Source organism: Candidatus Pelagibacter sp. HIMB1611, from assembly GCF_052047715.1.
In the GTDB taxonomy this organism is placed as follows: domain Bacteria; phylum Pseudomonadota; class Alphaproteobacteria; order Pelagibacterales; family Pelagibacteraceae; genus Pelagibacter.
Genome location: NZ_JBNAJM010000001.1, coordinates 978,082 through 1,208,767, shown reverse-complemented (window position 1 = coordinate 1,208,767; position 230,686 = coordinate 978,082). Strand labels below are relative to the sequence as shown.

Here is a 230,686-nt window from a genome sequence, read left to right as displayed (position 1 = left end):
ATAAATTATAAAGTAAATCATACTGAAAATTTTGATGAAAATTTTGTTAATGAATTAAAGCAGAATATGCCAGATATTGTTTATGTTTATTCTCAAAACAGTGCCTCTAGTTTCTTAAATTTTATAAAAATCTATCAAACAGAAAACCTTTGGATGAATACAAACTTGATGTGTATTGGTGAAAAAACCTCGTCAATATTGAATGAAATCAAATGGAAAAAGATATTTCTTTTTAATCCTGGAGAAGAAGAGTTTTTGTTATATAAAATTTAGGTATGGAATTAATAAATAATTTTTCTGAAACATTTTTATCTGTTTGGAATAAAGGAATACTTGGTGTCGATATTTTTCAAATTTTAATTGGAATAGGGATATTCTTACTTTTTTTAGTCTTTAGAGGGTTAATTAGTAAATTAATTATAAAAAAATTAGAAATTATCTCAAAAAGAACAACAAACAAATTAGATGATACTTTTGTTCAGTCATTAATTGGTCCAGCTAGATTTTTACCAATTGTATTAGGTTTCTTTATTGCAAGTTATTACATGACTTTTTCCACAGAGGGTAGAGAAGTAGTTGATACAATTAATAGAACGTTAATTACGATATTAATTTTTTGGGTTATTCATCAAATTATAGAACCCATTTCATATATTTTAAGTGGACTAGATAAACTTTTAACTAGAGAGCTTATTGGATGGATAATTAAATCGCTTAAGATTTTAATATTTATTTTAGGATTAGCTGCAGTACTAGAATTATGGGGTATTAAGATAGGACCAATTATTGCTGGTCTTGGTTTGTTTGGGGTTGCTGTTGCGCTCGGAGCACAAGATTTATTTAAAAATTTAATTTCTGGAATTTTAGTATTAGTTGAAAAAAGATTTAAAATTGGAGATTGGATTGCAGTAGATGGGATTATTGAAGGCACAGTTGAAAAAATTGGTTTTAGATCAACAACAATAAGAAAGTTTGACAAATCTCTAGCGATTATTCCTAATTTTCAATTTGCAGAAAATGCTGTGGTTAATGTTAGCGAAACATCTAATTGGAGAATTAGATGGATAATTACATTGCAGTACGACTCTACGATTGATCAATTAAAAAAAATAAGAGAGGAAATTGAAAGTTATATAAACAACAGTGAAGACTTTAATCAATCAACTGGGGTTGCGGTTAGAATTGAGAAGTTTTCTGATAGTTCAATAGATTTATTGGTAAGATGTTTTACAAATTCAAATAGTTGGAGTAATTCACTAGAAGTTAAAGAGAGATTGGCAATTGAAATTAAGCAGATTGTAGAAAAAAATAAGGCCTCTTTCGCTTTTCCAAGTCAGTCAATTTATGTTGAGAAAAAATGATAGCAATTTTTTATTTAGTTTTACAGATTTTAAAACTATATTCTTATGTAGTAATAGCAAATGTAGTTATAAGCTGGTTGATAGCATTTAATGTTTTAAATACTCAAAATAGATTTGTTTACTCAATTTTAGAGCTTACATACAAATTGACTGAGCCAATTCTTAATAAAATTAGACGTTTTTTACCCAATTTAGGATCACTAGATATTTCACCAATCATTCTTCTTCTGTTGATTTGGTTTCTTGAAATGTGTATGAAGCTCTACATTGCACCAATTATATTTTAGAAAGTAAAATGATTTTAATTGACGGAAAAAAAGCTGCAGCTGAATTAAGAGAAGAATTAAAACAAGAAGTATCAGGACTTAAATCCAAATATAATAAAGTCCCCGGTTTAACTGTAATATTAATTGGAGATCTTACTCCAAGCCAAATTTATGTTCGTAATAAAGAAAAATCTGCAAACGAAGTAGGGCTAAAGTCAGATGTAATTAAATATCCTGACAGTGTTGAAGAAAAAACTGTTTTAGAAAAAATTGAAGAATTAAATAAAGATGAAACAGTATCAGGAATTTTAGTTCAATTACCGTTACCAAAACATATAGATAAGCAAAAAGTTATTGATGCCATTGATCCTTCTAAAGATGTAGATGGTTTTCATCCAATGAATGTAGGAAATCTTTCATCAGGTTATGAAAGCTCAGTTCCTTGTACACCTCTTGGCTGTTACTTGTTAATTAAAAAAATTGAACCAAATTTAAGTGGAAAAAAAGCAGTTGTAGTTGGTAGATCAAATTTAAATGGAAAACCAATGACTCAACTATTATTGAAAGAAAATTGTACTGTGACAATTACTCATTCAAAAACTAAAGATCTAAAAGCTGAATGTTTAGAAGCTGATATAATTGTTGCAGCAGTTGGAATACCTGAACTTGTAAAAGGAGATTGGGTTAAAAAAGATGCAATAGTAATAGATGTTGGTATCAATAAAACTGATAAAGGTATTGTTGGAGATGTTGATTTTGAAGATGTTTCAAAAAATGCAAAAGCCCTAACCCCAGTTCCAGGTGGTGTAGGCCCAATGACTATCGCTTGTTTATTAAAAAACACAATTGAGTGTTTTAAAAGATCACAAAAATAAAGACTTTTTATCTAAGTTTAATTGTCTCAAGGATATTTAAACTGATTAAATTACTGTTGTATTTGATAAACTAGTCTAGATGAAAAAACCTAAATACGAATACAGAATTGCAATTATAATGATTTTGTTAACTGCAGTTCCAATTGGAGCTACTCAATTGGGTTGGTATTTATATAATAAGCAAGTTGGATTTGATTTTGGAATGATTGCTGGAGTTTTTTCTGTTATCTTAGCTGGATATTTGATGTATGAAAAAGGTTGGAGAGATGAGGATGAGGATTAATTAATGGAAAAAATTATTTTTTTTGCTTTAGCAGTGCCAATTTTAGGATTTGTTTTTTACTTAGGTGGTTCTGCAATCATGAAAGGTTTTAAGGCTAAAGTTGATAATCGACCTAATAAAACTGAGGAAACAGAATCAGATTCAGAAACAGTAATTAGACCTTCAAATAGTAACGATCTAAGTTCTGAAATTTCTAAATTAAATGAGTTGTATAAAAATGGAGCTCTTACCCAAGAAGAGTTTGAGAAAGCTAAAAGTAAATTACTAAATAATTAAATTTAGACATGTTTAAGATAATTCCCAATAAAAAAAATATTGGGGCAGAGATTACTGGTAACGTTAAAAAAATTTCTAAAAAAGATTTTAAATTTTTTTTTAAAGCACTCGAACTTTATGGTATGATTTTTTTTAGAAGACAAAAACTAAATTCTTCACATTATATAGCGTTTGCTAAACATTTTGGTAAATTAGCAAAATATCCAAGACTAAAAGGATTAAGTAAGAAATATAAACAAATTACTGTCGTTCAAAGAAAAGTAACAGATAAAGGACCTAGTTTTGGAGAACAGTTTCACACAGACTCAATTTACACAAAAAAACCACCCAGATTTACAATGCTTTATTCTAAACTAGTTCCTAAAAAGGGTAGAGCAAATACTGAATTTTCCTCTCAATACTTAGCTTATGATTATTTGCCTAAATCAATAAAAAATAAATTACTCAAAGTGAAGGGAAGGTACTCTTCTGAAGGACCAATTTCAGTTACTACAAGAGAAAGAGTAAAAGAGAAGGGTAGAAAGATTGAAGAATTAAAATCTATTCATAAAATTATAAAAAAGATAAACTCTAAAAATACGATTTATTGTAGTCCCGGACATCTTGTAGGATTTTCTCCAAATTTAAAAAATTCTGAAAAAGTTAAAAAACAATTATTTAAGCACCAAGTTAAAAAAAAGTTTCAATACTCATTAGAATGGGAAAAAGATCAGTTAGCTATTTGGGACAATAGATCCATGCTCCACCAAGCTACCCCTTTTAAAGGGAATAGAATTATGCATAGAATAACTATATTGTAGTTATAATAATTCGTTTAAGGATTTTATCTCACCAATATTGAATGTAATTGCATCTTCTCTTTTAAATCCATAATTTTCTGCATTATCTTTAAATCGAATTGGTGGTTCCATAATTGGCTCTAAAGATAAAACAAAAGTCCCCCAATGCATTCCTAATACTTTTTTGCTTTTAAGATCTTTTGCTACATTTAAAGCTTCTTCTGGAGTTGTGTGGTAAATAGTTTTGTCAAACATTGGTTTAAAATTATATGCTCCAATGTTGATCATAGTAAGATCAATCGGACCATATTTTTCTCCAAGTTCTTTATAGATGTTTCCATAACCAGTATCACAAGCAAATAAAATTTTTCTATTTTTATATTCAATTAAAAAATTCCCCCACAAAGTTTTATTTGTATCTGTTAGACTTCTTTTTGACCAATGAACTGCTGGTAGTAAGGTTATTTTTAAATCACTATTAATATTTTTGTGATCATACCAATCCATTTCATTTACATCTTCATAATTCTTAAAATATTTTCCAAGGTTAAGTGGAACTAATACTTTTGCATTTTTGTATGGAAAATTTCTGATAGTTGACATGTCTTGATGATCATAATGATTGTGAGTTAATAAAAACAAATCTGTTTTTGGAATTTCATTCAGATCCAGTGCAGGTTTAGTAAATCTCTTTGGTCCAAATATTAACGGACCAGCATTTTTTGAAAAAACGGGATCGGTAATAATAGTTGTATTACCTAATTTAATTAAATAAGTGGCATGCCCAATCCAGGCAATGTAATCACCATTTTGGTATTTTTCTAAATCAGATTTAACTTTTTCTTTTTCGACAATATGCTCTTTTGGAAAATTAAGACTAATATTTTTTCTTAGTTTACTGAAAGTTCTATAAGAAAATTTCCCTGATCTAGATATTGCAATAGGTGAACCTTTAGGATTGCGAAAAGTTCCATCTGATAAATGGTGATAAGGTTTTTCTTTCATTATATTAATTATTTTTTTCCATTAGCCACAAATCATCTCCAGCTAAAAAGTAAATTTTTCCATCAATAGGGTGAACTTGTATGTCTCTAATTCTCCCAATTTTATCTTTAAAAATAATTTCCTCTTGAATTTCAGATGTGTTTGAAAATATTAATTTTCTTAAAGATTTATCTTTAAGAGAAGTAATTAATGCATGACCATTCCATTCTTCAAATTCTTTACCTTTATAAATTGTAATAGCACTTGCAGCAATTGATGGAACCCAATATTGAATGGCTTTTGTAAATCCCGGTTTCCATTTTGGACCAATTTTAGTTCCTGAGTAATTTGTCCCTCCCCAGCCTAAAATTTTCCAACCATAATTTTCTCCTTTTTTGGCCTCTCCAAACCAATCACCACCCTTTGCTCCATGATTGCTCATATAAATTTTTCCATCAAATTCTGAAAAAGTTAAACCCTGAGGATTTCTAACTCCAATCTGGTATATCTCTGGAAGCCATTCTGGCTTACCTTCAAACTTAGGGTTATCTTTTGGAATACTTCCATCTAAATTTATTCTAATGATACTGCCAGGATGTTGTGTTGGATCTTGAGCAATCATATTCATGCCTCTTTCTCCTGCAGAAGCAAACAAGTAATTTTCCTTGATAGCAAGTCTTGATCCAAAATGATAGCCAGATTCAATAGGTGGATTTGCTTGAAATATATTTTTAAAATTTAAAGAATTCTTATTTAAATCTGCTTTTGCAATTGAGGTGCTGGTTTTCCAGCCTCCTCTATTTTCTGAATATGAAATCCATAATTTCTTATCTTTATAAATAATATCTAAAAGACCACCTTGACCATGAACAAAATAGTTTAAATTATGTTCAACGTCAGAAATATTTTTTGAAACAATGTTTATTATTTTAATTTTGCCACCTTTTTCTGAAACAATTAATTCTTCACTATTAATGAAACTTGAACCCCAAGGTTCACTAAAAGACCCTAATTTTTCAAAATTATAATTTTTAGAATTTGCAGTAGAGGAAATTAAAATAAAAAAAAATATATAAATAAATTTTTTCACTTTATGAAAGTTTAGATCTTCCACCATCTACAGCTATAACTTGACCAGTGATCCAAGAACTATCTTCTGTAAGTAAAAATTTAGCAAGTGATGCTGAATCTTTTCCTTCCCCTAATCTTTTTAATGGATGAGCTTTTGCAATACCTTCTGCTAAAGCAGCATTTTTTAACATAGGTTCAGCAATTTTAGATTTTGTTAAGCTTGGTGCCACACAATTTACTCTAATGTTTGGAGCAAATTCTGCAGCTAAAGAAACAGTCAGACCTTCAACAGCTGCCTTTGCTGATGCAATAATTGCATGATTTGTAAAACCTCTTTGTGCAGCAACAGTTGAAAACATTACAATTGAACCTTTATTTTTTTTTAAACTTTCTTGATATCCCTTAATAGCTTCAACAGCAGAATAAAGATTTAGTTTCATGCACTTTTGAAAATCTTTTTCATTAATCATTCTAAGAGGTTTTAAATCTATAGATCCAACACAGTAGGCCAATCCTTTGATTTCAGAAACATCCGATTTAACTTTTTCTACAAAACCTTCTTCAAGAACATCTGCGATAGTGTGTGAACACCCAAGCTTTTCTACAATTGGAGCAAGTTCACTTTCATTTCTTGCAACTAAATGAATATCATTTCCTGAATTTTTTAATTGTTCTGCTAAACTAGATCCAATCGAGCCAGTTGCACCAAAAATAAGATATTTTTCTGACATAAAAACTTTTATTAGTTATATTTAAATATGAAGTTATTTTTTATACTTGGCAATCAATTATTTCCAACAAAATACATAGACCGCTTCAAAAAAGACCATCTATTTTTTATGGCTGAAGATAAGGATTTATGTACTTATGAAAAGCATCATAAACAAAAAATTTTATTATTTTTATCATCAATGCGATCCTATGGTGATCAGTTAAAGAAAAATAAATTTAAATTAGAATATATTAAAATTGAAGATAAAGAGTTTCATGATGATTATTTAAAAAAGTTAAAAAAAATTATTACTCAAAAAAAAATAAAAGAAATTTCTAGTTTCGAAATAGAGGATAAATTTTTTGAAAAAAAAATTTCTCAATTTTTAAAAAAAGAAAAAATTAATTGGAATGTAATTCAAACACCAATGTTTTTAAATTCTAGAGAAGATTTTAAAAATTATTTATCAAAATCAAAAAAACCATTTATGGCAACTTTCTATAAAGATGTTAGAAAAAAATCTGGAATATTGATGGGGTCAGATGGTAATCCAATCGGAGGTAAATGGAGTTTTGATGAAGATAACAGAAATAAATTACCAAAAGATATATCAATTCCTAAATTTCCAAAAATTAATGAAACTAGTCACACAAAAAAATTGAAGCCTATTATTGAGAAAGAATTTAAAAACCATCCGGGGAGCACAGAGAATTTTTGGTTTGCTACTGAATATGACGATGTGGTTAAACTTTTAAACTTTTTTATAAAAGAAAAATCTAATCTATTTGGTGATTATGAGGATGCTGTTGATCAAAAAGATAATATTCTTTTTCACAGCGCTTTAAGTCCTTATATAAATTTAGGCATAATAACACCTGAATTTGTAATCAAAAAAATTTTAGATTTTCATAATAAAAATAAAATTAGAATGAATTCTTTAGAGGGTTATGTACGTCAGGTAATTGGTTGGAGAGAATTTATGCGTGGAATTTACCAGTCTTACTCACAAGAAATGGAAATAGGAAATTTTTTTAAACAGAATAGAAAAATGAAAAGTTCATGGTATGAGGGTACTACTGGTCTTCCACCTTTAGATTATGCGATTAAAAATGCAGTTAATCATGCTTGGTCACATCACATTGAAAGATTAATGATCTTATCCAATATTATGAACCTTTGTGAGATAAAGCCTACAATTGTTTATAAGTGGTTTATGGAGATGTTTGTAGACTCATCAGATTGGGTAATGGTTCCCAATGTATATGGAATGGGATTGTTTAGTGATGGAGGGATTTTCGCGACTAAACCATATATTTGCGGATCTGCATATTTTATGAAAATGATGGACTTTAAGAAAGGTGATTGGTGTAACACCATGGATGGTCTTTATTGGAGATTCATAGATCGGAACAGAAAATTCTTTTTAAAAAATCCAAGACTATCAATGATGGTTAGAATTTTTGATAAAATGAAAGATGAGAGAAAAAAAATGATTTTATCAGAGGCTGATAAATTTATTAAACAAAATACAAACTAAACTTTATGTATATTGCCATTACTGGTTTAAAGCCAAAAAATTTTTTTTCAAAATTAAGATTTTGGTTGTTAGCAATCCCATCTTTTAGGGCAGCGCAAAAAGCTGAAGGAAACATATTTTGTGAAACGAAGCCATTTAACGGATACCAGCATACTTTAACAGCTTGGAAAGATAGAAAGCTGATGGTTAAATATTTAAATGGAACTGAGCACTCAAAAGCAATGAGAAATTTTAGAGCAATTGCAACAGGTTCTACATATGGTTATGAAAGCGATCATATTCCAAATTGGGATGAAGCTTTAGATCTTTGGAATAAAAATTTTAAAGAATATTAAATTGAAAAAACAAAACTTACCCTCAAAAATATGTCCTGTATGTAAAAGACCATTTACGTGGCGAAAAAAATGGAAACTTAATTGGGATAGAGTAAAATATTGTTCCAAGAAGTGTTCTAAGCTAAGTTAATCATAGTGAATATAATTGTACTACAACATATTAAAATAGAAGATCCAGGCTACATTAAAGATTTAATGCTATCTGATGGATTTAATTTAACCACAATAGAGTTAGACGAAGGAGAAAAAATACCAGAGGATCTTACTAAATTTGATGGAATGTTTTGTATGGGAGGACCAATGGATACCTATATGGAAAAAGATTACCCATGGTTAATTGAAGAAAAGAAAAAAATCAAAGAATTTGTTGTAGATTTGAAAAAACCATTTTTAGGTTTTTGCTTGGGTTGCCAATTATTAGGAGAGGTAGTGGGTGGTAAAGTTCTTAAATCAAATCCTGCAGAAATTGGTATTATGGATATTGATTTTTCTAAAGAAAAAGAAAACGATAATTTGTTTTCACAATTTCCTGATAAGATAAAAAGTTTACAATGGCATTCTTATGAGGTTCAAGGAATTGAAAACAATAATGATATAACTTTATTGGCTTCCTCACCAATTACTAAATATCAAATATTTAAATATCAAAACCACGCTTACGGAATTCAATTTCATATAGAAATAAAAGATACAACAGTCAATGAATGGGGATGTGTTCCTGAATACAAGAAAGCTTTAGAGTATCAGCTTGGCGGTGGTGCTTTAGAAAAGTTTGATCAATCAGCAAAAGATAACATGAAAGACATGAACAATTATTCTACAATTCTTTATAATAATTTTAAAAGACTCCTATGATTTGCATAAAGACCGAAATACCTAATGAGCTAAACAATATAGATGATGAACTTAAAGCAATCTATCACAGTAAAGATACAGTTTGTTTTTACGTTTTTAAAACAAGAGAGTTAAGAAATGAATTTTTAGAAAAAACAAAGGGTATGAATAAAAGTGAACGTGAAGAGATATATAAAAATTATGAATAATAAAATTTTTGAATGGGCAGGGGTTGCTACAGCAATATTATATTCTTTATTTGTGGCTTTAAACATAGGTATAGAATTTTTTGGTTTTTGCTTATTATTTTTGTCAGCTATTCTAATTGGAATTTGGGCTTACAGAGGTGGACACAAAGGAATTCTCTTACTGCAATTTTTTTATGCTACTGCTGGAATTATAGGTATGGTTCGATGGTTTTAATAAATAATAGTTTCATAATATTGATTAATAAAGTTTTAGATTAATCCCTTTTTATTTTATAGATGTTTAAAGTATCATTATTATTTTTTTCTTTAATTTTGCATTCAAAGTTTTTAAAGTTAAAGGGTTCTATTTCAATATTTATATCTCTAAATCTTCCTTCTGATTTTAACTCTTTATTTTTTTCTAAAGTTGGGGTTGAAGTAACGCCAAAAAAATTTATGTCTAAATTTCTAACAATATTTAAAAAACTTATTACTTGCTGATTTTTTAGATGTATAAAAACATCTCTGATTAAAATTATGTCAAATCCCTCTGGAATTTTGTCTTTAACTAAATCAAAAGTTTTAAAAGAAATTTTATCATTTGAATATTTTTTATTATTATTTTGAATTATTTCATCGACAATGTCTAAACCCAAGTATTTATCATAAGCATTATATTCATTAAGCAACAAATTCATCCACATAAAATCTCCACACCCAATATCTAAAATATTTTTTATATTTTTTTCTTTAAAAAATGCCCCAAGTTCTTTGGACATATTTGATGTGTAGCTTAAATTAGATCCAGGACCACTTCTTGAATTTTGCAAATCTGATTTCGAATAATTTTGCCAATGATTAGATAAATAAATATGTTTGAAAGTATTTTTTCTTATTTTTTCTCTTGAAAAAAAAAATTTAGAAAAATTTGAAACATAAAACTTTCTCAGCCAATAAGAAATTTTAAAAAATCTATTGGGGTTTTTGTTCATATTTTTTATTAATACTAAATTAAAATAAATTGATTATTATAAAAATTAAAATTTAATCTTGCTAATTATCAGAGGAATATAATTTTTAAAATTAAAAAATCCTTTATTGCAGTATTGCCAAGCAAATTGATCAAGATTTCTATATAAAAAATTTAAATATATATTATTTGAATTTAAGTAGTCTAAGTTTTCACCAATTGTTGGATACAAACCATAACAATTTTCAATGTCTGTCACTTCACTTATATCAATTAACTGAAAATCAATAGATTGATTTTTTAATCTTTTTCCTTGGTCTTCTATTAACTGAGATTTAAATTTCATTAATTTTTCACTGAGTTTAATAGATCTATTTTCGTTTTTGTTAGAAACTAAGTAAATTTTCTTAAAGTTTTTTTCTTTAAAGTCAGTGATTTCAAATGAGAGATTATTATCAAAAATTAAAAGATTTTTTTCTTCAATATTTTGTGGGTTAGTAAAATCTTGTTTTATTATTTGATAAGATTTTTCTGAAATTTTCGGAGGAGCGTTTTCGTTCAATTTTATGTTTTGGAATCTATTGTTAGTGAATTTTTTAATATTCCATTCACTAGCAAGATAGTGTTTGCCTTGCGTTTGAACACCTGCAACCCATCGCCATCCTAGAGTATTTGATGCAGCGTCTCCATCATAAAGATGTTTCATGAAAAATTCTGCACCTAATTGCCAAGGTAATTCTAAAGTAAAAATCCAAATACTAGCAAACCACATTCTTGTGTGATTATGCAAATAATTGTTTTCTTTTAGCTCGTTAACCCACTCATTGAAGCATTCAATATCTGTTTTTCCCTCAATTGCCGAGAGATAATTTTTATTATTTTGAAGTTCATTTTTTATTTGATTTAATTCAATAAGATAATCTGCCCAAACATTTGGTCTTAGCTCTAGCCAACCTTTCCAATAAGTTCTCCATAAAACTTCTTGAATAAATTTTTCATTTTTTGAAAAAGAAAATTTGCTTAGAGCTTTCTGGATGACTTCTTTTTCGTTTATAATTCCGTGTGTTATGTATGGAGATAAGCATGATATATTAGATCTTTTTTCAGGACCAAAATCAAAATTTCTTAATTTAGAATAATCTGCAAGACCGTTATCGATAAAATTATTTAATTGATTTAAGGCCTTAGCCCTTGAAGCTTCAAACATCATTTTAAATTATTTTGATTTTTTTTTCTTGAGACCCAATTTATCACTATGTCTCAATCTTAAGACAACAATTGCTCCTGCAATTAATAAAATCGCGACCGCTTCATAAACAAGTGCAGTAGGATCCATTTCTTTTCCTTGTAAAATAATAAATCGTGCAAGAGCAGTAATTGCAATAAGCAGTGGAAGGGTAATACTAATTGATTGTTGGTTCCAAAAAACTCTAACCATCGCCAGGACCTCTAGATAAAGAAACATTAATAGTAGATCAGCTAATGTTACAGATTGATTTAAGAACATATTTTTCATCTCAATTCCAACTGCAATAACTGTGCTGATTAAGATAATAACCATCAAAGCTAGTTGTAAGTTTTTTGCTATCTTGTCCATTATTTATCTTTACTAAATGGAAGCCATTTTTCAAAAACTGATTTTGACGGCCCATCATAAGGAATTGAATAAGAACTTGGATTAGGACTAGTTAATACTTCAATACCTTTTGAAAAAACAAATATAAATACTATCACAAAAACAATTACCATAATCTTAAATGGGTCAAAATTTTTAGTTTCAAATACACTGCTAGATCTTTCCTCTGCTTTATGAAATTGTTTAAAAGTCATATACACAGCAAAAATTAATCCTACATGCGCCACATAAAGACCTGCCCAACCAAATGCAAATGTTGTGTATGAGAATACATATAAACTGAAAACCGTAGTCCAAATAAAACTTAGAACTAAAAGAATTTGAAGTCTAACTGTTTTGGGTAGTGCTCTCAGATCATTTTTACTATCATCAAACAAAATGTTTGCAGCATCTTTCATCCAGTTTTTTAATGAGTCCATGTATTTAACATATAGTTTTAAAAAGTTATAACAAAGGAAAAATTGACTTAATTTTAGTTTAAGTTTGAATTTATTGCATTTTCCAAGTGTGTTACACTTTGAGCACCTGAAATAAAATCATTCCCTATTTCATAAAAAGGAACACCGCTTATATTCTTTTTCTTAGCAATTAATATTTTTGAATTTACATCCTCAATATTTTTATCATTGATAAAGTTTTTAAAGATTTCTTCAGAAATATCATGTTGTTTTGCAATATTATTTAAAACATTAATATCTCCTACGTCGAGACCATCAATAAAATATGATTGATAAATTTTTTCTTTTATCTGGTTTTGTATATTAAACCTTTCACTCAAAATTATTAGCAAATGAGATAGAACTGTATTTGGAGTTTTTTTTATTTTATCTAAATTAAAATTCATTCCAGACTCTTTTGCTTTTAATTTCATATTTTCATACATGGGATCTGCAAATTTTTTCCCACCAAATTTTATTTCAAGATATTTATCACGAGTTATTCCCTCAAGAGGCATATCTGGGTTTAACTGAAAAGGTATATGTTTAATTTCAAATTTTATGTTTGGAAATTTTTTAATCGCTGTATTTAAATTTTTATGACCTATGTAACACCATCCACAAATAGTGTCCGCAAATACATTTATTTCCATTTATTTATGAACGAAGTTTTTTTTTATGAAAATTAATAAATCTTTCAACATTAGATTTGTTAAATGTTTTATTTTCTTCAAAGGAAACTTTTTTCATAGAGTAGGCTGAACTATTTGTAATTCGAGACTCTATTATTACATTTCCTTTATAAAGTTTAAGTTTTACTGAGCCATTAACTTTGTTTCTTTTAAGGTCTACAATTTTTTGAAGTTTGAATCTCTCTTTTGAATACCAATAACCATTATAAATAAGTTCAGCATATCTTGGCATAATCTGATCTTTTTGATGCATTGTTTCTTTATCTAAAGTTACGGATTCGATTGCTCTATGTGCATGAATTAATAAAGTTCCACCTGGTGTTTCGTATATCCCTCGAGATTTTATTCCAATAAATCTATTTTCAACTAAATCAACTCTTCCTATTCCATTTTTTCCAGCAACATTGTTCAGCTTTTCTAATAGTTTAGAAGGAGACATTTTTTTTCCATTAATTGCAAAGGGATCTCCATTTTTAAAATTGATGGTAATAAATGAAGGCTTGTTTGGAGCTCTCTCAGGAGAAACTGTTCTTTGGAAAATAAATTCTGGCGCAGAATTTTTTGGATTTTCTAATACTTTCCCTTCCGTTGATGTATGAAATAAATTATCATCTACTGAAAAAGGTGGAGCACCTTTTTTATCTTTTGGTATTGGTATCCCATGTTTTTTCGCATAGTTAATTAAATCAGTTCTTGATTTTAATTTCCAAATTCTCCATGGAGCAATAATTTTTATTTTTGGTCCAAAGTAATGATAGCCTAATTCAAATCTTACTTGGTCATTTCCTTTTCCTGTAGCACCATGTGAAACTGCATTAGCTTTAAATTTTTTAGCAACTCTTATTTGGTCTTTGGCAATCAATGGTCTAGCAATAGAAGTCCCCAAAAGATACACGCCTTCATAAATTGCATGTCCTCTAATCATTGGATAAACGTAATCTTTTACAAAAACATCTTTTAAATCTTGGATAATAATATTTTTGACACCAAATTTTTTCGCATTCTTAAAAATTTTTTTTCTATCAATTTCTTGACCAACATCAGCGGTGTAACAAATTACTTCGGCGTTATAATTTTCTTGAAGCCATTTTAAAATTATAGATGTATCTAAACCGCCTGAGTAGGCAAGTACAATTTTATTTTTTGATTTCATTTAATTATGTACAAGCTTTTTTTGATGCGTTGTAAGCTTTGGTAAACCCTAGCAAGGAATAATGGTCAATTGTTTGAGATCCGTTTTGATTGTAACCGGTAATCATTATTCTTGATCCCTTCTTCATTCTACTAATCATTTTTACTTCAATTTTATTATCAGCAATCCACGCAAATCCCTGTTGCATTATATCAAACTTAAATTTGTTCTTTCCAGATGCAGCAATTACAGAATTCTTGTTATTAAATTCATATCCAGGAGTAACACTTACTTCATTTGAAATACTTTCTTCTGGTCTAAAAGTTACAAATAATTTAGCATCTCTTTTGTTTGATTTTGGCGCTTGAAGCACTGGTACTGATTGCGCAAAACATATTTTGCCACCAGGTTCATATACTATCATTGCCTCCCAATCTTTATATTTACCAATTTTCTTTACTTCCTGAGCAAATAAATGATTTGAACCCAAGATAAATAGAGTTGATAAAATTATTATTTTTTTAATTAAGGACATGGATTTGGATAAATTGTTTGAACTTGATTGATTTCTTCAATGACATCATTAGATAAATTTACATTTACACTTTCTATGTTGGTTTTCAACTGCTCCATTGTAGTTGCACCTATAATAACACTTGTCATAAAATCCTGTATTTCGCAAAATTTTAGAGACATTTGTGTGAAATCAAGACCATATTTTTTGCTGATATTAAAATATTCTTCAACTGCGCTCTCCGTATTAGGTTTTCTATATCTTGTCCAAAAATCCCAATCTCTTTGCATTCTTGATCCTTTTGGAAAATTTTTATTTCTATATTTTCCAGTTAAATATCCACTTGCCAAAGGTGAATAGGCAAGACAACCAATTTCCTCTCTAATAGAAACCTCGGCCAATCCAACTTCATATGTTCTATTTAATAAATTGTAAGGATTTTGAATAGACATCATTCTTGGTAAATTTTTATCTTTTGATAACTGCAGGAAATTTAATGTTCCCCAAGGAGTTTCGTTTGAAAGACCAACGTATCTTATTTTCCCAGCTTTTATATATTTATCTAATTCCCCAAGAACATCTTCAAATTGATTCCAATCATTTTCTTTATGAACATAACCAAGTCTTCCAAAATTATTTACATTTCTTTCTGGCCAATGTAGTTGATATAAATCAATATAATCTGTTTTAAGTCTTTTGAGACTATTGTTCAATGCTAACTCTAAGTTTGGACCTGTAAAACTATTTTCTCCATTTCTTAAATAATCTCTTGCTGGACCAGCAACTTTTGTAGCTAAAATAACTTCTTTTCTTTTTTTTGTTTTTTCAAACCAATTACCAATTATTTCTTCAGTGTCTCCATAAGTTTCTTTACGAGGAGGAACTGCATACAATTCAGCTGTGTCCCAAAAATTTACTCCATTGCTTAAAGCAAAGTCCATTTGTTCAAATGCTTCATCTTGAGTATTTTGTTCTCCCCAAGTCATTGTACCGAGACAAATTGTACTTACATCAAGATCGGTATTTCCCAATTTTTTGTAATTCATTAATGTTTTATGTTAACTATTTATTAATCTTTTAAGGTGTCTTGAATAATTGTTAAAAGACCATTATATATAACATATTATGGAATTTGATAAAAACGGAATATTAAATAGAGCAAAAGCAGCGCAACAAACTGCAGCTGTAATGGATGAAGGCTTAAGAGCCTACATGTTAAAAGTTTATAACTATATGGCAACAGGCGTGTTGTTAACTGGGATCATTGCACTAATAACATTTAAGATGTCAGTCGTAACTGATCAATCAGGTGCAATTGTTGGATTAACACAAATGGGGAACGCGATTTATTTATCAGGGCTTAAATGGTTGGTAATGTTAGCTCCTTTAGGTATCGTTTTTTATATGAGTTTTGGAATTAATAAAATGAGCGCCTCAAAAGCTCAAACAACATTCTGGGTGTTTGCAGCTTTAATGGGACTTTCATTGTCTTCAATCTTATTAGTTTATACTGGCTTGAGTGTTACTAGAGTGTTCTTCATAACTTCAGCAACTTTTGGAGCGATGAGTATTTATGGTTATACAACTAAAAGAGATTTAACTAAGTTTGGATCATTTTTAATGATGGGATTGATCGGCATAATTATTGCATCAATCGTTAATATTTTCCTAAAGTCTTCAATGATGTACTTTGTAATTTCAATATTAGGTGTTTTAATTTTTGTTGGTTTAACAGCTTATGATACTCAAAAAATTAAAAACATGTATGTTGCAAGTGACTCTGGTGAAATCGTTGGAAAAAAAGCAGTAATGGGTGCTTTAACATTATACCTAGACTTTATTAATCTATTTATAATGTTATTAAGACTTTTTGGTCAAAGACGATAATTTATTTTTGAAGTTTCTTCCAATTAGTATTTTTAAGTAAAGACTTAAGTTCGTAAGAATTTTTTAAAATCTTACCGCTTGTATCTGTGATTAAGTATTTTAAATTTTTATTTTTCGGCTTAAAATTTTTACAAATTTTATAGAGTGCATTTTCTGCTGCATTCCTAAATACACTAAAGCTAACTTGTTTGCTTGATATGTTGAGACCATAATCTTTCCAAGAGCCTTCGGAAACCATCTTTGCATAAAGATCTAAAATAATTTTAAGCTCATCTTTTTCAAAAAATTGTTTTTCCTCTATTTTATTATGTGGATTGTTTACTACTAATCTTAAGTTATTACGCATCTATTTTATGTTTATTTATCAAAGGTACCTGAAATCCAGTAAACACTATTGTTATTGGAAGCATCCCCCATACTTTAAAATTAACCCAAAATTCTTCAGTTTGTGTTCTCCATACAAATTCATTTAATAATGCAAGACCAAAGAAAAAAAACATCCATCTTCGATTTAAAATTTCCCATCCGATATCTGACAAAGGTATTGATTTCCCCATAACTTTTTTAAGCACTGGTTCTTTCGTAAAGTATTTTCCAAAATATAAAGCTAAAGCAAACATAATATTTATAATTGTTGGTTTTACATAAATAAATATTGGATCATTAAAGTAGATAGTGAGACCTCCAAAAAAAGTTATTAAAATTCCACTTAACAAAGGCATCGGTGGTATTTTTTTTTCAAAAAACCAAACAACAGCTAATGCAATGATAGTTGCAACTATCAAGGGAGGAATTGCTACTGATAAATTTTTTCCACTGTTGTAATAATAGAAAAAAAATATTGCTAGTGGTCCAAAATCAGTAACAAATTTTAAAAAAGATTTATTCACTTAAAGGATATTAACATATTTGCCACATCACAAAACATTAATATTTTTTACATTGATTTTTATTTTTAAATACCCATACTAACTATCATGGCAATCCAAAAAGCTAAATTTTCAATTGGAGATATTGTTAAACATAAGCACTTCGAATTTAGGGGTGTTATTTATGATGTAGATTTCGAGTTTAACAATTCAGAAGAATGGTATCAGTCTATTCCAAAAAACGTTAGACCAAGAAAAGATCAGCCTTTTTATCATCTACTTGCTGAAAATGATGAAATCACTTACGAAGCTTATGTTTCAGAGCAAAATCTTTTGATGGACGACTCAGACGAGCCTATAAAACATCCGTTAATTGAAGAAATTTTTTCAGGTAAAAAAGGCTCAAGTTATTTCAAGCTTTCTAATTAGCTATCATTATTCAAACACATTTATTTCCAATCTAGGCCACACTAATTTTTTATAAAATAGTTATATTCTGATCAAGAGTGTAAAGTTAATCTTTCTTTATTATCTCCCCCTCTTCATTCTTGATCAGATAATTTTTCACAATAGTATTTTCAAAATAAATCCCTAAATTAGAGCTATGTTTAAACTTTTAGAGCCAAATAAAATTTTTCAAATTACTTCGAAGGCGCCAAAATATGTTTTATTTTTATTTGTTGTTGTTCTATCTGTTGGATTAGTTGAAGCACTCATATTGTCTCCAGAAGATTACAAGCAGAGTGATGCTGTTAGAATTATGTATGTTCATGTTCCTGCTGCATGGATTTCTCTTGGAATTTTTTCTTCGATAACTGTTTTATCAATTTCAGGATTTATTTTTAAAAACAAAAATTTTTTTTTAATATCCAAAAGTTTAGCACCTTCAGGTTTTGTTTTTAACATAATTGCTTTGGTAACAGGTTCTATTTGGGGGAAGCCTACTTGGGGTACATGGTGGGCCTGGGATGCTAGGATTACTTCGATGTTAATTTTAGCTCTATTTTATGCTCTATACTTAATCTCGTGGAGAATTTATGAAAATGAAGAAAAAGTTTTTAAAATTTCAACTTTTATCACTATTCTTGGAATTATTAATGTGCCAATAATTAAGTACTCTGTTGATTGGTGGAATACACTTCATCAACCTGCCTCAATAAATATCTTGTCTAAAAGCTCAATTCATTCATCAATGCTTTATCCTTTATTGATAATGACTGCGGCATTTGCTCTATTTTCGTTGTTAATTTTCTTAATGAAATATAATACAGAACTGATAAAAATTAAAAATAAAGGTTTAGATAGATTATGATTAACGAATTATTATTTATGAATGGATATGCAGTATACGTGTTATCTGCATTTGGTTTTACTTTATTAAGTTTCCTAAGTTTATATTTAGTAACAAAAGTTCAATTTATTAAAGAACAAAATAAATTTGTTGCTAAATTTGGATCACTTAACACTGAACAAGCTAATTCTGCAAAATCACAAAGAATAAATAAAGAAATTTTAGCTGACGCAACAAACAACTAATTTTTGATCGATGTATGGTCGAAAAGTTAAGTTAAGATTTCTATTTGTTTCGACTATTTTATTAATTTTAATATTAACTGTTTTTTTAGTTCTAAAATCTTTAGAAGAAAACGTAGTTTATTTTCAATCTCCTTCAGAGATTAAGTCATTAACTGAGCTGACAAATAATAAAATCAGAGTAGGTGGAATGGTTAAAAAAAATTCTATTAGTATGAATTCTAATGAAGTGAATTTTATTATTACAGATTTTAAAAATGAGATTAATGTTACTTATTCAGGTGCTGTCCCAAATTTATTTGAAGAAGGAAAGGGAGTTGTAGCCGAAGGTGTTTTGAAAGACAGAAATTTCTTTTCAGCAACAAAGATTTTAGCGAAGCATGATGAAAATTATATGCCACCAGAGGTTAAAGCTGCATTGGAGGAAAATTAATTGATTTATAGCGTTGTTGGATACTATGCACTGATTTTAGGATTAATTAGTGGTTTAATTTTGGTCTATTTTTCAGTTCAAAATTTTAGAAATTCACAAATTTTAGATACTAAAATATTATCATTATCATTTTTACAATTATTTTTTGTTGTTATCAGTTTTTTTGGTTTAGTTTTATCTTTTGTAGTTTCAGATTTTAGTAATGAAACTGTATTTAATAATTCTCATACTACTAAACCTTTGTTTTATAAAATCACAGGAACATGGGGAAATCATGAGGGAAGTTTGTTGCTGTGGTTGTTGGTTTTGACATTATTCATTTTCATTTTTTTATTAAGAACAAATAATCAATTAATAAAATACAAAACTCTAACAACAATATTTCAGCAGATAATAATTATCGGTTTTTTTATATTTTTACTAAAAACTTCTAATCCATTTAATTATTTGTTTCCAATTCCTGAGGAAGGTTTAGGTTTAAATCCAATATTGCAAGATCCAGCATTAGCAATTCATCCACCTATTTTATATTTAGGCTATGTTGGTTCATCAATAATATTTTCCTCCGCACTAGCAGCCACAACTTTAAAAATCGTTTCAGGAAGCTGGGCAACTCATATAAAAAAATGGACTTTAGTTTCTTGGATATTTTTGACCTTAGGAATTTTACTAGGTTCTATTTGGGCTTATTATGAACTTGGATGGGGAGGATTTTGGTTTTGGGATCCAGTGGAAAATGTATCTCTTATGCCTTGGTTAGCACTAACCACATTATTACATTGTATATTAGTTTTGGAGAAAAAATCGATTTTAACTTCTTGGGTTATAATTTTATCTATAGCTACATTCACACTTAGTATGTGTGGAACTTTCTTAGTTAGATCGGGTATCCTTAATTCAGTTCATACTTTTGCTAATGATCCTGAAAGAGGTCTATTCATATTAATATTTTTGTTTGTTCTAATTTTTATTTCTTTATTTATTTTTTTCTTTTTTCATAAAGAGGATCAAAAAAAATCAATAAATCTTTTTTGGTTAAGTAAAGAAAGCGCAATTATATTGAATAATTGGTTCATGATGTATTTTTTATCTGTAGTTTTAATCGGCACAGTGTATCCAATTTTTTTAGATGTAATTTCTTCAGAAAAAATATCTGTCGGCCCACCATTTTACCATAAACTAATTATCCCTTTCCTAATTCCATTTTTAATTGCTATGGCAATCGGACCTCAATTGAAATGGATTAAATCTAACCTAGAGAGTAAAAAAATTCTTATACTTTTGTTATTTGTATCGATTTTAATATCTTATTTGGTTGTTAAAAATTTTGATAAAAATTTACTTGTAAACACTATTTTAATCTCAAGTGCATTTTATTTGTTTTTTATTACTGTGAGGGATTTTTTTATAAAAAAATTTAAAAACATTTCTCAAAATATTGCTCACTTTGGATTTAGCTTATTAATCTTAAGTATTTTATTCAATAATTTACTTTCTAGCGAAGTAATAACCAATCTTAAAATTGGTGAAAGTTATGAAAATTCAAAATTTAAAATTTTACTTGAAGATGTAAAGCAGAGAGATGAAAAAAATTACAACTCAGTGGTAGCAAATTTTAAAATAATTTCTTCAGATGGAAAAATTAATAAAATGTCTCCAGAGTTAAGAATTTATAATCAGCCAAATATAGTAACTAGTGAAGCTGATATTAAAACTTCTTTAATGAAAGATAAATTTATTGTCATAAACTTGGTGCAAAATCAGGAATATTTTAATGTTAGATATCAAGACAAACCTTTTATGCTTTGGATATGGGTGTCAGTGTTATTATTAAGCATGGGTGGAATATTAAGTTTGTTTAGAAAGAGAATATGAAAGATAAATTAATACCTTCAATAATAATAATAAGTTTTATAATTATTTTTTTTATATTTTATAAAGGTTTACAGGAATCAAATATCTATACTCCTAAGTCAGAAATAAAAAAAGATATTCCAATTTTTTCTAGTATTAAGTTTAACACTAAAGAAAATGTTAATTCATCAGAAATATTTAATTCAAATAAATTTTATTTATTAAATATATGGGCCTCATGGTGTGTGCCCTGTAGACAAGAACATTCTTATTTAATGAGATTAAGTGTAAACAATAAGGTAACTTTAGTTGGATTAAATTATAAAGATAACTTTAACAATGCCCAAAATTTTCTAACAAAACTGGGAAATCCATACGAAACGATATTATTAGATGAAGATGGTACAATTTCAATAGAGTGGGGGGCATATGGTGTGCCAGAAACTTTTTTGATCCATAAAAATAAAATAGTTACAAAATATATTGGACCATTAAATGAACAATTAATTAATGAAATCAACTCGATTATAAAATGAGATTTTTAAAAATAATTATAATTATTTTATTATTAATTCCAAAAATATCATTTGCTGATTATCAACTTGAAAGAAATAAGATTACCAAAAATTTAAGATGTTTAATTTGTCAGGGCCAATCTGTGTATGATTCAGATTCTGATTTTGCTAATAGTATGAAAATTTTAGTTGATAAAAAACTTGAGGAAGGATTGTCTGAAAACCAAATTTATGATTTTTTTAAAGAAAAATACGGAGAATGGATTTTGTATGACCCTACTTTAAATAAAAATACTTATATTCTTTGGTTATTGCCAATATTGATATTTTTACTTGGAGGTGCAATAATCATTAGAAAACTAAAATTTAAAATTAATCCATAATGTATTTAAAAAAAATTCTAATTTTATTCTCATTTCTATTTTTTACGATTTCTACTAATGCAGAGGAAATTAAACAGAGAGATTTAAATACTGAGTTTAATGTTTACACAGGAATGTTTGATTTTAGTGATGATGGAAAAAAATCAGAATTACTAGGTTTTCAGCATCAAAATGAAAACTTAAATAGAGATACTTTTCTTGGAAATTTATCACCTATTACTGGCGCTCTTATAACTGCAGATAGTGCGGCTTATGTTTATACAGGAGTAGAAGCACAATATAAAATAGGTTCTTTAAATTTTAATCCAAGTTTCACTCCAGGATTATATCACGAAGGTGATGGAAAAGATTTAGGTCACGTTTTAGAATTTAAATCTGAGTTACAAATTTCTTTAGATATGTCTGAGAGTAGTCAATTTGGATTTTCATATAACCACTTATCTAATGCTAGTCTAGGAAGTAAAAATCCTGGGGCAAATAGTTATATGTTTAATTTCTTTAAAAGCTTCTAATACACATTTATGAATTTAAATGATTGCTATAATTTTGATGACTTTAGAAAATTAGCTAAGAAAAAATTACCAGCGCCAATATTTCATTACATTGATGGAGGTGCTGATGATGAAATAACTTTAAATAGAAATACAAATTCTTTTAATGATTGTGATTTAGTTCCAAATATTTTGAATAGTGTTGGTGAACCTGATTTGTCAACAACAGTATTTGGTAGAAAAATTGATATGCCACTATTTTTGTCTCCTACAGCGATGCAAAGTTTGTATGACCCAGAAGGTGATAAGGCTTCTGCGAGAGCAGCAGAAAAATTTAATACTATTTATAGCATGTCAACAATGGCATCATTTTCTATAGAAGAAGTTGCAAATATTTCTAGTGGTCCAAAACTTTTTCAGCTTTATATCCATAAGGATAAATCAATTACTGATGATCTAATTGAAAGATGTAGCAGAGCCAATTTTGATGGCATGTGTATTACTGTTGATACATTGGTTGCAGGTAACAGAGAAAGAGATCATAGAACTGGTTTTACTACTCCACCTAAATTCACATTAGATAGTTTATTAAGTTTTGCTATGAGACCTGGTTGGGTTTTTAAATATTTTACTAATAAAAAATTTGAATTAGCAAATATAAAAAATAAAACTGATAAAGGAACAAATATAGCTAAATCAGTAATGGACTATATTAATGAACAATACGATCCAGCAATGAATTGGAAGGATGCAGAATACTGTATTAAAAAATGGAATAAACCAATGGCACTAAAAGGTGTGATGTCTGTTGAAGATGCAAAGAGAGCAATTGATATAGGTTGTACTGCGATAATGATATCTAATCATGGTGGAAGACAATTGGATGGATCGAGATCACCTTTCGATCAAGTAAAAGCTATTTCAGATGCAGTAGGTGACAAGTTAGAAATTATTCTTGATGGTGGAGTAAGAAGAGGAACGCATGTTCTAAAAGCTCTTGCAGCCGGTGCAACTGCTTGTAGTTTTGGAAAGGCTTTTCTTTTTAGTTTAGGCGCTGGAGGACAAAAAGGCGTTGAAAGATTACTAGAGAACATGCAAAAAGAAATTAGAAGAAATATGATTTTGATGGGCTGTAAATCTGTAAAAGATCTTGATGAATCAAAAATAATCTACAGAAATTAAGATAAATTAAGGAAATTCAAATTTTATCTTAATAGACAATCAACTTAATTTATGTATATTTTCCAACTTTATTATGAAACTAGCAGCATCACTTAATAGACTTGGAACAGAGAGTGCTTTTTCAGTTTTAGCAGAAGCTAAAAAACTAGAGGCACAAGGAAATCCAATGATCCATCTTGGGTTGGGTCAGCCAGATTTTAAAACACCCAAACATGTAGTTGAAGCTGCAAAGAAAGCTTTAGACGATGGTCACCATGGCTATGTTCTTTCGAACGGAATTTTAGAGTGCAGACAAGCGGTTACTAGATGGATCAAGAAGAGATATAACACTGAAGTAGATCCAGAAAGAATTACCATAATGCCAGGTGGTAAACCTACAATGCATTATGCGATACAGTGTTTTGGTGAGCCAGGAGCAGAAATTATTCATCCTACACCAGCTTTTCCTATTTATGAGTCTATGATTAATTATACAGGCTCTACTGCTGTACCTTATGATTTAACAGAAGATAAAGATTTAAAATTTAGTGCAGATAAAATTTTATCTTTAATCACTGAAAAGACTAGATTGTTAATTTTAATTAACCCTAATAACCCAACTGGAAGTTTTGTTGAGAAGTCTGAAATTGATAAATTAGCAGAGGGTTTAAAAAAACATCCTCATGTGACTATCTTAAGTGATGAAATTTATAGTCGACAAATATTTGACAATAAAGAAATGCCAACATTCTTTAATTATCCAGAGTTAAGAGACAGACTAATTGTTTTAGAAGGTTGGAGTAAGGCTTACTCAATGACAGGTTGGAGATTAGGTTGGAGTTTTTGGCCTGAAAATTTAATTGAACATATCAATAAACTACTAATCAATAGTGTTTCTTGTGTTAATGCTGCAGCTCAATTTGCAGGAATAGCAGCACTTGACGGACCAGACGATTCAATTGATTTGATGATGGAAAAATTTACACAAAGAAGAAAATTAATTCATGAAGGATTAAATAGTTTACCTGGAGTAGAGTGCAGTTTGCCAGGAGGAGCATTTTACGCATTTCCAAAAGTAATAGGTACTGGAATGGATGGTTCAGAGTTTTGTAAAAGAGCTATGCATGAAGCGGGTGTTGCTATTGTCCCAGGTACAGCATTTGGAAAAACATGCAAAGATTACGTAAGATTTAGCTTTGCTGCATCACAGGATAACATTTCTAACGCATTGGAAAATATCAAAAAAATGCTAGGTTAAGCTATGTCTGAAATAGCTTTACCAAAAATTGATAGGTCTATTGTATCTAATAAATCTCAAATAGTAAAAAAACTATCAAGTCTAACTAACTCAGAAAATGTTTTAAGCGAAGCTGATGAATTAAGACCTTATGAAACTGATGCTCTTTCAGTTTATACCCAAACTCCTTTAGCTGTGGTCTTGCCTGAAAACACTAAAGAGGTTAGCGAAATTCTTAAATATTGTAATGAAGAAAATATCAAAGTAGTTCCAAGAGGAGCTGGAACAGGTTTGTCCGGAGGGGCATTACCTTTACAAGATGCCATTCTTTTGGGTTTAGGAAAATTTAATAAAATTTTAGAAATTGATTATGAGAATAAATGTGTGATCACTCAACCTGGTGTTACTAATTTAGGAATTACTCATGCTGTAGAACACAAGGGTTTTTATTATGCTCCAGATCCATCTAGTCAATTAGCATGCTCTATAGGTGGTAATGTGGCTGAAAATTCAGGAGGTGTTCATTCTTTAAAATATGGAACCACTACAAATAATATTTTAGGCGTGGAGATGGTAATGATGGATGGAACCATTTGTAAAATTGGAGGAAAATCTTTTGATCAAGAAGGCTATGACCTAATGGGATTAATTTGTGGTTCAGAAGGATTATTAGGTGTTGTTACTGAAGTAACAGTGAAGATTCTTAAAAAACCAGAAGTTGTTAAGGCAGCTTTAATTGGTTTTCCATCTATTAAAGAAGGGGGAGATGCAGCGTCTGAAATAATTTCAAGCGGAATAGTTCCAGCTGGAATGGAAATTATGGACAAAGCTCTTATTGAAGCAACAGATAATTTTAGCAAAGCTGGTTACCCAAGAGATGCTGAATTATTACTAATTGTTGAACTTGATGGAACAGAGTCAGAAGTAAATGAGTTGATCAAAAAAGTTGAGATAATTTGTAAAAAAAATAATTGTTCAAGTTTAAAACTAAGCAAAAATGAAAAGGAAAGATTATCTTTCTGGGCTGGGAGAAAAGCTGCTTTTCCAGCATGTGGAGCGATGGCTCCAGATTATTACTGTATGGATGGCTCAATACCTAGAGGTAAACTTGCAGAAGCTTTACTTGAAATAAAAAAACTTTCAGAGAAATATAATTTACCAGTGGCTAATTGTTTTCATGCGGGTGATGGAAATTTACATCCACTAATTATGTTTGATGGAAATGATAAAGAGCAGTTAAGAAAAACAGAAGAGTTTGGATCAGAAATATTAAAAACTTGCGTAAGACTTGGAGGAGTAATCACAGGAGAGCATGGAGTTGGTATCGAAAAAAGAGAACTTATGTGTGAGATGTTCAATGATAATGATATTCAACAACAGTTAGATATTAAAAAATCATTAGACAAGAAAAACTTATTAAATCCTGGAAAAGTATATCCTATTCTTAGAAAATGCGCGGAGGAAGGAAGGGTTCATGTCCATAAAAGCAAAGATAAATTCCCAGATCTTCCAAGATTCTAATAATATCTATTATCCAAAAAATGAGAGTGAAGTTTCAGAATTAATTAGAGAACTTTATAAAAACGACTCTCCCACAGAAATAATAGGACATAATTCTAAAAGCTTTATAGGAAATAAAGCTCAATCAGCAAACACAATGTCGCTTTCGAAATTAACAGGCATAATAGATTACAGACCTGAAGAATTGTATATCAAAGTAAAGGCTTGTACGCCAATAGAAGAAGTTGAAAAAGTACTTGATGAAAATAATCAGGAATTAGCTTTTGAGCCTATTGATTTTGGTTATATAAAAAATGGTGCATCTAACAAAGGAACTATAGCAGGGTATTTATCCTGTAATTATGCAGGCTCAAGAAGGTTTAAAGTTGGAAGTGTTAGAGATCATGTGTTGGGTTTTAAAGGAGTAAATGGCAAAGGGGATATTATAAAATCAGGTGGCACAGTAGTTAAAAATGTTACCGGTTATGATTTGTCAAAACTTATAGCTGGATCCTTTGGCACCTTAGTGGCTTTAACAGAAATCACTTTAAAGGTTCTACCAAAAAAAGATTCATCCAATACAATTGCAATTTATATTGATAAATCTGAGGAAATTTTTGATTTATTTATTAAATTATCAAGTTCCAGCAGCGAAATATCAGGAGCAGTGTATGTTCCTAATAAATCAAAGGATGATGATTTCTTAAAGAAAAAAAATTCTGTACTAAAATTTAACGATTTAAAATCTAATACTTCTTTTCTAGCTTTTAGAGTAGAGGGAGATAAAATTTCAATAAAGGAAAAAATTAAAAATTTAAGCAAAGAACTTGAACTTGATAAATTTGAAACATCAACTTTAGATGTTTATCAGTCAGAACCATTCTGGCAAAAAATTAATAATTTGGAAATTTTTGAGAATACAAAAAATAATTTAATCAGAATGGTTATTCCTCCAGCAAAAGGATCAAATTTATTAAAATTTTTAGATAATAAATATAAATATTTTGTGGATTGGTGTGGATCATTATTTTGGATAGAAGTTGATGAACAAAAAGAAGAAAAAATAAAAGAGCTAAAAAAAATAGCCTTGGAGTCTGGCGGTTATTTAACTGTAATAAAAACTTCTGCAGATTATGATTATGGAGAATCTATTTTTACAGTCGATGATATACGTTTGATGATTTCAGAAAAAATTAAGAAAAGTTTTGATCCAAAAAGAATTTTAAACCCTGGAAAAATGTATAGAGGAATTTAATGCAGACAAAATTTACTGAACAGCAACTTAAAGATTCTGATAATTTTGCTACAGAAAAAGTATTTAAAAAGTGTGTTCACTGTGGAATGTGTAATGCTACTTGTCCCACACATCAGCTGTTAGGTGATGAATTGGATGGACCAAGAGGTAGAATTTATCTTATTAAAGATATGTTGGAAAATAATAGAAAACCAACCGAAAAAGTTGTTAAGCACATTGATCGTTGTCTTTCATGCTATAGCTGTATGACCACTTGTCCTGCTGGTGTAAATTACATGCACATTATAGATCATGGAAAAAAATATATTGAAAAAAATTATGAAAGATCTTTTTTTGATAAACTAATTAGATATTTTTTATCAATCACTTTACCAAATGTTAAAGTATTTAGACTTTCAAGTTTTTTTGTTAAATTGGCAATGCCCTTGAAATTCTTAATGCCTACAAAAATTAGAGACATGATTGAATTAATGCCAACAACTTTTCCAAAAAAAACTTTACCTATCAAAGAGATTTATAAAGTTTCAGACAAAAAAAAAATAGCAAGAGTTGCTTTATTAACTGGATGTGTACAAAAAGAAATTTCACCCCAAATAAATGAAGCAACAATCAGATTGTTAAATAGACATGGGGTTGAAGTTGTAGTTCCAAAAAAAATTCGTTGCTGCGGATCTTTAAATCATCATCTAGGAAAAGAAGAGGATGCTCACCAAGATTTTAAAAATAATATAAATACTTGGTACGAAGAGTATCAAAAGGGAAATTTAGATGCAATTTTATCTAATACATCAGGTTGTGGTACTACCATGAAGGATTACGGTTTTATTTTTAGAGATGACAAAGAGTTAAGCAAAAAAGCTAAAGTCATATCAGATCTTACAAGAGATATTTCTGAATACATTTTCGAAAGTTTAAAGTTAAATATAAAATCTAAAGGAAAGAAATATAAAGTTGCTTATCACTCTGCATGTTCAATGCAGCATGGTCAAAAGGTTCATTCACAACCAATTTCATTACTTGAGAAAACTGATAATGAAATAATGGAAATTCCACAAGGGCATATTTGTTGTGGATCAGCTGGAACTTATAATATTTTACAATCAAAAATTGCAAAACAACTATTAAAAAATAAGGTAAATAATATAGAAAGTTTAAATCCTGATTTTATTTCAACAGGAAATATTGGTTGTATTACCCAAATTTCTCATGGTACTAAAGTCCCAATTTTACATACAATTGAAGTTTTAGATTGGTACACAGGCGGTCCCAAACCTGAAATTTTAAAATAGGGGTTTTATGAAAAAAATTTTAATTACTAGAAGACTGATCCGAGAGAGTGAAGATAAAGCGTCAAAATTATTTGAAGCTAAATTTAATTCAAATGATGAACTTTATTCACAATCAAAAATTATTGAAATGAGTGAAGGATGTGATGGAATTTTATCATCTTTAACTGAAAAATTAGATGCTGATACAATAAATAAACTTCCAGATAGTATTAAAATAATTTCAAATTTTGCAGTTGGTTTTGGAAACATTGATTTAGATGCTGCTAAAAAAAGAGGTATTGCTGTAACTAATACCCCAGAAGTTTTGTCAGATGCTACAGCTGAGATAGGAATATTGCTTATATTAGGAGCTTGTCGAAGAGTATCAGAGGGAATTGAGTCTGCGCGTGAGGGTGGATGGAAATGGTCTGCAGATTATTTAATTGGAAAACAATTAACAGGAACAAGATTAGGAATTTTAGGTATGGGTCGTATTGGTCAAAAAATTGCAAATATTGCTAAATCTTTAGGCATGGTTATCCATTATCATAATCGTTCAAAATTAAGTGAAGATAAAGAGCAGGGAGCAATTTATCATGACAGTATAAAGAGTCTTTTTTCAGTTTCAGATGTTTTATCTATCTGTTGCCCAGCTACAAAGGAAACTGAAAACTTAATAAATAAAGAGACAGTAGAGTATTTCCCTAAAGGTGCTGTTATAACAAATGTTGCTCGAGGTGATATAGTTGATGACGAAGCTTTGATTGATGCATTGAATAGAAGAAAAATTTATGCTGCAGGATTAGATGTTTATAAAAATGAACCAAATTTAAATCCTGGTTATTTAAAAATCCCGAGTGTTTTTGTTTTGCCTCATTTAGGAAGCGCTACAAAAGATACTAGAATTGCAATGGGTAACTTAGCGATAGACAATATAGAAGAATTTTTTAGAACTGGTAATTGCGTCAATAAAGTTAATTAAATTTTAATGAATAAACCGGTTCTAGCTAAATCAAAAGCTATTATAATTTTTTTAGTTTTTGCTTTAGGATATTTTATTTCTACCCTCTTAAGAGCAATAACAGCAACAATCTCACCTGAATTAGTAAACGAATTTAATCTCTCTGCAGGAGAGCTTGGATTATTAGGAGGTGGATATTTTCTTGGATTTGCAAGTGTTCAAATCCCTTTAGGTTATATGCTAGACTTGAGAGGTCCAAGAAAAATTGTTTCATACTTTTTATCATTAACCATTGTTGGTTTATTAATATTTGCCTTCGCTCAAAATTTTTTAACTCTTTTAGTATCTAGAATTATTATAGGAGTTGGTGTTGGAGCTTGTTTAATGGGGCCTTTGACTGCTTATCGGATTTGGTATCAAGATGAAACCCAACAACGTGCAAACTCATGGATGTTAATGGTCGGTGCAATTGGTATGTTGTCATCAAGTTTACCAGTTCAATTTTTCATACCTATAATTGGTTGGAGAAATATATTTTTGCTTTTAGCTTTAATAACTTTGGTTTGTATAATTTTGATAATTATTTTTATCCCTCAGTGGACTTCAAAAGGTAATCAGAGAAACGATGAAGCAAAATTGAGTATTGTTTGGCAAAATCAATTCTTCAGAAGTGTTATTCCAATGGGATTTTTTAGCACTGGAGGATTATTTGCTATCCAAACACTATGGGCTGGTCCTTGGATGATAAAAGTATCTGGGTATACACCAGAGGAAAGTGCAAAAGGGTTATTTTTAATTTATTTTTTTATGCTGCTATCATTTTTAATTTGGGGATATTTTGTTCCAAAATTTTCAAAGAACGTTAATGATGCAATCAGATTGTTGAAATATGGTTCACCATTAAGTTTATTGGTATTGGGTGTAATTATTTATCTAGGTCCAAATACAGAGTCAATTCATTGGGCATTATTTATAGTTTCAGCTGTATTCCTGTCCTTAATCCAGCCAGCTGTTGGAATGGCTTTTTCTGTTTCTAATGCAGGTAAAGCTCTAACGTCTTATAATCTATTGATATTTATAGGTGCCTTCTTTCTGCAATGGATAATTGGGCTTATTATAGATTTAGGATTAAGTTTAAACTACTCTGAAATTGTTTCATTTCAATTAGCAATGTCTTTTGTACTAGTTACGTCTTTAACTTCTTATTTATATTTTTTATTAAAAAATAATTAATTTAGATGTTTATAAATTGTAGTTCTAGATACACCCAATTTTCTTGATGCTGCAGAAATATTATTAGTCTCACTAAAAGTTGATCTAATTAAGATACATTTTTCTCTTTTAATTTTTGTATTCTCACAATTTTTACAAGCGTAAGTTTTGTTTTGTTTGCCAGTTTCTATAAATTTACTTTCTTTAAAATTTTGACTTTTGACTACAAAAACAGATGAACCTAGATGATCAGTTATCTTTAGAGTTTTATTATTTAAGATATCTGTTGCAATTGATGAAAATGAAGTTGTAAAAATTTTATTAAAATTTTCATTTTTCAAGTCAACTAGTCCGTTAAGCATAATTTTTGCATTGTTGTTTGCACCAACAATTAATCCATCACCATTTATTGCAAGCATCCCAACACTAGTTGTAGTTAGATATTCTTGTCTTGGGTGAAAAGAAATAATTAATTCGTTTTCAAACTTTTTAATAAACAATTTGGTTTCGATACTTCTAGTTGCAAGTCTAACTAAAGCTAGCGTATGTTGTTCTCTGGACATCGAATCTGTTGAAGCATCAATAATACCAATAATTTTACCGTCATAATTTATGATTGGACTTGCAAAGCATGAAATATTTTCATGAGCAGTAAAAAAGTGTTCTTTACCTGAAACGATAGTTGGTTTTTTTAGTTCAACAGATAATCCAAGACCGTTTGTTCCACAAATTTTTTCTGCCCAGATTGAACCTGGTATTACTGTTTTACCAACGTCAGTTTGTAAACAAGATTTGTCATAAATTGTATCCAAGACTAATCCTTTCTCATCTGAGTAAGCCACCATAAAATTTGTTCCTGCTATTTGGGAATATAAAAGTTCTAGCTCAGGAATAATTATTCTTCTGATAGTTTCATTTCGCTCTTTTATTTCTTTTAATTCAATTGATGAAATTACACTTTGTTTAGGATCATTAAACGGATCAAGGCCTTCATTGATACATCTCAACCAACTTTCATTAATATCTTTTCCCATTTCATAAGAGCCCATATTCCTTTTATGAAGGATATTTTTAAGTTCGCTGTTTGAGTGACTTAAGTTTGACATTCTAAAAGTTTATTTGTTTTTTTAGATACAACAACCAACCACAGGTTGTAATTGTTAACTTTTTGTACATATAAAGATGCCGTTGACTCCATTCTATATCAGAACTTTAATAGTGTTACTGAAATATTAAAGGAGAGATAATAATGAAAGCACAGGTTTTGCATAAATATGACCCTGAAATGAAAGAAAAGGTCTGGGTCACAGGTGAGGAGATGCCAGATCCTAAAATTGAAAAGGCGTCAGACGTTATAGTTAAAATTGGTGCTGCAGGAGTTTGCAGAACTGATTTACATATTATTGAAGGAGTATGGAAACACATCCAAGATCCAGATGGAAAATTATTACCATGCGTAATGGGACATGAAAATGCTGGTTGGGTAGAAGATGTAGGTTCAGACGTTACTGAATTTAAAAAGGGTGATCCTGTAATATTACACCCACTTATTTCTGGAACAGGAGGAACTTGTTTAGATTGTAGAAGAGGTAATGATATGCACGCTGAAGCAGGTGCATTTCCTGGATTAAGTATTAAAGAAGGAGGCTACGCTGAACTATTAAAAACTAGCGTTAGAAATCTTATTAAACTTCCAAAAGTATTAGCGCCTAAAGATGTTGCACCTTTTTCAGATGCAGGTCTTACAGCTTATAGAGTGGTAAAAAAAGCAACAAGACATTTGCTACCTGGTCAGAGCTGTACAATTATTGGTGCAGGAGGTTTAGGTCACATCGCTATTCAATGTTTAAAAGCTATGTGTGCAGCAGATATTATTATTGTTGAAAAATCTGAAGCAGCATTGAAACATGCAATGGAACTTGGTGGTGACCACGGAGTTTTAATTGATGGAAACGAAATTGAAAAAGTTCAAGAACTAACAAAAGGAAAAGGTTCTGAAGCTGTAATTGATTTCGTAGGTGAAAAAGGATCTACTGCCATGGGAATTCAAATGACTTCTAATGGTGGTTTTTACTACATAGTTGGATATGGAGAAGAAATTAAATCACTTGCAGTTGATTTAATTATTTCTGAGAAAACAATTGTAGGTAATTTAGTGGGAACGTGGTCTGAATTATATGAATTAATGGAGTTAGCTGACAGAGGTAAAGTCAAGCTCTCTATGCAGGAGTATAGTTTAGACGATGCTAATAAAGCGCTTCATGATCTTAACGATGGTAAGGTTAAGGGACGAGCTGTTTTAGTTCCATAAAAAAAAAAAAGAGAGGTGATAATGAAAATAATAAAAACCTGCTTAACGGCTGTAATATCAAGCATGATGATATTTAGCCCTATGGCATATGCTGATAAGTGGAGTGATCAATTCCCACATATCAAAGCAACAGGAGATATTCCAGGTGATTGTTCTTATGAGGAAATGTCTAAGAAAAATTATAAAGGAAAAACTCTTAAAATAAATACTCACGCAATTCCAGTAATGGGAGAGCCAACAGCTCTTCATGCTGAACAGTTTGAAAAATTAACTGGAGCTAAAGTTGATGTTACACATACACCAGCAGGTGATTTGTATTCAAAAGCAATGGTTCCTTTTCAAGCTGGACAAGCACCTTACGATATTGTGTTTGGATTTTCTAACTTTATCAATGACTGGAAAAGATATTTAGCGCCAGTTCCTAAGAAGTATATGAACTCAACAGAGATGAAAGACGTAACTAAATCTCATATGGGTGTATCATCTTGGGATGGAACTATGTACCAGTACCCAGTTGATGGTGACAGACACTATTTAAAATATAGAAAAGACGTCATTGATAATCCTGAAATGCAAAAAAAATATAAAGCAGAAACAGGGAACGATCTAAAAGTTCCAACAACTTGGAAAGAATATGCTGAGATGGCAAAATTCTTTAATGGTTGGGACTGGGATGGAGATGGTGAGTTAGAATATGGTTCAGCTGAAGTTATGAAAAAAGACGATTTAATGTTTGCAGCTTTTTTCAGCAGATCAGTTGCATATGCTAAAAATCCAAGAACTCCAGGTGGTTTCTTTTTTGATTTAGAGACTATGAAACCAAACATTAATAATCCAGGTTTCGTTGAAGCTTTAACTGATTGGGTTGAGGCTACTAAATATGTTCCTCCAGGAGGAATTAACTTTGGTTTAGGTGACGAAATTGGATCATTTGGTGGTGGACAAACTTTATTTAGTTTTTCATGGGACGATGCATTTATTGCAGCAATGCAAGATGACAGCCCTATTAAAAACAAAGTAGGTACAGCTCCTCTTCCAGGTGCTAACAAAGTTTGGAACAGAGTTTCAAATAGCTGGGAAAACCAATACAACCAAGCTCCTTACATTGTTTGGGGTTGGGCAGTTGGTGTTGCTAAGAAAAGTAAAGTAAAAGATATGGCGTTTGATTATCTTTGCTTCTTCTCAAACGGAGCAAATCACCAAGCTGACTTAGCAATTGGAAGATTTGGTGTTAACCCATTCAAAAACTCTGACTTCGACCCTAATATTTATATCAATAGTATGGGTTGGGATCCAGAGATTGCTAACAGTTACACTCAAACACTTTTAGATATGGAGAAAAGTCAAAACAGAGTTTTCCCTTTAAGAGTTCCAGGTGTATTTGAGTTTACAAGTGCTGTCGCTACAGGAACTTCTAAAGCTTTAGCAGGACAATTGTCTCCTCAAGAAGCATTAGACGAAGTTGCTAAAGAGTGGGAAGCAATTGTAAGCAGAGTAGGTAAAAAAGCAGTAAGAGATGCCTACGCTGTTGGTGTTAAAATGGAAGACAACCAATTATAAAAATACTTAATTTATGTGGCCATTAATTAAAATGGCCACATATAAAAAACATAATATAATCCAAGTTTATAAATGAACTTTAAGCATAAATATTTTTTTCTGTTTCCAGGTTTATTTGTGCTTATTGGAATTTTAATCTTTCCAATTATTTTTGTAGTTCGATTAAGTTTATCTGGGTGGAATAGTTACAATCCAGGTTTAGATTTTATAGGTATAGAAAATTATATTCGTCTTTTTACAGACGACCCAAGATTTTGGGAATCTTTTTTTAGATTAAGTTTTCTGTCTGTTACAACAGTAATTCTCCAGTATGTGATTGGATTTGCTCTTGCACATATGGTTTGGAAAGACATTAAATTTAAAAGATTTTTTAGAGTTTTATTTTTAGTACCAATGATGACAACTCCAGTTATCATGACTGTTATTTGGAGAACTTTTTTTCATGAATCTTTAGGACCTGTTAATGATATTTTATCTAATTTTGGTTTATCTCCTAAATGGTTAACAGACCCAGCTCTAGCTAAATTTACAGTAATTATAGTTGAGGTTTGGCAGTGGACACCATTTATGTTTCTGCTTTTATTAGCAGGTTTATTGTCATTACCCAAAGAACCATTTTTAGCTGCTGCAATTGATGGTGCCAGTCCTGTTAGAAAATTTATTTACGTAACTTTTCCATTAATGGCTCCAATATCAATTGGTGCAATAATTATAAGATTAATTGAGGCATCTAAAATTATGGATACCGTATATGTTTTAACTTCAGGTGGTCCTGGAACTGCAACTGAAACATCAAGTTTTTATATTTTTATTAAAGGATTAAGAGAGTTTCAAATGGGATATGCAGCCTCGATGTCTTTTACTTACTTAATTATTATGATCATAAGTTTAACAATTATTGCAAAGGTTTTAACTAAATTACTTTTAAAAGAATAAATTATGAGCAAATTTTATACATTTTTAAAATATTTTTTTATTATCTTCTGGGCAGTGTTTGTTGTTGCTCCTTTTCTATGGGCTCTAACTACATCGTTCAAAGATTTTCAATCTGTAAATGGGGGAGTTACCTACATACCGTGGGTAGATTTTGAGCCTAATTTAGAGGGTTGGAAAGTTTTGATAAAATCTCCAGCCAAAGGTGGAGTTGATATAGTAGAACCTTATTTCAATAGTTTATTTGTAACGTGTACTGCAAGTTTAATTAGTATAATTCTTGGCACACTGTCAGCTTATGCTTTATCCAGATACACCTTTAAAGCGGGTTTTGTAAAAAATAATGACATTACATTTTTCTTTATCTCTCAAAGAATTATGCCGCCAATTGTTTTATCAATTCCATTTTTCTTATTTTTAAGTTCAATCAATCTACTGGATAGTCTTTTAGGATTAATTGTAGTTTATATTGTTTTACTGATGCCTATAGCAGTTTGGATTATGGTTGATTTCTTTAATAAAGTTCCAAGAGAAATTGATGAAACAGCTTTGATTGATGGATGTAATCCTTATCAAGCTTTCTTAAAAGTAGTGTTACCAAATTCTATACCGGGATTAATTGTTGCTGGTATGTTTTGTATTATTTTTGGATGGATTGACTTCTTCTTTGCATTCATTTTAACTTTCACAGAAGTACAGTTATTACCAGTTAAAATTGTTGCTCTGAACTCATCTGTTACACCATGGTGGAGTTTGTCAGCATCTGCTCTCGTTTCTGTTGCACCATTAATTATAGTAGCCTTCATTGTTGAGAGATATCTATCCAAAGGAAATCTATCAGGAGCAATTAAATAATGAATTTAATAGCTAACAATTTAACTTATAAACCAAGTGAGGAATATCACTTAAATGAAGTATCATTTAATTTTAAAGAGGGGAATTTATACACAATTCTTGGAAGAACATTATCAGGTAAAACAACTTTATTAAAAACTATAGCTGGGCTTTTAACCCCAGACAGTGGTGCCATCGAATTTGATGGTAAAGATTTTTTAAAGATTCCGGTTTGGCAAAGAAATGTAGCGATGGTGTATCAACAATTTATTAATTATCCTCATTTAAATGTATTTGAAAATATTGCTTTTCCTTTAAGACAAAGAAAAATCGATAATGAAGAAATCAAAAATAAAGTAATGGAATCTTTAAAATCGGTTGGGTTAGTTGGTTACGAAAATAGAAAAATCCAAGAGTTATCTGGTGGTCAGCAACAACGTGTCTCTCTAGCAAGATCATTAGTTAAAAATGCTAAAATATTATTGTTAGATGAGCCTTTAGTAAATTTAGATTACAAACTGAGAGAACAACTTAGAGAAGAATTTAAGAGCTTGTTTTCAAAGGGTTTAGCGGATGAAACTATCTTAATTTATTCTACTACAGATCCAAGAGAAACCATGGAATTAAATGGAGAAGTTATTGTTTTAGATGAAGGTAGGGTACTACAAGTAGGTCCAGCAAAAGAAATATTTGAGAACCCAAGCTCATTAAAAGTTGCTGAAATTTCTAACGATCCACCAATGAATATTATTGAAGCAGAAATATCTAACGATCAAATTAGATTTGAAGGTATTGAAATCAAAGCGCCAAATCATTTATCAAAGTTAACAGATAGCGGATTAAAGATTGGTTTGAGATCATCAGATATTGAACTTGATGAAAATGGTCATGAATTTGAAGTTGAGCTTGCTGAAATTAGTGGTTCCGAAACTTTACTCCATCTAAAAAGAGGAAGTATAAAAATTATTATTTCTATAGAAGAGGTTTTAAATTTTAAAATTCATGACAAGATTAAAATAGATTTTAAAATAGACAGAGCTTATGCCTTTGGTGCTAGTGGTAAATTAGCATCCTCACCATTTGGAGGAAATAATGGCTAAAATTGATTTAAGTAATATCTCGCATTCTTATAATCCAAATGATCCAAATCCAATTTATGCATTAAATCCATTTTCGATGACTTGGGAGAATGGAAATAGATATGCAATCCTAGGTCCTTCTGGATGTGGAAAAACAACAATGTTAAATATTGTTTCTGGATTAGTTAGACCATCAGCTGGAAAAATATTGTTTGATGATAATGATGTTACAGATTTAAAAACAGAAGAAAGAAATATTGCTCAAGTTTTTCAGTTTCCAGTAATTTATAACACTATGACAGTTTTTGAAAATCTTGCTTTTCCACTAAAGTGTAGAGATTTCTCAAAAGCTAAAATAGATGAAAGAGTTAATTCTGTTGCAGAAACTTTAAATTTAAAATCTTTTTTAAATTTCCCTGCACGAAAATTAACAGCAGATCAAAAACAATTGATATCTTTAGGAAGAGGTTTGGTTAGAGAAGATGTTGCAGCGGTTTTAATGGATGAGCCTTTGACCGTTATTGATCCTGATTTAAAATTTAGATTGAGAAGAAATCTAAAAGAAATAAACGAGCAATACAAAACAACTTTAGTTTATGTAACACATGATCAAAACGAAGCTATGACATTTGCAGACAATATAATTGTGATGAGTGAAGGAGAAGTTGTGCAAACAGGTTCACCTAAAGAATTATTTGAAAGACCAAATACAACTTTTGTTGGTTACTTTATTGGTTCACCTGCTATGAATTTATTTGATAGTGAAGCAACTTCAGAAAATACTGTTAAAATAAATAATATAACAATTAAGACGAATACAAATTTGTCTAATTTAAAAAGTAAAAATATAAAATTAGGAATTAGATCTGAGTTTATTAAAATTGCAAAAAATCAAAGCGATAACCTTATTGATGTAAATGTTCAAAAAGTTGAAGATTTTGGTAATTACAAATTGATTACTGCAAGAATGGATAACTTTGAAATTAAGTCTAAAGTTAATAGAGAAACTGAAATTTCAGGTGAAAAAGTTAAACTACATATACCAGCTGAAAAATGCTGTATTTACGAAAATAATAAACTAATTTAGTTTTTAAATTCTACCTATAATTGTAAAAAAATCCTATCTAACCCATTCTAGGTAACTTTTTAGAAGGACTCTAATCTAAAAATATGTTTTAGTGCTCGCCAAGTTAATTAACTAGAGGAGAATAAATGATTAAGAATAAAAAATCTTTGAAGAGTTCTAAAACTCCTTCAAGAAGAAAGTTCTTCAAAGCAGCGGCAGCAACTGGTGCAGCAACAGCAGCAGCAGTGGCTATGCCAAACATTGCTTTAGGTGACGGTCACGTTACTTTAAAAATGCAAGCTGCTTGGCCATCAGGTGCTAACATATTTTTCGAAATGGCTTCAGACTATGCGAAAATGGTTAGTGACATGTCAGGTGGTAAATTAAAAATTGATGTGCAACCAGTTGGAGCAGTTGTAAAAACTTCTGAAATTGGTCAAGCAGTTAGTTCTGGAGTAGTAGATATGGGTCACTGGGTGACAGCATACTGGTACGGAAAAAACCCTGCTGCATCTCTTTTTGGAACAGGTCCTTCATACGGAATGTCGTCTCAAGAAGTTATGGGATGGATGGAGTATGGTGGAGGAAGAGCATTATATGAAGAAGCTGTAAAAAGTGTAGGATTTAATTACACAGGTTTCTTCCATATGCCAATGCCTGCACAGCCTTTTGGTTGGTTCAAAAAGAACGTAACTAAAGTATCTGATGTTAAAGGTATGAAGTATAGAACTGTTGGTCTAGCGACTAACGTTTTAACTGCTATGGGAATGGTTGTAAGACAGTTACCAGGTGGTGAAATCCAACCAGCAATGAAAACTGGTTTGATTGATGCTGCTGAGTTTAACAACCCAACATCAGACTCACAGTTTGGAATGCAAGACGTCTCTAAACACTATCACTTAGGAAGTTTCCACCAATCTCAGGAAATGTTTGAAATTCCTATGAATACTAAGAGACTAAACAGCCTTTCACCTGAACATCAAGCTATCTTGAGAAATGCTGCTTATGCTGCAAACTCAGATAACTACTTTAAAGCATTGGTTAGATATTCAACTGACCTTGCTAAGTTGATGAATGAGCATAAGGTTAATGTTTACCAAACGTCTGATGCTATCCTAGCAGAACAATTAAAAGGTTGGGATAAAGTTGTAGGAGAGTTTTCTGCTAAAGATGCTTTCTTCAAAAAAGTAGTAGACTCACAAAAAGCATACGCTAAGAGAACTATGAAGTATCTGTTGATGAATCAACCGAACTACAAATTAGCTTATGAAAATGAGTTTGGTCCAATCGAAAAAGTTAAAATCTAATTAACTTTAAGATAAATTTAAAAGGGGGTTGAAAAACCCCCTTTTTTTTACACGTATTTTAATATATTTCTTTGATATGAAGTCATTTATACAATTTGCAGATACTCTTAGCACATCAATGGGTAAAGCTTTTTCTTGGTGCATAGTAGTTTTAATGGGAGGAACTGTTTATGAAGTAGTTATGGCTTATGTTTTTAATTCACCTACACTTTGGAACTTTGATTTTAGTATGCAGATGTATGGTGCAATTTTAATGATGTCAGGCGCATATTGTTTAGCTACAGAATCACATGTTAGAGGTGACGTTATTTACAGATTATTTAGTCAAAAAACTCAGGCTTGGATTGATTTGGTTTTATACTTTATTTTCTTTTTTCCAGGTGTGATCGCGTTAGCTTTTTATGGATATGAATATGCTGCGCTTGCTTGGAAAATAAAAGAGACTAGTTGGAGTAGTCCAGCTCAAATCCAAATTTATATGGTTAAATCGATGATACCAGCTGCAGGTATTTTATTAATTATTCAAGGCATCAGTGAAGTATTTAGATCTATTATATGTATTCAAACAGGTCAATGGCCAGCACGAATGGTCGTTGCTGAAGAAACAGAACAAGTTTTAATGAGAACAGCTCAAGAAGAGGACAAAAAAAATGTTATTTAGTTTAACAAATCCAGAAATTGCAATTTTAATGATGGGTATGTTTTTGTTTGCAGTTCTTTTAGGTTTCCCGATTGCTTTCACTTTAATGGCTATGGGAATAGGCTTTGGATATTTTGCTTATTACGATGCAACAATGATGGAGCACATTTTTGATAATCGTATATTCCAATTGTTTGTTCAAAATACTTATACTGTTATGGACAACAACGTTCTTACGGCTGTGCCTTTATTTTTATTCATGGGATATCTAGTAGAAAGAGCAGGGATTGTAGCTAAACTATTTTTTGCAATTAGATTGGCCGCACATAGACTTCCAGCTTCAATGGCGGTAGCTGCACTAATTACTTGTACATTATTTTCGACAGCTACAGGAATTATTGGTGCTGTTGTAACTTTGATGGGATTGTTAGCATGGCCTGCAATGGTTAAAGCAGGTTATGATAAAAAATTTGCGTCAGGAATTATTTGCGCTGGTGGATGTTTAGGAATTTTAATTCCACCGAGTATTATGCTTATTGTTTATTCAGTAATAGCCCAACTATCACCATTAAGACTTTTTGCAGCAGCAATATTTCCAGGTCTACTTTTAGCAGGTCTTTACATTGCATATGCAGTATTTAGAGCATGGTTAAATCCATCTATTGCTCCTAGACCTCCAAAAGAAGATATTCCACCAACTGGTGAAATTTTAAAAGAAGTTTTGGTTTCTTTCGTTCCCCTGTTTGGTTTAATTATGCTTGTATTAGGTACTATTTTGGCAGGTATTGCAACTCCAGCAGAAGCAGCTGCAGCAGGAGCTTTTGGGGCAATACTTTTATCTTGGTTTTATAAAACACTTAAATGGCAAAACTTTAAAGAGTCTGTTTTTTTAACAGCTAAAACAACTGCAATGATCATGTGGCTGTTTATTGGTTCCTGGACTTTTTCATCGGTGTTTTCTTATTTAGGGGGACACGAGGTTTTTGAACACTTCTTTACTTCTATAAATATTACGACTTGGCAGTTTTTAATTATCACTCAAATAATTATTTTTCTTCTAGGATGGCCTTTAGAATGGACTGAAATTTTAATTATTTTTGTTCCAATATTTTTACCCTTATTAGAAGTATTTGGTGTTAATCCATATTTCTTTGCAATGTTAATTGCTTTAAATTTACAAACATCGTTTTTAACCCCACCCATGGCTATGTCGGCTTATTATTTAAAAGGAGTTCAAAAATCTAATGTTGAACTTATGGATATATTCAGAGGAATAATGCCATTTTTAGCAATTGTAATATTTGCAATGTTTTTAATGTATATGTTCCCAGGAATAGCGCTTTGGTTACCGGAAACTTTATTTGCACAATAAAAGAAAATGACAGATGTTTTTTCATTAAAAGTTGAAGAACTTGCTGTAAAAATTAAAGAAGCACAAATTACATCAGTAGAGTTATGTAAAATTTATATAGACAGAGTAAATAAATTTGAAAAAGACGTAAAAGCATGGGCGCATTTAGATAAAAAACTTTTACTAGAAAAGGCATCAGAGGCTGATGAACATAGGAAATCAGGCAAACCACTCGGCCCACTTCATGGAATACCTGTTGCGGTAAAAGATATTGTTGGAACTGTTGATATGCCTACAGAATGTGGAACATCAATAAGAAAAGGGAAATCATATTCTCAAAATGCTGAAATAGTTGATCTATTAATATCTGCTGGAGCAATTATAATGGGTAAAACAGCAACATCGGAATTGGCATTTTTAGGTCCTTCAAAAACTACAAATCCTAATGATTATTCTAGAACCCCAGGTGGATCATCTAGTGGATCTGCAGCAGCAGTAGCTTCTTTTATGGCTCCGCTTGCAATTGGATCACAAACAGGAGGTTCAGTTATAAGACCTGCATCTTATTGTGGAGTTGTTGGTTATAAGCCTAGTTATGGTTTGATTAGTAGAAATGGTGTTCTAAAAACCTCTGAAAAATTAGATCACATTGGTGTTTTTGGAAGATCGGTAGAAGATGTTGCTCTTCTTGCTAAAATTTTAATCAAAAAAGATAATTATGATACAGCAACAGTTCATTACTCTAGTGATGAAATGTTAGCAGAAACAAAAAAAGGACCTTTGTTTGATCCTAAATTTATTTTTTACAAAACTGATCATTGGAAGCTTCTTGGAAAAAAATCAAGAGAAGCATTTGATTACTTTATAAAATCATTCAAAAATAATATCGAAGTTTTTGATACACCTTCGTACTTTAAAGATATTCATAAATACCACCAAATAATTCATGAGACAGATTTAGCTAATAATTTTTCACTCTATTATAAAAAGTATAAAAAAAAATTATCTAAGTATATGCAAGATGCAATTTCAAAAGGTAACAAACATTCTGCAAAAGAATATGCAGAAGCTATAGATTTTATGAAAAGAAGTTATGAATCTTATAAGGAAGTTTTTGAGGATTATCATGGAGTTTTATCCCCATCTAGTCCTGGAGTAGCACTGAAAGGTTTAAAAAGCACAGGAACGGCAGAATTTAATAAAGTATGGTCTTATTTAGGTACACCTTGTATATCATTACCTATACTTCAAGGTGAAAACAATTTACCTTTAGGTGTACAATTAATTGGCGCAAAATATGATGATCAAAGATTTTTAGGTGTTGCTAATTGGTTAGAAAAGGAATGTAATAATTAAATGCAAAAATTTACAACATTTTTAGGTTCTCTTCTCGCAATTGCTTTTTTAGTAGGACTTGCAACAACGTTGACTAGATCATCGATGATTGGATTTTTTGATGTTCTTCCTGTTTATATTTTAATGGGTGGAGCAATTTTTATGATGGTTTACGAAGCGTTTTTCGATAAAAAATAATTTTTCTTAATATACAATTGTCTAGTCAAAATAAAAATTTATTAGCTTTATCTCTTTTATTTATTCAACCAATATTTATGGCATCTAATTTAATTGTTGCTAGAGGTGGTGTTGAGTTTGTGCCCCCAATTTCATTAGCTTTTTGGAGGTGGACGTTTGTATTTTTACTTCTTTTACCTTTCACATATTCATCATTAAAAAAAAATTTCAAAGTTATTAAAAATGAATACTCAAAATTATTTTTTCTAGGAGCAATGGGATGTGGAGTTTGTGGGGCTTTTCCTTTTTTAGCAGGCAAAACAACAACTGTTACAAATATGGGAATTATTTATACCTCATCTCCTATTTTTATAATTATAATTTCTGCAATATTTTTTAAAGAGAAAATTAATTTATTAAAAATTATTGGTTTGATTTCGTGTTTAGTTGGAGTTTTAGCAATTATTATTAAAGGAGATTTAAATTTACTTTTAAATTTAAATTTCACCATTGGAGATTTATGGATGTTGGCAGCTGCGATTGGCTGGGCCTTATATTCGATTTATTTATTTTACTGGAAATCTCAATTATTGATTTTTACTAGATTTTCTATGATATCTTTTTTTGGTGCAGTAAGTTTATTTCCATTTTATTTGGCAGAAGAAATTTATTTTGAACAAACTATATTTAATTCTGATTTTTTATTGTGGACTATATTTGCAGCCGTTTCACCAGGAATTATAGCATTTACTTTATATACTAAAGCTCAAGAAAGCTTAGGAGCTTCACTTACTGGCTTTACCTTATATGTATTTACTATCTATGCAGCAATTTACGGATTTATATTGTTTGATGAAAATTTAGAAACATTTCATTATATTGGTACTGTACTTGTTTTTGTTGGAGTTTACTTAGCAAAGAAAAATTATGATACCAAAACCTAGGAAATTAATTTTGCAAATTATATTTTGGATCTTAGTTATATATTTTATTTTACTAGCTTATCTTTTTATATTTCAAAGAAATCTAATGTATCATCCCCAGGAAAATAATTATTCAGGAGATAAAATAGAAGTAGAGATAGAAAAAGTTCAAATTCAAACAGCAGATAACATTAGCCTTTTAGGATGGTTTCATGAAAAAGATTTGAAAAAATTTAAGACTGTTGTTTATTTTCATGGAAATGCAGGAAGCCTAGAAAATAGAATTCATAAATTAAATCATTTTAAAAATATGGATGTAAATTTTTTAATAATCGCTTGGCGTGGATTTAGTGGAAATTTAGGAAATCCATCTGAAAATGCTTTATATCAGGATGGAAAAAGTGCAATTAACTGGCTTAAAAATAAAGGTTTGAGTGACAGTGATTTAATCATTTATGGAGAGTCACTTGGCACAGGAATTGCAACTGAGGTTTCTCAAAATAAAAGATATGCTGGTTTAATTTTAGAAACACCTTTCACTTCAATGATTGCTGCAGCTAAGAATTTTTATCCATACATTCCTGTCTCTCTAATATTGAAAGATAAATATAAAAATGATGAAAAAATAAAAAATATTAATATTCCAGTTTTAGTTATGCATGGCGAAAAAGATCAAATTGTTCCTTTTTCAATGGGAAAGAAAATGTTTGATTTAGCAAATGATCCAAAGTTCTCTTACTTTACCAAACATGACGATCATATGATGGAATTTGATAATAATATGGTTTTCCAACTAGGTTCATTTATAAAAAGTTTAAATTAAGCCACAATCAAAACAATTTTATTCCAAAAATTCTAATTAATTTCTAATCATGAAGAAACTATTCATTTATATTTTTTTGACTTTTCTTATTTCAGGAACTTCTTTTTCTAAAGAAAATTTGTCTTCAATTGAAAATTTATTTTTTATTGATCAAATGAACTCGCATGATGAAAATTTTGCTTTGTATTTTAAACCAAGAGAAAAGGCTATATTAGCAAAAGGGGAAGTAAGTAATTACATCAATGATTACCCTAAAGATCTTTATATATATGATTATAAAACAGAAGTATCATCACCATTGATTTCTTATGAATGGTTTCCAAGAAAAGCAAAAAATTTTTTAAAGGAATATAATTTTCCAGTTTTTCCAGATGATTTTGCTTATTATCTATTAAAGGATAACAAAACATTGGTAATGATTAGTGCTGTTAAAAGTTTAAAAGTAAATTTCAAATACGATATTGTTGAAAAGAAATTAGATTTATATCCAACTAATGGAAAGTTTGATTTCATTATTTCCTCTATTGTAAAGGACTGCGGACACTACAAATTTAAGGATAATTACAGATGTAGTTTCTATAAACCTTTAATATCTAGTAATTTAATTAAGTAATTTGTGTAAAAGCATCAGCAAATTTTTCAGCTTCAAAAATTTGTAGATCATCTTCCTTTTCACCTAAACCAAGTGCAATAATTGGTATTTTATACTTTTTGGCTACAGCCAGAAGTATTCCCCCCTTAGCTGTTCCATCTAATTTTGTCATCACTAAGCCTGTAATTGGGATAATTTTATTAAATTCTTCAACTTGATTTAAAACGTTTTGACCTGAAGTTGCATCTAAAACTAAAATCACATCATGAGGTGCACTTTCATCTATTTTTTTTGTAACGTTTGCTATTTTTTTATATTCTTCCATTAGGTTTTTTTTATTTTGCAGTCTTCCAGCAGTATCAATTAAAACTTGATTAAAATTGTTTGATATAGAAGTTTCTATTGCCTTATAGGCTACAGATGCAGGATCAGATCCTTGAGAAGATTTTGTAATTTCAACATTAATTTTTTTTGCCCAATTTTCTAATTGCTCTATAGCAGCAGCTCTAAATGTATCTGATGCTGCCAACATAACTTTATTACCATTTTCTTTTAATATTTTACTAATTTTCCCAATAGTTGTTGTTTTACCAACGCCGTTAACTCCAGAAACTAAAATGGCATTAAGTTTTTCTTTATTTTTAAAAAATTCATTATTTTCTAGAGGTTTCATAACTGAGATAATGTAGTCTTTAAGAATATTATTTATCTCAGCAGTTAAATCTTTGTTTGGATCTATTTTTGTTTTTGAGATTATTTCTCTAATTTCTGAGGCAGAAGCTACCCCAACATCTGATTGAATTAAATAATCTTCAATTCTATCTAAAGTTTTGTCATCAATTTCTTTTTTGACAACTATATCTCTTAGGCCCGATGTAAAAGCTGAAGCACTTTTTTTAAATCCTGATTTAAATTTTTCGAAAATTCCCATTAAATTTCTATATCGATTTCTTTTATATCAGAAACAGGACCTTTCATGTGGATACTATTGTTTTCATCTATAGATATCGTCAATCTTCCAGTAGAAAATTCGATGTTAACTTTATCGCTAGCAAGTCCTGCCTGCTTAGCAGCAAAGGCAGTAGCACAAGCTGCAGTTCCACATGCTTTTGTCAAACCAGCTCCTCTTTCCCAAACTTTTACCTTTATTAACTCTTTGTTTACTATTGTGGCTATTGTGACATTACATTTTTCTGGAAACAGTTTGTGGTTTTCTATTTCTGGGCCAACTTTTTCTATTTTGAATTGTTCGTTGTCTTCCACAAAAAAAATTATATGAGGATTTCCCACATTGACGGCCGTTCCTCCAAAAAATTCATTATTATTTGAATCAACAATTTTAATATTTAAGTTTTTAGTTTCTAATTCTTGAGATAATGGTATTTCATTCCATTTAGTTCTGCCCAAACCAATTTCAGTAGATACTAATTTTTCTCCTAAAATATGAGATTTTAAATGGCCAGATAAAGTTGTTAAAATAATCGTGTCTTTATTTTTTTCTTTTCCTAATAGCTCAGCCACACACCTTGTACCATTTCCACATGCACCAGAAATCCCACCGTCAGAGTTAAAAAATTCTATTGAAGCATCGTAATCTTGGTCTTTATTAATTAATATAAGTTGGTCGCATCCTATAAAGTTTCTGTCACAAATTTTAATTATTTGGTCTTTGGTAAGATTTGTAACTTTTTCTCTATTATCAATAATTACAAAATCATTGCCTAAACCGTCCATTTTAAATGCTTTAATATTCATAATTAGATATTTAACTTATTTATTGACTTTTTGAACCTCTATTATAGGTTGTTGCCGTTTCCGCAAAAACATTAACTTTGCGGTGTCTTTGGAAACAAAGAGATCGACACTAGTCAGCGAGAGTTCGCCCACTAGTGCGTTACTGCTATGCGTAATAAAAAAATATATGTTTGATAATTTAACAAATAAATTTGAAGAAATTTTTTCTTCTTTAAAAAAAGCACCCTCTCTGAATGAAGCTCAGGTAGATGAGGGTTTGAGAAGTATTAGACAAGCATTACTTGAGGCAGATGTTTCTTTAGATGTTGCAAAAGAATTTGTTGAAAACGTAAAACCTAAAGCTTTAGGACAAGAAATTATAAGATCAACTTCTCCTGGAGATATGGTTGTAAAAATTGTCTACGATGAGCTAGTAAACTTACTAGGTTCTAGCAATGTAGACATAAATTTAAATGCTGTACCACCAGTTCCTATGATGATGGTTGGTTTGCAGGGCTCGGGTAAGACAACTTCTACTGCAAAATTAGCTAAATATTTAGAAGATAATAAAAAGAAAAAAGTGATGATGGTCAGTTTGGACATTTATAGGCCAGCAGCACAAGAACAGCTTAAATCTTTAGGTGAACAGAATAATATTTTGACACTTCCAATTATTGAAGGTCAACAACCAACTGATATTTGCCAAAGAGCCATGAGTGCAGCAAATCTGAATGGAGCAGATATAATTTTGTTTGATACAGCTGGGAGAACTCAAATTGATTTACAAATGATGAGCGAGATCAAACAAATTGAGAGCATTATTAATCCAGCAGAAACTTTTCTTGTAGCGGACTCTCTTACAGGTCAAGTTGCTGCTTCAGTTGCAAAAGAGTTCAAAAACACAGTTAACTTATCTGGAATAATATTAACTAGAGCTGACGGTGATGCCAGAGGTGGAGCTGCCGTGAGTATGAAATATGTATCAAATGTTCCAATAAAATTTTTGGGTATAGGTGAAAAAATAGAAAATTTTGAGGTATTTCATCCAGATAGAATAGCAAATAGAATTTTAGGAATGGGAGACATTGTTTCTCTTGTAGAAAAAGCTGCTCAAGATTTAGGCGAAGAGAACATTAAAAAAGCTGAGGAAAATTTAAAAAAGGGTCAATTTTCTATGGAAGATTACCTTTCTCAATTAAGACAAATGAAAAAAATGGGAGGCATTGAGGGGATCATGTCTTTTATGCCAGGAGTATCTAAAATTAAATCTCAAATGGATACAGCAGGGATTGACGAAAGTATTATAACAAAAAACGAAGCTATCATTTTATCAATGACAAAAAAAGAGAGAGAAAATCCAAAAGTAATTGATGGTTCAAGAAAAAAAAGAATTGCTAATGGCTCTGGCACAGATCCAGCCACTATCAATAAATTGCTTAAGCAATTTAAAATGATGTCTGAAATGATGAAAAAGATGTCAAAAGGAAATCTGAAAGGTATGTCTGATCAAGGGATACCACCAGAGCTATTTAATAAACTAAAATAATAAAATAAGGAGAACAAATGTTAAAACTTAGATTATCAAGGGGAGGCTCTAAAAAGAGACCAGTTTACAAAGTTGTTGTAGCTGACAGTCGTTTCCCAAGAGATGGAAGATTTATAGAAAAAGTTGGTTTTTTTAACCCACTACTTCCTAAAGATAAAAAAGAAAGAGTAGGTCTTGAGGCTGAAAGAATTAAATATTGGCTAGGTCAAGGCGCTAAACCAACAACAAGAGTTGCAAGAATTTTAGGTGAAAATGATTTAATCCCTATGCCAGCAGCTGGAAATAATCCAAATAAAGCTGTCCCTAAGAAAGAAAGAAATAAAAAAGAGGAAGATGGTGCAGAAGCTCCTAAAGAAGAAGCTCCTAAAGCAGAAGCAGCTCCAGCAGCAGAAGCTCCTAAAGAAGAAGCTCCTAAAGCAGAAGCAGCTCCAGCAGCAGAAGTTCCTAAAGAAGAAGCTCCTAAAGCAGAAGCAGCTCCAGCTGAGGAAAAAAAATAAACTAAAGATAATCTATGTGGAAAGCTCAAGTGTTTACACTTTATCCAGATATTTTTCCTGGTCCTTTGTCTAAAGGTCTGTATGGAAAAGCAATGTCTAAAAATATTTGGAATTTAAAAGTGGTAAACATTAGAGATGCTGCTGAGGATAAACATAAAACTGTAGATGATACTCCATACGGAGGTGGTTCTGGTATGCTGATGAAGGCAGATGTATTAGCTAAATCATTAGATCAAAATAAAAATGAAGGAGAAAAAATATTATATTTATCTCCTAGAGGAAAAAAATTTGATCAAAATTATGCCAAAGAATTATCGAAGGAAAAATCGGTTTCGATAATTTGTGGACACTTCGAAGGAGTTGATGAAAGAGTGTTAAGCACAAGAAATATAGAAGAAGTTAGTATTGGAGACTTTATATTATCAGGAGGAGAGTCAGCAGCATTTGTGGTGATTGATAGTATTTTGAGGCTTTTACCCGGTGTTCTGGGGAATGAGAATTCTAAGGTAAACGAAAGTTTTGAAAATGGATTATTAGAGTATCCTCAGTTCACAAAACCTCAAATTTGGGAGGAAAAAGCTGTTCCAGAAGTACTTTTGTCAGGAGATCACAGCAAAATTAAACACTGGCGTTTATCTCAATCTGAGGCTATAACACGCGTCCGAAGACCAGATTTATGGGAAAAATATAAGAAGAATTAATTTGATAAATATAACTATGAAAACAATTGAAGAGATAAATCAACATAACGTTAAAAAAATACTTTCAGAAAAAAAGATACCTGAATTCTACCCTGGAGATGTGGTTAAAGTGGGTGTTAGAATTACAGAGGGAAAAAAAGATAGAATTCAATATTTTGAAGGCGTTTGTATTGCAAAAAAAAGCAGAGATTTAAACTCGTCTTTCACAGTTAGAAAAATTTCTTTTGGTGAAGGTGTTGAAAGAACATTTCCACTTTATGGAACTTTGATTGACTCAATTAAAGTTATTAGATCAGGGAAAGTAAGAAGGGCAAAATTATATTATCTGAGAGAAAGAACAGGTAAATCAGCAAGGATTGCAGAAAAAATTAGAAAAAAAATTGGTATCGATGTTGATGTAAAACCCGAAACAGTTACTGAAGAAAACGTAGCTCCACCGACAGAAGCTACAAAAGAAGAGGCTCCTAAAGTAGAAGCAGCTCAAGCAACAGAAGCTCCAAAAGAAGAAGCTACTGCTGAACAATCAACAGAAAGTACTTCAGAAAAAAAATAATTTTTTTTTCAATGTCCACTACTCTTTACGATAAAATTTGGAATGATCATCTAGTAGATCAGCAAGAAGATGGAACAGCTTTATTGTTTGTTGATAGACACTTAATTCATGAAGTTACTAGTCCACAAGCGTTTGAAGGTTTAAGAAATTCAAATAGAAAAGTTCGTCATCCTAATTTAACTCTAGCTGTTGCTGATCATAATGTTCCAACGACAGATAGAACTAAAGGGATATCAGACCAGGAATCGAAAATACAAGTTGATACATTAGAATCAAATTGTAAGGAATTTGGTGTGCAGCTTTTTGGTATGGATGATAAACGACAAGGAATTGTTCATATTATTGGACCAGAACAAGGCTTTACTCAACCAGGTACAGTTATTGTATGTGGAGATAGTCATACAGCAACTCATGGAGCTTTTGGATCATTAGCTTTTGGTATTGGAACATCTGAAGTTGAACATGTTTTAGCAACGCAAACACTCGTTCAAAAGAAAGCAAAAAATTTTAGAATTAATGTTAATGGAACACTTCCATTAGGAGTAACATCTAAAGATGTAATACTTCAAATCATCGGAAAGATTGGTACTGCAGGAGGAACAGGTTGTGTAGTTGAATATGCTGGAGATTTAATAAGATCTTTGAGTGTTGAACAGAGAATGACTATTTGCAACATGACCATTGAGGGTGGTGCAAGAGCTGGATTAATTGCTCCAGATGAAAAAATATTTGAATATTTAAAAGGTAAACCCATGTCTCCAAAAGGAGAAAATTGGGAAAAGGCACTTGAATACTGGAATAGTTTAAAAACAGATGCTGATGCAAGTTTTGATAAAGAAATAAATCTTAATGCAAATGATATTTTACCAATGATTACTTGGGGGACTTCACCTCAAGATGTAATTACAATCGATGGAAAAGTACCAAATCCTCAAAATGAAAAAGATGAGGATAAAAAGAACTCAATTGAAAGAGCATTAAAATATATGGGACTAACACCTGATATGGCAGCAACTGATATCAAGATAGATAAAGTTTTTATTGGAAGCTGTACAAATGGAAGAATTGAAGATTTAAGAGAAGCTGCCAAAATCTTAAAGGACAAAAAAATATCATCACATGTAAATGCCATTGTAGTTCCAGGGTCAGGATTGGTTAAAGAACAAGCTGAGCAAGAAGGTTTAGATAAAATATTTGTAAATTCAGGATTTGAATGGAGAGAGCCAGGCTGTTCTATGTGTTTAGCAATGAATGCAGATAAATTAAAACCAGAGGAAAGATGCGCATCTACTTCAAACAGAAACTTTGAAGGAAGACAGGGAAGAGGCGGCAGAACGCATCTAGTAAGCCCTGGGATGGCAGCTGCAGCTGCAATCTCTGGTAATTTAGATGATGTAAGAAAGTATCAAAATTAAATGCAAAAATTTAATACATTAAAAAGTATTCCAGCTTATTTACCAATCGTAAATATCGATACAGATATGATTATTCCTAAGCAATTTTTAAAAACAATAAAAAGAACTGGACTTGGAAAAAATTTGTTTTTTGAAATGAGATATGACAATAATGGAAAAGAAATTAATGATTTTGTATTAAATCAGGAACCATTTAATAACTCAAAAATTTTAATTGCAGGAAACAATTTTGGATGTGGTTCATCAAGAGAGCATGCTCCATGGGCATTGTTAGATTTTGGAATTACTTGTGTGATTAGTTCAAGTTATGCTGATATTTTTTATAGTAATTGTTTTAAAAATGGAATTTTACCAATAATTCTTGAAGAAGAAAAAATAAAAGAACTTTCTGAATATGCAAATAGAAAAGAAGAAATTTCTGTAGACTTAAATGATCAAAAAATTATTTACGGAAATAATGAAATTAAATTTGAAATAGATCCATTTAAGAAAAAATGTTTGTTAGAAGGATTAGATGACATTGCTCTTTCTTTAAAAAAATCTGACAAAATTCAAAATTTTGAAAATCAGTTAAAAGATAAAAAACCTTGGGTTTTTAATGATTAAAGTAAAAAAAAGAAAAATTCTATTATTACCAGGTGATGGTATTGGACCTGAGGTAATTGGAGAAGTTAGAAAAATAATTAATTGGTTTAATGATAAAAAATCTTTAGACTTTGAAATAGATGAAGATCTTGCGGGTGGATGTTCTTACGATAAACATGGTACACCTATAACAGATGAAGTTTTTTATAAAGCTTTAGAGAGCGAAGTTGTTATGCTCGGTGCAGTTGGAGGACCTAAGTGGGATAATATTGAGTTTTCAAAAAAACCGGAGAGAGCTTTATTAAAATTAAGAAAAGAATTAAAATTATTTGCAAATTTGAGACCTGCCATATGTTTTGAACAGTTAGTTGGTGCATCAACACTTAAACCAGAAGTAGTTTCGGGTTTAGATATAATGATTGTAAGAGAATTAACAGGTGGAATTTATTTTGGTGAACCAAGAGGTATTAAACCAATAGAAAATGGTGAAAGAAAAGGAATAAATACTCACACTTATACTACTAGTGAAATTACTAGAGTTGCAAGAGTTGCCTTTGATCTTGCTAGAAAAAGATCAAATAAAGTTACATCTTGTGAGAAATCTAATGTTATGGAAGCTGGACAACTATGGAAAGAAGAAGTTCAGGAACTTCATGAAAAAGAATACAAAGATGTTGAACTAAGTCATATGCTTGCAGATAACTGTGCAATGCAATTACTTAGAAATCCAAAACAGTTTGATGTAATTGTTACTGATAATTTATTTGGTGATATGCTTTCAGATCAAGCTTCAATGTTAACAGGATCTTTAGGGTTATTACCTTCTGCATCTTTAGGTGCAAAAAATAAAGATGGTGAAATGAGAGCAATGTATGAACCCATACATGGCTCAGCTCCTGATATTGCAGGAAAAGGGTTAGCAAATCCAATCGCTACAGTACTAAGTTTTGCAATGGCTTTAAGATATTCTTTAGATCTTGATAATGAAGCTGATGCTTTGGAAAATGCGGTTCAAGCTGTGTTAAATGATGGTCTAAGAACGAAAGATATCCTTTCTGAGGGTATGAAAGAAGTATCTACTTCGCAAATGGGCGACGCGATAATTTCAAAATTGCAATAAACCTCTAAGTATTCTAAGCTTTTCAAATGCCAAGTTATTCTGCACCTGTTAAAGATATGATGTTTCTCTATGAAAAATTAAGAGATAATAAAAATTATAATGATCTTGAAAGATATAATGAAGTTAGCTCAGATTTGGTTAAAGATATTTTAGAAGAAGCAGCTAAAATCAATCAAAATTTAATTTTACCACTTGCTAAAGCAGGCGATGAAAATCCAGCAGTTCTAGAAAATGGTGTAGTTAGAACACCACCAGGATACAAAGAAGCTTATCAGAAATATATTGAGGATGGATGGACTTCATTGTCATGTGATCCAAAATATGGTGGTCAAGGAATGCCAAAAACAGTAAGTGCTTTTTTTGACGAAATGCTGTCCTCTGCGAGTTTATCTTTTAAACTTTATAGTGAATTAAGTATTGGAGCATACAATTGCATTAATCATCACGCTACTGATGAAATAAAAGATAAATATTTACCTAAAATTGTAGAAGGTAAATGGAGTGGCACGATGTGTTTAACTGAACCTGTTTGTGGTACTGATTTAGGTTTACTTAAAACAAAAGCAGTTAGTCAATCTGATGGAACTTATAAAATAATTGGCCAAAAAATTTTCATCACATCAGGCGATCATGACTTAACAGAAAATATTGTTCATTTAGTCTTAGCAAGATCTACCGACTCTCCTCCTGGAACAAAAGGAATAAGTTTATTTTTAGTACCCAAGTTTTTAGTAAATCAAGATGGATCGGTTGGACAAAGAAATGGTATTTCAACAGGATCTATTGAAACAAAAATGGGAATTAAAGGTTCGGCAACATGTGTCTTAAACTTTGATGATGCAACAGGATACATGATTGGTCCTAAGGACAAAGGTTTAAATGCAATGTTTACCATGATGAATCTTGAGAGAATTGTAGTCGGTATTCAGGGATTGGGTATTTCAGAAATTGCTTACCAAAATTCACTTGCTTATGCAAAAGAGAGAAAACAAGGAAAAACTAATAATTCTAGATCTTCAAATGGTGCAGATTTTATTATTGACCATGCAGACATAAGAAGAACTTTATTAAATATGAAATCTATAATTGAGGGAGAAAGAGCTTTATGCTTTTGGTTGTCTCAACAAACTGAAGTTAGTCTTCATCATCCAGATAAAAAAATTAAACAGGAAGCTTCTGATTATGTTTCTTTGATGACACCTGTAGTTAAATCTTTATTTACTGATTTAGCTATGGAGATTACAAGTGATGCTATGCAGATTCATGGAGGATACGGTTATACTAAAGACCAAGGTATTGAGCAATTATATAGAGATAATAGAATCACACCGATATATGAAGGAACCAATTCAGTTCAAGCCGCTGATTTAGTATTTAGAAAATTAATAAACAGAAATGGTGATGTAATTTCTAAATTTTTAGAAATGATAAAATCTGAATGTGAAAACAAACATGAAAAGGTAAAATCATTTACAAAAGATCTTACATATTATCTTGATATTTTATCAAAGTTCACTGGTTGGATTGTAGATAAAAGTAAAATCGAAAAAGATGATGTTTCTGCAGCTGCAAATGATTATTTAAAAACACTTGGTTATATTTCGATTGCTTTTTCATGGATAAAAATCTTAGAAATCAGTTTTAAAGATTATGAAGAAAATAAAGAGTTTTATTCAGACAAAATTAATACAGCTACATTCTACTTTGAAAAAGTGTTACCAAGAGCAGAATATCATTATAAATCTGCAGTTTCAGGTAGCTCAAATATAATGAAATTTAAATTTAATTAATAATGAATCATTACGATATTAATCTGGATAGAAATAATGCAAATTATGTTCCATTAACACCACTAACATTTTTACAAAGAGCCAAAGATGTTTATCCTGATTATGAGGCTATAGTTTATGAGGATAGAAGTTATACTTGGAGTGAAGTTTATAAAAGAGCAGTAAAATTTGCCAGTGCACTTTCTAAAATTGGCATTCAAAAAGGAGATACAGTATCTTTTTTAGCTTTTAATACTCCTGAAATTTTTGAAGCGCATTACTCAGTTCCAATGACAGGAGCTGTTTTAAACACAATAAATATAAGATTAGATGCTAATACAATTAATTATATTTTAAATCACAGTGATGCGAAGGTATTGGTTGTAGATAGACAATTGCATTTAGAAGTAAAAAAAGCTTTAAAAAATTTAAATAAAAAAATCACTGTTATAGATATTAACGACAAACATGCTGATCAATCGAAATTGGAAAAAATTGGAGATTTAGAATACGAAAGTTTTTTAAATACTGGAGATGAGAATTTTGATTGGAAAATGCCTGATGATGAATGGCAGGCAATATCTTTAAGTTATACTTCAGGTACAACTGGCAATCCTAAAGGTGTTGTTTACCATCATAGAGGTGCGTACTTAATGTCCACGGGAAGTACTGTTGCCTGGAATATGCCTAATCGTTTAAATTTTTTAACTGTTGTACCTATGTTTCATTGTAATGGCTGGTGCTATCCATGGACAGTTCCAATGTTAAATGGAAGAACAATTTGCTTAAGAAATATTGATGTTAAGAAAATTTTTGAGCTTATTGATAAATATGACATTACTCATTTTGGAGGAGCACCAATAGTTTTAAATATGATAACTGGAGCTCCAGAAAGTGATAGAAAAAAATTAAAGCATAAAGTTTACGTCTTAACTGCTGGAGCACCTCCGCCAAGTATTATTTTTAAAAAAATGAAATCTCTTGGATTTGAAGTTATGCATGTTTACGGTCTTACAGAAACATATGGTCATGTTACACAATGTGCGTGGAATGATGGATGGAATGATTTAGATGAGGATAAACAAAATGAGATTAAAGCAAGACAAGGAGTGAGGTATCCCAATACAGAAGGAGTAACAGTTTTAGATCCAGAGACGATGAAAGAAGTTCCTAAAGACGGAAAAACTATCGGAGAGATCATGATTAGAGGAAACGTAGTAATGAAAGGTTACTTTAAAGACAAAGAAGCTACCGATAAAGCAATGAAAGATGGATGGTTTCATAGTGGCGACTTGGCAGTTATGTTTCCTGATGGATATGTAAAAATTCAAGATAGATCTAAGGATATTATTATCTCAGGGGGAGAAAATATTTCATCAATAGAAATTGAAAATACCTTATCTAAACATCCTTCAGTTTCAATAGCAGCAGTAGTTGCTAAACCAGATGAAAAATGGGGAGAAGTACCTTGTGCTTTCATCGAGATGGTTCAAGATAAGCCTGTTACTGAAAAAGAATTAATTGATTTTTGTAAAGAAACTTTGGCTGGATTTAAAGTTCCCAAAAAGGTCGTTTTCTGCGAACTACCTAAGACATCAACTGGAAAAATACAGAAGTTTGAACTGAGAAAAAAAGTTTAGGAATCTAATTGATATTTGAAATAGAAAATAAAAGTATTTTTGCTTCAGACAATGGCAAAGGTATAGATAAAAACAAAGATACCATTGTTTTTCTTCATGGAAGTGGCTTATCTCATATTGTTTGGTCATTAAGTGAGCAATTTTTTTCAAATAATAATTTCAATGTATTATCTATTGATTTACCAGGACATGGAAATTCTGAGGGGCCATGTTTAAAAACTATTGAGGAGATAGCAGAATGGTTGGAACTTGTATTTGATGCCTTAGATCTTCAAAATTTAATATTAGTTGGTCATTCACAAGGATGTTTAGAAATACTTGAGTATTCCCATAGATACAAAGATAGACTAAAAAAAATAGTCTTTGTAGGTGGATCTAATAAGATGCCTGTTCATCCTGATTTGATTGAGCTTGCAGAAAATGGAGATTCTGATGCAGTAAAATTAATGATGAAGTGGGGATACGAGGGTTCAAAAAAATTTATAGGTGGTAATCCAGTTGAAAGAATTATTCAATCTCCAAAAGATATTAGTGAAATACTTGCTGTAGATCTTATAGCTTGTAATAATTACAAAAATGGCTCAACCGCAGCTGGATCAATTGAGGTTCCATCAATGTTTGTTTTTGGTTCTCTAGATAAAATGGTTAATTTAGAATCTGGAAAAAAATTCTCTCAATTGATTAAAAATTCAACTATTCATGTAATCGAAGGATGTGGGCATATGATTATGATTGAAAAAGCATTTGAAATGCGGGACAAGGTTTTACAATTTTTAAATAAATGAAAAATTATTCAATAGCAAAATCTAGAAGACTTAGAAGTACACCATATACTTCAAGAGTAGAAAAACAAGGTGTAACAGCTTATACAATCTATAACCATATGTTGCTTCCAGCAGCCTTTGGATCTGTAGAAGACTCTTATCATCACTTAAAAGAACATGTTCAAATTTGGGATGTTGCAGCAGAAAGGCAAGTTGAAATTTCAGGAAAAGACTCAGCTAAATTAGTTCAATTAATGACTTGTAGAGATTTATCTAAATCTAAAGATGGTAGATGTTATTATTGTCCTATTATAGATGACCAAGGTGGATTAATTAATGATCCTGTAGTGCTGAGATTAAGTCAGGAGAAATGGTGGATATCCATTGCAGACTCTGATGTAATTTTATTTGCAAAAGGATTAGCAATTGGAAATAAATTTGATGTTAAAATCTTTGAACCAAATGTAGACATTATGGCTGTTCAAGGTCCAAAATCATTTAAGTTAATGGAAAAAGTATTTGGAGAAAAAATAACTAAATTGAAATTTTTTGGATTTGATTATTTTAATTTTGAAGGAGTTGACCATTTAATTGCACAATCAGGTTGGTCTAAGCAAGGTGGTTATGAAATTTATGTTCAAAACACTGAGTCTGGTCAAAAGTTATATGATCATTTATTTGAAGCTGGTAAAGAATTTAATGTTAAGCCTGGATGCCCTAATTTAATAGAGAGAATTGAAAGTGCTCTATTATCATTTGGAAACGATATGGATAACAATGATAACCCGTTTGAGTGTGGTTTTGATAAGTATGTTAACTTAGATAGTGATGCAAAGTTTTTGGGTAAGGAAAAATTAATAAAAATAAAAGAAGAAGGAATTACTAAAAAATTGATGGGTATAAAAATTGATATTAATGAAATCAGTGTAACAGGTTCTCTAGATTTGACAGATGAAAACAACAACCTAATTGGAGAATTAAGATCTGCTTGCTATTCACCTCACTTCAAAAAAGTAATTGGTATAGCTATGATGCAAAAAGGATACTGGAATCTTGAGCAAAATGTAAAAGTTGTTGTAAATGGACATAATTGCGCTGGAAAAGTTTGCGATTTACCTTTCATTTAGTATAACAACCCCATCATGAATTTAGCTATAGTCGGAGCCACGGGCAATGTTGGAAGAAAAGTACTAGAAGTACTTGAGAGGAAAAATTTGCCTATTTCAGAAATTTTTTTAGTTGCATCTCAAAGAAGTGCTGGTTCAAAAATTAATTTTAAAGGAAAAGACATAGAAGTTGAAAATTTAGAGACTTTTGATTTTTCAAAAGCAAAAATTACTTTTTTTGCAGCAGGTGGAAAAATTTCAGAAGCTTATGCCTCAAAAGCAGCAAGCCATAGCATTGTAATAGATAATTCTAGTTTTTATAGAATGGACCCCGATGTTCCTTTGATTGTACCTCAAGTAAATGCGGATGACTTAAGAAATATAAAAAAAAATATTATTGCTAATCCTAATTGCTCAACTGCACAATTAGTCTTACCATTAAAACCAATCCATGATTTATTTAAAATAAAAAGAGTAGTTGTAGCTACGTATCAATCAGTATCTGGTGGTGGTAAAGCACCAATGGATGAATTAGTAGAACAGACTAAGCTAGCACTAGAAAACAAAGCAATTGAATCAAAAAATTTTACAAAACAAATTTCATTTAATTTAATTCCACATATCGATGTATTTGCTGATGACGGATACACAAAAGAGGAATTAAAAATGACCAATGAGACTAAAAAAATTCTAGATAAAAATATTGAATTATCAGCAACTTGTGTAAGAGTACCAGTTTTAGTTTCTCATTCTGAAGCGGTAAATTTAGAATTAGAAAAAGATTTTACAATTGATCAAATTAAAGAATGTCTTGAGAAAATGGAAGGCTGTAAAGTTATTGATGAGAGACAAGATGGTGGATATTCAACACCACTTGAAGCCGCTGGAAAAGATGAGACATTCATTTCAAGAATTAGAGAAGATAAAACTAAAAAGAATTGCTTAAATATGTGGATTGTCTCAGACAATTTACTTAGAGGTGCAGCCTTAAATGCAGTTGAAATTGCTGAAACATTAATAAAAAATAATTTTTATGGAAAGTAAAAGACCTCTTTCTCCTCATATACAAATTTATAGATGGCACATATCTTCACTAGTATCTATTTCTCATAGAATTACTGGAATAATAAATATCATAGCAATAACTTTAGTTTGTGTCTGGGTTTCTTGGCTAATTTTAGGAGAACCAAAATATGATTTGATAAACTTTTTTTTTAATTCATTTCTTGGAAAATTTGTTGCAATAGGGTTAGCGTGGTCTTTTAGTTTTCAGATACTTAGTGAAATCCGACATATAATAATGGATATGGGTTATGGCTATGAACTAAAGACTACTCGTATAACAGGTTTGATGGTGATCTTTGGTTCATTGATTTTAACTATTTTATTTTACTTAATTGGAAAAAACTTTTTTTAATATGAATTTAGCTACAAAAAAATGGATGTTTTTAAAATTATCATCAATAATTTTAGTCCCTTTAATGTTTTGGTTTATAATTAATTTCATATCAGTTTATGATGGAGACTATTCTGAAGTAGTTAGTTTTTTTTCAAATAAAACAAATAAGTTTTTATTTAGTATATTTTTAATTTTTGCTTATTTTTTTTCTGCCCTAAGTATTAGTGAGGTTTTTGAGGACTATATTTCTAATGAAAAAACCAAATATGTCGCAAACAGACTTCTCTATATTTCTGCTATAATTATTCCATTATTAACAATAATAATTTTACTTAATCTAAAATAATGAGCGCTTATAATATAATAGATCATGAATATGATGTAGTTGTCTTAGGAGCTGGTGGATCCGGCTTGAGAGCCGCTGTTGGATTAAGCGAAGCTGGATTGAAAACAGCGTGTATTTCAAAAGTATTTCCAACTAGAAGCCACACATCTGCTGCACAAGGAGGTATCTCAGCTGCACTTGGTAACATGGGAGAAGATGACTGGAGATGGCACATGTATGATACGGTTAAAGGTGCAGATTGGTTAGGTGATCAAGATAGTATTGAGTATTTATGTAAAGAAGCTCCAAAAGCTGTTTTAGAATTAGAAAAATATGGAGTTCCATTTAGTAGAACTGAAGAGGGAAAAATATATCAAAGACCTTTTGGTGGAATGACAAAAAATTATGGAAATGGAATTGTACAAAGAACATGTGCTGCTGCGGATAGAACTGGTCATGCAATTCTTCATACGCTTTATGGACAAGCCTTAAAACATAACACTGAGTTTTTTATAGAATATTTTGCATTAGATCTTTTAATGAAAGATGGAGCGTGCAAGGGATTAATTGCATGGAATTTAAATGATGGAACAATCCATAGATTTAGAGCACATACTGTAATTATAGCTACAGGTGGATATGGGAAAGTCTATTATTCAGCTACATCTGCGCATACTTGCACTGGAGATGGAAATGCAATGGTATTAAGAGCTGGATTGCCTCTTCAAGATATGGAGTTTGTTCAATTTCATCCAACAGGAATTTATGGTCATGGCACGTTAATAACAGAAGGTGCTAGAGGTGAGGGTGGTTATCTAACTAACTCTAAGGGCGAAAGATTTATGGAAAGATATGCTCCAAATGCAAAAGATTTAGCATCAAGAGATGTTGTTAGTAGATCAATGTCTATTGAAATAAATGAAGGAAGGGGAGTTGGAAAAGATCAAGATCATGTTCATTTAAACTTAAGTCATTTAGATAAAGATATTATTGAAAGTAGACTTCCAGGAATTACTGATGCTGCAAGATTATTTGCAAATGTAGATGTAACTAAAGAGCCTATACCTGTTGTGCCAACAGTTCATTATAATATGGGTGGTATTCCAACAAATTACAAAGCAGAAGTTTTAACTGTTAATGGTTCAGAAAAAACTGTTCCAGGTCTGATGGCTATAGGAGAAGCAGCATGTGTATCTGTTCATGGTGCGAATAGACTTGGCTCTAATTCATTAATTGATTTAGTAGTGTTCGGAAGAGCAGCAGCAAAAAGAGCAGCAGAATTAGTTAAACCCGGAACTCCTCATGAAGAGTTACCTGAGTCTGAGACACAAAAATGTTTAGATAGATTTGATAAGTTAAGAAATGCAGATGGAAATAATAGTACTGCAGAACTTAGACTTTCAATGCAAAAAACAATGCAATCTAAATGTGCAGTATTTAGAACAGAAAAAAATTTAAAAGAAGGCGTTGATGATATTAGAAAAACTTATGATGGAATGGACTCTATTTCTGTTAAAGATAGATCTTTAGTATTTAATACTGATTTGGTTGAAACTTTAGAATTTGATAATTTAATTAGACAAGCAGTAACAACAGTAGAATCTGCATATCACAGAAAAGAAAGCAGAGGAGCTCATGCAAGAGATGATTATCCAAAAAGAGATGATGATAAATTTATGCAACATACTCTTGCTTGGTGTGATGGAAAAAATACAAAAATTAGTTATAGACCAGTCCACAAGTCAACTTTGACTAATGAAGTTCAATATTTTCCACCACAAGAGCGGGTATACTAATGGTACAATTGAATTTACCAAAAAATTCTGAAGTCAAAAAAGGTAAATATTTTAAAGATAAAACAGGCTCTAAAAATCTTAGAAGAGTAAATGTTTATAGATGGGACCCTTCTACTGAAGAAAATCCAAGAATTGATACTTATGAAGTTGATATGGATAATTGTCCTTCAAAAGTTTTAGATATTTTAAATAAAATTAAAAACGAAATTGACCCAACATTAGCTTATAGAAGATCTTGTGCTCATGGAGTTTGTGGTTCTTGTGCTATGAACATGGGTGGCAAAAATGGTTTAGCGTGCACAACTCCGCATTCGGAAATTGATGGAGATATAGACATATATCCGCTACCGCACTTGAAAGTTAAAAGAGATTTAATTGGAGATTTGGATGGTTTGTATAAACAATATCAATCTATTGAACCTTGGTTAAAAAATAATTCAAAAAAAGAAACAACAGAAATTTATCAATCTCAAGAAGATAGAGCAAAACTTGATGGCGCTTATGAATGTATTATGTGTGCATGTTGTTCAACATCTTGCCCAAGTTATTGGTGGAATGGAGATAAATACTTAGGTCCAGCAGTCCTTCTACAAGCTTACAGATGGATCGTTGATAGTAGAGACGAAGAAAGAAAAGCAAGATTAAAAAAAGTTGCTGATGAATTAAAACTTTACAGATGTCATACTATTTTAAATTGTACAAATGCTTGTCCCAAAGGCCTAAATCCAGCAAAAGCAATTGCAGAAATTAAAAAAATGTTAGCTACGGCCAATGTTTAAATAGACTATTAAGTTTTTTTGATTTAAAAGACCGTATTCATGAAATTAATAGAGCACTTCGTTAATGGAAAAATAATTCCAGGTTCATCTGATAGAAAAGGAAAAGTATTTAATCCTGCAACAGGAGAACAAGAATCTGAGGTTAGACTTGCAAGTAAATCTGATTTAGATCAAGCTGTAGAAGCAGCCAAAAAAGCATTTGAAACTTGGTCTGCAAAACCTCCTTTACAAAGAGCAAGGATAATATTTAAATTTAAAGAATTAATAGAAAAAAACTCTGATGAGTTAACAAAGCTAATAGTATCAGAACATGGAAAAGTTTTTGAGGATGCTAGAGGATCTTTAACAAGAGGGCTTGAGGTAGTTGAGTTTGCTTGTGGAATTCCTCATTTGTTAAAAGGTGAATATTCAGAAAATGTTGGAACAAATGTTGACAGTTGGTCAATGAGGCAACCTTTAGGGGTAGTAGCTGGAATTACTCCATTTAATTTTCCAGCAATGGTACCAATGTGGATGTTTCCAATAGCAATTGCTTGTGGAAATACATTTATATTAAAACCTTCAGAGAAAGATCCCTCATGTCCACTTAGATTAGCAGAGTTACTTAGTGAAGCTGGATTGCCTGAGGGAGTATTTAACGTAGTTAATGGCGACAAAGAAGCTGTTGATGCAATTTTAGAAAATAAAGATATTAAAGCTGTAAGCTTTGTTGGATCCACTCCAATTGCAAAATATATCTACGAAAATTCAGCTAAAAATGAAAAAAGAGTACAAGCACTTGGAGGTGCAAAAAATCACTTAGTAGTCATGCCAGATTGTGATTTGGATGGTGCAGTAAATGGATTGATGGGTGCAGCTTACGGATCTGCAGGTGAGAGATGTATGGCCCAATCTGTTGCTGTTGCTGTTGGAGATATTGGTGATGAACTAGTTTCAAGACTTTCAAAAAAAGCAGAGGCCTTAAAAGTAGGACCTGGTATGGATAAAACTTCAGAGATGGGACCTCTGGTTACAAAAGAGCATTTAGAAAAAGTAAAAAGTTATGTTGATTTAGGAGTTGAAGAAGGTGCTAAATTAGTTGTCGATGGAAGAAACTTAAAACTTCAAGGTTATGAAAACGGATTTTATATAGGTGGTTGTTTATTTGATCACGTTAATAAAGACATGAGAATTTATAAAGAAGAAATTTTTGGTCCAGTTTTATCTGTAGTTAGAGTTAAAACTTTTGAAGAGGCTGCAAAACTAATCAATGATCATGAATACGGAAACGGAGTAAGTATTTATACTAGAGATGGTGATGCAGGCAGAACATTTGCTAGTAAAATTCAAGTAGGAATGGTTGGTATCAATGTTCCAATTCCAGTTCCTATGGCCTTTCATAGTTTTGGTGGTTGGAAAAGATCATTATTTGGAGATAGTGGTATGCATGGCATGGAAGGAATAAAATTCTATACTAAACTTAAAACTGTAACATCACGATGGCCTTCAGGTGTGCGTACAAACGCAGAATTTGTAATGCCAACAATGAAATAAGAGGAAATAAATGAAAAAAATATCTTTAATTGGCGCAGGCCAAATAGGTGGAACACTAGCACATTTAATTGGAATAAAGGAGCTTGTTGATGAAGTTGTTTTATTTGACGTTGCAAGTGGAATAGCTAAAGGAAAGGCTTTAGATATAGCTCAATCATCATCAGTTGATGGATTTAATGTAAAATTATCAGGTACAGACGATTATAAAGATATTAAAGATTCTGATGTTATCATAATTACAGCAGGAGTTCCTAGAAAGCCAGGAATGAGTAGAGATGACCTTCTTGGTATAAATTTAAAAATTATTAAACAGGTAGCTCAAGGGGTAAAAGAAAACGCACCGAACGCCTTCGTAATTTGTATCACCAACCCTTTAGATGTGATGGTTATGGCGTTTCAAAAGTTTTCAGGTTTGCCTGCAAATAAAGTTGTCGGCATGGCAGGAATTTTAGATAGCTCAAGATTTAAACTGTTTTTATCATTAGAGTTTGGTGTGCCTGTAAGAGAGATTGAAGCGATGGTTATGGGTGGTCATGGAGATACTATGGTTCCAATGCCAAGATTTACAAAAGTATCTGGCAAACCTTTATTGGATCTTGTGAAAGAGGGAAAGATTTCTCAAGAGAGAGTTGAAGAAATTAATCAAAGAACTAGAGACGGTGGAGCAGAAATCGTCAAGTATTTAGAAAAAGGTTCTGCTTTTTATGCACCAGCAGCATCGGGAGTTCAAATGGCTGAATCATATTTAAAAGATGAAAAAAAATTATTACCTTGCGCAGTGCAGTTAAATGGTGAGTACGGGGTAGAAAATGTTTATGCTGGAGTACCAGTTGTAATTGGTAAAGACGGAGTTGAGAAAATTGAAGTAGTGGATTTAGATGAAAAAGAAAATAAAGAGTTTATGCACTCTATTGATGCTGTAAAAGCTCTTTGGGAAGCTGCTTCTAAAATAGATCCAGATCTTTCAAAATAATAATGAACATTCACGAGCACCAAGCAAAAGAAATTTTAAAGAAATATGGAGCAATAGTTCCAGCAGGATTTTTTTCAACAAGTGTTGATGACTTGATTGAAAAAGCAAAAAATTTAAAAACTGAAAAGTATGTTTTAAAGGCCCAAATTCACGCTGGTGGTAGAGGTAAAGCTGGAGGAGTTAAAATTCTTAATACACTTGAGGAATTAAAAAATTCAGCAAATGAGTTGCTTGGAAAAACACTTGTAACTCATCAAACAGGACCAGAAGGAAGAGAAGTTAAGCGATTATATGTTGAAGAATCCTCTAATATAGAAAAAGAATTCTATTTATCATGTTTAGTTGATAGAGCGAGCTCAAAGATTGCATTTATTTCAAGTGATCAAGGTGGAATGGATATTGAAGAAGTAGCAAGCTCAAATCCAGAAAAAATTATTACAACTAAAGTTGATATGGCTGAAGAAATATCAGATGCAGATTGTGAGTCAGTAATTAAAATTTTTGATTTAAACAATGATGCAAAAGATCAAGCAATTTTACTAATCAAATCGATTTATAAAATGTTTATTAGTACAGATGCTAATATGGTTGAGGTAAATCCTTTAATTTTAACAAAAGAGGGAAAGATTGTTTGTTTAGATGCGAAAGTTAATTTCGACTCTAATGCATTATTTAGACATCCTGAAATTCTAGAATTAAGAGATCTAAATGAAGAAGATCCAACTGAAATTGAAGCTAGCAAACATGATTTAGCTTATATCAAGTTAGATGGAAGTATTGGATGTATGGTTAATGGTGCAGGTCTAGCAATGGCAACTATGGATATCATCAAATTATATGGTAAAGAGCCAGCTAATTTCTTAGATGTTGGAGGTGGAGCCTCAAAAGAAAAAGTTTCTGCAGCATTTAAAATTATTCTTTCAGATAAAAATGTGAAGGGAATTTTGATAAATATTTTTGGGGGAATAATGAGATGTGATGTGCTTGCACAAGGAGTGGTAGACGCTGCAAAAGAAATTAATATTAGTGTACCTTTGGTAGTTCGACTTGCAGGGACAAATTTTAAAGAGGGAAAAGAAATTTTAGACAATTCAGGTTTAAAATTAATTTCAGCAGAGAACTTGGATGATGCTGCTAAGAAAATTGTTGAGGCTATTAAATAAATGTCAGTTTTAGTTAATAAAGAAACTAAAGTAATTTGTCAGGGTTTTACAGGTGCACATGGAACTTTTCATTCAGAGCAAGCAATAAAATATGGAACAAATTTAGTAGGAGGTGTTACTCCTAAAAAGGGAGGTCAAAAGCATTTAGACAGACCTGTATTTAATTCTGTAGCTGAAGCTAAAAATGCAGTCGGGGCAGATGCCACTATGATTTATGTGCCTGCAAAATTTGCTGCGGCAGCAATTATAGAAGCTATCGATGCATCTGTTGAATTAATTGTTTGCATTACTGAAGGTATCCCAATTCAAGATATGCTTAAGGTTAGAAAAAAATTAGATGGGTCTAATAGCAGACTCATAGGCCCAAATTGTCCAGGAATTATAACTCCTGATGAATGTAAAATTGGAATTATGCCTGGTAATATTCATAAAAGAGGTTCAGTTGGAATTGTATCTAGATCTGGAACTTTAACCTACGAAGCAGTTGCTCAAACAACTGAAAATGGATTAGGGCAATCAACATGCATTGGAATTGGAGGAGATCCAATAAATGGTACAAATTTTATAGATTGTTTAGATCTGTTTTTAAATGACGAAGAGACACAATCAATTTTAATGATTGGAGAGATAGGAGGCTCTGCAGAAGAGGAAGCAGCAGAGTTTTTGAAAAACCATAAGATTAAAAAACCAACAGTTGGATTTATAGCTGGAATTACTGCGCCACCAGGGAGAAGAATGGGGCATGCAGGTGCAATTATTTCTGGAGGTAAAGGTGGTGCAGAAGATAAAATAAAAAAAATGGAAGAATGTGGAATTACAGTCGCAAAATCACCATCAATAATTGGTAAAACTTTATTTGATAAACTGTCTAATTGAAAAATATTTTTTAGAGGGATATATTAAATAAAAAAGATGTCATCATCAAAAAATCTCGATTTCGAAAAAAACTCATTTTTACATAAATCAAATAGTGCATTTATTGAACAAATGTACTTAAAATTCATCAACAAAGATAAAGATCTCCCTGAAAGTTGGTTAAATTACTTTGAAGGAATTGGTGATGAAATAAAAGTTATTGCAAATGAAATAAATGGACCATCATGGGGACCAGAAAAAACAAAAATAAATATTGATGAGCTTCAAAAGAAAATAGATGAAAATGAAATTACTAATTTAAATAATGAAAAAATAGATACTTCAGAAAAATTTAATTTTCAATTACTTGCAGATTCTAACAAAGATTCAATAAGTGCTGTAGCCTTAATCAGAGCCTATAGATTAAGGGGGCATTTGTTAGCTGATCTTGATCCTTTGGGAATGAGAGAATCTGAATATTTAGATGAACTTCATCCAGAGTTTTATGGTTTTAAGAAAGAAAACTATGAAAGAAAAATTTTCTTAAACGGGGTGATAAATAAAAAGTATGCCAATATTAAAGAAATTTTAAAATTTATGAAAAAAACCTATTGTGGAAAAATAGGTTATGAGTTTATGCACATTTCTAATCCTGATGAAAGAAAATGGTTTAGAGATAGAATTGAGCAAGATGATAAAGCTCTTCAGTTTACTAAAAATGGTAAGGAAGCAATTCTAAATAAATTAGTTCAAGCAGAAGGTTTTGAAAAATTTTTAGCAACTAAGTATGTTGGTACAAAAAGATTTGGATTAGATGGAGGAGAAAGTTTAATTCCTGCACTTGAGCAAATAATTAAAATTGGCGGTCAACAACAAATTAAAGAGGTTAAAATTGGAATGTCTCATAGAGGCAGATTAAATGTTTTGGCTAACGTTTTACAAAAATCTTATAAAAGAATATTTAATGAATTTGCTGGTGAATATAGTGATGACTCTGAGGATAGTGCTGGAGATGTAAAATATCATCTTGGTGCATCTTCTGACAGACAATTTGATGGAAATTCTGTTCATGTTAGTTTGACAGATAATCCATCTCACCTTGAAGCAGTAAATCCTGTCGTTTTAGGACAAACTAGAGCAAAACAATTTTTTCATAAAGATAAAGACAGAAACAAAGTTATCCCAATACTAATTCATGGTGATGCAGCATTTGCTGGACAGGGTGTGGTAGCAGAATGTTTTGCCATGTCAGGACTACCTGGACATAACACGGGTGGAACTATTCATATAATTGTAAATAATCAAATTGGTTTTACAACGAGTCCTCGATTCGCAAGATCGTCACCTTATCCTTCTGATGTTGCAAAAATGGTTGAGGCTCCAATTTTACATGTTAATGGAGACGATCCAGAGGCAGTTGTTTATGCTACCAGAATAGCTACAGAATTCAGATTAAAATTTAACAGAGACGTTGTAGTAGATTTAATTTGTTACAGAAGGTTTGGTCATAATGAGGGAGATGAGCCATCGTTTACTCAGCCATTGATGTATCAAAAAATTAAATCCCACCCAAGTGTATATAAAATTTATGGGAATAAACTGGTTAATGAAAAATCAATTACTCAAGAATTATTAAATCAAAATGTTAAATCATTTAAAGATTTATTAGATGATCAATATAAAAGTGCAAAAGATTACAAGCCTAAAATAGAATGGTTTGAGGGTACATGGTCAAGATATAAACCTGAGAAAGGAAAAGACAAAAGAGGAATATCAGGTTTTGATGAGGAGAAATTAAAAATAATTTCAAAAAAAATAAATGCAGTACCATCAGAAAAAAATATTCATAAAACTATTAGTAAAATATTAAATGCGAGAAGAGACTCAATTGAAAAAGGAGTGGGAATTGATTGGTCTTCAGCAGAAGCTCTTGCGTTTGGATCTTTGTTAGTTGAAGGATATCCAGTTCGTTTAGTTGGACAAGACTCTGGTAGAGGAACTTTTAGTCAAAGACATTCTGTACTAAGAAATCAAATTGATAATTCAAGATATATTCCACTAAATAATATTGTCAAAGGTCAAAAACAATTTGAAGTAGTAGATAGTTTTTTATCTGAACTTGCTGTTTTAGGTTTCGAATATGGTTACAGTTTGGTTGAACCAAACACTCTAACAATTTGGGAAGCTCAATTTGGAGATTTTGCAAATGGAGCTCAAGTTGTGATTGATCAGTTTATAGCTTCAGGTGAGAGAAAATGGAATAGAGCATCAGGTCTTGTAATGTTGTTACCTCATGGATACGAAGGTCAAGGTCCTGAACATTCATCTGCTAGATTAGAAAGATTTTTACAGTTATGTTCAAACGACAATATGCAAGTTATGAATTGCACAACTCCAGCCAATTATTATCATGCATTAAGACGTCAAATGCATAGAGATTTTAGAAAACCATTGGTTGTAATGACACCAAAATCATTGCTTAGAAATAAATACTGTGTTTCTAACTTAGAAGATTTTAATAAACAAAATACTTTCCATAGAATTTTGTGGGATCATGCGATTGACCCAAAATCAAATGGTTTTATTAAACTTAAAGAAAGTTCTGAGATTAAAAAAGTTATTTTGTGCTCAGGCAAAGTTTACTTTGACTTACTTGATGCTAGAGAAAAATTAAAAAGAGATGATGTAATCATGTTTAGAATAGAACAACTTTATCCTTTCCCAGCAAAAGCTTTAGTAAACGAACTTAAACCATATGCCAAAAATGCTGAATTTTTTTGGTGCCAAGAAGAGCCAAAGAATATGGGAGCATGGTTTTCAGTGAGAGATTATATTCAATGGACATTAGATACTTTAAAGGCTAAATATAATGAAATTTCTTATATAGGAAGAAGCCCTGATGCAACTCCAGCAACTGGATATGCAAAGAGGCATAATTCTCAGCAACAAGAAATAATTAGTAAGGTGTTTGGTTAAATTATAATGAGTGAAAAAATAGTAGTTCCAGTACTTGGTGAAAGTATTACAGAGGCAACAGTTGCAAAATGGTTAAAAAAAGCTGGAGATACGGTTGAAGCTGATGAACCAATTGTAGAACTTGAAACTGATAAAGTTAATTTAGAAGTTCCATCACCAATAACTGGTGTTTTAACAGAAATTAATTCACAAGATGGTTCTACAGTAGAAGTTGGAGCATTATTAGGTTCTGTTTCAGAAAATGGCGCAGCAAAAGTGACACCAACTGAAAAGAAAGAGGAACCTAAAAAAGTAGAAGAAACTCCTCCTGAAAATAATGTAATAAAATTAGATACAAATAAAAAAGAACCAGAAATTTTTGAAGATAAAAAAACAGAAATTCAAAAACCTAAACCCTTAGTTTTGACAGAGGAAGTAGCACCAAACCCAGAACCAGTAAGAGAGAATAGAAATGAAACTTTGTCTCCTGCAGTCAGAAAAATTGTTACTGAAAATAATATTGATATCGGTTCTGTTCAAGGTTCAGGAAAAAATGGTCAGGTTTTAAAAGGAGATTTAATTGGTTTAATGGGAGCAAATCCAAAACCATCAGAGAGAAAAATTCAATATGGTCAAGAAGAACGAATTAAAATGACCAGATTAAGACAGACAATTGCTAAGAGATTAAAACAAGCTCAAGAAAACGCTGCATTACTTACAACTTTTAATGAAGTTGACATGACAAATATTATGGAAATGAGAAAAGAAAATCAACAAGACTTTCAAAGTAGATATGGAATTAAATTAGGCTTCATGTCATTCTTTGTTAAAGCATGTGTGGTGGCCTTGAAACATTTCCCTGCTGTTAATGCTGAAATTGATGGCGATGAAATTATATATAAAAACTATTATAATATTAGTTTTGCTGTAGGTACGGATAAAGGTTTAGTTGTTCCAGTTTTAAGAAATGCAGATGAGCTTTCATTTGCAGATATTGAAAAAAATATCAAAGATATTTCTGAAAAGGCTAGAGATGGAAAACTAACAATTGAAGATCTACAAGGAGGAACATTTACCATCAGTAATGGTGGAGTGTATGGTTCAATGTTATCAACTCCAATTCTAAACTTACCCCAATCTGGTGTTCTAGGCATGCACAACATTGTAGAGCGACCAGTGGTAGTAGAAGGTGAAATAAAAATAAGACCTATCATGTATTTAGCTCTTTCTTATGATCACAGAATTATTGATGGTAAAGAATCTGTTTCTTTCTTAAAAATGATTAAAGAAAATCTAGAAGATCCTAGAAGATTATTTTTGGATATTTAAATGTCAGAAAAATTTCAAGCTGTAGTTATTGGAGGAGGGCCTGGTGGTTATGTTTGTGCAATTAGGCTTGCACAATTAGGTTTAAAAACAGCATGTATAGAGTCTAGGGGTTCACTAGGAGGAACTTGCTTAAATGTTGGCTGCATACCCTCAAAAAGTTTATTAAATCTTTCTGAAGAATTTCATAAAGTAAAAAATTTATCCAATAAGGGTATCGAGATAGGTGAGGTGAAACTTAATCTTGAAAAGATGATGAAAAGCAAAGATAAAGCTGTAACAATATTGACCAAAGGTGTTGAATTTCTTTTAAAAAAAAACAAAGTTACTTATTTTAAAGGTCACGGAAGTTTTAAATCAAAAAACCAAATCTCAATTAAAGATGACAAGAATAATGAGACAATCATTGAGTCAGAAAAAACAGTAATAGCAACCGGATCTGTGCCAGTTTCATTACCTGGAATTGATATTGATGAAAAAGTAATTGTTTCCTCTACAGGGGCCTTAAAATTAGAAAAAGTACCAAATAAAATGGTCGTGGTTGGAGGTGGCTACATTGGTTTAGAGATGGGTTCAGTTTGGTCAAGATTAGGTTCAGAAGTTCAGGTCGTAGAATTCTTAGATCATATTACACCTGGAATGGATAAAGAAATTTCATCTGAGTTTATGAAAATTTTAAAAAAACAAGGCATTAAATTTAATATGCAAAACAAAGTTGAAACAATTCAGAAAAATAACAACGGAGCAGTTGTTTCAACAGTAGATAAAGATGGCAATAAAAACAATTTTGAATGTGATGTGGTGTTAATTTCTGTTGGTAGAAAGCCAAATACGGATGGACTAAATTTAGATGCAGTAGGAATTGATTTAGATGAAAGAAAAAGAATAAAAACTGACAAAACTTTTAAAACAAATGTCGAAAATATTTTTGCTATTGGTGATGTAATATCTGGACCAATGCTTGCTCATAAAGCTGAAGATGAAGGAATCGCAGTTGCAGAAAATATTGCAGGACAATCTGGACATGTTAATTATGATACAATACCTGGTGTTGTGTATACTACTCCAGAAGTTGCATCTATAGGAAAAACAGAAGAACAATTAAAAGAACTTAATCAAAAGTATAAAGTCGGTAAATTTTCATTTATGGCAAATTCTAGAGCTAAAGCAATTGATGATGCTGAGGGATTTGTAAAAATATTAGCAGATGAGCAAACAGACAAAGTATTAGGAGCTCATATTATAGGCCCTCATGCAGGAGAGTTAATTGCTGAAATAGGTGTAGCTATGGAATTTGGTGCAAGTTCAGAAGATATAGCAAGAACATGTCATGCGCATCCAACTTTTTCTGAAGCAGTTAAAGAAGCTGCATTATCAGTAGATAAAAGAGCAATACACTCTTAAACCATAGGATAATTTGTTTAAACCTAAATTTTCTTTTAGCATCAAAGTAAATAATTAAATTAAATAAACTTTAAATAAATTTTATCTTCTTTATCTTCCTTGAGTGAAAGTTCAGGATTTGTTAGTCTTGATTAATATGAAAAGACTAGAGGGCAAATCAGCTATAATTACAGGTGCTGCGCGGGGTATTGGTCGTGGTTTCGCAGAGAGATATATTGCTGAAGGAGCTCGTGTTGCAATCGCAGATATAAACCTTGCTGCAGCACAAAAAACAGCTAAGGAGCTTGGTGATGCAGCTTACGCAGTAATGCTTGACGTTTGTAATCAGTCCAGCATTGACGATGCGGTGGCACAAGTCGTGAAGACAGCAGGCAAAATCGATGTTCTAATTAATAATGCTGCTCTTTTTGATGCTGCTGAAACAGTCGATATCACTCGCTCCAGCTACGAAAAGCTTTATGCAGTTAATGTTTCAGGAACCTTGTTTACCATGCAAGCAGTCGCAAAACAGATGATCACACAAGGTCATGGTGGAAAGATTATAAATATGGCTTCACAAGCGGGTCGTCGTGGCGAAAGTCTTGTACTGGTTTATTGTTCAACAAAAGCTGCTGTTATTTCAATGACCCAATCGGCAGGTCTGAATTTGATCAAACATGGCATTAATGTTAACGCCATTGCTCCTGGTGTAGTAGATGGTGAACATTGGGAACATGTAGATTCTATGTTCGCAAAACTTGAGCGTAAAGCAATTGGCCAAAAGAAAGCTGAAGTTGCTTCAAATGTTCCCTTCGGACGTTTTGCAGTACCAACGGACCTGACTGGTATGGCAGTTTTTCTCGCTTCTTCAGAATCTGATTACATTGTATCACAGACTTATAATGTCGATGGTGGCCAATGGATGAGCTGATGAATTTTGTCACATCAGCTCTTGATAATGAAAGAAAAACTAAACTTTGAATTTAAAAATTTTGATAGATAAAAGTTGTAGAGTGCTCTTAAAAAGAGCAATACACTCTTAATTTTTTTTCATATTATAAAAATATGAAATTTCCGATTCTTTTACCTAATATTTTTGATCATCCATTTACTTATGAAAGTAGTATTGATCTTAAATTAGGAGACTATGTGGAAGTTCCTTTTGGCAAATCAAAAATTACAGGTGTAGTTTGGGACGAATTTGAAAAAAATAGCAACAAAACATTTAAAATAAAAAAAGTTTTGAGGAAGTTAGATGTGACTCCTCTAAAAAAAAATACTATTAAATTTTTAAACTGGTTTTCAGAGTACAATATTATTCCAAAAGGAATGGCTCTAAAGCTTATTTTGTTAAGTAGTCATGCAATAGAAAATAAGGAGCTAAGTTCTTACAATAATTTTAAAAGTGAGATTAAAAATACATCTATAAAATTAACCAAAGATCAAATCAAAGCATATGAAGAAATGGTAAGCACTAACCAAAATTTTAGAGTGCACGTATTACAAGGGACAACAGGATCAGGTAAAACTCTTGTATATTTTGAAGCTTTAAAAAACCTTATAAAACAAGGCTATCAGGGGTTAATTCTTTTACCTGAAATAGGTTTAACAGGTCAATTTGAAAAAAAATTTAATGAATATTTTGGTTTTAACGCAGCAGTGTGGCACTCAGGAGTTTCAAAAAAAAAGAAAGAATTAATTTGGAGTGGAATATCTAATGGAGAAGTTAAAGCAATTATAGGTGCAAGATCGTCATTATTTTTACCTTTTAAAAATCTAGGTATGATAATTGTAGATGAGGAGCACGATCAATCATTCAAACAAGATGAGGGTGTAACTTATAATGCACGAGATATGGCAATCTCTAGAGCTTCATTTGAAAATATACCAGTTAATTTAATTACAGCCGTTCCATCAATTGAAACTTTTGAAAATATTCAAAAAGGAAAATATTCCTTATCAAGACTTACAGAGAGATATAAAAATGCTTCATTACCAAATTACGAAATTATAGATCTTAATAAAACCAAACTTGAAAAACAATCGTGGTTATCAGATAAAATAATCGAAAAAGTAAATTTTCACCTTGAGAGAAAAGATCAGGTTTTATTTTTTTTAAATAGAAGAGGTTTTTCACCTCATGCGTTGTGCAAAAATTGTTTAACTAGCTATTCTTGTCCAAATTGTACTATCAACCTTGTTTATCATAAAAATAAAAATAATTTATTATGTCACTATTGTGGTTTTAAAACTGATTTAAAAAGAGATTGCTCAAAAGAGGGTGAATGTAATTTTGTCTTTAGTGGACCTGGTGTAGAGAGGATATCTGAGGAAGTTAAAAAAAAATTTCCTAATAAGGAAGTTGAAATTTTTTCAAGTGATACAATGAATAAAAAAGACTCATCAAGTAAATTAGAAAGAATTATAAATAATCAAACTGAAATATTAGTTGGTACACAATTAATTTCTAAAGGATTTCACTTTCCAAGTTTAAATTGTATTGTTGTTGTTGATATTGATTTATCAGCTAACGGAAATGATTTAAGAGGAGCTGAAAAAAATTTGCAGTTATATCATCAGTTATCAGGAAGAGCTGGAAGAACAGGAAAACCTGCAACAGTATATTTTCAAACCTACAACAATAATAAAAATATGATTTTAGAAATTACAAATAAAAATCCTGATATATTTTTAAAAAGAGAACTAGAAATTAGAAAAAAAAATAAACTTCCACCTTATCAAAGATTTATTTCTCTGATTATGACTGGTGAAAATCAAAAAAAATTAGAAAAAGAGGCTTATGACTTTAAAAATTATTTAGAAAATAAAATTGAGGGAAATATATTGGGTCCAGTTGAGGCTCCTATATTTAGACTAAAAAGAAATTTTAGGGTCAGATTTTTAATTAGAGGTTCAAAATCTATGAAACTACAAAATGCTATTGCAAAATCAGTTCCAAAATACAAATTTTCTAAAGGAATAAAACTTTCAGTTGATGTTGATCCAATTAACTTCAATTAGGCCCAAAAAAGATGACTTTTTCGTCAATCAGTCACTTGAAGACATAAAGGTCATATGCTAATTAGAGCGTGATTTTTAAATAATCTTCAACATTTTAGAGGTATCAAGTTGAGCAAAGACACAGGATTTTCAATTACTTCAGCAGAAAGGTATTCACTTGCGCTTTATGAATTATCTACTGAAAGCAATGTTACATCCCAAATAGAAGAGCAGTCACTCTCAGTTCTAAAATTGTTAGAACAAAGCCAAGATTTTTCAAATTTAATAAAAGATCCAACTACAAGCAAAAATGATTTATTAAAAGCAGTTAATACAATCTCAGAAAATTATAAATTTGATCAATTGTTAAAAAATTTCTTAAGTTTTTTAATTCAAAAAAGGAGGTTCTTTTTTGTAGAAAGAATTCTTAAAAGTTTCATCGAGATCTGTTCCGTAAAAAGAGGTGAGCTAAAAGCCGAATTAAGATCTGCTAAACAATTATCTAATGAAGAAATTAAACAAATTACGGAAGAATTAACTAAAAACTTTAGTTCAAAAATAAAATTAAACTACAAACATGATGAAAGTTTAATAGGAGGTTTAGTGGTACAGGTAGGGAGTACTATGGTTGACACCTCAATTAAAAGTAAATTACAACAAATCGAAAATAGAATGATAGAGGCATAAATGGAAATAAATCCTTCAGAAGTTACAAAAATATTAAAAGAACAAATAAAAAATTTTGGAGATAAAGCAGAGGTTACTGAGGTAGGTCAAGTTTTATCAGTTGGTGATGGTATTGCCAGAATTTACGGTCTTGACAATGTTCAGGCTGGAGAGATGGTTGAATTTTCTGATGGCTCTAAAGGTATGGCCCTAAACTTAGAGAGCGAAAACGTTGGTGTTGTAATTTTTGGTGATGACAGAAATGTTAAAGAAGGTGATGTTGTAAAAAGAACTGGAAAAATTGTTGATACGCCAGTTGGAAAAGAGTTACTAGGTAGAGTAGTAGATGGTTTGGGAAACCCAATTGATGGCAAGGGTGCATTAGATAAAAGTGTACAAAAGAGCAGAGTAGAGGTTAAGGCTCCTGGAATTATCCCTAGACAATCAGTTAATGAACCAATGCAAACAGGTTTAAAATCAATTGATAGTTTGGTTCCAATCGGAAGAGGACAAAGGGAATTAATTATTGGTGATAGACAAACAGGAAAAACTGCCGTTGCAGTTGACGCAATTATAAACCAAAAAAAGATCAATGAATCAGGTGACGAAAAACAAAAATTATATTGTATTTATGTTGCTGTAGGTCAGAAAAGATCAACTGTTAGACAAATTCAAAAAACTTTAGAGGAAGCTGGTGCAATGGAATATACAACAATTGTTGCAGCAACAGCATCTGACTCAGCACCACTTCAATTTTTAGCTCCATATACTGGTTGTGCTATGGGTGAATATTTCAGAGATAATGGAATGCACGCGTTGATTATTTACGATGATTTATCAAAACAAGCAGTTGCTTACAGACAAATGTCACTTTTACTTAGAAGACCTCCAGGACGTGAGGCTTATCCAGGAGATGTATTCTATTTACATAGTAGATTATTAGAAAGAGCTGCAAAATTGAGTGATGAACATGGCGGAGGATCTTTAACAGCACTTCCAATTATTGAAACTCAAGGTGGAGACGTATCTGCATTTATTCCAACAAATGTAATTTCAATTACGGATGGTCAGATTTTCTTAGAAACTGAATTATTCAACCAAGGAATAAGACCTGCAATTAACGTTGGTTTATCAGTTTCAAGGGTAGGTTCATCTGCACAAACTAAAGCGATGAAAAAAGTTTCAGGATCTATGAAACTTGAGCTTGCTCAATATAGAGAAATGGCAGCATTTGCTCAATTTGGTTCAGATTTAGATGCTTCTACTCAGCAGTTATTGAATAGAGGATCAAAATTAACTGAGCTTTTAAAACAAAAGCAATATTCTCCAATGACAGTTGCTGAACAAGTAATTTCGGTTTTCTGTGGTGTTAAAGGATATCTTGATGATATCGATTTAAAAGATGTTGCAGGTTTTGAAAGTAAAATCATTGAGAAATGTAAATCAGAAAAACCTGAGATTATTGAGTCGATTCAAAGTTCAGGAAAACTTGAAGAGGATAAAGAAAAGTTATTAGTTGAACTGATTACTCAATTAAAGGAAACCCTTAAATCTTAATTTGATATGGCAAGTTTAGACGACCTAAAAAAAAGAATAGCCAGTGTAAAATCTACACAAAAGATTACTAAGGCTATGAAAATGGTTGCAGCTGCAAAATTAAGAAAAGCACAAGAAAGTGCTGAAAAAGGACGACCTTATTCAGAAAAAATGAACAATGTAATTTTAAACCTTTCTAGTGGAATTTCAGATAAAGAAAATGCACCAAAGTTATTAGCTGGTACAGGACAAGATAAAGTTCATCTTTGTGTTGTAATGACATCAGATAGAGGTCTATGTGGTGGGTTTAATTCCAACATAATTAAGAAAGCAAAAAGTTACTTTTCTAAAATTTTAGATGAGAATAAAGAGCTTAAAATTATCACTGTAGGTTCAAAAGGCAATGACCAGCTTAAGAGAATTTATGGTGACAAAATAATTGAAAATATTTCATTTAAAGAATCGAAAAATGCAAATTATTTTGATGCAGATAAAGTAGGAAAAATTATTATTGAAAAATTTGAAGCAGGTGAATTTGATGTTTGTACAATTTTTTACAATAAATTTAAAAATGTAATTACACAAATCCCACAGGCTCAACAAATAATTCCTTTAAATGATGAGGGAAGTGAAAATAGTTCAGATGAAAGTTACGAATTTGAACCAGATGAAGATGAAATTTTAAGCAATTTGTTGCCAAAAAATATTTCAACACAAATATTTAAGGCAATGTTAGAGAATTCAGCTAGCGAACAAGGATCCAGAATGAGTGCAATGGATAATGCAACCCGAAACGCAGGTGAAATGGTTGACAAACTTACTATCGAATATAATAGAAGTCGTCAGGCAGCAATTACTAAAGAACTAATAGAAATCATATCAGGAGCAGAAAGTTTATAATTATGAGCAAAGGAATAATCACACAAGTTATTGGAGCGGTAGTAGACGTAAAATTTGAAGGAGAATTACCGGAAATTTTAACAGCATTAGAATGTAAAAATGGTGACAATAGATTGGTTTTAGAGGTTGCTCAGCACTTAGGAGAAACTACTGTAAGAACTATTGCAATGGATGCTACTGAAGGATTAAAAAGAGGAGATGAAGTTGTAAATACGAATGCTCCTATCCAGGTACCTGTTGGACCAGAAACACTAGGTAGAATTATTAATGTAATTGGTGAGCCAATTGACGAAAGAGGTGAAGTTAAAACTAAAGAGAGTTGGCCTATTCACAGAGCTGCGCCTGAATTTAATGATCAATCAACTGAAACTGAAATATTAGTTACTGGTATTAAAGTTATCGACTTATTAGCACCATATGCCAAAGGAGGAAAAATTGGACTATTTGGAGGTGCTGGTGTTGGTAAGACAGTTTTAATTATGGAATTGATTAACAACGTTGCAAAAGCACATGGTGGATTTTCAGTTTTTGCTGGAGTTGGAGAAAGAACTAGAGAAGGAAATGATCTTTACCATGAGATGATGGAATCTGGAGTAATCAAGCAAGATGGCCCTGGCTCTAAAGCTGCATTGGTTTATGGACAAATGAATGAACCCCCAGGAGCAAGAGCAAGAGTTGCTTTAACTGGATTAACAGTTGCAGAATATTTTAGAGATCAAGAAGGACAAGACGTTTTATTCTTCGTTGATAATATTTTTAGATTTACTCAAGCTGGTTCAGAGGTATCTGCTTTATTAGGTAGAATTCCTTCAGCTGTTGGATATCAGCCTACATTAGCTACTGATATGGGTAATCTTCAAGAAAGAATTACAACTACAAACAAAGGATCAATTACTTCTGTGCAAGCGATTTATGTTCCAGCTGATGACTTGACTGATCCAGCGCCCGCAACATCATTTGCTCACTTGGATGCTACTACTGTACTTTCAAGACAAATAGCTGAAATTGGTATTTATCCTGCAGTAGACCCATTAGATTCTACTTCAAGAATTTTAGATCCAAGAATAGTTGGTGATGAGCACTATAGAGTTGCGAGAGATGTACAAAGAATTTTACAATCTTATAAATCACTTCAGGATATTATTGCTATCCTTGGTATGGATGAATTATCTGAGGAAGATAAATTAGTTGTAGCAAGAGCAAGAAAGATTCAAAGATTTTTATCTCAACCATTCTTTGTTGCGGAAGTATTTACAGGTTCACCAGGAAAATTAGTTGATCTCGAATCTACAATCAAAGGATTTGATGCAATCTGTAAGGGTGAATATGATCACTTGCCAGAAGCAGCTTTTTACATGGTCGGTACAATTGAAGAGGCTATTGAAAAAGCTCAAAAAATGGAAAAAGAAGCTGCAGCTTAATGAGCGAAGAATTTAAAATTGAGATAGTAAATCCTGAAAAATCTTTTTTGATCAAAGAAGATGTATCGGAAGTAGTAGTACCTGCTTTTGAGGGAGAAATGGGGATATTAAAAGATCATATTTCAATTATCTCATTTTTAAAACCAGGTATTATCAAAGTAAGTTCAAAATCTGGTGATGAAAATTATTATGTTGAGGATGGTATAGTAGAGTTTAAAAATAATAATTTATCTATTCTAACAAGCTCAATTTATAATTTGTCTGATATGGATAAATCTGTTCAACAGGATTTACTGAAAAAAGCTGAAGAAGAGGCAGGAAAGTCAGATATTAATGATCAAGCTAAATATTTAGTAGATCAAAAAATTGAAGTTTTAAAAACTCTTAATTAAGAATTTTTTTTACTTTATCTTTAACTTCTTTGTACACGTGTAGTTTAAAATCAACCACTAAGTCTGTGATTTTGTCTAGCTCTACCCATTTCCACTCTAAAAACTCAGGGTGTTTAGTTTTGATATTTATTTCACTATCTGACCCAACAAATCTCATTAAAAACCATTTTTGTTTTTGACCTCTGTACTTTCCTTTCCAAATCAAACCAAGCAATCTATCTGGAAGTTCATAAGTTATGGTTCCATCTAATTCTTTTACTAATTCAACATTTTTAATGCTAGTCTCTTCCTCAAGTTCTCTGTAAGCAGCTTTTAAAAAATCCTCACCCTCATCTACGCCACCTTGAGGCATTTGCCAAAAATTTTTTGGGTTATCTATTCTTTTGGCAACAAACACTTTGTTCTCTTTATTTAACACAACAATTCCTACTCCACTTCTTAGTGGAAGATTATGTAAATCTTTTTTCATTTTATCCGTTAAGTAATTTAATTGCGTAATTTAGTTGATTATCAGTGTCAGTTCTTATTTTAAAATCATCGCCTTCTTCATTCACTTCAATGTCTGGACGTACACCAACTTCAGATATAGACTTTCCAGATGGAAGATAGTATTTTGCAACAGTCAAACGTATTGCACCTCTATTTTTAAGAGGAATAATAGATTGAACTGAACCTTTGCCATAACTGTTCTCACCTACAACAATTGCTCTTTTGTGGTCTTTTAAAGCTCCTGCAACAATTTCTGATGCTGAGGCTGATCCATAATTTATCAGTACTAGTAATGTTTTTCCGTCAGTTATGTCTCCTTTTTTTGCAAACCATTTTCTATTATCAGATTTTTTTCTACTTTTAGTGGAGACAATTTCACCATTTTCTAAAAAGAAATCAGATATTCTTATTGCTTGGTTTAGTAATCCACCTGGATTATTTCTTAAATCCAAAATAAAAGAATTAAGATTTTTATTTTTTTTTAATTTCTTTATTTGTTTTTCTATTTGATCACTACTGTTTTCATTAAATGAAGTTAATCTAATATAGCCAATATTTTCTTCTAATAACTCTGACTTAACAGATTGAATTTCAATTATTTCTCTAGTGATATTAAATGTTAATGCTTTTTTTTCTCCTCTTCGTCTAACTGTTAATTCTATACTTGAACCTACTGGGCCTCGCATTAAATCAACAGCTTCAGTTAGAGATTTCCCTTGAACTTGGGTGTCATTAATTTTTACAATGTAATCACCAGCTTTTAATCCAGCTTTTGATGCTGGTGTGTCGTCAATAGGTGAAATAACTTTAACAACCCCTGCTTCCATACTTACCTCAATTCCAAGGCCACCAAATTCACCGCTAGTTTCAGTTTGCATCTCCTCCAGAATTTCAGGAGACATATAAGATGAATAAGGGTCTAAAGATTGAAGTAAGCCATTGATAGCAGAGTCCATACTCTCAGATTGATTGATCTCATCAATATATTCTCTATTTATTTTTTCTAAAACCTCACCAAATAAATCTATCTTTTTGTAAATATCTACTTCAGAAGAGTTTGCTGAACTTAAATAAAAAAATGATAAAAAAATAATTGAGTAATATTTAATTATTTTCATATCATTACTTTTTCTTTAGGAATAAATTCTGACCAGATTTTTTCTAATTCGTAAAATTTTCTTTTCTCTGGATGAAAAATATGAACGATTAGATCTATACCGTCTACCAATTTCCATTCACCACTTTCTTTACCCTCAATTTTAGAGTCTTTAATTCCATTATCTTTAAGCTTTTCTAACACTTGTTCAGATAAAGACTGTATATGTCTAGATGATGTACCGCTTGCTATTATCATATAATCTGCCATCGAACTTTTATCTTTTAGATCAATAGTTACTATGTCTTCAGCTTTGTTAAGATCTAATGTGGTGATTACAATTTCTTTGAGATCTGAAATTTTATCCATTAATTAGATTTAGACTATCAAATTTTTCTTAATTGAGAAGATGAAATGTTGACTTTATTAAACTCTATAAATTTGAGGGTGGTATTGCCGAGAGCCCTAAATGTCTTTGATTTTAATGAGTTTTTTTTATAGCCATGTCTATCGAAAACTAAAATATTACACTTTTGTGAAATAGATTTTGATTTATACCATTTGTGAAAATTTATTAAGTTATCTGCTCCCATTAAAAAATAAATTTCAATATTTTTATTTTTTTTTAAATGATTAATTAAATCGATTGTTTTATTTGAATTAATTTTGTTTTCGTAAAATCTCACTTTGATAAATGAATTGTTACCAATAATTTTTTTACAGAATTTTATTCTTTCAGTAACTGAGGTTTTGCTCTGGTTTTTAAAAGGATTTTTTTTTGTGATTGCCCAAATAATGTTTTTAAGCTCAAATCTTTTTTTTGCTTCTTTTGAAATTGCTAGATGACCTTTATGAGCAGGATCAAATGATCCTCCTAAAATTCCTATTTTTGTCTTATTTAATTTCAAATTAATTTCTTATTTTACCGTTACTTGTAATTTGATATTTATATGAAACAAGTTGATTAAGTCCCACAGGCCCTCTTGGTGGAAGTACATTGGTAGAAATTCCAACTTCTCCTCCGAAACCAAATTCACCTCCATCTGCAAATTGAGTTGAAGTGTTATGCATAGCAATAGAGCTTTTGACTTCCTTTAGAAATTGATTAGCTGTTTTTTTGTTTTTTGTAATTATTGAGTCTGTATGCATTGTTCCATACTTGTTAATATGACTTATGGCTTCATTGAGGTTGTTTGCTATTTTAACAGAAACTGCTGCGCTTAAATATTCTGTAGACCAATCTTTTTCAGTAGCTTTAAAAATTTTACCCTTATAAAATTTAGCCAAAGTTTTTTCTCCATAAATTTTACAACCATTTTTTTCTAAATTGCCCAGGATTGTATTGCTAAATTTTTTAACAATATTTTTATGTAGAATAATGGTTTCGGTCGCCCCACATATGCTGGTGTTTCTTAATTTTGCGTTAGTAACAACTCTATTTGCCATCTTTAATTCAGCATCTTTGTCGACATATGTATGACAAATACCCTCAAGATGACCAATTATAGGAACCTTAGAAAGTTCTTGAACTTTTCTTACAAGATTTTTTCCACCACGTGGGATTATAACATCAATATATTCTTTCATTTTGGAAAGCATTACATCAACCATCTTTCTGTTTTTAGAGTCTATAAATTGTATAAAGTTTTCATCTACTTTATTTTTTTTGAGCGCTTTTCTAAAAAGTTTTGACAAAATTCTATTTGAATTGATTGCCTCAGAACCTCCTCTTAAGATTACTGCATTACCTGATTTGAAACATAAACCCGCAACATCTGATGTAACATTTGGCCTACTTTCATAAATTACACCAATAACTCCTATTGGAATTGATACTCTACTAATATTTAATCCATTAGGTCTTTTCCACTTTTCTAGAACATGATTAATGGGATCTTTAAATTTAATAATACTAATAATAGAATTTCTGATGTCGTTTATTTTTTTCTCATTTAAATGAAGTCTATTAATTAAATTTTCTTTTAATCCTATTTTTTTTGCGTAATTAATATCTTTAGTATTTTCTTTAATTATTAAACCTTTGTTTTCGTTAAGCATTTTGGCATAGGAGGCTAAAACACTATTTTTAACTTTTGTGTCTATTTTATATTGACTTGCTTTTCTTGCTCTTTTACCGATTAAATTCATATAATTATTCATTTATACTTCTACCATATCATCTTTATGAATAACTTCAGATTTTGCAACATACCCAAGTAATTTTTGAATTTCATTCGAATGGTGTCCCATAATTTTTTTTACTTCATCAGAAGAAAAAGAACTTAAACCTCTAGCACATTCATTATTTTTTTTATCTAAAACTTTTATATGATCACCTTTGTTAAATCTTCCTGATACATTTTTAATACCTGCAGCTAGTAAACTTTTTCCAAGCTTTAACGCTTTTTTGGCTCCATCATCAATTACAATATTTCCTTTAGGTGCAATTGAGCTAATTATCCATTTTTTTCTAGCATGAAGTTTAGAGACCTTTGGGCTGAACCATGTACAATTATTTTTTTCAATAATTTTTGAAATAGGATTTGAATACAGTCCGTTTGCAATAATCATACTGCTGCCAGCTAATTGACAAATTTTAGCAGCTTCAATTTTTGTTTGCATTCCTCCACTTCCATATTCATTAATTCCTTTAATATTAATTTCTTTTAAGTCTTTGTTTATATCATTTACTATTTTTATAAGTTTAGCGTCTTTATTTACTTTTGGATTTTTTGTAAAAAGGCCATCTACATCTGAAAGTAAAATTAATGTATCGGCGTTTGTAATTTGAGCTACTCTAGATGCCAATCTATCATTATCTCCATATTTTATTTCAGTTGTTGCAATTGTATCATTCTCATTAACAACTGGGATAAATCCAAGTTCGAATAAATTTTCGAATGTTCTTTTGGCATTTAAGGATCTTCTTCGTTCCTCCGTATCTTCTAGAGTTAACAAAATTTGTGAAATATTTAATTTGAATTTTGAGAAGGTCTGAGAGAATAAATTCATTAGTTCAATTTGGCCAATAGAGGCAATTGCTTGACTTTTATCTAACTTGATATTTTTTTTGTTAAAATTCATTTTTTTACATCCAAGAGCGATAGCACCTGAACTAACAATGACTATTTTTTGATTTTTATCTTTTAGTTTTTTGATGTCCTTCGCAAAGCTTGAAAGCCATTTTTTTCTAATTTTTTTATTTTCATCAACTAATAAAGATGAACCAATTTTAATAACAATAATTTTCGAGTTTTTAAGATACATAGGATAATAATTTTGCCTTAATTTTTGAAACCGACTCTTTATTTAAAGTTGTAATTGTCATTATCTCACAATTTTTATCTTTAGAGAAATCATCAATTACATCTTTAGCTGTGTCTTCATCAATTAAATCTATTTTGTTAAACACAATTAATTCTCTCTTTTCAAGCATTTTAGAACTGTAATTTTTAAGTTCATTTTTAACCTGATCATAAGATTCCTTAAGATCAAGATTAGTAATATCAATTAAATGTAATAAAGATTTGCATCTTTCTATATGTTTTAAAAACTGTATCCCAAGTCCAACACCTTCATGGGCACCTTCTACTAATCCTGGTATATCAGCTATTGTGATTTCTTTATCATCATAGCTAGCAACACCCAAGTTAGGATTGAGTGTTGTAAATTTATAATTAGCAATTTTAGGATTTGCGTTTGTAAGTGCTGCTAACAAACTTGATTTTCCTGCGTTAGGTAATCCGATAATTCCAATATCAGCTATTGTTTTAAGTTGTAACCAAATTGTAAACTCTTCTCCCAAAGTTCCTTTCGTAAATTTTCTTGGAGCTCTGTTAGTAGAGCTTTTAAATCTAGTATTTCCCAAACCACCTTTGCCACCATTAGCTGCAATGTACTCTTCTCCTTTTTTGTTAAAATCAAATAATAGAGTTTTATTATCCTCTTCAAATACCTGGGTTCCAAGAGGAACTTTTAAAACCAAATCCTCACCACTTTTACCTGTTCGATTTTGACCAGAACCATTCTCTCCACGTTGAGCTTTATGATGTTGTTGATATCTGTAATCAATTAAAGTGTTTAAGTTTTCTTCTGATTTTAAAATGATAGAGCCACCCTTGCCTCCATCCCCTCCATCAGGTCCTCCAAACTCAACATACTTTTCTCTTCTAAAACTTGGTGAACCGTCACCACCGTTTCCAGCCTTAATATAAATTTTAACTTGATCGAGAAATTTCATAATACAACATTTTCTTGGTTGTACTATTAATTGGGTTTTACTGAAACGTAAGTTCTATCTAATTTAGATTTTTTGAATACAACTTTACCTTTGATAACAGAAAAAATTGAATGATCTTTTCCCATTCCAACATTTTCGCCAGGAAAAATTTTTGTTCCTCTTTGTCTAACAATTATATTTCCAGGTATTACAGTTTCTCCACCGTATTTTTTAACACCAAGTCTTCGACCAGCACTATCTCGTCCGTTTCTCGATGATCCACCTGCTTTTTTTGTTGCCATAATTTACCTAATAACTATTTACTTGCAGCTTCCTTAACTTCTTCTTTTTTGGGAGCTGGTTTAATTTTTTCAGCTTCAGATAATACTTTACCATCTTTTGAAAAAATTTTGTTAATTCTTATCAAAGAAAATTGTTGTCTGTGTCCATTTTTTCTTCTTGAATTTTGTCTTCTTCTTTTTTTGAAAATTAGAATTGTTCTATTTTTACTATTTTTAATTAAATCTGCCTCTACCTTAGCACCTTCAACATTAGGAGTTCCAACCTCAATATTTTTATCATCCCCATATGCTAGGATTTCATTAAATTCTATCTTAGTCTCAGGCTTTGAATCTGGTAATTTTTCAATTTTTAATATCTCACCAGATTTAACTTTGTACTGTTTACCACCTGTTTTTATTACTGCGTATGACATAGTATGAATATTAAATTTAAGTAACCGCAATATAGTTACCGGAAGCCTATAGTCAAGCTGAATTAGTTAGAAATTATCCTTTAAATCCCTTAATTTTGAAAAGGATTTTAGGTCATTAGCTCTTAAAAAAATATTACAATCAATTTCATCTTGTAAGGTTGATGGAATAGTAGGTAAATTATTATTTCTTTGTTGTTTTATAAATTCTATTTTCTTTAACAAAGAAGAGTTTTCAGAATCATGTTTCAAGCAGAATTTTGAATTATTTAAAGTATATTCATGGCCACAATAGATTTTTGTTTCTTTAGGTAAAGATTTTAATTTACTTAAAGAGTTATACATTTGTTCATATGTACCCTCAAAAATTCTACCACATCCAAGTGAGAAGAGAGTATCTCCGGTGAATAGTAAGTTTTCTTCAAAAAAATAAAAACAAATATGTCCTGTTGTGTGTCCAGGGATATGAATAATTTTAGCTTTAAAATTTCCGCTATTCCAAATTTCATTATCTTTTAACAAGATATCAATCTCTGGTATCCTTTTTGCATCTCCATTAAATCCTAAAACAACAGATCCAAATTTTTTTTTTAATTCAGTATTACCCCCAACATGATCATAATGATGATGAGTATTTAAGATATATTTTAATTTAATATTTTTATCGTTTATGTAATTGATTATTGGTTTAGCTTCACTCGGATCAACAACACATGCTTCCTGTTTTTCATTATCAATAATTAAATAACTATAATTATCTTGTAGGCACGGTATAATTTCAACTTTCATTTATTTTTCTATTAAAAATATTCCAAGATCAGCAAATAAATTTTTAGTTCCTAAATTACTATTTGTTATATTTGAAGTGTTGTTACTATTTAAAGCTAAAGTTTTTATCATTTTAATTTCTTTAAATTTTATAAAATTTACAAAATCTTTAATTGTGCACATATGTAAATTAGGCGTACTGTGCCATTGTTCTGGTAAAGATTTTGTTATTGGCATTGTGCCCTTAAATAATAGATGCAATCTAACTTGCCAATTACCAAAATTTGGTATCGTTACAATTGCTTTTTTTCCAACTCTTAAAAGTTCATCTAAAACAATTTCAGGGCTTAAAAATGCTTGGAGTGTTTGACTCAATACTACATAGTCAAACGATTTATCAGGAAATTGTTTTAAGTCTTTCTCTGCGTTACCTTCTATTACAGTTAATCCTTTTGCAATACATTCTTGTACTTTTTCCTTAGAAATTTCTAGCCCTCTTACATTTATATTTTTATGTTCTTTTAAAAATTGCATCAAAGTTCCATCTGCACAACCTACATCTAAAACTTTTTTATTATCCTCAATTAAATCTGATATTACTTTAAATTCATTTTTCATTTTTTAATTCTAAATAAGATTTGTCTAAGAAATTCTTCAGAGCATTTAAAAAATCGGGTACATCTAATAAAAAAGAGTCGTGACCTTTATCAGATACAATTTCTACAAATCCAACATCTGCTCCAATAGAATTTAAAGCTATAACAATATCTTTATTTTCTTGGGTTGGATAAAGCCAATCAGAAGTAAAGGAAATAACAAAAAATTTAGCTTTTGTATTTTTAAATGCATCAGACAAATTTCCATTAAATTGTTTAACTAAATCAAAATAATCCATAGCCCTAGTTATGTAGAGGTAACTGTTTGCATCAAATCTATCTACAAACACAGATCCTTGGTATCTCAAATAACTCTCAATTTGAAAATCTGCATCAAAACCAAATTTCAAATCTTCTCTTTCTTGCAATTTTCTCCCAAACTTTTCCTGCAAACCTTTTTTTGAGAGATAAGTTATATGAGCTGCCATTCTTGCAACAGCAAGCCCTTTACCTGGGTTGGTGTTATTAGCTTCATAATTTCCATCTTTCCAATCGCTGTCAGCAGTGATTGCTTGTCTTCCTAGTTCATTAAAAGCAATATTTTGTGCTGAATGACTTGAGGTAGTAGCAATGGGTATAACAGTTTTAGCTTTATCAGGAAAGTTGGTGATAAATTGAAGAACTTGCATACCTCCCATGGAACCTCCGGTAATTGCAAATAGTTTATCAATTCCAAAGTGTTCAAGTAAATTATATTGTGCATTCACCATGTCATTAATTGTAATAACTGGAAAATCAGTTCCAAAAGTTTTCTGTGTTTCAGGATCTTTATGGCTTGGTCCATAAGATCCCATACATCCACCAATTACATTTGAACAAATAACAAAATATTTATTGGTATCTATTGCTTTGTCTGGACCTACAGCAAAACTCCACCAACCGTCTTTTTTAGTAACAGGATTTAAACCAGTTACAAATTGATCTCCAGTTAGTGCATGAAATACTAATATAGCATTGTCTTTATTCTCATTTAGAGACCCATAAGTTTCGAATGCAATTGGAAAATTGTTTATAGTTTTACCACAATCTAATTTAAGAGGTTTCTTTATAATTAATGTATTAATATTTTTTTCTGTATTCATTTTAAGGCCTTTAGATGAATTGTGAGAAAAAAAACTATTTTAGCGGTTTTTTTTAAGCGCTCGCAATTCAGTTAAATCAGCGCATAAATTTTGTACAAGAACTTGTAATTTATGTCAATTTTTTAAAATAAGATCATATTCTCTATAAATATTTGTTTTTTTATCTATAAAGAGCTCATAAAAATAAAAAAATGAGCACACCTAAATTTAAAAAATTTAACATAGAAGCTTATAAGCCTGGCAAATCTAAAATTAACAAAATTAATAAGGTCATTAAATTGTCAGCTAATGAGTCTGCTTTAGGGATGAGCCCGTTAGCAAAAAAAGTAATATCTCAAAAAAATTTAGTATTAGATAAATATCCAGATGGAAAATCTACTAATCTTAAAATGGCAATATCTAAAGCATACAAATGCAATTTCGATAAAATAATATGTGGAGCAGGTTCTGATGAGGTAATTCAAATGTTATGTCAATTATATCTACATCCAAAGGATGAAGTGATTGTTCCTCAATATAGTTTTTTAATGTACAGGATTTATGCAAAAATTGTTGGTTCAAAAGTTGTATTTGCAAAAGAAAATAATTTTAAAGTTTCAATTGAAGAAATATTGAAAAAAGTATCTAAGAAAACCAAAATAGTTTTTATTGCAAATCCAAACAATCCAACAGGAACATATTTAACTAAAAAAGAGACATTAGAACTTAGAAGAAAGTTGAATAGAAATATTTTATTAGTAATTGATGACGCGTACTCAGAATATATGAAAAATGATGATTACAGCTCTGGTTTAGAATTATTTAAAAATAAAGACAACGTATTTATATTACGAACATTTTCTAAAATGTTTGGCTTGGCCTCATTAAGAATTGGCTGGGGATATGGATCGAAACAAATAATTAGAGCGTTAAATGTAATTAAACCACCTTTTAATGTAAATGGTTTGGCTCAAGTTGCGGCCGCAGAGTCATTGAAGGATAAGCAATTCATTCAAAAGTCAATTAGACATAATTTAAATTATGCAAATAGACTAAAAAAATTTCTCGAAAAATATAATATTTTTTCAAACGCTGTATCAGCAAATTTTTTACTATTAAATTTTGATGACTGTAAATATTCAGCAAATTTTCTTTACCAAAAATTAAAAAATAAAGGAATTATATTAAGATCCACTGAAGATGGTTATCATATTAAAAACAAATTGAGATTAACTATTGGCTCATCTAGAGAAAATTTAATATTCATGAATGCAGTGAGAAAGATTTTTAATTAAATGAAAAATATTTTAATCATAGGTTGTGGTTTACTTGGATCTTCAGTTTTAAGATCTATACACAAAAATAAATTAGCAGATAAGGTATATATTTATGAAAAGTCAAAAAAGAATATATCAAGAATTAAAAATCTTAAATTACCTGGAAAAGTAGTTAGTTCATTAAAAGAAGCTGTAACAAAATCTAATTTTATTATTTTTTGTACACCTATGAGTGAATACAAAAATATTATTATGAAAATAAATAATTATATTTCTCCTAACACATTAATTACTGATGTTGGTTCTTCAAAAATTGAATCATCAAAAATAATAAAAAAATTTTTAAAAAAAGGAATTGCATGGACTTCCAGTCACCCAATTGCTGGTTCTGAAGTAAGCGGACCACAGCACGGAAAGAGCAACATGTTCGAGGGTAGATGGTGTATTTTAATTAAAGAAAAAAATACAATTAAAAAAAATTTAAATTTTCTGAAAAAATTTTGGGAGAAGATTGGATCAAAAGTAACAATCATGTCACCAGAAAAACATGACAAAATTTTTTCAATAACTAGTCATTTGCCTCACTTAATTGCATATAATTTAGTTAAGTCAGCTCAAGATTTTGAGAAAAAACAAAGCTATGATTTAATCAAATATAGTGCAGGAGGACTAAGAGATTTTTCAAGAATAGCAGCTTCTAATGAGATTATGTGGCGAGATATTTTTTTCAATAACAATAAAAATATTTCAAATGCTATTGATTTATTTATTAAAAATTTAAAATCATTTAAATCTGATATTAATTCAAAAAATAATAAATCTATTATTAACAAGCTTACTGAAACTAAAAAAGTCAGATCAAAAATAATCAAACTCAAACAAGATATTAATAAGCCAGATTTTGGAAGAAGCTAAATTTTAATTTTAGCTATTTTTTTTACTTTAAGTTTTGCTGTATTTTCAATTCTTCTAATTGTCTTAATTATAGGCATTATCAATACTTTCTTTTCAGGTCCATATGCATGTATTAATTGCTTGGAATTTAAACACATTGCGACATGCCCTTTCCAAAAAATGATATCTCCCTTTTGATAATTTCTTTTTATGTTTCCTTTTAAATATTTAATTTGATCTTTGGTATCTCGAGGAAAAAACTTATTATTATAATAGTAAAATATTTGTAATAGGGCTGAGCAATCTATTCCCCCGTAACTTTTTCCACCCCAGATGTATTTTATGTTCAAAAATTGTTTAAAGATTTTAATAAAGTTGTTTTCTTTATAATTTATTTTTTTTATATCTTTTTTTTTAATCCATTTATTTTTATCAATTCTGGCAAAATTTTTATTAGTTTCTTTAACTGACAACTTTGATCCAAAAGACAGAAAAGTATTAGTTTTTAAATTTGGTTTTTTATAGATATTTGCTTTTAAGCTACTTACTTTATAATTAGCTTCAAATTCTTTTGAATAATCTTTATTTTGAATATACCCAGTATAATTGTCAAAATTACATTTTATTTTTATCCAATTTTTATTTTTAGATAAAATTTTAAATTTCTCTCCATACAATATTTGTGAGGTTACCTCTGAAAATTTAGAAGGTTTTTTAAAAATATTAGAAAAACTACTTTTGAAATAGAATTTATTTTGCACTAATTTTAATTTTATTTTTTATCATCCATAGACATATTAGTGAAGGAATTACCATAATAGTTGTTAAGACAAAAAATGTTCCCCAATCTCCGTTTAACCAATCTACCAAAGCTCCTGATGATGATGCTAAAGTTGTCCTCCCAGCAGTCCCTATAGATGCAAGTAAAGCGTATTGTGTTGCTGTATATGTTCGATCAACCAGTAAAGATATAAATGCTACAAATGCAACAGTTGCAAAAGCTGCAGTAATATCGTCAGCAATAACTGCTATTGCAAATAATAGTTCAGATTTACCAGTCCATGCTAAGACAGCAAATAACAGATTTGTAACCGCCATTAAACCTCCTGCAAAGAACATAGTTTTTATAGTTCCAGCTCTCATGGCCATTACGCCACCAATTAAAGTAAATACGACAGTTGTGATCCAACCCAATCCTTTTGAATAGATTGCTATTTGTCCTTTTGAAAAGCCTATTTCTTTATAAAATACAATCGACATTCTACCCATGAATGCTTCCCCAATTTTAAACAAAAAGACAAACCCTAAAATTCCTGCAGCTATGGCAAAACCATTTTTTTTAAAGAAGCTAATAATGGGTCCACCAATTGTTCCAGTTATATAGGCAACAAAAGTTGTAATAATATTGTTAGATCCTAGTTTACCTTTAATTAGCTTATCAGTTTCCTTTTGCTTTGATTGTCTGTCAGTTTCTACTGGTTCATGAACAAACATCAGAGCAATATTCATTAAAATAATTAGAACACCTAATATTAAAAAAGTTGATTGCCAGTAATCTTGGATACCAATATTTTCAAAGAACTCTGCAGTAAATAAAGCAACCACACCACCTAATTTGTAACCTGTCCACCAACCAACTACAGCCATTGCAGCACCTGCTGCCATTGATTTTCCCTCATTTTCATTAATTTGTTCAATTCTTAATGCATCTACCGTTATGTCTTGAGTTGCTGATGCTATAGCGATGATTAATCCAACTGTAATTATCAACGCTAAATTTTCTGTAGGATTTATAATACTCCAAACTAGTAAACTTAATAGAATTACTAATTGCATTAAAACAATCCAACCTCTTCGGTGACCTAATTTTTTAGTTAGGAAGGGAATTTGAATTCTGTCTACAATTGGTGCCCAAAGATAATTAAAAGCATAGACTCCAAAAATAAGTCCTGCCCATCCAATAGTAGATCTACTTAATCCTTCTTCTTTTAACCAAAGACTTAAACTACTAGCAATCAAGACCCATGGAAATCCACTGATTGCACCAAGTAATAAAATTCTTAGCATCCGGATATCTTTGTAAACTGAAATGGATTCTAACCAGGATGTTTTTTTTATTTCAGACATAATTAATTTTTCCAAAATGATGGTAAAAATAATACTAATATTGCAAATAGCTCAAGTCTACCTAAAATCATACCAACTGTTAAAATCCATTTAGAAAGGTCTGGTAATGAAGAAAAATCTCCATTGGGGCCAATTATTGGACCAAGACCAGGTCCGACATTTGAAATAGATGTAGCGGCACCCGAGATAGCTGTAATAAAATCTAAACCAGTTAATGATAACAATGCAGTAAGAACAAAAAATATTACGATATAAAAATAAATAAATGAAATAATTGAAGCTATAAACTTTTCATCAACTGCACTTTGATCATACTTAATTACAAATACCCCTTTAGGATAAATTATTTTTTTTAATTGGTTTAGAATAAATAGATAAAGAATTTGAATTCTAAATATTTTTACACCACAAGCTGTAGAACCCGCGCATCCACCTATAAACATCAAAGCAAGAAACAGGGTTATAGGAAAACTGCCCCATTTATCAAATTCTGCGTTTACATAACCAGTACCACTCAGGATTGATATAGTATTAAAAAATATTGATCTTAAACTAAAGTTTTCTTGGTTAGAAAATAATAAGTAAATAGATAAAATTATAACAGCGAATATTATAATTTTTAAAAAGGTTTTGATTTGAATATCATTTAAAAAAATTTTTTTGTTTCCACTTATAAATTTAATGTAAGCAATAAAAGGAATACTTCCCAATATAATAAAAAACATTGATGAAATCTCAATTGGTAAACTATTAAAGTATCCAATTGACTCGTTGTAGTTAGAAAAGCCTCCTGTAGCAATTGTAGTCATTGAGTGGGTTAAGCTGTCAAATTTACCCATACCAAATATCCAATAAGTGATTGCACAAAGGCCTGTTAATCCTGAGTAAATATAAATTAATCTAAGTGCTATTTCTTTTGACTTAGGGAGTATTTTTTCTGAAGAGTCATTACTTGAAATTTTAAATAATTGCATACCTCCAACATTCATTATAGGCATCAAAGTGATCGCCATTACAATTATTCCAATTCCACCTAGCCATTGTAAAATAGCTCTCCATAAAAGAAGACCCTTTGGTGCGTTCTCTAAATCTGAGATTATTGTAGATCCAGTTGTAGTAATTCCTGACATACTTTCAAAAAAAGAGTCTGTAATTGAAAGTTCAATACTTGAGAATACAAACGGTAAAGATCCAAATACTGCAATACTAATCCAAGATAGGGCAGTTAATAAGAAAGCTTGTTGTAGATTAAGTTTTTTATCGTGATCTAAATTTGATAAAAAAAATAAAGTTCCAAAGATTATGGTTACAATAGATGAGCCAAAGAAAGACGAGTCTATCTCTGAGTAAAAGAATTGTACTATAATTGGGATGAACATTGATACACCCAATATTATTTGCAGAATTCCAAGCGTAAAAAAAACAGTTTTGTAATTAGACATTTTGAAAGAACAATATTTTATGGTAAATAAATTTCAACTCTATAAGAATTAATATAATCACTAGTTTAAGGTTAAAAAGAGCAATTCATGATTAAAAAAGATGTCCTAGAAAAGACAAGTGCTTGGCCTTTTGTTGAAGCTAAAAAAATGCTTCGTGAAAGAAAAGCTTTTATTGAAGAAAAAGGTAAGATTACTCTCCAAACTGGATATGGTCCAAGTGGATTACCTCATATAGGAACTTTCGGAGAAGTTGCACGAACTTCAATGATGGTTAATGCACTTAATCAACTCACAGATTTACCAACAGAAATTATTACATTTTCAGATGACATGGATGGCTTAAGAAAAGTTCCAGATAATGTTCCTAACCAAGAATTGTTGCAACAAAACCTTCACAAACCTTTAACGCAAGTACCTGATCCTTTCCAAAAATTTAATAGTTTTGGAGAACATAATAATGAAATGCTAAAGGATTTTTTAAACGGTTTTAATTTTAAATATAATTTTAAAAGTTCCACATCTTTGTACAAGGCAGGTTTTTTTAATCCTACTTTGAAAATCATTTTAGAAAATTATGAAGGAATAATGAATATTATTTTACCAACACTTGGGAAAGAAAGACAAAAAACATACAGTCCTTTTTTACCAGTATGTCCTGACACAGGTCATGTTTTGGAGATACCTGTTATAGAAATTGATCAGTCTAATTCTAAAATAATATTCGATAATAAAGGTAAAAAATTAGAGAGCAGTATTTTAGACGGGAATTGTAAATTACAATGGAAAGTAGATTGGGCAATGAGATGGTTTGCTTTAGATGTTGATTTTGAAATGTATGGTAAGGATTTGATTGAAAGTGCAATTTTATCTACAAAAATCATTAATTTATTGGGTAAAAAGAATCCATCAGGATTTGCATATGAACTTTTTCTAGATGAAAAGGGTGAGAAAATTTCAAAATCTAAAGGTAATGGCATAACTATTGATCAATGGTTGAAGTATGCTTCACCAGAAAGTTTATCTCTATATATGTATCAAAATCCAAAAAGAGCTAAAAAACTTTATAAAGAAATAGTTCCAAAAGCAGTAGATGAATATTTAGATAATATTGAAAAATCTAAAAAGCAGACTGAGCAGCAATTAGTAATGAATCCAGTATGGCATGTCCACAATGGGAGTATTCCAAAAGAAGACATGATTATGAGTTTTTCAATGTTATTGAACTTAGTAGAAACAAGTAATGCAGATAGTAAAGATTTGTTATGGAAATTTGTAAAAAAATACAAACCAAATATTCAAGAAACTAACTTTCCAATTTTTGATGGATTAGTAGGATACGCAATTAAATATTTTAATGATGTAATTAAGTCTCAAAAAAAATACAAAACACCTTCTGAAGATGAAAAAAAAGCTCTTGAGGCTTTAATTTCAACTTTAGAAAAATGCAATGATCAGATGCCACCAGAGGAAATCCAAACTTTGATTTATACTACTGGAAAAGAAAATGGTTATGCTGAAAATTTAAGAGATTGGTTTAAACTTATTTATGAGGTGGTTTTTGGTGATGAAAATGGACCAAGAATGGGATTTTTTATAAGTTTTTTTGGTGTTAATGAAACAAAAGACCTTATAATGAGTAAACTCAAATAATGTATTCAAATTTAAGATCTTTAATTTTTAAATTAGATCCAGAAAAAGCCCATACTCTAGCAATTCAATCTTTAAAATTTAATTTAGTATCAAATGTATTTGATGAAAATAAAAATGATCCAATTTTCAAAACACAAATATTTGGTAAAGATTTAAGCAATCCAATAGGAATAGCAGCTGGTTTTGACAAAAATGCAGAAGTTTACAATCCTTTGTTTAAATTGGGATTTGGTTTTGTTGAAGTTGGAACTGTTACTCCTTTAAAACAATATGGTAATGAAAAGCCAAGAGTATTTAGATTAGTTGAAGATCAAGCGTTAATTAATAGATTGGGTTTCAACAATCAAGGATCTGAAACTATTTTAAATAGAATAAAATCAAATAAAAAAATTGGAATACTTGGAGTAAATGTTGGACCAAATAAAGACTCTGATAATCGATTGAATGATTATTTAATTGGATTAGAAAAATTTTATGAAGTTGCTGATTATATTACAATAAATATTTCTTCTCCTAATACTGAAAATTTAAGAAATTTTCATGATGGAAATAAATTAAAAGAATTATTAAAATCAATTAAAGATAAGAAAAATGAATTGAAAACTGACATTCCAATCGTAGTTAAAATTTCTCCAGACATTGATTTAAACCAAATTGAGTTAATATCAGAAATCCTTTTAGAAAATGAAATATCTGCAATAATTATTTCAAATACATCAGAAAGTACTAGGGATGATTTAAAAAATATTCAACGTCATCAAAAAGGAGGCTTATCAGGAAAGCCGATTGAACAAAAATCAAATTTACTCATTAATCAATTCTTTAAATTGTTAAATGGTAGAATTAAAATAATTGGGGTAGGAGGTATAGACTCAGGAAAGTCTGCATACGATAAATTTTTGTCAGGGGCAGATTATATTCAGCTGTATACCGGAATGGTATTTCAAGGACCTAACATTGCTGCAAACATTAAAAAAGAGCTAAAAGAATTATTTCTTAGAGATGGGGTGAAAAATATTTCAGAAATCGTTGGAAATAAAACTTTTTCTTAATTTTAATAAACTTGACGCCCTTAATATCTCCCCTTATATAGGCACTGAAATTATGTCAAAAAAATGCGAATTAACTGGTAAAATTCCTATGAAAGGTCATAATGTTAGTCATGCTAACAATAAGACTAAAAGAAGATTTTTACCTAATTTAAAAAAAGTAAAATTTACAAGTGAGCTTGCTGGAAGAAGTTTAAAGCTAACAGTTAGTAATTCAGGAGTAAGATCAGTTGATAAAAAAGGAAGTTTTGACGAGTTCTTAAAAACTGTAAAAAATAAAAATATATCACCAAGATTAAAAAAACTTAAAAAAGTTATTTTATTAAAATCACCATACAAAAAAAAGCCAGTAACTAAATCTGCTTAATGAATAAATTTTTTATCAGCCTATCTTTAATGATGGGTGTGGTTGTTTTATCCTCAAACTATCTTGTTCAATTTCCAATAAATTATTATGGATTAAATGAAATTCTTACTTATGGAGCTTTTAGTTATCCAGTAGCTTTTTTGATAACTGATTTAGCAAATAGATCTTACGGAAAGATAATTGCGAGAAAAATAGTTTATTTTGGTTTTTTTATAGGAATTATTTTTACTCTATTTTTCTCAACAAACTTCGAAGATTTAATTTCTATAAGAATTGCAGTTGGATCTGGAATTGCTTTCCTTACAGCCCAATTGCTAGATATTCAAATATTTGATCGTTTAAGAAAAAAACAGTGGTTTGTTGCACCTCTAACTTCATCATTAATTGGTTCAACTATTGATACTTTTTTATTTTTCTCAATATCATTTTATGGAACAGGAGTTCCTTGGGTAACTTTGTCCTTAGGTGATTTAGGTGTTAAGTTATTGGTAGCACTAATAATGTTAATACCATTTAGAATGTTGTTAAAAATATTTAAGCCAATTAAAGTCTAATACAAAAATTTATAAGACAAAATTTTATAAGCTAATTTAGCAACAAGAAAATTATAGGAGTTAAATCCTTTAATTGGAGAAAGTTCATTAATGTCAGCTCCAACTATATTTGAATTTTTTGCAGCAATTCTAATTATCTCTAATGTTTCATCCCACAACAATCCACCTGGTTCAGGTGTTCCGGTAGCAGGCATAATACTTGAATCTAATCCGTCGACATCAAACGTTAAGTAAACAGTCTTATTTTTAATTAATTTTTTAAATTTATTTAAATTCCATTTTTTTTTATCTTTTGCCCAGAAGATATCTATTCTATTTGAATTTTTTTTCAAAAATGGAATTTCACTTTCTGATATATTTCTAATTCCAAAAGAGATCAAAGACACATTTTTATAATCTAAACATCTCCTTATTGCAGATGCATGTGAAAATTTTTCACCATTATAACTTTCACGTAAATCTGCATGTGCATCGAAATGTAAAAGACAAATATTTTTATATTTCTTTGTAAAAGGAACAATGCACCCTGGTGTAATTGAATGTTCACCACCAAAAGTCATTGGAAATAGTTTTTTATCTAAAATTTCCCCATTGATATTAGAAATTTTATTTAATGCTACTTTGATATTTTTATCAATTTTGAATGGTTTTAATGTCTTGATACCTATTTTTTTGTAAGGTTCACAATTTAGTTCCTCATCATAAAGTTCAACTTGGTGAGAAGCTTTGATAATTTCTTTTGGTCCATTTTTTGTTCCACCGCCATAACTAACTGTTTTTTCAAGTCCAAATGGAACAACTACTACTTTTTCTTTGAAGTTGAATGTATTATCAATTCCTAAGAAACCATGTTTGTTTGATAAATATTTCAATTTTATATAAATATTTTTGAGAAGTTTTTTCGTTCTCTATTTTTCCACTCACCTTTGTGGTAAGCATCACTAGCTATTAATGGCAATACACTTGTTGCTTCAGCAAATACCATTTGTTCTTTAGTGATATCCACTTTACCCCAAGAACTTGCTTCTTTTAAAGTAGAACTACTACATGCACCATCTCTACTATCAGCAACTGTAATTTGTACAGCATACTTATGCATATCTACATTTTTACCAAGAAGCTCAGCACAAATAACAGTGTCTTGAATAAAATTTTTAGGAACTCCTCCACCAATCATAAATAAACCAGAACCTTTTGATTTGATTTTAATTTCAGTTAGTTCTCTAAATTCTCTAACTGAGTCTATAGTCATATGTTTTTTTGGATTTTTTTCTTGATGCATTACAAGACCAAAACCTGCGCTTGAATCTGTGAAAGCTGGACAAAAAATTGGAACATTATTATCGTAAGCTGTTTCAATTAAAGAGTCTTTCTTTTTTGAATTTTTTTTTAAATATTTTCCCATTTCTAAAATAAATTCTCTCGAAGTATAACTTCTTGGTTCTAAAGTATCTGCTATTTCGCAAATAATTTTATCACACATTTGAAGCTCTTCTTCGTCGATATATGTGTCGTAAATTCTATCAATATAGTTGTCTCTTAATTCAGTATCATCTTGAAATTGAGATCCTTGATAATGTTTAAATCCAAGAGCTTCAAAAAAATCCATATCTACAATTGATGCCCCTGTTGCTACAATTGCATCAACCATATTATATTTAACAAGATCTTTATAAATATTCATACATCCTGCTGCAGATGTTGATCCTGCTAAAGTAAGAAAAATTGTACATTCCTTATCTTTAAGCATTTCGTTGTAAATGTTCGCTGCATTTGCAGTTTCTCTAGATACAAATGACATTTTCTCCATTGAAGAAATAATTGTTCTAGAGTCAAATGAAGTAATATCTATATGTTCAACAGGATTTTTTAAAAAATCTCTTTTACTATTATGTCCTAGATTTTTTTGGTCTGACATTAAGCAACCATATGAGCGCTGTTAACGTCTTTTTCATACATTGACATTATTGGTTTATCTTCAACTTCATAAATTTCATCTGAATAGTAACCATTGAATTGTGTTCTAAACGTTAATCCATATGCTCCAAGTTGACCAAGCTCTATGTAATCATTTTCCTTAATATTATTTGGTAATAAAAAAGGTCCTTTCATATAATCCATGCTATCACATGTAGGACCAAAGAAATCAAAAGCAGTCAATTTTTTTGAAATTATTTTATTGGAATTTTCTTTAATCATTTTTGATGGGTAAACTATGTTAGGTGTTCCTGCATCAAATAGAGTTCCATATGTTCCATCGTTTATATAAAGTTTTTGTTTTTTTCTTAAATTAACTTTAACTATTGTTGAGCCACTTTCTGCAACTAATGCTCTTCCTGGTTCACAAATTATCTCTGGCAGCTTCTCTAATTTTAAATTAGACAAACTTTTTTTAATTTCATTGAAGTATTCATCTAATGATTGCGGAATTAAATCTGGATAAATTGTTGGAAATCCTCCACCAACATTTATTGTATCAGGGATTATTTTTGTTTTTTTAATTATATTTCCAATCTCATTTATACCTTTAGCGTATGAAATTGGATGCATACACTGTGATCCAACATGGAAACTTAATCCAATTTTTCTTGCATATTGTTTTACTAATCTTAGTAATCCTATAGCTTCAGATGTTAGTGCTCCAAATTTTTTAGATAAATCAATTTCAGCATGCTCATTTGAAACAGCAACTCTTACAAATAATTCTAAATCTTTTGCGTTATTTGTGCTTTCAATAATTTTAATTAACTCTTCTTTAGTATCTAATGAGAAAGTTTTTACACCATAATTAAAATAGGCCTCTTTGATACTTTCTCTACTTTTTACAGTATGCATGTAAGAGCATTTTGCATTTTGAGTAAGTTTTCTTATAGCTTTAATTTCTTCAATTGAGGCAACATCAAATTGGTTTACACCTGTGTTTAAAATTGTTTGTATAACTTGGGGATGTGGGTTTGTCTTAACTGCATATAAAATTTTTCCAGGGAACTTATCTAAGAAAAATTTAACCGAAGACTCTATGGATTTCTTCCTAATACAATAAACAGGCTTTTCAGGTTTCAGTTGATTTATAACTTCTTCAACTGACTTAAATTTTTGCATTTCATATGCCTCCAAAAAAAATTTAATAAAAAAAAGTTTTTAATAAAACTTTAATAATTTGAGCCATATAATGTAAACACAGGCAATGTAAAGCAAATAATTCAAGGCTGATTTGCGCAATTTTCATATATTGTAATATCAGATTTTGACCCCATATAAAGCTCATGAAAAACGAAGCCAAATTACAAAATCTAAGCGATTTCGAAAATAAGTCGCTTTTAATAGTAGATGATGACAATCCTTTTAGAGAAAGATTGGCAAGAGCTATGGAAAAAAAAGGTTTTGAAGTTTTTCAAGCTGAGAGTGTACAAAAGGGAGTTGAATCCGTTAAAAGTAAAAAACCAGGTTTCGCAGTTGTGGACTTAAGACTTGGAGACGGTAATGGCCTTGAGGTCGTTAAGGAGATTCAATCTTCTAATAATGATAGTAGAATTATAATGCTCACGGGTTATGGAAATATTCCCACTGCAGTTGCAGCTATTAAAGAAGGAGCAATTGATTACTTAGCAAAACCAGCAGATGCAGAAGATGTAGAAAAAGCATTGTTGGCAGATCCAGCTAAAAAGGCTGCACCACCAGAAAATCCAATGTCAGCAGATAGAGTTAAATGGGAACACATTCATAGAGTATTTGAATTATGTAATAGGAATGTTTCTGAAACAGCTCGAAGATTGAAGATGCACAGAAGAACTCTTCAAAGAATTCTATCTAAAAGATCCCCTAGATAATATTTCTTATTTTAATTATTTGTTTAGCGGCTAAAGCTAAAATAATAATTTTAAATAATTCTGCTAATAAAAAAGGTTTTGCACCTAGTGAAAATATTGGTTTATCCCAACCAATCAAAGTACCTAACCATATTAAACCCAAGATATAAATAGTAGAGGTTGCAATAACTAATTTAGTTAAAATATTTATTAAACTATCTTTTGTATTAATTTTTGATGCTAAATAACAAGCAGTTAAAAAACCAATTAAATATCCCATCGTTGGACCAGTAAAATAGACTATACCAACTCCTTTTTCTGGGGAGTTTGAAAATACTGGTAATCCCGCAATACCCTCTAACAAATACAAAGCTACAGAAGCTAAACCAATTTTATAACCTAAGCTTACACCTAAGAATAACACAACAAATGTCTGCATTGTCATTGGAACTGGATAAAATGGAATCTTAATTTTTGCAGAAATAGTTAAAGCAATTGAACCTAGAATTACTGCTAATAAAGATTTTATGATTTTTGTTTGTGTTAAGTTTTTTGTAAGTTCCATATTAAAATAATACTCAAAATATAAAAAATAATCTAGCTATATTAGCCTTAAGATTTAATTTTATTTTTTTATATACAGAAATTGTTAGCAATGTAATATTTGTTAATCCTCATGAATAAAATACAAAAAACAGATCATTTTTATTTAATTGATGGCTCTGGTTATATTTTTAGAGCTTATTATGCTTTACCACCATTGACTAGAAAAAGTGATGGACTACCCACAGGTGCTGTAAGTGGATTTTGTAGCATGTTGTTTAAATTATTAGAGGATTCAAAATCTGATCAAAATTTACAAAAACCAACACATTTTGCTGTAATTTTTGATTCTGCCAGAAAGACTTTCAGAAATGAAATTTATAGTGATTATAAAGCTAATCGATCAGAAGCCCCTGATGATTTGGCGCCTCAGTTTGAATATATTAGAAAATCAGTTTTAGCGTTTAATTTACCTTCTGTAGATTTGCCAAACTATGAAGCTGACGATCTCATAGCCACATATGTTGATCAAATACTCAAAAAAGGGGCTAAAGTTACAATCGTTTCATCAGATAAAGACTTAATGCAACTTTACAAAAAAGGTGTTCGAATTTTTGACCCTATGAAAAATAAATTTATCACAGAGGACGATGTGATTAAAAAGTTTGGTGTTGATGCTTCAAAAGTTATAGATGTTCAATCTTTAGCAGGCGATAGTAGTGACAACGTACCTGGTGTTCCAGGAATAGGAGTTAAAACAGCTGCAGAATTAATTAATAAATATGGCACTCTAGAAAAATTATTAGACTCTGCCCATGAAATTAAACAGAACAAAAGAAGAGAAACTTTAATAGAGAATAAAGATAAAGCTTTAATTAGTAAAAAACTTGTAACTCTAGATAATAAGTCTCCAGTAAATAAAAACTTAACAGAATTTAAACTCAAAGAGGTTGATAAAGAAAAACTGTATAAATTTTTAAGAGAAATGGAATTTAATAGATTGTTAAGTTCTGCAATTTCAGCTTATGGGGAACCAAAGTTATCTGGATCTGAAAATAATTTAAAATCTACTGAAAAACAAAAACCAATAAGCAATAAAGATTATCATCTAATTACAGATATTAATGAAATTGATGAGTGGATAGAAGAAGCTGAGGAAGCAGGGGAAGTTGCTGTCGATACAGAGACAAGTTCGTTGGACCCCCATCAGGCTGATTTAGTTGGAATTTCACTTTGTTCAAAAATTGGAAAAGCTTGTTACATCCCAGTTGGTCATAAATCTCAGAATTGTTTAAATAAAGAGAATGTTGTCAATAAATTGAAAAATTTGTTAGAGGACCCAAGTGTTAAAAAAATTGGTCAAAATATTAAATTTGATTTTATAGTTTTCTACAAATTTGGCATTTCACTTTCGTCAATGGAAGATACTATGCTTATGTCTTATGTATTAGATGCTGGAAAGAACAGACACAACATGGACACTCTTTCAGATATCCATCTTGGACATAAGACAATTTCATTTAAAGAAATTGTTGGTACTGGCAAAAAAGAAATAAATTTTAGTGAAGTAGAATTAGAAACAGCAAAAAATTATGCAGCAGAAGATGCAGATGTTACTTTCAGGTTATATAAAAAATTTATTAAAAGTTTAAAATCTGAAAAATTATTTAATATCTATGAGATTTTTGAAAAACCACTAATTAAAATACTCGCATTCATGGAAATCGAAGGTGTTGAAGTAGATAGTAAATTTTTAAATTCTCTTTCTTCTAAATTTGATAAGAAAATTAAAAAAATTGAAAAAGAAGTTTTTAAAATTTCCAAGAAAGAATTTAATATTGCTTCACCAAAACAATTGGGAGAAATTATATACAATGATCTTAAAATTGCAGGGACAAAAAAAACAAAAAAAGGAAGTTTTGCAACAAGTGCAAGTGTTTTAGAAGATCTAGCCTTCAAAGGCCATGAATTTCCAAAATTAGTATTAGATTGGAGGCAAGTTTCAAAATTAAAAAATACGTACTCAGACGCTTTACCAGAGCATATTAATCCAAATACAAAAAGAGTTCATACATCGTTTTTATTAGCGGCAACAACAACAGGCAGACTAGCTTCAAGTGATCCAAATCTGCAAAATATTCCAATTAAATCTGAAGATGGAAAAGATATTAGAAAAGCGTTCAAGGCCAAAAAAGATTATTTATTGATATCTGCAGATTACAATCAAATTGAGATGAGAATTTTAGCAGATCTTGCAGATGTTAAGGAACTTAAAAAAGCTTTTAAAAATAACGAGGATATTCACTCTTTAACAGCTAGCCAAATATTTAATATTGATATTAAAAAGGTAAATCAAGATCACAGAAGGAAAGCCAAGGCAATAAACTTTGGAATAATTTATGGAATTTCTCAGTATGGTTTGGCCAAACAAATCAATGTTTCTAATTATGAAGCAGAAGAATTTCTTAATGCTTATTTTGCTAAATTTCCTGAAATTAAAGTTTATATGGATAGCACAATTAAGTTTTGTAGAAAAAGTGGTTATGTAAACAATATATTTGGAAGAAGATCTCATTTTAATGGAATAAATGATAAAAATTTTAATGTTAGAAATTTTCAAGAGAGAGCAGCAATTAATGCCCCAATTCAAGGGTCAGCATCTGAAGTTATGAGATTAGCAATGATTAGACTAGACAAAAAATTAAATGAAGAAAAAAATTTAAAATCCAAAATACTTCTTCAAATACATGATGAGCTTATTTTTGAAGTCCCAAAAAAAGAGGAAAAGGTAATGGTCAAGTTAATACAGAATGAGATGACGAGTGTTACTCAAAGTGATTATCATTCCTTTTCTACCCCTTTAACAGTTGATGTAAATGTTGGTGATAATTGGGGAATGCTTCATTAATTATATTCGATTGCCTAATTTAGAACAATTTAATATTTTTATATAAAACATAAAAATGCAAACACAAACTATAGCTTTAATTGATGATGACAGAAACATACTAACTAGTCTTAGTATTGCCTTAGAAAAAGAGGGTTTCAAAGTCCAAACATATATTGATGGAGAGAGTGCATTAATCGGTCTTACTAGAATGCCACCTGACTTAGCAGTCATTGATATTAAAATGCCAAAAATGGATGGAGAAGAATTATTAAAAAAATTACGAAAAAAAACTTCTCTTCCGGTAATATTTTTAACATCTAAGGATGATGAAATTGATGAGTTACTTGGATTAAAATTAGGTGCAGATGATTTTGTAAAAAAATCTGGAGGATTTTCAATTAAAGTTTTGATTGAAAGAATAAGAGTTCAATTAAGAAAAAAAGATTCAAATAATTCATTAGAAGAAAATAAAAGCTTAATCTCACATGGTAGATTAAAACTTGACCCATCTCAGCTTGAATGTGAGTGGAATGGCAAACAGTTACCAGATAAATTAACAACTACTGAGTTTTTGATTGTTAAAGAATTGGCAAAAAGACCTGGGATTATTAAAGAAAGAGCTCAACTAATGGATATTGCTTACAGAGAAGATACGGATATTGAAGATAGAACTATTGATAGTCACGTGAAAAGAATAAGAAAAAAATTCAAAAAAGTAGATCCTGATTTTTCAGCTATTGAAACTAGATATGGTAGTGGATATAGATGGAATGTTAGCTGATGTTTAGTAAATACTTAAAGACTCTTTCTATTCTTAAAAAATTTCTATTTATAAACTTTGTAATATTTACAATTATTGGTTTATTTACACTTATTTATCTTACTAATATTGAACCAAGTTTATTAAAAAAAAAATCTGAAGATCATATTAATATTATTAATAATACGACTGATAATATTAAAAGATTGAATATAAAATTTCAGGAAAATGACATTAGAAAATTTTTATTTTCTACAAGATTTATTTTTCAAAATTTAGACAGAGTCATTTTCTTTGATAATAAATTAGAATTAATTGGTGATACTGATACTTTAGATCTTGATCCACGATCTTTTTCAACACGATTAGATAAAATTGAATTTGAAAGTTTGAGTGAAGAAGTCAATGAAGATGAAAACAAAGAAAATAATTCTTCTCAAAATAATGAAACAAAGGCTTCATTTAAAAATTTATTAGAAAGGTATAATAATTCAGATAACTATGGAAATTATTATACTTTTACAGAAGATAATTTAAATCAATTTAAAGTTACAACAGTTAAAAATGTAAAAAGTGATGAAAATAATTTAGGTTTTATAGTTATCTCAGAGAACGCCAATGAGATTAAGACAGCTATAGACGAGAGAAGAGCATTTGTAATTAGAACAGCTATATCAGTTGGTTTTGTAATTTTAATTTTTTCTTTTGTACTTAGCAGATATTTTATTAAACCAATTCAAAACCTAGTTGGATATACAATCAAAGTAAAAGAAAAAAACCCTGGCAAAACAGGAATTGAAAATTTGAAGAATAGAAATGACGAATTGGGATTATTATCTAATTCAATGGAGGATATGACTAATGAATTGCAAAAACGAATTTCTCATGCAGAAAATTTCTCAACAGATTTAGTTCATGAAATAAGAAATCCACTAGCATCTTTAAAAAGTGCATCGGAAATTTTAAAAGATACAAAAGATATAAATCAAAGAACTAAGCTTTTAGATATTCTTACTCATGACGTACAAAGAATTGAAAGATTAATTACAGATTATTCACAAATGTTGAAAGATGAAGTTGCACTTAGTAAAGAGCAAATGAAAAAACTAGATATACAACCAATTATCCAATCTGTTGTTGATGATTATAACAACATTTATAAATTCAAGAAAAATATAAGTATAAACTATCAAAATGATGGAAAGTCAGAGTATCTAATTAATGGAATAGAAAATAGGATTGAACAAATCGTTGCTAATTTATTGGATAATTCTATTTCATTTAGTGAAGATGGTAGTGAGGTAATCGTGAATGTTTCAAATGGATTAGAAAAAAAAGTTATTGTTAAAATTTTAGATGAAGGACAAGGATTTAAAGAGAAAGATACTTCAAAAATTTTTAATCGTTTTTACAGTAATAGACCAGAAAATTTTGGTGAGCATTCAGGATTAGGTTTAAATATTGTAAAAAATTTAGTTGATCTTCATGATGGAAAAATTGAAGCATCTAATAGGCTCGATAAGCAAGGAGCATCGATAGAAATACAATTTCCTGGTTTATAATCTTTAGTTGATAAAATAGAACTTAACTGTATAAAGCTCGCTATGGATGATTTTAAAGTAAAAGATATTTCCCAAGCTGAATTTGGAAGAAAAGAAATTTCTATCGCAGAAAGTGAAATGCCTGGTTTAATGGCATTAAGAGAAGAGTATTCAAAAGAAAAACCATTAAAAGGTGCTAGAATTATTGGATGTCTCCATATGACTATCCAAACAGCAGTACTAATTGAGACATTAGTAGATCTTGGAGCAGAAGTAAGATGGTCATCTTGCAATATATTTTCTACACAAGACCATGCTGCAGCAGCAATAGCGAAAGCTGGAATTCCTGTTTATGCATGGAAAGGTGAAACAGAAGAAGAGTACTTGTGGTGTATTAAACAAACAATAGTTGGAAAACCTGATTGGAAACCCAACATGTTATTAGATGATGGGGGAGATTTAACTGCCATCATGCACAATGAATATAAAGATTTAATGAAAGATATAAAAGGTGTTTCAGAGGAGACTACAACTGGAATTAAAGCATTAAATAAAATGGAGAAAGATAATTCTCTGTTAGTTCCTGCAATAAACGTTAATGACTCTGTAACGAAATCTAAATTTGATAACTTATATGGATGTAGAGAAAGTTTAGTTGACGGCATCAGAAGAGCTACTGATGTTATGATGTCGGGTAAAATTGCAATAGTTGCTGGTTTTGGTGACGTTGGAAAAGGAAGTGCCGCATCTTTAAGACAAAGTGGTGCTAGAGTTCTTGTTACTGAAGCAGATCCTATTTGTGCACTTCAGGCAGCAATGGAAGGTTATGAAGTAGTTTTAATGGAAGAAGCTATTAGTAGAGCAGACATAGTTGTTACAGCAACTGGAAATAAAGATATAGTTACAGCTGATCATATGAGAGATATGAAAGATAGAGCAATCTTATGTAATATTGGACACTTTGATAATGAAATACAAGTTGAGGCATTGAAAAATTACAAATGGACAGAAGTTAAGCCTCAAGTACATGAAATCGAATTACCAAGTGGAAAAAGAATTATCCTTTTAGCCGAGGGAAGATTAGTTAATTTAGGTTGTGCAACTGGACATCCAAGTTTCGTAATGAGCGCATCTTTTACCAATCAAGTAATTGCTCAAATAGAACTTTGGCATAACCATAAAAATTATGAAAATAAAGTTTATGTTTTACCCAAGCACTTAGATGAAAAAGTAGCAACATTACATTTGAAAAAAGTTGGGGCTAAATTAACAAAATTATCAAAAGAACAAGCAGATTACATAAGTGTTGGAACAGAAGGCCCATTCAAACCAGATGCCTATCGCTATTAAAAATAGCAAGATCGATATAAGTTCAGAAGAAACAACAAAAGTTTTAGCAGAAAGTTTTAAAAATTTTTTGCAAGGTGGAGAAATTATATTTTTGTATGGTGAAATGGGTGTAGGCAAAACTACATTTATAAAATATTTGATTAATGAATTTCAAAAAAGTTCAGATTTTCCAATTACGGAAGTTTCAAGTCCAACATTTAATTTATTAAATGAATATGATGTAGGTTCTAAGAAGATAAAACATTACGATTTATTTAGGATTAAAAATAAAAGAGATACTAATGATCTAAACATATTTGAAAAAGATAATAATTTAATTACTTTTGTTGAGTGGCCAGAGTTAGTTAAAGATATTCAGGAAAAAATTATTGTATTAAGATTTAAATATGAAAATGAGCTAAATAATAGAAGTGTTGAAATCACAGGCATTGATTAAGAATAGACTAGAATGAAAATTTCAAAAGATTTGCAAAAAATTAAAGGAGATGCATCATTTAGAACTTTTTATAGAAGTAAAAAAAATAACTCTATAGTTGTTTATGCAAAAAAAGAAAAAAAGAAAAATTTATTAATTTATGATGCGGTCAACAAAATTTTAATAAAAAATAAAATTTCTGCACCAAATCTGATTAGCCATAATTATAAAAATAACTTCATTGAAATTCAGGATTTCGGAAATGTCTCATTATTTAAAATTTTAAAAAATAAAAAGAAAAATAAGTATTCATTTTTTAAAAATATTATTCATATATTGAATAAACTACAAAGTATAAAAACTAAAAGGATAAAAAATTTCTTAAATCAAAATTATAAACTTCAATTATATAAAAATAAAATTTTATATAATGAAGCAAAACTTTTTAGCGACTGGTATGTCGAAAAAAAATTAAATAAAAATAAATCTTTATTCAAAAAAAAATTTAAAAACGAGATAAATAAATTATTATCTAAACTTAATAATAAAAACGTTACTTTTGTACATAGGGATTTTCATGTTTCAAATTTAATGTATTTTAAAAATCAAATTAGTTTAATTGACAATCAAGACGCTCTTATTGGAAATAAAGCTTATGATTTAGCATCATTGATAGATGATGTTAGATTTAAAACTAATAACAGATTAAAAAAAAAGATTTTTGATTATTATATAAAAACCAATAAAAAAATTAACTTGATTAAATTTAAACAAGACTTTGAAATACTGTCAGTTCTAAGAAATTTAAAAATCATTGGAATTTTTACAAGGCTCGCTTATAGAGATAATAAAAAAAAATATATTCAATTGATCCCCTATACATGGGAAATGATAGATTACAGATTGAAACAGAATAAGATTTTTGAGGATTTAAAATTATTATTAAAAAATAATTTTTCAGAATTTATCAATTAAATTATGAAAATAAATACAGCGTTAATATTATGTGCGGGATATGGAAAAAGATTAAACCCAATAACATTAGATACACCCAAACCATTGTTAGAGTTACATAATGAAACAATGTTAGAAAAATGCATCCAATTGATTAAAAGTTTGGGAATCAAGAAAATTTTAATAAATTCATTTTATTTAAAAGATCATTTTCTAAAATTTTTTAAAGATAAAAATTTTGATATTGATATTGAAATTATAGAAGATGGAAAAGAAATTCTAGATACCGGGGGCGGTATTTTAAATTTAATTAAGCATTCTAATGAAGATGATTTTATAGTTTTTAATCCTGATACTGTTTGGACAAAAGAGTATTTTGATGAAATTAATAAAATGGAAGAGTTCTATTTTAGTGAAAAATTAAAAAATATTCTTTTATTAGTAAACAAAAATTTAAGTTTTGATAAAAATTTAAAGGGTGATTTCAATTTAGAAAATAATCTTATTACTAAGGAATTAAATAAAAATTATATCTACATCGGCTGTCAGATATTAAGTAAAGAATTGTTTATAAATGAAACTAATGAAAAGTTTTCAATTTCTAAAATTTGGAACAAATTGATTGATACCAAAGATTTACATGGATATGAAAGCAAACAAAATTTTTATCATTTAACTAATTTGGAAATCTTCAAAAAACTAAAAGATCTTTAGCTCTGTCAGAGTCTAAATATTTAGCACTTAAAACTTTTTTATCTCCATTTACTTCAATAAGCAAAGGATTACCTGTCGGTATTTCTAATTTTGAAATTTCATCATTATCCAAATTAAACAGGTACTTACAAAGAGCTCTAATTGAATTTCCATGTGCAGACATTAAAATATTTTTATCATTTATGATTTCAATTTTTTTTTTGTAAAAATCTATTACTCTCTCATAAGTGTCTTTTAGAGACTCTGTGCTAGGTATTTTATCTTCAGGAATATTTTTATAAATTTCTATATTAGATGGATGATATGGATTTTGTTTGTCTAGAGGATCAGGTCTTAAATCCCAAGACCTTCTAAACTGATGTACCTTATCTTCCCCTAATTTTACCTTCATTTCGTCTTTGTTAAGACCAGTAAGTGCACCATAATGTCTTTCGTTTAATTCCCATGCCTCACTAGGAACTTTATTGTCCTTTAATTCTCCTTGAATTATTTTTAATGTATTTTTGGCTCTTAATTGAACAGATGAGAAATAAAGATCTATTGTTAGGTTGTTTTTATTAATTAATTCACCCGCTTTTTTTGCTTCAGATTTACCATTTTCTGTCAAATCAACATCTACCCATCCTGTAAATTTTTTTTCTAAATTCCAAATACTTTGACCGTGTCTAACTAAAACTAAATAACTCATCTTCCACCTTTTAAATTAATTTGATAAATAAAACTACAAGATTAATGAAATATTTTTTTCAAAAATATAAATATTTTTTTTTATTATTTAATTTTATTTTACTTTCTGCTTGCTCATCAATTCCATCTAATACTGCGGATGGTTGCTCAATATTTAATGAAAGATATCTGTGGTATAAGCATGCCAAAAAAGCAGAAGCAAAGTGGGGTACACCTGTGTATTTACAATTAGCTATTATAAAGATGGAATCTAGTTTTGATAGGTTAGCAAAACCTCCAAGACAAAAAATATTTAAAGTTATCCCTTACAAAAGACCTTCTAGTTCTTTTGGATATTCTCAAGCGGTGAAAGGTACTTGGAAACAATACAAAGAAGAAACAGGTAATAAATTTGCAACAAGAACAAGATTTAAAGATAGTGTAGATTTTATTGGTTGGTATACAAACAAAACTGAGAAAATTTTAAAAGTTTCAAAGAAAGATGCTTTTAGACAATATGTTGCATACCACGAGGGGTGGGGGAATTATAAAAATTATAAAAAAAATAATAAGGTTATTAACTTAGCTAAAAGGGTTGAGAAACAGTCAAATATTTATAAAAAACAATTATCAGATTGTAAAAATAAATTAACTACAAGTAAGTATATTATTTTTTAATTTAATTGTTTTTTCAGCTCTATATCTACGGCATCAATCCGCTTAGTATTTTTTGCTAATGCTAAATACATTGTAGGGGTTACATATAGAGTAAAGAATGTTGATATAATCATTCCACCTAAAATAGTTGCACCAACTGCTAATCTTGAACCTTCTCCAGCACCAGGACCTATATTTCCGATAACCAAAGGTATCATAGCAATCATAGTACTTAGTGATGTCATTATAATAGGTCTAATTCTTAGCTTACAGGCTTTCAATACTGCCTCTTGAATTTTCACACCTGTCGTTCTTATTTGATTGGCATAATCGACTATTAAAATACTATTCTTCGTAGAAATACCAATAAGAATGATTAAGGCAATTTGTGAGAATATATTTACTGAACTATTTAAAAATAAAATAAATACTAAACCACCAAATACAGCTAAAGGAACTGTCAAAATAATTATGAAAGGGTGCACAAAAGAGTTAAATGTTGCTGCCATTACCAAATAGGCAGTCAACAAAGCTAAAGCAAAAATTAAATAAATTTCGTTTGTAGTTTCTTTCAATTCTTCTGATTTTCCTTTCCAAGTAATTTGGTTTTGAGGCGCAACTTTTATCATTACATCTTCTAAATATTTAACAGCTTCAGTTAGTGTGTAATTTTCTGATAGTGCAGCTGAAATTGTAACAGCTCTTTGTCGATTATATCTTGGTAGTGCCTCTGCAGTTCCTTTTTCCTCAAATTCAACAAGACTAGCTATTGAAACTAATTTTCCAGTTGTTTCAGATCTTACAAATATTTTTGATAATCCGTCTTGATCACGTCTATCAGCTAAATATTGTTGTAAGATTATTGGGTATTCTCTTCCTTCTTTACTAAATGAAGTAACTCTTTTTCCTCCATAAAGTGTTTCAAGAGTTCTACCTATATTTTCTGTAGATACACCTAGGTCATTAGCTCTATTTTTGTTTGTGATTAATTTAACTTCAGGTTTGTTTTTTGTGTAATCACTTTCAATTCTGAACATATTTCTATTTTTTCTTAATTCTCTCAGAACACTATTTTGAATATCTTCTAATTCTTCATAGCTTGTCCCATAAATAACCATCTGTACTGGTTTGTTGTAGTTTGAAACTCTTATTCCTTGCGGAGATATTGGAAATGCAAAAGTTTCTGGAACCGAAACCACTTGTCCAATAGCTTCTCTTAATACAGTTTGACTATTTTTTTCTCTATTTTTCCATTCATCAAGTAAAGCAATTATTATAAAAGTGTTATAAGATGTTGCGGATCTTCCAAATCCAGGAACTCTCATGATTAGTCTTTCATATGGGCTATCTTCTGCTTGCAATAATCTTAATATTCTTCCTTCAATTATCTGAGCTTTTTCTTGAGTATATTCAAATGAACTACCTTCATCTGTCGAACCTATTATTAAATAAGAACCTCTATCCTCCATAGGCAGTAATTCTTTTTTTGAAAAATTAAAAAGATAAGCAGATGCTGCAACGATAAAAATTATAAATATCGAAATAGTTTTTTGTCTATTTATCCAGTACTTGAGTGAATCAATATAAAATCCAGTAAAAGATTTAAATTTATTATTAAATTTTTTAACTAAGAAATTAACTTTTTCTTTTTTATTTAAAAACTTACTTCCAAGCATTGGAGATAGAGTTAATGCAACAAAGGATGATACTACAATTGAAAATGATAGCGCTATGGCTGTCTCTTTAAATAAAGTTCCAGATATTCCTTTAATAAATATAAGGGGCAAGAACACTGCAATTAAAATTAAAGTAGTTGCAATAATAGCAAAAGTAATTTGCTTAGAACCTTTATAAGCAGCAACTAGTGGTGTTTCACCATTTTCTATTCTAGTATAAATAGCATCTGTCATAATTACAGAGTCATCAGTAATTATTCCTATTGCTAAAATAAAACTTAATAATACAAAAATATTTATTGAGAGATCAAAAATGTATAATCCAAGAAATGAACCAATTAAACTAACAGGAAGAGCTACAGCTGGTACAATTACCGCTTTAAGATTTCCAAGAAAAAGATAAATAATTAAAACTACTAAAACAAAAGCAATAATTAAACTTTTATAAACTTCTTCGATTGCAGCACCAATATATGTTGCTCTGTTAAATGCTATCTCCAAACTTAGTCCATCTGGAAGTGACTTATTCAGTTCTTTTATTTTGGCTTTAATTTGGTTTGATAACTCTACTGTTGAAGCACCACTTTTAGCGTATATGCCAATTCCTACAGTTTTTAGGTTGAGTGCATTTTTACTTTGTGCTTTGAATAAAGTTTTCTCTGAAACAGGTCCAAATTCTATATTTGCAACATCAGAAAGTATTACTACTTTGTCTTTATTTTTTCTTAGAGGAAGTTGCTTTATAGTATCTATGTTTGAATAAGACTTATCTATATTTAAAGTTAAATCTTTATTATTTGCCTCTAATGTACCAGCAGGAATATTAAGATTTTCATTTCTTAATGCTCTTTCAACCTCTTGAATTGTAAGGTTATTGGCTGCTAATTTGATAGGATCTATCCAAACTCTTACACTAAGTTCTCTTAGTCCACCAACTAAGATCCTTCCAACGTTTGGAACACTTGAAAAAGCATCTATCAGATATCTTTCGGCATAATCTCCAAGATCAAGATCGTCCCATGTAGAAGATGTCAGTGCTACCCACATTGTAGTTGTGAAACCTGCTGCTTGTTTTAGAATTTGGGGTGGATTAGACTCGCTAGGTAAATTGTCAACAACACGAGCAACTCTTTCTCTAATATCATTCGCTGCATCGTCTAAATCAATATCTGTATTAAATTGTATATTAATTCTGCTTCGTCCATTCAAAGAACTAGAGTCGATGTTTTTAATACCTTCTGCACCACCTATTACGTCTTCAAGTTTTTGAGTTATTTCTTCATCAACAATTTCTGCTGACGCTGATTTATAATCAGTTTGAACTTGAACTACTGGAGGCTGTATTCCATCTGGAAGTTCTCGAACTGGTAGCTCCGCAAAAACAAATATTCCAAAAATAATTAGAATTAAAGACATTACCCAAGCAACAACAGGTCGTTTAATACTAACTTCGGTTATATACATTTAATTATTTTTTTTCTTTTTCAGATTTTTTAAAAATATTTTTTAACCAATCAAATTTACTTTTTTTTTCTTCAGCTTTTTTGGATCCCTTTTTTTTACCCCAACCAGAATTTCCTTGTTTTTTCTTTGCACCTTTTTCTATAGGTCTAATCGTTAAATTTGGTCTAACTTTTTTTGTACCCTCAGCAACAATTTTATCTCCTTTATTTAATCCATCTAAAATCTCTACAAATCCTAAATATCTATCACCTACAGTAACATTTGTTTTCATTACTTTATTTTTCTCATCCACTTTATAAATAAATATATTTTCACCTTCGACTATTGTGCTTGTGTCAGGTGCACTTAAACCATCTCTAACATTGTATTTAATTGAAATTTCTAAAAATGAACCTGGTAAAATTTCTCCAGATTTATTATCCATTTTTATTCTTGTAGCTAATGATCTGGTGTCTTGACTTATTCTGCTTGCGAAGGAGTCAACTTCACCTTTATAAATTTTATTTTTATATCCAGAAAACTTTATATCAACAGGTAAACCAACTTTTATAAATGGAACAAAAATTTCTGGTATATCAACATCGCAATACAGTGAGCTAGTATCTTCTAAATTAATTAATAAAGAAGATTTTGATACTTCTAAATCTTCAGAAAATTCTCTTTTTCCAATAACCCCATTAAATTGAGCAATAATTTTCCTATTCTTAAGATTAGCAACAACATCGCCTTTTTTAACTTTTTTGTTAAAATCTATCGGCTTTAATATCTCATACTTTTCTACCTTAAATGACTGAGTTTTAATTGGTGCTGCTGTTCCGTATGTACTTATAACATTTTCAAAAGTTCTCTCTTGTGTTGTGGTCACTATTATTCCAGGAGGAGGTCTTTTACTAAATTTTTTCTTAAAATGATTTCCAATCATTGTTCTGCCAATAATCACTATGGCAATAATTAAAAAGAAGATAACGATTATACTCGTGATTTTAGTTGATGTTTTCATAGTTTAAATTTTTCCATATTCTGACCAAGATCCGTCATAAATGGTTGGATGATATTTAGTATTAACCAAAGAATATGCAAGCGCTAAAACACAAGCAGTAACACCAGATCCACAAGAAAAAACTAAATTTTCCTCAAAATTTTTTGATATTTCTTGAAATAATTTATTTAAATCCTCTTTATTTTTAAAAGTCTTATTTTCATTTATTACCTCTACAAAAGGTAAACATACCGAATTTGGAATAGAACCACTTCTTACATTTTTTCTTGGATCTGGAGCCTTACCTTCAAATCTTTCTCTACTTCGTGCATCTACTACTTTGAATTCTTTTCTAGAAATATTTTTATCAATTAAGACTTTATTTTTTACAAGTTTAGTTAATTCATTACCCTCATAATTAGATTTATTTAAATTTGCTGAAATATTTGAGGTCTTTTTATTTTCACTTTTCCATTTTTTAAAACCACCATCAAGAACATTAACCAATTTTGGATCATGACCAAAATAAATGAAATTATACCAACCTCTGCATGAACTTATGACATTTGAATTATCATAAATTACAATTTGATCATCATTTGAAATTCCTAAGTCTGAAATTATTTCATTCCAAACCTCTAAGCTTGGAAGCATATGAGGAAGGTCTGTGTCTTGTTTTGAATTTTTATCTAAATCAAAAAAAATAGCATTTGGGATATGCTCTTTATCAAACTCATCTTGAGCATTTCTATTTTCAGCAGGCATATGCCAAGAACAATCAATTATCTTCACTTTGTCGAGATTTTTCTCTAGCCAATCTGTATCAACCAATGACATGCTATCTTTTTTCTAGATACTTTTGGTGATACTCTTCTGCTGTACAATAGTTTTTATTTAATGAAATTTTTGTGACTACTTTGCCAGATAGTTTAATATTTTCTTTTTCTACCATCTTTTTCGCAATAGTTTTTTGATCATCGTTTGTATAAAAAATTTCACTTCTATACTGAGTACCAAAGTCAGGGCCTTGAGAATTTAATGTAGTGGGGTCATGAAATTTAAAAAAATGTTCAAGAATATTTTCGTAAGAAATTTTATTTGGATCAAATTCTAACTTAACTACTTCAGCATGATTGGTTGTACCAGAACAAACTTCTTTATAATTTGTTTTGTCAGAGTTACCTCCACAATATCCCACTTCTGTTTTTGCGATACCATCAAGTTTGCTGAACTTTATTTCTGGTCCCCAAAAACATCCTAAACCTAAAATTGCTATTTCCATTGATAAATACCTTAATTAATCTAAGTTAATCATATGTTGTCAAAAAATCAATTGGGCTTTTTTTATATGTTTATATCTGTATGCGCTTTCTCGCTAATGGATTTAATTGTTAAATGGTCTGAAGATTATCCAGTTGGGCAAGTTTTGTTTTTTAGAGGCTTTTGTGGAATAATCCCAATTTTATTCCTCATTCCTAAAGATCGGTATCTTGATTTCTATAAAACAACGCGACCTGTACTTCATTTTAAAAGATGCTTAGCAGGACTTATAGCTTTAGTTTCTATATTTGTTGCACTTAGAAATTTACCTTTGGCAACCGTTGTAAGTATTTCCTTTGCAGCACCAATTTTTATTACAATTTTTTCAATTTTTTTATTAGATGAAAAAGTTGGTTTATATCGATGGATGGCAGTGCTAGTTGGATTTTTAGGAATAATATTTATTACCGAGCCAGGATTTAGTGCTTTAAATGTGTATTATATTTACCCAATTATTTTTTGTTTAGGTCTTTCCTATGTAGCAATTGCTATAAGAAAATTATCATCAACCGAACCTGCCTGGTTGATTAGTTTTTTCTTTTCATTCTCGATAATGCTTCTAAGTTTTTTATCGTTTTATCAGGGATGGATTTTGCCAAGTTTACTTGATTTATTTTTGTTATCAATGGTTGGTATATTAGGTGGTCTTGCAAATTTATGGCTATCACAATCTTATAAATATTCAGAAGTTAGTTTGGTTTCTCCCTTAAAATATCTTGGATTAGTTTTTGCAATAATATTTGGATATTTTATTTGGAATGAAATACCAACTTCTAAAACTTTATTAGGTGCTTTATTAGTTATTGTTTCATCTATAATTATATTTAGAAGAGAAATGTATTTGAAAAAAAAACTATCTGTTTCACGTCATGAGTAAAACCCCATCATATTGGAATAAAGCAAAAAAGTACTTATCAAAAAAAGATAAAACTATGTCTTCTTTGATTAAAAAATATAAGTCACCATCAGAAACTGTTCTTACATCAAGGCGAGATGTTTTCTTTTCTCTTTGTAAAAGTATAATTGGTCAACAAATCAGCGTAGCTGCTGCTAACTCAGTTTTTTTAAAGTTTAAAAAAAAGTGTAATAACAAAATTAATGCAAAAACAATAAATAAATTATCAAGCTCTCAATTAAAGAGCTGTGGATTAAGTAGACAAAAAGTTAAGGGTATAAAAAGTTTAGCAGAACAAGTATTAAATAAAACATTTAATCCTAAAGTTATTCCAGGCATGTCTGATGAAGAAGCAATTATATACTTATCTAAACTTAGACAAATAGGAAGATGGTCTGCTGAAATGATTTTATTATTTACTTACAATCGCCCTGATATATGGCCTGTACAAGATATAGGACTTCTAAGAGCTATTTCAAAAAATTATAATAAAAAATATCTTCCACCAGAAAGCTATGTAAACTTATTGCAAAAAAGATTTTCCCCATATTGTTCTGTAGCCACTTGGTATCTTTGGAGAAGTATAGATCCTGAGCCTATTCAATATTAAAAGCCTCGACTATCTGTAAGTTTCTTTCGGTAGTATCTTTTGCGAGCGCCCAACCTTCTTGATATTCTTTAGAGTCATGACAGTCCATAGCTTTTTCATAACTAGGAAATTCCCAAATTACTGTTCTTGGGTAAGTTTCTCCCTCTAAAGTATTAAACTTTCCTCCTCTTACCAATGGCACGCCCCCATAACTTTTGATTATATCTGTAACTTTAGCTCCATATTTTTTAATATTTTCTTGGCTATCTATCTTTTTATACAAAGCAATCCAGTAAACCTTCATCATTTCTCCTTTTTAAATTTTTTTACTTATGATACTAAACTTCATGGCTGACAAACTCATAATCTCTTTTGATGAATATATAAAAATTGTTGAGAAACTAGCAATACAAATTCACAAAGAATACAAACCGACAGTTTTAATTGGTATTATGAGAGGTGCTGCACCGATCCTTGATATCTTATCGAGGATTTTAAAATTACCAATAGCCTACATTGTTATTCAAAGTTATTCAGGTGAAGGAATGGAAGATAAGCAAGGTGAACTTATGTTTGCTAGAGAAATAAGCTCATTAGCTAATAACGAGGATTTTAGTAAAGTTTTATTGATAGATGATCTTTCTGATACTGGTCTAACTTTAAATAAAAGTATTGAGTGGTTAAAAAATTATCCTCAAACAAAAGATTTTATCAAAGAAGTTAAAACTGCTTGTCTTTGGAAAAAAAAATCATCAACTTTCGAACCAGATTTCTGTCCTGTAAGACTAGATTCTGACCCTTGGATTGTTCAGCCAACTGAACATTATGAAGAATTATCTATTGAAGAATTAATTAAAAGAAATTAGTTAACAGGGCTAGTAAACTAGCCCTGTTAAAATCTTATTTAACTTACAGCAAAACTTATAACGCTAAGTATTGCAATTACCCATATCGCTGGAGAAGTGCTTGAAAACTTTCCAGTAAATATTTTAATTAATGCGTAAGAAACAAATGCTAGGGCAATTCCATTACTAATACTATATGTTAATGGCATTGCAATCATTGCAAGTATTGCAGGAGCAGACTCAGAAATATCATTCCATTCAATATCTGTAATATTTCTTACAAAAAGAACAGAAACAAATACTAAAGCCGCACCATCAATTTGTTTAGGTAAACTAGTTGCTAAAGGAGCAAAAAAGATACACGCTAAAAACAATATTCCTATTACAAGCGATGTCATTCCAGTTTTACCACCTGCTTTTACACCAGCACCAGACTCGACGTAACTTGTTACAGTAGTTGTTCCCATCATTGCACCTGCAACTGTCCCAACACTGTCAGATAACATTGCTTTATTGATATCTTTAACTTTTCCATCTTTATCAACTTTACCCGCTACGTTTGCAACAGATGTTAATGTTCCAGCTGTATCAAAAAAGTCTACAAACAATAAAGTAAAAATAACTGTAGACATTCCAGCAGTCATTGCAGCTGACAAATCAAATTCAAATAGATATGTCATTGGTGGAGGTGAACTAGCTAAACCATTAAATTTAGCAAGGCCAGCAGCCCAAGCAATAATACTAAATACCAAAATTCCTATAATGATATTTCCTTTTACATTCATTTTTTCTAAAACAATGATCGCTATAAAAGTTGCACATCCTAAAAGAACTAAAGGATCGCTAAGATTTCCAAGTTTAACTAAAGTTACAGGATCATCCACAACCACTTCCATAATTTGAAGTCCTATAATTGCTAAAAACAATCCTATACCTGCACCAATTCCTAATTTTAAACTTTTTGGAATTGAGTTAATCAGCCATGCTCTTATTGGTGTTAAAGATATTATCAAGAATAATACACCTGCCACCAATACTGCACCAAGCGCTTCTTGAGGTGTATATCCCATTCCTGCACATACACCAAATGCAACGAATGCGTTAATACCCATTCCGGGCGCAAGTCCTATTGGCCAAGTTTTTCCATAAAAAGCCATAATAAAACATGCTAAAGCTGTAGCTAAAATAGTAGCTGTATATACTGCGCCAAAATCAAAGAAACCTTTTTCGGGTCCGGCGAATTCTCCCGATAAGATAAATGGATTTAAAAACATTATATAAGCCATCGTTAAGAACGTTGTTGTTCCCGCTATGACTTCTGTTTTAAAATCTGTTTTGTGTTTTTTATAATTAAAATAATTATCAAGCATTTGTCCTCCTAATGACTGATAATTATTTGATTCTATTGAATAATACTTTGAATAAGTCCATTTTATTCACAAAATTCAACCTACAAGTTTATATTTATGCCATATTTGTAATGATAGTGTTGTTATATGAAAAATTTGCGAATTTTATTTTTTACGTTTTTTATCTTTTTATTTGTTTCAGGGTGTCAAACAGTAAAGCAAAAAACTGATGCTGCTATAGAAAAAGAAAATAAAAAGTTGAGTGAATTTATTGGTCAATCAGCAAGTAAATTACAAATGGAACTTGGAAAACCTGATGAAGATTTTGAAAATGAAAAAGGTAATTTTATTTTTATTTATAATACTAAGAAGTATGGCTTTCCATGTGAGAGAAGATTTGAGATTAATCCAGATAAGATAGTAATTGGATTTGCTTCTAATGGATGTTTTTAGGTTTTACCTGCGAGGATAAATCCTCGCAAGTAAGGGTAAACTTATTTAATTTCTATAAGTTTTTTCTTTTTGTGTTCTGGGATAATTCTTTCACAAGATATTGTTAAAAGACCATCTTTAAGTTCAGCACCATTAACTTTAACATCATCAGCAATAGTGAATGATCTTGCAAATTGTCTTTGAGAAATACCTTTATGAATTATTTCTCCATTAACTTCATTGTTTTCAGATTTATTAACTTGTTTTGTTCTTACCGTTAATAAATTATCTTCAAACTCAACCTCAACATCATTTTTATTAAAACCAGCTAATGCAACTTCAATTGCATAATTATCCTTACCAGTTTTTCTGATGTTGTATGGGGGGTAGTTTGATTGCATTGACAAACCCCCATTACCCAACATACTTTCAAATTGCTCAAACATATCGTCAAAGCCAATTGAAAAAGGTCTTAGTGAGTTAAATATAGATAGATCCTTACTTGTCATAATATCCTCCTTTTTTAAGCAAGTTTATTTTATGCAAGCCCCATAAGGCAACTTACATTGTATATGTAGGTATGATTAAAAAAATTTCAATATATGAGAAATTAAATTTTTTCTGAAATTTTTAATGCAAATGCGTAGTCAAGTGCAATTTCTTCTATTGCTCCATCTCTACCAGATTTACCTCCATGACCTGCATTCATTTCTGTTTTGAGAAGTAATAAATTATTATCAGTTTTATAGTCTCTAAGTTTAGCTGTAAATTTTGCAGGTTCATCAAACAAAACCCTGTTATCACTTAAACTAGTTGTTATTAGCATATGAGGATAATCCATTTTTTTTATATTATTATATGGAGCATATGAAAATATATAATCAAAGTGCTCTTTGTTTTCTTTAGCATTACCAAATTCATCAAATTCACCAACCGTAAGTGGTAAAGAGTGATCAAGATTTGTAGTTAATGAATCAACAAAAGGAACAGCCATAATTATACCTAAAAATAATTCAGGAGATTGATTAACAACAGCTCCCATTAATAAACCACCAGCAGATCCACCCATTCCGATTATTTTTCCTTTTGAAGTATAGTTATTTTCAATCAAATATTTTGCAGCATAAATATAGTCTTCAAACGTGTTTTTTTTATTTGTTAACTTTCCTTCTTTCCACCATTTCATTCCTTTTTCCATTCCACCTCTAATGTGTGCAGTAGCCCAAATAATATCTCTATTTATTAAGCTCAGTCTTGTTGAGGAAAAACCTGGACTCATCGAACTACCATACGATCCGTATCCGTATAGTAACAAATTTGCTGTTCCGTCTATTTTTGTATTTTTATGTCTTGTAATAGTAAGTGGAACCATTCTTCCATCATGGGATTTAAACTCTACTCTCTCAACTATATAATCATCTGTATTATGGCCTGAGGGTATTTCTTGTTCTTTTACAAGTGTTTTAGATTTAGTTTTTAAATTGTATTTGTAAACTCTTGAAGGTGTTTTGGGTGAAGAATATGAAACATAAACCTCATCTGTGTCTCTATTTCTTTGAGTTAATGAAACACCAGGAACACATACTTTTTCGTCAGAAAAAATTAATTCCTCTTCGTTATTTGTTAAAGCGTCAATAACAAACAGTTTGTCCAGGGCTTCTGACGTTTCGGATCTAATTATCCAGTCATTTAAAAATGTAAGTCCACCAATTAAAACTTCTTTTTTTGCAGGAATAAATGTCTCCCAATTTTGATTTTCTAAAGTTTCTGAAATATCTATTTTAAAATCCTCTGCATCTTTATTTGTATGATTATAAAATTTTCCATTCCATGAATTTACAGAGTAAAGAATTCCCTTTTCGCGTTTAATTATTAATTTTGGATTTGGTTTTACTTCATTCACATGAAAGTAATATTGCTCCGATGTATTGTGATCTGAAGTATTTATGAAATAATATTTCTCATCAGAACTTAACCCAATACTAACAGTGAAAGCTTCGCTTTTTTCATCGAAGATTAATTCATCTACACTTTCAAAATCTCCAATTTTATGTCTATAAATTTTTCTAGCTCTATGATTTTCATCTAACTTTGAATAAAAAAGATACTTATCATCCAAGCTGAAAATTATACTTCCTGATGTTTCTTTTATTTCTTTTGAAATTATTTTGTTATTTTTAATATTTCTTACATAAATTGTATAATACTCTGAACCTTTGGTATCTAGTGAGTACCCAAGATATTCATCATTGTTACTAACTTCTAAATCTCCAACACCGAAATATTCAACATTTAATTTTTCTTTTTCTTTATCTCCATTCCAAATTTCTTCAATTTCTGTTGAACCAATTTTTTTTCTTAATTTTATAGAGTAATTTCCTTTGGCAGTAGTCTTTGTCCAATACTCATATGAATGATCTTTAAAAGATAAGCTTTCATCGTCTAATTTTATTCTACCTTTAATTTCATCAAATAATACTTTTTGAGCATTTTTAGTATTTTTTAGATGATACTCAGTATATCTATTTTCATCTTCTAAATATTCTTTTACCTCTGGAAGAAGCTTAGTCTTGTCTTGCAAGACTTCTAAAATATTTTCTTGATGTATCCAGCTATAGTTATCTTCCCACTTTATATTGTGACAAGATTTTAACTCTGGTTTTTTTTTTAGATATGGTACTTTCATTTTTAACTGGAAATATATGAATTTTATAATTTATACATTATTAATTATAGTTGGTTTATATTTTTTATTAAGATTTTTTACTCAAGTAGCGTCAAAAAAAATATCAAAAGGTTTAAGAGTATTCTTATTCATAGTTTTAATCATCTTTGCAGTTTTGTTTGCAATCGGAGGTAAATTTTTACTTACTTTACCATTTACTCTCGCGAGTCTTGCTCTTTTAAAATTGAAAGGTATGTCAATTTTTCAGTTAATTTCGTTGTACAGATTAATACAAACTTTAAGAAATTCAGGGAGATTTTCATTTAATAACACTGCATCAAATTTAAATACAATGTCTACTGAAGAAGCTTATCGTATACTTAATTTAAATCCTTCAAAAAGTTTAACTAAAGAGGATGTAAATAAAGCTTACATTAAAATACAAAAAAAAATTCATCCAGATATTTCACCTGAGACTTCTAGGTTATCTACTTTAGTAAATGAAGCTAAAGAGATAGTGCTAAATGATATCAGTTAAGATATTATTGAATTTAATTTATAAAGTATTTTTTGTGGATTAATTTTATCTTTTCCTAAAGTTCCATGAGTTACTTCGTTAACATCATCGGGTAATACAGGGTGCATTTTAGAACTATAATTTCCATAAATTAGAGGGGTATCTGCCATTAAAGTTATCGTTTCTACCCCAAGCGCTGAAGAAAGATGACTGAAGCTTGAGTCATTACATATTGATACATTACAATTTTTAATAATCGGCAAACATTCATTTATAGATAAATTATCTAAAGATTGGCAGTAATTTTTAAGATCTGAGTTTTTAATTTCATTTAAAATTTTTTGTTCTTCGTCATTTTTACCAGTTGCTAAAAAAAATTTACATTTTTTTTGCTTAGAAATTTCTTTCATTACTTTTAAAAAAGTTTTTGCTGGAATTCTTTTCGTAGGTCCTGATCCACCTATACCTAAAAGTATATTAAAATCATTTTTAGAAAAATTATATTTTTTTTCAGCTTCTAAAACACTTGACTTATTAATATGAATATTTGGGTTGTTTTTTACTTGGATACCAATTGTATCATAAATTAATTTGTTCGAGGCTTTTATCATATTTTGTTCTTTTTTCTGAAATAAAGGAAATTGATGAATTTTGTTAATACCAGATAATTTTGCAATTAAATTGTATCGAAGTGAAGAGTTAAAAATGAAAACTTTATTAAATTTATATTTTCTTAATTCATTAGCTAATCTCAAACTTCCAAAAAATCCGTTATGTTCTGAGTTTTTAATTTTATTATTTCTCTTCAGAACGATTATTTCATCAATGTAGTTTGTTTGATTTAAATACTCCTTGCATTTTGAGCTTTCTTGAACAAGTAAACTTACAGGAGTATTAAATTTGTTAGATATCGCCTCTACAAAAGGTAAAAATATAATACTATCACCAATTCCCATTCTATTTTGAACTGCTAAAATTTTCATATTTTTATTTATAAACTTTACTAATTATAATTTTTATATAAATTTTTAATATGAGTAAAATAAATGGAGTTTATGCTGCTACTTTGTCATTATTAAATGAAGATCTTACTCTTAATGTTGACAAAACGATAGCACATGTAGAATTGACTATTGATAATGGCTGTCATGGAGCTGCAATATTTGGTAGTACTGGGCAAGCCCAATTAATTTCTGTTGCAGAAAAAATCAATTTTCTAAATAAATTATCAACATATAAATATAAAGATAAATGCATTATTGGAACTGGATTGAACTCTTTAGGTGAAACAATAAATTTAATGAGAGTTGCAATATCATTAAATTTTGAGAAATTTCTTATTATGCCTCCAGCATTTTACAAATATAGTGATGAGGACGTATTTAATTTTTATTCTAAAATAGTAGACTCTGTGCCAAAAGCTCAAATTATTTTATATAATTTTGAAAAACTTTCTGGATATAAGTTCAGTGTTGAGTCTGTAGAAAAGCTTGTTAAAAATTTCCCAGACCAAATAGTTGGAGTCAAAGATAGTTCATACAATCTTTTTGAAAATTTAAAATTAGATAATTTTTCAGTTATGCCAGGTTCTGAAACTAAATTATTGAAGGGACTTGAGTTAGGTTGCTCAGGAATAATCACTGCTACATGTAACGCAACATCTCTGATGGCAAGAAAAGTATATGATGATTTTAAAAATGGAAAAGATCAAGAAATAAATACTAAACTTTGTGATGTGAGAGGTACGTTTGAAAAATATAATTTAATTTCTGGTTTACATACCTTTTTCAAACATAAAGACAGTATTTATGAAAATTTACTTCCTCCTTTAAGAATTCTGAATAAAGAGGAAGAATTTGATCTTTTAAATAATTTAGAGAAATTAGATTTTTCGTTTAAATCATCTATGGCAGCTTAATATGCAATTAGCAAGGTTCTTAAATAGTGTTTTTAAGAAAGATGGTTTTATCCTAGTCGATGCAAATTCTAAAAGTTATATAATTGGAAATCCTGAGAATGAAAATCCTATAAAAGTTAAAATATTAAATAAAAAACTTCATTATAAACTTTTATTTCATCCTGACCTTTATTTTGGGGAAGCTTATACCGATGGAGATATAGTCATTGAGAATGGAAGTCTCACAGATTTTTTAGATTTATCTTTAATGAATTTTGGAAGAGGAGAATTAAATTTTTTCAGTTACTTAATTAACAGATTGAGGGGTTCATATAGATATCTAACAAATTTTAATTTTATCAAAAAATCTAAAATGAATGTTTCACATCATTATGATATCAAAGATGATCTTTATGATTTATTTTTAGATCCTAAAAGACAATATTCATGTGCTTATTTCAAAAATGAAAATGATACTTTAGAGACTGCTCAAAATAATAAAATTCAGCATATAATTAAAAAATTAAATATAAAGCCAAATCAAAAAGTCCTTGATATTGGATGTGGGTGGGGATCTCTAGCAGTTGATATTGCAAAATCAGCTAATTGTGAAGTAACTGGTATCACATTATCTGAGAATCAATTTAAATATTGCAATCAAAAAGCTAAAGAACTGAATTTAGAAAATCAATTAACATTTAGGTTGATGGATTATAGGGAGCTGGATGAAAAATTTGATAGAATTGTAAGTGTTGGAATGTTTGAACATGTGGGAAGAAAATTTTACAAAAAGTTTTTCTCACAAGTTGAAAAACTTCTTAAAGATGATGGAGTTTCGTTAATTCATACCATTGGATCAGTAAATCCACCAAGAGATCCTCACCCATGGATAACAAAATATATATTTCCAGGTGGTTATACACCCAGTCTAAGTGAAGTAACTACCCCAATTGAAAAAGCTGGCTTAATCGTCGCTGATATTGAGGTACTAAGAATGCATTATTCTCATACATTAAGACATTGGAAAGAAAATTGTCTAAAAAATAAAGATAAAATTATTAACATGTTTGATGAGCGTTTTTTTAGAATGTGGGAGTTTTATTTAGCAGGTTGTGAAATGGCATTTAAATGGGGAGACCAAGTTGTATATCAGTTTCAGCTTACTAAAAATTATACTTCTACACCAGTTACAAGAGACTATATTTATCAATAATTTATTGGTAAATAATAATTCCCTTTAAATGAAAAAAATAAAAAAAAAACAAAATAAATCTGTTAAAAAAAGTAAAAAAAAATCTCAGTTAAAATCTAAAAAATCTAAAAAAATTTCTAAAGTTAAAAAAACAAAACCTAAAATTTATAAAAAAAACACAACTAAAACTAAAAAAAAAAATAATTTAAAGGTTAAAACAAAAAAAAAAATTATCAAAAAACCCAAAGAAAAAAGTTTCCTTTTAAAAATAATTAATTTTCAAAATTCACTTAAACCTGAATTTAAATTCAAAATAAATATTAATATAGAAAAATATATCCAAGCATTTTTTGATAAAATATCTGAAACAATTAATGATTATAAAGTCCTTAAAAAAGACGAGCAGAGAAGAATTAAACTTGAAAAACAGGAACAAGAAAGACAGGAAAAATTAGCCTTACAGCAAGAGAGGCAAAAAGAACAAGAATTAAAGTTAAAACTAAATGAGCAAGTACTAAAAGAAGAAATTAGGTTAGAGAAACAAAGAACAAAAGAAATTAAGTTATTTTTAAGAAAAGAACAGGCACTAATAAGAATTGAACAGGCTGAAAAGCAGAAGAAATTTTTACAACAATTAAAATTAGAAAAACAAATTGAAAAATTTAGAGTAAGAGAAGTTAAAGAATTAGAAAAATTAGAAAAAATTTCATTAAAAGAAAAAAGAGAAGATTATGCAGGACTTCAACAAAGAATTGAGAAGCTAAAAGAAAAATATCGAATAATAAGAGATCAAAAAATAAGAGAGAGAGTAGAGGCTTTAGGAGTTAAAATTCAAGGTGATGAAGATAGGGAAACATTACTTAAGAAAGAAAAAGAATACACTTTAGCAAGGCAAAAAATTGAGTTTGCTCTTGAAAGCTTTTATAGGAGTGCCAGTAGTTTAGTTTTCCAATTAAATAAAAGACATATTACAAGACATATGTCTATTTTTCGATGTATCGACAGAAGATTTGAAACAGGTGAGATTTTTGTTAAGTGGGATGAAGCTCCTGATGAGGAATGGTTATTATTAATTTATATTAAAAATAATTCTCCTGATGAAGGCATAGTCATTGAAGATAAAACTAATCCTGAGAAAAATATCTCTCATGAATTTAAAAATAATGAAATATTCAAAGCTTCGGATACGATGGTGGATTCTTTAACTCAATTAATTGCAAGAAAAAGAGCCAAAAATAATCATTAATTATTACGTTTAATTTAAGTATTATTAGTTATGTTTTATGGAATAATTGCGATGGTGATTTTATATGCTCTGTTAAGTTATATTCTTGCTTGGATCAGATATTTTAATAGTCAAGATGAAAGGCTAGGACAATCAACTTGGAGATGGAGTTATGACTATGAAGTTGATGGAGAAAGAGACATATCAGATTTAGATGACAAAAATTTTGTAAGACTAAGAAGAAAAAGAAATAAAATTATTACTCTTATGTATTCTGTAGTTTTAATTATGTTTATTCTCTCAATGTCTTTATTGAGTCAAATTTTGATATTTTTTCTTAATTAATTTTTTAATTGTTTTTTATTTTTCAAAAATAAAAAATACGCAACTATTTCATATCCATACTTAAAAATAGTAAAAATAATAGGAAGTTTAAAAAAATTATATAAGAATTTATATTTTGGTATTTTCTTCCATACATAAAGAAAAGCTTCCGCACCTTCAATTACCTGGTCATTTTCTTTAATGTGCAATCTTCTTAAAAGTTCTTTGTCATTTTTGGAGGTTTCTTTTTCTGCATCTCTGTTATCGGTAATATCTATCCAATCAATATCTTCAATATTTTCTTTTTTATACATATTGATTTCTGATCTACAGATTTTGCAAGAGTTATTAAAATAAACTTTCATATAAAATTATATTATCTTTAAAATATAGCATGTAAATGTGCTAAATGATTAGTTGAAAATTAACAATAAAACACTATCTAAGCTAGGTGAGTAATTTTTTTGACAAATCTGATTTAACAAAAAAAGATGCTGATGCAATAGTATCTGATACATTACAAAATTGTGATGACGGTGAGCTATATTTGGAGGACACTAAATCTGAATCTATTTTATTAGATGATAATAAAATTAAAAGCTCAAGCTATAGTTCAGATTTAGGTTTTGGATTTAGAGCAATTACAGGAGAGGTTGTTGCATATTCTCACTCTAATGAAATATCAAAAGATTCATTAAAAAAATCTTCTGAAAATTTAAAATCTACACTTAAGTCTATGAAAGGTACCTACAATCAAGATATTTCAAGATCTAATAGAAAATTTTATCAGGATATTAATCCCATAGAGCAAAAAACATTAAATTCGAAATTAGAAGTATTAAATAAAGTAAATGAGTATCTAAGGAAAAAAGATCAATCAGTAAAACAAGTTACTACAAGTTTTGCAGGTGAACAAAAATCTATTGAGATTATAAGATCAGGTGGTGAAGTATTAACAGATGTCCGACCTTTAATTAGATTTAATGTATCTGTGATGTTAGAAAAAAATGGAAGAAAAGAAACTGGCGTTTACGGAATAGGTGGAAGACAATCTTATGATGAATATCTAAAAAATGACAATTGGAAAACTGTATGTGAGGAAGCTTTTAGAATTGCCTCAGTAAATTTAGAGAGCAAACCTGCTCCAGCAGGAGAAATGAAAGTTGTTTTAGGACCAGGATGGCCAGCGATTTTAATTCATGAAGCTATTGGACATGGTTTGGAGGGAGACTTTAATAGAAAAAAAACTTCTGCATTTCATAATCTTATGGGCCAAAAAGTTGCCAGTGAGGGAGTTACGATTGTTGATGATGGAACAATTGATAATAGAAGAGGTAGCTTAACTATTGATGATGAAGGGACACCAACAGAAAAAACAGTATTGATTGAAAATGGGATATTAAAGAATTTTATGCAAGATAGATTAAATGCTAGATTGATGAACACCAAATCGACTGGCTCAGGAAGAAGAGAAAATTATAGACACGTTGTTTTGCCAAGAATGAGAAATACAATGATGTTGAGTGGAAACCAAACTCAAGAAGAAATGATAAAATCAGTAGAAAAAGGAATTTTTGCAGTAAGTTTTGGAGGAGGACAAGTTGATATTACATCTGGAAAATTTGTATTTAATTGTACTGAGGCATATGAAATTAATAATGGAAAGATTGGTTCACCGATAAAGGGAGCGACATTAATAGGAGATGGTCCTTCAATTTTAAAAGAAGTTTCTATGGTTGGAAACGATATGATGTTAGATCCTGGTATAGGAACTTGTGGTAAAGCTGGACAAGGTGTTCCAGTTGGAGTTGCTCAACCTTCAATCTTAATTGACAAAATGACAGTTGGTGGAACAAAACTTTAAATTATGGTTAAGGATCAAGAATATTTAAGATCAAAAGCATCATATTGCTTAGATTTAGCTAAAAAGTTAGGTGCAACTGGATCAAGCGTAACAGTAGGTCATTCAATTTCTGAAACTGTAAATTTTAGAAATAATACTTTAGACGAGTCTAATAGATCTGATGGATTAGCAATAAGCATAGAGACTTATTTGGGAAAAAAAAGGTCATCAATTTCTTCGTCAAACTTATTAGATGATAATATTAAAACATTAATAGAAAAATGTTTTGAAACAACCAAAAATACTCCTGAAGATGAATTTAATTCTTTACCAGATAAAGATCTTTTAGCTAAGGAAATTAAAAATTTAAATTTATATGATGAAACACACGTTGATAATGAAAAAAAAATTGAATATTTGAAAGAGCTTGAGAGCGTTGCATCTTCAGAAGAAAAAATCATAAATACAGAATCTAGTTTTACTGAAAATAAATCTAACTTTATTTTAGCAAATAGTGATGGATTTTGTGAAGGATACAAATCATCTTCATTTAGTGCATCTTGTGTTACTGTTGCTAAAGATGAAAATAGTATGGAAAGAGACTATGAATTTACAAGCAAACGTCATTTATCAGACATTAAGGGTGCAAAAGAACTTGGTCAAAAAGCTTCTGAACAAACCATAAAAAAATTAAGCCCAAATAAAATTGGAAGTGAAAAAATAAGCATCATATTTGACAAAAGGATAGCTAAAGGAATGCTAGGAGCTTTTGCTGGAGCCATATCATCATCTGCGATTTCTAGAGGAACATCTTTTCTTAAAGATAAAATTAATGAACAAATATTTACAAAAACAATAAACGTTATTGATAAACCAGATATAAATAAAGGTGTTGGATCTCAAATTTTTGATTCAGAGGGAGTAAAATCAGATACTTTAAATCTTGTACAAAACGGCATGTTAAAAAATTACCTAGTCGATACGTACAATGGAAAAAAACTTAACTTAAAATCAAATGGAAGATCTGGTGGTACAACAAATTTATATTTTGATAATGGGAACATTAGTTTCGAAGATTTATTAAAAAGTAATTCAAAACACATTTATGTAACAGAAACAATTGGCCATGGAAGTAATTTGGTTACAGGAGATTATTCAGTAGGTGCAACAGGTTTCTTAATTGAAAATGGCGAATTTAAATTTCCAGTAAATGAGATAACAATTGCAGGAAATTTTAAAGATATGTTCAAAAATATAACTTTAGCTAGTGATTTAGATTTTGAATATTCTATCAACTCACCAACTATGATGATAGAGGGAATGACAGTTGCAGGTAAATGAGCACTTACTGTGTAATTGGATCAGGAATATCTGGTGCTACAATTTCAAATTTATTAAATAAAAAACATTCTGTAGATCTCTATGATAAAGCAAGAGGTCCTGGTGGGAGATCATCATTTAAAAGGTTAGATAAAAAAGTGGGGTTTGATCATGGCGTTCAATATATTTCCCCTAAGAGTACTGAGTTTAAAAAATTTACAACAAAACTCATAGCAAAAAAAATATTAAAAAATTGGAAGGGTCAGCATATTTTTCAAAATAAAAAAATAAAAGAAAATAAAAATCATCAAAAAATAATTGGTAGACAAGGTAATAACGATATTAGTAAGTATTTATTAAAAAAAATTAATTGTAATTTTCAAAAAGAATTAAAAAAAATTGATTATAATAAAAACAAATGGAAACTTACCTTTGCTGATGGTGAAAATAAATTTTATGATAATCTTATTTTAACGTGCCCACATCCTCAATTACTTAAATTAGCAAAAAAATTTATTAATCATTCATTTATTAAAAAAAAATTAAAAATGGATGCAAATATTACAGTCATGATAAAAATGAAAAAAACAAAAAAAAATATAAGTAGTTTTTTATTTGATGATCAAATTTTAGGTTGGGCTGCCAGAGAAAATAGTAAGTTAAGATTTAAAAGTATTTATGAATTTTGGACACTTCAAAGTACGGCAATGTGGGCAAATAAAAAAATTTTGAAAAATAAAGAAAATAAAGACTTGAATTCAAAAATATTAATTAATAAATTTTTTAATCTTACTGGTATTAAAAAAAGCAACATCCTTTTTTCTTTAAATCATGGATGGATGTATTCATCAAATTCAAAACCTTTAAAAATTAAAAGTTATTGGAATTCAAAAATTAATTTAGGAGTATGTGCTGATTGGTTTGTTGGACCTAGGCTAGAAGCAGGATGGATAAGTGCTAATGACCTTTTTAGGAAAATAAACAGATAAAATTACTCAATATTTTTAATTCTATACTCCCAACTTCCCATTCTTTCATAGGTAACTTTAACTATCACTGAAGTTTTTTTGTCAAGCCATATATCAAAATTTAATCTTTTATCCTCTGGAAGTGTCATGTCTTTAGAAGTGAGTTTAAAATGATCGGTATCAAATTCCTTCCCATTGATTGTGATTTTTTCTTTACCGATAAATGTAACCAGTTGTTCTTTTATACTTCCAGAAATAGGGCTAATTTGGCTCTCTGCCTGTAACAATTTATGGCTCCACCAATTTCCAATTGTATTTTTCAAAGAAGCTTCACCAGAAAAAGAAGATCCTTGAATATCAAATTTATTAGTTTGATTATTTAATATTAAATTTACAAATTTTTCTTTTTTATTCTGACGTGTTTTAGATTTAAAGGAAATTAAATTATCTCCTAAATATTTCTCTTCTCCAAAACCTTCTACTTCAAAAATAGTTGTTCCAAGTAGTTTTACTGTAAATTTATATTTATTATTTACAGTCGTTTCATTGTCTTTTCTAGAAAAAGAATAATTATTATATCCTATAACTTCATTATTTCTTAAGATTTCAAGTTCAATTTTTTTGAAGTTATTATAATGACCAACATGTGCGTTTGAGTTACAAATAAATAAAAAAAATATAATAATAGTGTAAAATTTTTTCATGATAATAATATAAATAAAAATTAATCTAAAAGTATCAATATTTAATGTTCCTATCTATAAAAAATATTCCAAAAGTAAATTGGAGCTCAAACGAAAGTTTGAACTTCAAGCCAAAATTTTCAACATCATTTTTTTTAATTTTTGGTTTAACAATTTTTGGTTTGGGAGAAGGTTTGTTAATTTTATCAACAACTGGAAACTCACCCTGGTCAGTATTAGCTGAAGGAATTTCACTCAACTCCAGTTTATCCATTGGAGCAGCAACTTTTTTTGTAAGTGTAGGAGTACTTTTTTTATGGATTTTTTTAAAACAAAAACCAGGTCTCGGGACAATATTTAATATCATCGTGATTGCTGCCATGATTGATTTTACTCTAAATTATTTTCAACCACCTTCATCTCTTTTTACAAAATACTTATTAGCAGTTCTTTCAGTAATTTTAGTAGGACTTGGTAGTGGTATTTATTTAGTAGCTAATCTTGGTCCAGGTCCACGAGATGGTTTAATGACAGGACTAACAAAAACAACAAATTTTCCTATAGCCTTGGTAAGAGCTTTTTTAGAAATTACTGTTGTAATTATTGGTTGGTATTTAGGTGGGACCGTTGGAGTGGGCACACTTATATTTGCTTTTGGAATTGGCCCTTGTGTAGCTTTAGGATTATTTTTAGTTGGAAAAGTATTTAACTAAGCAGCTGCGCTAGTTTTCTCACTTCTTTTTCTTTCATGAGGATCAAGAATTGCTTTTCTCAATCTGCAAGATTCAGGTGTAATCTCTAATGCTTCATCACTGTTAAGCATACTTAGTTGTTCAGCTATTGACATTTTTCTAACAGGTGTAAGAACGACGTTTTCGTCTGTTCCTTGTGTTCTCATATTTGTTAATTTTTTTCCTTTCATGACATTTATAATCATGTCACCTGGTTTTGGCGATAATCCAACAATCATACCTGGATAAACAGGATCATTATGAGTAACAAACATTTCTCCTCTCGCTTGAAGGTTAAAGATTGCAAAAGCTACTGCTTTTCCTTGTTCCATTGCAATTAATGCACCATTTCTTCTACCTTCCATTTCACCTTCAAAAGGACCGTAGTCATGGAAAATTCTATTAATTACACCTTCCCCTTTAGTAAGAGTTAGAAATCTACTTGTGTATCCCATCAAACCTCTTGTAGGTGCATGAAATATCAATCTTTTCTTATTTGTACCGGTATCTTTTAGTTCAATTAATTTACCTTTTCTTCTATTCATTGAGTCGATTACTTTTGAAGAATGTTCTTCATCTAAATCCATAGTAATTTCTTCAATTGGTTCAAGTTTGTTTCCTTGATTATCAGTTTTATATAAAACTTTTGGTGGACTTACTGTCATTTCAAAACCTTCTCTTCTCATTTGAGTAAGAAGTATTTCCAACATTAATTCACCTCGTCCACTTACAACGAATGAATCTTTTCCATCATTTTCTGAAAAAGTAATTCCTACATTGTTCTGTGCTTCTTGAACTAATCTTTCTCTAATTTGAGTACTTGTAAGTTTTTTACCTTCTGTACCTGCTAATGGAGAAGTATTAACAGTTATTGTAATCGACATTGTTGGAGGATCAATCGGAGTCGCTGGTATAGGATCATTAACTTCTAAATTACAAATTGTATCAGCAACATTTGCTTTTTCTAATCCTGCTACAACGACAATATCTCCTGCTTCTCCAACATCAATTGGAACTTTTTTAGTTCCTTCATATCTAAAAATCTTTGTTAATTTTCCTTCATCAACTTTTTCACCATTTAAATTAATAGCTTTGATTGGTTGGTTTGCTTTTGCTGTCCCTTGTGTGATTCTACCTACTAGACTTCTACCTAAAAAACTGTCTGAATAAAGCAATGTTGATAACATTGCAAAAGGTTTGGTTTTATCTAATTCGGCCGGTTTAACGTGCTCCACTATTAAGTCTAATAAAGGATTTAAATTTTTTCTTGGTCCATCTACCTCATGATCTGCCCATCCAGATCTTCCACTCGCATATAAAACAGGAAAATCTAATTGTTCTTCATTTGCATCTAAACTTACAAATAAATCAAAAGTTTCATCTAAGACCTCATTAGCTCTTTGATCTGCTTTATCTAATTTATTAATAACTACAATTGGTTTTAAACCTTGTTTTAATGCTTTCGATAAAACAAATTTTGTTTGAGGCATCACTCCTTCCGCAGAGTCAATTAATAAAAGAGCTCCATCAGCCATGCTCAAAACTCTTTCAACTTCTGCTGCAAAATCTCTGTGGCCAGGCGTATCAATAATATTTATTCTTGAATCATTCCAATTAATAGATGCAGGTTTTGCAAGAATTGTAATTCCTCTTTCTTTTTCTAGTTCCCCAGAGTCCATTAATCTTTCATCAACAACTTCATTTTCTCTAAATGATCCACTTTGTTTCATTAAATTATCAATCAAAGTAGTTTTACCATGGTCGACATGGGCTATAATTGTGATGTTTCTTATATTGTTGCTCATAAATTGTGGCTCTTATACATATTTAATTTGATATTAAAACTTAAAAAAACTCATGACTGGCTTGATTAATTTAAATAACTTCTGATTAATTAGGCTTTTTTTGTTTATCTTTTTTAAGTTTTCTTTTTTCTTTAAAACTTAATTTGGGTTTCTTTTTTATACTCGAATCTTTAAATGACTTTCCACTGTATCTTTTTGACATAATTTAAATTTGCATAAAAAAAAGGCCATCATGTGATGGCCTTTTAAATTCTAGTTTTAGAGCAGTGGGATTACATTCCCATTCCACCCATTCCTCCCATGCCGCCCATACCACCAGGCATACCACCAGGCATTCCGCCACCAGCAGCATCTTTTTCCTCAGGTTTGTCAGCAATCATCGCTTCTGTAGTTACTAATAATCCAGATATTGAAGCAGCATCTTGTAGAGCAGTTCTTACAACTTTAACAGGATCTATAATTCCTTTAGCGAACATATCGCAATATTCTTCGCTTTGTGCATCATATCCATGTGTTTTTTTATTTTGCTCTAACAATTTACCAACAACTACTGAACCATCTACACCAGCATTTTTAGTAATTTGTCTGATTGGAGCTTCAAGTGCTTTTCTAACAAGCTCTACACCAGCTTTTTGATCATCACCTTTTGCTTTAACCTTATTAAGGTCTTGAGCAGCATAAAGTAATGCACAACCACCACCAGTTACAATACCTTCTTCAACTGCGGCTCTTGTTGCGTTCAAAGCATCTTCAACTCTATCTTTTCTTTCTTTAACTTCAACTTCAGTTGCACCACCAACTTTGATTACAGCAACTCCACCAGCTAGTTTTGCAAGTCTTTCCTGAAGTTTCTCTCTGTCATAGTCAGAAGTTGTTTCATCAATTTGTTGTTTAATTGAAGCACATCTTCCTTCGATATCAGATTTTTTACCACTTCCATTAACAATGGTACTGTTATCTTTATCTACTTTAACTTTCTTACATGAACCTAGATCATCAAGTTTAACATTCTCAAGTTTAATTCCTAAATCTTCAGAAATAACCTGACCTCCAGTTAAGATAGCAATATCTTCAAGCATTGCTTTTCTTCTATCACCAAAACCAGGTGCTTTTACCGCAACTACTTTTAGACCACCTCTTAACTTGTTTACCACTAAAGTTGCTAAAGCTTCTCCTTCAACATCTTCAGAAATAATCATTAATGGTCTACCTGCTTGAACAACAGCTTCTAATAGAGGAACCATTGGTTGTAGGTTTGTTAATTTTTTTTCATGTAAAAGAATGAATGGATTATCTAACTCAGTAGTCATTTTATCACTGTTAGTAATAAAATATGGTGACAAATAACCTCTGTCGAACTGCATACCTTCAACAACATCTAGTTCAGTTTCGATACCTTTATTTTCCTCCACTGTGATAACACCTTCGTTTCCAACTTTTTGCATTGCTTTTGCAATCATTGTTCCAATTTCTTTATCACCATTTGCAGAAATAGTTCCAACTTGAGCAATTTCATCACTGTCTTTAACTTTTTTAGCAGATGCTACTAAGTTTTCTTTTACAACTTCAACCGCTGCATCAATTCCTCTTTTAACATCCATAGGATTCATGCCAGCAGTTACATATTTTACACCTTCTCTAACAATTGCTTGTGCAAGTATAGTTGCTGTTGTTGTACCATCACCAGCTTCATCATTTGTTTTGCTAGCAACTTCTTTAACCATCTGCGCACCCATGTTTTCAAACTTATCCTCAAGATCAATTTCTTTAGCAACAGAAACACCATCTTTAGTAATTCTAGGTGCACCATAAGATTTATCCATAACCACGTTTCTTCCTTTAGGACCCAAAGTTACCTTAACAGTATCAGCTAAGATATTTACTCCTCTAATCATAGCTGCTCTTGCCTCAGCATCAAATTTAACAACTTTTGCCATTTTGTTTTCTCCTTTAAATTAAATTACTTACTTGAAATACCCATAATGTCAGACTCTTTCATTATGCTATATTCTTTGCCATCTATTTTGACTTCAGTTCCTGACCATTTGCCAAATAAAACTTTATCTCCAACTTTAACATCCATTGGAATTGTTTTTCCATCTTCTGTTTTAGCTCCTCCACCAACAGCAACAACTTTTCCCTCTTGAGGTTTTTCTTGAGCTGTATCTGGTATAATTATTCCACCAGCAGTTTTTTCACTACTGTCTAAAACTTCGATTAATACTCTGTCATGTAACGGTTTAAACTTCATAAATCTCCTTTATAATTCTATATAAATATGAGCCTCATATAGATATTTCATAGCCTATTTCAAGATGAGAGAATCTTTTCAGAGTAATTATGCTAGGAAAATCTAAATATTATGGTTTATAGGTAAAATAATGACCAAAAATTTAGACTTAGATGGCCTTCAGTCAATTGCTGATAATTATGACCTTTTTTACATAGATTTATGGGGGGTCATTCATAATGGTGTCAAATTACATAACTCAGCAATAGTAACTCTAAATGAACTAAAGAAAAAAAATAAAAGTTTTGTTCTTTTAACCAATGCTCCTAGACCGAATACTACAGTAAATAAATTTTTAGAAAAAATGGGTATGAGTGAAGATTTGAGGGAGCATGTTTATACCTCGGGTGAAGCAGCTTTAAATTTTTTAAAAACATCTTTCAAATCAAAGAATTTTTTTCATATAGGTCCCCCTAGAGATTTTGATTTATTCAATGAATTTAAAAATAATAAATCAACCGAACTAAATGAGAGTGAATATTTACTTTGCACAGGTTTATTCGATGACCATGAAGATGATTTAAGTTATTACAAAAACCTATTTGAAAAACACACAACAAAAAAAATGATTTGTACCAACCCTGATTTAATTGTTGATCGAGGAAATATTAGAGAATTGTGCGCAGGTTCAGTTGCTATGGTTTTTGAAAAAATGGGTGGAGAAGTAATTTATTTTGGTAAACCTCATGCTGAGGTTTATAATCAGTCTATAGACAATATTGGTAAGAAAGTTTTGGCAATTGGTGATAATTTAAATACAGATATAAAGGGTGCTAACTTATTAAATTACCATTCCTTGTTGGTTTGTAATGGAATTCATAAAGAAGAAATACAGAACAAAGGAGTTACTGAAGTATCAAAAGAGTATGAAGCTATCGTTAATTTTACTCAAACACAATTAAAATGGTAAAGTTATATAAAAATTTCAATATTAATAATCATCATAAAAATTCAATTATATTAATTGGAAATTTTGATGGTCTTCATTTAGGACATCAAAAATTATTTAAATTAGCTCTATTATATAAAAAAAAATATAATTCAAAAATTGGTGTAATTAATTTTGATCCAATGCCCAAGATATATTTTAACAATTCATTGAAGAATTTTAAAATTTCGTCTGTAAATCAAAAATTAGAATTACTTAAAGAATTAAAAGTAGATTTTATAATTACAAAAAAGTTTGATAAAAATTTTTCTAAAATAAAATCAATTAAATTCATAAAAGAAATTTTATATAAAAAACTCAATTGTAAATTTATATTTGTAAGTAATAATTTTAGATTTGGAAATAAAAGAGAAGGTGATGTTAAATTACTTATACAAAATGAGAAAAATTATAATTATAAAGTTATTAAACCAAAGCCACTTTTAAAAAGTAAAAAAATAGTATCTTCAACGATAATAAGAAACTTACTGGAAAAAGGTGATTTAAATAGAGCTAATAAATTTTTAGGAAGAGAGTGGACCATTGATGGAATAGTTCAAAAGGGAAGACAGGTTGGAAAAAAAATTGGTTTTCCTACATGCAATATAGATATTAAGGATTATGTCTTAGCACAGCCAGGAGTTTATGCGGTAAGGGTATTAAGAAAAAAAAATCAAAAAAAATTGAGTGGAATAGCAAATCTTGGCTATAGACCCACATTTAATCAAAAAAAAATCTTACTTGAGGTTCATTTGTTTAATTTTTCTGGAAATCTTTATAATAAGCTTTTATCAGTGCAGTTTTTAAAGTTTATTAGAAAAGAAAAAAAATTTAAGAATGTTGATCAACTCAGAAAACAAATTAAATCTGATTTAAATATTGCAAAAAAAACTAAATGAGCAAATCTGATATAAATCTACCTAAAACAGCTTTCTCAATGAAAGCGAACCTGCCTACTAGAGAACCAGAAATTCTAAATTATTGGCAAAAAATAAACCTTTATGATGAATTAAGAAAATCAAGCAAAGGTAAAGAAAAATTTGTCTTACATGACGGCCCTCCATACGCAAACGGCAACATTCACATGGGGACAGCATTAAATAAAATTTTAAAAGACATAATTGTAAAATTTCACCAAATGGACGGTAAAGACTCAATTTATGTACCTGGATGGGATTGTCATGGTTTACCAATCGAATGGAAAATAGAAGAGGAATATAAAAAAAATAAAAAAAATAAAAATGATGTTCCTATAGTTGAGTTTAGAAAAGAGTGTAGATCTTTTGCTGAAAAATGGATTGAAATTCACAAAGGTCAATTCAAAAGATTGGGTGTAGTTGGTGATTGGGAAAATTATTATTCTACAATGAGTTTTGATGCAGAGGCTCAGATAGTAAGAGAACTTGGTAAATTTCTTAAAGAAGGAAGTTTATACAGAGGATATAAACCAGTTTTATGGTCAACTGTTGAAAAAACTGCTCTTGCTGATGCAGAAGTAGAATACCAAGACCACAAGTCAGATACTATATATGCATCGTTTTCAGTAAGGTCGTCTAAAATTAAAGAATTAGAGAAAAGTGAAATTATAATTTGGACAACAACACCATGGACAATTCCTGCTAATAAAGCATTAGCTTATAACGAGGCTTTAGAATATGTTTTATTGCAAGTTAATGATGAGGGAGATTTTCAAAACAGAAAAATAGTTGTTGCACAAGCTTTACTTGAGTCAGTAATAAAAGAATGTGGAATTAAAAATTATAAAGAGATTAAAAATTTTAAGGGAAAAGAGTTTAAAGATACTATTTGTAATCATCCCTTTATTAATTTAGGTTATGAAACTGAAATCCCAATGTTAGAAGCAAGATTTGTGACTACAGAGCAGGGGACAGGAGTGGTTCATTGTGCGCCAAGTCATGGGCCTGATGATTTTAATTTATGTTTGAATAATGGAATTAAAGCAATAGAGACAGTTGATGGTGACGGGAAATATACGGATAATGTAAATTTATTTGAAGGTATTCATATTTTTAAAGCCAATCCAATAGTAATTGAAAAACTTAAAGAGCAAAAAAATTTATTATCTAATGGTGAACTAGTCCATTCTTATCCTCATTCTTGGAGATCAAAAGCACCATTAGTTCATAGAGCAACACCTCAGTGGTTTATTTCTATGGAAAGTCACAAACTAAGAGACAAAGCTTTAAAAGCTATAGATGATACAACATTTTATCCAAGTAAGGGAAAAGAAAGATTAAAATCTATGATCGAAACTAGACCTGATTGGTGTGTTTCTAGACAAAGGGTATGGGGAGTACCTCTACCTATTTTTGTTAATAAAAAAACAAAAGAAATCTTAGTTGATGATGAAGTTAATGAAAATATTGCATCTATTTACGAAAAAGAGGGATCTGACTGCTGGTTTTCAGATGATCCGCAAAGATTTTTAGGTGATAAGTACAATGCCCAAGATTATGATAAATTAAGCGATATTGTTGAGGTTTGGTTTGATAGTGGGTCAACTCATTCATTTGTATTAGAGAAAAGAAGCGATCTTAAATGGCCAGCATCAATGTATTTAGAAGGCTCAGATCAACATAGAGGGTGGTTTCATTCATCATTATTAGAATCATGTGGAACTAGAGGTAGAGCTCCTTTTGATTCAATTTTATCCCATGGTTTTGTTGTAGATGGAAAAGGTTTAAAAATGTCTAAATCATTAGGAAATGTGATTGCTCCAGAAGATATTTTAAAAAAATATGGAGCAGATATTTTAAGAATTTGGGTAGCATCATCAAATTATTCAGAAGATTTAAGAATAGATTATTCAATCTTAGATCAACACGCAGACTCTTATAGGAAGATTAGAAATACATTTAGATATTTATTAGGAAATCTAAATGATCATTTTGAGATAATTAATCTTGAAAAAATAGAATTAAATAAATTACCTGATCTAGAGCAGTACATGCTACACAAATTGTATTCTTTAAACAATAATTTCAAAAAATATTTTGAGAATTATGATTTTCATAATTTGTATAAAGAATTATTAAATTTTTGTACTGTAGATTTGTCAGCTTTTTATTTTGATATAAGAAAAGACACTTTATACTGTGACTCTTTAGATAACCCTAAGCGAAAATCAACTATTTTATTGTTGAATATAATTTTAAACTCTCTGCTTAGATGGTTTGCTCCAATTTTGTCTTTTACAACTGAGGAAGCTTATCAATTATTATTTAAAAACCAGAAAAGTATTCATTTAGAAAACTTTTTAAATTTTCCAAAAAACTTTCATAATGAAAAATTAAATCAGAAATGGATTGAGTTAATTAAAATCAGAAATTTATGCAATGTAAGTATAGAAGAAAAAAGAGCAGACAAAGTAATAGGATCGAGTTTAGAAGCTGAAATTAAAATTCATTTGGATCAAAATTTAGAAAATATTACAAAGGATATAGATTTTTCAGAGCTTTGTATTACTTCCAAAGCTGAAGTTGTCTATGAAAATAACATTGACACAAATGTTCTTACTGAAAAAGCAAAAGGAACAAAATGTTCGATGTGTTGGAAAATAAACGAAAAAGGATGTGCCAGATCTAATTGTCCTCAAAACTCTTAATGCCTTTAAATAAAATATTTAAAAATTATTATTTAGAAACGATTTTAATTTTAATTATTTTTTTTTTAGACAGAATATCAAAACTATTTGTGATTCATCAGGATAAACTAAATTTTAATTCTGAAATATACTCATCAAAATTTTTGAATATTAATCTAATTTGGAATGAAGGAATAGCTTTTGGATTATTTTCATTTAATGAAGATTATTTATATAATTTACTAACTTTTCTGATATTTTTAGTAATTATTTTTATTATTTTAATGATAAGGAAAAGTGATCCTTTAAGAAAATTTGCACTGTTATTGGTGCTGGGTGGCGCTTTAGGAAATTTTTTTGACAGATTAATTTACAAAGCTGTACCAGATTTTATAGATTTTCACGTAGGAAATTTTCATTGGTTTATTTTTAATGTATCAGATATATTTATAACCTTAGGTATAATTTTAATGATATTAATTGAAATTATAAATAAACCTACAAAAACAAATAATGAAAAAATTTAAGTTAATTTTTATTTTAGGGTTAATATCAACTATTTTATCAGGATGTAATACAGTTAAAGAAGGTTTTAAAAATCCCAAAAAAAATAGTAGTGACGAGTTTTTGGTAGAGAAAAAATCACCTCTGGCGATGCCACCAGAATTCAACGAGCTTCCTATTCCTAATCAAAATAAAGATACCAAACAAAAAGAAGAGAATAAAATTAAAAGTCTAATTACAGATAGTAGTGCGAATACCGAACAGGAAGTATCAGATATTGATCTAGAAGGATCTATTTTGGGCAAAATAAAAAATAATTAATGCTCACAAAAAATATCAAACTAAAGCTTTTTAAGGAAAAAAAGTTAAACAGAAACTTAAAAAAAAAATTAACAATCCTTCTTAAAGAAGATAATTTTATAATCAGATCGTTAAAAAAAGAATACAAAAATAATTTTAATAAAAAGACAATTTCTAAATTTAAAAGGTATATTAATTATAGAGTTATTGGGATGGGAGGATCTTCACTAGGAACTCAAGCAATTTATGATTTTCTAGGACATAAAATAAAAAAAAAATTTGAATTTTTAGATAATTTAAAATCACATACGAAAAAAAATATAAAAAAAAAATATTTAAATTTAGTAATATCAAAGTCTGGCAATACCACTGAAACTATTGTTAACACAAATATCTTTGTCAAAAAAAAAAGTGAAAATATTTTCATTACCGAAAATAAAAAAAATTATCTTCATATTTTAGCTGAAAAATTTAAATCAGAAATAGTTCATCACAATAATTTCATAGGTGGAAGATACTCTGTTTTATCAGAAGTAGGAATGTTGCCAGCAGAATTGATGGGTCTAGATTCAAATAAATTTAAACAACTTAACAATTTGATAAAAAATAAAAATTATTTTAATTCTTTAGTAAATAACGTTGACCAAATTTTATTCCTCGCAAAAAGAAAAAAATTTAATTCAGTAATCATAAATTATGATGAAAAATCAACAAATTTGTTCAATTGGTATCAACAATTGGTAGCTGAAAGTTTAGGCAAAAAAGGTATTGGTATTCTTCCTATTGTTTCAAATATGCCAAAAGATAATCATAGTGTTATGCAATTATATTTAGATGGTTTTAAGAATAATTTTTTTACTTTTTTTTATGTAAAAGAAAAAAATTCTCTGAAAATAAACAATAATCAAATTTTACAAATGCAAAGTTATTTAAAAAATAAAGATATTGATCATATTATTTATGCTCAAAAACTAGCTACAGAGAATGTTTTTAAAAATAAGAAAATACCCTTCAGGAGTTTTGAGATTTTGAAAAGAGATGAAAAAACTTTAGGTGAACTTTTTACTTTCTTTATTTTAGAAACAATCTTGTTGGGAAGAGCTCTTAATATTAATCCTTTTGATCAACCAGCTGTAGAGTTAATTAAAACTGAAACAAAGAAAATTTTATCTTAAATAAATTTTCCAAATATTATTTTAGAAATCCCATATTTTTTTTCTTCAATAATCTTAAATTTGTCTGGAAAATTATCCTCTCCTTTTTTATGTCTATGAATAATTATTATTCCATCTGGTTTGAGAGTTTTGAATTTAGAAAGATTATTTAATATAGTATTAATTTCTTTTTCTTTGTATGGAGGATCTAAAAAAATAATATCAAATTTTTCTTTTTTTTCTAAAAAATCAGTATCGATAAAAATATTCTTCTCAATAATTGAATAATTATTGATCATCTTTAAATTTGTTAAATTATTTTTTAAGATTGGTAATATTCCTTTGTAATTTTCTACAAAACTCACATGTTTTGCTTTTCTTGATAGACATTCTAAACCAAAAGATCCTGTTCCAGAAAATAAATCTAAGACATCAGATTTTTCAAGGTTTATAGAAAATTTATTTGAATGATTAATAATATTAAAAATAGACTCTTTTGTTAAATCTTTTAAAGGTCTTGTTTCTTTATCTTTAGGTTCAAGAATTTTTTTACCTTTGAAATTACCACCAATAATTCTCATTTATTAATGACTTTGTACCCGATATCTTTTCTAAAAAAACCTTTTTCCCAATTCAATTTTTTTAAGTTTTCATGGATATTTTTTTTGGCTTCACTGTATGTGTCTGAAAGTGATATGAAATTTAATACTCTTCCTCCAACAGCATAAATTTTATTATCCTGTATTTCTGTTCCTGCATGAAATATATAATTATTTTCATTTAAATTTAATTTCTCAAAATTATTTATAATTATATTTTTTTCATATTTGTCTGGGTAACCATTTGAGCATAATACGACACACAAACTTTTTTTATTTATCCATTTTATTTCTATTTCATCAAGTTTTTCATCAATACATGATTGAAAAATTTTAATGATATCAGTGTCTAAAGTTGGCATAATTGTTTGACACTCAGGGTCACCCATTCTTACATTGTATTCAATTAAAAATGGTTCATTCTTAACAATCATCAATCCAGCATATAGAAAACCTCTATATTTTGTTCCTAAATCATTTATACCTTTTAATGTTGGTTTTATTATTTTTTCTAAAATTTTTTGCTCTAATTCTTTATTAAATAATCTTGATGGTGAGTATGCACCCATACCCCCAGTATTTTTACCTTTGTCTCCTTCTCCGACTCTTTTATGATCTTGAGCTGATCCAAAATATTTGAATGTTTTTCCATCACTAACTATAAAATAGCTCATTTCTTCACCTTCTAAAAATTCTTCAAATAGAATATTCTTTGCACTCCCAAACTTTCCTTCAAATATCTCTTTTACTGCTAAATAAGATTCTTTTTTTTCTCTACAAATGTAAACACCTTTTCCAGCTGCTAAATTATCTGCTTTAATTACTAGTGGGTGTTTTGCACTATCAATATAATTATAAGATTCCTCAGCACTTTTAAAAATACCAAATTCTGCAGTGGGTATGTTATATTTTTTACATAGTTTTTTTGTGAAAATTTTTGAACCCTCTAATTGAGAAGCAACTTTGTTGGGCCCAAAGACTTTTATATTTAATTTTTCAAGATAGTCTACAATACCATTTACAAGTGGATCTTCAGGACCAACAACAACAAGATCAACATTATTTTTATTTAAAAATTCATAAACTTTATTGAAGTCATTAATATCTAATGAAATATTTTCAGCTAGCTTAGATGTTCCTGCATTACCAGGAATACAATAAATTTTTTTAATTCTTTTTGACTTAGATATTGAAAAAGCTAAAGCATGTTCTCTTCCTCCACTACCTAAAATTGCAATTTTCATATAACTATTTATATATCTTAGAAATGAAAAATAAATTAGCTAAATTAAAATATCTACCAAATAACTTTAATGTATTAGAGCCTGGTGATCATGTTATATGTGCTATTTCAGGAAAAAAAATTTTGTTAGAAAATTTAACCTATTGGAATGTAGATAAGCAGGAAGCATATTATTCATATATAGAAGCAAACAAAAAAAGAGAATTATCATAAAATAATAAATTTACTTCCAACGGTTATGAGTCCATATCCAATGCTCAGGTTTTTTTGTTATCATTTTTCCTAGAATTTTATTAAGTTCATCAGTAATAAAATTTATTGATATATCTTTTGAAAAAAATATTGGTTTATCAATAGTTATTTTAAATTTTAAATCATTTATTCTTTCTATAAAGACTGGCACTATGGGAATGTTATATTTTTTAACCAACTGTGCTGGTATCGTTGTGGTTAATGCTTTTTTGTCAAACAATTCACTTAAAATACCTTCCGATACTCTTTGATCTATCATTAAGGCAGTTGAAAAATTTTGCTTTTTATATTTTACTAAATTTTTTAAACCACCGATACCTTTTTTAATTTGATTTTTACAGATATATTTTTTTCTAATTTTTTCCATTATCAGATTTAAAAAAATGTTATTTAGTGGACGATAAATTGTGGCAAGTTTAATCCCGTTTTTTTCTAAACTCATTGCCATTAATTCAAAATTACTGAAATGTCCTGATATAAAAACTACTTGTGAATTTTTTTCTTTTATTTCATCCAAAACTTCTTTACCTTCAATTTCTATATTTTCTTTTAAATTTCCATTTCTAAAATCTTTAATAAAAATATATTCGGCAAATACTCTACCGTAATTATTCCACATTAATGTTTTGATTTTATTTAGATTTTCTTTGCTTATGTTAGGAATCGCTCTTTTGATGTTTTCTTCAATAATTTTTTTAGACCTAAATAGTGGTCCAATATTTTCAAATATTTTTCCACTTAGTCTTGAAGATAATTTCACTCCTAATATTTTAAAAAAAATAAAACAAAAAATAGCAAGTAAAAATTGAAATAAATATTTTATAAGCTTCATATTTTAAATTATTGATTTAATAAATTTTTCTTCTTCCAGGATTTTCAATTTACATTTTATAAACTTTAAATTTTCGAAATTCATATTTTTTAATCTTAAATAATCCTTTTCAGTCGTCACTATTTTACAACCTGTTTCTTTTGATAAATTAGTTATTTTTTTTATATCATTATCTTTATACTGATAGTGATCTGGAAATTCGAAATCTCTTAAAATTTTAAAACCATATTCTTTCATCATTGAAACAAATGTTTTGTGATTACCAATACCTGAAAATACTAAATATTTATCCTCAATATTAAACTCATTCAAATTTTCTGGAATGTACTTTCCTACATTTATGTTTATTTCTGGATTTATGTTTAAAATTTTTTGCTTCAAATATTCTAAATTTTCTAAGTTACCGTTTATAAATACTTGCTTATAATTTTTTAGGTTATTTATCTCCTCTCTTAATGGACCTGCTGGTATAGTAAGACCATTTCCAATCCAATTTAAATTATTAAAACAAACTATTTTTTTATCATATTCAATACTTTGATCCTGGAGACCATCATCTAAGATTGCAATCTCAAAGCCTTTATTTTCTGCATCTTTGATGGCAGTAAATCTTTTATTTGATAAAAAAAGTTGACCATGATTTTTTAACAGAATTTGTTCGTCTTGCTGATTATTATAAAATTTTTTTACAAAACAAGTTTTTATTTTTTTTTTTTCTAAAATATTTTTAAGTTCTATACTTAACGAGGTTTTACCAGTTCCTCCTAAATAAATATTTCCAATACAGATAGTTTTTATTTTAAATTTATTTTTTTTTTGCTTACTTTTTAAAAAACTTAATAATTGAATTAATTTTGCAAGAGGAAGCAATATGTACGCTAATAAATTAGGTTTTTCATTTTCCCAAAATCTAGGTTTTTTTAAATTCATTTAGGATATATTTATCAAGTTCTTTTATAGTTTTTTTTAAAATTTTATCTCCAATATTTTTTATTTCCATCCCAGTATTATTATTTTTTTTGAACTTAATTAATGAAGCTAATTGTTTTGGAGAATAAATAGTTTTAGAGACATTTAAAGATTTAAGAAGTTTATAGATATCAGTAAAATTGCTTATGTTTGGACCGTGTAAAATATTTGCACCAAATCTTGCTGCTTCTAATGGATTTTGTCCACCTCTATTAATAATGGAGCCACCTAAAAAAACTGATGAACTGATTTTGTGAAATTTTTTTGTTTCACCAAAACTATCAACTAAATAAATATCTGTATTTTTAAGGTTTTGTTTTTTAGAACTATGCAAGGTAACTTTTAATCCAAGATTATTTAATTCAGAACTGATTTTATATACTCTATGGATATGTCTTGGGATAATTATTGTTAAAAGATTTTTGTATTTTTTTTTTAGATGAATATGTGTTTTACCACAAAATAATTCTTCTGGATCATGTGTACTTGAAGCAACCCAGATTCTTTTTTTTTTAAATTCAGACTCTAAATTGGATTTAAATTTATCAAAATGATAATTTCCAATCTCTGCAAATTTTAAATTTCCTAGATGATTAATTTTACTACTTGTAAGTTTTTTTAAATAAGAGTTCGTTTCTCTGTTTTGTGGATAGGCAATTGTTAAATTATCAAATACTGATTTTCCAAAGTTCTTGATTTTAATCCAATTATTATATGTCTTTTTTGTTAATCTTGCGTTTATCAAAATGAGAGGAATTTTTCTTTTTTTAATATTTTGAAACATGCAAGGCCAAATTTCTGAGTCTATAAATATTGAAACATCTGGTTTCCAAAAATCTAAAAATCTATTTGTAAGTAGATAGAAATCTATAGGGTAAAATTGATGTATGGTTTTTTTAAACTTAAATTTTTTAATTACTTTGGATGAACTTAATGTGCTAGATGTAATTAATATTTGTTTAACTGATTTATTTTTTTCATAATATTTAATTAAAGGAACAATACTCATAATTTCACCTACACTTGCCCCATGAAACCAAATGAGTTTACCACTGGCTCTTTTTTTTGATGGAAAACTAAATTTTTCTATAAATCTTTGCTTATCTTCTTTTTTTTTTATTATCCTAAAAATAATTATTAAAGGAGATAATAATATAATAATTAAAATAATTATTTGATAAAGAAATAGCATTTTTACTTTTGTATTTGTTTTTCATAAAAGCTTTTGTAAATTTTAGAATGTTCAAGCAAATATTCGTGTTTCCCATTATCTATTATTTTTCCATTATCAATTAAATAAATATTATTTGAATTAAGAACAGTTGATAGTCTGTGGGCTATGACAACTGTTGTTTTATTTTTCGTTAAAATTTTTAATGCTTCTTGTATCTTTGTCTCAGTTTCCGAGTCTAAAGATGAGGTTGCTTCATCAAGAAGAATTATTGAGCTTTCTTTCATCATTGCTCTTGCAATTGAAAGTCTTTGTTTTTCTCCACCAGACAATCTGACACCATTTTCACCAATTATAGTTTGATATTTATTTGGTAAATTGTTTATAAATTCATCACAAAATGACAATTTTGAAACTTTTAAAACTTCTTCATCAGTAGCGTCTTTTTTTGCATATTTAATGTTATTCATTATAGTATCATCAAAAAGTGTTGTTTCCTGACTTACAAGTGAAATCTCTTTCCTCAAAGAATTTATACTTACATCATATATAGATTGATTATCTATTGTGATGTCTCCAGATATTCTGTCGTAAAACCTTGGGATTAAATTCATAATTGTAGATTTTCCAGAACCACTATGGCCAACTAAAGATGTCATTTTTCCTCCATCAAATTCTAGATTAATAGAATTTAATGTTTGTCCTTCTTTAACATCATATGCAAAATTAATATTAGAAAATTTTATATCTGAATTTTTTATTTCAAGATTACCTGCATGTAACTTATCTTTAATATTATTTGCTTGATCAATTATTGGTAAAATTCTAGAGGCTGCCGATAAACCCTGATTGGACACAAGGTTAAGTGTAGATAAAGATCTCACTGGCTGATAAGCAAGCATCATAGCTGCTAAAAAAGAAAAAAAGTTATTAATTTCTAATTCACCTTTTGACATTAACAAACCTGAATAAAAAATTAAAATTGCAATCATTATACCAGTAAGAGTTTCCATTATTGGAGACATTCTTACATAAACTGTTTGTATTTTTTGATTTTTTTCTTTTAAATCTGTTAAAAATTTATCTGCTCTCTTTTTTTCATAATTTTCTTTTTGGAAAATTTTTATAAGTTTATGATTTTTAAAAAGCTCTACTAAGTAGGTTGTTAGTAAACCCGATTTTTGTTGAGCTTCGGTAGTAACTTTATTCATTCGTTTTCCAAGTGTTTTGGCCGATACGCTAGCTAGTGGTATCATAATAATTGAGATTAAGGCCAATTGCCAGTTTTGCAGAAACATTACTATTAATAATCCGATTAAAGTCAGAGAGTCTTTAAATAAAGTTAATATCGCATCACTTAACAACTTGGTTATGTTGGTTACATCAAATGTAAGATTTGAAATAAATTTACCTGAATGTTTTTTATCTATAATTTGGGTATCTGTTCCAATTAAATTGTTGACCATATCAAATTGAAGTTTTTTTTTAACAGACTCTCCAACATCTATCATTGTAGCTTTAGCAAAATATAGTGACACCCCTTTAGTTGTAAAAGCAACAATTATCATAATAGGTATAAGTAATAAAAGAGATTGATCTTTATCTATAAAAAGTTTTTTAATTGCAGGATCTAAAAGCCATGCAATTGACGAAGTGCTTCCAGCTACTAAAAGAGACAAAAAAGCAGATAAGAAAATTTTCTTTAAAAATTTTTTTGAGTAATCTTTGTATAATCTTTTATATAATTCAGACTTATTCATCAGAAGTTTTGAGAAATTAAAATATTTATAAAAATAATAGCACCAAATAAGTTATTACTTTTAAAAGCATTTAAACAGCTTTTTGGATCTTTAAAATTAAAAATTTTCATTTGATACAAAAATAAATGTACAAATGACAAAATAGATAAAATAAAATAAATATAATTGAAGCTCATTAGCAAACCACCGACTACAAATAAAACAATTAAAATTGAGTAGCATAAGAATAAAAATTTTTTTGCATTTCCTTTAAATTTAATTGAGGTTGATTTTAATCCTATAATTTCATCATCTTTAATATCTTGAAACCCATATATCGTGTCATAGCCTAATGTCCAAAATATGGCTCCTAAATAAAATAAAATTGGAATTATATCAATTTGACCTTTGATTGCCGTCCATCCAAGTATCAAACCATAATTGAAAGTAATACCTAAAAATAATTGAGGCCAATAAGTAAACCTCTTCATTAAAGGATATGTAAACGCAAGTGGCATTGAACCTAAAGCAAGAATTATAGTAAATAAGTTAAAATTGATTAAAACTAAAAAAGCTAATAAACAAAGAATAATAGAGTAAACAATTGCCAGCTTTACAGAAATTTTTCCTGAAGCTATAGGTCGATCCTTAGTCCTAAAAACTTTAGCATCAAATTTTCTATCTAAAATATCATTTACGATACAGCCAGCTGAACGCATTAAAACTGCTCCAAGAAAAAATAAAATTAAATAAAAAAAATAGTTATCCCAACTCGATGAAAAATCATATGCTAGAGTTAGACCCCATGCACATGGCCAAAATAAAAGCATGTAGCCAATAGGTTTTTTTAATCTTGTTAATTCTATGAAAAGTTTAATTTGGTTCATAATATTTTACTTGTAAATAACAAAGGGTAGTTTCATAATCAAATTGATTCGTATGAACATAGATTACACAGTTACTGCTCTAATGTTTCCAGCTATTCCGTTACTTATGAGTGTTTATAGCAATAGATTTCACTCTCTAAGTATCTTAATTCGTCAGCTTCACGATGAACATGTTTATGAAAAGCATATTCCTCCTGAATGGAAGAAGCAGTTTATTAATTTAAGTGGAAGGATAACACTCCTTAGATGGACAATTTTATTTGCTTCATTTGGCTTCCTATTTAATATGCTTACAGTATTTGCACTTTATTTAGATGAAGTATTTGCAGCTAGAGTAATTTTTGGCTCATGTTGTTTATCCATGATTATATCAATTATTTTTTTTATAAGAGAAATTCAAATTTCAACTAATGCACTTAAACTCCATATGTCTGATATGGATGTAGATGTAAACTAGGGAAGTATAACTGCTGGACCAGTAAGAACTCTTGACTCTAAATCTTTGTGCGCTTGTGCAATATCTTTTAGAGAATATTTTTTTGAAATTTTTACTTTTACTTTTCCACTTGAAGCCATTTCAAAAACTTTATTTGCAGCCTCATCTAACTCTTCTCTTGTTGTAGTGTACTGCATGATGCTTGGTCTTGTTAAATAAAGTCCTTTTGGTTGAATTGATTTTGCAACATTAACAAGATCTAAAGGTCCAGATGCATTTCCAAAGGAAACCAACATTCCTCTTAATTTTAAACATTCAATTGAACCATCAAAAGTATTTTTTCCAACTCCATCATAAACAACAGACAAACCTTTTCCTCCAGTAATCTCTTTTACTTTTTCAGCAAAATTGTCTTTGTTATAATTAATCACATGGTCGTAGCCATTTTGTTTTGCATTTTCTATTTTTTCATTTGAACCAACAGTACCAATTACATTGCATCCTAAACTTTTAGCCCATTGTCCGAAAATTTGACCAACACCACCAGCTGCTGCATGGAACAAAATATCTTCTCCAGATTTTACAGGATAAGTTTTGTGTAAAAGATAAAAGGTAGTTATTCCTTTTGTCATCAAAGTTGCTGCTGTTTCTAAATCAACACTATCAGGAACTTTTACCAAGTTTTTAGTTGGATAATTTCTATGAGTTGAATAAGCACCAAGAGGAGCCGCACAATATGCAACTTTATCTCCAACTTTAAAATCTTTTACATCTGAACCAACTTTAGTTATTTCTCCTGCTCCCTCTAAGCCAATAGGAGACGGAAGAGTTAATGGATAAAGTCCTGATCGATGATAAGTATCAATATAATTTAATCCAATAGCATGGTTTTTAATTGTTACTTCATCAGCTTTTGGTTCCTCAAGCTTAAGTTCTTTATATTCTAAAACTTCTGGTCCACCTGCTTTTGATACTATTACTGAATTCATAATCTATTTTACAAATGTACCATTATGATAATCTTGTACTGCTTGCAAGATTTCTGCTTTAGTATTCATTACAAAAGGTCCACCTCTTGCAATTTCCTCATTTATTGGCTTTCCAGATATCACAAGAAATTTAGCATCTGTTTTTGCTTTTACTTTAAGCTCTTCACCTTTTGTTAATAATATTAAAGTACTATCCTTAACATTATCATGTTTTTCACTACCGATTTCGATTTCACCCTCAATTAGGTAAATAAATGTATTATGAGTTGATGGAATATTAAAATCAAATTCTTTGTCTTTTTTTAATTTTACATCAAAGTAAACTGGTTCAATGTTATGACCTTTTACAGGTCCTTCAGCATTTTCAAATTTACCTGCAATAACTTTAACTTGTTTATCATCATCTTTATGAACACTCATTTTGTCAGCATCAATATAAATGTACTCAGGCTTACTCATTTTCAATTTAGCAGGCATGTTAATCCACAATTGAAAGCCATGAAGTCTTCCTTCTTTCATAGCTGGCATCTCTGAATGAATAATTCCACTTCCTGTTTTCATCCACTGAACATCACCTGCAGTCATTCTTCCTTCACCACCAGTGCTATCTTTGTGTTCAAAATCTCCCGCTAGCATATAAGTAACGGTTTCAATTCCTCGATGTGGGTGAGGGGGAAAACCAGCAATATAATCTTCGCTATTTTCAGATCCGAATTCATCTAGCATTAAGAAAGGATCAAAGTAATTTGGTTCTACACCAATACTTCTTTTTAATTTTACTCCTGCACCATCTGAAGCTGGAATAGGATCTATAATTTTTGATACTTCAATTGATTTCATGGATACTGATATAATTATCTACTTAGTTATATCAAGTAGATCATTTAAGTTTTTAATTTCATTTTGTGGTGAATAATCAAGTTTATCAAAGATATTATTGTTTCTATTTACCCATATAGAATTGTATCCATAGTTTCCTCCTCCAGATACATCCCAAGTATTTGCACTTAAAAAAGCAACTTCATTTTTTTCAATTTTATATTTTTTTATTGGCATATCATAAACTTTAGAGTCAGGTTTAAAAATACCAACTTCTTCGATAGAAAAAATATCATCAAATAAATTGTCTAATTTATTGCTTTGTACTAATTCATTTAATAAAGAAGGTGTACCATTAGAAAGTATTGCTAGTTTAAAATTTTTTTCTTTTAAAGATTTTAATACTTCTGGAACTTCCCCAAAAGGAGAGAGAATTTTATATAGATTTAATAATTCATCCCTCATTGAATTATCTATTTTAAATACACTCATTGATTTATCCAAACTGTCTTCAGTGATTTGCCAAAAATCTTTATGTCTTTTCATTAAACTTCTAAGCCAAGTATATTCTAATTGTGTTGTTCTCCAATAATTTGCAAAAGCCTCCCACTTATCACCAATTTTATCTTTGCATTTTTCTGCTGCTGAATTTACATCAAATAAAGTGCCGTAAGCGTCAAAAATTATTGCTTTAATATTTTTCATAAACTAATTTAATAATATGAGTAACATTAGATTATATTTTTCTAAAAGTTTATCTAATAATTTAACTGGTACACTTGATAAATCTCAATCACATTACTTAAACAAAGTAATGAGAGTTAAAGAAAATGAAGCTTTCTCATTATTCAACAGTAGTGGTGAATGGGAAGCAAAAATTTTAAATACCTCAAAAGGTGTTGTTGAATTTAATATTACAAAACAATTAAGACAAAAAGAAAATCCAAAAGAATTGTGGTTGGCATTTTCTCCAATTAAATCAAATTACTTTAACTTTATGATTCAAAAAGCAACTGAGTTAGGAGTTACAAAATTTATTCCAATAATATTTGATAGAACGATTGTTCGTAAAATTAATAAAGAGCGATTAGAGAAAGTAATAATTGAGGCATCAGAACAATCAAATAGAATTAATGTTCCAGATATCGAAGACCCAAAATCATTAGATGATTTTTTAAATAACAATAAAGTTGATTTAATTTTTACTGATCTAAATTCTGAAAATACCAAAATAGATTTAAAGAAGGTTACAGATAAACCTACATGTGTAATTATAGGTCCAGAAGGAGATTTTTCTGAAGAGGAAAGAGCTAAGATTCTAAAATTTAGTGGGGTTCAACCGTTGAAAATTAATGAGAATATATTGAGATCTGAAACAGCCGTAATTTCAGCTATATCGATCATAAAATACGCCATAAATTGATATTTTGTCGCGAAAACTAAAGTGTAATTTTTTTGAAGACGTTCTATATAGGGGTAAAAATATGAAAAAAATTTTAATAACAATTCTTTCAATTTTAACTCCTGCAGTTGCATTCGCTAACCAGCCAAAGGATTGGCAATTAGGTTTTCAAAAAGCAGCATCAGAGTCTATGAGAGATATCGTTAATTTTCATGACAAATTGTTATTACCAATCATAATTGCGATAAGTGTTTTCGTTTTATTTTTGATGGTCTATGCATGTATCAGATTTAGAGCATCAGCAAATCCAGTTCCTTCAAAAAGAACTCACAATGTTGCTGTAGAAGTTTTATGGACATTAATTCCATGTTTAATTTTAATCGTAATGGCAGTTCCATCGTTTAAAATTTTATATAAACAAGATTCAATACCAAAAGCAGATGTAACAGTTAAGGCAATCGGTTATCAGTGGTACTGGGGATATGAGTATCCAGATGAAAATATTATTTTCGACTCTTACATGATTGAAGATAAAGATTTAAAAGAAAATCAGCCAAGATTATTAGCTGTAGATAATGAACTAGTTGTTCCAGTAAATAAAGTAGTTAAAGTTTTAATTACCGCAAATGATGTTTTACACGCTTGGGCCTTACCATCTTTTGGAGTTAAAAGAGATGCAGTTCCTGGAAGAATAAATGAAACATGGTTTAAAGCAGAAGAAGTTGGAACTTATTATGGACAGTGTTCTGAGCTTTGTGGAATTAAACATGCTTTTATGCCGATTACAGTAAGAGTAGTTTCTGAAGAAGAATATCAAGAATGGCTTACTGGTGCTAAAATAAAATTTGCAAAAGAAATTAATGAAGAAGATCAATTTAAAAAACTAGCGAGTAAATAATATGTATACACAAACTGCATCACACGACGATCATCATACACCAACAGGTTGGAAACGTTGGGCGTATTCAACTAATCACAAAGATATTGGTACAATGTACCTTATATTTGCAATTGTTGCAGGTGTGATCGGAACTGCATTCTCAGTTTTAATGAGAATGGAATTGATGCATCCAGGTGATGGAATTTTGGGTGGAAACTATCATTTATACAATGTCTTAGTAACAGGTCATGGTTTAATCATGATCTTCTTTATGGTTATGCCAGCAATGATTGGTGGTTTTGGAAATTGGTTTGTACCAATTATGATTGGTGCACCTGATATGGCATTCCCAAGAATGAATAACATTTCATTTTGGTTGTTACCAACTTCATTCATTTTATTAATCATGTCTATATTTATGGATGGCCCTCCAGGTCAAACTGGAGTTGGTGGTGGATGGACAATCTATCCTCCTTTATCATCTACAGCAGGACAGCCTGGTCCAGCAATGGACTTTGCTATTTTAAGTTTACACTTAGCAGGAGCGTCTTCAATTTTAGGAGCGGTAAACTTTATAACTACAATTTTAAACATGAGAACTCCAGGTATGACATTGCATAAAATGCCTTTATTTGCTTGGTCAATTCTAGTTACAGCGTTCTTATTACTTTTATCACTTCCAGTATTAGCAGGTGCGATCACAATGCTATTAACTGATAGAAATTTCGGAACTGCATTCTTTGATGCTCAAACAGGTGGAGATCCAGTATTATTCCAACACTTATTCTGGTTCTTTGGTCACCCTGAAGTTTACATTTTAATTTTACCAGGTTTTGGAATGATCAGTCATATTGTTTCAACATTCTCAAGAAAACCAGTATTTGGATATTTAGGTATGGCATATGCAATGGTAGCAATTGGAATAGTTGGTTTCGTTGTATGGGCTCACCATATGTACACTGTTGGTTTAAGTACAGATACTAAAGCTTATTTCTTAGCAGCGACGATGATCATTGCCGTACCGACGGGAATTAAAATATTTTCTTGGATAGCAACTATGTGGGGTGGTTCAATATCATTTAAGACACCTATGGTCTGGGCTTTAGGGTTTATATTTTTATTTACAGTCGGTGGAGTTACAGGTGTTGTTCTTGCAAATGCAGGTGTAGATACAGCAATGCATGATACTTACTATGTAGTAGCTCACTTCCACTACGTATTATCTTTAGGTGCGGTGTTCGCAATCTTTGCAGGCTTTTATTACTGGTTTGGAAAAATGAGTGGTTACGAGTATTCAGAATGGTTAGGTCAATTACACTTCTGGTTAACATTTATTGGTGTAAACTTAATTTTCTTCCCTCAACACTTCTTAGGTTTAGCGGGGATGCCTAGAAGATATGCAGATTACCCAGATGCATTTGCTGGTTGGAATTATATATCTTCAATTGGATCATATATTTCTGTAATTGGTTTAGGGGTATTTTTCGCAAATCTAATTTATGCATTTTATAAGAAAAAAGCTGCTGCCCAAAACCCCTGGGGTGAAGGAGCAACAACTTTAGAGTGGACAGTACCGTCTCCTCCAAATTTTCATACTTTTGATGAATTACCGAAGTTTGAAGATGAAGAGAGTGCAGAAAAATCTACTACTTAAAAAGTATTTAGATTTTTTGTCTAAAATTAAATGATTAAGTCTAAGTTAAAAAATAGAAATTTAAGTCAAGAAGACGTTTTCAATTTCTCTGAGTTATTTAAACTTATGAAGCCAAGAGTAATGTCTCTTGTAATTTTTACTTGTGCAGTTGGATTGTTAATGGCGCCAAATATTATTCCAACAAAAGATGCAATAATTGGAATTATTTTAGTTTCTATTGGAGCTGGTGCCGCTGGAGCTTTAAATATGTGGTACGAGTCTGATTTAGATGCATTAATGACAAGGACTTGTTTGAGACCTATACCAACTGGGAAGGTTAATAAAAACCAAGCTTTGATTTTTGGTATCGCTTTATCAATATTTTCTGTTGTTGCTTTAGATTATTTTGCAAATACAGTTTCAGCAGCTTTATTGTTATTTACAATTTTGTTTTATGTGCTGGTTTATACCGTTTGGCTTAAAAGAAAAACGCCTCAAAATATAGTTATTGGGGGCGCTGCAGGAGCATTACCTCCTGTAATTGGTTGGACTATAGCTACTAACTCACTTTCACTTGAGCCATTATCTTTCTTTCTAATTATCTTTTTTTGGACACCTTCACATTTTTGGGCACTAAGTTTATATAAATCTGATGATTATAAAAAAGCAAATATTCCAATGCTTCCATTGACTAATGGTGTTGAAAGCACAAAATTAAATATATTTGTTTATTCATTAATAATGTTGCCAGTTATTGTTTTCCCATATGCAATTAATTTTGTTGGTCTAGTATTTTTAATTCCATCATTAATTTTGACAATTTATTATAATTACTTATGTTTTGAACTTTATAAATTTAAGAAGAACAAGTTTGATGCAAAAAAAGCAAAAACAATTTTTGGATACTCGATATTATATTTGTTTTTAGTTTTTGTATTTTTCTTAATAGATAAAATTTTATGATAACACCTGATAAAAAAACAAAGAAAAAAAATATTATTACTGCTTTAGCAATTTTAGCTTTTATGGTTTTTTTGTTTATTTTTACATTATATAACGTTGGTGTTTTTGATAGGCAGATATGATTAAGAGCAAAACATTAACTCCATTACTTCTAGCAGGTATTTTTTGTTTAATGTTAGGTTTATCTTTTGCGGCAGTGCCCTTATATGATCTTTTTTGTCGTGTAACTGGCTTTGGAGGAACAACCCAAGTATCTAAAGAAGCTCCGAAAATAGTTTTAGATAAAGTTGTGAGTGTAAGATTTGATACGAATGTAAACAATCTTACTTGGGATTTTAAGGCTAAATCAAATGTCATTGATGTTAAGGTTGGTCAGGTAAATAGAATTGAGTTTGAGGTTGAGAACTATGGAGACGAAACAACTTATGGAGTTGCTAGTTTCAATGTTTCGCCTGCAAGTTTTGGTAAATATTATAGTAAATTAGGCTGTTTTTGCTTCGAAAAACAGGAACTTAAGGCAGGTGAGAAGGCAACTTATATTATGACTTTTTATTTGGACCCAGAACTGGTAAATGATCCAACAGTTAAAAATTTACAGGATGTAACTATGTCGTATACTTTTTTCTCGACAGATTATTATAAACAATCATAATTAAAAAAATATGTCAGCTGAAAAAAAACATGATTATCACTTAGTAGACCCAAGTCCTTGGCCTATATTTACATCTTTTGCATGCTTGGTACTAGCTATCGGAGCAATTTTTTATATGCACAATGATGTATCTTGGGGAATGTATTTGGGGTTAGCTCTTGTAATTTATGCAGCTTATATGTGGTTCAGAGATGTTGTCATTGAAGCTGAACATCAAGGTCACCATACTCCAGTTGTTCAAATCCATCATAGATATGGAATGACGTTATTCATTGCTTCTGAAGTTATGTTTTTCGTTGCATGGTTTTGGGCATATTTTGATATAAGTTTGTTCCCAAATGAGTTTGTTGGAAATGTTTGGCCTCCACAAGACATAGAAACTTTTGATCCATGGGACATTCCATTAATCAATACACTAGTTTTATTATTATCTGGTACTACAGTAACTTGGGCTCACCACTCTTTATTAGAAGACGATAGAAAGGGATTTATTCAAGGATTAACAGCAACTGTTGCACTAGGCTTCTTTTTTACTTTGTTACAGGCTTACGAATATCATCATGCTACATTTGATTATTCAGGACATATTTATGGTGCAGTATTTTATATGGCAACAGGTTTTCACGGTTTCCACGTAATTGTTGGAACAATTTTTCTTGCTGTTTGTTTATGGAGAGGAAGATTGGGTCACTTTACGAAAGAACACCACTTTGGTTTTGAGGCAGCTGCTTGGTACTGGCACTTTGTTGATGTTGTTTGGTTATTCTTGTTTGCAGCTATCTACGTTTGGGGAAGTTAATATTTAATCCTTGAAGAATAAGCTTCTATTTTCAGTTTTCGTTTATTTTATAATTTTAGTTTTGTTGTCATTAGGCTTATGGCAATTGTATAGATTGAGTTGGAAATTAGATTTAATCAATCAAATTGAAAATTCTTTAAAGATTGATCCTGTTGAACTTCAAAATGTAGAAAAAAAAAATTATTTAAGAATAAAAACATCAGGACAAATTGATTTTGAAAAACAAATTTATCTCTATAATCTTAACGAAACTGGTAAACCTGGATTTGAAGTTATTAACCCAATTAAAGTTGGAAATGAAGATTATTTAATTAATAGAGGCTGGATATCTTTTGACAAAAAAAACAAACCAGAGATTAATGTTGTTGATCAAAAAAATATTATTGGTACTTTAATGCTTCAATCAAAATCAAGCTCATTCAAACCCAAGAATGAAGTAGATAAAAATTATTGGTTCACACTAGATCGGGAAGATATTTTAAAATTTACAGGAAAAAACTTTTCGAAATATATTATTTATTTAAACGGTAACTACGAAAACCCAAGACCAAGAGTGATCACTGCTAAAATTTCAAATAACCACAAAAAGTATGCAATTACTTGGTTTTCGATGGCGATTTCAATTCTTTTAATATATTTATACTTTAGAAAAAAAAATTATTAATGAGATACGTCAGCACCAGAAATACTTCAAAAACATATGAATTTAAGGATGTTTTTATCAAAGGTCTTGCTGATGATGGGGGATTGTTTATTCCTAGCTCACTTCCAAACTATAGTGAAAAAGAAATTCAAGAATTGAGGTCACTAAATTATTCAGATTTAGCAAAAAAAATTATTTTTCCTTTTATAGGAAATTTTATGGATAAAGATGAATTGTCTAAAATAATTGATAAATCTTATTCTGTTTTTAGAAGAGAAAATGTAATTGATTTCATAAAAATAGGGGATCGATCAATCTTAGAGTTATTTCATGGCCCAACACTAGCTTTTAAGGATGTTGCTATGCAACTTCTTGGAAATTTTTATGAATTTTATTTAAGCAAGCAAAAAGAAAAAATTAATATTGTAGTTGCCACATCTGGAGACACAGGGGCAGCAGCTATAGATGCAATAAAAGGAAAAGAAAATTTAAATATTTTTGTACTACATCCTGATAATCGAGTTTCTTCTGTTCAGCGAAAAATCATGACTACTGGAAAACATGAAAATGTATTTAATATCGCTATTAAAGGAAATTTTGATGACTGCCAAAACTTAGTTAAATCAATGTTTTCTGACACAAAATTTTCTCAAGATATTAATATGTCAGGTGTAAATTCAATCAACTGGGCAAGAATTATTGCTCAATGTGTTTATTACTTTTACAGCTATTATCTCATTGAAGATCACTCTAAACCCACTAATTTTTCTGTTCCCACAGGGAATTTTGGAGATGTATACGCAGGTTATTTAGCCAAAAAAATGGGTTTGCCCATTAATAAATTGATTGTTGCAACAAATCAAAATGACATTCTCCATAGAGCTATTTCAAATGGTAATTACGAGGCTGAAACTGTTTCCGAAACTATTTCTCCTAGCATGGATATACAGATTGCAAGTAACTTTGAGAGACTTATTTTTGATTTGAATGATAAGAATTCAGAACAAACATCAAAAGACATGATGAAAATTAAAGAAGAAGGAAAATATTCAATTGATAAACAAAAGTTAAATTTAATTAATCAAGATTTCTTATCAGCAAGAATGAGTGAGACGGAAACACTTGATATTATTAAGTCTGTTTATAAAGAATTTAATATTGTTTTAGACCCTCATACTGCAATTGGTTATGGAGCTTTTGATAAACACAATCTCAATGGTAATAATATTGTGCTAGCAACAGCACATCCATGTAAGTTTCCTGATGCAATTCAAAGTGCTATAAATATTAAAGCTGAGTTACCAAATGAACTTCAATTTATATTAAATGAGAAAGAAAATTATGATATTCTTGAAAATGATATTGAAAAAGTAAAAGAACATATTAAAGATAGATCCAAATGAAAATAAAAGAAAACGATAACCTACCAAATTCAGAAATTTTTGTTCTTCAAGATGGAGAGCCTGTAAAAAAAAATATAGAAGATTTTTTTAAAGGCAAAAAAGTTGTAATATTTGGACTACCTGGGGCATATACTTCTGTATGTTCTGCTAAACATTTGCCAGGATATATTAAGATGCATGATCAATATAAAGAAAAAGGTATTGATCATATAATTTGTATTTCAGTAAATGATCCATTTGTGATGAATGCTTGGGGTAAACAAAATGATGTAGGTGAAAAAATTGTTATGATGGGTGACCCATTTCTTAATTTCACAAAAGAAATTGGTGCAGACGTTGATAAAAGTGGCAGAGGTTTAGGAATTAGATCTAATAGATACACGATGTTTGTTGATAACATGAAGCTTATTAAACTTCAGGAAGAAGCAGATACAGGATCTTGTGAAATCTCAGCAGCAGAAAATTTCTTTAAATTAATCTAGACTTGCAGCTTTTTTAGCTAATAAATCAACTTCTTCATTTAGTGGATTTCCAGCATGAGCTTTAACCCAGTTCCACTTAATTTTAGAATTATTATTCAAATCATGCAATTGAACCCATAAATCTTTATTTTTAACATCTTCTCTATTAGATGTTTTCCAATTATTTTTAATCCAATTGTGGATCCAATCAGTAATTCCATTTTTAACATATTTAGAATCTGTGTAGATTTCTATCAAATCTTCTGAATTTACTTCTTTTAATGCATTGATTGTTGCCATTAATTCCATTCTATTATTTGTTGTATCTTTTTCACTTCCACTTATTTTTTTCACTTCGTTGTCAGTACATATTATTGCTGCCCATCCACCATTTCCTGGATTTTTTAAACATGAGCCATCAGTATAAATTTTAATCATTAAATCAAATAATCTTTAAAACTATTCAAATTGTTATGGGTAATAAGTTTTTGATAATATTCGTTTGGATCCTTAATTTTGATTAATGCTGTTTTTGGAGTATTTGTATAATCATATAGTCTAGTTAACAGATATCTAAGTGCAGCACCTCTACACAAAATATTTAAATTATTTTTTTCATTTAATTTAATTTTCTTAACACTGTTGTATCCCTTGATTAATTTATCAACTTTCTTCTTATTAATTACAAATTTTTTATTTTTTTCATCAAAACATAAAGCATTAATACAGATTGCTATTTCATACATATAGTAATCTTTAGCAGCAAAGTAAAAGTCTATAATTCCCGACAGCTTATTTTTATTAAAAAAAATATTATCTATGAATAAATCACCGTGTATAATCCCAGAAGGAAGTTTTTTTGGCCAATTTTTTTTAATATAATTAAAATTATAAAATAAAAATTTTTTCAAATTTGATCCTTTATTTGATTTAAATTTAATACTCTGGAGTAAAGGTTTTAAATATTTTACACCCATTGAATTTTTTCTAGTAAATTTTATCTTATTAGTAACCAGATGCATTTTAGCTATTGCTTTTCCAATAGCATAGCAGTCACTTTCGTTAACTTTCTTTTTATCTTTTCCCCTCAAGAAAGTGACAATACAGGCTGTTTTATTTTTTAGTTTAATTAAATAATTTTTGTCTTTAGTTTTAAGTGGTCTTGGGCAATTAATTTTTGAATCATTTAAATGATCCATTAATTTCATAAAAAAAGGAATCTCTTTTGTAAGAACTCTCTTCTCAAAAATTGTGAGAATAAACTTTTTATTTTTGGATTTTAAAATGTAATTTGTATTTTCAATTCCCTTAGTAATTCCATGAAAACTTAAAATTTTTTCAATATTAAACTTGTTGTTTATTATATCGATATCACTCTGATTTATTTTTGTATATACAGCCATTTAATTTAATTTTTTAGGAACTTTAAAGACTACATTTTCTTTTATAATTTCTACTTCCTCAACATTTATAGAAAATTTTTTTTTTAATTCATTAATAAAATCTTCTACGAGAATTTCAGGTGCTGATGCTCCTGATGATATACCAATAGTATTTGAATTCTGTATTTGATCAAAAGGAATTGCACTTTCAGAATGAAAAAGTTGTGAATTTTGACAACCTGATTTTTTTGCCACTTCAACAAGTCTAACAGAATTCGAGGAGTTTCTACTACCTATTACAAAAAACATATCACACTCTTTTGCAATATTTTTTACAGCCATTTGCCTATTTGTTGTTGCATAACAAATATCCTCTTTTGCTGGCTCTTTAATATTTGTATATCTATTTTTCAAAATTTTTATTATTTCTTTAGTGTCATCAACAGATAGTGTTGTTTGAGTTATGTATGCCAATTTTTCATTATGATTGGTTTTATACTCCATTGCTTCAGCTTCATTTTGAACCAAATCAATAGTTCCTTTAGGTAATTGGCCCATAGTGCCTATTACTTCTGGATGGTTCTCATGTCCAATCAAAATAATATGATAACCAGCTTTATTTAAGTTTTCCGCTTCTCTATGAACTTTAGAAACTAGTGGACAAGTAGCATCTACATAAGTCATTTTATAATTTTCAGCATCTTCAGGTATTTTTTTTGGAACACCGTGCGCAGAAAAAATAACAGGTCTAGATTTGTCATCAATTTCCTCCAATTCTTCAACAAAGATAGCGCCTTTATTTTTTAAATTATCAACAACATGCTTGTTGTGAACAATTTCGTGTCTAACATAAACTGGAGATCCATATTTTTGAATAGATTTTTCTACAATCTCTATAGCCCTCTCAACACCAGCGCAAAAACCTCTTGGAGCAGAAAGTAAAATTTTAATTTGTTTGTTTTTCATTTTTCTCTAAAAAATATTCCAGCAATATATGTGGAAAGGTTAAAGACGCCAAACCAATAAAAATTAGTTTTAAGATTGCATCATCTATATAATTAACGTCATTTAATAAAAATAATACAATTATTGAAATAAAGATTGTTAAAAGAGTAAGTGGTAAAGCCTTTAATATAAATAATTTTATTCCATTTTGGAGACTGCTTTCATCAAGGTCTATCGCAAGTGAAATAGAGTGCCTCACAGAATGTAAAAAACAAAAATAAATTGTAAAAGCTGTTAAAGGAGTAAAGTAGTAATTTAAAATTATAATTGAGAAATAATCAAAAAAAATAGTGAATTTTTTTAATTCAAACTTATCAATAAATAAAAATATACTTGATAATGAACTCAAAATAATTGATATCTCGATTATCTTTTTTTCTTCTAAAAATTCTAAGAACAAGTAAAAATTTTCATTAACAACAATTAATGATTTGAATATTTTTACAGTATCATCAAAATGAAAAAAAAGTGGGGCAAGAATTATGAGTAATCCTTTTAAAAGGTATAATAATTGAATTAAGTAAGATTTTTTGTTTATTAAAAATTGTGTATCTTCTTTACCAAAATGAAATGCTGCCACTATAAGAAAAACTAACAGTGTAGTTGCAGGTAAGAGTGACCAAATAATAATTACACAAACTGCTATAAAAATATAAATGATATAGAAAATATATATTCTTTCAAAATTAAATATTTTAAGAAGTTTTTTTCCTTTAATATTATCTAATGCACCGTGAGAAACTCCAATCGTTAAAATTAAAAATAAACATATTGCTGATGAAATATTTAAACAATTAAGTTTAAACATCACAACAGAAAATAGATTAATTAACAAAAAAAATATAAATGAATGTTTGAGATTAATTTTTTTAATTAATTGATTAGTCATTTAAAATAATTCTTTTAAAAATTTCCATTTAGGCATTTTTAAAATTATTTCTAAATCTTCAAAAAAATTACTTTTATTAGATAAGAAATTAATAGCAGTCTTAGGTGAACTATTGAACATTTTAAAGAAAATTTCCCCCATATCTGAAGAGTTATTTCTTAAAACTTTCAAAAAAATATTGTCCAAAAAATCATATTTTTTTTTAATTTTAAACAATTTAGCCTTAGAAATATTTTCAATGTTTTCTGCTATATATTTGCTGTGTTCCTGAATATTTAAAAAAGTATAACCTGTGCTTAATCTTGTCATATCACCGGCTGATCCAATATATATTTCATTTAATTTTTTTAAATTTTTATTTCTAAATAAAGGTATAGAGCCTTCTTCTTTAAAATTGATTTTATAATTTCTGATATTTAAATGTTTTTTTAAGTATTGATCTATTTGATTATCATAATCTTTTATATTTTCATTACTTAAATTTGATATCCAGGTAGTTTCCACAAGAGCATTTTTTTTTGAAAAAGGTAAAGTGTAAAAAAAATGAACCTCATTTTTTTGATCACACTCAAAATCCATTAAGTTAAATATTTGGTCATCAAAAAAATCTTTTTCTGTTTCAATTTCTACACCACAAAAATGTTGCCACAAATTATTTGTCTTATTTTCAAAATTTGGAACGCTGTTAAAAATTATTGAATTTGATAATTCAATATCATTAATATTCTTAAAAAATTTTATATTTTCATTTAATTTAAGTTTTGAAAGAATTTTGTCATAAAATTTTCCAGTATCTATAGATTGGTAAGGTGTCAGCTTGCAATCAATAAACTTTGTATTATTAGGAATGTTTATAGAAAAATTATCCCAACTTTTTTTTACACAATCATCAAAATTATGTGGAAACACTTTCCAAAATGACCAAGTTTTGTCTCTTTTATATTCGTCCCTAGGTTCAATTATAGCCAAAGATTTATTTTTTAATTTATCAGAAATTTCAAGTTCATAAGCCAAAGACAAACCTGCACAACCACCACCGATAATTATGTAATCAAAATCTTTCATTTAAATTTATCTCTTCATTAATTAATGAATGATCATGTTCAATGTTATTATCATTTTTATTTGTAAATGTTAAAATTATTAAATCAAAAATTGATAAAAAAGTTTCAATAATTTTTTCAATTTTTGTTACATAAATTTTTCCAGAATTTTTATAATTTTCTAAATTATTTTTATTAATTATTTTGTGTCCAATTTTTCTGTAGACTCGTCTTGCAACTAAAATAGAGAATCTGAAACTTAAAGGTATTTCTTTAATTGAGTAAAAAGAATTTTCATAAAATTTTTCAGATAAAGAAATGGTAGATTTGATATCGTTGAAATTTTCATTGATATAAATTCTTTTATTATTTTTATCTTCAATTACGTCTCTTGAAATATTGGTAAGCTGCATTGCTATTCCGAGATCGATAGCTGATTTCAAGGAATTTATCTTATTAACTTTTAAAATTTTTGCCATCATTAAACCAACAGTACCTGCTACTCTATAAGAGTAAATTAATAACTCTTTTTTTGATTTTAATTCCACTCTTTCTTTAATATCTGAATTAATCCCATCAAATAAATCATTAATTACTTTTGTTGAAATATTAAATTCATCTATAAGTTCCCAAATATTTTTAACAACAATGTTTTGAAAGTTTTTATTTAAAAAATCTTTCTTAAAGTTTTCAAATTTAATTATTTTGTCCTCTAATTTTCCTGGATCATCTGCAATATTATCTGCTTCTCTACAAAAATCATAAAGCGCAGAACATTTATCATAAGTTTTTTTTGGTAAAAAAAAACCAGCCCAATTAAATGATTTTGCATATGTTGATAAATAATTTTTAGTTAACATTCTAGATCAATTTATCTAATACTTTTGCTGATGAAAGTACTCCTGGTACTCCCGCACCTGGGTGAGTTCCGGCACCAACAAAATATAAACCATCATAAATCTCTGATTTATTATGAAATCTAAAATAAGCTGATTGAGTGAATTTAGGCTGAATTGAAAAACCTGATCCATATTTTGTATTTAGTTCTTTCTCAAAATAATCAGGTGTAAGATAAAAGTCTGATACAATATTATCTCTAAGATTTGGCATTAAATCATTTTCCATTTTATCAATCACAAGATTTTTCATTTTTTCACCTTCTATTTGCCAATCTATATTTGATTGATTATTTGGAACTGGAACCAATACATAAAAACAATCACTACCCTCAGGAGCCATGCTCTTATCTGTTGCAGAAGGTCTATGTAGATAATAGCTAATATCGTTATTTAATTTTTTATGATCAAAAATATCATCCAGATGTTCTTTATATTTGTTTCCAAATTTAATTGTATGATGCTCAACGTTTTCATAGACTTTTTTGGTTCCAAAATAATAAACAAATAAACCCATTGAGTAATCCATCCTCTTTTGTTTCCAATCAAACAGCATTGAGTTTTTTAAGTTTTTACTAGTCATCTTTTCATAAAAAGCAGGAGGGTCGGCATTACAAATAACATTATCAGCTTTGATAATCTCTTCATTGTCAACTACAACACCAGTAATTTTATTATTCTTAGTAATAATTTCTTTTACCTCAGTATTTTTTATTATTTTGATTTCTATTTCCTCCATTAACTTTTCAAATCCTTTAATTATATTTCCTGTACCGCCCATTGAATAATGAATGCCCCATTTTTTTTCTAAATAAAGAATTAGCCCATAAATTGAGGTAGTTGTGAATGGATTACCACCAACCAAAAGTGGATGCATACTAAGCATCCTTCTTAATTTTTCATTTTTTACATAAGACGATACTAATGAATAAACTGATTTATAACTCTTAAGTTTTAATAATGCTGGCAGCTGTTTCATCATAAAAAAGGGTCTATCAAATGGAACATCTGCAAGTTCTAAAAATCCTTTCTCAAAAATTTTTTTGGTAAAATTTACTAAATTTTCATAACCCTTAACATCTTCTTGATTTAAATTTTCAATTTGTTTTTTCATTTCTATTTCATCACCTGAGTAATTAAATTTAGTTTGGTCCTCAAAAACAAATTGATACCAAATTTTAAGTGGGGTTAGTTTTATGTAGTCCTCAGGATTTTTAGAAAACAAACTGAATAGTTCGTTAATTAAATATGGAGCTGTTATTACTGTTGGCCCAGCATCAAAGGTAAAACCATCTTTTTTGAAAACTCTAGCTCTTCCACCTAGATCTGAATGTTTTTCTATTAATTTTACTTTATGTCCTTTGGCTCTTAGTCTAATTGCTGCAGCAATACCACCAAATCCAGATCCAATAACTATAGAATTCATTGCTGTAATTTATAGCTTTTTAAGGAAATTGTAACCGTATTATGAGTTTATTTTTTTTAGCTGTTCTTTAGTTTCTTCTAAATTTTTTTGAAATACAGCATCCAGTTTAGATTTATCAACTGATGTAGTTATGATTTTTTTTACTGAATCTACCGCTATTTTGATTGAAGCATCTTTTATTTCTTTCAATGCAGCCTCTTTCATTTGGCTAATTTTATTTTCAGCTAAACTTTTTTTAATTTCTGATGATTTATGAAATTTATCATTTAAATCTATTATTAATTTATCCGACTCTTTTTTTGCATTCTCCAAAATTTCATTACTTACTGAAGTAGCGGTATCTAATTTTTTTTGAGCATTATCGAGCAAAGTTTTTGCTTCTGTTCTCAATTTTTCACTTTCATCTATCTCATTTTTGATATCAGAAATCATACCATCAAGCATTTGAGAAACTTTTTGTGGAATTTTAAAGTAAACTAAAACTCCGATGAAGATTACAAATGAAATTGCTACCCAGAAAGTTGCATCAATTGCCATAGTATTTATCTCCATTTCTTCTAGATAGATCGTCAACAATTGCTGATATACTGCTATTATTTACTTCAGCACCAATAAGTTTTTGAAGTAACTCGGATGATGTTTCTATAGCAATTTTATTTATTTTATCAGGTGCATTATCTCTTAAAGCTTGGATTTCTTTTTCCGCTTTAGCTATTTCGTCATCTATTTGTTTATCAAGAATGTCTCTTTTAGCATTTATATCTTTAACTGCCTTTTCTCTTGCTTGATTAAACATAGCATTAGCTTCAGTTTTGCTTTTTAAAATTATTTGATCATATTCTTTAAGTTTGGTCTCACTATCTTCTCTTTGTTTTTCAGCTGCCTCAATATTTTCTAGAATTTGAGATTTTCTAGATTCTAAGTTGTTACTAATTTTTGGAAGGATTAGTTTAGATAAAACCAAATACATTATCCCAAAAGTAAGTATCAACCAGAAAATCTGAGAAACCCAAAACTCTGGATTTAATTGAGGCATACCTCCACTTTCAGCGGCAAAAGCTTCTTTGATAAAAAAGAAGCTTAAAAATACCAGATGAAGATATATTTTTTTGACCATTAACTTAAAACGCAAATAAAATAATCAATGCAACAACTAATCCAAATAATCCTGTTGCTTCAGCAAGTGCAAAACCTAAAAGTAGGTTAGGAAATTGTTTCTGAGCTGCTGATGGGTTTCTCATAGCACCTGATAAATAATTTCCAAAAATTATTCCAATACCAACACCGGCACCAGCTAAAGCTATTGCTGCCAAACCTGCTCCGATCATTTTTGCTGCTTCTAATTCCATTATATCCTCCTCTGTTATTAATGGTGTAAATTTAATGCATCATTTAAATAGATGCAGGTTAAAATTGCAAAAACATATGCTTGAAGAAAAGCAACTAATATCTCCAAACCAGTTAATGCAACCGAAAAACTTAGTGGAAGCCATCCACCAACTATTCCAAGACTAATTACAAAGCCTCCGAAAACTTTCATCATTGTATGACCAGCCATCATATTTGCAAATAATCTAACTGATAGACTTATTGGTCTACTTAAATAAGAAATAATTTCAATAACTACTATTAAAGGAAGTAATACCGCTGGTACTCCACTTGGTACAAACAATTTTAAATATCCAAAACCATGTTTAATAAATCCAATTACTGTTACGCCAATAAAGATAAATGCAGCAAGAACAAATGTAACGATAATATGACTAGTTACAGTGAATGTGTACGGTATCATTCCAAACATGTTGCAAAATAAAACAAACATGAACAATGAAAAAATAAATGCAAAATATGGTTTCGCTTTAGAACCAGCTGTATCACTAATCATTTTAGCAACAAAGGTGTAGCTAAGTTCCGCTAATAATTGAATTTTATTTGGTAAGATTGAATTTTTCTTAGATCCTAAATTAAAAATTAATAAAATAGAAACTGTACTTATAATCATAAACAAACTTGCGTTTGTAAAAGATATATCAAATGCTCCAACTTTTATTTCAGGTCCAATTCTATAAACATCGAATTGGGACATCGGGTTTGCTGCCATAGTACTAACTTATTTTTGCATCTTTTTTGCTGATCTAATCACGTTTGTTATTCCAGCGATTACCCCAACAAAAAAAAATATTAATATAAACCAGGGTTTAGTACCAAAGGTCTTGTCAAAAATAAACCCAATAATTGTCCCGACGGCCACTGCAGAAACAAGTTCTGTGCTCAATTTGAATGCAGTTCCAATAGGCGAGGGGTTATCCTTCTTGTTATAAAGATTTTTCTTTGAAATCTTGCTTTTTGCAATCTCTAAGCGAGTTTTAAAAGGGTCTTTTGCCATTTATTCTGGTTAAGCAACCATACTTTCTGCTTTTTGAAGGTCTACAGCTACCAGTTGGCTTATCCCTTTTTGAGGCATAGTTACCCCATATAGCCTGTTCATTTTAGACATTGTTAAGGCGTGGTGAGTAACAATTATAAATTTAGTGTTAGTAATTTTAATTAACTCCTCTAGCAAGCTACAAAATCTTGTAACGTTAGCATCATCAAGAGGAGCGTCCACCTCATCTAAAACACAAATTGGGGAAGGGTTAGTTAAAAATACTGCAAATATTAAAGATAGGGCAGTAAGTGCTTGTTCACCACCAGATAGTAAAGTTATAGATTGAAGCCTTTTTCCTGGTGGACTGACTAACATTTCTAAACCAGCTTCTAATGGATCATCAGAGTCTACTAATTCTAGCTTGGCATTTCCTCCATTAAAAAGTTTTGTATAAACTTCATTAAATTTTCTGTTAACTTTTTCAAATGCCTCAACAAGTCTTTCTCTTCCTTTTTGATTTAGCTCATCAATACTGTCTTTTAGTTTAACAATTGCAGTAACTAGGTCGCTACGATCTTGTTCCATTTTTTTTATTTCTTCCTCATACTTACTAGTTTCTTCATCCGCCTTTAAATTTACAGAACCCAATTGATCTCTTTGTTGTTTTTTTTTATCTAATGCATCCTCTTGATCAACATGATTTGGAAGTTCTTCAACTCCAAATAAATTTGAATTTTCTAAAATATTTTCTTCTGTTAAATTTAATTCTGTATTAACCCTATCAAGCAAATCATTTTTTCTTTTTTGTAAACCTTCTATGGTTGCACCTGAGCTAGCTTTTCGCTCTCTAATTTGAATTGATTGCTCTTGTATTTCATTTAGTTGAGCTCTTAAAGTTTCAATTTTTTTATCAGTTTCTTCTATAATTTTTTCGTTCTCTATTTTTTCTTCATCAGAAATTCTTAAATTTTCTGAAATTTGACCTTTTCTTTCTGCTTGTACTCTTGGCTGATTTTCTAAATCATTTAATTGTTTAGATAATTTATTTTTTCTTTCAGTTAATTCATTTACCATTTTTTCTGAATTGGATAAAAGATTTTTCCAGCTTTCTATCTCAGTCTCTATTGTTTTTATTCTTTCATTTCTTTTTACCGATTCATTCTTTATTGACTGATTTTTACTATATGCATCAGCATATTTTTCTTGAAGTATTTTTATATTTTGAGATTTCTCGTTTACACTTAATAGCTCAGTTCTTGATTTTTCATTTTTTAAATCATTAATAAAGTTGTCTAATTCTATATTACATCTATCAAGTAATGTAACTGCTTGATTTATCTCATTACTATCAATTAATTCTTTTGCTCTAGTAATTGAATTTTTTACATTCTTTATAGGACCAATGCTTATTTTAATTGTATCGTCGGCTAAATTATTAACTACTTCGTCAACTTCTTTTTGCTCTCTTTCAAGTTCATTTTTTGCATTTTCTAGATCTTCGTTTGATAACTTTTCTGTTTCAAAATATTTTGAATCTACTTCAATTAAGTCTGACTTCTCTTCCTTTAATCTTTTTTCATTAGAGTTAGCATCAATAATAATTCCATTTTCTCTAGTTATGTCTTCGTCTAAAGTCTTTATTGATTTCTTAATTGTTTCAATTTCATCTTGAATTCTAGTATTTTCCTCATCTAGGTTCTGTAGTTCTAAATTAAGTCTCTGTATTCTTGATAAATTCTCAATATTTTTTTCTCTAAGTGGAGCAACTTTATCAGTTGAAGTTTTTATTAAGTTTTCAAGTTCAGATATCTGATTGTTAAAACTTTCAACTTCTCCTCCTGCCTCTGTATTAATTTCATTTTCTATCCTTATTTCCTTATCAATATCCAATAATCTTAGATAATATAGACCAGCCTCTATTTTTTTTATTTCCTCTGAAATTAATTTGTATTTTGTGGCTTCTTCTGCTTGTTTTTGAAGATTTGCCAATTGTTTTTCTTGTTGCCTTCGTAATTCATCAGCTCTTTTTAAATTATTTTCAGCCGCGCCAAGTCTAAGTTCAGCTTCATGTCTTCTTACATGTAAACCAGAAATTCCAGCTGCCTCCTCAAGTATTGCTCTTCTGTCAGTAGGTTTTGCTGTCACTAAAGCTCCAATTCTTCCTTGACTAATCATAGAAGGAGAATGTGCGCCAGTTGAAAGATCTGCAAAAAACATTTGAGCATCTCTTGCTCTTACCTCTTTGTCATTAATATAAAATTTAGAACCCTTATCTTTTTCAATTTTTCGTTTAACTTGAATGTTTTCTAATTCACGATATTGAATGGGACCTTCTTTTTCTTTGTTCTCTACTTCTATGGAAACTTCTGCAATATTTTTTGACGCTTTATTAGATGTACCTGAAAAAATTACATCTTCCATTCCTGAACCTCTCATACTTTTTGCAGAGGTCTCTCCCATTACCCATCTTAAAGATTCTACTATGTTTGATTTTCCACAGCCGTTAGGACCAACAATTCCAGTAAGACCTTCTTCTATCAAGAAATTTGTTTTTTCAGCAAATGATTTAAATCCATTTAATTGGATTTTTTTAAACTCCATGCACTAACTTATATCATTTTTTCTAGGGCTTTTTTTAAATTTTTATAATTAAGTTTTTTTTCGAATTTTTCGTTGTTTATTATTATCGTGGGAGTTGAGTTTACCTTGAAGTTTTTAGAACCATCTATTCGGTCATTTAACACAAAATCCTCAATATTTTTGTTATTCACACAAGATTCAAAATCGATAGAGAAACCTTCATTTTTTAAAAATATTTGAAGATTTTTATTTGCCTCTTCAATAGAGCTTCCCTTTACCCATTTTTGTTGGTTAGCATATAAACTTTCTAAAATATCAGCATTACCATCATTTTTACATTGAGCAACTTTTGAAGCGTTGAAGGCAGCAATATCTAAAGGAAAATGCCTAAATTCTATTTTAGCAAGACCTGTGTCCAGATATTCTTTTTTAAGTTCTGGATAAACATTTTTATGAAAATTAGCACAATGGCTGCAAGTTAGTGACTCAAACGCAATTATAGTTATTTTTGCGTCTTTATTTCCAACAATAATTCTTTTTATTTCTTCAGCGTTTAAATTTGAAAAGCTTCCCAAAACAATTATGGCAAGTAATATAATTTTTTTCATTTTTCTTTATAAACTTTTGTTAATTCTGTTAATGATTTTTTAATCTTTTCGTTTTTAACATCTTTGATTTTATCTCGATATTTACTAATTGCCACATTATTAGAATTAATTTCATTCAAACTGCTAGTTTTTTGTTTGTCATCAAAGCTAATAAATTTAAGCTTTTCAACAACATCGTAGCCGAAAAAATTATTCATTTTATCTAAAATATTTTTTTTTGAATATTCCACATCTACTTCATGGCCCCTTTTAACCATTACAACTAAAGTACTGACACCAAATCGATTTGAGTTTTTGAATGTTTTTGGGAAACAAACTTTAAACAATTCATTTCCAACTAAATATTTCCAATTACTCAGTGTTTCTGAATATATATGACCTTTTTTACTAATAATTTTTTTTAGATTTTTTGGCAAAGTGTCTTTGAAAGATCTTAACCCTTGAATGCTAGTATTTCTCTGCTTAGTATTATTTTTAAATTGCATATGAAAGATCTAATAATAACAAATAAAATTCTCAATTGGTACGATATAAATAAGAGATCTTTACCTTGGAGAAATAAGGTTTCACAAGAAAAGAAACAATACTTTACATTGGTTAGCGAGTTCATGTTGCAACAAACTCAGGTTGCTACTGTGATACCTTATTTTAATAGATTTATTAAAAATATTCCTAATATTGAAAAGTTATCAAAATATAATGATAGAAAATTAATCAAACTTTGGGAAGGTCTTGGATATTATTCAAGAGTTAAAAATTTAAAAAAAACTGCTCAAATAATTGTTAAAAAATTTAACAAAAAAATACCTAGAGATTTTTATGAATTAAAATCATTACCAGGTATTGGTGATTATACAGCAAGTGCAATTTCAGCAATTGCATTTAACAAGCCAATAGTTCCTTTGGATGGAAATATTGAAAGAGTATTAAAAAGATATCTGTATTTAAAGAAACAAAGTCAAATTAAAAAAGAATTCTTACAAGATCAAAAAAAAATTTTTGGCACATCAACAAAAAGATCAAGCGATTATGCTCAAGCTTTGATGGAACTGGGTGCATTAATTTGTAAACCTACAAACCCTACATGCAATAAATGTCCATTATCTAATAATTGCAAAGCTTTTAAAAATAAAAATTTTGATTTAGTGAAATTTAAGAAAATTAACAAGGAAACATATTATAAATTAAATGTTTATAAAAAAAATAATCAATATTTATTAATCAAAAATAATAAATTTAATTTTTTGAAAAATTTAAATATTTTTCCAATGGATCAATTAAATAATCCTAAAAATTTTGATAAAGATTTAAATTTTAAAATATCTAATATGAATATGAATATTAAAATTGAATATAAAAAGAAGCATAACTTTGACAAAAATATTAATTGGATAAATCCTGCAAAGCTTGAAAATTATGTACTTCCAACATTTACCAAAAAGATAATAAAATTTTTAGAAAGCCAAAAATGAAAAAAGTAGCAATTATTGGCGCAGGTATTTCGGGTCTGTTTATAGCTAACTTATTCAAAGGAAATAAAGATTATCAGGTCAAAATTTATGAAAAAAAAACTTCATTAGAAACAGGGAAAGGTTATGGCATTCAATTATCTGTTAATAGCGTAAAGTTATTAAACAAATTAGGCTTTTCTTCCTTGTCAGACAAAGAGAAATTTAATCCAAAAAAAATTGACTTTTATCAAATTAAAAAATCAAAGAAAATTTGTGATTTAAATATTTCAGAATTTAATTCTGATGATTGTAAGTATACAACATTGAAAAGATCAAAATTACTTCAGTTCCTAATAAATCGACTGGATAACAATACAATCCAGTTTAACTGCAGTTTAGATGAGATAGAATACAGTAATGATTCAATAAATTTAACTTTTGATAAAGAAAAAATAACTTGTGATCATTTAGTTATTTCAGATGGTGTATTTTCAAAAGGAAAGTCATTAATTTCAAATAATAATTCAGAACCAATTTACAATAACACTATCGCTGTCAGAGCCAGTGTATCCAAAGAAAGTCTTGATAATATAAACGAGGAGAATATTTCTTTATTTTTAGGATCAGATTTTCATTATGTATTATATCCACTTAATAATGATAAAAATTTTAATTTTATTGGGATATTGAAGAATAAGTTAAATTCTGATCAGCAAAAAAATCACAATCTTTGTAATGAAAGTACATTTATTGAGAGCATTAAACAAAAATTATCCGAAAAAATTTCATCAAAAGTATTTCAGAGCCTTGAAGATATAAAATTGTTTCCAGTGTTTGTAAGTAAAAATCCATTTATTCCTCCAAAAAATATTTATTTAGTTGGAGATGCTTTTTTTGTATTCTCTCCTTCTTTTGCTCAGGGAGCCTCACAATCAATAGAAGGAGCTAATCAATTACATGAAGTTATAATTAACCAAAAAAATGATTTTTATAATTCTAGATTAGAGAGAGCAAAAATGATTAATAGAAGATCTGATTTTAATCAATTTGCTTTTCATTTATCAAATCCGATTATGATCTTTTTTAGAAATATTTTTTTAAAGCTTTTGACAAAAAATAAAAAATTTCTGCAAAGTTATTTAGGTAAAATTTATAAAGATTAATTTTTAGAAATTAATCTTTGTCTCAAGTAATCGATTGGGTAGGTTCGTCCATTAATATCACAATGCCAAAATGTCCAACCATTGCAGCTTTCAGCTCCTAAAATAGTAGCTGCAACTTTATGTATAGAACCTTCCGCTTGGTTGTGCTTGATGCTACCATCAGCCATTATTCTTGCTGTTATTTTTTTCTTATTATCAAAAATATTTGTTCCAGGCTTAATTATTCCAAGCTCTACCAACGATCCAAATGGAATTCTTGGTTTTGATCTGTTATTTTTAAGTGTATCTAATAAATCATCTTCAATTGGTTTGGTAGCCTTTAAACGTTCCTCAGCAGCTTTAAAATAATTCTTTTCTTTTTCTATACCAAAATAATTTCTCCCTAGTTTTTTTGCAACTGCAGCAGAAGTTCCAGAACCTAAAAAAGGATCAAGAACTAGATCATTTTTATTTGATGTAGCTAGTAAAATTCTATGTAAAAGTGATTCTGGTTTTTGAGTAGAGTGAATTTTTTTTCCATTTTTTTTAAGTCGTTCAGAACCACTACAAATAGGAAGACTCCAATTAGATCTCATCTGGAGATCATCATTTAAACATTTCAAAGACTGATAATTGAATGTGTATTTTGATTTTTCACTCTTCGAAGCCCAAATTAAAGTCTCATGAGCATTTGTAAATCTTGTGCCTCTAAAGTTAGGCATTGGATTATTTTTATTCCAGATGACATCATTTAGTATCCAGAAACCTAGATTTTGTATTGCAGTTCCTACTCTAAAAATATTATGGTAACTACCTATAACCCAAATAGCTCCATCCTTTTTCAAAATCCTTTTGCATTCATTAAGCCATTCATACGTAAACTCATCATATTTTTTAAAATTTTCAAATTGATCCCACTTGTCGTTTACAGCGCTTACTTTTGATCTATCTGGTCTAGTCAATTCACCTTTTAATTGTAAATTATATGGAGGGTCAGCAAAAATTAAATCAAAAGTTTCACGTGGAATTTTTTTTAATTCTTCGAGACTGTTTCCGTTAATTATTTTATTTTTAAAATCAGATTTCATTTGTAAAAAATTAATTAGACTCCAAATGGATTCCTCGGTCAACCTGTGATTGAAAAAATTAGATTCGATTTGTGTATCGAATCTTAATGATAACTAGATGTAGTATTAAGTTAATCTAGATATAGGAGAGAAAGTTTTTCTATGATGTTTGGTTATGCCTAGTTTCTTTAATGCTTGTAAGTGTTGTTTAGTTCCATATCCAAAATTTTTATCCCAATGATAACCTTTGTTTTTTTTTGACAGAGTAGCAACTAATCTATCTCTTGATACTTTTGCTATTATAGAGGCTGCAGAAATTGATGGAATTTTTTTATCACCCTTTATGATCGATTTTAATTTATAATTTTTTAAATTTGGAATTTTGTTTCCATCTATCAATACAAGAGTTGGTTTTTTTTTTAATTTTAATATAGCTCTTTTCATAGCCAGTAAACTTGCGTTAAGTATATTGAGTTTTTCAACCTCGTTAACAGAAGCTTTGCCTAATGACCAAATTGAATTTTTTTTAATATAATTAAAAAGGTATTCTCTCTTTTTTTTACTCAACACTTTTGAGTCTTTTAAAATTTTTGGATCCGCAGATTTCTTGAGAATGACAGCAGCAGCATAAACAGGACCTATTAAACTACCTCTGCCGACCTCATCAACACCAGCTATTAATTTCATTAAATTGTTAATTTTAACTCTTTAACTTTTTCTCTTATTTTTTTTAAATCTTCCCATGAATATTTTTTATTATCTGGATATCTAATTAAATAAGAAGGGTTAAAAGTTATCATTAAAGGATAAGTATTATTATTTAAAATTATTTCCTTCCATTTACCTCTTTCTGAAGATATTTTTTCATTAATCCCAGTAACAGCTTCCATAGCTGTGCTACCCATTAAAATTATAATTTTGGGATCAATAATAGATATATGTTCTTTTAAAAAGTTTGAGTAACGTTTAATTTCTTGTGAAGTTGGTTTTCTATCCTCTGGTGGTCTAAAATTTATTGCATAACTTGTATAAATATTTTGTCTCTTAATATTTATTGCTATTAACATTTTGTCTAAAAGCTCTCCACTTTCTCCTTTAAAAGGGTTTCCAACTTTGTCTTCAATTTCGCCTGGTGCTTCTCCGATTAACATTATAGGACTATCAATATTTCCTTCTCCAAGAACAATATTTTTGGAATTATTTCTTAGTTTACAATTTTCAATTGAATTTAATTGTTTCTTTAGAATTTCTAATAAATCTTGTTTATTTCTTTGATTGATATCACTTTCTTTTTTGACCTCAGAAAACCTATTAATAGGTTTTTTATTAAATACAAAATTGGCTTCTATTGTATTTATTAATTCTTCGTTTAATTTGTCGTTTTGATTTATCAATTTTTTCACCTTACAAGGATTAAATGATATCTAAAATATTTAAAATCATATTGTTGTTAGTGTTATCCTATCAGACACCCGTTTATTCTAAAAGTACAAGTTTTAATGATTTCAACTCAAGAGATTTATCTAATTATTTTTCAGGTATTATAGCTTATGAAAATAGAGATAATTCAGAAGCTTTAAAATATTTCAATTTAAGTAAAGTTTTATTAAACAGCCATGACAATTATTTAAAAAGATACGTTAATTCTCTTGTATTGGAAAACAAAGTAGCTCAAGCAATTAATGTTATAAAAAATAACTCAAAAAAAAGTAATTCCAATTTTTTTGATGCATATGTTTTATTAATAATTGATAGTTTGAAAAAAAATGATTTTGATAAAGCTGATATTTACTTAGATCAAAGTTTGAGATTTCAGGAAGAAAATAGAATTAATCTAGTAATTTTTGAGACTTTAAAGCAGTACATTTACACTTTTAAAAATAAAAAACTTTTACCTAATAAGAAAAATTTTGGAAACTTATCATTAATAGCTGAGGCATTTCAAAGATGTCATTATAATGATCAAAGAACCAGCTCTTTCTTTTTAAATTTAATCAACAGTCAACAAGGTGATTATTCAAGATATATATTTTTTTATATAAATTATCTTATTCAGAATAAGGAGTTTGATCAGGCAAAGTCAGCAATTGATCAAATTGATTATATTGGCTCAACACTTTTGTTAACTCAAACCAAAAGCTGGATAGATAATAATAAGTTTAAAAGTTTTGAAAAAATTTTCTCATGTGGAAACCACAATGATATAATTAGTGAATTTTTATTTTTGATATCAAATCTTTATTCATCACAAGATAATTTTGAAAAATCAAATTTTTATTTAAATTTATCAATATACTTAAATCCTAAATTTGAATTTAATTTATCCCTTGTTGCAGAAAATTTCTTTGCAGATGGTGAATACAACAAGGTAAAAAAAATAGTAAGAAAATTTAAAGAGACTGATGAGTTTTATTATTGGTTTAGAGTTAAAAAAGAAGCGCAAATAATAGTGAAAGAACAAAATTATGAAAAGGGCACAAGCTATATCGAGTCTAAATTTAAAAATATTGAAAAACCTAATCCAAAGATGATTTTTGATTTAGCGAATTTTTACAAAAACTCTAAAAATTATGAACTTGCAATTGATAATTATTCAAGATTAATCTCCTCACTAGAGGATACATCTGTAATTAAATCAGATATTTTATATCGAAGAGGTGGGAGTTACGAAAGATTAGGTAATTATGAGAAGTCAGATGAAGATTTACTTCATGCATTAAGAATAAGACCTAATGATGCATATGTCCTAAATTATCTTGCTTATTCTTGGTTAGAACGTGATTACAAAATAGATGAAGCGATGGAAATGTTAAAAATAGCATATGATTTAAAAAGTAATGATCCCTATATTATTGACTCAATTGGTTGGGCATATTTCTTGATAGAGGAATATAAAGAAGCAGAAAAATATTTAAAAAGAGCTGTAGAATTAATGCCTGATGACCCAATAGTAAATGATCATTACGGAGATATATTGTGGAAGCTAGATCAAAAAATTCAGGCGAGATATTTTTGGAATAGTGTGTTGAGCTTTGATGATACTGAAGATGATATGAGAGAAAATATAAACAAAAAATTGATTACTGGCTTTAAATCTATTCAATGAAATTAAATTTAAAGTCTCATGCTAAAATCAATTTAGCTCTCAATGTAACAGGAAAAAATAAATCATTACATAAAATTGAAAGCATCATTAGTTTTATTGATTTGTGTGATGTTATTTCAATAAAAAAAAAAAGAGGTGAAAAACATAATATTTCTTTTCAAGGGAAATTTGCGAAAGGTATTGGAAAAAAAAATACTGTTCAAAAACTCTTTCAAATACTAGATCGAGAAAAATTATTGCTAAATCAAAAATTTAGAGTTTCTATAACAAAGAATATTCCTCAAAAAGCAGGACTTGGTGGTGGTTCTATTAATGCTGCGAGTATTTTAAATTTTTTAAATAAAAAAAAGGTAATTAAAATTAGTGAAAAGAAAATTTTGGAGGTTTGCTCAGAAATAGGGTCTGATGTTATTTTAGGTATAGACCCATCTAGCTCAGTTTTACTTTCAAACAATAAAATCAAAAAATTTTTTAATTGTCCGACTCTAAATATGCTTTTAATAAAGCCCAATTTTGGTTGTGCGACAAAAAAAATTTATTCTAACGTTAAAAATTTTAAAAAACCAAAATTTAATAATCCAAAAAAAAATATGTTTGGTTATAAATTTTTAAAAAATCAAAGTAATACTTTAGAAGATGTTGCAATTTCAAAATACCCACAAATAAAAAAGATTAAGTTATTTTTAGAAAAGACTAATAATCCTGAGTTTGTAAGAATGACTGGGTCTGGATCTACAGTTATTGCATACTATAAATCAGTCAAAGACTGTAATTCAGCAAAAGTTCAATTTAAGAGGAAATTTAAAAATTGTTGGTTGTATGTATCAAAAACTATATAAATTTATTTTTTTTGTGTTATAGGAACTATAATATTGGGGCGTAGCCAAGCGGTAAGGCACGGGTTTTTGGTACCTGCATCCTAGGTTCGAATCCTAGCGCCCCAGCCATATATATGGATAAATTTTTAGATAAAATTTTTTTTAGGTCCAAAAATCTTAATTACATAAGTAAAAATATAAAAAACATATCCGAGAACACTCCTGCAAAAAAAATTTTTGAAGCAATTAACAATTATTCTGAAAATAGTGAATTAAGATTTGTTGGAGGATGTATTAGAAAAATTATAAATCGAGAAGAAGTAGATGACATTGATTTAGCAACTAACATTACACCAGATGAAGTTTGTGATGCACTAAATAAACATCAAATTAAATTTTTTGAGTCAGGTAAAGAACACGGCACGATAACTGCAGTAATAAATGAAAAAAACTATGAAATTACTTCACTTAGAAAAGACGTTGCTACAGACGGAAGACATGCAAAAGTTGAATTTACTTCTGATTGGAAAGAAGATTCAAAAAGAAGAGATTTTACAATTAATGCTATTTACTCTGATAGTTTAGGAAATTTATTTGATCCACAAAATGGTAAGCTAGATTTAAATAAAGGTGTTTTAAAATTTATTGGAGATCCAGAAAAAAGAATTCAAGAGGATTATTTAAGAATATTAAGATATTTCCGTTTTCATATTAATTACTCAACTGAAAATCATAAAACAGAGATAATTAAAATATTTAAAAAAAATATCAAAGGTATTTCGAACTTATCTGCTGAAAGATTATTAGATGAATTTAAAAAGACAGTTAAATCAAAAAATTTTCTCAAATTATTTGAAGATCAACAAAGTTTAGAAATATTAGAAATAGTATTTCCACAATTTAAAAATATTAATCATTTTAAGAAGCTAAATGCATTCAGTTCTAAAGCTATCAGTAGCTTTGACTTTATTTTTATAATTGCATTACTGATTATTGATGAAACAGACAATACTGATTATTTTATTTACAAATTTAAAATCTCAAAAAAAGATCAAAAGAGGCTCAAATTAATTCATTATTTTTTCAAAGAAAATGTGAATATTAAAAGTTTTACAGAAAAAAACTTTAATAAAATATTTTACTATAATGGCAGACAAACCGTGATTGATATAATTAATTTTAAATTGTTCTTTTCAAGTAAGGTAGAAAATAAATTATTAAAATTACTTAAAATTTATGAAAATAAAACATTGCCTGAATTAAAAATTGGAGCAAATATTTTAATGTCTAAGTATAAAATTCCTGAGGGTAAAATTTTAGGTAATAAATTAAAACTTATTGAAGAAACCTGGGTTCAAAATGGATTTCAAATTTCAGATAAACAAGTTGAAAAAATTGTAAAAAGTTAAATATATTTAACGTCTTTAATTTCAAAATTCTTTGTGCCTGAGGGGGTGTTTATTTCCACAAGATCACTTTTATTTTTACCTATTAATCCTTTTCCAATTGGTGACTGAAAGAAAATTAATTTTTGTTTTAAGTCAGCCTCATCTTTTCCAACAATTTTATAATTTATTTTTTCTCCACTATCTAAGTCTTCTAAATATACAGTTGATCCAAAAATTACTTTGCCCTCATTATTTAATTTAGTTACATCAATTACATTAGCTCTAGCTATTATGTCGTTTATTTCAGTAATCCTACCTTCATTGTGAGATTGTTCTTCCTTTGCAGCATGATATTCGGCATTTTCTTTGAGATCTCCATGCGATCTTGCTTCAGCAATTGCAGCAACTATTTCAGGTCTTTTCTTTTCTTTTAAAAAAATGAGTTCTTCCTCTAATTTTTTTAGACCATTTGAAGTTATAGGTTCTTTTTCCATTTTTTATTTCCACTTTGCTAAGGGAGGTAATGACATTAAAATTCCTTCAACATTACCACCAGTTTGTAATCCAAATTTAGTTCCTCTGTCATACAGTAAATTAAATTCTGCGTAACGACCTCTCTTAATATACTGCTTCTCTTTTTCTTTTAAAGACCATTTTTTGTTAATTTTTTTTCTAATAATTTCATTAAAAATCATTTGAAAAGTAATACCAACATCTCTTACAAATTTAAAATCTTTTTCGAAATTATCATCTTTATAATCAAAAAAAATTCCCCCAATTCCTCTAGCTTCTTTTCTGTGGGGTAAATAAAAATATTCATCGCACCATTTTTTATATTTTTTATAATAATTTTTATTATGTTGATCACACATTAACTTTAAAGTTTTATGAAATTTATTTTTTTCATTATCATCTTTGATGGCTGGGGTTACATCCATTCCCCCTCCAAACCAATTTTTTTGAGTGCTGATATATCTTGTATTAAAATGCATAGCTGGAATGTGTGGATTTTGCATATGCATAACTATTGAAATTCCTGAAGCCCAAAATCTAGGATCTTTCTCAGCTCCTGGTATATTTTTTTGAAATTTTTTAGGAAATTTTCCATATACCTTTGAGAAATTTACTCCTACTTTTTCAAAAATTTTTCCATTTTTTAAAATTCTATATTCACCACCTCCTTCATCTTTTTTAGAGTTTCTTTTCCAAGAAGTTGATACAAATTTTATTTTGTTGTTTTCTAATTCAAGTATGTCATTACAAATTGCATTTTGTAATAATTTGAACCAATTGCTAGCTAGGTCTTTTTTAATTGAATTGTCCATATTACATTAAATTATTTTGCCTTAAACTTTCAGCCAAAACTATTGCAACTGAGGATGCTATATTTAGAGATCTCGCATTTTCATTCATTGGAATTTTTAGACGATCACCAATCAGCTTATGAACCTTCTCTGGAACACCAGCACTCTCTCTTCCAAATAATATTGTATCATCAGCTTTAAAATTAAATTTAGTATAATTTATAGAACCCTTTGTTGTCATTAAAACAATTCTTTGATTCTTTTTTTCTTCAAAAAAATGTTCTGCACTTTGGTAGAATTTAATTTTACCATAGTCCATGTAGTCCATGACAACTCTTTTAAACCTTTTGTCAGATAATAAAAATCCACAAGGCTCAATAATTTCTAATTCCGCCCCTAAACAGGCACACGTTCGTATAATTGCAGCTGTATTCTGTGGAATATCTGGCTCGTATAGTGAAATTTTAGGTCTAGGTTTCATCCGTAATGTGTCATTCTTTCAGTAGAAAAATTACTGTTATCTTATAAGAAATCGTATATTAAATTAATTTTTTAACAAAAAACTATTTAAAATGTCAGATAAAAAGCCAAAAAAAAGAAGAGATTTTTTATTTACAGCGACCACAGCTGTAGGTGCAGTTGGAGCTGCAGCAGTAGTGTGGCCCATGGTAGATCAAATGAACCCAGATGCTTCAGTTAAAGCATTAGCAAGTACCGAGGTAGATGTAAGTTCAGTCAAACCTGGAAACACAATTACAGTTCTATGGAGAGGAAAACCAGTTTTTATTAGAAGAAGAACACAAGAAGAGATCGACGAAGCAAGATCTGTTAAAATGGAAGAATTAATTCATCCAGAAAAAGATGAGGATAGAGCAAAAAATCCTGAATGGTTAGTCATGCTTGGAGTTTGTACTCATTTAGGATGCGTGCCTTTGAATGACAAAGGTGATTATAATGGATGGTTTTGTCCTTGTCACGGTTCTCACTATGATACGTCTGGAAGAATTAGAAAAGGACCAGCTCCTTGGAATATGGAAGTTCCAAAATATGAATTCGTAAACGCAAACACAATTAAAATAGGATAGTACAGCTGTTATGAGTGATCACGATTATCAACCTAAATCAAAAGTTGGTCAATGGTTTAATGATAGATTACCGTTACTAACTCTTGCAAACCATTTAACGGATTATCCTACTCCAAAAAATTTAAATTACTGGTGGACATTTGGAGGAATTTTAACTTTTTGCTTAATCACACAAATTATAACAGGATTAACTTTGGCAATGCATTACATTGCTCATGCTGACATGGCATTCGAAAGTGTTGAGCATATAATGAGAGATGTTAACTACGGATGGTTAATTAGATACATACATGCAAATGGTGCATCGATGTTTTTTCTTGCTGTGTATATTCATATCTTTAGATCGTTATTTTATGGTTCTTACAAAGCACCAAGAGAAATAATTTGGATTATAGGTATAGTAATTTACTTGTTAATGATGGCAGCTGCATTCATGGGCTACGTCTTACCTTGGGGACAAATGAGTTTCTGGGGAGCAACTGTTATTACAAATTTATTTAGTGCAATCCCGTTAGTAGGTGAGGGAATTGTAACATGGTTATGGGGTGGATACTCAGTTGATAATCCAACTTTAACAAGATTTTTTACTCTACATTATTTAATCCCATTCTTAATAGCAGGACTTGTAATTTTACATATATGGGCTCTGCATGTACCTGGAAATAATAATCCAGTTGGTATTGATATCAAAAAACCATCTAAGGATACTGTCCCATTCCATCCATACATTGTTATTAAAGATGGTTTTGCATTATTAATGTTTATGATTGTTTTTGCATTTTTTGTTTTTTATACGCCTAATATTTTGGGTCACGCAGATAATTACATAGAGGCAAATCCTATGGTAACTCCAGCTCATATAGTTCCAGAATGGTATTTGTTACCTTTTTACGCAATACTAAGATCGGTACCGGATAAACTACTTGGAGTAATTGCAATGCTATCTGCTATTTTAATACTTGCAGCTTTACCTTGGCTAGATACTTCAAAAATTAGATCAGCAGTATTTAGACCTTTGTATAAACAGTTTTACTGGATTTTAGTAGCAGACGTTTTAATTCTTGGTTACATGGGAGCAATGCCTGCAGAAGGTCTTTATTTATTAATTGCAAGAGTAGCCACTGCCTATTATTTCTTACATTTCTTGGTTATTCTCCCTGTGCTTGGATTTAAAGAGAGAACATTACCTGTTCCACTAAGTATAACAGAGCCTATTTTAGGTGGATCACCAAACTTAGCAGCCGCAAAACACAGAGAAAGTAAAATAAAATAAAGTGAAAAAGTTATTTAAACTAATTTTAATACTTTCATTTTTTTCTCTAAATAGTGTCCAAACATTTGCTGCAGAAAAAGTAGATTATCTTAAAACAGATTGGAGTTTTAAAGGTCTTTTTGGAAAATTTGATAGAGCAGCTCTTCAAAGAGGATATCAAGTTTATACGGAAGTTTGTGCTTCTTGCCATTCAATGAAATATTTGAGCTATAGAAATTTATCAGAAGAGGGTGGACCAGAGTTTTCAGAGGCAGCTGCAAAAGCAATCGCTGCTTCTTTTGAAGTTACAGATGGACCAAATGCTGATGGTGAAATGTTTACTAGACCTGCAAAACTTTCGGATAAATTTGTAATGCCATACGAAAATGTAAAAGCCGCACAAGCAGCTAACGGAGGAGCTTATCCACCAGATATGTCTGTTTTAGTTAAAGCTAGAGGTGGTGGAGTTGATTATATTTATTCTTTACTTCAAGGCTATGAAGATCCACCAAGTGGAGTAACTTTGGATGATGGAGTTTATTACAACAAATATATGTATGGTAATAAGATCAGAATGGCAGCACCATTATCAGATGGAATTGTAGAGTACGGGGATGGTACTAATGCATCAGTTGAACAGATGTCAAAAGATGTAACAACATTTTTAATGTGGGCTGCGGAGCCTCACTTAGAAGCAAGACACCAAATGGGATTTAAAGCTATAGTATATTTGATTATTTTAACTATTTTAGTTTACTTTAGTATGAAGAAAATTTGGTCACGTGTTGAATCTGAAGTTTAATACATCTCCATCTTTAACAATATAATCTTTTCCTTCTAATCTCATTTTCCCGTTTGCTTTAGAATTTACCCATCCATCATTTGCTATAAAATCTTCATAAGAAATAGTTTCAGCTCGAATAAACCCTTTTTCAAAATCAGTATGTATTTCACCTGCTGCCTTAGGAGCTGTACAATTTTTTTTAATTGTCCATGCTCTTGTTTCTTCAGGACCTGATGTAAAATAAGTATCTAGCTCTAGAATATTGTAACCTTTTTGAATTAACATATTTAATCCAGTTTCTTTTAAACCTATCATTTCCATATAATTTTTTTTCTCTTCAGCAGGTAGCTCATTAATTTGATTTTCAATATCAGCGGATACAATTAGTGTATTTTCATTCCCAAATTTTTCTATGAAATCATTTGTATATTTATTACCATTTTGAACGCTTTGTTCATCGACATTACAAACATATATTTTTGGCTTAATTGATAATAAACCGCTTTGATTTAATTGCTTCGTATCAAATTGTGTTTTTAGAACTGAAATATCTTTATCATTATTTATGCAATCTAGAGCAATTTCTAAAATTTTAAGTTGTTCCTCATCTACATTTTTTTTGTTATTTTTTTCCAATCTTTTTTGAATACTTTCAAGATCTGCAAGCATCATTTCAGTTTCAATAATTTCCAAATCTCTCACTGGGTTTACATCAGGATTAACATTTTGGATATCATCTGAATCAAAACATCTAATCATATGAATTACAGCATCAACTTCTCTGATATGAGAAAGAAATTTATTTCCTAATCCTTCTCCTTTTGAAGCTCCTTTTACAAGACCAGCAATATCAACGAATGAAATTGTGGTATTAATTACCTTTTTAGAGTTAGAGACTTTTGATAATTTAGACAATCTTTCATCTGGTACGGGAACTACACCAACATTTGGATCAATTGTACAAAATGGAAAGTTAGCTGCTTGTGCTTTACTAGAATTTGTTAGTGCATTAAAAAGCGTAGACTTACCAACATTTGGCAAACCAACAATTCCACATTTAAAACTCATTATTTATTATTAACTGTACTTGAAAATAGATCTAATTTTTTTTCAATTAATATTGAAATTGACTCAGTAATATTATTTGTAATTTTTTCTAATCCAACCATTTCATCTTCATCAAAGTTTTGAAGTACAAAATCACTTACTTCCATATTATCTTTTGGTTTCCCAATACCAATTCTCACTCTAGAATAATCTTTACCAATAAATTTATCTATTGAAGCTATACCATTATGACCTGCACTAGATCCACCAAACTTAGCTTTTATTTTTCCAAATTCCACATCCAAATCATCATGAAAAACTATGACATCCTCGGCATCAATTTTAAAATATTCTATTAATTCTCTTATACAAATTCCTGAATTATTCATGAAAGTTAAAGGTTTAATTGCATATATTTTTTTGTCTCCAACATTTCCTGTTGTAAGCAAACCCTTAAATTTTGGTTTCTGTTTTGATAGGCCAAATTTTTTATTTATGGAGTCTATAATTTTAAAACCTACATTATGTCTATTATTTTCACTATCGGGCGTTGGGTTACCTAGTCCTACAAATAAAAGCATAAAAATTTTTTAATGGAAAACAAACTTCAGTCTAAATAATTTATTTTTTTTCTTCAGCAGGCTTCTCTTCGCCCTCAGCAGCTGGTTTATCGCCTTCAGCTGGTGCAGCAGCCTCGGCACCCGCTTCACCCTCTGCAGCTTCAGCTTCAGCTGGTTTTTCTGGCTCTTTCATTACAGTTGGAGCCGCAAGTGTTGCAATAACGAAATCTCTACCTTGAATAGTTGGTACAACTTCAGGATCTAGATTAATTGACGATATTTTAAAACTTACTCCAATATCAATACCATCTAAATCAATTAAAAGATTGTCAGGTATTTTTTCACTTGGACATTTTAATTCAACTTTTCTTCTTACAATATTTAATACTCCACCTTTTTTTAATCCAGGTGATTTTTCATGATTAATAAATTTAACTGGAACCTCAATTCTAATTTTTAGACCAGGCACAACTCTTAAAAAATCAACATGTATAGGTTCGTCTGACAAGATGTGATATTTTACTTCTCTTGGAAGTACATTTTGTGGTTTACCGTTTACATTTAATGTAAGAATTGTAGATAAAAAATTTGAGTCTTCTAACATCGACTTTAGCAGTTTCTTAGATATAGAAACTTTTTCGTTTTGAGCTTCACCGCCGTAAATTATAGCCGGAACTTCTCCATTATCTCTTAGTGAGTTAAGCTCGCCTTTTGTTTTAGTATCTCTGATGTTAGCTTCTAAAGTATTCATAAAAACAAGGGTTTTTAGCTCAAGATCCTTAATAACACAAGGTAATTATTTAAATAAATCAGATACAGAAGTAGAATTTGATATTCTTTTAATTGCTTCACCCATTAGCCCTGAAATAGATAAAACTTCAATGTTTTTTGCACCTTTTATTTTGTCACTATTATCAATTGTGTCTGTAATTACTAAATTTTTGATAACAGAATTTTTAATTTTTTTGACCGCTTCACCACTAAGTACACCGTGAGTAATATAAACGTAAACTTCTTTTGCACCTCTATCTTTTAGAGCTTTAGCTGCATTTACAATTGTTCCACCCGAGTCGATGATATCGTCTACAATTATACATGTCTTACCTTTTACATCCCCAATCACATTCATAACCTGAGATTGTCCTGGCTTAGGTCTTCTTTTATCTACTATAGCTAGACCAACATTTAAAAGTTTTCCAAGAGATCTTGCTCGCTCAGTACCACCCACATCTGGAGCAACACAAATCATATTTTTACTTTTAATTTTTTTCTTAACGTGTCTTGCAAAAATAGGAGTAGCAAACAAGTTATCTACTGGAATATCAAAAAATCCTTGAATTTGTCCTGCGTGCAAATCTACTGTTACAACACGATCTGCTCCTGCTTTTGTAATCAGGTTAGATACTAGTTTTGCTGAAATTGAAGTTCTTGGGACAACTTTTCTATCTTGTCTTGCATAACCAAAATATGGAATTACAGCAGTTATATTTTTGGCAGATGATCTTTTTAAAGCATCTATGCATAATAAAAGTTCCATTAAGTTATCGTTAGCTGGTGAAGAAACAGATTGAATAATAAAAATACTATTTCCTCTTATGTTTTCATTAATCTCAACATAAATTTCACCATCAGAAAAATTTCTAATACTTGAATTGACTAATTTAGATTTTAAATATTTAGCAATATTCTTACTAAGAGGTTTATTGCTATTTCCTGATAATAATTTCATGAAAAAAACCTAATTAAGCATAATTATTGAAATATTTCTACCATAATCAGCATGATTTAAACTTTTTGATCTTCTAGCACTAAAAAATTTATTTTTAGTATCGAATGTATCAACTTCAATTTTTTCTATTTTTTTCACACCAGACTTAAGAATTAATGATTTAACATAACTAGATAAGTTAAAATATAACTTTTCTTTACCCAATTTAAAAAATTTATGATTAGTTTTGTCTTTTCTTATAAATTTTTTATAAAAATCTTTTTGAACTTCATAATTTTTAACTGATATTGATGGACCTATAACTGCTGTAATATTTTTTGTTTTAGACCCTCTCTTAACCATAAATTTAATCACTTTTGATATAATTCCCTTAAAGGCACCTTTCCATCCTGAATGAATTGCAGCTATCATTTTTCTCTGATTGTCAAAAATAAGTATTGGTACACAATCTGCAGTCAAAACCGCAATAGGTAAATTTACTTGGTCAGTAATAATTGCATCAGCCTTAGGTTTTATTTTTGATTTATACTTTTTGTCAATAAACACGAATTTATTACTATGAATTTGATTAAGTAAAAAAATATTTTTTGAGTTCTTAGAAATTTTTTTCCTGACAATATTTAAATTTTTTTTTACACTTGCACTATTGTCATTTGAACCTGGACCACAATTTAAACTTTTATAAATATTTTTTGATACACCACCGATGCTATTAAAAAAACCATGTTTGATAGCTTTATTTTTTGAAAGCTTTTTAGATTTAATCAATTTGAAAACCTGTTTTAAATTTATTGTTTTTAATTTTAATTAACATTACCTTAAACAACTCCCCCATTTGTTTCTCATCAATTAAACGTCTAATTCTATAAAATAGATCTGTTTTTTGTGAGAAGGCTATATTATTACTTACAATCTCGGCTCTTTGCAAAATTCCCATACTTGTTAAGAATTTTTTTTGATTAGTAATTAGATGATCTAGTTTTTCAAATTGATTAATATAATTAGCATATAAATTAAAATTTAAATTGTATGTAATATCAGATTCGCCAATATCTTCTAATATGTTTGAAAATTTATGATCTTTTATTGCTTGAATAGTATTTTTTATTTTCAGATCTAAATATCCATAATCAATTATTAAAAGTCCACCATCTCTGTTCTCAATAATTTTACAAATTTTCTCTAGATACTTAAACGCTTCCGGAGAGTATTCAATAACATCTTGGTCCTTGGATATTTCAAATTTAAGTTTTTGCTCTATTGTTTTAATATCCACTTCTTTATCATTGAACTCAGCCTTTTTGTAAGTTTTTAAATTAACATACCTTTCAAACCAATTATTCTCCTTTTTAAAAAATTGCTTTATTGGAAGTGCATCAAAAAATTCGTTTGCAAGATAAATGCATGGAAATGTGTTATCGATTTCAACTTCATTTACCCAGATTATTTTTTCAGAATTTAAATTTTTTTTTTGTTCATCAATTAAATATGAGCTTTTTTCATGAATCATTAAATTACAGGAGTTAAAACAATCTGGAAAATTCTTTAATGTTTCAGATACAACTTTCATCATCTCTCCATTACCAGCGCCAAGTTCAATTAAGTTAAATTTTTTAGGTGAACCAATGCTTTTCCAAAAAGTTATTACCCAAATCGCAATTATTTCTGAAAATAGTCTTGTGATGTTGGGAGATGTAATAAAATCACCTTCCTTTCCAAAGGGATTTTTTTTCATATAATAACCATTTTCTTTATCGTAAAGAGCGTGATTTATAAATTGATCTAGAGGTAAATTAGTCGACTTGTTCATTTTTTTTCAAAAAGAAAATAATTAATCCAATTATCAAAAAGATAAAACTTATTAACTGACCCATAGTTAAATTGAATATTAGGTATCCCAATTGATCATCTGGAACTCTAAAAAATTCAACAATAAATCTAAAGATTGAATAGAAAATTAAAAATAATCCAGAAATAAATCCAGCTATAGCAAAATTTCCTCTATTTCTAAAATAAAGTAAAATTAAAAATAGAATTAAACCTTCTAATAATGCCTCATAAATTTGTGAGGGATGTCTTGGTTGATTATCTATTTGTATGAATGTAACTGCCCAAGGTAAATTAGTTATAGTTCCATAAAGTTCAGAATTTATAAAATTTGCAATTCTTCCAAAAAATATTCCAATAGGTGCAACTAGAGCGACGACGTCTAAATATAAAAACGCATCTTGATTATTTTTTTTTGCAAACAATATAGTTGCGATAACAATACCAATTACTCCTCCATGAAAAGACATGCCACCTTCCCATACTTTTAAAATATCTAATAGATTATTGATATAGAATTCAAAATTATAAAATAATACATATCCAATTCTTCCACCTAAAATAATTCCAATGATTAAGTAGGTTATATAATCATCAAAATTTTTATTTATTTCAGAGTTCTTTAAGAATAGTTTTTTTGCTATTAACCATCCAAATAAAATACCTGCAATATAAGCTAGCGAATACCATCTAATTTCTAAAGAAAATATTTCTATTGCAACTGGGTCAAAATTATTGATGAACATTTTAAATTATATCTATATTGTATATCCCAAATATGAAAAATTCTAAATTTATAATTGATAAATTTGCAAAACTACTAGAGCAGGGATTAATAACTTCAAAAGATTTATCATCTGAAATCTTAAATATATTTAAGTCAAAGAGAGATGAATTTGTTTTTAAAATGAAACTTACTAGCAAGGATGAATTTGAGATTCTTTCAAAGAGAGTAGAAAATTTAGAAAATAAAATTTCAAAATTAGAAACAAAAAAAAAGAAGAAAACTAGACCGGCAAAAAGATCTTAACTCTTAGCCCATTAAATTTTGATTTTTCCAGCACAATGTTTCCACCATGGGATTTGATAATATCAGACGCAATTGACAGTCCTAGACCAACACTAGATTTTGAATCATTTCTCCCTTTGTCCATCTTATAAAAAGGTTTAAATACGTTTTCATGTTCCTTTTTAGGTATCCCTGGACCGTCATCATCAATAATTATAAATAGGTTTGTATTTTTTTTGGTTAGGCTTATTTCAACTTTGTTTGCATATTTTAATCCGTTATCAATCAGGTTATTTAAAGATCTATTGATAAGGTTCTTTCTACCATTAATGTAAATTCTAGGAACTAAATTATGAGAAATGTTTTTATTATTATATTTTTTTATTATCTCTTCTATTTGTTCTGAAAGGTTAAACATTTCGTCCTTCTCAACATACGATGAACTTGTAAATTGCAGATATTCATTAAGCATTTTTTCCATTTCATTGATATCATCTGTTAACTTATCAACTGCATCTTTATCTTTAAGAAAAGCTAATTGTAGCTTCATTCTTGTTAAAGGAGTTCTTAAATCATGACTAATACCTGATAACATTTCAGTTCTCTGATTAAGATGTCTTTCAATTCTCTTTCTCATTTTGTCAAATTCATGACCTGCTTGACGTATCTCGAGTGCTCCCGAGGGTTTAAATTCTTCTATGTCTTCTCCTTTTCCAAATCTTTCAGCAGCGCGAGCTAAATTTGTAATTGGCCTCGTTTGGTTCTTTAAAAATATTAGTGAAATAATAACCATTATAATTGCAGGAACTGTAATCCATAGTGCAAATATTCTTGCAGAGGTACTAGTGACTCGATCTTTAGGAACTAAAAATTTAAAATATCCATCTTCATATTTTATTCTTAAATCAACTAGTTCTTTATAGTTTGTAGTATTAAACCAGAAGATCTTAGGAGAAAATTTAGACTTTAATTCTCTTCTTAAAGTTCGATCAATTGGACTAAACCATCTTTCTTTATTTTTATCACTTAATTTTTCATCAACTACCAATTCAATATTTAAATCTAGAAACAATGAAAAAAGATTATTCACTTCTTGCTTATCATTTTCCTCATTTTGATAAGCTTCTATAAAAGCACTAATCTCATTCACCAGAGTTCTGGTCATACCTTTATTAGTTTTAATCCACAAACTATCAAAGAAAACAATGGTGATTATTAATTGGATAGTAATTACAGGGACCGCAACAATTAAGAGTGCTCTATAAAATAATCTTTTTGGTAAAACTTTTTTTAAGAAATTATTCAATCCAGAGAACATATCCTGCACCTCTAATTGTTTGTAAAAACTTAGGACTTTTTTGGTCTATTTCAATTTTTTTTCTCAATCTAGTAATAATAACATCAATGGATCTTTCTTTATCCAAATTAATCAATTTTCCTATATCTTCTCTTGAAAATGTTTTTCCAGGACTATTAATCATTTTTTCTAAAATTGTCTTTTCAGTATTATTAATTTTAAATTCTTTTTGATCTCTAATAATTAAAAGTTTATTTAAGTCGATTTTGACATTTTCAAATTCAATAATTCTTTTTTGTTCAGTTTTTTTTGTCTTATCTAAAATGTTTTTTATTCTTAGAATTAATTCTTTAGGTTCAAATGGTTTAGGCAAATAATCATCTGCACCAACTTCAAGACCTTCTATTCTTTCCTTGGCTTCTCCTTTTGCAGTAAGAAGTATAATTGGAGTGTCTAGATTTTTTTTATTTTCTTCTACAAATTCCAATCCATTCTTTCCGGGCATCATTATATCGAGTACAATTAAATCAAACTTTATTATTTTTATTTTATCAGAGGCATCTTCAGCACTGTCAGCTGTAGTTACTAAATAATTATTTTCGTTTAAAAATTTTTTGACCAATGATCTAATACCATCGTCGTCATCAACTACTAAAATATGTGCTAAAAAATTATCCATTAATTATTTTATTTAATACATTGTCAAAATTAACAACCTCTTCTGAAGTTGAATTTAAAAGAGCTGAATAAATTCTTTTTTTTTGTAAATTAAAAATTTCTTCAAATATTTTCTTTCCTTTTTCGTTTAAAAACACATGTTTAACCCTTGTATCCTGATCATTTTTCTTAAATATGACGATGTCTAACTTTATTAAATCTTTTAAAACTCTATTAAGGCTCTGCTTAGTTACTTTTAATTTTTTAAGAAGATCTGAGATAGAGATACCTTCGTAAGATGAAATTAGGTGAATAACCTTATGGTGGGCCACACCAATTGAATATTTATCTAAAATTTTTTTAGAGTCAGAAAATGTTTCTCTGTAACTAACAAATAATTTTTCAATTAAACCCTTAAGTTGATCGTCTTTAAGATATAAAAGTTCTTTCATAATGGGTAAGTTATATTGACATATCAAAGATACAAAGATATTTTTCACTGATATTTTAAAATATTTTCACTAATGATACCGTACGATAAAAGATCTGGAAAAATTTGGTACAACGATGAACTTGTTGATTGGGGAGATGTAAAACTACATGTGTTAAGTCATGGTTTGCATTATGCGAGTTGCGTATTTGAAGGTGAAAGAGTTTATGATGGCTCTATTTTTAAATTAGAGGAACATACCTCAAGATTTTTTCATTCTGCTAGAAGAATGGGTTTCGAAATTCCTTATACTGAAGAGCAAATAAATACTGCTTCAAATAAAATAATTGCAACTCAGAATGTAGAAAACGGATATGTAAGACCAGTAGCTTGGAGAGGCACTGAAATGATGGCTATATCAGCACAACAAACAAAAATTCATGTTGCGATTGCAACTTGGGAGTGGGGATCTTACTTTGATCCAAAACTAAAAGTTGAAGGCATTAAATTAAATATTTCAAACTGGAGAAGACCAGCTCCTAATACTATACCTTGGGATACTAAAGCATCAGGTTTGTATATGATTTGTACATTATCAAAACATGAAGCTGAAAAACAAGGTTACACAGATTCTTTAATGTTGGATCACGAAGGAAATATTGCTGAAGCAACAGGGGCCAATGTATTTTTTAAAGATAAAAATGGAGAAATTCACACACCAATTCCAGATTCATTCTTAGATGGAATTACAAGAAGAACTGTAATTGGAATTGCAAAATCAAAAAATATAAAAGTACATGAAAGAAAAATTAGTCCAACAGAACTTCCTAACTTTGTAGGATGCTTTTTAACAGGAACTGCTGCTGAAGTTACACCTGTATCTTGTATTGCAGAAAATCAATTCAAAGTTTGTGATACCATCATCGATCTTAATGAAAGCTATCAAGCGCTGGTGAGAAAGAAAAAAGCAGCTTAATCTTTGTTATCCTCTGATATTGCGTGATCAATACCCTTTCGTAAATAATCATAACCTGTAAATAAAGTAAGCGCAGCTGATAACCATAAAAGAATAATCCCAATAGTTTGAGCATTATAATTTTCAAAGTTAATTATTTTGTTTCCAGTATCTCCTGAAAGCAGAAGACCAATAGCAACCATCTGTAACACTGTTTTGAGTTTAGCAAGATTTGAAACTGGAAGTTTAATCTGACCTTTTGCTAAAAATTCCCGTAATCCAGAAATTAAAATTTCTCTAGTTAAAATTATTATAGCTGCAATAACCTCATAATTTCTGATTGTTCCATCCATCACCAGTAAAATTAGAGCTGTAGCGACTATAATTTTATCTGCAATTGGATCTAATAGTTCTCCCAATTTAGACTCTTGTCCTAACATTCTGGCTAACATGCCATCTAAAAAATCTGTAAATGAAGCAATTATAAATAAAATTAAAGCAGTTAAATCACCATAAAAACCTGGAAGATAAAATGCTAAAACAAAGAAGGGTACAATTATTATTCTTCCTATTGTCAGAATATTTGGAATTTTTTTTAACATAATTATTCGTGGAAGAAGTTATATATCTTTTTTGCTACTTTTTCTTCAACACCTTCAACAGATTTAATTTCATCTAAACTAGCAGACTCAACAGATCTTGCTGACCCAAAATGGTTTAACAGTGCTCTTTTTCTAATTGCTCCTATACCCTCAATTTGGTCCAGTAAAGATTTGCTAATTCCTTTTTTTCTCTTTGCTCTGTGGGCACTGATTGCAAATCTGTGTGATTCATCTCTTATCCTTTGAAGAAAGAATAGAGTAGGGTCATTTTTTGAGAATTTATATTCTTTTCCATTATGAAAAAATGTTTCATTTCCACTATTACGAAATTTACCCTTTGCTATTGCAATAATTGGAATGTCGTGAAGCCCCAATTCATTTAAACTTTCTCTAGCTACTGAATATTGTCCTTTTCCTCCATCTACTAATACTAAATCAGGAAAAGTGAGATAATTATCTTTTTCTTGAACAGCACGTTTAAATCTTCTGTTTAATACTTCTCTCATCATCCCATAATCATCTTGCTCATTTTTTTTGTGCTTGATATTGAACTTTCGATATCTTTTTTTAATAAATCCCTCATCACCATAAGCAATTAAAGCTCCAACACTATTTGTTCCTTGGATGTGGCTGTTGTCATAAACCTCAATTAAATTTATATTTGTTTCAAGATTGAATTTTTTTGCAACTTCATCAAAAAGTTCTCGATTATTCTGACTTTCATAAAGTTTTCTATTCAAACTGTCTTTTGCATTTTTTATTGCTTGATTAATTACTTTTAGTTTTGAACCTTTTTTAGCAACACTAATGTTAATTTGTTTTCCCTCTTTTTGAGTTAAAGTTTTTTCAATTAAAACTTTTTCCTTTATTTCCTCAGATAAAATTATTGCAGAAGGGACACTTTTATTTTCATAAAATTGTGAAACAAATGAATTTAAAATATCTCCTAATTTTTCATCTGGGTCATGTTTTGGAAAAAAAGCTTGGTTACCCCAATTTTGCTTTGAACGATAAAAAAATACTTGAATACAAGTTTTGCCAGACTCTTTGTATCCAGCAATAACATCTGCCTCTACTAAGTTTGCCTCATTAATTCTTTGAGAAGATTGAATAATATTTAAAGCTTTAATTCTATCTCTTAAAATTACTGCTTTTTCAAAATCTAATTCCTCACTTGCTTTTTCCATTTGACTTGAAAGATTTTTTTGAATTTTCCTTGATTTCCCAGAGACAAACTCAATGGCATCATCAACTGTTTGTTGATAATCATTTTTTTCAACATAACCAACACATGGTCCGGAACATCTTTTTATTTGATAAAGAATACAAGGTCTTTCTCTATTTTTAAAAACAGTATCATCACAAACTCTAAGATGAAAAATTTTTTGGATCATCTTTATAGTCCAGTTAGCTGAACCTGCTGATGCAAAAGGTCCAAAATAAAATCCTTCTTTTGTCTTTTTTCCTCTATGTCTTTTAATTTGCGGCCATTTATCTTTGTTACCAATAAAGATGAATGGAAATGACTTATCATCTCTTAATAAAATATTGAATTTTGGTTTAAATTTTTTAATTAGGTTTGCTTCTAGGAGTAGAGCTTCACTTTCATTTGAAGTAGTTGTTATCTCTAATTTTCTAGTTTGAGATAACATTCTCTCTGTTCTAATTATATGATTTTTTTCAGATACATAACTTTTAAGTCTATTAGGAAGATTTTTTGCTTTTCCCACATAAAGGATTTCATTTTTTTCATTTAGCATCCTGTAAACACCAGGAAGTTTAGGGACTAGCGATAGCTCTTTTTTAATTACTTCTTTTCCTATTTCAGAGCTTATCATGACTTCTTTTTTTGGTAATTTGAATACCAACAGATGAACATTGCTTAAGAATTTCTAATTTCTCAATTTTCAACATTATTTTAGCAATCCTTTGATCTTTAAATAATTCATCAAATACAGCTTCAGCCAATGTTTCAAGAAAGTTGTAATGTTTTTTTTTAACAAGTTTTGTAATTAATTTTACAATTGTTCCATAATTAACAATCGATTTTATATCTTTATCACTTGATGGTTTTTTATCCTCGTAATCAATTTCTAGGCTAAATTTAACTTTTTGAGGCTTTTTCTTTTCAAAGTCATAATAGCCAAGTTTTAAATTTAAAATTAGTTCATTAATTAGAATTTTCTTTTCGTAATTAAAAAGACTTTTGTTTTTATCTATTTTTACAATCTTAAAATTACTTCTTTTCATTCTTTGCCCATTATATCCGGTGTTTGCCAGTTTAAATTTTGACCACTATCTATTGCTAAAACTTGACCTGTAATAGATATATTTTTTATAAAAAAGTCAACAGCATTACAAATTTGTTCAACATCAACTTGTCTTTTTAGTGGGGTTGCTAAATACTGTTTTCTAAAATGTTTTTCAGATTGTCTTTGATTTTTAATTGTTGGGCCGGGCGCTATACCGTTTACTCTAATTTTTGGAGCTAAACTCATAGCACTAGTCTTGGTTAAAGTATAAAGTCCAGTTTTACTAATTGTGTACGAAAAAAAATATGGAGTTAGTTTGAAAACTCTTTGATCAATTATATTAATTATATTGTTGTTTGTTCCTTTAACATTTTTTGCAAATTCTTGTGATAATAATGCAGGTGTTCTTAAATTTGTTCTTAAATGTTGCCCCCAACTGTCTGTTGTGAAGTTTTCTAATTTATCATTTTCAAACAAAGAGGCATTATTAATTAGACAATCAAAATACTTAAGTTTTGATTTTGCATATTTTACTATTTTATTTACATCATTTTCTTTACTTAAATCACCTTTAACCAAGTAAACTTTAGTACCATTATTTGATAGTTCTTTTTTTAACTTCTCAGCTTTTAATTTTGATTTATTGAAATGAATAAGAATTTCTTTATTGGGACCAGATAATTTTTTTGCAATTGCAGCACCAATTCTTGTTGCTCCACCTGTAACAATTATTTTCCGTGCTTCCATTTTTTATCTCTTTTTTTTGTAACTTTTGTTCCAGGCATCCCCATTGTTGATCGACCTTTTGGATAAAGTTTATTTTTTACATCATACTGCCTTATTTTTGGATTTAATGTAATTTCTAATTCACTGCTTTCTAATTTTCTTATTTCATCTCTAATTTTAGCAGCTTCTTCAAATTCAAGATTAGATGCAGCTTCTTTCATCTTTTTATCTAGTGCTTTAAGGTGTTTTTTTAAGTTTCCACCAACATTAGAGCCTTCACTTATTTTTACATAATCCTTTTCATAAACACTCTCTAAAATGTCACTTATTTCTTTTTTAACTGATGTAGCGCTAATTTTATGTTTTTTATTGTAAGCTATTTGAATATTTCTTCTTCTATCAGTTTCAGCAACTGCCTTTTTTATACTTTTGGTTTCTTTATCAGCATACAAAATAACTTTTCCATCTACATTTCTTGCTGCTCTTCCTATTGTTTGAATGAGTGATGTTTCCGATCTTAAAAAACCTTCTTTGTCTGCATCTAATATTCCAACTAATGCACATTCAGGAATATCTAGACCTTCTCTTAATAAGTTTATCCCAACTAAAACATCAAATACACCCATTCTTAAATCTCTCATTATTTCAATTCTCTCCAAAGTATCTATATCTGAGTGAAGGTACCTAACTTTAATTCCATTTTCATGAAGATATTCAGTTAAGTCTTCTGCCATTTTCTTGGTAAGAGTTGTGACTAAAACACGATGATTGTTTTCAATCACTCTTTTGCATTCGTGCATCAAATCATCTACCTGATTTTTTGCAGGTCTAATTTCAACTACAGGATCAATTAGTCCAGTTGGTCTGATAACTTGATCAATAAATTTTCCTTTTGTTTGCTCTAGTTCCCACGGTCCTGGTGTTGCAGATACAAATACAGTTTGAGTTCTCATTAAATCCCACTCTTCAAACTTTAATGGTCTATTATCCATACACGATGGTAGTCTAAAACCATATTCTGCAAGAGTACTTTTTCTTGATCTATCTCCTTTGTACATTCCATTAAGTTGTGGAACAGTTACATGACATTCGTCAACAAATATTAGAGTGTTATCTGGAAAATATTCAAATAGAGTAGGAGGAGGTTCTCCCGGTTTTCTTCCAGATAAAAATCTTGAATAGTTTTCAATTCCTGCACAAGAACCAGTTGCTTCAATCATTTCTAAATCAAACTTAGTTCTTTCTTCTAATCTTTGAGCCTCTAATAATTTATTTTCCGCTCTATGTTTTTTTAAAGTTATTTCTAATTCTTTTTTAATATTAATAACCGCCTGTTCGATTGTAGGCTTAGGAGTTATGTAATGACTATTCGCATAGACTTTTACTAAACTTAGCTCTCTAACTTTATCTCCTGTTAGAGGATCAAATTCTTCTATTTGTTCTAATTTATCTCCAAATAGACAAAGCCTCCAAGCTCTGTCTTCTAGATGGGAGGGAAATATTTCTAAATATTCTCCTCTAGCTCTAAATGTTCCTCTATAAAAATTTTGATCATTTCTTTTATATTGTAGAGCTACTAAAGATTTAATTATTTCTTCTCTGTTGTAATCATAATTTTTTTGAAGAGTTAGCGTCATTTTACTGTACGCCTCAACAGAACCTAATCCATAAATACATGAAACACTTGCTACAATTAAAACATCATCTCTTTCTAAAAGAGATCTAGTTGCTGAGTGTCTCATTCGATCAATCTGCTCATTAATTGATGCCTCTTTTTCTATGTAAGTGTCAGATCTTGGAACGTACGCTTCTGGAGTGTAATAGTCATAATAAGAAACAAAGTATTCAACTGCATTATCTGGGAAAAATGTTTTCATTTCTCCATAAAGTTGTGCTGCTAGCGTTTTGTTTGGAGCAAGTATCAATGCAGGTCTATTAGTGGCCTCGATAACTTTTGCCATTGTAAAAGTTTTTCCAGATCCTGTAACTCCAAGTAATACTTGGTTAAATTGATCTTTATTTGCACCGTTTACTAATTTTTTAATAGCTTCTGGTTGATCACCCGCAGGTTTAAAATCAGATTTAATTTTGAATTTTTTTCCACCCTCGAGTTTTCCACCAATTTTAGGATTTTTACTCTGAATATCTGTAATTAAATCTTGATAAGTATTTTCCATATATTAAACAGCGTATTAGAATTTATTTATATTTCAATGAGCATAATATCAGACAGTTTAAAACGAATTAAACCATCACCAACTATTGCAGTTACCCAAAAAGCAAGAGAACTTAGAGCTGCAGGAAAAGATGTAATTGGACTTGGGGCTGGCGAGCCAGATTTTGATACACCAGATAATATTAAGAAAGCTGCAATTAAAGCGATCAAAAGTGGAGACACAAAATATACAGCAGTAGATGGAACGCCTGCTTTAAAAAAAGCAATTGTAGATAAGTTTAAAAGAGAAAACAAAATTAATTACACTACAGATCAAATCACTGTTGGAACTGGTGGAAAACAAGTTCTTTATAATGCTTTCATGGCAACTTTAAATAAAGGGGATGAAGTAATTATTCCAGCACCTTTCTGGGTTTCTTATCCTGATATGGTTTTATTAGCTGGTGGAAAACCAAAGATAGTTAAGTGCACAGAAGAAGAAGGGTTTAAACTTACCGCAACTAAATTAAAAAAAGCTATCACTAAAAAAACAAAATGGGTGATTTTAAATTCACCTTCCAATCCAACTGGAGCGGGTTATTCAAAAAAAGAAATTGAAGATTTAGCTAAAGTTCTAATTAGAAATAAAAGAGTTCATATTTTGAGTGACGATATATATGAACATATAGCATACGATAATTTTAATTTTTATACGATTGCCCAAAATTCCAAATTAAAAGATAGAACTTTGACTATGAATGGGGTTAGTAAATCGTATGCAATGACAGGTTGGAGAATAGGGTATGCTGCAGGACCAAAAGATATAATTAAAGCAATTGGTAAAATTCAATCTCAATCTACATCAAACCCATCATCAATCAGTCAAGCTGCTGCAGTTGAAGCTTTAAATGGTAATCAAGGTTTTATAAAAAAAAGATCTAAAGCATTCAAAGAAAGAAGAGATTTTGTTGTTAAAAGTTTAAACAGTATTAAAGGTATAAATTGTTTATCACCTAACGGAGCATTTTATGTATTTCCAAGTTGTAAGGGATTGTTAAATAAAAAAACTAAATTGAAAACTGATACTGAGTTTGTTCAAAAACTACTTGAGCAATCTAATGTTGCAGTTGTTCAGGGATCTGCATTTGGTTTAGATGGATACTTTAGAATTTCTTATGCTACTTCAATGCAAAATTTGAAGAAAGCAATGGATAGAATAAAATCCTTTTGTGAAAGCCTTTCTTAATAAGTGAAAACAGCATTACTATTTGGTGCAACTGGATTAGTTGGTGGACACGTTTTAAATCAACTTATTCAGAATAATAATTACTCTAAAATTAAAATATTTGTCCGTTCTTCAATTGAAATAAACAACTCAAAAATTCAAGTAATTCAAACTGATTTTAATAATTTAGAAAAACACAAAGAAGAAATTGAGGGAGATGAATGTTTTTTTTGTATTGGGACAACAAAAAAAAATTCTCCTGATAAAAATGAATATCAAAGAATTGAATTAGATATCCCAAAACAAGTGGCTCAAATTGCAAAATCTAATAATATTAATTCTTATTTTTTTGTGTCTTCAGGATACGCAAACTCTAAAAGTTCAGGAGATTATTTAAAATATAAGGGCTTAGTAGAAGAAGAGATCTTAAGTTTAGGTTTTTCTAAAATAGGAATTATGAGACCCTCATTTATTTTGGGTAACAGAAAAGAGTTTAGATTGGGTGAGAAAATAGGAATAATTATTTTTAAACTCCTAAATCCTTTATTTATTGGACCACTTAGAAAAATGAGATCAATTCATTCGGAAACAATTGCAAAAGCAATGATTAAACTTGCAAACGATAATATTGATCAAAAAATCTTTGAGTCAGATCAAATTTCAGATTTAGTAAAATAAATTTATTTTAAGGTACAATGACTATTTTCTACGATACACCCAACTTTTTCCATTTCTTCGTCAAATATTTTTGGGTGTCTTAAAGCATAAATATTTTTTAAATAATTAATTCCATACCTTTTAAATTTCCCATCCTCTGTAAGTGCGCCAGATTCGTGTCCGTATGAAACCACTGTTTCTAATAAATTTCCTTTTTTGTCATACAGAACTGTTTCTCCATAACAATTACAAAAATAACTTCTGTTCTGTTTAGGCTCAATATCAATGAAAATAGAAGTTCCTCTTATTCCAATCGTACCGTGAGGAATCTCAACATTTAACTCTTCTTGTCTTTTTCCAAAGACTGCATGAACAGAACCTTTGATAACTTTTAACAAGTTCTTTGAGACAAATTGAAGTTTTGTTTCAGGTCTTATCAAATAAAAATCATTTTTAAATTTAATTATTGATTTTTCATCTTTAGTTTCAATTGTAGAATTATTTAAATCTTGAAAATTTAATTCTGCTTCCTTGCCATCAATGAAAAATTTTCCTGATAATATTTTATTAGTTTCGGAGGCAAATGCGAGATTTGGGCTTAATCCCCAAGCAATCATAATTTGACCTACAGTTTTTATAAATTTTCTTCTGTTCATTTAAATAAATTATATACCTGAAATTTAAAGATGAGGTTATACAAAATTTTTATACTAAGCCTAATTTTACCACTGATTTTCCAGCATCAATTAAAGCCCCACTTGCTGGTTTAAATTCAAAACCAATTAAATCTTCAGCATATTTCGTCTCTGGTTTCATCTCTAATTCAAGATCAGGGATCATTGTTTTTGCACTTGAATCTAACATGCTAATAAATTTCACCATAAAATTTGGCAAAGTTTTCTTAGGAAGTTTTTTCGCATACTCTGGTAAAGCTTCTGCTAATATTTTTGATGTCTCAAGTAATGTTTTAACTTCTTTTCCAATGATTAATCTTCTGCCACTAACTTTTGAATTTCCTAAGCAAGCTACATGAGATTTTGCAACATCTTTAACATCAGATATTAGTATTCCCCATTTAGGTGTTGCTGGAAACTTACCTTTTAAAAATTGTCTTACATATTCAATTGAGGTCCCGCCTTTGGTATCTAAAGCATCTCCAAATACTCCACCAGGATTTATACAAGTAAGTTTATTTTTAATACCTTTACTTTCCATTAATTCCCAAGCTGCCTTTTCAGCAACTGTTTTGGATAGAAAATAATCATTAACTCCTTCAACCCAATTTTCATCAGTCCAATCATTTTCACTAAATGAATAAGGATTTGATCTATTTGGCTTTCTAAACATTGCTGCTATTGAAGATGTAACTACAAATTGCTCTGCATTTGCTTTGATACCAGCGTTTAAAACTCTTAAAGTTCCATCTTTTGCAACTGGTATTAAATTTTCTCTATTTTTTGAAACTTTCATCGGAAAGGGGGAAGCCATATGAATTATATATTTGCATCCTTTTGCAGCTTCTTCCCAACCTTCATCATTTAAAAGATCAAGTTTTATAAAAGATAACTTATCTATCGATGTATATTTACCAATTGTCTCTTTAGTCTGAGAAATTACGTCATCACTTCTAACTGTTCCTAAAACTTCATAGCCTGAATTTAATAATTCTATAGCAGTATGTTTAGCAATCCATCCACTTATTCCAGTTAATAATACTTTATCAGTCATAACACCTCTCCCTTTAATCAATTAGTAATTGTAACCTCAAATTAATGAGATAAGAATTTTTCAGCTTCTAATGCAGCCATACAACCCATACCAGCTGCTGTAACTGCTTGTCGAAAAGTTTTATCTTTAACATCACCTGCAGCATAAACTCCAGGAATATTTGTTTCTGTAGAATCTGGTTTTGTAATTAAGTAACCTTCTTTATCCATTTCTAATTGATCTTTGAAAAGCTGAGTTGCTGGATCGTGACCAATAGCAATAAACAATCCATCTAATTTTACTTCCTCTGTTTTTTCAGTTTTCAAATTTTTAATTTTTATACCTTTAACATTTTTGGGTTCACTATCACCCAAGACATCCTCAACAACAGAGTCCCAAACTATTTCAATTTTTTTATTTTCCATCAATTTTTTTTGCAGCATTTTTTCAGCTCTCAAACTATCTCGTCTATGAATTAATTTTACTTTTGATGCAAATTTTGTAAGAAACATTGCCTCTTCTACTGCAGCATTACCACCCCCAACTACAGCAACTTCTTTATCTTTAAAAAAGAAACCATCGCATGTAGCACATGCTGAAACTCCAAATCCTCTAAATTCTTGTTCAGATTTAATGTTTAACCATCTTGCTTGTGCACCAGTTGAAATAATTATGCTATCTGCTGTATATTTTTGACCACTATCTCCAACAGCCTCAAACGGTGTAGATTTTAAATTCACTGATCCGATATGGTCTTCTATCATTTCTGTTCCAACAGCTTTTGCTTGATCTCTCATTTGATCCATTAGCCATGGTCCTTGAATTACTTCTGCAAACCCTGGAAAATTTTCCACATCAGTTGTAGTTGTTAATTGACCGCCCGGTTGAGCACCATGAACAAGGATAGGATTTAACATTGCTCGTGCAGCATAAACAGCTGCTGTGTATCCGGCAGGACCAGATCCAATTATTAACACTTTTGTGTGTTTAGTTGGATTTTGACTCATATGAAAGCTATATAGTGATTAATGTCTAAATTAAAAGGTTTATTATTAACTCAAGGGATGCACGGAATGATTAGTCAGGTCGAGGGACTTGCTAAAGCACTTGATATTGATTTTACTCACCACAAGGTTGAACTAAAAAGTATTTGGAAACTTGTTCCACCTAAATTTACTCCAATTTCTCAAAGTGTTTATAAAAAGATTGAAGATAATGATTTTGATTTAATAATCTCATGTGGAAGAAAGAGTGTAATTCCATCTATTCACTTAAAAAGTATTTCTAAAAAAAAAATATTTAATATTCATATCCAAGATCCAAAAATAGATTTTAATCATTTCGATTTTATTGTTGCCCCAGAACATGATGGAATTAATGGAGATAATGTTATTAGCACAAAGGGAGCTATTCATTATCTCTCGGAGAAAGAAATTGAGGAAAATAAAGATTATTTAAAATCTTTTATCAAACAAGATCAGAGAGAAATTTGGTGCTTAATAATGGGAGGCCCGACAAAATATTACGATTATTCAACTAAAAATATGAAACATATTTTCTCAATGTTTTATAAATTAATGAAGAAACATGATTTTCAATTAGTTGTAATCCCATCAATGAGAACCCCAATAAATACAATTCATTATGCAAAAGAGTTTTTTGGAGAAAAACATACAGTGATTATGAATGTTGATAAAAAAGCATATTTATCTGCATTAGCTATATCTGAAAATATAGTTGTTACATGTGACTCGAGTTCAATGATTTCTGAGGCTGCTTTGACAGGGAAACCAATTTATGTTGCTAATATTTTACCAAAAAAGAATGACAAAAGATTCCAAAGATTTAGAAACTTATTTAGAGAACTAAATATCACTAGAAACTTAGGTGAGGAAATTGAAAATTGGAACTATGAAAAACTAGATGAAACGAATAGAGTAGCAAAAATTATTAAAGAAAAAATTCAATCTTAATGTCATTCTTAAATTCCATAAAAAATAATTCAAAAAAATATGAAACACCATTTGACCATTGGGAATATAGCAATGCTCTATCTGACGGTGCAATTGAAGAGATTATTAAAGCAGATATTCCAAATTTAAGTGAGCATAATTTGAATTATGACGGGACAAGAGCAATTGATGGAGGAGCAGCAGAATTTAGAGAGGGTATTTCCTCTGGTGGTAAAGCAATAAAATTTAGATGCTTTGTAACAAAAGAAAATAGTTCACAATTTCCAAATCTTGTAAAATTTATTAACGAGCTACAATCAAAAGAAACACATGAAACAATATCTAAAATGATCAATAAAGATTTATCTAACTCATATGTAAGAGTAGAAGTAATTTGTGATAGAGAAGGATTTTGGCTAAAACCACACTGTGATATTAAAGAAAAATTAATGTCAGGATTAATTTTTGTAAATAAAACTAACGAGTCTGAAGATTTGGGGACAGATTTTTACAATGAAAAATTAGAGAAAGTTAAAACATTACCCTACAGAAATAACTACGGTTATCTTTTTACCAGCGGACCAAATACTTGGCATGGTATGGAAAAAAAGAGCATTATTAAAGAAAGACGATGTTTACAAGTAAATTATGTGACTTTCGAAACTGACTGGAAAGTAAATAATTAAAATTTATTTAATGAAATTAATCCAGATTTTGGATCAATAATTTTTTCATTTAAGGTAGCAACTTTACCAACAGCAAAACCAGCATTCTCAATTACCTTTTTAAAGTCCTCTTCAGAAAAATTTGGAGTATTTTCAAAGTTAATAAAAGCAACTCCTTCTGGCCATGAAACTTCAACATTACCTTCACCTGTTGCAGCTTTAAGTTCTTTTTCAACTTTTGCTTGGCATGCCATACATACCATTCCATCCACAACTCCAATCATAGCAACTTCTGCTTTGACTATGTTTTGAAAAAATATTAATGATGTAAATAAAACTAGTAAGATTTTTTTCATAAATCTTTTATAAACTATTTTTTTTAATTTAATATACCCATATTGGGTAATGCTAGTGAAATTTATTTATGAATATTGCAATGCTTTCAAATCCCTCAGAGTTAAAAGATACAAGATCTAAAATAGAGGAGTTTTGTAAATCAAATCTACCAAACATCGAATTAGCAAGCGTAACTTTAGCAATTGATGAAGCTTTGCAAAATGTAATTCGTTATTCATATAAAATGAAAAAAGATCAAAAAATTGATTTAAATTTAGAAATTTTAAATGATAATGAGCTTAAAGTAATAATTACTGACTACGGTGAACAAGTACCATTAGATACAATTAAACCAAGAGATTTAGATAAAGTCAGACCTGGAGGTTTGGGAGTATACTTTATAAAAAAAACCTCGAAATTTTGTGAGTACAAACATAATCAAGTTGGTCCAGGTACAACTTTAACTTTAATTTTTTAACTACTCTTCTTTAATAAGTTTAGGCTTTGAGCACTTGTAAAACTGGTTGGAACCTCTTAAAGATTTTTGCAGCATTGCTAATTCATTTGAATTTTGATTATAAGTTACATTAGTCTGCAATCCTCCAATTGAACCGTTTGATGTAAAAGATGATGGGGTTTGTCTATCCATCTTGAAATTTACTTTAGTTTTTGAACTATTAATTTTTGTTAGAATGATTTGTTTTCTTTTATTTGAATAAACCCAAACAGTTGTATTTTTTTTATTTTTACAACTTAATTGATAAATATTTGCATTAGAATTTTTAGGAATAAAAGTTATAACTATTAAAACAATGGTAAATTTTAAAAAAAATTTAAATAACATTAAAATATTCTTTTTAGCTTTTTTTGCATTTTTGGCAGCTAACTATCTTTATAATAATATCATAACAAAATCCACAGCTAACAATGTAAAGTTTTTAGAGGTTGAAGTTGAGTTAAAAGGTAATGTGGATTTTAACTTAAAATGCGAAGGAGCAAACAACCCAAACCCTTCAAGTGTAAATAGAGGCCTTGGTGAGCAAACTGAAAGTAATTGTACTGGCACCGGAACTTTTTCTGCAGTAGTTCCGCAACAAAGATTTACTGAAAGTTCAAATTAATTTATTCAACTAATTTTTTTAGCTTTAAACCTTCAAGACATTTTTCCATTGTAAACATTCCGTCTTTAGCAGATGTTTGAAGAGTAGATTGAATTTGCTCTGTTTTACCTTCTCTAATTAAATTTCTTATCGCAGGTGTCCCTGTCATTACTTCATGACAGCCAATTCTTCCTCCACCTTTCTTTTTTAATAATTGTTGCGACATTACTAATCTGATTGATCCAGCTAACATAGTTTGTGCTTGTTCTTTTTGAGCTGGAGGAAATACATCTAAAATTCTTGTAATTGTTGAAGAAGCACTACTAGCATGTAGGGTTCCAAAAACTAAGTGACCAGTTTCTGCAGCAGTTAATGCTAATGAAATAGTTTCTAGATCTCGCATCTCCCCAACTAAAATTACATCAGGATCTTGTCTTAATGCAGACTTCAATGCTTTTGCAAAACTACCAGTATCTTTTCCAACTTCCCTTTGAGAAATAATACTTTTTTTAGCAGGATGAACAAACTCAATAGGATCTTCAATTGTAATTATATTTTCTGCTCTATGAGAATTAATCTGATCTATCATTGCAGCAAGTGATGTAGATTTACCAGAACCAGTTTGTCCTGTAACAAGAACTAATCCTGTTTTATGGGTAATTGCTTCATGTGCTGCCGGTGGCAAACCTAGTTTTTCAATATTAGGAATCTCGCTTATAATTTTTCTAAGAACCATACTTGGTCCATATGAAGAATAATAACCGTTTGCTCTAAATCTCTGTCCATCAACAACAACAGCAAAATCTAAGTCTCCATTGCTAATTAAATAATCGTATTGAGCTTTATCTAAAGATTGTTTCCAAAAAGTTTCTATATCTTGTCGTGAAACAATATCCTCACTAAATACTTTAATCTCGCCATTTTCTCTTATTGCAAATGGTTGATTCGATCTGATGTGAATATCAGATAAATCATATTCTTTAGGATATGATTTTAATTTATCATGAAGGCTCATTAATGTTTTGATGCTCTAAAAGTTATATCTTTTCAAGTTTTTTTTAACATTGAGATATATATAAAGTAACACAACTAATGCTTGTGTACCGATTCGGTATTTATTATTGTGATTTTATAAGGTTTTTAAAAAATTATGATTGATAAAATTGGACCTCCTATTGCAAAAGCTTTTGCTCCTATCATTAAATTAATAGGAAAAAATCACTCAAAAAAAGAAAAAGTAATTGGTGTAGTCTTTAGAGATAAATTTATTCAAGCCGCAGAAATTTCATACAAAAAAGGTGTTTGTAAAATTGACAATTTTTCTAATCAACAAATAGCAGGAATTGGAGAAGACCAAGATTTTTTATCCGCAACAACATATTTAAGCGATCAAGTAAAAAATGCATTAGACTCTATTAAGACCAAAACAAAAGACATTGCTGTTTCTTTAGATACATCCAAAGCACAAATTTATAATTTACAAATTCCAATTATGGATGAAGAAAGTTTAAGGGAAGCAACTGCTTTAGGTGGATTTTGGGATCAGTTTGATGAAACACCTGAAAATTTAGATGAGTTTGAAACAAGCTATTCTGTTATGAGTACAAATGAAGAGCTTGGTGTAATGGATGTAGTTTTGGTTGCTATGGAAATAAAGTTTGTAGAAACTTATTCGAATATTTTTAGGCTTGCAGGTTACAATCCTGTTGTTATTGATCTAGCTCCGTTTGCTCATGTTAACTCTCAAGGAATACTTCTTGGGAAAGAAGGTTTTGAAACTCCAAATGTCATTTTCAATTATTCAAAAGATGAGAAAAGTATTACTATTTGTTCCAATAAAGGTTTTCAGTATTCAGAATTAAATATTATTGAAGCAGATCAAGTATTGCTTGATACAGTTGAGGAAGTTGAGAGTGTTGAAACAGAATTTTGGGATGAAATTTTTGAAAGACTAGGTTCTCAAATTAAACAATATTTAGTTGAGTATGAAACAAAGTATGAATTTGATCCTATAAATATTATTACAGTAATTTCAGATAAGTCAAAAATTAAAAATGTTTCAAAAGGAATTGAGCGACAATTGGGAGATGTTGTTATTAAACTTTATAATCCAGAGGACTCTGCTGAAATTTCAGATAGTGCAAAAAAATATATAGATTCACTTAGCAATAAATCTCTTGCATCAGAAGCAATTGGTATAGCTTCAAGAAAATTAAATTCTTTTAATCTTGAAACTAACGAAATAATTTCAGTAAACCTTTTGTCTAATTTTGATCAGGTAAAAACTAACAGAAGATCAAAATCTTTAGGTAATTTTTGTTTAATGATTTCGATAATTTTTGTTCTTGGTTTTATTGGACATGTTCTTCCATTTAAAATTTTAAAATTAATGAATAATTCATCTAAATTGGCTGCCACTAAAATTTTAGAAGAAGATCTTGAAAGTAAAAATAGTCTTTTGCAGGGATATAATGCAAAAATTAATAGTATAAAAGAAGATAAAAGAATTGCAGCTTCCTTTGGATCAAATTTAAAAACAACCGCAAATCTTTATGCAAGTTTAAATCAAATAGTTCCAAAAAATATTAGATTAACTAGTTTTGGGATAGAGGAAAAACATAATATTTTATTTTCTGGTGTAGCTATGAACGATCAAGCTGTGGTAAATATGATGAATATTTTTTCAGAAAATGAAGTTGTAAATGATAGTAAAATTGAAGCGCTAGTAGAGTTTTCTAAAGAAGATAGATTGGATCTTTACAAAATTGAAGGACAACCTGTCCCTAAAGAAGAAGATTTACCAAAAGAAAAAATAACAAAAAAATTTAATTCAAGATTATCATTAAAACCTCTATCGAATGAGGTTTTTGATGACGAAACTATAGTTTCGAAATTATTAAAGAAGGGTAAAAGATAATGTTACTGAGATATATTTTAATTACTATCTTCATATTGTATCACAGTAATTCTTATAGCGATCCATTTACTAACGAAATTGGTATTGTAAGAGAGCCAGAAGTTGTAGAGATAAAAATTGAGGAAACAGTTGAAACAGAGACAGTAACAGAAGAAGAAACTATCGAAGTAGAACTAGCAGAAGAAATACTTGAGAACACGGATGTGGTAACAGACGTTATCGAGAAGGAACCTGAGGATACTGAAATTGTTACAGTTTTAAATATAGATCCAATTGTTGCATATTCTTTAAGAGATTATTTATTGAAAGGTGTTGCGCTAAGTAAAGAATCTGATCATCAATTTCAAAGAGCTAAAGTCAAAAAAATTGACAGGGCAAAAACACCCACTACTCACACAGTTTCGAAAGAAGATACAATTGAGAAAATCGCTTTTAGATACGGTTTTTCGTTAAGGGAAATAGAAATAGCAAATGCAATTTATCCAGGATCAAGAAAATTAGTAATTGGTGACAAGATAGTTATACCAAATAGATTTCATATCGTAAAAGAGGGTCAAAACCTAAATACTATTGCTGAAAGATATAATTTAAATGCAACACAACTTGCCTCTTATAATGATCTAGAAGATGAAAATATTATTTTAATTGGCGATAAATTATTACTACCTTTCTTTATTCATGTAACAAATGAAAACGAAACAATAGCTGATATTGCTGGAAGATATGAAAGAGAAATAACTGAATTAATGGAATTTAATGCTTTTGAAAAAAACACAGTTATTTTAAATGAAAATCAATTAGTAAAAATTCCAATTTATGCAAATGAAAATATAACTTATGAAAACTTGGATAAAAAGAGTGTTAACGATTTTAAAATAAATCGAAAAAATCTTGCAATAATTGAGATAAGTAACAGTCAATTTATGGTTAGAGAGGGAGATAGAATAGGAAACAGAGATGGCGTGATAGTCTCAATTGAAAAAAATAGAATGATTGTTTTAGAGGACAATATTGAATATGAGTTTTTAATTAATACCCCAATAGTAGGAATGGCAATTGCATCATTACCACAATCAAATAATGAAGATTTAATCAATGATGATGTAAACAATGATGATATAAATATTGAAAATCAAACAGAGAATAATGAAAACAATAACAACGATAATGAAAGTGAAACAGTAACTAATGTTGAGGATTTATTCAATTAATGACAAAATTTTTTAAATTATTCCTGGTATTAACACTGTCAATATTTCTAGTAAGTTGTAGTAGTTCAAATAGGCCTAAAATGGCTTATGATCAAAAGGATAAAGGAGCTGTTCAAGAAATTGAGTCTTTCAATGTAAAGGCAAGTGCTGAAAATTTTAGACAAACTGCAGAACAATTCAATCAAGACTCAAACGATATTTTAAATAAAAATAAAAAAGAGGAAAAGTTAGTAAGAAGAATCTCTTTAACAGAGGGTAAAACGCTTGAAAAAAAATCACTTAAACTAATTGATAGAAATTTAAAGATTAAAAAGTTGGAAGATACCGAAGTAAGTTTAAAGTTTAATAATATGAATATAAGATCAGCTTTAAAATTATTCGCTGGATTAGTTCAGAGAAATATTATCATAGGAAATGAAGTAGATGGCGAAATAACTATTGATTTTGAAAATATAAAATGGGGTTCTGCTGTTTATGCTATTTTAGATATTAACAGTTTAATTATGACTGTTGATGAAGATTCTGGTTTGCTAAGAGTTCATACAAAAGAATTTTTTGCTGAATTAGAAAAAGCTAAAATAGATAATACTATAGAGGAAAATAATAATTTAGCTTCCTTAGATATTGGGGGTTCAGTATCAAACGAAGGAGATGGTTCTGAACCTTTGGTTACAGAAATATTTAAAGTCTTTTATCAAAGTTCAACAGATTTAGTAGAATCTCTTGGGGAAGTTATGGGTGAAACAGAAGGCTTTACTATGGTAGATGATGAAAAAAATAATCAAATTATAATTACAGGAACATATGCACAATTAAATCAGGCAGAGAATATTTTAAACAAAATTGACTTGGAAAAAAAACAAGTAATGATCGAGGCTTATATTGTTAATGCAACTGATGGCTTTAATAAAAACTTTAGTGCGAACATAGATGCATTAAATGCTGCGGCAACTGCAAATGGAAGTGATAGAATAACTTTTTCAGGGATTGATACTAACCCAGGAAATACAACTTCAATAACTCCTGTGGCTGATACGAATCCTGAAGCTATATCTAATGCAGATTTATCAGATGCAGTCAGTTTGGCAGGAGGAGCTTTTTTGCTTGGAAATATAGGAATGACAAAAATCAAAGCTGTAATCACTGCATCGGTGAAAGATTCTAATACTGAAACAGTTTCAAATCCAAAACTATTTGCAATGGATGGAGAGGAAGCAACTCTTACTCAAGGCACAACTTTAGTAAAAGTAATTCCAGCCTCAGGTGATGCCGCAGGTTCTACAGTAGAAATTCCACAAAATTTAAGCATTACAGTGAAACCAGAAATTGTTGGGGAAAGTAGAGTAAAAATTGAATTATCACTCGCAAATGATGCACCAGGTGAAAGCTCAGGTGATGATGTTGTAACTAACGAGGAATCACTTACATCTATAGTCCAAATTAATGCAGGTGATGTAGCTGTGCTTGGAGGTGTTTATAAAAATACAAGAGAAAACAGCGAAACTTATGTTCCTTTCTTCTCAAAAATTCCATTACTAGGAGCATTTTTTAGACAAACAACTGATAAAGACGATAAAACTCAACTATTAATATTCCTAAGTGCAAATGTTGTATAAGTTATAATTTTTATTATAACTTTAAACATGCCTTCAATAAATCCTGAAATAAGTATTAAAATTTCAAACCTTTTAAAAAGTAGTGGAAAATTATCTGAAGCTAACTTTAACGAGGCTAAAAAAAAATACGATAGTAATGGCAAGGTTCCTCTCGGGGTTTTGGAGTATTTAATTGATGATAAGCTGGTAAGTGAAGATGATATTGTTTCTGCAGTTTCAAGAAATTATGCTTTACGTAAAACTATTCTAACCGAGCAAAGTATTAAAAAAGAAGCTGTAAAAAAACTTCCAAAAGATTTTATTATGGAAAACGAAATGCTTCCATTTGAATTAAATGGAAGAATTTTAAAAATTGCTTTGTTCGATCCAACCAAATCTACATTGGCAGGTAAAATTAAAAGCATGACAGGATGTAATGTAGAATTGTATGTTGCTAAACCTTCTAATTTAGATCAAGCATTAAAATTTAAATCTGTAATTGAAGCAACACAAGACTCTCAAAATAATCAAGCACAAAAATCATCAGTTTCAAAACCAAATTTAAACGTGAAGGTTCCAAATGTAAAAATTACACAAGGTGAGAATGCTGTTGTGGAATTTGTCGACAAACTTTTAAATGAATCATTTTTTAGTGGCACAAGTGATATTCACATTGAAATTTTTAGAAGAGGTGAAGCAAGAATAAGATTTAGAAAAGATGGTGTCCTACAAGAACAATTACAATTCAAACAATTTTTGATGGAGAATTATAATGCAATAGTAACAAGACTTAAAATTATGTCAGGTTGTGATATTTCAGAAAAAAGGTTGCCACAAGATGGAAAACTTCAATTTAAAAATCCACAACCAAAAAATGAAGATGACGTTGATATTGATGTTAGATTTTCAGTTATTCCAGCTAAAGAAGGTGAAAGAGTTGTTATGCGTTTACTTGCTGCTGGACCAGATCTTGGTTTAGAGCAAATCGGTCTGGATAAAGATGATTATGATAACTTAGTTACAGCTATAACTGCTCCTCAAGGAATGGTTTTGGTTACTGGTCCAACAGGAAGTGGTAAAAGTACAACTCTTTATGGCTGTATTAAAAAAATTAATAATCCTGGAACAAATATAATGACAGCTGAAGATCCGGTTGAATTTTATTTAAAAGGTGTTGGACAAATTCAAGCCAACAATGAAATTGGTTTAACATTTGAAGCGATATTAAAATCTTTTTTAAGACAGGACCCAGAGGTAATTTTAGTTGGAGAGATAAGAGATAAATCTACAGTAGATATTGCAATTAAAGCAGCTTTAACTGGACACTTGTTGTTAAGTACACTTCATACAAATGATGCGGTTTCTACAGTTGTCAGATTAGTAAATATGGGTGTTCCAAGTTTCATGGTTGCATCAGCCTTAAGTTTAATTGTTGCTCAAAGGTTGGCGAGAAAAAATTGTTCTTCTTGTACAGTTGATGACGAAAAAGCTACTAAAGAAACTTTATTGCAATATGGTTTTAAAGAAGAAGAGTTAAATACTTTTACCCCCAAAATGGGTGCAGGTTGTGCAGAATGTAACAACACTGGATACAAAGGAAGACAAGGAATTTATGAGGTGTTAAAAAAAACTCCTAACTTAGAAGCTGCGATATTGAGAGATGCTAGAGGAGACGAAATGCTTGAAGTTGCAATTAAGGATGGTTTTAAAACTATGCAAGTTATTGGCAGAAATTTTATTAAAAAAGGTATATTATCTGTTGAAGAATATTCTAGAATTTTAGTAGTTTAGTTTATGGCAACATTTCAATATGCTGGCGTTCAAGCTGGAAAAAAAATTAATGGTGTAATTTCTGCATCTGATCCAAAAAGTGCTGCAGTAGAACTTAGAAAAAAAAAAATTATTGTTACCTCAATCAAAAAAGGTAACGGTAAATCCGAAAAGAAAGGCTCTCCATCTTTAGATGATGTTCCTATAAGTAATGCCCCTATCATTATTGCAAAAGGAAATATTTATTTAAATTTTGGACCTTGGGCCAAAGTTCCACCGAAGGAATTACTGCAGTTTACAAAAAAAGTATCAACTATGATCAAGGCGGGTTTGCCTATTTTAGAATCTATCATGATGATTAGAGATCAAACTGTACATATGAAGATGAAAATGACTGCTCATGCCATAATAAAAGATTTGAATGGTGGAATGAATTTAACGGATGCTTTTGCCAAGCACCCAAAAGTTTTTGATAATATTTATTTGAATATGATCTCTGCAGGTGAGGCTAGTGGTAAATTAGATGAATTTTTAATTAAACTTGTAGAGTTATTAGAAAAAAATGCGAAAATTAAACAAGGAATTAAAAGTGCATTATTTTATCCAATAATGCTTTTGACGGTTGCAACAGTAATTACAATTTTCATGTTATGGAAAGTTGTTCCAGTTTTTGAGAAGATGTATGGTTCCATGGGCGTTCAGCTTCCAGCAGCAACTTTAGTTATAGTCAATGCAAGTAGATTTATTGCTAATCCAACTAATATAATGAAAATCATCGGGATTATCATAATTATTAGGGTTTCTTATAACTTCATGTATAAAAATATAGAAGGTTTTAGACATGTAATGCATAAGAGATTTTTAAAATTTCCATTATTTGGAGATTTAATTGTTAAGGCAACAGTTTCTAGGATGTGTATGATTATGGCCAATCTTACTAGAGCTGGGGTAAGTATCATAGACACAATAAAAATTTCTAAATCTGTTACTACAAATCTTGTTTTTATTTATGCCTTAGAGAGAATTGGGAGGCAGATAGTAACTGGTCAAACATTGTCTGCGTTACTACAAAAAGAAGAGCACATATTCCCTCCGGCTCTTGCTCAGTTAACAGCTGTTGGTGAACGAACAGGAAATATGGAAGAAATGTTTCAATCAATTGCAAATTATTATGAAGAAGAATTTGATGGTGTTGTTGCGGCTTTATCCTCAATTATAGAGCCATTAATGATTGTAATAATTGGAGCAATTATTGGTGTTCTTATGATAGCTTTGTACATGCCAATCTTCAGCATTGGTCAAGCTGTAGGATAGACCTTAATGAAAATTAAAGAAAAAGGTTTCAGTCTATTGGAGTTGATGACTACTATAGCCATCATATCTATTATTGGTGCAGTTGGTTTTCCAGCAATTGATAATTTTGGTGATCAAGATAATTTCGAGAGCGATCTTGCAACAATTCGAGGTCAAATAAATTATGTCAGACAACTATCCCTTGAAGATGGAAACGCTTATACGATTCGAATTGTAAATGATACTTCTAACAATACTGCTGATTTGGAAGTTTGGCAGGCGCAAGGATTGAATAGATACAATGTAGAATATCATAAATCTACAGCCACCAAATGTTCTGATTTTGATGGCACTAACGACAAAGGAACTAAGCTAACAGATTTAACAAAAGCACTTGAGCATATGACAATCAGTAGATGTACATCTACGACAGGTAGCTGTACAAAAGTTTCTGCCTCTAATAACTTTTTTTGTTTTTTACCTGATGGATCTTCGCCTGAAAATGCTAGAGGAGAAATACAAGCTTCTGAAAATGCTGGAGGAAAAAAAGATTATTTGCACACATATGAGACAGGTTTTTTTAACAATGGGAAAAGAATGTAATGAATTTAAAACACAAACTTCAGAAAGGAGTATCTTTGGTTGAGGGAATGACAGCAGCTGGTGTTTTGGGTATTGCTGTAACTGTATTTATGACATTACAATCTTATCAAGAAAGAGATTTTGCAAATTTAAGGAAGTTTGACAAAGCTGCTTATGCAGTAGAATTAATGTTTGAAGAACTTGCTGCTGTTTACAATCCTGTAGCTGCGCAATATGGAAATCCAAGAGTATTTGAAGATACAACAGCAGGCGCTTCTTTAAAAGTAAAGGGCCTTGCTCAATTACCAGGTGATGGAGATCAAATAATAATCGAGGGAGTGGGTGGTAAATACGAAATTACAGACTCAACTGCTTTCGATGATGATAACAACACTACTTTATCTTTGGAAAGATCAGATGTTCCTGATGATACTCCAAATAAAAATATGGCATCAGATGCAACGGAAAATGCTCCAATTACATTTATATCTAATTCTGAAGGTAGTTTAGATCCTTATGATGATCTAGACATGACAAAGTTTGAAGACACCACATATAAAGCGACAATAACAAATCAAAAAGTTTTGGCTGACCTAGATAATTGGGGAACTTTATTGAAGAAGCATCTCGGTCCTGCAAGAACTGGAGATAAGAGATTATTAGAAATTGAAGACATCGAAAAAGATGTCCCTGTTGATAAAGATAATGATGGAGTTACAGATCAAGAAGGTGGAGTTGATATTTATGAAACCGTCAAAAAGAAACAAGTTACAATAATTATCAAACAAGACAAAATTGAAGAAAAATTTAGAAGATTATTTTTAGCTGGAACTTAAAATGAATTTAAAAAAATTTATTACTCAAAAAGGATTATCTCTTACTGAAGCTTTAGTTGCCGTCGTTGTTTCTACAATCGTAATGGGAGCAACTTACACAATTTATAATAATTTTCAGGGCACATTTGTCAGACAAATCAATCACAATAATATGAAACAAGAGGCGAGATTTGCATTACATGTTTTACAACACGACAGCAAGATGGCTGGTTATAAACATCCTGATAGTACCGATGGTGAAGTTCAAGTACCAGTAAAGGTTTTAAATACAGATGGTACAGAAGTTGCAGATGATACTGAGTTTGGAGAAATTGTATCATTTTGTTTTGATACCGAGGATAATAGTGGGAATATTCAAAGAAAATTAATTAAGTACGAGTTAAAAGCCCCATACTCTCCAATTACTGATAAAACTGTATTAAAGAAAAAAGTTTGGAACACAACAAATTGTGACGAAGATGATACTGCCAATACAACAGTCGATGCAGACTGGATGCCTGTTGCCCAGTTTTTTGAAGAAATTGGAATTAGAATTAGAAGTAAGCATATTGATTTTGAGATCACTCTTGTCTCTAAAGATGAAAAAGTAACAGAAAAATATACAGCTTCTGCTTACATGAGAAATTTAAATTTTGGTGGAAAAACTTATTATGTTTATGATGAAGAAGATCTTCATGAAAATAGGACAGCTGTTATACCTTTTACTGGTAGTTTAAAAGTTCAGTGCGCAAACAATCTTACAAGAGATATTCAGCTTGCAAACTTTACAACCTCTGATGATATTATCATCCTTCATCAAGGTGAAACAGTTGGAGGGACAAGTCTTACTAGGACACACGATGCAATAGTTTTTAATTCAGAAAAACCACCTGCAATCACTGGAATACCAAGTGTTAGCCATGACGAAATGAGATTAAAGTTGGTTACAACCACAGTTGCCGCTAATTTACCCCCAGGTCTTACCGTAACATCTGGATATGATGATTTAAATAATAATAATTCTGCTGATGATGGTGAATGGGATGGATCATTAACTCTTGAGGGCACTTTAGATAATTTAGATACAAATTACACTTTTAACTCTGACGGTTACCAAGATTTTACGATTAGGTTAAAAGCAGATCTGGATACAAGTTGTGATAGTCAACCTTGGGAAGATCAAAATGAGGCGTACAAAGATTATAAGGTGAGAGTAATGAAGTATGATGCACCTCAATTTTCTGATGTAAATTTGCATACTTGGGAAGCAAAAGGTTTTACTTATGGAGATGCAAATTATGAGAGAAAAGGAACATCAAGTTATAATGGAGGTCCTAATTACGATTTAACAGATGATGGAAGATCATTTTATATACAGCAAAATTTAGCATCTCCTTCTTTTTTAGCTTCTACTGAGGAATATGACTCTTTCGTTTTAAAAGGAATGATTTGTTCCGGTGGTTATCCAGATTGTAACCATGATATGAGTGCATGGATGGATGACGACATGTTAGGATTTGCAGCAGGATATCAAAGACCTAGCGTAGTTCAAAAAACTTGGCCAGATGGTAGAATTAGAGCTTGTGCTGGAATTGATTATGAAAGTTTAAATGGCACATCTGGATTTAGTGCATCTAAATTAAGAAACTCATTACGAAGTAGCGATAAAACAGAATGGGATGGTTTATCTGCTTCTGAAAAAAATGAATGGTGGGGTGAGCCAGCAGATCTTGTTTATGATATGTATTTATGGTCTTGGTGGGGGGCACAAGGTAATAGATCTGCTATCCATCTACATCATTTCAAAGGTTATGAGTTCGATCACACTAGAAATTGTGGTTATAATGAAGGATCCTATCTATCACATGCTGATATGAATAGGTTAACGGGATGGTCTACTCCCAATTCATCAAAAATGTCTGATTTCAATGAGAATGGATACAATAGACTTTTCATGAGAACTGATAGTACCAGACCAGCAAATACTGGTTCTAGGAACTGTAATAATAGAGGGAGTTCATTTTCAAGAATTAGTTACAATCCTGGTGCAACTCATAAATGGGGATGTGGACACGGAAAAAATACTGGAGTTAAAAATACTATTACTCTGACATACCATCCAAATAAATTTAGAGCTAACATAGATAACAAACCACATGTTGCTAACAGCAACAGTCAAAGGTTCACAGCATTTGATTATAGATTTGATAGTGATGGAGATTTATTTGATCATACTTTATCTGCTTGGCCTTATAATGAAGATACAACACCAACTGCTATTACTCTGCCAAGTGGAGATGATGATACCGAAGAATTAACAACAGAAGGGTTTAAAAGATTTCAAAAAGGTTCAGTTGCAATAGTTTCTTTTTCACAACCTGACAATAGGTATTCTAATATTCAAATTGCAAGGTTACCAAGGTTTATCCCGGACAAAACTGATGGAAATAAACCAATGCCTAAAGCACAAAACTTATATTATTACATGGACGAAGACTATTTTACAGTTAACAGAATATATGGTTTGCTAAGTAAATCTTACGATCCCTTTGGAGAGCACATAGAAGTTTTGGTGCAGTCAAATTCATCAGCTAACTGTGCACAAATTGGTGGCAGAGGAACAAATGAAACAGGTTCAATTAAAACACAAAGTGTAGATGGTTCTGATAGATCTATGAATTGCAGGTTGAGTGGGGAGTGGAGAGCAACCACAGCAGTTTGGGCTAATAATACAGAACTTCCAAATATAGGAGAAATGTATGATACTCAAGATAAGGATTCTTACAGTGGTGCTAGAGCAACAGTAACAACTACAGCAGGAAATACTGTTTATGTTTTTGCCGATGGTTCTTTCAGATATCAAGCTTATGCAGTTGGTTTTAATGATGGTACACCAAAAGAGGATTCTTTTTATTACGCAGTTCAAACAGAAGATACTTCTAATAATAGAATTTCAGACATAAAAAAGGTTTATATTGGTTTTAATATTGGAAATACTACACCAACAGGAGTTTCGTTTAAGGAAGCAGATGGTACAGCCATCACAGATAATAATGACTTTGATATTGCTGAGGATGATAACAAAGATCTAATAGTAGGTGAGATTTATGCTACCAGCACCCAAGAACCTGATACACATGATTTTGTGAGATTTAATCTTGGTGAGGTTCCAAATGATGATTCAGACAAAGATGTAGATCACGGAAGTAGATTTAGAATTGACCAAAAAGATGATAAATTTTATTTAGTTTTAAATGATGATAGTGACATTAGATGGTCCAATTTACCTTCAAATAAAAAATATTTCTCTATAAGAATTGTTGCTACAGATTTAAGAGGAAACCAATTAACTACTACAGAAAAAGTATATGTAGATAGAGTTGATTGCTCAGAAACAGCAATGGAAAATATCACTGTTTATAAAACAAAAGCAGCAATGACCATTGAGGGTTATATTCAAGGAAAAGAAGGAGAGAAAGTATTTAGGAGACAGACAGTCCCGCTAACTACAAGCTTAGATGAGGCTGTAATTACATTTGAATATCCTGAAAGGTCAGTTCAACCGTCTGTGAAAATATCTGAGAAAACAGTGACAGTTGATGGAGAGGATGTTGTTATTGGAATGTTGTCGAATAGATGTAAGGAAACTCATAGTTATATTGATAGACAGCAACTTTGGAGCGACTCATAATGAAAAAACAAAAAAACGAAAAAGGTTTTGTCCTTGTATTTGTGATTGCTGTCGTCTCAGCATTGTCAATTATGACGGGAGCAATGTTTTTTTATTATGACAATGATTTAAAAAGTGTTTCAAGAAATTCAGTTATGCAACAAGTAAATCTTGCTGCAGAAACAGGATTACAAGAAGGTCAGAAATGGATCACTGATCAGCTAAATTCAAATAGTTTTACTCTAGTTGATATTCAAAATACCCTTAATGTTGCTGACTCAGATAATAAATGCCTTAATAGGCATGGTTTTACCAATTCTAGTGAAGATGTTTATTATGCAAAAAGAATAAATGCAAATCTTGGAACAGATGATCCAAAATTTGAAGATATGTCTTATGAGGTTTTTGTTCAAAGGCATGCAGATGTAGTTCGATCTATTTATTTCTCAGCAGAAGGTTCAAAAAATAATACTGAAAAAGATACTACTTACACAGACAGATCTTTTGCGCTTGTTGAAAACTTTAAAGATTTTCCAAACGATCAATTTACAATTGAAATGTGGATACAAAATAAACAGCCAGGATCTACTTATGACATGCATGCTTTTGAATGGGGTAGAACTTGGGATTTAGTATTTAAAGTTAAAAATGATGAGTGGTCTCCAAGACTTGGAGAAGTTGTTTTGGATGATCAAGGAGATATTGGATCTCCTGTTAAAGATGAGTGGGTTCACATTGCATGGGTATGGGATGGAGGTACACCAGGTAGTACTGATACTGGTAATGTAAGAATTTACCAAAATGGAACTTTAAGCGGAACATATAATGCAGATATAGGAGCTAGACCTAAATCTGGTTATACTAATCCTCCTGAGACATTACCAGAAGGAGATTTTTGGCCTTTAGCAATCGGAGAAGGTTTAGCTGGCTTTAATCCTAGTAGTTATTTGACTGGAGATCCAAAAATTCAAAGTGTTCCTTGGCTTGGTAATATTGCTGAAATGAGAATATGGAATGTATCAAGATCAGGCACTGACATTGCAAACAATAATAGAAGAAGATTAACAGGTTCTGAACCAGGATTAGTCTCGTATTATAAGTTTAATGAAGGATCAGGTAATACTGCTAAAGATTTTAATACCTCAAGAGCAGCTGATAGAAAAAATGATGCAACGATTTATGGTATTGGAAATAAAGGAACTTTATGGAAAACAGA

At 29.7% G+C, this 230,686-nt stretch carries 246 protein-coding genes and 1 tRNA gene (2 of these 247 running past the window's edge); 145 read left to right on the top strand and 102 right to left on the bottom strand.

The genetic code is table 11. From position 1 onward, the window contains the following. The 7 genes from ACTTAS_RS06525 to ACTTAS_RS06495 all read left to right on the top strand — a co-directional run. Positions 1-273, top strand: partial view of a uroporphyrinogen-III synthase gene (locus ACTTAS_RS06525; protein WP_440678788.1) — the end only. Its footprint begins 426 nt before the window's first position; only the last 273 of its 699 coding nucleotides appear in the window; the start codon falls outside the window, past its left edge; it ends in the stop codon at positions 271-273. A gap of 2 nt (positions 274-275) precedes the next feature. After that, the gene (locus ACTTAS_RS06520) at positions 276-1,361 is read left to right on the top strand and encodes a mechanosensitive ion channel family protein (protein ID WP_440678787.1); all 1,086 of its coding nucleotides are present in this window, start codon (positions 276-278) and stop codon (positions 1,359-1,361) included. Continuing rightward, positions 1,358-1,648, top strand: a complete 291-nt coding sequence (locus ACTTAS_RS06515; RefSeq protein ID WP_440678786.1) for a YggT family protein — start codon at positions 1,358-1,360, stop codon at positions 1,646-1,648. The genes ACTTAS_RS06520 and ACTTAS_RS06515 overlap by 4 nt, the downstream gene beginning before the upstream one ends. Positions 1,649-1,656: 8 nt before the next feature. After that, positions 1,657-2,502, top strand: a complete 846-nt coding sequence (locus tag ACTTAS_RS06510; protein WP_440678785.1) for a bifunctional 5,10-methylenetetrahydrofolate dehydrogenase/5,10-methenyltetrahydrofolate cyclohydrolase — start codon at positions 1,657-1,659, stop codon at positions 2,500-2,502. A gap of 79 nt (positions 2,503-2,581) precedes the next feature. After that, positions 2,582-2,785, top strand: coding sequence for a hypothetical protein (locus ACTTAS_RS06505; RefSeq protein WP_262589965.1), 204 nt, complete (start codon positions 2,582-2,584; stop codon positions 2,783-2,785). Positions 2,786-2,788: 3 nt separating this feature from the next. Beyond that, positions 2,789-3,061: an SHOCT domain-containing protein gene (locus tag ACTTAS_RS06500; protein ID WP_440613635.1), complete on the top strand. Its 273-nt coding sequence runs from the start codon at positions 2,789-2,791 to the stop codon at positions 3,059-3,061. Between the two features lie 8 nt (positions 3,062-3,069). Further along, positions 3,070-3,861 carry a TauD/TfdA dioxygenase family protein gene (locus tag ACTTAS_RS06495; RefSeq protein ID WP_440678784.1) on the top strand — a complete coding sequence of 264 codons (792 nt, stop codon included), beginning with the start codon at positions 3,070-3,072 and terminating at the stop codon, positions 3,859-3,861. On the opposite strand, the gene ACTTAS_RS06490 is transcribed toward ACTTAS_RS06495, so the two are convergent. Genes ACTTAS_RS06490 through ACTTAS_RS06480 form a run of 3 tightly spaced genes read right to left on the bottom strand, consistent with a single transcriptional unit; the run spans position 3,862 to position 6,626 of the window. Continuing rightward, positions 3,862-4,845: an MBL fold metallo-hydrolase gene (locus ACTTAS_RS06490; RefSeq protein ID WP_440678783.1), complete on the bottom strand. Its 984-nt coding sequence runs from the start codon at positions 4,843-4,845 to the stop codon at positions 3,862-3,864. A 4-nt stretch (positions 4,846-4,849) separates the two neighbouring features. Further along, the gene (locus ACTTAS_RS06485) at positions 4,850-5,941 is read right to left on the bottom strand and encodes a PQQ-dependent sugar dehydrogenase (protein WP_440678782.1); all 1,092 of its coding nucleotides are present in this window, start codon (positions 5,939-5,941) and stop codon (positions 4,850-4,852) included. Continuing rightward, positions 5,916-6,626 carry an SDR family NAD(P)-dependent oxidoreductase gene (locus tag ACTTAS_RS06480; protein ID WP_440678781.1) on the bottom strand — a complete coding sequence of 237 codons (711 nt, stop codon included), beginning with the start codon at positions 6,624-6,626 and terminating at the stop codon, positions 5,916-5,918. The genes ACTTAS_RS06485 and ACTTAS_RS06480 overlap by 26 nt, the downstream gene beginning before the upstream one ends. Before the next feature lie 27 nt (positions 6,627-6,653). On the opposite strand from ACTTAS_RS06480, the gene ACTTAS_RS06475 reads away from it, so the two are divergent. From ACTTAS_RS06475 to ACTTAS_RS06450, 6 genes are read left to right on the top strand one after another with little or no spacing between them, the layout of a single operon-like run. Further along, positions 6,654-8,144, top strand: coding sequence for a cryptochrome/photolyase family protein (locus ACTTAS_RS06475; protein ID WP_440678780.1), 1,491 nt, complete (start codon positions 6,654-6,656; stop codon positions 8,142-8,144). Between the two features lie 5 nt (positions 8,145-8,149). Further along, positions 8,150-8,479, top strand: coding sequence for a hypothetical protein (locus ACTTAS_RS06470; RefSeq protein ID WP_262589956.1), 330 nt, complete (start codon positions 8,150-8,152; stop codon positions 8,477-8,479). Between the two features lies 1 nt (position 8,480). After that, positions 8,481-8,609 (top strand): DUF2256 domain-containing protein, encoded by a 129-nt coding sequence (locus ACTTAS_RS06465; protein WP_262589955.1) that lies wholly within the window; start codon positions 8,481-8,483, stop codon positions 8,607-8,609. Between the two features lie 5 nt (positions 8,610-8,614). Further along, a complete protein-coding gene (locus ACTTAS_RS06460) occupies positions 8,615-9,334 on the top strand; it encodes a type 1 glutamine amidotransferase (RefSeq protein WP_440678779.1) in 720 nt (239 codons plus the stop codon). Beyond that, positions 9,331-9,522, top strand: a complete 192-nt coding sequence (locus ACTTAS_RS06455) for a hypothetical protein (RefSeq protein WP_440678777.1) — start codon at positions 9,331-9,333, stop codon at positions 9,520-9,522. Before ACTTAS_RS06460 ends, ACTTAS_RS06455 begins: the two co-directional genes overlap by 4 nt. Then, positions 9,515-9,736, top strand: a complete 222-nt coding sequence (locus tag ACTTAS_RS06450) for a hypothetical protein (RefSeq protein WP_440678776.1) — start codon at positions 9,515-9,517, stop codon at positions 9,734-9,736. The genes ACTTAS_RS06455 and ACTTAS_RS06450 overlap by 8 nt, the downstream gene beginning before the upstream one ends. Positions 9,737-9,776: 40 nt before the next feature. Here the strand turns inward: ACTTAS_RS06450 and ACTTAS_RS06445 are convergent, their stop codons facing one another. Genes ACTTAS_RS06445 through ACTTAS_RS06410 form a run of 8 tightly spaced genes read right to left on the bottom strand, consistent with a single transcriptional unit; the run spans position 9,777 to position 15,928 of the window. Continuing rightward, positions 9,777-10,493, bottom strand: a complete 717-nt coding sequence (locus ACTTAS_RS06445; RefSeq protein ID WP_440678775.1) for a methyltransferase domain-containing protein — start codon at positions 10,491-10,493, stop codon at positions 9,777-9,779. A gap of 45 nt (positions 10,494-10,538) precedes the next feature. Beyond that, positions 10,539-11,681 carry an FAD-binding domain-containing protein gene (locus tag ACTTAS_RS06440; RefSeq protein ID WP_440678774.1) on the bottom strand — a complete coding sequence of 381 codons (1,143 nt, stop codon included), beginning with the start codon at positions 11,679-11,681 and terminating at the stop codon, positions 10,539-10,541. A gap of 6 nt (positions 11,682-11,687) precedes the next feature. Next, positions 11,688-12,068 (bottom strand): phosphate-starvation-inducible PsiE family protein, encoded by a 381-nt coding sequence (locus ACTTAS_RS06435; protein ID WP_075504930.1) that lies wholly within the window; start codon positions 12,066-12,068, stop codon positions 11,688-11,690. After that, entirely contained in the window at positions 12,068-12,526 is a 459-nt protein-coding gene (locus ACTTAS_RS06430; protein WP_262589950.1) for a hypothetical protein, read from the bottom strand. The genes ACTTAS_RS06435 and ACTTAS_RS06430 overlap by 1 nt, the downstream gene beginning before the upstream one ends. A gap of 53 nt (positions 12,527-12,579) precedes the next feature. Next, on the bottom strand, positions 12,580-13,197 hold the full coding sequence (locus ACTTAS_RS06425; protein ID WP_440678772.1) for a DsbA family oxidoreductase: 618 nt from the start codon (positions 13,195-13,197) through the stop codon (positions 12,580-12,582). A 4-nt stretch (positions 13,198-13,201) separates the two neighbouring features. Further along, positions 13,202-14,389 carry an argininosuccinate synthase gene (locus ACTTAS_RS06420; protein ID WP_440678770.1) on the bottom strand — a complete coding sequence of 396 codons (1,188 nt, stop codon included), beginning with the start codon at positions 14,387-14,389 and terminating at the stop codon, positions 13,202-13,204. Positions 14,390-14,393: 4 nt separating this feature from the next. Then, a complete protein-coding gene (locus tag ACTTAS_RS06415; protein ID WP_440678769.1) occupies positions 14,394-14,903 on the bottom strand; it encodes an invasion associated locus B family protein in 510 nt (169 codons plus the stop codon). After that, positions 14,894-15,928, bottom strand: a complete 1,035-nt coding sequence (locus ACTTAS_RS06410; RefSeq protein ID WP_440678767.1) for an aldo/keto reductase — start codon at positions 15,926-15,928, stop codon at positions 14,894-14,896. The genes ACTTAS_RS06415 and ACTTAS_RS06410 overlap by 10 nt, the downstream gene beginning before the upstream one ends. Before the next feature lie 79 nt (positions 15,929-16,007). Here ACTTAS_RS06410 and ACTTAS_RS06405 point away from each other — a divergent pair, with 79 nt between their 5' ends. Then, positions 16,008-16,769: a Bax inhibitor-1/YccA family protein gene (locus ACTTAS_RS06405; RefSeq protein ID WP_262589945.1), complete on the top strand. Its 762-nt coding sequence runs from the start codon at positions 16,008-16,010 to the stop codon at positions 16,767-16,769. 1 nt (position 16,770) lies between these two features. Here ACTTAS_RS06405 and ACTTAS_RS06400 read toward each other — a convergent pair whose 3' ends face one another. Both ACTTAS_RS06400 and ACTTAS_RS06395 read right to left on the bottom strand, forming a co-directional pair. Further along, entirely contained in the window at positions 16,771-17,115 is a 345-nt protein-coding gene (locus tag ACTTAS_RS06400; protein WP_440613652.1) for a DUF2794 domain-containing protein, read from the bottom strand. Beyond that, complete coding sequence (locus tag ACTTAS_RS06395; RefSeq protein WP_440619109.1) at positions 17,108-17,659, bottom strand: septation protein A; 552 nt, start codon at positions 17,657-17,659, stop codon at positions 17,108-17,110. The genes ACTTAS_RS06400 and ACTTAS_RS06395 overlap by 8 nt, the downstream gene beginning before the upstream one ends. A gap of 87 nt (positions 17,660-17,746) precedes the next feature. Between ACTTAS_RS06395 and hspQ the strand changes: the two genes are divergently transcribed. The 15 genes from hspQ to ACTTAS_RS06320 all read left to right on the top strand — a co-directional run bounded on the left by hspQ (position 17,747) and on the right by ACTTAS_RS06320 (position 31,462). After that, entirely contained in the window at positions 17,747-18,067 is a 321-nt protein-coding gene (hspQ, locus tag ACTTAS_RS06390; RefSeq protein ID WP_262589942.1) for a heat shock protein HspQ, read from the top strand. A 175-nt stretch (positions 18,068-18,242) separates the two neighbouring features. Then, positions 18,243-18,950 (top strand): heme ABC transporter permease CcmC, encoded by a 708-nt coding sequence (gene ccmC / locus ACTTAS_RS06385; protein ID WP_428078967.1) that lies wholly within the window; start codon positions 18,243-18,245, stop codon positions 18,948-18,950. Further along, positions 18,947-19,174: a heme exporter protein CcmD gene (locus ACTTAS_RS06380; protein ID WP_440633121.1), complete on the top strand. Its 228-nt coding sequence runs from the start codon at positions 18,947-18,949 to the stop codon at positions 19,172-19,174. The genes ccmC and ACTTAS_RS06380 overlap by 4 nt, the downstream gene beginning before the upstream one ends. Before the next feature lie 10 nt (positions 19,175-19,184). Then, positions 19,185-19,604 (top strand): cytochrome c maturation protein CcmE, encoded by a 420-nt coding sequence (gene ccmE, locus ACTTAS_RS06375; protein ID WP_262589939.1) that lies wholly within the window; start codon positions 19,185-19,187, stop codon positions 19,602-19,604. Next, positions 19,605-21,479, top strand: coding sequence for a heme lyase CcmF/NrfE family subunit (locus tag ACTTAS_RS06370; protein WP_440678766.1), 1,875 nt, complete (start codon positions 19,605-19,607; stop codon positions 21,477-21,479). Then, complete coding sequence (locus ACTTAS_RS06365) at positions 21,476-21,994, top strand: DsbE family thiol:disulfide interchange protein (RefSeq protein WP_440678765.1); 519 nt, start codon at positions 21,476-21,478, stop codon at positions 21,992-21,994. The genes ACTTAS_RS06370 and ACTTAS_RS06365 overlap by 4 nt, the downstream gene beginning before the upstream one ends. After that, positions 21,991-22,356 carry a cytochrome c-type biogenesis protein gene (locus ACTTAS_RS06360; RefSeq protein WP_440678763.1) on the top strand — a complete coding sequence of 122 codons (366 nt, stop codon included), beginning with the start codon at positions 21,991-21,993 and terminating at the stop codon, positions 22,354-22,356. The genes ACTTAS_RS06365 and ACTTAS_RS06360 overlap by 4 nt, the downstream gene beginning before the upstream one ends. Then, positions 22,356-22,868 carry an acyloxyacyl hydrolase gene (locus tag ACTTAS_RS06355; RefSeq protein ID WP_440678762.1) on the top strand — a complete coding sequence of 171 codons (513 nt, stop codon included), beginning with the start codon at positions 22,356-22,358 and terminating at the stop codon, positions 22,866-22,868. The genes ACTTAS_RS06360 and ACTTAS_RS06355 overlap by 1 nt, the downstream gene beginning before the upstream one ends. Before the next feature lie 9 nt (positions 22,869-22,877). Further along, positions 22,878-24,029: an alpha-hydroxy acid oxidase gene (locus tag ACTTAS_RS06350; protein WP_440678760.1), complete on the top strand. Its 1,152-nt coding sequence runs from the start codon at positions 22,878-22,880 to the stop codon at positions 24,027-24,029. A 73-nt stretch (positions 24,030-24,102) separates the two neighbouring features. Then, positions 24,103-25,266, top strand: coding sequence for a pyridoxal phosphate-dependent aminotransferase (locus ACTTAS_RS06345; RefSeq protein ID WP_440678758.1), 1,164 nt, complete (start codon positions 24,103-24,105; stop codon positions 25,264-25,266). A gap of 3 nt (positions 25,267-25,269) precedes the next feature. Next, positions 25,270-26,766, top strand: coding sequence for an FAD-linked oxidase C-terminal domain-containing protein (locus ACTTAS_RS06340; protein WP_440678757.1), 1,497 nt, complete (start codon positions 25,270-25,272; stop codon positions 26,764-26,766). After that, the gene (locus ACTTAS_RS06335; RefSeq protein WP_440678756.1) at positions 26,720-28,000 is read left to right on the top strand and encodes an FAD-binding protein; all 1,281 of its coding nucleotides are present in this window, start codon (positions 26,720-26,722) and stop codon (positions 27,998-28,000) included. The genes ACTTAS_RS06340 and ACTTAS_RS06335 overlap by 47 nt, the downstream gene beginning before the upstream one ends. Next, positions 28,000-29,289 carry a glycolate oxidase subunit GlcF gene (gene glcF / locus ACTTAS_RS06330; RefSeq protein WP_440678754.1) on the top strand — a complete coding sequence of 430 codons (1,290 nt, stop codon included), beginning with the start codon at positions 28,000-28,002 and terminating at the stop codon, positions 29,287-29,289. The genes ACTTAS_RS06335 and glcF overlap by 1 nt, the downstream gene beginning before the upstream one ends. Positions 29,290-29,296: 7 nt before the next feature. Further along, a complete protein-coding gene (locus tag ACTTAS_RS06325; protein ID WP_440678752.1) occupies positions 29,297-30,250 on the top strand; it encodes a 2-hydroxyacid dehydrogenase in 954 nt (317 codons plus the stop codon). A gap of 6 nt (positions 30,251-30,256) precedes the next feature. Next, positions 30,257-31,462, top strand: coding sequence for an MFS transporter (locus ACTTAS_RS06320; RefSeq protein WP_440678750.1), 1,206 nt, complete (start codon positions 30,257-30,259; stop codon positions 31,460-31,462). Here ACTTAS_RS06320 and ACTTAS_RS06315 read toward each other — a convergent pair. After that, positions 31,459-32,547 (bottom strand): GAF domain-containing protein, encoded by a 1,089-nt coding sequence (locus ACTTAS_RS06315; protein WP_440678748.1) that lies wholly within the window; start codon positions 32,545-32,547, stop codon positions 31,459-31,461. The genes ACTTAS_RS06320 and ACTTAS_RS06315 overlap by 4 nt on opposite strands. A 143-nt stretch (positions 32,548-32,690) precedes the next feature. On the opposite strand from ACTTAS_RS06315, the gene ACTTAS_RS06310 reads away from it, so the two are divergent. The 14 genes from ACTTAS_RS06310 to ACTTAS_RS06245 all read left to right on the top strand — a co-directional run bounded on the left by ACTTAS_RS06310 (position 32,691) and on the right by ACTTAS_RS06245 (position 46,393). After that, the gene (locus ACTTAS_RS06310) at positions 32,691-33,752 is read left to right on the top strand and encodes an NAD(P)-dependent alcohol dehydrogenase (protein WP_262589926.1); all 1,062 of its coding nucleotides are present in this window, start codon (positions 32,691-32,693) and stop codon (positions 33,750-33,752) included. A 21-nt stretch (positions 33,753-33,773) separates the two neighbouring features. After that, the gene (locus tag ACTTAS_RS06305; protein ID WP_262589925.1) at positions 33,774-35,312 is read left to right on the top strand and encodes an extracellular solute-binding protein; all 1,539 of its coding nucleotides are present in this window, start codon (positions 33,774-33,776) and stop codon (positions 35,310-35,312) included. 72 nt (positions 35,313-35,384) lie between these two features. Next, positions 35,385-36,248, top strand: coding sequence for a carbohydrate ABC transporter permease (locus ACTTAS_RS06300; RefSeq protein ID WP_085114993.1), 864 nt, complete (start codon positions 35,385-35,387; stop codon positions 36,246-36,248). Positions 36,249-36,251: 3 nt separating this feature from the next. Then, the gene (locus ACTTAS_RS06295; RefSeq protein WP_440678746.1) at positions 36,252-37,100 is read left to right on the top strand and encodes a carbohydrate ABC transporter permease; all 849 of its coding nucleotides are present in this window, start codon (positions 36,252-36,254) and stop codon (positions 37,098-37,100) included. After that, on the top strand, positions 37,100-38,179 hold the full coding sequence (locus tag ACTTAS_RS06290; RefSeq protein ID WP_440678744.1) for an ABC transporter ATP-binding protein: 1,080 nt from the start codon (positions 37,100-37,102) through the stop codon (positions 38,177-38,179). The genes ACTTAS_RS06295 and ACTTAS_RS06290 overlap by 1 nt, the downstream gene beginning before the upstream one ends. Next, entirely contained in the window at positions 38,172-39,245 is a 1,074-nt protein-coding gene (locus ACTTAS_RS06285; protein WP_440678743.1) for an ABC transporter ATP-binding protein, read from the top strand. Before ACTTAS_RS06290 ends, ACTTAS_RS06285 begins: the two co-directional genes overlap by 8 nt. Before the next feature lie 125 nt (positions 39,246-39,370). After that, a complete protein-coding gene (locus ACTTAS_RS06280) occupies positions 39,371-40,531 on the top strand; it encodes a TRAP transporter substrate-binding protein (protein ID WP_262589921.1) in 1,161 nt (386 codons plus the stop codon). A gap of 76 nt (positions 40,532-40,607) precedes the next feature. After that, a complete protein-coding gene (locus ACTTAS_RS06275) occupies positions 40,608-41,192 on the top strand; it encodes a TRAP transporter small permease subunit (protein WP_440678741.1) in 585 nt (194 codons plus the stop codon). Continuing rightward, positions 41,182-42,543, top strand: a complete 1,362-nt coding sequence (locus tag ACTTAS_RS06270) for a TRAP transporter large permease (protein WP_262589918.1) — start codon at positions 41,182-41,184, stop codon at positions 42,541-42,543. The genes ACTTAS_RS06275 and ACTTAS_RS06270 overlap by 11 nt, the downstream gene beginning before the upstream one ends. Before the next feature lie 6 nt (positions 42,544-42,549). Then, complete coding sequence (locus ACTTAS_RS06265) at positions 42,550-43,878, top strand: amidase (protein WP_440678739.1); 1,329 nt, start codon at positions 42,550-42,552, stop codon at positions 43,876-43,878. Then, positions 43,879-44,055: a hypothetical protein gene (locus ACTTAS_RS06260; protein WP_179850415.1), complete on the top strand. Its 177-nt coding sequence runs from the start codon at positions 43,879-43,881 to the stop codon at positions 44,053-44,055. Between the two features lie 17 nt (positions 44,056-44,072). Continuing rightward, positions 44,073-44,978 (top strand): DMT family transporter, encoded by a 906-nt coding sequence (locus ACTTAS_RS06255; RefSeq protein ID WP_440678738.1) that lies wholly within the window; start codon positions 44,073-44,075, stop codon positions 44,976-44,978. An 85-nt stretch (positions 44,979-45,063) separates the two neighbouring features. Further along, on the top strand, positions 45,064-45,780 hold the full coding sequence (locus ACTTAS_RS06250; protein WP_440678737.1) for an alpha/beta hydrolase: 717 nt from the start codon (positions 45,064-45,066) through the stop codon (positions 45,778-45,780). Positions 45,781-45,829: 49 nt separating this feature from the next. Then, positions 45,830-46,393, top strand: a complete 564-nt coding sequence (locus ACTTAS_RS06245) for a hypothetical protein (protein WP_440678736.1) — start codon at positions 45,830-45,832, stop codon at positions 46,391-46,393. On the opposite strand, the gene ftsY is transcribed toward ACTTAS_RS06245, so the two are convergent. Continuing rightward, positions 46,386-47,303: a signal recognition particle-docking protein FtsY gene (gene ftsY / locus ACTTAS_RS06240; protein ID WP_428078914.1), complete on the bottom strand. Its 918-nt coding sequence runs from the start codon at positions 47,301-47,303 to the stop codon at positions 46,386-46,388. The two genes, ACTTAS_RS06245 and ftsY, sit on opposite strands and share 8 nt — an antisense overlap. Continuing rightward, on the bottom strand, positions 47,303-48,127 hold the full coding sequence (gene dapF, locus ACTTAS_RS06235) for a diaminopimelate epimerase (RefSeq protein ID WP_440613678.1): 825 nt from the start codon (positions 48,125-48,127) through the stop codon (positions 47,303-47,305). Before dapF ends, ftsY begins: the two co-directional genes overlap by 1 nt. 166 nt (positions 48,128-48,293) lie before the next feature. Here dapF and ffh point away from each other — a divergent pair, with 166 nt between their 5' ends. The 30 genes from ffh (at position 48,294) to atpC (ending at position 82,204) form a co-directional block, all read left to right on the top strand. Further along, a complete protein-coding gene (gene ffh, locus ACTTAS_RS06230) occupies positions 48,294-49,652 on the top strand; it encodes a signal recognition particle protein (RefSeq protein WP_440678734.1) in 1,359 nt (452 codons plus the stop codon). A 17-nt stretch (positions 49,653-49,669) separates the two neighbouring features. After that, positions 49,670-50,149 carry a 30S ribosomal protein S16 gene (gene rpsP, locus ACTTAS_RS06225; protein ID WP_440678732.1) on the top strand — a complete coding sequence of 160 codons (480 nt, stop codon included), beginning with the start codon at positions 49,670-49,672 and terminating at the stop codon, positions 50,147-50,149. Between the two features lie 14 nt (positions 50,150-50,163). Next, positions 50,164-50,850, top strand: coding sequence for a tRNA (guanosine(37)-N1)-methyltransferase TrmD (trmD, locus tag ACTTAS_RS06220; RefSeq protein ID WP_440678731.1), 687 nt, complete (start codon positions 50,164-50,166; stop codon positions 50,848-50,850). A 16-nt stretch (positions 50,851-50,866) separates the two neighbouring features. Further along, entirely contained in the window at positions 50,867-51,403 is a 537-nt protein-coding gene (gene rplS / locus ACTTAS_RS06215) for a 50S ribosomal protein L19 (RefSeq protein ID WP_440678730.1), read from the top strand. 11 nt (positions 51,404-51,414) lie between these two features. Beyond that, positions 51,415-52,818, top strand: a complete 1,404-nt coding sequence (gene leuC, locus ACTTAS_RS06210) for a 3-isopropylmalate dehydratase large subunit (RefSeq protein ID WP_440633091.1) — start codon at positions 51,415-51,417, stop codon at positions 52,816-52,818. Next, on the top strand, positions 52,819-53,424 hold the full coding sequence (leuD, locus tag ACTTAS_RS06205) for a 3-isopropylmalate dehydratase small subunit (protein WP_440678728.1): 606 nt from the start codon (positions 52,819-52,821) through the stop codon (positions 53,422-53,424). Continuing rightward, on the top strand, positions 53,417-54,523 hold the full coding sequence (leuB, locus tag ACTTAS_RS06200; protein ID WP_262589906.1) for a 3-isopropylmalate dehydrogenase: 1,107 nt from the start codon (positions 53,417-53,419) through the stop codon (positions 54,521-54,523). Before leuD ends, leuB begins: the two co-directional genes overlap by 8 nt. A 26-nt stretch (positions 54,524-54,549) precedes the next feature. Further along, positions 54,550-56,313, top strand: coding sequence for an acyl-CoA dehydrogenase family protein (locus ACTTAS_RS06195; RefSeq protein WP_440678726.1), 1,764 nt, complete (start codon positions 54,550-54,552; stop codon positions 56,311-56,313). 2 nt (positions 56,314-56,315) lie between these two features. Continuing rightward, positions 56,316-57,932 (top strand): acyl-CoA synthetase, encoded by a 1,617-nt coding sequence (locus tag ACTTAS_RS06190; RefSeq protein WP_440678725.1) that lies wholly within the window; start codon positions 56,316-56,318, stop codon positions 57,930-57,932. An 8-nt stretch (positions 57,933-57,940) separates the two neighbouring features. After that, on the top strand, positions 57,941-58,717 hold the full coding sequence (locus ACTTAS_RS06185) for an alpha/beta fold hydrolase (RefSeq protein ID WP_440678724.1): 777 nt from the start codon (positions 57,941-57,943) through the stop codon (positions 58,715-58,717). After that, complete coding sequence (locus tag ACTTAS_RS06180; RefSeq protein WP_440678723.1) at positions 58,714-59,823, top strand: dimethylsulfoniopropionate demethylase; 1,110 nt, start codon at positions 58,714-58,716, stop codon at positions 59,821-59,823. Before ACTTAS_RS06185 ends, ACTTAS_RS06180 begins: the two co-directional genes overlap by 4 nt. A gap of 15 nt (positions 59,824-59,838) precedes the next feature. Continuing rightward, positions 59,839-60,846 carry an aspartate-semialdehyde dehydrogenase gene (locus tag ACTTAS_RS06175; RefSeq protein ID WP_440678722.1) on the top strand — a complete coding sequence of 336 codons (1,008 nt, stop codon included), beginning with the start codon at positions 59,839-59,841 and terminating at the stop codon, positions 60,844-60,846. Next, a complete protein-coding gene (sdhC, locus tag ACTTAS_RS06170) occupies positions 60,836-61,219 on the top strand; it encodes a succinate dehydrogenase, cytochrome b556 subunit (protein WP_440678721.1) in 384 nt (127 codons plus the stop codon). Before ACTTAS_RS06175 ends, sdhC begins: the two co-directional genes overlap by 11 nt. 1 nt (position 61,220) lies before the next feature. Next, positions 61,221-61,547 (top strand): succinate dehydrogenase, hydrophobic membrane anchor protein, encoded by a 327-nt coding sequence (gene sdhD / locus ACTTAS_RS06165; RefSeq protein WP_440633083.1) that lies wholly within the window; start codon positions 61,221-61,223, stop codon positions 61,545-61,547. Beyond that, positions 61,547-63,322, top strand: a complete 1,776-nt coding sequence (sdhA, locus tag ACTTAS_RS06160) for a succinate dehydrogenase flavoprotein subunit (protein ID WP_440613691.1) — start codon at positions 61,547-61,549, stop codon at positions 63,320-63,322. Before sdhD ends, sdhA begins: the two co-directional genes overlap by 1 nt. Beyond that, positions 63,322-64,101, top strand: a complete 780-nt coding sequence (locus ACTTAS_RS06155; protein ID WP_262589896.1) for a succinate dehydrogenase iron-sulfur subunit — start codon at positions 63,322-63,324, stop codon at positions 64,099-64,101. The genes sdhA and ACTTAS_RS06155 overlap by 1 nt, the downstream gene beginning before the upstream one ends. Positions 64,102-64,140: 39 nt before the next feature. Then, positions 64,141-65,634, top strand: coding sequence for a CoA-acylating methylmalonate-semialdehyde dehydrogenase (locus ACTTAS_RS06150; RefSeq protein ID WP_075506082.1), 1,494 nt, complete (start codon positions 64,141-64,143; stop codon positions 65,632-65,634). 10 nt (positions 65,635-65,644) lie between these two features. Then, the gene (mdh, locus tag ACTTAS_RS06145; RefSeq protein WP_440635423.1) at positions 65,645-66,607 is read left to right on the top strand and encodes a malate dehydrogenase; all 963 of its coding nucleotides are present in this window, start codon (positions 65,645-65,647) and stop codon (positions 66,605-66,607) included. A gap of 2 nt (positions 66,608-66,609) precedes the next feature. Continuing rightward, positions 66,610-67,770, top strand: coding sequence for an ADP-forming succinate--CoA ligase subunit beta (gene sucC, locus ACTTAS_RS06140; protein ID WP_440678720.1), 1,161 nt, complete (start codon positions 66,610-66,612; stop codon positions 67,768-67,770). Further along, a complete protein-coding gene (gene sucD, locus ACTTAS_RS06135; protein WP_440678719.1) occupies positions 67,771-68,646 on the top strand; it encodes a succinate--CoA ligase subunit alpha in 876 nt (291 codons plus the stop codon). It abuts the gene before it with no gap. Positions 68,647-68,682: 36 nt separating this feature from the next. Then, entirely contained in the window at positions 68,683-71,601 is a 2,919-nt protein-coding gene (locus ACTTAS_RS06130; protein ID WP_440678718.1) for a 2-oxoglutarate dehydrogenase E1 component, read from the top strand. Between the two features lie 6 nt (positions 71,602-71,607). Continuing rightward, positions 71,608-72,909: a 2-oxoglutarate dehydrogenase complex dihydrolipoyllysine-residue succinyltransferase gene (gene odhB / locus ACTTAS_RS06125; RefSeq protein ID WP_440678717.1), complete on the top strand. Its 1,302-nt coding sequence runs from the start codon at positions 71,608-71,610 to the stop codon at positions 72,907-72,909. After that, complete coding sequence (gene lpdA / locus ACTTAS_RS06120; RefSeq protein ID WP_440678716.1) at positions 72,910-74,310, top strand: dihydrolipoyl dehydrogenase; 1,401 nt, start codon at positions 72,910-72,912, stop codon at positions 74,308-74,310. A 136-nt stretch (positions 74,311-74,446) separates the two neighbouring features. Beyond that, a complete protein-coding gene (locus ACTTAS_RS06115) occupies positions 74,447-75,220 on the top strand; it encodes an L-iditol 2-dehydrogenase (RefSeq protein ID WP_440678715.1) in 774 nt (257 codons plus the stop codon). A 134-nt stretch (positions 75,221-75,354) separates the two neighbouring features. Then, positions 75,355-77,310, top strand: coding sequence for a replication restart helicase PriA (gene priA, locus ACTTAS_RS06110; RefSeq protein WP_440678714.1), 1,956 nt, complete (start codon positions 75,355-75,357; stop codon positions 77,308-77,310). Positions 77,311-77,418: 108 nt separating this feature from the next. Next, positions 77,419-77,976, top strand: a complete 558-nt coding sequence (gene atpH / locus ACTTAS_RS06105) for an ATP synthase F1 subunit delta (RefSeq protein WP_440678713.1) — start codon at positions 77,419-77,421, stop codon at positions 77,974-77,976. Then, complete coding sequence (gene atpA / locus ACTTAS_RS06100; protein ID WP_262589886.1) at positions 77,977-79,512, top strand: F0F1 ATP synthase subunit alpha; 1,536 nt, start codon at positions 77,977-77,979, stop codon at positions 79,510-79,512. A 6-nt stretch (positions 79,513-79,518) separates the two neighbouring features. Then, positions 79,519-80,391, top strand: coding sequence for a F0F1 ATP synthase subunit gamma (locus ACTTAS_RS06095; protein WP_075506072.1), 873 nt, complete (start codon positions 79,519-79,521; stop codon positions 80,389-80,391). 2 nt (positions 80,392-80,393) lie between these two features. Continuing rightward, positions 80,394-81,812 carry a F0F1 ATP synthase subunit beta gene (atpD, locus tag ACTTAS_RS06090; RefSeq protein WP_262589885.1) on the top strand — a complete coding sequence of 473 codons (1,419 nt, stop codon included), beginning with the start codon at positions 80,394-80,396 and terminating at the stop codon, positions 81,810-81,812. Then, positions 81,812-82,204, top strand: coding sequence for an ATP synthase F1 subunit epsilon (atpC, locus tag ACTTAS_RS06085; protein WP_440678712.1), 393 nt, complete (start codon positions 81,812-81,814; stop codon positions 82,202-82,204). Before atpD ends, atpC begins: the two co-directional genes overlap by 1 nt. On the opposite strand, the gene ACTTAS_RS06080 is transcribed toward atpC, so the two are convergent. From ACTTAS_RS06080 to metX, 12 genes are all read right to left on the bottom strand, one after another. Beyond that, positions 82,197-82,673, bottom strand: a complete 477-nt coding sequence (locus tag ACTTAS_RS06080; protein WP_262589883.1) for an RNA pyrophosphohydrolase — start codon at positions 82,671-82,673, stop codon at positions 82,197-82,199. The two genes, atpC and ACTTAS_RS06080, sit on opposite strands and share 8 nt — an antisense overlap. A 1-nt stretch (position 82,674) precedes the next feature. Then, the gene (locus ACTTAS_RS06075) at positions 82,675-83,811 is read right to left on the bottom strand and encodes a S41 family peptidase (protein ID WP_440678711.1); all 1,137 of its coding nucleotides are present in this window, start codon (positions 83,809-83,811) and stop codon (positions 82,675-82,677) included. Continuing rightward, a complete protein-coding gene (rsfS, locus tag ACTTAS_RS06070) occupies positions 83,808-84,158 on the bottom strand; it encodes a ribosome silencing factor (protein ID WP_075506496.1) in 351 nt (116 codons plus the stop codon). Before rsfS ends, ACTTAS_RS06075 begins: the two co-directional genes overlap by 4 nt. Before the next feature lie 17 nt (positions 84,159-84,175). Next, positions 84,176-84,703: a nicotinate (nicotinamide) nucleotide adenylyltransferase gene (gene nadD, locus ACTTAS_RS06065; protein WP_440678992.1), complete on the bottom strand. Its 528-nt coding sequence runs from the start codon at positions 84,701-84,703 to the stop codon at positions 84,176-84,178. After that, positions 84,699-85,949 carry a glutamate-5-semialdehyde dehydrogenase gene (locus ACTTAS_RS06060; RefSeq protein WP_440678710.1) on the bottom strand — a complete coding sequence of 417 codons (1,251 nt, stop codon included), beginning with the start codon at positions 85,947-85,949 and terminating at the stop codon, positions 84,699-84,701. The genes nadD and ACTTAS_RS06060 overlap by 5 nt, the downstream gene beginning before the upstream one ends. Further along, complete coding sequence (gene proB, locus ACTTAS_RS06055; RefSeq protein WP_440678709.1) at positions 85,950-87,056, bottom strand: glutamate 5-kinase; 1,107 nt, start codon at positions 87,054-87,056, stop codon at positions 85,950-85,952. It lies immediately after the preceding gene. After that, positions 87,046-88,029, bottom strand: a complete 984-nt coding sequence (gene cgtA / locus ACTTAS_RS06050) for an Obg family GTPase CgtA (protein ID WP_440678708.1) — start codon at positions 88,027-88,029, stop codon at positions 87,046-87,048. The genes proB and cgtA overlap by 11 nt, the downstream gene beginning before the upstream one ends. Before the next feature lie 26 nt (positions 88,030-88,055). Next, positions 88,056-88,310, bottom strand: coding sequence for a 50S ribosomal protein L27 (rpmA, locus tag ACTTAS_RS06045; protein WP_075506491.1), 255 nt, complete (start codon positions 88,308-88,310; stop codon positions 88,056-88,058). Between the two features lie 14 nt (positions 88,311-88,324). Continuing rightward, positions 88,325-88,723: a 50S ribosomal protein L21 gene (gene rplU, locus ACTTAS_RS06040; protein WP_440633072.1), complete on the bottom strand. Its 399-nt coding sequence runs from the start codon at positions 88,721-88,723 to the stop codon at positions 88,325-88,327. 66 nt (positions 88,724-88,789) lie between these two features. Further along, positions 88,790-89,509 (bottom strand): hydroxyacylglutathione hydrolase, encoded by a 720-nt coding sequence (gloB, locus tag ACTTAS_RS06035; protein ID WP_440678707.1) that lies wholly within the window; start codon positions 89,507-89,509, stop codon positions 88,790-88,792. Beyond that, complete coding sequence (gene metW / locus ACTTAS_RS06030; RefSeq protein ID WP_262589873.1) at positions 89,510-90,106, bottom strand: methionine biosynthesis protein MetW; 597 nt, start codon at positions 90,104-90,106, stop codon at positions 89,510-89,512. It lies immediately after the preceding gene. Next, positions 90,096-91,226 carry a homoserine O-acetyltransferase MetX gene (gene metX / locus ACTTAS_RS06025; protein ID WP_440678706.1) on the bottom strand — a complete coding sequence of 377 codons (1,131 nt, stop codon included), beginning with the start codon at positions 91,224-91,226 and terminating at the stop codon, positions 90,096-90,098. Before metX ends, metW begins: the two co-directional genes overlap by 11 nt. A 191-nt stretch (positions 91,227-91,417) precedes the next feature. Here metX and hisC point away from each other — a divergent pair, with 191 nt between their 5' ends. Together hisC and ACTTAS_RS06015 are read left to right on the top strand one after the other, a co-directional pair. Beyond that, positions 91,418-92,500 (top strand): histidinol-phosphate transaminase, encoded by a 1,083-nt coding sequence (gene hisC / locus ACTTAS_RS06020; RefSeq protein ID WP_440678705.1) that lies wholly within the window; start codon positions 91,418-91,420, stop codon positions 92,498-92,500. Then, positions 92,501-93,397, top strand: coding sequence for a prephenate dehydrogenase (locus tag ACTTAS_RS06015; protein ID WP_440654949.1), 897 nt, complete (start codon positions 92,501-92,503; stop codon positions 93,395-93,397). It begins immediately after the preceding gene. On the opposite strand, the gene ACTTAS_RS06010 is transcribed toward ACTTAS_RS06015, so the two are convergent. From ACTTAS_RS06010 to ACTTAS_RS06000, 3 genes are read right to left on the bottom strand one after another with little or no spacing between them, the layout of a single operon-like run. Then, complete coding sequence (locus ACTTAS_RS06010) at positions 93,394-94,137, bottom strand: C40 family peptidase (protein ID WP_440678704.1); 744 nt, start codon at positions 94,135-94,137, stop codon at positions 93,394-93,396. The genes ACTTAS_RS06015 and ACTTAS_RS06010 overlap by 4 nt on opposite strands. Then, positions 94,127-95,503 (bottom strand): AmpG family muropeptide MFS transporter, encoded by a 1,377-nt coding sequence (locus tag ACTTAS_RS06005; protein WP_440678703.1) that lies wholly within the window; start codon positions 95,501-95,503, stop codon positions 94,127-94,129. Before ACTTAS_RS06005 ends, ACTTAS_RS06010 begins: the two co-directional genes overlap by 11 nt. 2 nt (positions 95,504-95,505) lie before the next feature. Continuing rightward, positions 95,506-96,945: a TrkH family potassium uptake protein gene (locus ACTTAS_RS06000; RefSeq protein ID WP_440678702.1), complete on the bottom strand. Its 1,440-nt coding sequence runs from the start codon at positions 96,943-96,945 to the stop codon at positions 95,506-95,508. An 87-nt stretch (positions 96,946-97,032) separates the two neighbouring features. On the opposite strand from ACTTAS_RS06000, the gene ACTTAS_RS05995 reads away from it, so the two are divergent. Genes ACTTAS_RS05995 through ACTTAS_RS05980 form a run of 4 tightly spaced genes read left to right on the top strand, consistent with a single transcriptional unit; the run spans position 97,033 to position 100,565 of the window. Beyond that, the gene (locus tag ACTTAS_RS05995) at positions 97,033-98,595 is read left to right on the top strand and encodes a lysine--tRNA ligase (RefSeq protein WP_440678701.1); all 1,563 of its coding nucleotides are present in this window, start codon (positions 97,033-97,035) and stop codon (positions 98,593-98,595) included. After that, complete coding sequence (locus ACTTAS_RS05990) at positions 98,595-99,647, top strand: quinone-dependent dihydroorotate dehydrogenase (RefSeq protein WP_440678700.1); 1,053 nt, start codon at positions 98,595-98,597, stop codon at positions 99,645-99,647. Before ACTTAS_RS05995 ends, ACTTAS_RS05990 begins: the two co-directional genes overlap by 1 nt. Before the next feature lie 52 nt (positions 99,648-99,699). Further along, a complete protein-coding gene (gene rpmB / locus ACTTAS_RS05985) occupies positions 99,700-100,011 on the top strand; it encodes a 50S ribosomal protein L28 (protein WP_440678699.1) in 312 nt (103 codons plus the stop codon). After that, positions 100,011-100,565, top strand: a complete 555-nt coding sequence (locus ACTTAS_RS05980; protein WP_262589863.1) for a queuosine precursor transporter — start codon at positions 100,011-100,013, stop codon at positions 100,563-100,565. The genes rpmB and ACTTAS_RS05980 overlap by 1 nt, the downstream gene beginning before the upstream one ends. Here ACTTAS_RS05980 and speB read toward each other — a convergent pair. The 3 genes from speB to ACTTAS_RS05965 are packed head-to-tail and all read right to left on the bottom strand — an operon-like array spanning position 100,562 to position 103,667. Continuing rightward, positions 100,562-101,437, bottom strand: coding sequence for an agmatinase (gene speB, locus ACTTAS_RS05975; RefSeq protein ID WP_440650893.1), 876 nt, complete (start codon positions 101,435-101,437; stop codon positions 100,562-100,564). The genes ACTTAS_RS05980 and speB overlap by 4 nt on opposite strands. Before the next feature lie 2 nt (positions 101,438-101,439). Then, on the bottom strand, positions 101,440-102,483 hold the full coding sequence (locus tag ACTTAS_RS05970; RefSeq protein ID WP_440678698.1) for a 1,9-bis(guanidino)-5-aza-nonane synthase: 1,044 nt from the start codon (positions 102,481-102,483) through the stop codon (positions 101,440-101,442). Continuing rightward, complete coding sequence (locus ACTTAS_RS05965; RefSeq protein ID WP_440678697.1) at positions 102,483-103,667, bottom strand: type III PLP-dependent enzyme; 1,185 nt, start codon at positions 103,665-103,667, stop codon at positions 102,483-102,485. Before ACTTAS_RS05965 ends, ACTTAS_RS05970 begins: the two co-directional genes overlap by 1 nt. A gap of 164 nt (positions 103,668-103,831) precedes the next feature. On the opposite strand from ACTTAS_RS05965, the gene ACTTAS_RS05960 reads away from it, so the two are divergent. Next, positions 103,832-104,395, top strand: a complete 564-nt coding sequence (locus ACTTAS_RS05960) for an ActR/PrrA/RegA family redox response regulator transcription factor (protein ID WP_440613721.1) — start codon at positions 103,832-103,834, stop codon at positions 104,393-104,395. Here ACTTAS_RS05960 and ACTTAS_RS05955 read toward each other — a convergent pair. Then, positions 104,388-104,939 (bottom strand): biotin transporter BioY, encoded by a 552-nt coding sequence (locus ACTTAS_RS05955; protein ID WP_440678696.1) that lies wholly within the window; start codon positions 104,937-104,939, stop codon positions 104,388-104,390. The genes ACTTAS_RS05960 and ACTTAS_RS05955 overlap by 8 nt on opposite strands. Positions 104,940-105,050: 111 nt before the next feature. Here ACTTAS_RS05955 and polA point away from each other — a divergent pair, with 111 nt between their 5' ends. From polA to ACTTAS_RS05920, 7 genes are read left to right on the top strand one after another with little or no spacing between them, the layout of a single operon-like run. Next, positions 105,051-107,825 (top strand): DNA polymerase I, encoded by a 2,775-nt coding sequence (polA, locus tag ACTTAS_RS05950; RefSeq protein ID WP_440678695.1) that lies wholly within the window; start codon positions 105,051-105,053, stop codon positions 107,823-107,825. Between the two features lie 55 nt (positions 107,826-107,880). Continuing rightward, on the top strand, positions 107,881-108,588 hold the full coding sequence (locus tag ACTTAS_RS05945) for a response regulator transcription factor (RefSeq protein ID WP_262589856.1): 708 nt from the start codon (positions 107,881-107,883) through the stop codon (positions 108,586-108,588). Continuing rightward, entirely contained in the window at positions 108,588-110,129 is a 1,542-nt protein-coding gene (locus ACTTAS_RS05940; RefSeq protein WP_440678694.1) for a sensor histidine kinase, read from the top strand. Before ACTTAS_RS05945 ends, ACTTAS_RS05940 begins: the two co-directional genes overlap by 1 nt. 42 nt (positions 110,130-110,171) lie before the next feature. Next, a complete protein-coding gene (ahcY, locus tag ACTTAS_RS05935; RefSeq protein ID WP_440633057.1) occupies positions 110,172-111,458 on the top strand; it encodes an adenosylhomocysteinase in 1,287 nt (428 codons plus the stop codon). Next, complete coding sequence (tsaE, locus tag ACTTAS_RS05930; RefSeq protein WP_440678693.1) at positions 111,442-111,894, top strand: tRNA (adenosine(37)-N6)-threonylcarbamoyltransferase complex ATPase subunit type 1 TsaE; 453 nt, start codon at positions 111,442-111,444, stop codon at positions 111,892-111,894. Before ahcY ends, tsaE begins: the two co-directional genes overlap by 17 nt. 12 nt (positions 111,895-111,906) lie before the next feature. Further along, complete coding sequence (locus ACTTAS_RS05925) at positions 111,907-112,848, top strand: phosphotransferase (RefSeq protein ID WP_440678692.1); 942 nt, start codon at positions 111,907-111,909, stop codon at positions 112,846-112,848. Positions 112,849-112,851: 3 nt separating this feature from the next. Then, positions 112,852-113,541: a sugar phosphate nucleotidyltransferase gene (locus tag ACTTAS_RS05920; protein WP_440650899.1), complete on the top strand. Its 690-nt coding sequence runs from the start codon at positions 112,852-112,854 to the stop codon at positions 113,539-113,541. Here the strand turns inward: ACTTAS_RS05920 and ACTTAS_RS05915 are convergent. Then, positions 113,519-114,229 carry a 2,3-bisphosphoglycerate-dependent phosphoglycerate mutase gene (locus ACTTAS_RS05915; protein ID WP_440678691.1) on the bottom strand — a complete coding sequence of 237 codons (711 nt, stop codon included), beginning with the start codon at positions 114,227-114,229 and terminating at the stop codon, positions 113,519-113,521. The genes ACTTAS_RS05920 and ACTTAS_RS05915 overlap by 23 nt on opposite strands. 44 nt (positions 114,230-114,273) lie before the next feature. On the opposite strand from ACTTAS_RS05915, the gene ACTTAS_RS05910 reads away from it, so the two are divergent. Continuing rightward, complete coding sequence (locus tag ACTTAS_RS05910; RefSeq protein WP_440678690.1) at positions 114,274-114,885, top strand: transglycosylase SLT domain-containing protein; 612 nt, start codon at positions 114,274-114,276, stop codon at positions 114,883-114,885. Here ACTTAS_RS05910 and ACTTAS_RS05905 read toward each other — a convergent pair. From ACTTAS_RS05905 to msrA, 4 genes are read right to left on the bottom strand one after another with little or no spacing between them, the layout of a single operon-like run. Beyond that, positions 114,882-118,004, bottom strand: coding sequence for an efflux RND transporter permease subunit (locus tag ACTTAS_RS05905; protein ID WP_440678689.1), 3,123 nt, complete (start codon positions 118,002-118,004; stop codon positions 114,882-114,884). The two genes, ACTTAS_RS05910 and ACTTAS_RS05905, sit on opposite strands and share 4 nt — an antisense overlap. Positions 118,005-118,008: 4 nt before the next feature. After that, positions 118,009-119,004 carry an efflux RND transporter periplasmic adaptor subunit gene (locus tag ACTTAS_RS05900; RefSeq protein ID WP_440678688.1) on the bottom strand — a complete coding sequence of 332 codons (996 nt, stop codon included), beginning with the start codon at positions 119,002-119,004 and terminating at the stop codon, positions 118,009-118,011. A 3-nt stretch (positions 119,005-119,007) separates the two neighbouring features. Continuing rightward, a complete protein-coding gene (locus ACTTAS_RS05895) occupies positions 119,008-119,820 on the bottom strand; it encodes a rhodanese-like domain-containing protein (protein ID WP_440678687.1) in 813 nt (270 codons plus the stop codon). A 1-nt stretch (position 119,821) separates the two neighbouring features. Continuing rightward, the gene (msrA, locus tag ACTTAS_RS05890; RefSeq protein ID WP_440678686.1) at positions 119,822-120,265 is read right to left on the bottom strand and encodes a peptide-methionine (S)-S-oxide reductase MsrA; all 444 of its coding nucleotides are present in this window, start codon (positions 120,263-120,265) and stop codon (positions 119,822-119,824) included. A gap of 33 nt (positions 120,266-120,298) precedes the next feature. On the opposite strand from msrA, the gene ACTTAS_RS05885 reads away from it, so the two are divergent. Next, a complete protein-coding gene (locus ACTTAS_RS05885; protein ID WP_440678685.1) occupies positions 120,299-121,180 on the top strand; it encodes a DMT family transporter in 882 nt (293 codons plus the stop codon). Continuing rightward, positions 121,173-121,808, top strand: a complete 636-nt coding sequence (locus ACTTAS_RS05880; protein ID WP_440678684.1) for a DNA-3-methyladenine glycosylase family protein — start codon at positions 121,173-121,175, stop codon at positions 121,806-121,808. The genes ACTTAS_RS05885 and ACTTAS_RS05880 overlap by 8 nt, the downstream gene beginning before the upstream one ends. Here the strand turns inward: ACTTAS_RS05880 and ACTTAS_RS05875 are convergent. Continuing rightward, on the bottom strand, positions 121,795-122,091 hold the full coding sequence (locus ACTTAS_RS05875; protein WP_440678991.1) for a DUF1330 domain-containing protein: 297 nt from the start codon (positions 122,089-122,091) through the stop codon (positions 121,795-121,797). The genes ACTTAS_RS05880 and ACTTAS_RS05875 overlap by 14 nt on opposite strands. Positions 122,092-122,119: 28 nt before the next feature. Here ACTTAS_RS05875 and ACTTAS_RS05870 point away from each other — a divergent pair, with 28 nt between their 5' ends. After that, complete coding sequence (locus ACTTAS_RS05870; RefSeq protein ID WP_440634774.1) at positions 122,120-122,653, top strand: phosphoribosyltransferase; 534 nt, start codon at positions 122,120-122,122, stop codon at positions 122,651-122,653. A 38-nt stretch (positions 122,654-122,691) separates the two neighbouring features. On the opposite strand, the gene ACTTAS_RS05865 is transcribed toward ACTTAS_RS05870, so the two are convergent. Then, complete coding sequence (locus ACTTAS_RS05865) at positions 122,692-124,002, bottom strand: NCS2 family permease (RefSeq protein ID WP_440678683.1); 1,311 nt, start codon at positions 124,000-124,002, stop codon at positions 122,692-122,694. A 126-nt stretch (positions 124,003-124,128) separates the two neighbouring features. On the opposite strand from ACTTAS_RS05865, the gene ACTTAS_RS05860 reads away from it, so the two are divergent. Beyond that, positions 124,129-124,434 carry a hypothetical protein gene (locus ACTTAS_RS05860; RefSeq protein WP_440678682.1) on the top strand — a complete coding sequence of 102 codons (306 nt, stop codon included), beginning with the start codon at positions 124,129-124,131 and terminating at the stop codon, positions 124,432-124,434. A gap of 41 nt (positions 124,435-124,475) precedes the next feature. Here the strand turns inward: ACTTAS_RS05860 and ACTTAS_RS05855 are convergent, their stop codons facing one another. After that, complete coding sequence (locus tag ACTTAS_RS05855) at positions 124,476-124,922, bottom strand: Hsp20 family protein (protein ID WP_440678681.1); 447 nt, start codon at positions 124,920-124,922, stop codon at positions 124,476-124,478. 101 nt (positions 124,923-125,023) lie between these two features. Further along, positions 125,024-127,099: a S9 family peptidase gene (locus tag ACTTAS_RS05850; protein WP_440678680.1), complete on the bottom strand. Its 2,076-nt coding sequence runs from the start codon at positions 127,097-127,099 to the stop codon at positions 125,024-125,026. Positions 127,100-127,115: 16 nt separating this feature from the next. Here ACTTAS_RS05850 and ACTTAS_RS05845 point away from each other — a divergent pair, with 16 nt between their 5' ends. Then, positions 127,116-127,616 (top strand): J domain-containing protein, encoded by a 501-nt coding sequence (locus tag ACTTAS_RS05845; protein ID WP_440678679.1) that lies wholly within the window; start codon positions 127,116-127,118, stop codon positions 127,614-127,616. Here ACTTAS_RS05845 and ACTTAS_RS05840 read toward each other — a convergent pair. Continuing rightward, positions 127,613-128,578 (bottom strand): glycosyltransferase family 9 protein, encoded by a 966-nt coding sequence (locus ACTTAS_RS05840; RefSeq protein ID WP_440678678.1) that lies wholly within the window; start codon positions 128,576-128,578, stop codon positions 127,613-127,615. The genes ACTTAS_RS05845 and ACTTAS_RS05840 overlap by 4 nt on opposite strands. A 50-nt stretch (positions 128,579-128,628) precedes the next feature. Here ACTTAS_RS05840 and ACTTAS_RS05835 point away from each other — a divergent pair, with 50 nt between their 5' ends. From ACTTAS_RS05835 to ACTTAS_RS05820, 4 genes are read left to right on the top strand one after another with little or no spacing between them, the layout of a single operon-like run. Beyond that, on the top strand, positions 128,629-129,513 hold the full coding sequence (locus tag ACTTAS_RS05835) for a dihydrodipicolinate synthase family protein (protein ID WP_440678677.1): 885 nt from the start codon (positions 128,629-128,631) through the stop codon (positions 129,511-129,513). Position 129,514: 1 nt separating this feature from the next. Then, positions 129,515-130,705, top strand: a complete 1,191-nt coding sequence (locus ACTTAS_RS05830) for a class I SAM-dependent methyltransferase (RefSeq protein ID WP_440678676.1) — start codon at positions 129,515-129,517, stop codon at positions 130,703-130,705. Positions 130,706-130,733: 28 nt separating this feature from the next. Continuing rightward, entirely contained in the window at positions 130,734-131,930 is a 1,197-nt protein-coding gene (locus ACTTAS_RS05825; protein ID WP_440678675.1) for a hypothetical protein, read from the top strand. 30 nt (positions 131,931-131,960) lie between these two features. Beyond that, on the top strand, positions 131,961-132,254 hold the full coding sequence (locus ACTTAS_RS05820; RefSeq protein WP_440678674.1) for a hypothetical protein: 294 nt from the start codon (positions 131,961-131,963) through the stop codon (positions 132,252-132,254). Here ACTTAS_RS05820 and ACTTAS_RS05815 read toward each other — a convergent pair. Further along, entirely contained in the window at positions 132,251-132,598 is a 348-nt protein-coding gene (locus ACTTAS_RS05815) for a DCC1-like thiol-disulfide oxidoreductase family protein (RefSeq protein WP_440678673.1), read from the bottom strand. The two genes, ACTTAS_RS05820 and ACTTAS_RS05815, sit on opposite strands and share 4 nt — an antisense overlap. 86 nt (positions 132,599-132,684) lie before the next feature. On the opposite strand from ACTTAS_RS05815, the gene tldD reads away from it, so the two are divergent. Genes tldD through ACTTAS_RS05800 form a run of 3 tightly spaced genes read left to right on the top strand, consistent with a single transcriptional unit; the run spans position 132,685 to position 136,385 of the window. Next, on the top strand, positions 132,685-134,097 hold the full coding sequence (gene tldD / locus ACTTAS_RS05810) for a metalloprotease TldD (protein ID WP_440678672.1): 1,413 nt from the start codon (positions 132,685-132,687) through the stop codon (positions 134,095-134,097). Between the two features lie 3 nt (positions 134,098-134,100). Further along, entirely contained in the window at positions 134,101-135,417 is a 1,317-nt protein-coding gene (locus ACTTAS_RS05805; protein WP_440678671.1) for a TldD/PmbA family protein, read from the top strand. Next, positions 135,414-136,385, top strand: coding sequence for an NAD(P)-binding protein (locus ACTTAS_RS05800; protein WP_440678670.1), 972 nt, complete (start codon positions 135,414-135,416; stop codon positions 136,383-136,385). Before ACTTAS_RS05805 ends, ACTTAS_RS05800 begins: the two co-directional genes overlap by 4 nt. Positions 136,386-136,387: 2 nt before the next feature. Here the strand turns inward: ACTTAS_RS05800 and ACTTAS_RS05795 are convergent, their stop codons facing one another. Further along, on the bottom strand, positions 136,388-137,068 hold the full coding sequence (locus ACTTAS_RS05795) for a DUF6134 family protein (protein ID WP_440678669.1): 681 nt from the start codon (positions 137,066-137,068) through the stop codon (positions 136,388-136,390). Positions 137,069-137,112: 44 nt separating this feature from the next. On the opposite strand from ACTTAS_RS05795, the gene yczE reads away from it, so the two are divergent. Continuing rightward, positions 137,113-137,760, top strand: coding sequence for a membrane protein YczE (gene yczE / locus ACTTAS_RS05790; RefSeq protein ID WP_440678668.1), 648 nt, complete (start codon positions 137,113-137,115; stop codon positions 137,758-137,760). Here the strand turns inward: yczE and typA are convergent. The 3 genes from typA to groES form a co-directional block, all read right to left on the bottom strand. Then, positions 137,757-139,583 (bottom strand): translational GTPase TypA, encoded by a 1,827-nt coding sequence (typA, locus tag ACTTAS_RS05785; RefSeq protein WP_440678667.1) that lies wholly within the window; start codon positions 139,581-139,583, stop codon positions 137,757-137,759. The genes yczE and typA overlap by 4 nt on opposite strands. Positions 139,584-139,855: 272 nt before the next feature. Next, positions 139,856-141,520 (bottom strand): chaperonin GroEL, encoded by a 1,665-nt coding sequence (groL, locus tag ACTTAS_RS05780; protein WP_075506444.1) that lies wholly within the window; start codon positions 141,518-141,520, stop codon positions 139,856-139,858. Between the two features lie 23 nt (positions 141,521-141,543). Further along, entirely contained in the window at positions 141,544-141,834 is a 291-nt protein-coding gene (groES, locus tag ACTTAS_RS05775) for a co-chaperone GroES (RefSeq protein ID WP_075506443.1), read from the bottom strand. A gap of 130 nt (positions 141,835-141,964) precedes the next feature. On the opposite strand from groES, the gene ACTTAS_RS05770 reads away from it, so the two are divergent. The 6 genes from ACTTAS_RS05770 to ACTTAS_RS05745 are packed head-to-tail and all read left to right on the top strand — an operon-like array spanning position 141,965 to position 148,384. After that, positions 141,965-142,783, top strand: a complete 819-nt coding sequence (locus tag ACTTAS_RS05770) for a TIGR01459 family HAD-type hydrolase (protein ID WP_440678666.1) — start codon at positions 141,965-141,967, stop codon at positions 142,781-142,783. After that, positions 142,777-143,700, top strand: a complete 924-nt coding sequence (locus ACTTAS_RS05765; protein WP_440678665.1) for a bifunctional riboflavin kinase/FAD synthetase — start codon at positions 142,777-142,779, stop codon at positions 143,698-143,700. The genes ACTTAS_RS05770 and ACTTAS_RS05765 overlap by 7 nt, the downstream gene beginning before the upstream one ends. After that, on the top strand, positions 143,697-146,426 hold the full coding sequence (gene ileS, locus ACTTAS_RS05760) for an isoleucine--tRNA ligase (RefSeq protein WP_440678664.1): 2,730 nt from the start codon (positions 143,697-143,699) through the stop codon (positions 146,424-146,426). The genes ACTTAS_RS05765 and ileS overlap by 4 nt, the downstream gene beginning before the upstream one ends. After that, a complete protein-coding gene (gene lspA / locus ACTTAS_RS05755; protein WP_440678663.1) occupies positions 146,426-146,932 on the top strand; it encodes a signal peptidase II in 507 nt (168 codons plus the stop codon). Before ileS ends, lspA begins: the two co-directional genes overlap by 1 nt. Continuing rightward, complete coding sequence (locus ACTTAS_RS05750; RefSeq protein WP_440678662.1) at positions 146,919-147,230, top strand: DUF3035 domain-containing protein; 312 nt, start codon at positions 146,919-146,921, stop codon at positions 147,228-147,230. Before lspA ends, ACTTAS_RS05750 begins: the two co-directional genes overlap by 14 nt. Beyond that, positions 147,230-148,384: a glucose-6-phosphate isomerase gene (locus ACTTAS_RS05745; protein WP_440678661.1), complete on the top strand. Its 1,155-nt coding sequence runs from the start codon at positions 147,230-147,232 to the stop codon at positions 148,382-148,384. The genes ACTTAS_RS05750 and ACTTAS_RS05745 overlap by 1 nt, the downstream gene beginning before the upstream one ends. Here the strand turns inward: ACTTAS_RS05745 and rsmD are convergent. Further along, entirely contained in the window at positions 148,381-148,944 is a 564-nt protein-coding gene (gene rsmD, locus ACTTAS_RS05740; protein ID WP_440678660.1) for a 16S rRNA (guanine(966)-N(2))-methyltransferase RsmD, read from the bottom strand. The two genes, ACTTAS_RS05745 and rsmD, sit on opposite strands and share 4 nt — an antisense overlap. Beyond that, a complete protein-coding gene (purD, locus tag ACTTAS_RS05735) occupies positions 148,941-150,206 on the bottom strand; it encodes a phosphoribosylamine--glycine ligase (protein WP_440678659.1) in 1,266 nt (421 codons plus the stop codon). Before purD ends, rsmD begins: the two co-directional genes overlap by 4 nt. Before the next feature lie 23 nt (positions 150,207-150,229). Between purD and ACTTAS_RS05730 the strand changes: the two genes are divergently transcribed. Then, positions 150,230-150,418 (top strand): DUF2093 domain-containing protein, encoded by a 189-nt coding sequence (locus tag ACTTAS_RS05730; RefSeq protein ID WP_440678658.1) that lies wholly within the window; start codon positions 150,230-150,232, stop codon positions 150,416-150,418. A 10-nt stretch (positions 150,419-150,428) separates the two neighbouring features. Here the strand turns inward: ACTTAS_RS05730 and ACTTAS_RS05725 are convergent, their stop codons facing one another. Genes ACTTAS_RS05725 through ubiA form a run of 5 tightly spaced genes read right to left on the bottom strand, consistent with a single transcriptional unit; the run spans position 150,429 to position 156,055 of the window. Beyond that, the gene (locus ACTTAS_RS05725) at positions 150,429-151,289 is read right to left on the bottom strand and encodes a lysophospholipid acyltransferase family protein (protein ID WP_440678657.1); all 861 of its coding nucleotides are present in this window, start codon (positions 151,287-151,289) and stop codon (positions 150,429-150,431) included. Positions 151,290-151,292: 3 nt separating this feature from the next. Then, positions 151,293-152,219 (bottom strand): tetraacyldisaccharide 4'-kinase, encoded by a 927-nt coding sequence (lpxK, locus tag ACTTAS_RS05720; protein WP_440678656.1) that lies wholly within the window; start codon positions 152,217-152,219, stop codon positions 151,293-151,295. Further along, entirely contained in the window at positions 152,200-153,450 is a 1,251-nt protein-coding gene (locus ACTTAS_RS05715) for a 3-deoxy-D-manno-octulosonic acid transferase (RefSeq protein WP_440678655.1), read from the bottom strand. The genes lpxK and ACTTAS_RS05715 overlap by 20 nt, the downstream gene beginning before the upstream one ends. A 2-nt stretch (positions 153,451-153,452) precedes the next feature. Beyond that, complete coding sequence (locus ACTTAS_RS05710; protein WP_440678654.1) at positions 153,453-155,189, bottom strand: ABC transporter ATP-binding protein; 1,737 nt, start codon at positions 155,187-155,189, stop codon at positions 153,453-153,455. Next, positions 155,189-156,055 (bottom strand): 4-hydroxybenzoate octaprenyltransferase, encoded by an 867-nt coding sequence (gene ubiA / locus ACTTAS_RS05705; protein ID WP_440678653.1) that lies wholly within the window; start codon positions 156,053-156,055, stop codon positions 155,189-155,191. The genes ACTTAS_RS05710 and ubiA overlap by 1 nt, the downstream gene beginning before the upstream one ends. A 52-nt stretch (positions 156,056-156,107) precedes the next feature. Between ubiA and ACTTAS_RS05700 the strand changes: the two genes are divergently transcribed. Beyond that, entirely contained in the window at positions 156,108-156,512 is a 405-nt protein-coding gene (locus ACTTAS_RS05700) for a DUF2721 domain-containing protein (protein ID WP_075506429.1), read from the top strand. Here ACTTAS_RS05700 and ACTTAS_RS05695 read toward each other — a convergent pair. From ACTTAS_RS05695 to ACTTAS_RS05685, 3 genes are read right to left on the bottom strand one after another with little or no spacing between them, the layout of a single operon-like run. Then, positions 156,509-157,480 carry a quinone oxidoreductase family protein gene (locus ACTTAS_RS05695; RefSeq protein WP_440678652.1) on the bottom strand — a complete coding sequence of 324 codons (972 nt, stop codon included), beginning with the start codon at positions 157,478-157,480 and terminating at the stop codon, positions 156,509-156,511. The two genes, ACTTAS_RS05700 and ACTTAS_RS05695, sit on opposite strands and share 4 nt — an antisense overlap. A 3-nt stretch (positions 157,481-157,483) precedes the next feature. After that, positions 157,484-158,320, bottom strand: coding sequence for a pirin family protein (locus ACTTAS_RS05690; RefSeq protein WP_440678651.1), 837 nt, complete (start codon positions 158,318-158,320; stop codon positions 157,484-157,486). Between the two features lie 18 nt (positions 158,321-158,338). Then, positions 158,339-159,004, bottom strand: coding sequence for a haloacid dehalogenase type II (locus tag ACTTAS_RS05685; RefSeq protein WP_440678650.1), 666 nt, complete (start codon positions 159,002-159,004; stop codon positions 158,339-158,341). A 16-nt stretch (positions 159,005-159,020) separates the two neighbouring features. On the opposite strand from ACTTAS_RS05685, the gene ACTTAS_RS05680 reads away from it, so the two are divergent. From ACTTAS_RS05680 to ACTTAS_RS05635, 10 genes are all read left to right on the top strand, one after another. Continuing rightward, the gene (locus tag ACTTAS_RS05680) at positions 159,021-159,722 is read left to right on the top strand and encodes an RsmE family RNA methyltransferase (RefSeq protein ID WP_440678649.1); all 702 of its coding nucleotides are present in this window, start codon (positions 159,021-159,023) and stop codon (positions 159,720-159,722) included. 61 nt (positions 159,723-159,783) lie between these two features. Then, a complete protein-coding gene (gene coxB, locus ACTTAS_RS05675) occupies positions 159,784-160,599 on the top strand; it encodes a cytochrome c oxidase subunit II (protein ID WP_428080982.1) in 816 nt (271 codons plus the stop codon). Position 160,600: 1 nt separating this feature from the next. Further along, entirely contained in the window at positions 160,601-162,235 is a 1,635-nt protein-coding gene (gene ctaD, locus ACTTAS_RS05670) for a cytochrome c oxidase subunit I (RefSeq protein WP_075506423.1), read from the top strand. Positions 162,236-162,265: 30 nt separating this feature from the next. Continuing rightward, positions 162,266-163,177 (top strand): heme o synthase, encoded by a 912-nt coding sequence (gene cyoE / locus ACTTAS_RS05665; protein WP_440678648.1) that lies wholly within the window; start codon positions 162,266-162,268, stop codon positions 163,175-163,177. Beyond that, a complete protein-coding gene (locus ACTTAS_RS05660; RefSeq protein WP_440634718.1) occupies positions 163,174-163,299 on the top strand; it encodes a serine protease in 126 nt (41 codons plus the stop codon). Before cyoE ends, ACTTAS_RS05660 begins: the two co-directional genes overlap by 4 nt. Beyond that, on the top strand, positions 163,296-163,829 hold the full coding sequence (locus ACTTAS_RS05655) for a cytochrome c oxidase assembly protein (RefSeq protein ID WP_256998103.1): 534 nt from the start codon (positions 163,296-163,298) through the stop codon (positions 163,827-163,829). Before ACTTAS_RS05660 ends, ACTTAS_RS05655 begins: the two co-directional genes overlap by 4 nt. Before the next feature lie 10 nt (positions 163,830-163,839). After that, positions 163,840-164,628, top strand: a complete 789-nt coding sequence (locus tag ACTTAS_RS05650) for a cytochrome c oxidase subunit 3 (RefSeq protein WP_075506420.1) — start codon at positions 163,840-163,842, stop codon at positions 164,626-164,628. A 10-nt stretch (positions 164,629-164,638) separates the two neighbouring features. Further along, on the top strand, positions 164,639-165,292 hold the full coding sequence (locus ACTTAS_RS05645; RefSeq protein WP_440678647.1) for an SURF1 family protein: 654 nt from the start codon (positions 164,639-164,641) through the stop codon (positions 165,290-165,292). Then, positions 165,292-166,674 (top strand): threonine synthase, encoded by a 1,383-nt coding sequence (gene thrC / locus ACTTAS_RS05640; RefSeq protein WP_440678646.1) that lies wholly within the window; start codon positions 165,292-165,294, stop codon positions 166,672-166,674. Before ACTTAS_RS05645 ends, thrC begins: the two co-directional genes overlap by 1 nt. Next, entirely contained in the window at positions 166,671-167,156 is a 486-nt protein-coding gene (locus ACTTAS_RS05635) for a peroxiredoxin (protein ID WP_440678645.1), read from the top strand. Before thrC ends, ACTTAS_RS05635 begins: the two co-directional genes overlap by 4 nt. On the opposite strand, the gene rnhA is transcribed toward ACTTAS_RS05635, so the two are convergent. Genes rnhA through ACTTAS_RS05560 form a run of 15 tightly spaced genes read right to left on the bottom strand, consistent with a single transcriptional unit; the run spans position 167,148 to position 179,817 of the window. After that, entirely contained in the window at positions 167,148-167,573 is a 426-nt protein-coding gene (gene rnhA / locus ACTTAS_RS05630) for a ribonuclease HI (protein ID WP_440678644.1), read from the bottom strand. The genes ACTTAS_RS05635 and rnhA overlap by 9 nt on opposite strands. Next, positions 167,573-168,538, bottom strand: coding sequence for a homoserine kinase (locus ACTTAS_RS05625; protein ID WP_440678643.1), 966 nt, complete (start codon positions 168,536-168,538; stop codon positions 167,573-167,575). The genes rnhA and ACTTAS_RS05625 overlap by 1 nt, the downstream gene beginning before the upstream one ends. After that, positions 168,539-169,483: a 4-hydroxy-3-methylbut-2-enyl diphosphate reductase gene (ispH, locus tag ACTTAS_RS05620; protein ID WP_440678642.1), complete on the bottom strand. Its 945-nt coding sequence runs from the start codon at positions 169,481-169,483 to the stop codon at positions 168,539-168,541. Next, the gene (locus ACTTAS_RS05615; RefSeq protein WP_440678641.1) at positions 169,464-170,411 is read right to left on the bottom strand and encodes a Brp/Blh family beta-carotene 15,15'-dioxygenase; all 948 of its coding nucleotides are present in this window, start codon (positions 170,409-170,411) and stop codon (positions 169,464-169,466) included. The genes ispH and ACTTAS_RS05615 overlap by 20 nt, the downstream gene beginning before the upstream one ends. Then, a complete protein-coding gene (locus tag ACTTAS_RS05610; protein WP_440678640.1) occupies positions 170,412-171,476 on the bottom strand; it encodes a lycopene cyclase family protein in 1,065 nt (354 codons plus the stop codon). After that, positions 171,463-172,314 carry a phytoene/squalene synthase family protein gene (locus tag ACTTAS_RS05605; RefSeq protein WP_440678639.1) on the bottom strand — a complete coding sequence of 284 codons (852 nt, stop codon included), beginning with the start codon at positions 172,312-172,314 and terminating at the stop codon, positions 171,463-171,465. Before ACTTAS_RS05605 ends, ACTTAS_RS05610 begins: the two co-directional genes overlap by 14 nt. 1 nt (position 172,315) lies before the next feature. After that, positions 172,316-173,776 carry a phytoene desaturase family protein gene (crtI, locus tag ACTTAS_RS05600; RefSeq protein ID WP_440634708.1) on the bottom strand — a complete coding sequence of 487 codons (1,461 nt, stop codon included), beginning with the start codon at positions 173,774-173,776 and terminating at the stop codon, positions 172,316-172,318. Positions 173,777-173,815: 39 nt separating this feature from the next. After that, positions 173,816-174,328 carry a F0F1 ATP synthase subunit B family protein gene (locus ACTTAS_RS05595; protein WP_428080956.1) on the bottom strand — a complete coding sequence of 171 codons (513 nt, stop codon included), beginning with the start codon at positions 174,326-174,328 and terminating at the stop codon, positions 173,816-173,818. Next, on the bottom strand, positions 174,303-174,893 hold the full coding sequence (locus ACTTAS_RS05590) for a F0F1 ATP synthase subunit B family protein (RefSeq protein WP_440678638.1): 591 nt from the start codon (positions 174,891-174,893) through the stop codon (positions 174,303-174,305). Before ACTTAS_RS05590 ends, ACTTAS_RS05595 begins: the two co-directional genes overlap by 26 nt. A 4-nt stretch (positions 174,894-174,897) precedes the next feature. Next, positions 174,898-175,125, bottom strand: a complete 228-nt coding sequence (locus ACTTAS_RS05585) for a F0F1 ATP synthase subunit C (protein ID WP_006997791.1) — start codon at positions 175,123-175,125, stop codon at positions 174,898-174,900. Between the two features lie 17 nt (positions 175,126-175,142). Beyond that, positions 175,143-175,877 carry a F0F1 ATP synthase subunit A gene (locus ACTTAS_RS05580; RefSeq protein ID WP_075506408.1) on the bottom strand — a complete coding sequence of 245 codons (735 nt, stop codon included), beginning with the start codon at positions 175,875-175,877 and terminating at the stop codon, positions 175,143-175,145. 9 nt (positions 175,878-175,886) lie between these two features. Beyond that, the gene (locus ACTTAS_RS05575; protein ID WP_075506407.1) at positions 175,887-176,162 is read right to left on the bottom strand and encodes an AtpZ/AtpI family protein; all 276 of its coding nucleotides are present in this window, start codon (positions 176,160-176,162) and stop codon (positions 175,887-175,889) included. Positions 176,163-176,171: 9 nt separating this feature from the next. Then, positions 176,172-178,745, bottom strand: a complete 2,574-nt coding sequence (locus ACTTAS_RS05570) for a chromosome segregation SMC family protein (protein ID WP_440678637.1) — start codon at positions 178,743-178,745, stop codon at positions 176,172-176,174. An 8-nt stretch (positions 178,746-178,753) separates the two neighbouring features. Continuing rightward, a complete protein-coding gene (locus ACTTAS_RS05565; RefSeq protein ID WP_440678636.1) occupies positions 178,754-179,332 on the bottom strand; it encodes a thioredoxin domain-containing protein in 579 nt (192 codons plus the stop codon). Further along, positions 179,329-179,817 carry a DUF721 domain-containing protein gene (locus ACTTAS_RS05560; protein WP_440678635.1) on the bottom strand — a complete coding sequence of 163 codons (489 nt, stop codon included), beginning with the start codon at positions 179,815-179,817 and terminating at the stop codon, positions 179,329-179,331. Before ACTTAS_RS05560 ends, ACTTAS_RS05565 begins: the two co-directional genes overlap by 4 nt. Here ACTTAS_RS05560 and ACTTAS_RS05555 point away from each other — a divergent pair, their 5' ends adjacent. Next, positions 179,818-180,804, top strand: coding sequence for an A/G-specific adenine glycosylase (locus ACTTAS_RS05555; RefSeq protein WP_440678634.1), 987 nt, complete (start codon positions 179,818-179,820; stop codon positions 180,802-180,804). After that, positions 180,801-181,946, top strand: a complete 1,146-nt coding sequence (locus tag ACTTAS_RS05550) for an FAD-dependent monooxygenase (RefSeq protein WP_440678633.1) — start codon at positions 180,801-180,803, stop codon at positions 181,944-181,946. Before ACTTAS_RS05555 ends, ACTTAS_RS05550 begins: the two co-directional genes overlap by 4 nt. Here ACTTAS_RS05550 and ACTTAS_RS05545 read toward each other — a convergent pair. The 3 genes from ACTTAS_RS05545 to ACTTAS_RS05535 form a co-directional block, all read right to left on the bottom strand. Further along, positions 181,943-183,013, bottom strand: a complete 1,071-nt coding sequence (locus ACTTAS_RS05545) for a site-specific DNA-methyltransferase (protein ID WP_440654814.1) — start codon at positions 183,011-183,013, stop codon at positions 181,943-181,945. The two genes, ACTTAS_RS05550 and ACTTAS_RS05545, sit on opposite strands and share 4 nt — an antisense overlap. Before the next feature lie 105 nt (positions 183,014-183,118). Then, entirely contained in the window at positions 183,119-183,679 is a 561-nt protein-coding gene (locus tag ACTTAS_RS05540) for a ribonuclease HII (RefSeq protein WP_440678632.1), read from the bottom strand. Further along, positions 183,679-184,395 (bottom strand): uracil-DNA glycosylase, encoded by a 717-nt coding sequence (locus ACTTAS_RS05535; protein ID WP_440678631.1) that lies wholly within the window; start codon positions 184,393-184,395, stop codon positions 183,679-183,681. Before ACTTAS_RS05535 ends, ACTTAS_RS05540 begins: the two co-directional genes overlap by 1 nt. 14 nt (positions 184,396-184,409) lie before the next feature. On the opposite strand from ACTTAS_RS05535, the gene ACTTAS_RS05530 reads away from it, so the two are divergent. The 4 genes from ACTTAS_RS05530 (at position 184,410) to ACTTAS_RS05515 (ending at position 188,325) form a co-directional block, all read left to right on the top strand. Continuing rightward, positions 184,410-186,098: a tetratricopeptide repeat protein gene (locus tag ACTTAS_RS05530; protein ID WP_440678630.1), complete on the top strand. Its 1,689-nt coding sequence runs from the start codon at positions 184,410-184,412 to the stop codon at positions 186,096-186,098. After that, positions 186,095-186,937, top strand: a complete 843-nt coding sequence (locus ACTTAS_RS05525; protein WP_440678629.1) for a 4-(cytidine 5'-diphospho)-2-C-methyl-D-erythritol kinase — start codon at positions 186,095-186,097, stop codon at positions 186,935-186,937. Before ACTTAS_RS05530 ends, ACTTAS_RS05525 begins: the two co-directional genes overlap by 4 nt. 34 nt (positions 186,938-186,971) lie before the next feature. Continuing rightward, positions 186,972-187,045, top strand: a tRNA-Gln gene (locus ACTTAS_RS05520). A 5-nt stretch (positions 187,046-187,050) separates the two neighbouring features. Continuing rightward, a complete protein-coding gene (locus ACTTAS_RS05515) occupies positions 187,051-188,325 on the top strand; it encodes a CCA tRNA nucleotidyltransferase (protein ID WP_440678628.1) in 1,275 nt (424 codons plus the stop codon). Here ACTTAS_RS05515 and greA read toward each other — a convergent pair. From greA to ACTTAS_RS05500, 3 genes are read right to left on the bottom strand one after another with little or no spacing between them, the layout of a single operon-like run. Further along, positions 188,322-188,798: a transcription elongation factor GreA gene (gene greA / locus ACTTAS_RS05510; protein WP_440633748.1), complete on the bottom strand. Its 477-nt coding sequence runs from the start codon at positions 188,796-188,798 to the stop codon at positions 188,322-188,324. The two genes, ACTTAS_RS05515 and greA, sit on opposite strands and share 4 nt — an antisense overlap. A gap of 3 nt (positions 188,799-188,801) precedes the next feature. Further along, a complete protein-coding gene (gene hemF, locus ACTTAS_RS05505; RefSeq protein ID WP_440672675.1) occupies positions 188,802-189,629 on the bottom strand; it encodes an oxygen-dependent coproporphyrinogen oxidase in 828 nt (275 codons plus the stop codon). Between the two features lies 1 nt (position 189,630). Then, on the bottom strand, positions 189,631-190,089 hold the full coding sequence (locus ACTTAS_RS05500; protein WP_440650960.1) for a tRNA (cytidine(34)-2'-O)-methyltransferase: 459 nt from the start codon (positions 190,087-190,089) through the stop codon (positions 189,631-189,633). Positions 190,090-190,180: 91 nt separating this feature from the next. On the opposite strand from ACTTAS_RS05500, the gene petA reads away from it, so the two are divergent. The 3 genes from petA to ACTTAS_RS05485 are packed head-to-tail and all read left to right on the top strand — an operon-like array spanning position 190,181 to position 192,747. Next, on the top strand, positions 190,181-190,693 hold the full coding sequence (gene petA, locus ACTTAS_RS05495; protein WP_075506393.1) for a ubiquinol-cytochrome c reductase iron-sulfur subunit: 513 nt from the start codon (positions 190,181-190,183) through the stop codon (positions 190,691-190,693). Positions 190,694-190,703: 10 nt separating this feature from the next. Then, positions 190,704-191,966 (top strand): cytochrome b, encoded by a 1,263-nt coding sequence (locus ACTTAS_RS05490; protein WP_440613798.1) that lies wholly within the window; start codon positions 190,704-190,706, stop codon positions 191,964-191,966. Between the two features lie 22 nt (positions 191,967-191,988). Next, entirely contained in the window at positions 191,989-192,747 is a 759-nt protein-coding gene (locus ACTTAS_RS05485; RefSeq protein ID WP_440647128.1) for a cytochrome c1, read from the top strand. On the opposite strand, the gene ychF is transcribed toward ACTTAS_RS05485, so the two are convergent. Genes ychF through lgt form a run of 7 tightly spaced genes read right to left on the bottom strand, consistent with a single transcriptional unit; the run spans position 192,724 to position 198,638 of the window. Then, positions 192,724-193,797, bottom strand: coding sequence for a redox-regulated ATPase YchF (gene ychF, locus ACTTAS_RS05480; RefSeq protein WP_262589762.1), 1,074 nt, complete (start codon positions 193,795-193,797; stop codon positions 192,724-192,726). The two genes, ACTTAS_RS05485 and ychF, sit on opposite strands and share 24 nt — an antisense overlap. After that, positions 193,797-194,357: an aminoacyl-tRNA hydrolase gene (gene pth / locus ACTTAS_RS05475; protein ID WP_440618927.1), complete on the bottom strand. Its 561-nt coding sequence runs from the start codon at positions 194,355-194,357 to the stop codon at positions 193,797-193,799. Before pth ends, ychF begins: the two co-directional genes overlap by 1 nt. A 40-nt stretch (positions 194,358-194,397) precedes the next feature. After that, a complete protein-coding gene (locus ACTTAS_RS05470; protein WP_440650963.1) occupies positions 194,398-195,087 on the bottom strand; it encodes a 50S ribosomal protein L25/general stress protein Ctc in 690 nt (229 codons plus the stop codon). A gap of 45 nt (positions 195,088-195,132) precedes the next feature. Further along, entirely contained in the window at positions 195,133-196,065 is a 933-nt protein-coding gene (locus ACTTAS_RS05465; protein WP_440618924.1) for a ribose-phosphate pyrophosphokinase, read from the bottom strand. A 9-nt stretch (positions 196,066-196,074) separates the two neighbouring features. Then, on the bottom strand, positions 196,075-196,833 hold the full coding sequence (gene pgeF / locus ACTTAS_RS05460; protein WP_440678627.1) for a peptidoglycan editing factor PgeF: 759 nt from the start codon (positions 196,831-196,833) through the stop codon (positions 196,075-196,077). After that, complete coding sequence (locus tag ACTTAS_RS05455; RefSeq protein WP_440678626.1) at positions 196,826-197,875, bottom strand: SAM-dependent methyltransferase; 1,050 nt, start codon at positions 197,873-197,875, stop codon at positions 196,826-196,828. The genes pgeF and ACTTAS_RS05455 overlap by 8 nt, the downstream gene beginning before the upstream one ends. Then, the gene (gene lgt / locus ACTTAS_RS05450; RefSeq protein ID WP_440678625.1) at positions 197,859-198,638 is read right to left on the bottom strand and encodes a prolipoprotein diacylglyceryl transferase; all 780 of its coding nucleotides are present in this window, start codon (positions 198,636-198,638) and stop codon (positions 197,859-197,861) included. Before lgt ends, ACTTAS_RS05455 begins: the two co-directional genes overlap by 17 nt. Before the next feature lie 32 nt (positions 198,639-198,670). Between lgt and ACTTAS_RS05445 the strand changes: the two genes are divergently transcribed. Continuing rightward, entirely contained in the window at positions 198,671-198,922 is a 252-nt protein-coding gene (locus tag ACTTAS_RS05445) for a hypothetical protein (RefSeq protein WP_075506383.1), read from the top strand. Here the strand turns inward: ACTTAS_RS05445 and ACTTAS_RS05440 are convergent. Genes ACTTAS_RS05440 through ACTTAS_RS05430 form a run of 3 tightly spaced genes read right to left on the bottom strand, consistent with a single transcriptional unit; the run spans position 198,900 to position 201,307 of the window. Next, a complete protein-coding gene (locus tag ACTTAS_RS05440) occupies positions 198,900-200,219 on the bottom strand; it encodes an ATP-binding protein (RefSeq protein ID WP_440678624.1) in 1,320 nt (439 codons plus the stop codon). The two genes, ACTTAS_RS05445 and ACTTAS_RS05440, sit on opposite strands and share 23 nt — an antisense overlap. Beyond that, positions 200,200-200,877, bottom strand: coding sequence for a response regulator (locus ACTTAS_RS05435; RefSeq protein ID WP_440613806.1), 678 nt, complete (start codon positions 200,875-200,877; stop codon positions 200,200-200,202). Before ACTTAS_RS05435 ends, ACTTAS_RS05440 begins: the two co-directional genes overlap by 20 nt. Continuing rightward, complete coding sequence (locus tag ACTTAS_RS05430; RefSeq protein ID WP_428080895.1) at positions 200,870-201,307, bottom strand: MarR family winged helix-turn-helix transcriptional regulator; 438 nt, start codon at positions 201,305-201,307, stop codon at positions 200,870-200,872. The genes ACTTAS_RS05435 and ACTTAS_RS05430 overlap by 8 nt, the downstream gene beginning before the upstream one ends. A gap of 72 nt (positions 201,308-201,379) precedes the next feature. On the opposite strand from ACTTAS_RS05430, the gene ACTTAS_RS05425 reads away from it, so the two are divergent. Then, positions 201,380-202,261: a branched-chain amino acid aminotransferase gene (locus ACTTAS_RS05425; RefSeq protein WP_075506379.1), complete on the top strand. Its 882-nt coding sequence runs from the start codon at positions 201,380-201,382 to the stop codon at positions 202,259-202,261. Here the strand turns inward: ACTTAS_RS05425 and pgsA are convergent. Genes pgsA through uvrB form a run of 5 tightly spaced genes read right to left on the bottom strand, consistent with a single transcriptional unit; the run spans position 202,258 to position 207,997 of the window. Continuing rightward, positions 202,258-202,842, bottom strand: a complete 585-nt coding sequence (gene pgsA, locus ACTTAS_RS05420) for a CDP-diacylglycerol--glycerol-3-phosphate 3-phosphatidyltransferase (protein ID WP_440613807.1) — start codon at positions 202,840-202,842, stop codon at positions 202,258-202,260. The two genes, ACTTAS_RS05425 and pgsA, sit on opposite strands and share 4 nt — an antisense overlap. A 2-nt stretch (positions 202,843-202,844) precedes the next feature. Next, positions 202,845-204,680 carry an excinuclease ABC subunit UvrC gene (uvrC, locus tag ACTTAS_RS05415; RefSeq protein WP_440672689.1) on the bottom strand — a complete coding sequence of 612 codons (1,836 nt, stop codon included), beginning with the start codon at positions 204,678-204,680 and terminating at the stop codon, positions 202,845-202,847. Further along, positions 204,667-205,092: a dihydroneopterin aldolase gene (locus tag ACTTAS_RS05410; protein ID WP_440613809.1), complete on the bottom strand. Its 426-nt coding sequence runs from the start codon at positions 205,090-205,092 to the stop codon at positions 204,667-204,669. The genes uvrC and ACTTAS_RS05410 overlap by 14 nt, the downstream gene beginning before the upstream one ends. Next, on the bottom strand, positions 205,089-205,841 hold the full coding sequence (locus ACTTAS_RS05405; protein ID WP_440678623.1) for an SDR family oxidoreductase: 753 nt from the start codon (positions 205,839-205,841) through the stop codon (positions 205,089-205,091). Before ACTTAS_RS05405 ends, ACTTAS_RS05410 begins: the two co-directional genes overlap by 4 nt. Beyond that, complete coding sequence (uvrB, locus tag ACTTAS_RS05400) at positions 205,823-207,997, bottom strand: excinuclease ABC subunit UvrB (RefSeq protein WP_440613811.1); 2,175 nt, start codon at positions 207,995-207,997, stop codon at positions 205,823-205,825. The genes ACTTAS_RS05405 and uvrB overlap by 19 nt, the downstream gene beginning before the upstream one ends. Positions 207,998-208,033: 36 nt before the next feature. Here uvrB and ACTTAS_RS05395 point away from each other — a divergent pair, with 36 nt between their 5' ends. Both ACTTAS_RS05395 and ACTTAS_RS05390 read left to right on the top strand, forming a co-directional pair. Further along, complete coding sequence (locus ACTTAS_RS05395) at positions 208,034-209,221, top strand: pyridoxal phosphate-dependent aminotransferase (protein ID WP_440678622.1); 1,188 nt, start codon at positions 208,034-208,036, stop codon at positions 209,219-209,221. 3 nt (positions 209,222-209,224) lie between these two features. Further along, positions 209,225-209,878: an NAD(P)H-binding protein gene (locus ACTTAS_RS05390; RefSeq protein WP_440678621.1), complete on the top strand. Its 654-nt coding sequence runs from the start codon at positions 209,225-209,227 to the stop codon at positions 209,876-209,878. Between the two features lie 2 nt (positions 209,879-209,880). On the opposite strand, the gene ACTTAS_RS05385 is transcribed toward ACTTAS_RS05390, so the two are convergent. From ACTTAS_RS05385 to trxB, 3 genes are read right to left on the bottom strand one after another with little or no spacing between them, the layout of a single operon-like run. Then, the gene (locus ACTTAS_RS05385; protein ID WP_440678620.1) at positions 209,881-210,513 is read right to left on the bottom strand and encodes a hypothetical protein; all 633 of its coding nucleotides are present in this window, start codon (positions 210,511-210,513) and stop codon (positions 209,881-209,883) included. Positions 210,514-210,562: 49 nt separating this feature from the next. After that, positions 210,563-211,585, bottom strand: coding sequence for an NAD-dependent epimerase/dehydratase family protein (locus ACTTAS_RS05380; protein ID WP_440678619.1), 1,023 nt, complete (start codon positions 211,583-211,585; stop codon positions 210,563-210,565). A gap of 41 nt (positions 211,586-211,626) precedes the next feature. Continuing rightward, positions 211,627-212,571: a thioredoxin-disulfide reductase gene (gene trxB / locus ACTTAS_RS05375; protein WP_075506369.1), complete on the bottom strand. Its 945-nt coding sequence runs from the start codon at positions 212,569-212,571 to the stop codon at positions 211,627-211,629. Between the two features lie 21 nt (positions 212,572-212,592). Between trxB and ACTTAS_RS05370 the strand changes: the two genes are divergently transcribed. Next, positions 212,593-213,537 carry a mitochondrial fission ELM1 family protein gene (locus ACTTAS_RS05370; protein WP_440678618.1) on the top strand — a complete coding sequence of 315 codons (945 nt, stop codon included), beginning with the start codon at positions 212,593-212,595 and terminating at the stop codon, positions 213,535-213,537. Further along, the gene (locus tag ACTTAS_RS05365; protein ID WP_440678617.1) at positions 213,537-214,202 is read left to right on the top strand and encodes a hypothetical protein; all 666 of its coding nucleotides are present in this window, start codon (positions 213,537-213,539) and stop codon (positions 214,200-214,202) included. The genes ACTTAS_RS05370 and ACTTAS_RS05365 overlap by 1 nt, the downstream gene beginning before the upstream one ends. Here ACTTAS_RS05365 and ACTTAS_RS05360 read toward each other — a convergent pair. After that, positions 214,199-214,537, bottom strand: a complete 339-nt coding sequence (locus tag ACTTAS_RS05360) for a heavy-metal-associated domain-containing protein (RefSeq protein ID WP_262589738.1) — start codon at positions 214,535-214,537, stop codon at positions 214,199-214,201. The genes ACTTAS_RS05365 and ACTTAS_RS05360 overlap by 4 nt on opposite strands. 68 nt (positions 214,538-214,605) lie before the next feature. Here ACTTAS_RS05360 and ACTTAS_RS05355 point away from each other — a divergent pair, with 68 nt between their 5' ends. Then, positions 214,606-214,995 (top strand): ATP-binding protein, encoded by a 390-nt coding sequence (locus tag ACTTAS_RS05355; RefSeq protein WP_440678616.1) that lies wholly within the window; start codon positions 214,606-214,608, stop codon positions 214,993-214,995. On the opposite strand, the gene ACTTAS_RS05350 is transcribed toward ACTTAS_RS05355, so the two are convergent. Beyond that, positions 214,996-215,361, bottom strand: a complete 366-nt coding sequence (locus ACTTAS_RS05350) for a hypothetical protein (RefSeq protein ID WP_440678615.1) — start codon at positions 215,359-215,361, stop codon at positions 214,996-214,998. Between ACTTAS_RS05350 and ACTTAS_RS05345 the strand changes: the two genes are divergently transcribed. Next, on the top strand, positions 215,330-215,638 hold the full coding sequence (locus ACTTAS_RS05345) for a hypothetical protein (protein WP_440678614.1): 309 nt from the start codon (positions 215,330-215,332) through the stop codon (positions 215,636-215,638). The genes ACTTAS_RS05350 and ACTTAS_RS05345 overlap by 32 nt on opposite strands. A gap of 1 nt (position 215,639) precedes the next feature. Here the strand turns inward: ACTTAS_RS05345 and ACTTAS_RS05340 are convergent, their stop codons facing one another. Further along, complete coding sequence (locus ACTTAS_RS05340) at positions 215,640-216,632, bottom strand: type IV pilus twitching motility protein PilT (RefSeq protein WP_075506362.1); 993 nt, start codon at positions 216,630-216,632, stop codon at positions 215,640-215,642. Positions 216,633-216,767: 135 nt separating this feature from the next. Between ACTTAS_RS05340 and ACTTAS_RS05335 the strand changes: the two genes are divergently transcribed. The 9 genes from ACTTAS_RS05335 to ACTTAS_RS05295 form a co-directional block, all read left to right on the top strand. Beyond that, positions 216,768-218,534: a fimbrial assembly protein gene (locus tag ACTTAS_RS05335; protein ID WP_440678613.1), complete on the top strand. Its 1,767-nt coding sequence runs from the start codon at positions 216,768-216,770 to the stop codon at positions 218,532-218,534. Further along, on the top strand, positions 218,534-219,745 hold the full coding sequence (locus ACTTAS_RS05330; RefSeq protein WP_440678612.1) for a LysM peptidoglycan-binding domain-containing protein: 1,212 nt from the start codon (positions 218,534-218,536) through the stop codon (positions 219,743-219,745). The genes ACTTAS_RS05335 and ACTTAS_RS05330 overlap by 1 nt, the downstream gene beginning before the upstream one ends. An 80-nt stretch (positions 219,746-219,825) precedes the next feature. Next, positions 219,826-221,361, top strand: coding sequence for a secretin N-terminal domain-containing protein (locus ACTTAS_RS05325; RefSeq protein WP_440678611.1), 1,536 nt, complete (start codon positions 219,826-219,828; stop codon positions 221,359-221,361). Between the two features lie 27 nt (positions 221,362-221,388). Continuing rightward, positions 221,389-223,131, top strand: coding sequence for a GspE/PulE family protein (locus tag ACTTAS_RS05320; RefSeq protein WP_440678610.1), 1,743 nt, complete (start codon positions 221,389-221,391; stop codon positions 223,129-223,131). Between the two features lie 3 nt (positions 223,132-223,134). After that, on the top strand, positions 223,135-224,424 hold the full coding sequence (locus ACTTAS_RS05315; protein ID WP_440678609.1) for a type II secretion system F family protein: 1,290 nt from the start codon (positions 223,135-223,137) through the stop codon (positions 224,422-224,424). A 6-nt stretch (positions 224,425-224,430) separates the two neighbouring features. Further along, positions 224,431-225,006, top strand: coding sequence for a pilus assembly FimT family protein (locus tag ACTTAS_RS05310; protein ID WP_440678608.1), 576 nt, complete (start codon positions 224,431-224,433; stop codon positions 225,004-225,006). Continuing rightward, positions 225,006-225,821: a type IV pilus modification PilV family protein gene (locus ACTTAS_RS05305; RefSeq protein WP_440643601.1), complete on the top strand. Its 816-nt coding sequence runs from the start codon at positions 225,006-225,008 to the stop codon at positions 225,819-225,821. The genes ACTTAS_RS05310 and ACTTAS_RS05305 overlap by 1 nt, the downstream gene beginning before the upstream one ends. Before the next feature lies 1 nt (position 225,822). Next, positions 225,823-229,491, top strand: coding sequence for a PilW family protein (locus tag ACTTAS_RS05300; RefSeq protein WP_440678607.1), 3,669 nt, complete (start codon positions 225,823-225,825; stop codon positions 229,489-229,491). Continuing rightward, a protein-coding gene (locus ACTTAS_RS05295; RefSeq protein ID WP_440678606.1) for a LamG-like jellyroll fold domain-containing protein crosses the window boundary here: on the top strand, positions 229,491-230,686 show its beginning. Its footprint extends 4,489 nt past the window's final position; 1,196 of the gene's 5,685 nt are visible here — the first part of the coding sequence; the start codon lies at positions 229,491-229,493; its stop codon lies off the right edge, out of view. Before ACTTAS_RS05300 ends, ACTTAS_RS05295 begins: the two co-directional genes overlap by 1 nt.

Bases quoted from the DNA above. Each gene is read 5' to 3' on its own strand.
- ctaD (WP_075506423.1), top strand. From the start codon at position 160,601: ATGTATACACAAACTGCATCACACGACGATCATCATACACCAACAGGT.
- ACTTAS_RS05405 (WP_440678623.1), bottom strand. From the start codon at position 205,841: ATGGAAGCACGGAAAATAATTGTTACAGGTGGAGCAACAAGAATTGGT.
- ACTTAS_RS06360 (WP_440678763.1), top strand. From the start codon at position 21,991: ATGAGATTTTTAAAAATAATTATAATTATTTTATTATTAATTCCAAAA.
- ACTTAS_RS05895 (WP_440678687.1), bottom strand. From the start codon at position 119,820: ATGTCATTGGTTGATACAGATTGGCTAGAGAAAAATCTCGACAAAGTG.
- ACTTAS_RS06400 (WP_440613652.1), bottom strand. From the start codon at position 17,115: ATGCGTAATAACTTAAGATTAGTAGTAAACAATCCACATAATAAAATA.
- ACTTAS_RS05370 (WP_440678618.1), top strand. From the start codon at position 212,593: ATGTCTAAATTAAAAGGTTTATTATTAACTCAAGGGATGCACGGAATG.
- ACTTAS_RS05525 (WP_440678629.1), top strand. From the start codon at position 186,095: ATGAAATTAAATTTAAAGTCTCATGCTAAAATCAATTTAGCTCTCAAT.
- ACTTAS_RS05855 (WP_440678681.1), bottom strand. From the start codon at position 124,922: ATGACAAGTAAGGATCTATCTATATTTAACTCACTAAGACCTTTTTCA.
- ACTTAS_RS06515 (WP_440678786.1), top strand. From the start codon at position 1,358: ATGATAGCAATTTTTTATTTAGTTTTACAGATTTTAAAACTATATTCT.
- metX (WP_440678706.1), bottom strand. From the start codon at position 91,226: ATGAATACAGAAAAAAATATTAATACATTAATTATAAAGAAACCTCTT.
- ACTTAS_RS06295 (WP_440678746.1), top strand. From the start codon at position 36,252: ATGAGCAAATTTTATACATTTTTAAAATATTTTTTTATTATCTTCTGG.
- ACTTAS_RS06420 (WP_440678770.1), bottom strand. From the start codon at position 14,389: ATGAAATCAAAAAATAAAATTGTACTTGCCTACTCAGGCGGTTTAGAT.
- ACTTAS_RS05575 (WP_075506407.1), bottom strand. From the start codon at position 176,162: ATGGCAAAAGACCCTTTTAAAACTCGCTTAGAGATTGCAAAAAGCAAG.
- ACTTAS_RS05800 (WP_440678670.1), top strand. From the start codon at position 135,414: ATGAGCACTTACTGTGTAATTGGATCAGGAATATCTGGTGCTACAATT.
- ACTTAS_RS06495 (WP_440678784.1), top strand. From the start codon at position 3,070: ATGTTTAAGATAATTCCCAATAAAAAAAATATTGGGGCAGAGATTACT.
- ACTTAS_RS05445 (WP_075506383.1), top strand. From the start codon at position 198,671: ATGAAAAATTCTAAATTTATAATTGATAAATTTGCAAAACTACTAGAG.
- gloB (WP_440678707.1), bottom strand. From the start codon at position 89,509: ATGAAAGTTGAAATTATACCGTGCCTACAAGATAATTATAGTTATTTA.
- ACTTAS_RS05940 (WP_440678694.1), top strand. From the start codon at position 108,588: ATGTTTAGTAAATACTTAAAGACTCTTTCTATTCTTAAAAAATTTCTA.
- ACTTAS_RS06500 (WP_440613635.1), top strand. From the start codon at position 2,789: ATGGAAAAAATTATTTTTTTTGCTTTAGCAGTGCCAATTTTAGGATTT.
- purD (WP_440678659.1), bottom strand. From the start codon at position 150,206: ATGAAAATTGCAATTTTAGGTAGTGGAGGAAGAGAACATGCTTTAGCT.
- ACTTAS_RS05680 (WP_440678649.1), top strand. From the start codon at position 159,021: ATGAGTAACATTAGATTATATTTTTCTAAAAGTTTATCTAATAATTTA.
- ACTTAS_RS05795 (WP_440678669.1), bottom strand. From the start codon at position 137,068: ATGAAAAAATTTTACACTATTATTATATTTTTTTTATTTATTTGTAAC.
- ACTTAS_RS06115 (WP_440678715.1), top strand. From the start codon at position 74,447: ATGAAAAGACTAGAGGGCAAATCAGCTATAATTACAGGTGCTGCGCGG.
- ACTTAS_RS05650 (WP_075506420.1), top strand. From the start codon at position 163,840: ATGTCAGCTGAAAAAAAACATGATTATCACTTAGTAGACCCAAGTCCT.
- ACTTAS_RS05820 (WP_440678674.1), top strand. From the start codon at position 131,961: ATGTTTTATGGAATAATTGCGATGGTGATTTTATATGCTCTGTTAAGT.
- cyoE (WP_440678648.1), top strand. From the start codon at position 162,266: ATGATTAAGTCTAAGTTAAAAAATAGAAATTTAAGTCAAGAAGACGTT.
- coxB (WP_428080982.1), top strand. From the start codon at position 159,784: ATGAAAAAAATTTTAATAACAATTCTTTCAATTTTAACTCCTGCAGTT.
- petA (WP_075506393.1), top strand. From the start codon at position 190,181: ATGTCAGATAAAAAGCCAAAAAAAAGAAGAGATTTTTTATTTACAGCG.
- mdh (WP_440635423.1), top strand. From the start codon at position 65,645: ATGAAAAAAATATCTTTAATTGGCGCAGGCCAAATAGGTGGAACACTA.
- ACTTAS_RS06175 (WP_440678722.1), top strand. From the start codon at position 59,839: ATGAATTTAGCTATAGTCGGAGCCACGGGCAATGTTGGAAGAAAAGTA.
- ACTTAS_RS06005 (WP_440678703.1), bottom strand. From the start codon at position 95,503: ATGTCTGAAATAAAAAAAACATCCTGGTTAGAATCCATTTCAGTTTAC.
- typA (WP_440678667.1), bottom strand. From the start codon at position 139,583: ATGAGCAACAATATAAGAAACATCACAATTATAGCCCATGTCGACCAT.
- sdhC (WP_440678721.1), top strand. From the start codon at position 60,836: ATGGAAAGTAAAAGACCTCTTTCTCCTCATATACAAATTTATAGATGG.
- rpmB (WP_440678699.1), top strand. From the start codon at position 99,700: ATGTCAAAAAAATGCGAATTAACTGGTAAAATTCCTATGAAAGGTCAT.
- ACTTAS_RS05465 (WP_440618924.1), bottom strand. From the start codon at position 196,065: ATGAAATTATTATCAGGAAATAGCAATAAACCTCTTAGTAAGAATATT.
- greA (WP_440633748.1), bottom strand. From the start codon at position 188,798: ATGGAAAAAGAACCTATAACTTCAAATGGTCTAAAAAAATTAGAGGAA.
- uvrB (WP_440613811.1), bottom strand. From the start codon at position 207,997: ATGGAAAATACTTATCAAGATTTAATTACAGATATTCAGAGTAAAAAT.
- ftsY (WP_428078914.1), bottom strand. From the start codon at position 47,303: ATGGGAATTTTCGAAAAATTTAAATCAGGATTTAAAAAAAGTGCTTCA.
- crtI (WP_440634708.1), bottom strand. From the start codon at position 173,776: ATGAATTCTATAGTTATTGGATCTGGATTTGGTGGTATTGCTGCAGCA.
- ACTTAS_RS05580 (WP_075506408.1), bottom strand. From the start codon at position 175,877: ATGGCAGCAAACCCGATGTCCCAATTCGATGTTTATAGAATTGGACCT.
- ACTTAS_RS05960 (WP_440613721.1), top strand. From the start codon at position 103,832: ATGAAAAACGAAGCCAAATTACAAAATCTAAGCGATTTCGAAAATAAG.
- ACTTAS_RS05835 (WP_440678677.1), top strand. From the start codon at position 128,629: ATGAGTAAAATAAATGGAGTTTATGCTGCTACTTTGTCATTATTAAAT.
- ACTTAS_RS06455 (WP_440678777.1), top strand. From the start codon at position 9,331: ATGATTTGCATAAAGACCGAAATACCTAATGAGCTAAACAATATAGAT.
- ACTTAS_RS05830 (WP_440678676.1), top strand. From the start codon at position 129,515: ATGCAATTAGCAAGGTTCTTAAATAGTGTTTTTAAGAAAGATGGTTTT.
- ACTTAS_RS05750 (WP_440678662.1), top strand. From the start codon at position 146,919: ATGAAAAAATTTAAGTTAATTTTTATTTTAGGGTTAATATCAACTATT.
- atpC (WP_440678712.1), top strand. From the start codon at position 81,812: ATGAGCGAAGAATTTAAAATTGAGATAGTAAATCCTGAAAAATCTTTT.
- ccmE (WP_262589939.1), top strand. From the start codon at position 19,185: ATGTATGGTCGAAAAGTTAAGTTAAGATTTCTATTTGTTTCGACTATT.
- ffh (WP_440678734.1), top strand. From the start codon at position 48,294: ATGTTTGATAATTTAACAAATAAATTTGAAGAAATTTTTTCTTCTTTA.
- ACTTAS_RS05490 (WP_440613798.1), top strand. From the start codon at position 190,704: ATGAGTGATCACGATTATCAACCTAAATCAAAAGTTGGTCAATGGTTT.
- ACTTAS_RS06410 (WP_440678767.1), bottom strand. From the start codon at position 15,928: ATGAATTACAAAAAATTGGGAAATACCGATCTTGATGTAAGTACAATT.
- ACTTAS_RS05745 (WP_440678661.1), top strand. From the start codon at position 147,230: ATGCTCACAAAAAATATCAAACTAAAGCTTTTTAAGGAAAAAAAGTTA.
- ACTTAS_RS05325 (WP_440678611.1), top strand. From the start codon at position 219,826: ATGGCTTATGATCAAAAGGATAAAGGAGCTGTTCAAGAAATTGAGTCT.
- ACTTAS_RS06190 (WP_440678725.1), top strand. From the start codon at position 56,316: ATGAATCATTACGATATTAATCTGGATAGAAATAATGCAAATTATGTT.
- sdhD (WP_440633083.1), top strand. From the start codon at position 61,221: ATGAATTTAGCTACAAAAAAATGGATGTTTTTAAAATTATCATCAATA.
- ACTTAS_RS06320 (WP_440678750.1), top strand. From the start codon at position 30,257: ATGAATAAACCGGTTCTAGCTAAATCAAAAGCTATTATAATTTTTTTA.
- ACTTAS_RS05345 (WP_440678614.1), top strand. From the start codon at position 215,330: ATGGTAAATTTTAAAAAAAATTTAAATAACATTAAAATATTCTTTTTA.
- ACTTAS_RS06250 (WP_440678737.1), top strand. From the start codon at position 45,064: ATGTATCATCCCCAGGAAAATAATTATTCAGGAGATAAAATAGAAGTA.
- ACTTAS_RS06325 (WP_440678752.1), top strand. From the start codon at position 29,297: ATGAAAAAAATTTTAATTACTAGAAGACTGATCCGAGAGAGTGAAGAT.
- ACTTAS_RS05410 (WP_440613809.1), bottom strand. From the start codon at position 205,092: ATGAAAAGAAGTAATTTTAAGATTGTAAAAATAGATAAAAACAAAAGT.
- ACTTAS_RS06270 (WP_262589918.1), top strand. From the start codon at position 41,182: ATGTTATTTAGTTTAACAAATCCAGAAATTGCAATTTTAATGATGGGT.
- ACTTAS_RS05970 (WP_440678698.1), bottom strand. From the start codon at position 102,483: ATGTCAGACCAAAAAAATCTAGGACATAATAGTAAAAGAGATTTTTTA.
- ACTTAS_RS05660 (WP_440634718.1), top strand. From the start codon at position 163,174: ATGATAACACCTGATAAAAAAACAAAGAAAAAAAATATTATTACTGCT.
- rsmD (WP_440678660.1), bottom strand. From the start codon at position 148,944: ATGAGAATTATTGGTGGTAATTTCAAAGGTAAAAAAATTCTTGAACCT.
- ACTTAS_RS06130 (WP_440678718.1), top strand. From the start codon at position 68,683: ATGTCATCATCAAAAAATCTCGATTTCGAAAAAAACTCATTTTTACAT.
- ubiA (WP_440678653.1), bottom strand. From the start codon at position 156,055: ATGAACCAAATTAAACTTTTCATAGAATTAACAAGATTAAAAAAACCT.
- ACTTAS_RS05625 (WP_440678643.1), bottom strand. From the start codon at position 168,538: ATGGCTGTATATACAAAAATAAATCAGAGTGATATCGATATAATAAAC.
- ACTTAS_RS05595 (WP_428080956.1), bottom strand. From the start codon at position 174,328: ATGGAGATAAATACTATGGCAATTGATGCAACTTTCTGGGTAGCAATT.
- yczE (WP_440678668.1), top strand. From the start codon at position 137,113: ATGTTCCTATCTATAAAAAATATTCCAAAAGTAAATTGGAGCTCAAAC.
- ACTTAS_RS06475 (WP_440678780.1), top strand. From the start codon at position 6,654: ATGAAGTTATTTTTTATACTTGGCAATCAATTATTTCCAACAAAATAC.
- ACTTAS_RS05440 (WP_440678624.1), bottom strand. From the start codon at position 200,219: ATGTTCTCTGGATTGAATAATTTCTTAAAAAAAGTTTTACCAAAAAGA.
- odhB (WP_440678717.1), top strand. From the start codon at position 71,608: ATGAGTGAAAAAATAGTAGTTCCAGTACTTGGTGAAAGTATTACAGAG.
- ACTTAS_RS06310 (WP_262589926.1), top strand. From the start codon at position 32,691: ATGAAAGCACAGGTTTTGCATAAATATGACCCTGAAATGAAAGAAAAG.
- ACTTAS_RS06405 (WP_262589945.1), top strand. From the start codon at position 16,008: ATGGAATTTGATAAAAACGGAATATTAAATAGAGCAAAAGCAGCGCAA.
- uvrC (WP_440672689.1), bottom strand. From the start codon at position 204,680: ATGATAAGCTCTGAAATAGGAAAAGAAGTAATTAAAAAAGAGCTATCG.
- ACTTAS_RS05990 (WP_440678700.1), top strand. From the start codon at position 98,595: ATGTATTCAAATTTAAGATCTTTAATTTTTAAATTAGATCCAGAAAAA.
- ACTTAS_RS05350 (WP_440678615.1), bottom strand. From the start codon at position 215,361: ATGTTATTTAAATTTTTTTTAAAATTTACCATTGTTTTAATAGTTATA.
- ACTTAS_RS06000 (WP_440678702.1), bottom strand. From the start codon at position 96,945: ATGTCTAATTACAAAACTGTTTTTTTTACGCTTGGAATTCTGCAAATA.
- ahcY (WP_440633057.1), top strand. From the start codon at position 110,172: ATGGATGATTTTAAAGTAAAAGATATTTCCCAAGCTGAATTTGGAAGA.
- ACTTAS_RS05980 (WP_262589863.1), top strand. From the start codon at position 100,011: ATGAATAAATTTTTTATCAGCCTATCTTTAATGATGGGTGTGGTTGTT.
- msrA (WP_440678686.1), bottom strand. From the start codon at position 120,265: ATGGAAATAGCAATTTTAGGTTTAGGATGTTTTTGGGGACCAGAAATA.
- ACTTAS_RS05850 (WP_440678680.1), bottom strand. From the start codon at position 127,099: ATGAAAGTACCATATCTAAAAAAAAAACCAGAGTTAAAATCTTGTCAC.
- ACTTAS_RS06335 (WP_440678756.1), top strand. From the start codon at position 26,720: ATGTCCATAAAAGCAAAGATAAATTCCCAGATCTTCCAAGATTCTAAT.
- ACTTAS_RS05655 (WP_256998103.1), top strand. From the start codon at position 163,296: ATGATTAAGAGCAAAACATTAACTCCATTACTTCTAGCAGGTATTTTT.
- ACTTAS_RS05945 (WP_262589856.1), top strand. From the start codon at position 107,881: ATGCAAACACAAACTATAGCTTTAATTGATGATGACAGAAACATACTA.
- ACTTAS_RS06435 (WP_075504930.1), bottom strand. From the start codon at position 12,068: ATGGACAAGATAGCAAAAAACTTACAACTAGCTTTGATGGTTATTATC.
- ACTTAS_RS05880 (WP_440678684.1), top strand. From the start codon at position 121,173: ATGAGTAAAACCCCATCATATTGGAATAAAGCAAAAAAGTACTTATCA.
- ACTTAS_RS05710 (WP_440678654.1), bottom strand. From the start codon at position 155,189: ATGAATAAGTCTGAATTATATAAAAGATTATACAAAGATTACTCAAAA.
- ACTTAS_RS05920 (WP_440650899.1), top strand. From the start codon at position 112,852: ATGAAAATAAATACAGCGTTAATATTATGTGCGGGATATGGAAAAAGA.
- ACTTAS_RS06450 (WP_440678776.1), top strand. From the start codon at position 9,515: ATGAATAATAAAATTTTTGAATGGGCAGGGGTTGCTACAGCAATATTA.
- ACTTAS_RS05715 (WP_440678655.1), bottom strand. From the start codon at position 153,450: ATGCTATTTCTTTATCAAATAATTATTTTAATTATTATATTATTATCT.
- leuD (WP_440678728.1), top strand. From the start codon at position 52,819: ATGCAAAAATTTAATACATTAAAAAGTATTCCAGCTTATTTACCAATC.
- ACTTAS_RS05570 (WP_440678637.1), bottom strand. From the start codon at position 178,745: ATGGAGTTTAAAAAAATCCAATTAAATGGATTTAAATCATTTGCTGAA.
- groES (WP_075506443.1), bottom strand. From the start codon at position 141,834: ATGAAGTTTAAACCGTTACATGACAGAGTATTAATCGAAGTTTTAGAC.
- ACTTAS_RS05355 (WP_440678616.1), top strand. From the start codon at position 214,606: ATGAATATTGCAATGCTTTCAAATCCCTCAGAGTTAAAAGATACAAGA.
- ACTTAS_RS06415 (WP_440678769.1), bottom strand. From the start codon at position 14,903: ATGTCCTTAATTAAAAAAATAATAATTTTATCAACTCTATTTATCTTG.
- ACTTAS_RS06075 (WP_440678711.1), bottom strand. From the start codon at position 83,811: ATGAAAATAATTAAATATTACTCAATTATTTTTTTATCATTTTTTTAT.
- ACTTAS_RS05870 (WP_440634774.1), top strand. From the start codon at position 122,120: ATGATACTAAACTTCATGGCTGACAAACTCATAATCTCTTTTGATGAA.
- ispH (WP_440678642.1), bottom strand. From the start codon at position 169,483: ATGAAAAACAAACAAATTAAAATTTTACTTTCTGCTCCAAGAGGTTTT.
- ACTTAS_RS05530 (WP_440678630.1), top strand. From the start codon at position 184,410: ATGATATCTAAAATATTTAAAATCATATTGTTGTTAGTGTTATCCTAT.
- ACTTAS_RS05545 (WP_440654814.1), bottom strand. From the start codon at position 183,013: ATGAAATCTGATTTTAAAAATAAAATAATTAACGGAAACAGTCTCGAA.
- ACTTAS_RS06280 (WP_262589921.1), top strand. From the start codon at position 39,371: ATGATTAAGAATAAAAAATCTTTGAAGAGTTCTAAAACTCCTTCAAGA.
- ACTTAS_RS06490 (WP_440678783.1), bottom strand. From the start codon at position 4,845: ATGAAAGAAAAACCTTATCACCATTTATCAGATGGAACTTTTCGCAAT.
- ACTTAS_RS05695 (WP_440678652.1), bottom strand. From the start codon at position 157,480: ATGAATTCAGTAATAGTATCAAAAGCAGGTGGACCAGAAGTTTTAGAA.
- ACTTAS_RS05385 (WP_440678620.1), bottom strand. From the start codon at position 210,513: ATGAACAGAAGAAAATTTATAAAAACTGTAGGTCAAATTATGATTGCT.
- ACTTAS_RS05815 (WP_440678673.1), bottom strand. From the start codon at position 132,598: ATGAAAGTTTATTTTAATAACTCTTGCAAAATCTGTAGATCAGAAATC.
- ACTTAS_RS05590 (WP_440678638.1), bottom strand. From the start codon at position 174,893: ATGGTCAAAAAAATATATCTTCATCTGGTATTTTTAAGCTTCTTTTTT.
- ACTTAS_RS05365 (WP_440678617.1), top strand. From the start codon at position 213,537: ATGTCATTCTTAAATTCCATAAAAAATAATTCAAAAAAATATGAAACA.
- ACTTAS_RS05565 (WP_440678636.1), bottom strand. From the start codon at position 179,332: ATGAAAAAAATTATATTACTTGCCATAATTGTTTTGGGAAGCTTTTCA.
- leuC (WP_440633091.1), top strand. From the start codon at position 51,415: ATGTCCACTACTCTTTACGATAAAATTTGGAATGATCATCTAGTAGAT.
- ACTTAS_RS05360 (WP_262589738.1), bottom strand. From the start codon at position 214,537: ATGAAAAAAATCTTACTAGTTTTATTTACATCATTAATATTTTTTCAA.
- ACTTAS_RS05550 (WP_440678633.1), top strand. From the start codon at position 180,801: ATGAAAAAAGTAGCAATTATTGGCGCAGGTATTTCGGGTCTGTTTATA.
- hspQ (WP_262589942.1), top strand. From the start codon at position 17,747: ATGGCAATCCAAAAAGCTAAATTTTCAATTGGAGATATTGTTAAACAT.
- ACTTAS_RS05585 (WP_006997791.1), bottom strand. From the start codon at position 175,125: ATGGAATTAGAAGCAGCAAAAATGATCGGAGCAGGTTTGGCAGCAATA.
- ACTTAS_RS05915 (WP_440678691.1), bottom strand. From the start codon at position 114,229: ATGAGTTATTTAGTTTTAGTTAGACACGGTCAAAGTATTTGGAATTTA.
- sucC (WP_440678720.1), top strand. From the start codon at position 66,610: ATGAACATTCACGAGCACCAAGCAAAAGAAATTTTAAAGAAATATGGA.
- ACTTAS_RS05540 (WP_440678632.1), bottom strand. From the start codon at position 183,679: ATGAAATTAATAGCTGGTGTTGATGAGGTCGGCAGAGGTAGTTTAATA.
- ACTTAS_RS06505 (WP_262589965.1), top strand. From the start codon at position 2,582: ATGAAAAAACCTAAATACGAATACAGAATTGCAATTATAATGATTTTG.
- ACTTAS_RS05995 (WP_440678701.1), top strand. From the start codon at position 97,033: ATGATTAAAAAAGATGTCCTAGAAAAGACAAGTGCTTGGCCTTTTGTT.
- ACTTAS_RS05330 (WP_440678612.1), top strand. From the start codon at position 218,534: ATGTTACTGAGATATATTTTAATTACTATCTTCATATTGTATCACAGT.
- ACTTAS_RS06430 (WP_262589950.1), bottom strand. From the start codon at position 12,526: ATGGACTCATTAAAAAACTGGATGAAAGATGCTGCAAACATTTTGTTT.
- ACTTAS_RS05700 (WP_075506429.1), top strand. From the start codon at position 156,108: ATGAACATAGATTACACAGTTACTGCTCTAATGTTTCCAGCTATTCCG.
- ACTTAS_RS05965 (WP_440678697.1), bottom strand. From the start codon at position 103,667: ATGCAAAAATTTAAGTCAGTTGAAGAAGTTATAAATCAACTGAAACCT.
- ACTTAS_RS05900 (WP_440678688.1), bottom strand. From the start codon at position 119,004: ATGAAAACATCAACTAAAATCACGAGTATAATCGTTATCTTCTTTTTA.
- ACTTAS_RS06180 (WP_440678723.1), top strand. From the start codon at position 58,714: ATGAAAAATTATTCAATAGCAAAATCTAGAAGACTTAGAAGTACACCA.
- ACTTAS_RS06520 (WP_440678787.1), top strand. From the start codon at position 276: ATGGAATTAATAAATAATTTTTCTGAAACATTTTTATCTGTTTGGAAT.
- ACTTAS_RS06340 (WP_440678757.1), top strand. From the start codon at position 25,270: ATGTCTGAAATAGCTTTACCAAAAATTGATAGGTCTATTGTATCTAAT.
- lspA (WP_440678663.1), top strand. From the start codon at position 146,426: ATGCCTTTAAATAAAATATTTAAAAATTATTATTTAGAAACGATTTTA.
- ACTTAS_RS06290 (WP_440678744.1), top strand. From the start codon at position 37,100: ATGAATTTAATAGCTAACAATTTAACTTATAAACCAAGTGAGGAATAT.
- ACTTAS_RS05615 (WP_440678641.1), bottom strand. From the start codon at position 170,411: ATGACTAATCAATTAATTAAAAAAATTAATCTCAAACATTCATTTATA.
- ACTTAS_RS05825 (WP_440678675.1), top strand. From the start codon at position 130,734: ATGAAAAAAATAAAAAAAAAACAAAATAAATCTGTTAAAAAAAGTAAA.
- trmD (WP_440678731.1), top strand. From the start codon at position 50,164: ATGTGGAAAGCTCAAGTGTTTACACTTTATCCAGATATTTTTCCTGGT.
- ACTTAS_RS05560 (WP_440678635.1), bottom strand. From the start codon at position 179,817: ATGCAATTTAAAAATAATACTAAGCAGAGAAATACTAGCATTCAAGGG.
- ACTTAS_RS05340 (WP_075506362.1), bottom strand. From the start codon at position 216,632: ATGAGCCTTCATGATAAATTAAAATCATATCCTAAAGAATATGATTTA.
- ACTTAS_RS05300 (WP_440678607.1), top strand. From the start codon at position 225,823: ATGAATTTAAAAAAATTTATTACTCAAAAAGGATTATCTCTTACTGAA.
- ACTTAS_RS05430 (WP_428080895.1), bottom strand. From the start codon at position 201,307: ATGAAAGAACTTTTATATCTTAAAGACGATCAACTTAAGGGTTTAATT.
- ACTTAS_RS05845 (WP_440678679.1), top strand. From the start codon at position 127,116: ATGAATTTTATAATTTATACATTATTAATTATAGTTGGTTTATATTTT.
- polA (WP_440678695.1), top strand. From the start codon at position 105,051: ATGAATAAAATACAAAAAACAGATCATTTTTATTTAATTGATGGCTCT.
- ACTTAS_RS06350 (WP_440678760.1), top strand. From the start codon at position 22,878: ATGAATTTAAATGATTGCTATAATTTTGATGACTTTAGAAAATTAGCT.
- ACTTAS_RS06275 (WP_440678741.1), top strand. From the start codon at position 40,608: ATGAAGTCATTTATACAATTTGCAGATACTCTTAGCACATCAATGGGT.
- ACTTAS_RS06315 (WP_440678748.1), bottom strand. From the start codon at position 32,547: ATGTCAAACTTAAGTCACTCAAACAGCGAACTTAAAAATATCCTTCAT.
- pth (WP_440618927.1), bottom strand. From the start codon at position 194,357: ATGCTTTTATTTGTAGGACTAGGTAACCCAACGCCCGATAGTGAAAAT.
- ACTTAS_RS06345 (WP_440678758.1), top strand. From the start codon at position 24,103: ATGAAACTAGCAGCATCACTTAATAGACTTGGAACAGAGAGTGCTTTT.
- ACTTAS_RS06300 (WP_085114993.1), top strand. From the start codon at position 35,385: ATGAACTTTAAGCATAAATATTTTTTTCTGTTTCCAGGTTTATTTGTG.
- ACTTAS_RS05685 (WP_440678650.1), bottom strand. From the start codon at position 159,004: ATGAAAAATATTAAAGCAATAATTTTTGACGCTTACGGCACTTTATTT.
- ACTTAS_RS06365 (WP_440678765.1), top strand. From the start codon at position 21,476: ATGAAAGATAAATTAATACCTTCAATAATAATAATAAGTTTTATAATT.
- lpxK (WP_440678656.1), bottom strand. From the start codon at position 152,219: ATGAATTTAAAAAAACCTAGATTTTGGGAAAATGAAAAACCTAATTTA.
- ACTTAS_RS06060 (WP_440678710.1), bottom strand. From the start codon at position 85,949: ATGAATAATTATATGAATTTAATCGGTAAAAGAGCAAGAAAAGCAAGT.
- trxB (WP_075506369.1), bottom strand. From the start codon at position 212,571: ATGAGTCAAAATCCAACTAAACACACAAAAGTGTTAATAATTGGATCT.
- ACTTAS_RS05840 (WP_440678678.1), bottom strand. From the start codon at position 128,578: ATGAAAATTTTAGCAGTTCAAAATAGAATGGGAATTGGTGATAGTATT.
- ileS (WP_440678664.1), top strand. From the start codon at position 143,697: ATGAGCAAATCTGATATAAATCTACCTAAAACAGCTTTCTCAATGAAA.
- ACTTAS_RS05610 (WP_440678640.1), bottom strand. From the start codon at position 171,476: ATGAAAGATTTTGATTACATAATTATCGGTGGTGGTTGTGCAGGTTTG.
- rnhA (WP_440678644.1), bottom strand. From the start codon at position 167,573: ATGATTAAAATTTATACTGATGGCTCATGTTTAAAAAATCCAGGAAAT.
- lgt (WP_440678625.1), bottom strand. From the start codon at position 198,638: ATGTTCATCAATAATTTTGACCCAGTTGCAATAGAAATATTTTCTTTA.
- ACTTAS_RS06095 (WP_075506072.1), top strand. From the start codon at position 79,519: ATGGCAAGTTTAGACGACCTAAAAAAAAGAATAGCCAGTGTAAAATCT.
- rpmA (WP_075506491.1), bottom strand. From the start codon at position 88,310: ATGGCAACAAAAAAAGCAGGTGGATCATCGAGAAACGGACGAGATAGT.
- ACTTAS_RS05555 (WP_440678634.1), top strand. From the start codon at position 179,818: ATGAAAGATCTAATAATAACAAATAAAATTCTCAATTGGTACGATATA.
- ACTTAS_RS05500 (WP_440650960.1), bottom strand. From the start codon at position 190,089: ATGAAACCTAGACCTAAAATTTCACTATACGAGCCAGATATTCCACAG.
- pgsA (WP_440613807.1), bottom strand. From the start codon at position 202,842: ATGTTAAAAAAAATTCCAAATATTCTGACAATAGGAAGAATAATAATT.
- dapF (WP_440613678.1), bottom strand. From the start codon at position 48,127: ATGAATATTAAAGCATTTAAAATGGACGGTTTAGGCAATGATTTTGTA.
- hisC (WP_440678705.1), top strand. From the start codon at position 91,418: ATGAGCACACCTAAATTTAAAAAATTTAACATAGAAGCTTATAAGCCT.
- ACTTAS_RS05515 (WP_440678628.1), top strand. From the start codon at position 187,051: ATGGATAAATTTTTAGATAAAATTTTTTTTAGGTCCAAAAATCTTAAT.
- ACTTAS_RS06265 (WP_440678739.1), top strand. From the start codon at position 42,550: ATGACAGATGTTTTTTCATTAAAAGTTGAAGAACTTGCTGTAAAAATT.
- ACTTAS_RS05605 (WP_440678639.1), bottom strand. From the start codon at position 172,314: ATGTTAACTAAAAATTATTTATCAACATATGCAAAATCATTTAATTGG.
- proB (WP_440678709.1), bottom strand. From the start codon at position 87,056: ATGTATCTTAAAAACTCGAAAATTATTGTTATTAAAATTGGTTCATCT.
- ychF (WP_262589762.1), bottom strand. From the start codon at position 193,797: ATGAGTTTTAAATGTGGAATTGTTGGTTTGCCAAATGTTGGTAAGTCT.
- ACTTAS_RS06480 (WP_440678781.1), bottom strand. From the start codon at position 6,626: ATGTCAGAAAAATATCTTATTTTTGGTGCAACTGGCTCGATTGGATCT.
- ACTTAS_RS06155 (WP_262589896.1), top strand. From the start codon at position 63,322: ATGGTACAATTGAATTTACCAAAAAATTCTGAAGTCAAAAAAGGTAAA.
- ACTTAS_RS05335 (WP_440678613.1), top strand. From the start codon at position 216,768: ATGATTGATAAAATTGGACCTCCTATTGCAAAAGCTTTTGCTCCTATC.
- ACTTAS_RS06080 (WP_262589883.1), bottom strand. From the start codon at position 82,673: ATGAAAAAAGATTTACATAATCTTCCACTAAGAAGTGGAGTAGGAATT.
- groL (WP_075506444.1), bottom strand. From the start codon at position 141,520: ATGGCAAAAGTTGTTAAATTTGATGCTGAGGCAAGAGCAGCTATGATT.
- ACTTAS_RS06245 (WP_440678736.1), top strand. From the start codon at position 45,830: ATGAAGAAACTATTCATTTATATTTTTTTGACTTTTCTTATTTCAGGA.
- ACTTAS_RS05305 (WP_440643601.1), top strand. From the start codon at position 225,006: ATGAATTTAAAACACAAACTTCAGAAAGGAGTATCTTTGGTTGAGGGA.
- ACTTAS_RS05925 (WP_440678692.1), top strand. From the start codon at position 111,907: ATGAAAATTTCAAAAGATTTGCAAAAAATTAAAGGAGATGCATCATTT.
- glcF (WP_440678754.1), top strand. From the start codon at position 28,000: ATGCAGACAAAATTTACTGAACAGCAACTTAAAGATTCTGATAATTTT.
- ACTTAS_RS06470 (WP_262589956.1), top strand. From the start codon at position 8,150: ATGTATATTGCCATTACTGGTTTAAAGCCAAAAAATTTTTTTTCAAAA.
- ACTTAS_RS05320 (WP_440678610.1), top strand. From the start codon at position 221,389: ATGCCTTCAATAAATCCTGAAATAAGTATTAAAATTTCAAACCTTTTA.
- sdhA (WP_440613691.1), top strand. From the start codon at position 61,547: ATGAGCGCTTATAATATAATAGATCATGAATATGATGTAGTTGTCTTA.
- ACTTAS_RS06015 (WP_440654949.1), top strand. From the start codon at position 92,501: ATGAAAAATATTTTAATCATAGGTTGTGGTTTACTTGGATCTTCAGTT.
- ccmC (WP_428078967.1), top strand. From the start codon at position 18,243: ATGTTTAAACTTTTAGAGCCAAATAAAATTTTTCAAATTACTTCGAAG.
- atpA (WP_262589886.1), top strand. From the start codon at position 77,977: ATGGAAATAAATCCTTCAGAAGTTACAAAAATATTAAAAGAACAAATA.
- ACTTAS_RS05730 (WP_440678658.1), top strand. From the start codon at position 150,230: ATGAAAAATAAATTAGCTAAATTAAAATATCTACCAAATAACTTTAAT.
- ACTTAS_RS05765 (WP_440678665.1), top strand. From the start codon at position 142,777: ATGGTAAAGTTATATAAAAATTTCAATATTAATAATCATCATAAAAAT.
- ACTTAS_RS05885 (WP_440678685.1), top strand. From the start codon at position 120,299: ATGTTGTCAAAAAATCAATTGGGCTTTTTTTATATGTTTATATCTGTA.
- tsaE (WP_440678693.1), top strand. From the start codon at position 111,442: ATGCCTATCGCTATTAAAAATAGCAAGATCGATATAAGTTCAGAAGAA.
- ACTTAS_RS05310 (WP_440678608.1), top strand. From the start codon at position 224,431: ATGAAAATTAAAGAAAAAGGTTTCAGTCTATTGGAGTTGATGACTACT.
- hemF (WP_440672675.1), bottom strand. From the start codon at position 189,629: ATGGACAATTCAATTAAAAAAGACCTAGCTAGCAATTGGTTCAAATTA.
- ACTTAS_RS05455 (WP_440678626.1), bottom strand. From the start codon at position 197,875: ATGAACAAGTCGACTAATTTACCTCTAGATCAATTTATAAATCACGCT.
- ACTTAS_RS06510 (WP_440678785.1), top strand. From the start codon at position 1,657: ATGATTTTAATTGACGGAAAAAAAGCTGCAGCTGAATTAAGAGAAGAA.
- ACTTAS_RS06150 (WP_075506082.1), top strand. From the start codon at position 64,141: ATGAAATTAATAGAGCACTTCGTTAATGGAAAAATAATTCCAGGTTCA.
- ACTTAS_RS05425 (WP_075506379.1), top strand. From the start codon at position 201,380: ATGATACCGTACGATAAAAGATCTGGAAAAATTTGGTACAACGATGAA.
- ACTTAS_RS05635 (WP_440678645.1), top strand. From the start codon at position 166,671: ATGAAAATAAAAGAAAACGATAACCTACCAAATTCAGAAATTTTTGTT.
- ACTTAS_RS05860 (WP_440678682.1), top strand. From the start codon at position 124,129: ATGAAAAATTTGCGAATTTTATTTTTTACGTTTTTTATCTTTTTATTT.
- thrC (WP_440678646.1), top strand. From the start codon at position 165,292: ATGAGATACGTCAGCACCAGAAATACTTCAAAAACATATGAATTTAAG.
- ACTTAS_RS05470 (WP_440650963.1), bottom strand. From the start codon at position 195,087: ATGAATACTTTAGAAGCTAACATCAGAGATACTAAAACAAAAGGCGAG.
- sucD (WP_440678719.1), top strand. From the start codon at position 67,771: ATGTCAGTTTTAGTTAATAAAGAAACTAAAGTAATTTGTCAGGGTTTT.
- ACTTAS_RS05955 (WP_440678696.1), bottom strand. From the start codon at position 104,939: ATGGAACTTACAAAAAACTTAACACAAACAAAAATCATAAAATCTTTA.
- rplU (WP_440633072.1), bottom strand. From the start codon at position 88,723: ATGTCATACGCAGTAATAAAAACAGGTGGTAAACAGTACAAAGTTAAA.
- ACTTAS_RS06440 (WP_440678774.1), bottom strand. From the start codon at position 11,681: ATGATGTTTGAAGCTTCAAGGGCTAAGGCCTTAAATCAATTAAATAAT.
- ACTTAS_RS05725 (WP_440678657.1), bottom strand. From the start codon at position 151,289: ATGAAGCTTATAAAATATTTATTTCAATTTTTACTTGCTATTTTTTGT.
- ACTTAS_RS06445 (WP_440678775.1), bottom strand. From the start codon at position 10,493: ATGAACAAAAACCCCAATAGATTTTTTAAAATTTCTTATTGGCTGAGA.
- ACTTAS_RS05690 (WP_440678651.1), bottom strand. From the start codon at position 158,320: ATGAAATCAATTGAAGTATCAAAAATTATAGATCCTATTCCAGCTTCA.
- metW (WP_262589873.1), bottom strand. From the start codon at position 90,106: ATGAAAAATGAATTTAAAGTAATATCAGATTTAATTGAGGATAATAAA.
- atpD (WP_262589885.1), top strand. From the start codon at position 80,394: ATGAGCAAAGGAATAATCACACAAGTTATTGGAGCGGTAGTAGACGTA.
- priA (WP_440678714.1), top strand. From the start codon at position 75,355: ATGAAATTTCCGATTCTTTTACCTAATATTTTTGATCATCCATTTACT.
- ACTTAS_RS06305 (WP_262589925.1), top strand. From the start codon at position 33,774: ATGAAAATAATAAAAACCTGCTTAACGGCTGTAATATCAAGCATGATG.
- ACTTAS_RS05380 (WP_440678619.1), bottom strand. From the start codon at position 211,585: ATGACTGATAAAGTATTATTAACTGGAATAAGTGGATGGATTGCTAAA.
- ACTTAS_RS05435 (WP_440613806.1), bottom strand. From the start codon at position 200,877: ATGGATAATTTTTTAGCACATATTTTAGTAGTTGATGACGACGATGGT.
- ACTTAS_RS05805 (WP_440678671.1), top strand. From the start codon at position 134,101: ATGGTTAAGGATCAAGAATATTTAAGATCAAAAGCATCATATTGCTTA.
- ACTTAS_RS06195 (WP_440678726.1), top strand. From the start codon at position 54,550: ATGCCAAGTTATTCTGCACCTGTTAAAGATATGATGTTTCTCTATGAA.
- ACTTAS_RS05770 (WP_440678666.1), top strand. From the start codon at position 141,965: ATGACCAAAAATTTAGACTTAGATGGCCTTCAGTCAATTGCTGATAAT.
- ACTTAS_RS06355 (WP_440678762.1), top strand. From the start codon at position 22,356: ATGTATTTAAAAAAAATTCTAATTTTATTCTCATTTCTATTTTTTACG.
- ACTTAS_RS06380 (WP_440633121.1), top strand. From the start codon at position 18,947: ATGATTAACGAATTATTATTTATGAATGGATATGCAGTATACGTGTTA.
- rpsP (WP_440678732.1), top strand. From the start codon at position 49,670: ATGTTAAAACTTAGATTATCAAGGGGAGGCTCTAAAAAGAGACCAGTT.
- cgtA (WP_440678708.1), bottom strand. From the start codon at position 88,029: ATGAAATTTCTCGATCAAGTTAAAATTTATATTAAGGCTGGAAACGGT.
- ACTTAS_RS06485 (WP_440678782.1), bottom strand. From the start codon at position 5,941: ATGGTGGAAGATCTAAACTTTCATAAAGTGAAAAAATTTATTTATATA.
- ACTTAS_RS05865 (WP_440678683.1), bottom strand. From the start codon at position 124,002: ATGCTTGATAATTATTTTAATTATAAAAAACACAAAACAGATTTTAAA.
- ACTTAS_RS06285 (WP_440678743.1), top strand. From the start codon at position 38,172: ATGGCTAAAATTGATTTAAGTAATATCTCGCATTCTTATAATCCAAAT.
- ACTTAS_RS05905 (WP_440678689.1), bottom strand. From the start codon at position 118,004: ATGTATATAACCGAAGTTAGTATTAAACGACCTGTTGTTGCTTGGGTA.
- ACTTAS_RS05315 (WP_440678609.1), top strand. From the start codon at position 223,135: ATGGCAACATTTCAATATGCTGGCGTTCAAGCTGGAAAAAAAATTAAT.
- lpdA (WP_440678716.1), top strand. From the start codon at position 72,910: ATGTCAGAAAAATTTCAAGCTGTAGTTATTGGAGGAGGGCCTGGTGGT.
- leuB (WP_262589906.1), top strand. From the start codon at position 53,417: ATGATTAAAGTAAAAAAAAGAAAAATTCTATTATTACCAGGTGATGGT.
- ACTTAS_RS05875 (WP_440678991.1), bottom strand. From the start codon at position 122,091: ATGAAGGTTTACTGGATTGCTTTGTATAAAAAGATAGATAGCCAAGAA.
- ACTTAS_RS06425 (WP_440678772.1), bottom strand. From the start codon at position 13,197: ATGGAAATAAATGTATTTGCGGACACTATTTGTGGATGGTGTTACATA.
- ACTTAS_RS05910 (WP_440678690.1), top strand. From the start codon at position 114,274: ATGAAATATTTTTTTCAAAAATATAAATATTTTTTTTTATTATTTAAT.
- ACTTAS_RS06260 (WP_179850415.1), top strand. From the start codon at position 43,879: ATGCAAAAATTTACAACATTTTTAGGTTCTCTTCTCGCAATTGCTTTT.
- rplS (WP_440678730.1), top strand. From the start codon at position 50,867: ATGAAAACAATTGAAGAGATAAATCAACATAACGTTAAAAAAATACTT.
- ACTTAS_RS05395 (WP_440678622.1), top strand. From the start codon at position 208,034: ATGAGCATAATATCAGACAGTTTAAAACGAATTAAACCATCACCAACT.
- rsfS (WP_075506496.1), bottom strand. From the start codon at position 84,158: ATGGATAAAATTTCAGATCTCAAAGAAATTGTAATCACCACATTAGAT.